Annotated in this window: 215 protein-coding genes, 1 tRNA gene, 1 other RNA gene and 10 pseudogenes (1 of these 227 cut by a window edge); 75 read left to right on the top strand and 152 right to left on the bottom strand. The window is 60.8% G+C overall.

The window, feature by feature from the left end; all coding sequences use genetic code 11:
• On the bottom strand, window positions 1-139 hold the 5' end (the start) of the coding sequence (locus C7453_RS04320; protein ID WP_114726312.1) for an iron-containing alcohol dehydrogenase. The gene continues 1,019 nt to the left of window position 1, outside the view; only the first 139 of its 1,158 coding nucleotides appear in the window; the start codon lies at window positions 137-139; its stop codon lies off the left edge, out of view.
• 230 nt (window positions 140-369) lie between these two features.
• Here C7453_RS04320 and C7453_RS04315 point away from each other — a divergent pair, with 230 nt between their 5' ends.
• Together C7453_RS04315 and C7453_RS04310 are read left to right on the top strand one after the other, a co-directional pair.
• The gene (locus C7453_RS04315; RefSeq protein WP_114726311.1) at window positions 370-1,269 is read left to right on the top strand and encodes a LysR family transcriptional regulator; all 900 of its coding nucleotides are present in this window, start codon (window positions 370-372) and stop codon (window positions 1,267-1,269) included.
• A gap of 101 nt (window positions 1,270-1,370) precedes the next feature.
• Complete coding sequence (locus C7453_RS04310; protein WP_114726310.1) at window positions 1,371-2,207, top strand: DODA-type extradiol aromatic ring-opening family dioxygenase; 837 nt, start codon at window positions 1,371-1,373, stop codon at window positions 2,205-2,207.
• Window positions 2,208-2,215: 8 nt separating this feature from the next.
• Here C7453_RS04310 and C7453_RS04305 read toward each other — a convergent pair whose 3' ends face one another.
• The 3 genes from C7453_RS04305 to C7453_RS04295 all read right to left on the bottom strand — a co-directional run bounded on the left by C7453_RS04305 (window position 2,216) and on the right by C7453_RS04295 (window position 5,952).
• Window positions 2,216-4,357 (bottom strand): TonB-dependent receptor, encoded by a 2,142-nt coding sequence (locus C7453_RS04305; protein WP_114726309.1) that lies wholly within the window; start codon window positions 4,355-4,357, stop codon window positions 2,216-2,218.
• Between the two features lie 301 nt (window positions 4,358-4,658).
• Window positions 4,659-5,108, bottom strand: coding sequence for a DUF2946 family protein (locus C7453_RS04300; RefSeq protein WP_245948776.1), 450 nt, complete (start codon window positions 5,106-5,108; stop codon window positions 4,659-4,661).
• A 136-nt stretch (window positions 5,109-5,244) separates the two neighbouring features.
• Complete coding sequence (locus C7453_RS04295; protein ID WP_114726307.1) at window positions 5,245-5,952, bottom strand: YfdX family protein; 708 nt, start codon at window positions 5,950-5,952, stop codon at window positions 5,245-5,247.
• A 221-nt stretch (window positions 5,953-6,173) separates the two neighbouring features.
• Between C7453_RS04295 and C7453_RS04290 the strand changes: the two genes are divergently transcribed.
• The 6 genes from C7453_RS04290 (at window position 6,174) to preA (ending at window position 14,155) form a co-directional block, all read left to right on the top strand.
• Window positions 6,174-6,668 (top strand): RNA polymerase sigma factor, encoded by a 495-nt coding sequence (locus C7453_RS04290; RefSeq protein ID WP_114726306.1) that lies wholly within the window; start codon window positions 6,174-6,176, stop codon window positions 6,666-6,668.
• Window positions 6,665-7,558 (top strand): FecR family protein, encoded by an 894-nt coding sequence (locus tag C7453_RS04285; RefSeq protein ID WP_170143121.1) that lies wholly within the window; start codon window positions 6,665-6,667, stop codon window positions 7,556-7,558. The genes C7453_RS04290 and C7453_RS04285 overlap by 4 nt, the downstream gene beginning before the upstream one ends.
• A gap of 91 nt (window positions 7,559-7,649) precedes the next feature.
• On the top strand, window positions 7,650-10,175 hold the full coding sequence (locus C7453_RS04280; RefSeq protein ID WP_245948775.1) for a TonB-dependent receptor domain-containing protein: 2,526 nt from the start codon (window positions 7,650-7,652) through the stop codon (window positions 10,173-10,175).
• Entirely contained in the window at window positions 10,172-11,449 is a 1,278-nt protein-coding gene (locus C7453_RS04275) for a histidine-type phosphatase (RefSeq protein WP_114726304.1), read from the top strand. The genes C7453_RS04280 and C7453_RS04275 overlap by 4 nt, the downstream gene beginning before the upstream one ends.
• 87 nt (window positions 11,450-11,536) lie before the next feature.
• Window positions 11,537-12,883, top strand: coding sequence for an NAD(P)-dependent oxidoreductase (locus C7453_RS04270; RefSeq protein ID WP_114726303.1), 1,347 nt, complete (start codon window positions 11,537-11,539; stop codon window positions 12,881-12,883).
• A 3-nt stretch (window positions 12,884-12,886) separates the two neighbouring features.
• Complete coding sequence (gene preA, locus C7453_RS04265) at window positions 12,887-14,155, top strand: NAD-dependent dihydropyrimidine dehydrogenase subunit PreA (protein ID WP_114726302.1); 1,269 nt, start codon at window positions 12,887-12,889, stop codon at window positions 14,153-14,155.
• A 99-nt stretch (window positions 14,156-14,254) separates the two neighbouring features.
• Here preA and ung read toward each other — a convergent pair whose 3' ends face one another.
• Both ung and C7453_RS04255 read right to left on the bottom strand, forming a co-directional pair.
• On the bottom strand, window positions 14,255-14,950 hold the full coding sequence (gene ung / locus C7453_RS04260; RefSeq protein ID WP_114726653.1) for a uracil-DNA glycosylase: 696 nt from the start codon (window positions 14,948-14,950) through the stop codon (window positions 14,255-14,257).
• Window positions 14,951-15,030: 80 nt separating this feature from the next.
• Window positions 15,031-15,738, bottom strand: a complete 708-nt coding sequence (locus tag C7453_RS04255) for a pirin family protein (RefSeq protein WP_114726301.1) — start codon at window positions 15,736-15,738, stop codon at window positions 15,031-15,033.
• A 197-nt stretch (window positions 15,739-15,935) separates the two neighbouring features.
• Here C7453_RS04255 and C7453_RS04250 point away from each other — a divergent pair, with 197 nt between their 5' ends.
• Window positions 15,936-16,865 carry a LysR family transcriptional regulator gene (locus C7453_RS04250; protein WP_114726300.1) on the top strand — a complete coding sequence of 310 codons (930 nt, stop codon included), beginning with the start codon at window positions 15,936-15,938 and terminating at the stop codon, window positions 16,863-16,865.
• 13 nt (window positions 16,866-16,878) lie between these two features.
• Here the strand turns inward: C7453_RS04250 and C7453_RS04245 are convergent, their stop codons facing one another.
• The 5 genes from C7453_RS04245 to C7453_RS04225 all read right to left on the bottom strand — a co-directional run bounded on the left by C7453_RS04245 (window position 16,879) and on the right by C7453_RS04225 (window position 25,587).
• Entirely contained in the window at window positions 16,879-19,182 is a 2,304-nt protein-coding gene (locus tag C7453_RS04245; protein WP_114726299.1) for a putative bifunctional diguanylate cyclase/phosphodiesterase, read from the bottom strand.
• Window positions 19,179-21,266 carry a putative bifunctional diguanylate cyclase/phosphodiesterase gene (locus tag C7453_RS04240; protein WP_114726298.1) on the bottom strand — a complete coding sequence of 696 codons (2,088 nt, stop codon included), beginning with the start codon at window positions 21,264-21,266 and terminating at the stop codon, window positions 19,179-19,181. The genes C7453_RS04245 and C7453_RS04240 overlap by 4 nt, the downstream gene beginning before the upstream one ends.
• Window positions 21,267-21,520: 254 nt before the next feature.
• Window positions 21,521-23,323: an FUSC family protein gene (locus tag C7453_RS04235; RefSeq protein WP_245948774.1), complete on the bottom strand. Its 1,803-nt coding sequence runs from the start codon at window positions 23,321-23,323 to the stop codon at window positions 21,521-21,523.
• Window positions 23,324-23,508: 185 nt separating this feature from the next.
• Window positions 23,509-24,453, bottom strand: a complete 945-nt coding sequence (locus C7453_RS04230) for a LysR family transcriptional regulator (protein WP_114726297.1) — start codon at window positions 24,451-24,453, stop codon at window positions 23,509-23,511.
• 75 nt (window positions 24,454-24,528) lie between these two features.
• Window positions 24,529-25,587 (bottom strand): aromatic ring-hydroxylating oxygenase subunit alpha, encoded by a 1,059-nt coding sequence (locus tag C7453_RS04225; RefSeq protein WP_114726296.1) that lies wholly within the window; start codon window positions 25,585-25,587, stop codon window positions 24,529-24,531.
• Between the two features lie 106 nt (window positions 25,588-25,693).
• Between C7453_RS04225 and C7453_RS04220 the strand changes: the two genes are divergently transcribed.
• The 3 genes from C7453_RS04220 to C7453_RS04210 all read left to right on the top strand — a co-directional run bounded on the left by C7453_RS04220 (window position 25,694) and on the right by C7453_RS04210 (window position 29,918).
• Window positions 25,694-26,614: a LysR family transcriptional regulator gene (locus C7453_RS04220; RefSeq protein ID WP_114726295.1), complete on the top strand. Its 921-nt coding sequence runs from the start codon at window positions 25,694-25,696 to the stop codon at window positions 26,612-26,614.
• 427 nt (window positions 26,615-27,041) lie between these two features.
• A complete protein-coding gene (locus C7453_RS04215; RefSeq protein WP_371858455.1) occupies window positions 27,042-28,478 on the top strand; it encodes a carbohydrate porin in 1,437 nt (478 codons plus the stop codon).
• Between the two features lie 147 nt (window positions 28,479-28,625).
• Window positions 28,626-29,918 carry an MFS transporter gene (locus C7453_RS04210; protein ID WP_371858452.1) on the top strand — a complete coding sequence of 431 codons (1,293 nt, stop codon included), beginning with the start codon at window positions 28,626-28,628 and terminating at the stop codon, window positions 29,916-29,918.
• A gap of 139 nt (window positions 29,919-30,057) precedes the next feature.
• On the opposite strand, the gene C7453_RS04205 is transcribed toward C7453_RS04210, so the two are convergent.
• From C7453_RS04205 to C7453_RS04180, 7 genes are all read right to left on the bottom strand, one after another.
• Window positions 30,058-30,498, bottom strand: a complete 441-nt coding sequence (locus tag C7453_RS04205; protein WP_141288668.1) for a GIY-YIG nuclease family protein — start codon at window positions 30,496-30,498, stop codon at window positions 30,058-30,060.
• Window positions 30,499-30,659: 161 nt separating this feature from the next.
• The gene (locus tag C7453_RS18650) at window positions 30,660-31,193 is read right to left on the bottom strand and encodes a P-loop NTPase family protein (RefSeq protein ID WP_141288666.1); all 534 of its coding nucleotides are present in this window, start codon (window positions 31,191-31,193) and stop codon (window positions 30,660-30,662) included.
• A gap of 147 nt (window positions 31,194-31,340) precedes the next feature.
• Entirely contained in the window at window positions 31,341-32,156 is an 816-nt protein-coding gene (locus C7453_RS04200) for a TIGR00282 family metallophosphoesterase (RefSeq protein WP_114726293.1), read from the bottom strand.
• Between the two features lie 163 nt (window positions 32,157-32,319).
• Window positions 32,320-32,916 (bottom strand): 5-formyltetrahydrofolate cyclo-ligase, encoded by a 597-nt coding sequence (locus tag C7453_RS04195; RefSeq protein ID WP_114726292.1) that lies wholly within the window; start codon window positions 32,914-32,916, stop codon window positions 32,320-32,322.
• Window positions 32,903-33,059, bottom strand: a non-coding RNA gene (gene ssrS, locus C7453_RS04190) — 6S RNA. Before ssrS ends, C7453_RS04195 begins: the two co-directional genes overlap by 14 nt.
• A gap of 9 nt (window positions 33,060-33,068) precedes the next feature.
• Window positions 33,069-33,410 carry a cell division protein ZapA gene (locus tag C7453_RS04185; protein ID WP_114726291.1) on the bottom strand — a complete coding sequence of 114 codons (342 nt, stop codon included), beginning with the start codon at window positions 33,408-33,410 and terminating at the stop codon, window positions 33,069-33,071.
• A 3-nt stretch (window positions 33,411-33,413) separates the two neighbouring features.
• Complete coding sequence (locus tag C7453_RS04180; protein WP_114726290.1) at window positions 33,414-33,653, bottom strand: hypothetical protein; 240 nt, start codon at window positions 33,651-33,653, stop codon at window positions 33,414-33,416.
• A gap of 150 nt (window positions 33,654-33,803) precedes the next feature.
• Here C7453_RS04180 and C7453_RS04175 point away from each other — a divergent pair, with 150 nt between their 5' ends.
• On the top strand, window positions 33,804-34,241 hold the full coding sequence (locus C7453_RS04175) for a hypothetical protein (protein ID WP_174787905.1): 438 nt from the start codon (window positions 33,804-33,806) through the stop codon (window positions 34,239-34,241).
• 44 nt (window positions 34,242-34,285) lie between these two features.
• Window positions 34,286-34,912, top strand: coding sequence for a thiamine phosphate synthase (thiE, locus tag C7453_RS04170; protein WP_114726289.1), 627 nt, complete (start codon window positions 34,286-34,288; stop codon window positions 34,910-34,912).
• A 35-nt stretch (window positions 34,913-34,947) separates the two neighbouring features.
• Here the strand turns inward: thiE and C7453_RS04165 are convergent, their stop codons facing one another.
• From C7453_RS04165 to epmA, 3 genes are all read right to left on the bottom strand, one after another.
• On the bottom strand, window positions 34,948-35,580 hold the full coding sequence (locus tag C7453_RS04165) for a fasciclin domain-containing protein (protein WP_245948770.1): 633 nt from the start codon (window positions 35,578-35,580) through the stop codon (window positions 34,948-34,950).
• A gap of 95 nt (window positions 35,581-35,675) precedes the next feature.
• The gene (locus C7453_RS04160) at window positions 35,676-36,116 is read right to left on the bottom strand and encodes a hypothetical protein (RefSeq protein WP_114726288.1); all 441 of its coding nucleotides are present in this window, start codon (window positions 36,114-36,116) and stop codon (window positions 35,676-35,678) included.
• Window positions 36,117-36,227: 111 nt separating this feature from the next.
• A complete protein-coding gene (gene epmA, locus C7453_RS04155; RefSeq protein WP_114726287.1) occupies window positions 36,228-37,274 on the bottom strand; it encodes an EF-P lysine aminoacylase EpmA in 1,047 nt (348 codons plus the stop codon).
• A 47-nt stretch (window positions 37,275-37,321) separates the two neighbouring features.
• Here epmA and C7453_RS04150 point away from each other — a divergent pair, with 47 nt between their 5' ends.
• The 7 genes from C7453_RS04150 (at window position 37,322) to C7453_RS04120 (ending at window position 44,273) form a co-directional block, all read left to right on the top strand.
• Complete coding sequence (locus tag C7453_RS04150; protein ID WP_114726286.1) at window positions 37,322-38,431, top strand: lysine-2,3-aminomutase-like protein; 1,110 nt, start codon at window positions 37,322-37,324, stop codon at window positions 38,429-38,431.
• 39 nt (window positions 38,432-38,470) lie between these two features.
• On the top strand, window positions 38,471-39,037 hold the full coding sequence (gene efp / locus C7453_RS04145; protein ID WP_114726285.1) for an elongation factor P: 567 nt from the start codon (window positions 38,471-38,473) through the stop codon (window positions 39,035-39,037).
• 130 nt (window positions 39,038-39,167) lie between these two features.
• Window positions 39,168-39,998 (top strand): inositol monophosphatase family protein, encoded by an 831-nt coding sequence (locus C7453_RS04140; protein WP_114726284.1) that lies wholly within the window; start codon window positions 39,168-39,170, stop codon window positions 39,996-39,998.
• Between the two features lie 92 nt (window positions 39,999-40,090).
• Complete coding sequence (locus C7453_RS04135) at window positions 40,091-40,897, top strand: OmpA family protein (RefSeq protein ID WP_170143120.1); 807 nt, start codon at window positions 40,091-40,093, stop codon at window positions 40,895-40,897.
• Entirely contained in the window at window positions 40,894-41,979 is a 1,086-nt protein-coding gene (locus tag C7453_RS04130; RefSeq protein WP_114726282.1) for a flagellar motor protein MotA, read from the top strand. Before C7453_RS04135 ends, C7453_RS04130 begins: the two co-directional genes overlap by 4 nt.
• A 27-nt stretch (window positions 41,980-42,006) precedes the next feature.
• Window positions 42,007-42,978, top strand: a complete 972-nt coding sequence (locus C7453_RS04125; RefSeq protein WP_114726281.1) for a peptidoglycan -binding protein — start codon at window positions 42,007-42,009, stop codon at window positions 42,976-42,978.
• A complete protein-coding gene (locus C7453_RS04120) occupies window positions 42,978-44,273 on the top strand; it encodes a lipopolysaccharide biosynthesis protein (protein WP_114726280.1) in 1,296 nt (431 codons plus the stop codon). Before C7453_RS04125 ends, C7453_RS04120 begins: the two co-directional genes overlap by 1 nt.
• A gap of 52 nt (window positions 44,274-44,325) precedes the next feature.
• Here C7453_RS04120 and C7453_RS04115 read toward each other — a convergent pair whose 3' ends face one another.
• Together C7453_RS04115 and C7453_RS04110 are read right to left on the bottom strand one after the other, a co-directional pair.
• A complete protein-coding gene (locus C7453_RS04115) occupies window positions 44,326-45,324 on the bottom strand; it encodes a radical SAM protein (protein WP_114726648.1) in 999 nt (332 codons plus the stop codon).
• 49 nt (window positions 45,325-45,373) lie between these two features.
• Complete coding sequence (locus tag C7453_RS04110; protein ID WP_114726279.1) at window positions 45,374-46,561, bottom strand: glycosyltransferase; 1,188 nt, start codon at window positions 46,559-46,561, stop codon at window positions 45,374-45,376.
• A 134-nt stretch (window positions 46,562-46,695) separates the two neighbouring features.
• Between C7453_RS04110 and C7453_RS04105 the strand changes: the two genes are divergently transcribed.
• On the top strand, window positions 46,696-47,676 hold the full coding sequence (locus C7453_RS04105; RefSeq protein WP_114726278.1) for a glycosyltransferase: 981 nt from the start codon (window positions 46,696-46,698) through the stop codon (window positions 47,674-47,676).
• A gap of 148 nt (window positions 47,677-47,824) precedes the next feature.
• Window positions 47,825-48,721, top strand: a complete 897-nt coding sequence (locus tag C7453_RS04100) for a fructose bisphosphate aldolase (RefSeq protein WP_114726277.1) — start codon at window positions 47,825-47,827, stop codon at window positions 48,719-48,721.
• Between the two features lie 172 nt (window positions 48,722-48,893).
• Here the strand turns inward: C7453_RS04100 and C7453_RS04095 are convergent, their stop codons facing one another.
• The 4 genes from C7453_RS04095 to C7453_RS04080 form a co-directional block, all read right to left on the bottom strand.
• Window positions 48,894-49,685, bottom strand: a complete 792-nt coding sequence (locus C7453_RS04095; protein ID WP_114726276.1) for a spermidine synthase — start codon at window positions 49,683-49,685, stop codon at window positions 48,894-48,896.
• Between the two features lies 1 nt (window position 49,686).
• Window positions 49,687-50,436 carry a YoaK family protein gene (locus C7453_RS04090; RefSeq protein ID WP_114726275.1) on the bottom strand — a complete coding sequence of 250 codons (750 nt, stop codon included), beginning with the start codon at window positions 50,434-50,436 and terminating at the stop codon, window positions 49,687-49,689.
• Between the two features lies 1 nt (window position 50,437).
• The gene (gene mntR, locus C7453_RS04085; RefSeq protein WP_114726274.1) at window positions 50,438-50,926 is read right to left on the bottom strand and encodes a manganese-binding transcriptional regulator MntR; all 489 of its coding nucleotides are present in this window, start codon (window positions 50,924-50,926) and stop codon (window positions 50,438-50,440) included.
• Window positions 50,927-51,031: 105 nt separating this feature from the next.
• On the bottom strand, window positions 51,032-52,444 hold the full coding sequence (locus C7453_RS04080) for a sensor histidine kinase (protein ID WP_114726273.1): 1,413 nt from the start codon (window positions 52,442-52,444) through the stop codon (window positions 51,032-51,034).
• Window positions 52,445-52,650: 206 nt separating this feature from the next.
• Between C7453_RS04080 and C7453_RS04075 the strand changes: the two genes are divergently transcribed.
• Window positions 52,651-53,766, top strand: a complete 1,116-nt coding sequence (locus C7453_RS04075; protein ID WP_114726647.1) for a THUMP domain-containing class I SAM-dependent RNA methyltransferase — start codon at window positions 52,651-52,653, stop codon at window positions 53,764-53,766.
• Between the two features lie 98 nt (window positions 53,767-53,864).
• Entirely contained in the window at window positions 53,865-54,743 is an 879-nt protein-coding gene (locus tag C7453_RS04070; RefSeq protein ID WP_114726272.1) for a LysR substrate-binding domain-containing protein, read from the top strand.
• Between the two features lie 65 nt (window positions 54,744-54,808).
• Here the strand turns inward: C7453_RS04070 and C7453_RS04065 are convergent, their stop codons facing one another.
• From C7453_RS04065 to C7453_RS04015, 10 genes are all read right to left on the bottom strand, one after another.
• A complete protein-coding gene (locus C7453_RS04065) occupies window positions 54,809-55,387 on the bottom strand; it encodes a DNA-3-methyladenine glycosylase I (protein WP_114726271.1) in 579 nt (192 codons plus the stop codon).
• Between the two features lie 65 nt (window positions 55,388-55,452).
• Entirely contained in the window at window positions 55,453-55,839 is a 387-nt protein-coding gene (locus C7453_RS04060) for an acyl-CoA thioesterase (protein WP_114726270.1), read from the bottom strand.
• 26 nt (window positions 55,840-55,865) lie between these two features.
• Entirely contained in the window at window positions 55,866-57,389 is a 1,524-nt protein-coding gene (locus C7453_RS04055) for a succinate CoA transferase (RefSeq protein ID WP_211311018.1), read from the bottom strand.
• A gap of 37 nt (window positions 57,390-57,426) precedes the next feature.
• Window positions 57,427-58,617 carry a thiolase family protein gene (locus C7453_RS04050; RefSeq protein ID WP_114726269.1) on the bottom strand — a complete coding sequence of 397 codons (1,191 nt, stop codon included), beginning with the start codon at window positions 58,615-58,617 and terminating at the stop codon, window positions 57,427-57,429.
• Window positions 58,618-58,650: 33 nt separating this feature from the next.
• Window positions 58,651-59,586 (bottom strand): electron transfer flavoprotein subunit alpha/FixB family protein, encoded by a 936-nt coding sequence (locus tag C7453_RS04045; protein WP_114726268.1) that lies wholly within the window; start codon window positions 59,584-59,586, stop codon window positions 58,651-58,653.
• A gap of 38 nt (window positions 59,587-59,624) precedes the next feature.
• Window positions 59,625-60,374 carry an electron transfer flavoprotein subunit beta/FixA family protein gene (locus C7453_RS04040; protein WP_114726267.1) on the bottom strand — a complete coding sequence of 250 codons (750 nt, stop codon included), beginning with the start codon at window positions 60,372-60,374 and terminating at the stop codon, window positions 59,625-59,627.
• 39 nt (window positions 60,375-60,413) lie between these two features.
• Window positions 60,414-62,183 carry an acyl-CoA dehydrogenase family protein gene (locus tag C7453_RS04035; protein ID WP_114726266.1) on the bottom strand — a complete coding sequence of 590 codons (1,770 nt, stop codon included), beginning with the start codon at window positions 62,181-62,183 and terminating at the stop codon, window positions 60,414-60,416.
• Between the two features lie 47 nt (window positions 62,184-62,230).
• Entirely contained in the window at window positions 62,231-64,498 is a 2,268-nt protein-coding gene (locus C7453_RS04030; RefSeq protein ID WP_114726265.1) for a 3-hydroxyacyl-CoA dehydrogenase/enoyl-CoA hydratase family protein, read from the bottom strand.
• A gap of 9 nt (window positions 64,499-64,507) precedes the next feature.
• Complete coding sequence (locus tag C7453_RS04025) at window positions 64,508-66,127, bottom strand: electron transfer flavoprotein-ubiquinone oxidoreductase (protein ID WP_114726264.1); 1,620 nt, start codon at window positions 66,125-66,127, stop codon at window positions 64,508-64,510.
• 652 nt (window positions 66,128-66,779) lie between these two features.
• Window positions 66,780-69,656 (bottom strand): TonB-dependent receptor, encoded by a 2,877-nt coding sequence (locus tag C7453_RS04015; protein ID WP_114726262.1) that lies wholly within the window; start codon window positions 69,654-69,656, stop codon window positions 66,780-66,782.
• A 282-nt stretch (window positions 69,657-69,938) separates the two neighbouring features.
• Here C7453_RS04015 and C7453_RS04010 point away from each other — a divergent pair, with 282 nt between their 5' ends.
• From C7453_RS04010 to C7453_RS03990, 5 genes and pseudogenes are all read left to right on the top strand, one after another.
• Window positions 69,939-70,577: an RNA polymerase sigma factor gene (locus tag C7453_RS04010; RefSeq protein ID WP_170143118.1), complete on the top strand. Its 639-nt coding sequence runs from the start codon at window positions 69,939-69,941 to the stop codon at window positions 70,575-70,577.
• Window positions 70,574-71,539, top strand: a complete 966-nt coding sequence (locus C7453_RS04005; protein WP_114726260.1) for a FecR family protein — start codon at window positions 70,574-70,576, stop codon at window positions 71,537-71,539. Before C7453_RS04010 ends, C7453_RS04005 begins: the two co-directional genes overlap by 4 nt.
• Before the next feature lie 83 nt (window positions 71,540-71,622).
• Window positions 71,623-72,124: pseudogene (locus C7453_RS19290) on the top strand (IS5 family transposase); the annotation flags it as partial.
• A gap of 218 nt (window positions 72,125-72,342) precedes the next feature.
• The gene (locus C7453_RS03995) at window positions 72,343-73,317 is read left to right on the top strand and encodes a sulfite exporter TauE/SafE family protein (RefSeq protein WP_114726258.1); all 975 of its coding nucleotides are present in this window, start codon (window positions 72,343-72,345) and stop codon (window positions 73,315-73,317) included.
• A gap of 132 nt (window positions 73,318-73,449) precedes the next feature.
• Complete coding sequence (locus tag C7453_RS03990) at window positions 73,450-74,217, top strand: hypothetical protein (protein WP_114726257.1); 768 nt, start codon at window positions 73,450-73,452, stop codon at window positions 74,215-74,217.
• A gap of 47 nt (window positions 74,218-74,264) precedes the next feature.
• On the opposite strand, the gene C7453_RS03985 is transcribed toward C7453_RS03990, so the two are convergent.
• A complete protein-coding gene (locus C7453_RS03985; protein ID WP_141288662.1) occupies window positions 74,265-74,729 on the bottom strand; it encodes a hypothetical protein in 465 nt (154 codons plus the stop codon).
• A gap of 352 nt (window positions 74,730-75,081) precedes the next feature.
• On the opposite strand from C7453_RS03985, the gene C7453_RS03980 reads away from it, so the two are divergent.
• Complete coding sequence (locus C7453_RS03980; RefSeq protein WP_114726255.1) at window positions 75,082-75,516, top strand: c-type cytochrome; 435 nt, start codon at window positions 75,082-75,084, stop codon at window positions 75,514-75,516.
• A 12-nt stretch (window positions 75,517-75,528) separates the two neighbouring features.
• Here C7453_RS03980 and C7453_RS03975 read toward each other — a convergent pair whose 3' ends face one another.
• The 14 genes from C7453_RS03975 to C7453_RS03910 all read right to left on the bottom strand — a co-directional run bounded on the left by C7453_RS03975 (window position 75,529) and on the right by C7453_RS03910 (window position 96,436).
• Window positions 75,529-76,065: a cytochrome b gene (locus tag C7453_RS03975; RefSeq protein WP_114726254.1), complete on the bottom strand. Its 537-nt coding sequence runs from the start codon at window positions 76,063-76,065 to the stop codon at window positions 75,529-75,531.
• Window positions 76,062-77,336 carry a cytochrome-c peroxidase gene (locus tag C7453_RS03970; RefSeq protein WP_114726253.1) on the bottom strand — a complete coding sequence of 425 codons (1,275 nt, stop codon included), beginning with the start codon at window positions 77,334-77,336 and terminating at the stop codon, window positions 76,062-76,064. Before C7453_RS03970 ends, C7453_RS03975 begins: the two co-directional genes overlap by 4 nt.
• Window positions 77,336-78,601 (bottom strand): alkaline phosphatase family protein, encoded by a 1,266-nt coding sequence (locus C7453_RS03965; RefSeq protein ID WP_170143117.1) that lies wholly within the window; start codon window positions 78,599-78,601, stop codon window positions 77,336-77,338. Before C7453_RS03965 ends, C7453_RS03970 begins: the two co-directional genes overlap by 1 nt.
• Window positions 78,602-78,737: 136 nt before the next feature.
• Window positions 78,738-81,482, bottom strand: a complete 2,745-nt coding sequence (locus C7453_RS03960) for a TonB-dependent receptor (RefSeq protein ID WP_170143116.1) — start codon at window positions 81,480-81,482, stop codon at window positions 78,738-78,740.
• A 133-nt stretch (window positions 81,483-81,615) separates the two neighbouring features.
• A complete protein-coding gene (locus tag C7453_RS03955; protein WP_114726250.1) occupies window positions 81,616-82,689 on the bottom strand; it encodes a YncE family protein in 1,074 nt (357 codons plus the stop codon).
• A 154-nt stretch (window positions 82,690-82,843) separates the two neighbouring features.
• Complete coding sequence (locus C7453_RS03950) at window positions 82,844-86,095, bottom strand: efflux RND transporter permease subunit (RefSeq protein ID WP_114726249.1); 3,252 nt, start codon at window positions 86,093-86,095, stop codon at window positions 82,844-82,846.
• A 149-nt stretch (window positions 86,096-86,244) separates the two neighbouring features.
• Window positions 86,245-87,615, bottom strand: coding sequence for a sensor histidine kinase (locus C7453_RS03945; RefSeq protein ID WP_114726248.1), 1,371 nt, complete (start codon window positions 87,613-87,615; stop codon window positions 86,245-86,247).
• On the bottom strand, window positions 87,612-88,340 hold the full coding sequence (locus C7453_RS03940; protein ID WP_114726247.1) for a response regulator transcription factor: 729 nt from the start codon (window positions 88,338-88,340) through the stop codon (window positions 87,612-87,614). The genes C7453_RS03945 and C7453_RS03940 overlap by 4 nt, the downstream gene beginning before the upstream one ends.
• A 178-nt stretch (window positions 88,341-88,518) precedes the next feature.
• Entirely contained in the window at window positions 88,519-90,843 is a 2,325-nt protein-coding gene (locus C7453_RS03935; RefSeq protein ID WP_170143115.1) for a TonB-dependent receptor, read from the bottom strand.
• 407 nt (window positions 90,844-91,250) lie between these two features.
• A complete protein-coding gene (locus C7453_RS03930) occupies window positions 91,251-92,045 on the bottom strand; it encodes an ABC transporter permease (RefSeq protein WP_114726245.1) in 795 nt (264 codons plus the stop codon).
• A complete protein-coding gene (locus tag C7453_RS03925) occupies window positions 92,042-92,701 on the bottom strand; it encodes an ABC transporter ATP-binding protein (protein WP_114726244.1) in 660 nt (219 codons plus the stop codon). Before C7453_RS03925 ends, C7453_RS03930 begins: the two co-directional genes overlap by 4 nt.
• 15 nt (window positions 92,702-92,716) lie before the next feature.
• Entirely contained in the window at window positions 92,717-93,763 is a 1,047-nt protein-coding gene (locus C7453_RS03920; RefSeq protein WP_114726243.1) for an ABC transporter ATP-binding protein, read from the bottom strand.
• Entirely contained in the window at window positions 93,756-95,441 is a 1,686-nt protein-coding gene (locus C7453_RS03915) for an ABC transporter permease (protein ID WP_114726242.1), read from the bottom strand. Before C7453_RS03915 ends, C7453_RS03920 begins: the two co-directional genes overlap by 8 nt.
• A complete protein-coding gene (locus tag C7453_RS03910) occupies window positions 95,438-96,436 on the bottom strand; it encodes an ABC transporter substrate-binding protein (RefSeq protein WP_114726241.1) in 999 nt (332 codons plus the stop codon). Before C7453_RS03910 ends, C7453_RS03915 begins: the two co-directional genes overlap by 4 nt.
• A gap of 136 nt (window positions 96,437-96,572) precedes the next feature.
• Here C7453_RS03910 and C7453_RS03905 point away from each other — a divergent pair, with 136 nt between their 5' ends.
• On the top strand, window positions 96,573-97,451 hold the full coding sequence (locus tag C7453_RS03905) for a MurR/RpiR family transcriptional regulator (RefSeq protein WP_255318151.1): 879 nt from the start codon (window positions 96,573-96,575) through the stop codon (window positions 97,449-97,451).
• Window positions 97,452-97,478: 27 nt separating this feature from the next.
• Here the strand turns inward: C7453_RS03905 and C7453_RS03900 are convergent.
• Both C7453_RS03900 and C7453_RS03895 read right to left on the bottom strand, forming a co-directional pair.
• A pseudogene (locus C7453_RS03900) lies at window positions 97,479-97,610 on the bottom strand (IS5/IS1182 family transposase); the annotation flags it as partial.
• A gap of 95 nt (window positions 97,611-97,705) precedes the next feature.
• A complete protein-coding gene (locus C7453_RS03895) occupies window positions 97,706-98,926 on the bottom strand; it encodes an FAD-dependent monooxygenase (RefSeq protein ID WP_141288656.1) in 1,221 nt (406 codons plus the stop codon).
• 168 nt (window positions 98,927-99,094) lie between these two features.
• Between C7453_RS03895 and C7453_RS03890 the strand changes: the two genes are divergently transcribed.
• Window positions 99,095-99,919: an AraC family transcriptional regulator gene (locus tag C7453_RS03890; protein ID WP_114726645.1), complete on the top strand. Its 825-nt coding sequence runs from the start codon at window positions 99,095-99,097 to the stop codon at window positions 99,917-99,919.
• Between the two features lie 152 nt (window positions 99,920-100,071).
• Here C7453_RS03890 and C7453_RS03885 read toward each other — a convergent pair whose 3' ends face one another.
• The gene (locus tag C7453_RS03885) at window positions 100,072-101,178 is read right to left on the bottom strand and encodes an FAD-dependent oxidoreductase (protein WP_245948768.1); all 1,107 of its coding nucleotides are present in this window, start codon (window positions 101,176-101,178) and stop codon (window positions 100,072-100,074) included.
• Between the two features lie 62 nt (window positions 101,179-101,240).
• Here C7453_RS03885 and C7453_RS03880 point away from each other — a divergent pair, with 62 nt between their 5' ends.
• Window positions 101,241-101,690: a MarR family winged helix-turn-helix transcriptional regulator gene (locus C7453_RS03880; RefSeq protein ID WP_114726237.1), complete on the top strand. Its 450-nt coding sequence runs from the start codon at window positions 101,241-101,243 to the stop codon at window positions 101,688-101,690.
• A 406-nt stretch (window positions 101,691-102,096) separates the two neighbouring features.
• Here the strand turns inward: C7453_RS03880 and C7453_RS03875 are convergent, their stop codons facing one another.
• A complete protein-coding gene (locus C7453_RS03875; protein ID WP_245948767.1) occupies window positions 102,097-102,909 on the bottom strand; it encodes an AraC family transcriptional regulator in 813 nt (270 codons plus the stop codon).
• 173 nt (window positions 102,910-103,082) lie between these two features.
• Between C7453_RS03875 and C7453_RS03870 the strand changes: the two genes are divergently transcribed.
• Window positions 103,083-103,910 carry an oxidoreductase gene (locus C7453_RS03870; RefSeq protein WP_114726235.1) on the top strand — a complete coding sequence of 276 codons (828 nt, stop codon included), beginning with the start codon at window positions 103,083-103,085 and terminating at the stop codon, window positions 103,908-103,910.
• Between the two features lie 83 nt (window positions 103,911-103,993).
• Here C7453_RS03870 and C7453_RS03865 read toward each other — a convergent pair whose 3' ends face one another.
• Window positions 103,994-105,172 (bottom strand): alpha/beta hydrolase family protein, encoded by a 1,179-nt coding sequence (locus C7453_RS03865; RefSeq protein ID WP_114726234.1) that lies wholly within the window; start codon window positions 105,170-105,172, stop codon window positions 103,994-103,996.
• A gap of 109 nt (window positions 105,173-105,281) precedes the next feature.
• Here C7453_RS03865 and C7453_RS03860 point away from each other — a divergent pair, with 109 nt between their 5' ends.
• The gene (locus C7453_RS03860) at window positions 105,282-105,803 is read left to right on the top strand and encodes a TetR/AcrR family transcriptional regulator (protein ID WP_211311016.1); all 522 of its coding nucleotides are present in this window, start codon (window positions 105,282-105,284) and stop codon (window positions 105,801-105,803) included.
• A gap of 339 nt (window positions 105,804-106,142) precedes the next feature.
• On the opposite strand, the gene C7453_RS03855 is transcribed toward C7453_RS03860, so the two are convergent.
• The 4 genes from C7453_RS03855 to C7453_RS03840 all read right to left on the bottom strand — a co-directional run bounded on the left by C7453_RS03855 (window position 106,143) and on the right by C7453_RS03840 (window position 108,788).
• Window positions 106,143-107,825: a recombinase family protein gene (locus C7453_RS03855; RefSeq protein WP_114726232.1), complete on the bottom strand. Its 1,683-nt coding sequence runs from the start codon at window positions 107,823-107,825 to the stop codon at window positions 106,143-106,145.
• Window positions 107,826-108,056 carry a hypothetical protein gene (locus tag C7453_RS03850; RefSeq protein ID WP_114726231.1) on the bottom strand — a complete coding sequence of 77 codons (231 nt, stop codon included), beginning with the start codon at window positions 108,054-108,056 and terminating at the stop codon, window positions 107,826-107,828.
• Window positions 108,057-108,177: 121 nt separating this feature from the next.
• On the bottom strand, window positions 108,178-108,597 hold the full coding sequence (locus C7453_RS03845; RefSeq protein WP_114726230.1) for a type II toxin-antitoxin system HicB family antitoxin: 420 nt from the start codon (window positions 108,595-108,597) through the stop codon (window positions 108,178-108,180).
• On the bottom strand, window positions 108,597-108,788 hold the full coding sequence (locus C7453_RS03840) for a type II toxin-antitoxin system HicA family toxin (RefSeq protein WP_114726229.1): 192 nt from the start codon (window positions 108,786-108,788) through the stop codon (window positions 108,597-108,599). The genes C7453_RS03845 and C7453_RS03840 overlap by 1 nt, the downstream gene beginning before the upstream one ends.
• Before the next feature lie 1,276 nt (window positions 108,789-110,064).
• On the opposite strand from C7453_RS03840, the gene C7453_RS19080 reads away from it, so the two are divergent.
• Window positions 110,065-110,412 (top strand): hypothetical protein, encoded by a 348-nt coding sequence (locus tag C7453_RS19080; RefSeq protein ID WP_170222005.1) that lies wholly within the window; start codon window positions 110,065-110,067, stop codon window positions 110,410-110,412.
• A gap of 185 nt (window positions 110,413-110,597) precedes the next feature.
• On the opposite strand, the gene C7453_RS03835 is transcribed toward C7453_RS19080, so the two are convergent.
• From C7453_RS03835 to C7453_RS18875, 7 genes and pseudogenes are all read right to left on the bottom strand, one after another.
• On the bottom strand, window positions 110,598-111,269 hold the full coding sequence (locus C7453_RS03835) for a DNA -binding domain-containing protein (RefSeq protein ID WP_371858454.1): 672 nt from the start codon (window positions 111,267-111,269) through the stop codon (window positions 110,598-110,600).
• Complete coding sequence (locus C7453_RS19775; protein ID WP_220791153.1) at window positions 111,166-111,378, bottom strand: transcriptional regulator domain-containing protein; 213 nt, start codon at window positions 111,376-111,378, stop codon at window positions 111,166-111,168. Before C7453_RS19775 ends, C7453_RS03835 begins: the two co-directional genes overlap by 104 nt.
• Before the next feature lie 309 nt (window positions 111,379-111,687).
• Complete coding sequence (locus C7453_RS03830; protein ID WP_245948765.1) at window positions 111,688-114,228, bottom strand: TonB-dependent siderophore receptor; 2,541 nt, start codon at window positions 114,226-114,228, stop codon at window positions 111,688-111,690.
• 114 nt (window positions 114,229-114,342) lie between these two features.
• Window positions 114,343-115,314, bottom strand: coding sequence for a FecR family protein (locus C7453_RS03825; protein ID WP_114726226.1), 972 nt, complete (start codon window positions 115,312-115,314; stop codon window positions 114,343-114,345).
• Between the two features lie 86 nt (window positions 115,315-115,400).
• Window positions 115,401-115,904, bottom strand: coding sequence for an RNA polymerase sigma factor (locus C7453_RS03820; protein WP_114726225.1), 504 nt, complete (start codon window positions 115,902-115,904; stop codon window positions 115,401-115,403).
• A gap of 474 nt (window positions 115,905-116,378) precedes the next feature.
• Window positions 116,379-116,624 (bottom strand): annotated as a pseudogene (locus C7453_RS03815) (transposase); the annotation flags it as partial.
• An 85-nt stretch (window positions 116,625-116,709) separates the two neighbouring features.
• The gene (locus C7453_RS18875; RefSeq protein WP_170143112.1) at window positions 116,710-116,871 is read right to left on the bottom strand and encodes a hypothetical protein; all 162 of its coding nucleotides are present in this window, start codon (window positions 116,869-116,871) and stop codon (window positions 116,710-116,712) included.
• Here C7453_RS18875 and C7453_RS18870 point away from each other — a divergent pair.
• Complete coding sequence (locus C7453_RS18870) at window positions 116,855-117,316, top strand: transposase (RefSeq protein WP_170143105.1); 462 nt, start codon at window positions 116,855-116,857, stop codon at window positions 117,314-117,316. The two genes, C7453_RS18875 and C7453_RS18870, sit on opposite strands and share 17 nt — an antisense overlap.
• A gap of 4 nt (window positions 117,317-117,320) precedes the next feature.
• Here C7453_RS18870 and C7453_RS03805 read toward each other — a convergent pair whose 3' ends face one another.
• Together C7453_RS03805 and C7453_RS03800 are read right to left on the bottom strand one after the other, a co-directional pair.
• Window positions 117,321-118,223: a DMT family transporter gene (locus tag C7453_RS03805; RefSeq protein WP_114726223.1), complete on the bottom strand. Its 903-nt coding sequence runs from the start codon at window positions 118,221-118,223 to the stop codon at window positions 117,321-117,323.
• Window positions 118,224-118,277: 54 nt separating this feature from the next.
• On the bottom strand, window positions 118,278-119,228 hold the full coding sequence (locus tag C7453_RS03800; protein WP_114726644.1) for a nitrilase-related carbon-nitrogen hydrolase: 951 nt from the start codon (window positions 119,226-119,228) through the stop codon (window positions 118,278-118,280).
• Window positions 119,229-119,559: 331 nt separating this feature from the next.
• Between C7453_RS03800 and C7453_RS03795 the strand changes: the two genes are divergently transcribed.
• The gene (locus C7453_RS03795; RefSeq protein WP_114726222.1) at window positions 119,560-120,333 is read left to right on the top strand and encodes an AraC family transcriptional regulator; all 774 of its coding nucleotides are present in this window, start codon (window positions 119,560-119,562) and stop codon (window positions 120,331-120,333) included.
• Between the two features lie 202 nt (window positions 120,334-120,535).
• A pseudogene (locus C7453_RS19285) lies at window positions 120,536-121,080 on the top strand (DDE-type integrase/transposase/recombinase); the annotation flags it as partial.
• Window positions 121,081-121,299: 219 nt separating this feature from the next.
• On the opposite strand, the pseudogene C7453_RS03785 reads toward C7453_RS19285, so the two are convergent.
• Window positions 121,300-121,782: pseudogene (locus tag C7453_RS03785) on the bottom strand (transposase); the annotation flags it as partial.
• A 66-nt stretch (window positions 121,783-121,848) separates the two neighbouring features.
• Between C7453_RS03785 and C7453_RS03780 the strand changes: the two are divergent.
• The 5 genes and pseudogenes from C7453_RS03780 to C7453_RS03760 form a co-directional block, all read left to right on the top strand.
• Window positions 121,849-122,106, top strand: a pseudogene (locus C7453_RS03780) (integrase core domain-containing protein); the annotation flags it as partial.
• 290 nt (window positions 122,107-122,396) lie between these two features.
• The gene (locus C7453_RS03775) at window positions 122,397-123,362 is read left to right on the top strand and encodes a DMT family transporter (protein ID WP_114726219.1); all 966 of its coding nucleotides are present in this window, start codon (window positions 122,397-122,399) and stop codon (window positions 123,360-123,362) included.
• An 856-nt stretch (window positions 123,363-124,218) separates the two neighbouring features.
• On the top strand, window positions 124,219-126,543 hold the full coding sequence (locus tag C7453_RS03770; protein ID WP_245948764.1) for a TonB-dependent receptor: 2,325 nt from the start codon (window positions 124,219-124,221) through the stop codon (window positions 126,541-126,543).
• Window positions 126,544-126,558: 15 nt separating this feature from the next.
• Window positions 126,559-126,897 carry an amidohydrolase family protein gene (locus C7453_RS03765; protein ID WP_114726218.1) on the top strand — a complete coding sequence of 113 codons (339 nt, stop codon included), beginning with the start codon at window positions 126,559-126,561 and terminating at the stop codon, window positions 126,895-126,897.
• Between the two features lie 21 nt (window positions 126,898-126,918).
• Window positions 126,919-127,835: pseudogene (locus tag C7453_RS03760) on the top strand (LysR family transcriptional regulator).
• A 2-nt stretch (window positions 127,836-127,837) separates the two neighbouring features.
• Here C7453_RS03760 and C7453_RS03755 read toward each other — a convergent pair.
• From C7453_RS03755 to C7453_RS03700, 12 genes and pseudogenes are all read right to left on the bottom strand, one after another.
• On the bottom strand, window positions 127,838-128,071 hold the full coding sequence (locus C7453_RS03755; protein ID WP_114726217.1) for a DUF2274 domain-containing protein: 234 nt from the start codon (window positions 128,069-128,071) through the stop codon (window positions 127,838-127,840).
• A complete protein-coding gene (locus C7453_RS03750; protein ID WP_371858490.1) occupies window positions 128,068-129,261 on the bottom strand; it encodes a TrbI/VirB10 family protein in 1,194 nt (397 codons plus the stop codon). The genes C7453_RS03755 and C7453_RS03750 overlap by 4 nt, the downstream gene beginning before the upstream one ends.
• Window positions 129,258-130,259 carry a P-type conjugative transfer protein TrbG gene (gene trbG, locus C7453_RS03745; RefSeq protein ID WP_114726216.1) on the bottom strand — a complete coding sequence of 334 codons (1,002 nt, stop codon included), beginning with the start codon at window positions 130,257-130,259 and terminating at the stop codon, window positions 129,258-129,260. The genes C7453_RS03750 and trbG (C7453_RS03745) overlap by 4 nt, the downstream gene beginning before the upstream one ends.
• On the bottom strand, window positions 130,256-130,939 hold the full coding sequence (trbF, locus tag C7453_RS03740) for a conjugal transfer protein TrbF (protein ID WP_114726215.1): 684 nt from the start codon (window positions 130,937-130,939) through the stop codon (window positions 130,256-130,258). The genes trbG (C7453_RS03745) and trbF (C7453_RS03740) overlap by 4 nt, the downstream gene beginning before the upstream one ends.
• A 5-nt stretch (window positions 130,940-130,944) precedes the next feature.
• Window positions 130,945-132,361: pseudogene (trbL, locus tag C7453_RS03735) on the bottom strand (P-type conjugative transfer protein TrbL).
• Between the two features lie 5 nt (window positions 132,362-132,366).
• Window positions 132,367-133,149, bottom strand: a complete 783-nt coding sequence (gene trbJ / locus C7453_RS03730; RefSeq protein WP_114726214.1) for a P-type conjugative transfer protein TrbJ — start codon at window positions 133,147-133,149, stop codon at window positions 132,367-132,369.
• Window positions 133,146-135,599 carry a conjugal transfer protein TrbE gene (trbE, locus tag C7453_RS03725; RefSeq protein WP_114726213.1) on the bottom strand — a complete coding sequence of 818 codons (2,454 nt, stop codon included), beginning with the start codon at window positions 135,597-135,599 and terminating at the stop codon, window positions 133,146-133,148. Before trbE (C7453_RS03725) ends, trbJ (C7453_RS03730) begins: the two co-directional genes overlap by 4 nt.
• Before the next feature lie 13 nt (window positions 135,600-135,612).
• Window positions 135,613-135,891, bottom strand: coding sequence for a VirB3 family type IV secretion system protein (locus tag C7453_RS03720; protein ID WP_114726212.1), 279 nt, complete (start codon window positions 135,889-135,891; stop codon window positions 135,613-135,615).
• The gene (locus C7453_RS03715; protein ID WP_174787978.1) at window positions 135,891-136,259 is read right to left on the bottom strand and encodes a TrbC/VirB2 family protein; all 369 of its coding nucleotides are present in this window, start codon (window positions 136,257-136,259) and stop codon (window positions 135,891-135,893) included. The genes C7453_RS03720 and C7453_RS03715 overlap by 1 nt, the downstream gene beginning before the upstream one ends.
• Window positions 136,256-137,260 carry a P-type conjugative transfer ATPase TrbB gene (trbB, locus tag C7453_RS03710; protein ID WP_114726211.1) on the bottom strand — a complete coding sequence of 335 codons (1,005 nt, stop codon included), beginning with the start codon at window positions 137,258-137,260 and terminating at the stop codon, window positions 136,256-136,258. Before trbB (C7453_RS03710) ends, C7453_RS03715 begins: the two co-directional genes overlap by 4 nt.
• A gap of 148 nt (window positions 137,261-137,408) precedes the next feature.
• Complete coding sequence (locus C7453_RS03705; protein WP_114726641.1) at window positions 137,409-137,840, bottom strand: ribbon-helix-helix protein, CopG family; 432 nt, start codon at window positions 137,838-137,840, stop codon at window positions 137,409-137,411.
• A gap of 7 nt (window positions 137,841-137,847) precedes the next feature.
• A complete protein-coding gene (locus C7453_RS03700; protein ID WP_114726210.1) occupies window positions 137,848-139,845 on the bottom strand; it encodes a conjugal transfer protein TraG in 1,998 nt (665 codons plus the stop codon).
• Window positions 139,846-140,018: 173 nt separating this feature from the next.
• Here C7453_RS03700 and C7453_RS03695 point away from each other — a divergent pair, with 173 nt between their 5' ends.
• The 3 genes from C7453_RS03695 (at window position 140,019) to C7453_RS18645 (ending at window position 142,043) form a co-directional block, all read left to right on the top strand.
• Window positions 140,019-140,288, top strand: a complete 270-nt coding sequence (locus C7453_RS03695; protein ID WP_029605669.1) for a type II toxin-antitoxin system CcdA family antitoxin — start codon at window positions 140,019-140,021, stop codon at window positions 140,286-140,288.
• 4 nt (window positions 140,289-140,292) lie between these two features.
• On the top strand, window positions 140,293-140,604 hold the full coding sequence (locus tag C7453_RS03690) for a CcdB family protein (protein WP_114726209.1): 312 nt from the start codon (window positions 140,293-140,295) through the stop codon (window positions 140,602-140,604).
• Window positions 140,605-140,765: 161 nt separating this feature from the next.
• On the top strand, window positions 140,766-142,043 hold the full coding sequence (locus tag C7453_RS18645; protein WP_141288941.1) for a HEPN/Toprim-associated domain-containing protein: 1,278 nt from the start codon (window positions 140,766-140,768) through the stop codon (window positions 142,041-142,043).
• Window positions 142,044-142,317: 274 nt separating this feature from the next.
• Here C7453_RS18645 and C7453_RS03685 read toward each other — a convergent pair whose 3' ends face one another.
• Window positions 142,318-143,031: a hypothetical protein gene (locus C7453_RS03685; RefSeq protein WP_114726208.1), complete on the bottom strand. Its 714-nt coding sequence runs from the start codon at window positions 143,029-143,031 to the stop codon at window positions 142,318-142,320.
• Between the two features lie 527 nt (window positions 143,032-143,558).
• Window positions 143,559-144,773 carry an HNH endonuclease gene (locus C7453_RS19075; RefSeq protein WP_211311015.1) on the bottom strand — a complete coding sequence of 405 codons (1,215 nt, stop codon included), beginning with the start codon at window positions 144,771-144,773 and terminating at the stop codon, window positions 143,559-143,561.
• A gap of 303 nt (window positions 144,774-145,076) precedes the next feature.
• On the opposite strand from C7453_RS19075, the gene C7453_RS03675 reads away from it, so the two are divergent.
• The 3 genes from C7453_RS03675 to C7453_RS03670 all read left to right on the top strand — a co-directional run bounded on the left by C7453_RS03675 (window position 145,077) and on the right by C7453_RS03670 (window position 147,359).
• Window positions 145,077-145,466, top strand: a complete 390-nt coding sequence (locus tag C7453_RS03675; protein ID WP_114726207.1) for a hypothetical protein — start codon at window positions 145,077-145,079, stop codon at window positions 145,464-145,466.
• Between the two features lie 347 nt (window positions 145,467-145,813).
• Window positions 145,814-146,089, top strand: coding sequence for a hypothetical protein (locus tag C7453_RS18640; RefSeq protein WP_182977138.1), 276 nt, complete (start codon window positions 145,814-145,816; stop codon window positions 146,087-146,089).
• A gap of 286 nt (window positions 146,090-146,375) precedes the next feature.
• Window positions 146,376-147,359, top strand: coding sequence for a toll/interleukin-1 receptor domain-containing protein (locus C7453_RS03670; protein ID WP_114726206.1), 984 nt, complete (start codon window positions 146,376-146,378; stop codon window positions 147,357-147,359).
• Window positions 147,360-147,633: 274 nt separating this feature from the next.
• On the opposite strand, the gene C7453_RS18635 is transcribed toward C7453_RS03670, so the two are convergent.
• The 11 genes from C7453_RS18635 to C7453_RS03625 all read right to left on the bottom strand — a co-directional run bounded on the left by C7453_RS18635 (window position 147,634) and on the right by C7453_RS03625 (window position 155,952).
• On the bottom strand, window positions 147,634-148,143 hold the full coding sequence (locus C7453_RS18635) for a hypothetical protein (RefSeq protein WP_141288937.1): 510 nt from the start codon (window positions 148,141-148,143) through the stop codon (window positions 147,634-147,636).
• 496 nt (window positions 148,144-148,639) lie between these two features.
• Window positions 148,640-149,419, bottom strand: a complete 780-nt coding sequence (locus C7453_RS18630; RefSeq protein ID WP_141288935.1) for a TRADD-N-associated membrane domain-containing protein — start codon at window positions 149,417-149,419, stop codon at window positions 148,640-148,642.
• A gap of 183 nt (window positions 149,420-149,602) precedes the next feature.
• Window positions 149,603-151,342 carry a relaxase/mobilization nuclease domain-containing protein gene (locus C7453_RS03665; protein ID WP_114726205.1) on the bottom strand — a complete coding sequence of 580 codons (1,740 nt, stop codon included), beginning with the start codon at window positions 151,340-151,342 and terminating at the stop codon, window positions 149,603-149,605.
• A 193-nt stretch (window positions 151,343-151,535) separates the two neighbouring features.
• The gene (locus C7453_RS03660; RefSeq protein WP_114726204.1) at window positions 151,536-152,207 is read right to left on the bottom strand and encodes a lytic transglycosylase domain-containing protein; all 672 of its coding nucleotides are present in this window, start codon (window positions 152,205-152,207) and stop codon (window positions 151,536-151,538) included.
• Window positions 152,204-152,545 (bottom strand): DUF736 domain-containing protein, encoded by a 342-nt coding sequence (locus C7453_RS03655; RefSeq protein WP_114726203.1) that lies wholly within the window; start codon window positions 152,543-152,545, stop codon window positions 152,204-152,206. Before C7453_RS03655 ends, C7453_RS03660 begins: the two co-directional genes overlap by 4 nt.
• Window positions 152,546-152,591: 46 nt before the next feature.
• Complete coding sequence (locus C7453_RS03650; protein WP_114726639.1) at window positions 152,592-153,221, bottom strand: S26 family signal peptidase; 630 nt, start codon at window positions 153,219-153,221, stop codon at window positions 152,592-152,594.
• Window positions 153,218-153,706 (bottom strand): DUF2840 domain-containing protein, encoded by a 489-nt coding sequence (locus tag C7453_RS03645; protein WP_114726202.1) that lies wholly within the window; start codon window positions 153,704-153,706, stop codon window positions 153,218-153,220. Before C7453_RS03645 ends, C7453_RS03650 begins: the two co-directional genes overlap by 4 nt.
• A complete protein-coding gene (locus C7453_RS03640) occupies window positions 153,703-154,776 on the bottom strand; it encodes a replication initiator protein A (protein WP_114726201.1) in 1,074 nt (357 codons plus the stop codon). The genes C7453_RS03645 and C7453_RS03640 overlap by 4 nt, the downstream gene beginning before the upstream one ends.
• Window positions 154,773-155,069, bottom strand: a complete 297-nt coding sequence (locus tag C7453_RS03635) for a helix-turn-helix transcriptional regulator (protein ID WP_012553482.1) — start codon at window positions 155,067-155,069, stop codon at window positions 154,773-154,775. Before C7453_RS03635 ends, C7453_RS03640 begins: the two co-directional genes overlap by 4 nt.
• Before the next feature lie 96 nt (window positions 155,070-155,165).
• Window positions 155,166-155,687, bottom strand: coding sequence for a DNA -binding domain-containing protein (locus C7453_RS03630; RefSeq protein ID WP_245948760.1), 522 nt, complete (start codon window positions 155,685-155,687; stop codon window positions 155,166-155,168).
• A gap of 58 nt (window positions 155,688-155,745) precedes the next feature.
• Window positions 155,746-155,952, bottom strand: coding sequence for a transcriptional regulator domain-containing protein (locus C7453_RS03625; RefSeq protein WP_114726199.1), 207 nt, complete (start codon window positions 155,950-155,952; stop codon window positions 155,746-155,748).
• Between the two features lie 271 nt (window positions 155,953-156,223).
• Here C7453_RS03625 and C7453_RS03620 point away from each other — a divergent pair, with 271 nt between their 5' ends.
• Complete coding sequence (locus C7453_RS03620) at window positions 156,224-156,472, top strand: helix-turn-helix domain-containing protein (RefSeq protein WP_114726198.1); 249 nt, start codon at window positions 156,224-156,226, stop codon at window positions 156,470-156,472.
• Window positions 156,473-156,539: 67 nt separating this feature from the next.
• Here C7453_RS03620 and C7453_RS03615 read toward each other — a convergent pair whose 3' ends face one another.
• From C7453_RS03615 to C7453_RS03580, 9 genes and pseudogenes are all read right to left on the bottom strand, one after another.
• Window positions 156,540-156,857, bottom strand: coding sequence for a DUF736 domain-containing protein (locus C7453_RS03615; RefSeq protein ID WP_025861645.1), 318 nt, complete (start codon window positions 156,855-156,857; stop codon window positions 156,540-156,542).
• A gap of 648 nt (window positions 156,858-157,505) precedes the next feature.
• Window positions 157,506-157,922 carry a hypothetical protein gene (locus tag C7453_RS03605; RefSeq protein WP_114726197.1) on the bottom strand — a complete coding sequence of 139 codons (417 nt, stop codon included), beginning with the start codon at window positions 157,920-157,922 and terminating at the stop codon, window positions 157,506-157,508.
• 362 nt (window positions 157,923-158,284) lie between these two features.
• Window positions 158,285-158,966, bottom strand: a pseudogene (locus C7453_RS19735) (DNA methyltransferase).
• A gap of 223 nt (window positions 158,967-159,189) precedes the next feature.
• A complete protein-coding gene (locus C7453_RS18625; protein WP_141288929.1) occupies window positions 159,190-159,744 on the bottom strand; it encodes a hypothetical protein in 555 nt (184 codons plus the stop codon).
• 22 nt (window positions 159,745-159,766) lie between these two features.
• A complete protein-coding gene (locus C7453_RS18620) occupies window positions 159,767-161,248 on the bottom strand; it encodes a hypothetical protein (RefSeq protein ID WP_141288928.1) in 1,482 nt (493 codons plus the stop codon).
• A 41-nt stretch (window positions 161,249-161,289) separates the two neighbouring features.
• Window positions 161,290-161,463: a hypothetical protein gene (locus C7453_RS19070; protein ID WP_170222030.1), complete on the bottom strand. Its 174-nt coding sequence runs from the start codon at window positions 161,461-161,463 to the stop codon at window positions 161,290-161,292.
• Window positions 161,464-161,530: 67 nt separating this feature from the next.
• On the bottom strand, window positions 161,531-162,424 hold the full coding sequence (locus C7453_RS03590; protein WP_114726195.1) for a 3'-5' exonuclease: 894 nt from the start codon (window positions 162,422-162,424) through the stop codon (window positions 161,531-161,533).
• A complete protein-coding gene (locus C7453_RS03585; protein ID WP_114726194.1) occupies window positions 162,411-164,459 on the bottom strand; it encodes an ATP-binding protein in 2,049 nt (682 codons plus the stop codon). Before C7453_RS03585 ends, C7453_RS03590 begins: the two co-directional genes overlap by 14 nt.
• On the bottom strand, window positions 164,456-165,718 hold the full coding sequence (locus tag C7453_RS03580) for an SIR2 family protein (protein WP_245948756.1): 1,263 nt from the start codon (window positions 165,716-165,718) through the stop codon (window positions 164,456-164,458). The genes C7453_RS03585 and C7453_RS03580 overlap by 4 nt, the downstream gene beginning before the upstream one ends.
• 389 nt (window positions 165,719-166,107) lie before the next feature.
• On the opposite strand from C7453_RS03580, the gene C7453_RS03575 reads away from it, so the two are divergent.
• The 4 genes from C7453_RS03575 (at window position 166,108) to C7453_RS03560 (ending at window position 169,006) form a co-directional block, all read left to right on the top strand.
• Window positions 166,108-166,296: a hypothetical protein gene (locus C7453_RS03575; RefSeq protein WP_114726192.1), complete on the top strand. Its 189-nt coding sequence runs from the start codon at window positions 166,108-166,110 to the stop codon at window positions 166,294-166,296.
• Between the two features lie 13 nt (window positions 166,297-166,309).
• Complete coding sequence (locus C7453_RS03570; protein WP_114726191.1) at window positions 166,310-168,016, top strand: recombinase family protein; 1,707 nt, start codon at window positions 166,310-166,312, stop codon at window positions 168,014-168,016.
• 109 nt (window positions 168,017-168,125) lie between these two features.
• Window positions 168,126-168,491, top strand: coding sequence for an antitoxin Xre/MbcA/ParS toxin-binding domain-containing protein (locus C7453_RS03565; RefSeq protein ID WP_114726190.1), 366 nt, complete (start codon window positions 168,126-168,128; stop codon window positions 168,489-168,491).
• A complete protein-coding gene (locus C7453_RS03560) occupies window positions 168,488-169,006 on the top strand; it encodes an RES family NAD+ phosphorylase (protein WP_114726189.1) in 519 nt (172 codons plus the stop codon). The genes C7453_RS03565 and C7453_RS03560 overlap by 4 nt, the downstream gene beginning before the upstream one ends.
• 147 nt (window positions 169,007-169,153) lie before the next feature.
• Here the strand turns inward: C7453_RS03560 and C7453_RS03555 are convergent, their stop codons facing one another.
• A complete protein-coding gene (locus C7453_RS03555) occupies window positions 169,154-170,599 on the bottom strand; it encodes a hypothetical protein (protein WP_114726188.1) in 1,446 nt (481 codons plus the stop codon).
• On the bottom strand, window positions 170,559-173,123 hold the full coding sequence (locus C7453_RS03550) for a hypothetical protein (protein ID WP_141288924.1): 2,565 nt from the start codon (window positions 173,121-173,123) through the stop codon (window positions 170,559-170,561). Before C7453_RS03550 ends, C7453_RS03555 begins: the two co-directional genes overlap by 41 nt.
• 481 nt (window positions 173,124-173,604) lie before the next feature.
• On the opposite strand from C7453_RS03550, the gene C7453_RS03545 reads away from it, so the two are divergent.
• A complete protein-coding gene (locus C7453_RS03545) occupies window positions 173,605-174,294 on the top strand; it encodes a type 1 glutamine amidotransferase domain-containing protein (RefSeq protein ID WP_114726186.1) in 690 nt (229 codons plus the stop codon).
• Here C7453_RS03545 and C7453_RS03540 read toward each other — a convergent pair.
• A complete protein-coding gene (locus C7453_RS03540; protein WP_114726185.1) occupies window positions 174,274-174,720 on the bottom strand; it encodes a MerR family transcriptional regulator in 447 nt (148 codons plus the stop codon). The two genes, C7453_RS03545 and C7453_RS03540, sit on opposite strands and share 21 nt — an antisense overlap.
• A gap of 91 nt (window positions 174,721-174,811) precedes the next feature.
• Between C7453_RS03540 and C7453_RS03535 the strand changes: the two genes are divergently transcribed.
• From C7453_RS03535 to C7453_RS03525, 3 genes are all read left to right on the top strand, one after another.
• Window positions 174,812-176,104, top strand: coding sequence for an NADH:flavin oxidoreductase/NADH oxidase family protein (locus C7453_RS03535; RefSeq protein WP_114726184.1), 1,293 nt, complete (start codon window positions 174,812-174,814; stop codon window positions 176,102-176,104).
• Window positions 176,101-177,015, top strand: a complete 915-nt coding sequence (locus C7453_RS03530) for an acetoacetate decarboxylase family protein (RefSeq protein ID WP_114726183.1) — start codon at window positions 176,101-176,103, stop codon at window positions 177,013-177,015. Before C7453_RS03535 ends, C7453_RS03530 begins: the two co-directional genes overlap by 4 nt.
• Before the next feature lie 73 nt (window positions 177,016-177,088).
• Entirely contained in the window at window positions 177,089-177,925 is an 837-nt protein-coding gene (locus tag C7453_RS03525; protein ID WP_114726182.1) for an alpha/beta fold hydrolase, read from the top strand.
• Between the two features lie 281 nt (window positions 177,926-178,206).
• Here the strand turns inward: C7453_RS03525 and C7453_RS03520 are convergent, their stop codons facing one another.
• A complete protein-coding gene (locus tag C7453_RS03520) occupies window positions 178,207-179,085 on the bottom strand; it encodes a LysR family transcriptional regulator (RefSeq protein WP_114726181.1) in 879 nt (292 codons plus the stop codon).
• A gap of 130 nt (window positions 179,086-179,215) precedes the next feature.
• Here C7453_RS03520 and C7453_RS03515 point away from each other — a divergent pair, with 130 nt between their 5' ends.
• A complete protein-coding gene (locus C7453_RS03515) occupies window positions 179,216-179,665 on the top strand; it encodes an SRPBCC domain-containing protein (RefSeq protein WP_170143111.1) in 450 nt (149 codons plus the stop codon).
• 112 nt (window positions 179,666-179,777) lie between these two features.
• Here C7453_RS03515 and C7453_RS03510 read toward each other — a convergent pair whose 3' ends face one another.
• A complete protein-coding gene (locus tag C7453_RS03510; protein ID WP_114726179.1) occupies window positions 179,778-180,203 on the bottom strand; it encodes a winged helix-turn-helix transcriptional regulator in 426 nt (141 codons plus the stop codon).
• A gap of 77 nt (window positions 180,204-180,280) precedes the next feature.
• Here C7453_RS03510 and C7453_RS03505 point away from each other — a divergent pair, with 77 nt between their 5' ends.
• The gene (locus tag C7453_RS03505) at window positions 180,281-181,150 is read left to right on the top strand and encodes an NAD(P)H-binding protein (RefSeq protein ID WP_114726178.1); all 870 of its coding nucleotides are present in this window, start codon (window positions 180,281-180,283) and stop codon (window positions 181,148-181,150) included.
• Window positions 181,151-181,360: 210 nt separating this feature from the next.
• Here C7453_RS03505 and C7453_RS03500 read toward each other — a convergent pair whose 3' ends face one another.
• Window positions 181,361-182,350 (bottom strand): GlxA family transcriptional regulator, encoded by a 990-nt coding sequence (locus C7453_RS03500; RefSeq protein ID WP_114726177.1) that lies wholly within the window; start codon window positions 182,348-182,350, stop codon window positions 181,361-181,363.
• Window positions 182,351-182,463: 113 nt separating this feature from the next.
• Here C7453_RS03500 and C7453_RS03495 point away from each other — a divergent pair, with 113 nt between their 5' ends.
• From C7453_RS03495 to C7453_RS03480, 5 genes are all read left to right on the top strand, one after another.
• On the top strand, window positions 182,464-183,261 hold the full coding sequence (locus C7453_RS03495; protein ID WP_114726176.1) for an SDR family NAD(P)-dependent oxidoreductase: 798 nt from the start codon (window positions 182,464-182,466) through the stop codon (window positions 183,259-183,261).
• Window positions 183,262-183,417: 156 nt separating this feature from the next.
• Window positions 183,418-184,281 carry an oxidoreductase gene (locus C7453_RS03490; protein ID WP_114726175.1) on the top strand — a complete coding sequence of 288 codons (864 nt, stop codon included), beginning with the start codon at window positions 183,418-183,420 and terminating at the stop codon, window positions 184,279-184,281.
• A 377-nt stretch (window positions 184,282-184,658) separates the two neighbouring features.
• Window positions 184,659-185,207 carry a hypothetical protein gene (locus C7453_RS18615; protein ID WP_141288922.1) on the top strand — a complete coding sequence of 183 codons (549 nt, stop codon included), beginning with the start codon at window positions 184,659-184,661 and terminating at the stop codon, window positions 185,205-185,207.
• 74 nt (window positions 185,208-185,281) lie between these two features.
• The gene (locus C7453_RS03485; RefSeq protein WP_114726174.1) at window positions 185,282-185,740 is read left to right on the top strand and encodes a tautomerase family protein; all 459 of its coding nucleotides are present in this window, start codon (window positions 185,282-185,284) and stop codon (window positions 185,738-185,740) included.
• A 117-nt stretch (window positions 185,741-185,857) separates the two neighbouring features.
• On the top strand, window positions 185,858-186,736 hold the full coding sequence (locus C7453_RS03480; protein ID WP_114726173.1) for a LysR family transcriptional regulator: 879 nt from the start codon (window positions 185,858-185,860) through the stop codon (window positions 186,734-186,736).
• Here C7453_RS03480 and C7453_RS03475 read toward each other — a convergent pair.
• Genes C7453_RS03475 through trbB (C7453_RS03425) form a run of 11 tightly spaced genes read right to left on the bottom strand, consistent with a single transcriptional unit; the run spans window position 186,687 to window position 196,064 of the window.
• The gene (locus tag C7453_RS03475; protein ID WP_114726172.1) at window positions 186,687-186,953 is read right to left on the bottom strand and encodes a DUF2274 domain-containing protein; all 267 of its coding nucleotides are present in this window, start codon (window positions 186,951-186,953) and stop codon (window positions 186,687-186,689) included. The genes C7453_RS03480 and C7453_RS03475 overlap by 50 nt on opposite strands.
• The gene (locus C7453_RS03470; protein ID WP_114726171.1) at window positions 186,950-188,110 is read right to left on the bottom strand and encodes a TrbI/VirB10 family protein; all 1,161 of its coding nucleotides are present in this window, start codon (window positions 188,108-188,110) and stop codon (window positions 186,950-186,952) included. Before C7453_RS03470 ends, C7453_RS03475 begins: the two co-directional genes overlap by 4 nt.
• Entirely contained in the window at window positions 188,107-189,093 is a 987-nt protein-coding gene (trbG, locus tag C7453_RS03465; RefSeq protein WP_114726170.1) for a P-type conjugative transfer protein TrbG, read from the bottom strand. Before trbG (C7453_RS03465) ends, C7453_RS03470 begins: the two co-directional genes overlap by 4 nt.
• A complete protein-coding gene (trbF, locus tag C7453_RS03460; RefSeq protein WP_114726169.1) occupies window positions 189,093-189,773 on the bottom strand; it encodes a conjugal transfer protein TrbF in 681 nt (226 codons plus the stop codon). Before trbF (C7453_RS03460) ends, trbG (C7453_RS03465) begins: the two co-directional genes overlap by 1 nt.
• Window positions 189,774-189,775: 2 nt before the next feature.
• Window positions 189,776-191,053: a P-type conjugative transfer protein TrbL gene (trbL, locus tag C7453_RS03455; protein WP_114726168.1), complete on the bottom strand. Its 1,278-nt coding sequence runs from the start codon at window positions 191,051-191,053 to the stop codon at window positions 189,776-189,778.
• A 4-nt stretch (window positions 191,054-191,057) separates the two neighbouring features.
• The gene (trbK-alt, locus tag C7453_RS03450) at window positions 191,058-191,330 is read right to left on the bottom strand and encodes a putative entry exclusion protein TrbK-alt (RefSeq protein WP_114726167.1); all 273 of its coding nucleotides are present in this window, start codon (window positions 191,328-191,330) and stop codon (window positions 191,058-191,060) included.
• Window positions 191,330-192,076: a P-type conjugative transfer protein TrbJ gene (gene trbJ / locus C7453_RS03445; protein ID WP_114726166.1), complete on the bottom strand. Its 747-nt coding sequence runs from the start codon at window positions 192,074-192,076 to the stop codon at window positions 191,330-191,332. Before trbJ (C7453_RS03445) ends, trbK-alt begins: the two co-directional genes overlap by 1 nt.
• Entirely contained in the window at window positions 192,073-194,499 is a 2,427-nt protein-coding gene (trbE, locus tag C7453_RS03440) for a conjugal transfer protein TrbE (protein ID WP_114726165.1), read from the bottom strand. Before trbE (C7453_RS03440) ends, trbJ (C7453_RS03445) begins: the two co-directional genes overlap by 4 nt.
• A gap of 7 nt (window positions 194,500-194,506) precedes the next feature.
• The gene (locus tag C7453_RS03435; RefSeq protein ID WP_114726164.1) at window positions 194,507-194,773 is read right to left on the bottom strand and encodes a VirB3 family type IV secretion system protein; all 267 of its coding nucleotides are present in this window, start codon (window positions 194,771-194,773) and stop codon (window positions 194,507-194,509) included.
• Entirely contained in the window at window positions 194,773-195,099 is a 327-nt protein-coding gene (locus C7453_RS03430) for a TrbC/VirB2 family protein (RefSeq protein WP_114726163.1), read from the bottom strand. Before C7453_RS03430 ends, C7453_RS03435 begins: the two co-directional genes overlap by 1 nt.
• Complete coding sequence (gene trbB, locus C7453_RS03425; protein WP_114726162.1) at window positions 195,096-196,064, bottom strand: P-type conjugative transfer ATPase TrbB; 969 nt, start codon at window positions 196,062-196,064, stop codon at window positions 195,096-195,098. The genes C7453_RS03430 and trbB (C7453_RS03425) overlap by 4 nt, the downstream gene beginning before the upstream one ends.
• A 215-nt stretch (window positions 196,065-196,279) precedes the next feature.
• Between trbB (C7453_RS03425) and C7453_RS03420 the strand changes: the two genes are divergently transcribed.
• Together C7453_RS03420 and C7453_RS03415 are read left to right on the top strand one after the other, a co-directional pair.
• A complete protein-coding gene (locus C7453_RS03420) occupies window positions 196,280-196,549 on the top strand; it encodes an HU family DNA-binding protein (RefSeq protein WP_114726161.1) in 270 nt (89 codons plus the stop codon).
• Window positions 196,550-196,586: 37 nt separating this feature from the next.
• Window positions 196,587-197,885, top strand: coding sequence for a TIR domain-containing protein (locus tag C7453_RS03415; RefSeq protein WP_170143110.1), 1,299 nt, complete (start codon window positions 196,587-196,589; stop codon window positions 197,883-197,885).
• Window positions 197,886-197,983: 98 nt separating this feature from the next.
• On the opposite strand, the gene C7453_RS03410 is transcribed toward C7453_RS03415, so the two are convergent.
• Both C7453_RS03410 and C7453_RS03405 read right to left on the bottom strand, forming a co-directional pair.
• Entirely contained in the window at window positions 197,984-198,388 is a 405-nt protein-coding gene (locus C7453_RS03410; RefSeq protein ID WP_174787977.1) for a CopG family transcriptional regulator, read from the bottom strand.
• A 5-nt stretch (window positions 198,389-198,393) separates the two neighbouring features.
• Window positions 198,394-200,376, bottom strand: coding sequence for a conjugal transfer protein TraG (locus C7453_RS03405; protein WP_114726158.1), 1,983 nt, complete (start codon window positions 200,374-200,376; stop codon window positions 198,394-198,396).
• Between the two features lie 272 nt (window positions 200,377-200,648).
• On the opposite strand from C7453_RS03405, the gene C7453_RS03400 reads away from it, so the two are divergent.
• Entirely contained in the window at window positions 200,649-201,767 is a 1,119-nt protein-coding gene (locus C7453_RS03400; protein WP_114726157.1) for a three-Cys-motif partner protein TcmP, read from the top strand.
• Between the two features lie 15 nt (window positions 201,768-201,782).
• Here C7453_RS03400 and tcmP read toward each other — a convergent pair whose 3' ends face one another.
• From tcmP to C7453_RS03340, 12 genes are all read right to left on the bottom strand, one after another.
• Window positions 201,783-202,658 carry a three-Cys-motif partner protein TcmP gene (gene tcmP, locus C7453_RS03395; protein WP_170143109.1) on the bottom strand — a complete coding sequence of 292 codons (876 nt, stop codon included), beginning with the start codon at window positions 202,656-202,658 and terminating at the stop codon, window positions 201,783-201,785.
• A 1-nt stretch (window position 202,659) separates the two neighbouring features.
• Entirely contained in the window at window positions 202,660-203,484 is an 825-nt protein-coding gene (locus tag C7453_RS03390; RefSeq protein WP_114726155.1) for a DUF5131 family protein, read from the bottom strand.
• Window positions 203,485-203,598: 114 nt separating this feature from the next.
• Entirely contained in the window at window positions 203,599-205,353 is a 1,755-nt protein-coding gene (locus C7453_RS03385; protein ID WP_114726154.1) for a relaxase/mobilization nuclease domain-containing protein, read from the bottom strand.
• A 249-nt stretch (window positions 205,354-205,602) separates the two neighbouring features.
• A complete protein-coding gene (locus C7453_RS03380) occupies window positions 205,603-206,301 on the bottom strand; it encodes a lytic transglycosylase domain-containing protein (RefSeq protein WP_114726153.1) in 699 nt (232 codons plus the stop codon).
• Window positions 206,288-206,626, bottom strand: coding sequence for a DUF736 domain-containing protein (locus C7453_RS03375; RefSeq protein ID WP_114726152.1), 339 nt, complete (start codon window positions 206,624-206,626; stop codon window positions 206,288-206,290). The genes C7453_RS03380 and C7453_RS03375 overlap by 14 nt, the downstream gene beginning before the upstream one ends.
• Before the next feature lie 7 nt (window positions 206,627-206,633).
• On the bottom strand, window positions 206,634-207,170 hold the full coding sequence (locus C7453_RS03370; protein WP_114726151.1) for a S26 family signal peptidase: 537 nt from the start codon (window positions 207,168-207,170) through the stop codon (window positions 206,634-206,636).
• Entirely contained in the window at window positions 207,167-207,631 is a 465-nt protein-coding gene (locus C7453_RS03365; protein ID WP_114726150.1) for a DUF2840 domain-containing protein, read from the bottom strand. Before C7453_RS03365 ends, C7453_RS03370 begins: the two co-directional genes overlap by 4 nt.
• Window positions 207,628-207,870: a ribbon-helix-helix protein gene (locus C7453_RS03360; RefSeq protein WP_114726149.1), complete on the bottom strand. Its 243-nt coding sequence runs from the start codon at window positions 207,868-207,870 to the stop codon at window positions 207,628-207,630. The genes C7453_RS03365 and C7453_RS03360 overlap by 4 nt, the downstream gene beginning before the upstream one ends.
• A complete protein-coding gene (locus C7453_RS03355) occupies window positions 207,867-208,061 on the bottom strand; it encodes a hypothetical protein (RefSeq protein WP_245948755.1) in 195 nt (64 codons plus the stop codon). Before C7453_RS03355 ends, C7453_RS03360 begins: the two co-directional genes overlap by 4 nt.
• A complete protein-coding gene (gene parA / locus C7453_RS03350) occupies window positions 208,058-208,696 on the bottom strand; it encodes a ParA family partition ATPase (RefSeq protein ID WP_114726148.1) in 639 nt (212 codons plus the stop codon). Before parA ends, C7453_RS03355 begins: the two co-directional genes overlap by 4 nt.
• Window positions 208,693-209,748 carry a replication initiator protein A gene (locus tag C7453_RS03345; RefSeq protein WP_114726147.1) on the bottom strand — a complete coding sequence of 352 codons (1,056 nt, stop codon included), beginning with the start codon at window positions 209,746-209,748 and terminating at the stop codon, window positions 208,693-208,695. The genes parA and C7453_RS03345 overlap by 4 nt, the downstream gene beginning before the upstream one ends.
• Window positions 209,748-210,041 carry a helix-turn-helix transcriptional regulator gene (locus tag C7453_RS03340; protein ID WP_114726146.1) on the bottom strand — a complete coding sequence of 98 codons (294 nt, stop codon included), beginning with the start codon at window positions 210,039-210,041 and terminating at the stop codon, window positions 209,748-209,750. The genes C7453_RS03345 and C7453_RS03340 overlap by 1 nt, the downstream gene beginning before the upstream one ends.
• 159 nt (window positions 210,042-210,200) lie before the next feature.
• Between C7453_RS03340 and C7453_RS03335 the strand changes: the two genes are divergently transcribed.
• The gene (locus tag C7453_RS03335) at window positions 210,201-211,337 is read left to right on the top strand and encodes an aldo/keto reductase (RefSeq protein WP_456303624.1); all 1,137 of its coding nucleotides are present in this window, start codon (window positions 210,201-210,203) and stop codon (window positions 211,335-211,337) included.
• 164 nt (window positions 211,338-211,501) lie between these two features.
• Here the strand turns inward: C7453_RS03335 and C7453_RS03330 are convergent, their stop codons facing one another.
• The 7 genes from C7453_RS03330 to C7453_RS03300 form a co-directional block, all read right to left on the bottom strand.
• A complete protein-coding gene (locus tag C7453_RS03330) occupies window positions 211,502-211,918 on the bottom strand; it encodes a DUF2285 domain-containing protein (protein ID WP_114726144.1) in 417 nt (138 codons plus the stop codon).
• 49 nt (window positions 211,919-211,967) lie between these two features.
• The gene (locus C7453_RS19270) at window positions 211,968-212,267 is read right to left on the bottom strand and encodes a transcriptional regulator domain-containing protein (protein ID WP_245948754.1); all 300 of its coding nucleotides are present in this window, start codon (window positions 212,265-212,267) and stop codon (window positions 211,968-211,970) included.
• 132 nt (window positions 212,268-212,399) lie between these two features.
• A complete protein-coding gene (locus C7453_RS03320) occupies window positions 212,400-212,678 on the bottom strand; it encodes a DNA -binding domain-containing protein (protein WP_114726143.1) in 279 nt (92 codons plus the stop codon).
• Window positions 212,679-212,689: 11 nt separating this feature from the next.
• The gene (locus C7453_RS03315) at window positions 212,690-212,974 is read right to left on the bottom strand and encodes a helix-turn-helix domain-containing protein (RefSeq protein ID WP_114726142.1); all 285 of its coding nucleotides are present in this window, start codon (window positions 212,972-212,974) and stop codon (window positions 212,690-212,692) included.
• A gap of 172 nt (window positions 212,975-213,146) precedes the next feature.
• Entirely contained in the window at window positions 213,147-213,302 is a 156-nt protein-coding gene (locus tag C7453_RS18860; RefSeq protein WP_170143108.1) for a hypothetical protein, read from the bottom strand.
• 337 nt (window positions 213,303-213,639) lie between these two features.
• Window positions 213,640-213,966, bottom strand: a complete 327-nt coding sequence (locus tag C7453_RS03310; protein WP_018308129.1) for a DUF736 domain-containing protein — start codon at window positions 213,964-213,966, stop codon at window positions 213,640-213,642.
• A gap of 592 nt (window positions 213,967-214,558) precedes the next feature.
• A complete protein-coding gene (locus tag C7453_RS03300) occupies window positions 214,559-214,999 on the bottom strand; it encodes a hypothetical protein (protein WP_114726140.1) in 441 nt (146 codons plus the stop codon).
• A gap of 164 nt (window positions 215,000-215,163) precedes the next feature.
• Between C7453_RS03300 and C7453_RS03295 the strand changes: the two genes are divergently transcribed.
• Window positions 215,164-215,373, top strand: a complete 210-nt coding sequence (locus C7453_RS03295) for a hypothetical protein (protein WP_114726139.1) — start codon at window positions 215,164-215,166, stop codon at window positions 215,371-215,373.
• A 9-nt stretch (window positions 215,374-215,382) separates the two neighbouring features.
• On the opposite strand, the gene C7453_RS03290 is transcribed toward C7453_RS03295, so the two are convergent.
• From C7453_RS03290 to C7453_RS03265, 6 genes are all read right to left on the bottom strand, one after another.
• Entirely contained in the window at window positions 215,383-216,312 is a 930-nt protein-coding gene (locus C7453_RS03290; protein WP_114726138.1) for a DUF2493 domain-containing protein, read from the bottom strand.
• Between the two features lie 322 nt (window positions 216,313-216,634).
• Complete coding sequence (locus C7453_RS03285) at window positions 216,635-217,681, bottom strand: DUF7146 domain-containing protein (protein WP_114726137.1); 1,047 nt, start codon at window positions 217,679-217,681, stop codon at window positions 216,635-216,637.
• The gene (locus C7453_RS03280) at window positions 217,668-218,108 is read right to left on the bottom strand and encodes a hypothetical protein (RefSeq protein WP_114726135.1); all 441 of its coding nucleotides are present in this window, start codon (window positions 218,106-218,108) and stop codon (window positions 217,668-217,670) included. Before C7453_RS03280 ends, C7453_RS03285 begins: the two co-directional genes overlap by 14 nt.
• A gap of 83 nt (window positions 218,109-218,191) precedes the next feature.
• Window positions 218,192-219,373, bottom strand: coding sequence for a DUF932 domain-containing protein (locus C7453_RS03275; RefSeq protein WP_114726133.1), 1,182 nt, complete (start codon window positions 219,371-219,373; stop codon window positions 218,192-218,194).
• Window positions 219,374-219,659: 286 nt separating this feature from the next.
• The gene (locus tag C7453_RS03270; RefSeq protein WP_170143107.1) at window positions 219,660-223,298 is read right to left on the bottom strand and encodes an AAA family ATPase; all 3,639 of its coding nucleotides are present in this window, start codon (window positions 223,296-223,298) and stop codon (window positions 219,660-219,662) included.
• A 482-nt stretch (window positions 223,299-223,780) separates the two neighbouring features.
• Window positions 223,781-225,157 carry a transposase gene (locus tag C7453_RS03265; protein ID WP_114726637.1) on the bottom strand — a complete coding sequence of 459 codons (1,377 nt, stop codon included), beginning with the start codon at window positions 225,155-225,157 and terminating at the stop codon, window positions 223,781-223,783.
• A gap of 481 nt (window positions 225,158-225,638) precedes the next feature.
• Here C7453_RS03265 and C7453_RS18610 point away from each other — a divergent pair, with 481 nt between their 5' ends.
• Window positions 225,639-226,640 (top strand): hypothetical protein, encoded by a 1,002-nt coding sequence (locus C7453_RS18610; protein WP_141288920.1) that lies wholly within the window; start codon window positions 225,639-225,641, stop codon window positions 226,638-226,640.
• Between the two features lie 91 nt (window positions 226,641-226,731).
• On the opposite strand, the gene C7453_RS03260 is transcribed toward C7453_RS18610, so the two are convergent.
• A protein-coding gene (locus tag C7453_RS03260; protein ID WP_114726128.1) for an IS3 family transposase occupies window positions 226,732-227,903 on the bottom strand; the annotation gives its coding sequence in 2 pieces (ribosomal slippage) (window positions 226,732-227,636 and window positions 227,636-227,903; 1,173 coding nt in all).
• 68 nt (window positions 227,904-227,971) lie between these two features.
• Window positions 227,972-228,376, bottom strand: a pseudogene (locus tag C7453_RS03255) (ParB/Srx family N-terminal domain-containing protein); the annotation flags it as partial.
• Window positions 228,377-228,768: 392 nt separating this feature from the next.
• Between C7453_RS03255 and C7453_RS03250 the strand changes: the two are divergent.
• Together C7453_RS03250 and C7453_RS03245 are read left to right on the top strand one after the other, a co-directional pair.
• A complete protein-coding gene (locus C7453_RS03250; protein ID WP_007400124.1) occupies window positions 228,769-228,963 on the top strand; it encodes a hypothetical protein in 195 nt (64 codons plus the stop codon).
• Window positions 228,964-228,976: 13 nt separating this feature from the next.
• Complete coding sequence (locus C7453_RS03245; protein ID WP_114726636.1) at window positions 228,977-230,635, top strand: recombinase family protein; 1,659 nt, start codon at window positions 228,977-228,979, stop codon at window positions 230,633-230,635.
• On the opposite strand, the gene C7453_RS03240 is transcribed toward C7453_RS03245, so the two are convergent.
• Window positions 230,592-230,668, bottom strand: a tRNA-Met gene (locus C7453_RS03240). The genes C7453_RS03245 and C7453_RS03240 overlap by 44 nt on opposite strands.
• Between the last annotated feature and the right edge of the window lie 18 nt (window positions 230,669-230,686).

Here is a 230,686-nt window from a genome sequence, read left to right as displayed (position 1 = left end):
CCAGCACACCGGAAGCGGCCATGAAACGGTCGGTAATGATAAAGGGCGCCCGAAGCCCGGCCTGACGCAACGCGGCCGGCAATTCATCGAGCGCCCCGCCACCCAGACGGACGAAGGGAGGCAGGGATAAGGCTGTCATGGGCAGAACTCCTGACCGGCCGGAGAGGCTTTTGAGGCTGCTCGGGCCATCCGACACGAGTTTTCAAGCAACCTCTTGTCCGCCCTGTCGGCGGTGCCTCTTCTTGTTGATGTTGCCTCTGGGCTAACGCGGAGACGCTCGCGCGAAAATTAGGCGTTTTCGCCCATGGCCTGTGCAAATCTGCACGGCAACAGGCGGCCCGATGTGCGGGATCATAGGGAGCAAGGCAGATGAAACGCGGGCTGGACTGGCGGGACCTGCAATATTTTCTGGCTGTCGCCCGCGGCGGATCGCTATCCGTGGCGGGTCGGCAGCTCGGCGTGGACCATGCCACGGTAGGCCGTCACATCCAGTCGCTGGAGCAGGCGATGGACGCCTCGCTGTTCGAGCGGCACCTGCGCGGCTACGCGATGACACGACAAGGTGAACGGCTGCTGGCGGCGGTCGAGGGCATGGACAAGGAAGCCGGCCGCATTACCGAAACCGGCGAAGGCGGCCTGTCCGGCACCATCCGCATCAGCGCGCTGGAGGGATTCGCCAATTTCTTCCTCGCGCCGCGCATCGGCCTGCTGCTGGCGAACAATCCCGGCCTGACGGTGGAGATGGAGACGATCCAGCAGATCGTCTCGCTCGCGCGCCGCCACGCCGATATCGCCATCACCCTCACCCCACCCAGCAGCAACCGCTTCGCGGGCGAGGAACTGGGCGAATACAGCCTGTTCATCTACGCCAGCCCCGACTATCTGGCCCGCCACGCCCCCATCCACACCCGCGAGGACCTCGCCGAGCACATGTTCGCCGGCTATGTCGACGAACTCCTCTTCACGCGCGAACTGGATTATCAGGGCGCCATGGGCATCCCCGCCCGGGCGGTACGGATCCAGAATTCCAGCATCCACGCACAGATGGAGGCCGCCTGTTCCGGCCTCTGCCTCGCCGTCCTCCCCGCCTTCGTCGCCGCCGCCCGCCCCCAACTGGTCCGCATCCTGCCCGAAACGATGACCCTGCGCCGCATCTACTGGCTGGTCACCCGCGCCGACGAACGCGGCACAAGGCGCATCCACCACCTCTGCACCCTGCTCCGTCGCGAAGTAGAGAAGGAAAGAGCACTGTTCCTGGGCGAGACGTAAAAAATTCATCCGCACAGGCGGGAAACCTGTCGCTCCGGGGTTTATCGCGCCACCCGAACTATGACAGAACGTGGCGGCCCCTCACCCATCAGGAGCACCCCATGGAATCGCAAACAACCGCCGCTCCGCAGTCCAGCGCCGCATCCGCGCGTCAGCCGGTCCTGTTCATGCCGCACGGTGGCGGTCCATGCTTCTTCATGGACTGGCCCGACACCTGGGACCACATGGCCGCCTATCTGCGCGGAATCGCCGCAACCCTCCCCCAACGCCCCGATGCCATTCTCGCCGTCTCGGGTCATTGGGAAACGGCCGTGCCGACGGTCACCTCCGCAACACATCCTCCGCTGATCTACGATTATTACGGTTTTCCGGCCCATACCTACCGGCTGCGCTATCCCGCTCCCGGATCGCCGGAACTGGCCGCCCGGGTCAGAACGCTCCTGGGCATAGCGGGAATCGAGAATGAAGAAGACCCGACACGCGGTTTCGACCACGGCGTGTTTGTCCCCTTCATGCTCGCTTTCGAGCACGCCGATATCCCGATCGTGGAATTATCCCTGCGCCGCGACATGAATGCCGAAGCCGAATTACAAACCGGTGCCGCGCTGCGCCCCCTGCGCGATCAGAACGTACTCATCGTCGCCACAGGCATGACCTACCACAATCTCGCACATTTCATGCAGCCCGATCCGAGGTCCGACACCGCCTCGAAGGCTTTCGACGACTGGCTGGCACAGACAGTGGAGGCGCCCCCGGCGCAGCGCGATGAAGCCCTGCGCCATTGGGACCAGGCACCCGGCGCCCTGCTATGCCACCCACGCCCCGAACATCTCCTCCCCCTGATGGTTGCAGCAGGCGCGGCAGGCCCGGACACTGGCCACCGCGATTACACCGACACCATCATGGGCAAAGCCCTGTCCGGCTTCCGCTTCGGCTGACCCAGCCCTCAGAATGTCGCTGTCAGGCTGAGATTATAGGATCGCCCCAACCCCGGCAGCGGCCCCAGCACCCCCGTCGCCTTGTAATCCCCCAGCGAAAGTCCCCCGAGCGGAAGGTAATATTTCTGATCCAGGACGTTATCGATGCTGGCATCAAGCGTCAGATTCCGCCACCGATAGCTGCCCCCCAACCCCAGCAGCGCATAACCCGGCGTGCGCGGCTCATGCCGCAGCCAGTCCACCGTGTCCTTGGCCTTGACCAGCGTAACCTCGACCCGTCCGGTCCAGTTCCCGTACGTCTCGTGCAATGCGATCGTGCCGTTGGTCGGCATCTGGTGATAAAGACCGGAATGCGTCACCAGATCCTCGCCCCGCACCCAATTGAGGTTGGCATGCACTTCGCCCGTGCCGAAGGCGTCGCTCCGCCACAGGCGCGCAAAGGCCGAACCGTTGATGCCGTAGCTCTGCGCATTGTGGTTGACGAACTGCAATTGCGACAGGCCGTTCGATAGCGCCCCGATCCGCATCACATTGATATAATTGTGGGTGTAGGTGTAGTACGGCTGGATTTTCACCAGCCATGCCTGGTCGCGCGGATCATGCCACGTCATCGTCATGCTGGCGGTGTTGGCGATTTCCGGCGTCAGGTTCAGGTTGCCGACATAACCGTTGCCGTCGCCGAACCAGCCGATCATGCTGCTCGCCATTGCTCCCCGGCCCCAGGCATAGCGCTCATAAAGATTGGGCGAGCGCGTCTTGCGCGCATACCCCCCTTCGATCATCAGGCTGTCGAGCGGGTGCCAGCGCACCAGCGCCGTAACATCGAAATTGGTATCGGTACGCCCGCGCGAAGAGGCATTGAACCGTTGCGCCGCCATGGCATCGGCCATGCTCATCATCCCGGTCCAGGAATAGGGTGAAACCGGCCCGGTATTCATCATCACCAGATCGCTGCGCATTCCCAGTTCGGTGGAAAGGCGCGGCAGCCATTGCGCCTTCCACTCGATATAATGGCCCAGCCGGTCGCGATGGCCGTCATTGACGTTGTGATAGGTATTCGGTCCCATCATCATGCTGCCGACAAGCGGCGGCCACCAATCGTTCAACCCGTTATGATCGAACGAACTGCCAAGGCCGAGTTCATGCTTCAGGCCGAGCGGGATCGTCGCCTTGATCGCATAGCCCGCCGTCCGTGCGTCGGTATTCATCGGCATGCCGGTCGAGGCAGTATGTCCCCCCTTGTCCGACATCATGTCCATCACATGATCGACCCGCTGCCAGAAGCCACGCGCCTCCAGCGTGCCCCAATCGAAATCGCCCTTGTATTTTCCATTCACGAAGGTCGACCGGTTATTGGTCATGTCCATATACTGGTTGGGAAAGCCTTCATAAGGAATGTCCTGCTGTCCCACCGTCAGGGCCAGCAGATGATTGTCCTTATGCACACCCAGCGTAACGGCATGGTTGAAGCTCAGGTAGCTGGTCGAACGTACACGCGGCCCGTCGCCACCGGCACGATAATCGCTGGCATGGCTGTAGGACCCGGTATAACGCAGGCTCAGCAGATCGTTCGCCACCGTCACCGATCCGGAGGCACCCGACCCGCCGCCATTGCTGCGATAATCCCCACGCATCCGGCCAGTCACGAGACTCTTCCCCGCCCTGGCGAATTGCGGGTCCCGCCGCTCGACGGAAACGGTACCCCCGGTACTGTCTCCGCCTTCACTGACGGACGTAATCCCCGCTGTCGCCACCGCCGACTCCACGCTGTCCGGGTCGATATAGGACATCGCCGGATTCATGTGGTTGGGACAGGCCGAAGCGATCCGCATGCCGTCCACGAAAGTCGCGACACGGTCGTCGGCCATGCCGTTCAGCACCGGCAGCGCCGAAACCCCACCTGCCGCGTAACTGCTGAACCCCAGGGCATGCGAAAGCAGGGCAGCCGTATCCGCACTATGCCCCGTCGGCCGGCGCACACCGTTGACGGTGATGAACTCCCCCGCCGTCGCAGACGGTCGGGAGTCGGACTGAGAAAGAGGCGCGGACATAGTCGTATCCGCCCAGGCCGGGGCGACGGCCAGCCCGCAGGCGACGGTCCAGCCGCACGCCACGGCACCGATCCAGGAAGACCGGAGATGATCTGTCATGACAGAAACCTGATCTGAGAGAAAGCAACGGCCGACAGGACATGCGCACCGGTTCCCGATCGCATGTCCGCAGGCGTCTGGCGGGAAGAAGCGTCAGGAACAGGCGCGCCGCAGCACGCCCTCCTGAAGAATCTTCCCAAAGCCTGACTGGATGTGCACTGACGCGCGAGATGGAGCCACAGGAGCCCCGCCCAGCGCGTGTTCTCGTACATCGAAGCGAAACGGCTCTACGAAGCCACGCGCCACGAAGCCCGGAACACGCGCGTGGGGTCACGACCAGCGCGCATATACAGTCAGATTCTCAGATTGTTCTCGGTGGTCCGATGGCCGGCGGCCGCAACAGGGCCCGGCGCACAGGCGGCGCGCGGGGCCGGGCCGGGCTGTAGCGCACCCGCGCCAGCCGATGCAGCACGAAGATCGCCGCCAGCACAACCGGCAGTACGACCAATGACAGATGCAACAGCGGGCAGAGCGGACAGGCATCATGATCCGGCACTTGGTCATGCGACCGATCGCTCGGACACGGCATGCCGGCCATCGCCATTCCGGGCATGTCGTCACAGACGGCAGACAGGGACGGCGCGGCCAGATGGATGCCCGCCAGACGTTCCAGCGTGGCACGCGGCATCTCGCCGGGCAGCGCATGCGCCTGAATGCCCAGCAGGCCGAGATAGCCGCACAGCACGAACAGGGCGACCATCCAGCGGCCAGGCCCCGACCGCTCTATCCTGCACGCGTCCTGCCCCTGCACGGCTCGGCCACCTCGTTCGCTACAAACCCGTCATCCATCCCCTAAACCCGCGGAGAGGGGCGAGGCAAGCAGCAGCAGGGATGTTCACAAAGAAAGGGCGGAAACGAACCCCGTCCGTCCCCGCCCCATCGCCCCGTTATTTCGTGGCCGGCGCAGCAGCAGCCGCCGGCGCGGAAGCCTTGCCCGAAGCCGACGGCAGCGTTTCAACGAAATCCTGCGAGACGAAGACGATCCCGTCCAGCGCCTGATTCAGCGCATCGGCCGCCTGCTTGGGCTGGCGTCCTTCGACGAACACGGTCGCCCGGTTCACCGCGCCTTCCATCTGGTCCAGCGGCGCCAGCGCGACGATGAAATCCACATCCTCGCCGACAACCTGCATCGTCTGGGCCGCCGCCTGGCTGTCGCCCGCCTTGAGCTGGGCATTGGCCGTTGCGACCGCCGCCTTCTTCTCGGGCGCCAGAATGTCGCTGGCCACGAATTCGCCGCCCACAGGCACCCAGTCGGTCGGTGTGGTCACCGGCTGATGCGTCGAAGACACAGGATGCTGCGGCGCGGGCTGCAGCGCACTCTCGGCTATATTGAAGCGCTTCTCTGCCTTGCGGGCGGCTTCCAGACGCTTCTGCGCATCATAAAGCGGCGGCACGGCCTGATCCACCTTGCCCTGCGCCACAAACTGCTGGGCGGTCAGGATGTCCGCCAGCGCACGCTCTCCATCGTCGGAAAGATGGTGCAAGGCGCGACCGGCTTTGAACTTTTCCCACGCCGCATGCAGCGACGCGGCATGCGACAGCGAGGGCACGGCACCAAGGGCTGCAACAACCGCCAACGAAGCCATAATCCGCATGTCAGACATCCTTTTTCTCATGAAACTGTGTTTTTAACATAATGTTGCTGCGGCCCTGAGAACAAGTCAGGGCAGGAATGCGCTCCGCGATCATGAAGTTTTTAAGAAGACCGATCCGTTACCTATCCCGCGCCGATGACAGGGCGAGACCACGCCTCTAGGGTCCGCCCCGATACCGGACAGGCCATCTACCGGCAGAATGGGGCGAGGGCGCGAGGGACATGACGGATTGGGCGATCCGGCAGACCGGGTGGGCATCTCTGCATGCCCGCATTCGCCGCCTGACCGGGCGGCACGATTCCGAGGACCTGCTTCAGACGGCCCTGCTCCACATCCTGGAACGCGGCCACACGGGCATCGCCAATACCGAGGCCTACGTGCTGCGCACGGCGCGCAACCTGGCCATCGACGAATATCGGCGCGAACAGCGCGACTGCCTGGTCAGCCTCCCTCCCGACCAGACAGAGGCCATCGCCTGCCCGATGCCCCTGCCCGACGCGGTCGTGCTGGGCCGGCAGCAACTGGCCCGGCTCTCGGCCGCCTTCGCCTCACTCGACACCCGCACCGCCCGCATCTTCCTGATGCACCGGCTGGACCACCTGCCCTACCGCACTATAGCCACCCAGCTGGGCGTCAGCGTCAGCACGGTCGAAAAACAGATCAGCAAGGCCCTATGCGTCCTGACGGCCGCCCTGCTGGACAGCGACCCGCCATGAGCGACAGCACCATCCAGACCGCCGCCCGCTGGTCCGCCCGCCTGCGCGCGGAAGACTGCACCGAAGACGAACAGCGCCGTTTCACCGCATGGCTGGACGAACACCCCCGCCACCGCGAAGTGTTCTCGCTGATGTCCGGCGTCTGGGCCTCCTCGGCCACATTGGGGTACAGCCGGTCACGACCGGCCTCGCGCCGTGCAATCCTGACCGTCGGGATCGGGCTGGCGGCCAGCCTGTTCGGCCTGCCCGGCACACCGGCGGAAGCGATGATCCTGCGCACCGCGACGGGCGAACGCAGACGCTGCACCCTCCAGGGCGGCGCCGACCTGCTGCTCGATACCCAGAGCATGCTCATTCTCCCCCCAGCAAACACGCACGGTCAAGCGCGCCTGTCCGCCGGGCGGATCGCCCTGTCGCTACCGAACGGCGCATTCCCCCTGCGCCTGGCCACGGCCACCGGCATGCTCGCATCGTCAGCGGGTCAGTTCGACATCGGCGTACTCGATGATGGACTGGCCGCCACGGTCCTCGCCGGCTCGCTGACGGCCTTCCCGGCATCCGGATCCTCCACCCCGATCACGATCGGCAGCGGCACACGTCTCACCCTGCGCACCGGCCACCCCCCCTGTATAGACCACCCCAGGCTCGACGAACTGATCGCATGGCGCACGGGCCGCGTCCTGTTCCGCGACACCCCGCTGGCTGAAGCGGTCATGGAAATGAACCGCTACAGCAAAATAAAAATGGAAATCATATCACCAAGCCTCGGCACTCTGCGCATCAGCGGGCTCTACCATACCGGCAACATGGCAGGCTTCGCCCGCGCCCTGGCGCATCTCCTCCCCGTGCGGGTCGAAGGCACCACCACCCTGCGCATTATGAAGCTTTGATGAAACACGCTCAAAGACATTGAGGACCTGTCGCGGGAGTTCGTCACGCCTGTAAGCCGGAGCAACCGGCGCCACAGACAGGATTCCCCCGATGTCACGCTCGCCGTCTCCGCACCTTTCGCCGCAAACTTTGGCCGCCCTCCTGGTCATGTCCACCGCCATCGCAGGCTTCCAGCCGGCACGGGCCGGCACCGGCACCCCCGCCCCCGCCCCCGTCACCGTGCACCTGCGCGCCCAACCTCTGGCGGAATCGCTGGAAGAACTGGCCCGTATCAGCGGGCGCGACATCCTTTTTGCCAGCAGCGATATCGGCAACCTCTCCGCCCCGGCCGTGGACGGCACGCTCAGCGTGGAAGATGCGGCATCCCGCCTGTTGCGCGGCAGCGGCCTGCATGCCGTGCCGCAGCATGACGGTGGCCTGCTGATCGAAGGTCCAGCAGGTGCGCCTCCCCACCCCGGCCACCCCACCCACGCCGACAGGAAGGAGGCGGAAGAAGTCACCGTCATCCGCCGCGCCGAACGCCTGGCCCCGTCAACCGTACCGCTGACGATCACCGAGCCCACATCGGTGATCCAGAAACGCTTCATCACCAACAACATCATCCCGCTGGCCAGCGTGGACGACATCATCAAGTTCCAGCCGAGCGTCTGGTCGCAGAATCCCAACGGCCCCGGCATGGGCAAGGCCGAGAAAATCAGCCTGCGCGGCTTTCAGGACGGCCAGTACAACATGACGTTCGACGGCATCCCGTTCGGCGATGCCACCGACCTGGGCCATACAACGTCTTCTCTCTTCATCTCGCATTTTCTCGAGCAGGTGCGGGTCGATCGCGGTCCCGGCACGGCATCGACCAGCGGCAACGCAACCTTCGGCGGCACGATGGGCTTCGAATCCCGCGAGCCGGCAAAGCATTTCGGCATCACCCCTTACGGCACCTACGGCAGTTTCAACACTCGTGCCGGAGGCATCGAGCTGGACAGCGGCAAGACCCGTTTCGGCTCCATGGTGCTGGACATGCAGCATGAGGAAACCGACGGCTACCTGACAGGATCGGCAGAACGGCGCAGCAACCTGCTGTTCAAGGACGTGATCGCACTGGGCGAACAGACCACCCTGACCCTGCTGACGACCTACGACAAGGAATGGCAATACACCACCCAAGGCGCCACACTGGCGGAATATGCGAAATACGGCCATGATTACGGGCTGTGTTTCGATCGCGCGCTGCAATGCTATTACGGCTACAACCCCAGCACCTACCAGTCCGATTTCAGCTACGTCAATCTCAAGACCCGCCTCACGCCGTGGCTGACATTCGAAAACAAGCTCTACACCAACGGCTTTGTGCATGATTACACCGAATCGACCGACGCCAGCCAGAATGACCCCTCCGCCAACGGCGTCACATTCTATTCCGCCACCGGCAAGAAACTGGCCACCTACAAGCACGACATTCCCGGAAAATACGCCCGCGCCGGCTTCCGCGATTATGGCGATACGATGCGCTTTCGTGCCGCCACACCGGTCGGCGACGTCCTGTTCGGCGTCTGGGCCGACGTGCAGGACGACCGGCGCTACAGCTACGCCATCGATCTCACCCAGGGCAGCATTCCGGTACCCGGCAAGACAGGCTCCGCATACAGCTACAATATTTCGGACCTGAACACGACGATCCAGCCCTATCTCGAATTCGACTGGCATCCCATGAAGGGCATGACGGTCAAGCCCGGCATCAAATATTCCTACTTCCACCGCGATTATGATGCCGCGATCAACAAATCCACCAAGGTGCCTCTGAACGACCGGCAGACCTTCACGTCATGGCAGCCCTCGATCGCGATCAACCAGATCATCCTGCCGGGCTGGAGCGCCTACGGCCAGATCGCACGCGGCTTCCTCGCCCCGCCGATGAGCGTGTTCCAGACACAGAATGTCGGTAACGTCAGCCCGGAAACCACGCTGAACTATCAGGTCGGCACCGTCCTCCAGAAGAAGCGCTGGACCCTCTCGGCCGACGCCTATTACATCGACTTCTCCAACTACATCGCCTCGGCCCAGATCAAGGTCCCCGGCATCGGCACCCAGAGCACCTCGGTCAACAGCGGCGGCGCCATCTACAAGGGTCTTGAGATCGAAGGCCAATACGCCCTGGGCGCCGGCTTCTCGCTCTACGGCAATTACAGCCTGAACGACGCCCAGTACAAGCACACCCACACGCGCATCGCGTCCACCCCGAACATACTGGCCTCCTTCGGCCTGCTGTACGACAACGGCAAGGGCCCGTATTTCTCGCTGATCGGCAAATTCGTCGGCAATCACTGGGGACTCGACAGCACCACCGACAGCGACGGCCACACCGCGTTCGCCAACCAGTATCGCGTCCACAGCATCACCACCGCCGACCTGGCACTTGGCTGGCATTTCCATCATCTGGCAGGCTTCATGAGCGACCTGACCCCCAGCCTGAAAATCGCCAACCTGTTCGACAGCCACGCGATCAGCGATTTCGCAGGCAACCAGTCGGCTGCCACCGCCGGCTATCCCGATGGCGCGCCACTGTACTGGCGCCTGTCGGGCCGCAGCATCTTCTTCAATCTCTCGGCGACCCTCCCATGAAGAGTACCTCCCTCGCCCGCGCCTTGGGCGCCACCCTGCTTCTGGCCGCAACGCTGGGCAGCAACGCCCAGGCAACCGAAACCTCCGCCACCCCGGACTCGGCCCTGGCCGGTGCAACGCTGGAGAAAATCGTGCTGGTCGCCCGCCACGGCGTCCGCAGCCCCACCAGGTCACCGGCGGAGCTGAAAGCCCAGACCGGTCGCGACTGGCCGGCCTGGCCGGTCCCGCCGGGGCAACTGACCGAGCATGGCCGTGCGGCGCTGGCAGCCATGACGGATGCACTGGGTCAACGATACCGCCTGCTCGGCCTCCTCCCCGCCACCGGCTGCCCCGCGCCCGGCATAGTCGCGATCTGGGCGGACGCCGCCGACGACCGCACGCGCCAGAGCGGCACGATCATGGCCGAACACCTTGCGCCCCGTTGCGGCCTTCAGTCCCATGCGCTACCGGCAGGCCATACCGATCCGTTCTTCAATGCCGTCGGCACGGGCGCCGCGAAACGGGACGAAGCACGCGCGACCAATGCCCTGGCGCAGGCCGTCGCCCGTGACCGCGACCACCGGCCGCAACCCGTCCAGGCCGCGCTGGCACGCCTTCAGGCGCTCGTCGCTCCCGACGGCTGCACAGGCGCGGCCGGCCCATGCCTGACCGAAGGGCTGACCCTGTCCACCTCCCATGGCACGCCACATCTCAAGGGTGGCCCTCTCCTGGCCTCCACCATCGCCGAGAACATGATGCTGGCCTACGTCCAGGGCATGCCACCGGAACAGGTGGCCTGGGGCACGCCGGATGCCGCCGCCCTGCTGGCCACAATCCTGCCCGCGCACGGATATGCGGCGGCACTCACCCGTCGCCAGCCTGCCTTCGCCTTCCCGCGCGGAGCGGTGCTGTCCCGCGCCATCATCGACCTGATGGCCGACCGCCCGGTCATCCTGCCCGATCACAGCGAAATCGGGCCGAACACCCGGCTGGTCCTGTTCGCCGGTCACGATACGACCCTGGACACGCTGGGGGCCATCTTCGGCCTGGACTGGGCCTTTGCCGACCAGCCCGATTTCACGGCACCGGATACGACCCTGGCCTTCGAACGCTGGCGGCTGAAGGATGGCAGCCGCGTCGTGCGCGCGGTCATCATGCATCAGGGGCTCGAACAGCTTCGAGCAGCCCGGCAACCGGACCTTACGGGCAATGGCGCAACCATCCTGCCCATCGGCACCTGCGCGGGCACGGCACTCTGTCCGGCCGCAGATCTGCACCCCACGAGAATTTTCTGACCGTTTGGTCAAATTTTTCATTGCGAAAGAAATACAAATTCTGCGATAGACTCATCAGGTCATGCGTCATGACGGAGGTCGTCTATCGTGGATCCGCGCCCGGACATTGCTGCCAACCGCCTGTCACCCCACTGTCTGGCCATAAATTTCGCCGACGCTCATCCGCCACTGACCGGCGGACAGGCGTCGATCGAGGCTGATCGCTGCTATTTCTGCTACGACGCACCATGCGTGGAAGCGTGCCCCACCGGCATCGATATCCCCGGCTTCATCCGGGGCATCGCCACCGGCAACCTGGCCGGCGCGGCGCACACCATCCTGGAGTCCAACATCCTCGGCGGCTCCTGCGCCCGCGTCTGCCCGACCGAAATCCTGTGCGAAGGCGCATGCGTGCGCACGGCGCAGGAGGAAAAGCCGGTCGTCATCGGCGCATTGCAGCGCCATGCCACCGACTGGCAGATGGATTCCGGCACCCAGCCCTTCTCCCGCGCCGCCGAAACCGGCCGGCACATCGCCATCGTCGGCGCCGGTCCGGCCGGACTTGCCTGTGCGCACCGCCTGGCCATGCACGGGCATGCGGTCACCATCCTCGATGCGCGTCCCAGAGCCGGCGGCCTGAACGAATACGGCATCGCCGCCTACAAGCTGCCGGACGATTTCGCTCAGCACGAGATCGATTTCATCGCCGCCATCGGCGGCATCACCATCCAGACCGACCGGATACTGGGTCGCGATGTCACGCTGGCCGATCTGGAGGCCGCCTATGATGCCGTCTTCCTCGCCATCGGCCAGGCCGGCGTGCGCATGTTGGGCATCGAGGGGGAAAATCTGGATGGCGTCATGAACGCCGTGGATTTCATCGCCGGCCTCCGCGCGTCGGCCACCGGGGCCGATGTCCCGATCGGGCGGCGCGTGGTCGTGATCGGCGGCGGCAACACCGCCATCGACGCCGCCGTGCAGGCCCGCCGCCTCGGCGCCGAGGAAGTGACGCTGGTCTACCGGCGCGGAGCCGAAACCATGTCGGCTACCGGGGTCGAGAAGGCGTGGGCACAGACCAACGGCGTCACCATCCGGACGTGGGCCGCCCCCCTGCGCCTCGACGGGGTCGACGGCACACTCCGTTCGGTCACCTTCACCCGCGGCCGGCTGCATGATGGCCGACCGGTCCACGACCAGGGAAATTTCACGCTGGAAGCAGACATGGTGCTGAAGGCCGTGGGCCAGCTTTTCCTGGCCGACCCGCTGGATCGCGGCACGATCGCCATCGAAAACGGCCGCATCGCGGTCGACGACCAGGGCCGCACCACGCGCAGCCTCGTCTATGCCGGCGGCGACTGCACGCCCGGCGCCGACCTGACGGTGGTGGCGGTACGCGACGGCCGCAACGCCGCCGAAGCCATTCATGCCGACCTTACAGCCGCAACCGGAGCCTGAGCCATGGCCGATCTGCGCAGCCTCTTCGCCGGCATCCGCTCGCCCAACCCGTTCTGGCTGGCCTCCGCCCCGCCAACCGACAAGGAATATAACGTCCGCCGCGCGCTGGAGGCCGGCTGGGGCGGCGTGGTGTGGAAAACGCTTGGCGAAGACCCGCCGGTGGTCAATGTCAGCAGCCGTTACGGCGCCTTCAACTACAACGGCAACCGGCTCGTCGGGCTCAATAATATCGAACTGATCACCGACCGCCCGCTGGCCGTCAACCTGGCCGAAATCAAGTCGGTCAAACGCGACCACCCCGACCGTGCCATCGTGGTCAGCCTGATGGTGCCCTGCGTCGAGGAAAGCTGGAAACGCATCCTGCCGCTGGTGGAAGAGACCGGTGCCGACGGCATCGAACTGAATTTCGGCTGCCCGCACGGCATGTCGGAACGCAACATGGGTTCGGCCGTCGGCCAGGTGCCCGAATATGTCGAGATGGTCACGCGCTGGGTGAAGCAGAACACCCGCATGCCGACCATCGTGAAACTGACGCCGAACATCACCGACATCATGCAGCCGGCCGGCGCAGCCCTGCGCGGCGGTGCCGATGCGGTCTCGCTGATCAACACCATCCAGTCGGTCGTCGCGGTCGATCTCGATGCCATGGCGCCGATGCCGGTAGTCGGCGGCCTGGGCACTCATGGCGGCTATTGCGGCCCGGCCGTCAAACCGATCGCACTGCGCATGGTGGGCGAGATCGCCCGCAACCCCGACACGCGCGGCCTGCCGATTTCCGGCATCGGCGGCATTTCGACATGGCGCGACGCCGCCGAATTCCTCGTCATGGGCGCCGGAACGCTGCAGGTCTGCACGGCGGCGATGCATTACGGTTTCCGCATCGTCGAAGACATGATCACCGGCCTGTCCAACTGGATGGACCAGAAAGGTTTCGCCGCCATAGACGACGTCACCGGCCGCGCGATTCCGAATTTCGTCAACTGGAACCAGCTCAACCTCAAATTCAAGACCCTCGCGAAAATCGACCAGGATGCCTGCATCAAATGCGGCCTGTGCCATATCGCCTGCGAGGACACATCCCACCAGGCCATCGCCAGACTGCGCCGCGACGGCACGCGGCGCTACGAGGTGATCGACGAGGAATGCGTGGGCTGCAATCTCTGCGCCCATGTCTGCCCGGTCGGTGACTGCATCACCATGGTACCGCAGCCGGTGGATGAGGTGCTGACCTGGCCTCATCATCCGAACAATCCCGCACAAGCGGCCAAGTAAAAAAGGACGTCAATCCGTTCAGGAACCTCGCACGCCCCAGCACAAAAATCCTGAAAAATAAATATTTTTTGGTTCTTTTTTCAAAGAAGAACGCCCTCTTCAAACATCCTTCGGCGGCTCCACCGGGAGCCGCCAATTGATCGGCGTCAACCCATGGCTGATCAGAAATTCATTGGCCTTGGAAAAATGACGGCAGCCGAAGAAACCATTATGCGCCGAGAGCGGTGACGGATGCGCCGCTTTCAGCACCAGATGCCGCGACTGGTCGACAAAGGCCGCCTTTCGCTGGGCATACGCCCCCCACAGCATGAACACAGCAGGCGTACGCTGTTCATTGACGCGGGCGATCACGGCGTCGGTAAACTGCTCCCACCCCCGCTTCTGGTGCGAGGCCGCATTGCCGCGTTCCACCGTCAGCACAGAGTTCAGCAGCAGCACGCCCTGCTTCGCCCAGGATTCCAGATAGCCATGATGGGCCGGCGGAATCCCCAGATCGCTCTGGAGTTCCTTGTAGATATTGACCAGCGACGGTGGAATGCGCACGCCGGGCCGCACGCTGAAGCACAACCCATGGGCCTGCCCATCACCATGATACGGGTCCTGGCCCAGAATCACGACCTTGACGTCGTTCAGCGGGGTCAGGTCCAACGCCCGGAAATATTCCGCCCCCTTGGGGAAGATCACCTTGCCCCGTGCCTTCTCGGCCTGAAGGAATTCCTTCAGCGCCTGCATGTAGGGTGCGTCGAATTCGGGGGCCAGAGCCGTCTTCCAGCTCTCATCCAGTCTGATCGTCATGACGGCATCAAGCGACGCCACGCCGCAAAAATCAAGCCGCACCGCCCGCCCCCGCCATTCAGGGCAGGGGCGGAACAGGCTCAGGCCGCAACATCCACCAGCACGATTTCGGCATCGTCGAGCGCGCGCACGACCAGCGTGTCGGTCTCCGAAATCGCTGCGCCGTCCCGTGTGCCCACCGTCTTTCCCTCGATCTCCACGCTGCCCTTGGCGGGGACGAGATAACCCATCCGTTCCACGCCCAGCCGGTATTTCGCGCTCTCCCCCTTCTTCAGGGTCGCGCCCAGAACCCGCGCATCGGCATGGATCGGCAGGGCATCGCCCCCCGCGTCGGCATCGTAACCCGAGGCCAGCGCCACGAACCCGCCGCCACGCTCGCCCCGGGGAAAGCTCCGCGTGCCCCACGATGGCGCATGCCCCGCACGATCGGGCATGATCCAGATCTGGAAGATGCGCGTCGTGCCGGGCTCGCGGTTATACTCGCTATGCATGATGCCGGTCCCGGCCGACATCACCTGCACGTCGCCCGCCTCGGTACGCCCCGAATTGCCCAGATTATCCCGATGCGTAATGGCTCCTTCGCGCACATAGGTGATGATTTCCATGTCGCGGTGCGGATGGGTGCCGAACCCGGTCCCCGGCGCGATGGCATCATCGTTCCATACGCGCAGCGCACCCCAGTGCATCCGGCGCGGATCGTAATAATCCGCGAAAGAAAAATGATGTTTCGCATCGAGCCAGCCATGATCGGCATGCCCCAATTCCGCGAACGGCCGAACGTCGATCATCGTGATCGCCTCCGATGTGTTGAATGTCTGGAGGGACCCTACGCCTCCGCCGATGACCGGCGATACGGCAGGAAGCGAAACCCTTCGTTTCCGCAATTTCCACGTCCCAGCACCACCGACACCCGCGTCTGGACGCTCCCTCTCAGAAAATATATGGAAAGAGATCTACCTGACCGTTTCAAAAGAGGCTGCTCCGCATGCGATTGCCCGATTTCGAAGCCTGGGCGATTTTCGCGAAAGTGGCCGAATGGGGCTCGTTCGCACGTGCGGCCGAGGATATCCAGCTCTCCAAACCAACGGTCTCGAAGGCCGTCTCCCGGCTGGAACAGGCACTGGGCGCCAGCCTCTTCAACCGCAATTCTCGGCAATTATCCCTCACCGAGATGGGCCGCCACGCCCTGGGCCATGCCAGCCGGATCATCGCCGAAGCCGAGGCCGCCGAGGCGGAAGCCAGGGACGGCACGCTGAAACCCTCAGGCCTGATCCGTATCGCGGCTCCCATGACGTTCGGCGTCAAGCATCTCTCACCGATCCTACCCGCCTTCCTGCATCGCTACCCCGATATCGACCTTACGCTCGATTTCAGCGATTCGATCGTCGATCTGGTGGCCGAGGGCTACGACATCGCGCTACGGATCTCCTCGCTGGCGGATTCATCGCTGCGGGCCCGCCGGCTCTGCGCGGTCAGGCTGCTGCTGGTCGCCACCCCCGCCTGGCTGGATGTAACGGGCCGCCCCACCCATCCGCGCGATCTGGAGGCGCACAAGAGCTTCGTCTACACCAACACTTCGGCACCGGGGACGATCCGACTGCACCATGCGCCTTCCGGCAAGGATTACGTGCTGTCCCAAGCCTCGCGCCTGCGCGCAAACAATGCGGAAGGGTTCCTGCCGGCGCTCGAGGCCGGGCTGGGATTCGGCCTGTTTCCCGAATTCATGATCTGGGACAGCCTCCAGGCCGGACGCCTGGAAATCATCCTGCCAGACTGGCAGGCCTCCCCGATCGCGCTCTATCTGGTCACGCCTCCCAGCCCGCTGCGCCCGGCGCGGGTCAACGCGTTGCTGGATTACTTCATCGAGGCCTTCGCCCTGCCACCCTGGGCCCGTCACGCCACTCCGCAGGAGTAGCGCGTCTCACCGTTCACCGCCGGCTGTCGAGCCCGGCGATCAACAACGCATCCGCCTCTCCCGGAGCCGGCCGTCCGTAAAGATAGCCCTGCACTTCCCGGCATCCTTCCGCACGCACCAGCTCAAGCTGGTCCTCGGTCTCGACCCCTTCGGCGACGATCCGCACCCCCAGGCGCTGGCCCAGATCGGCGATGGCCCGTACCACGGCGGCACATTCCGGGCGTTCCAGCGCATCCCGCACGAACGAGCCATCGATCTTGATCTTGTCGAACGCGAATGTCCGCAAATGGGCCAGCGACGAATAGCCGGTCCCGAAATCGTCCAGCGAAATCCGCACCCCCATCTCACGTAGCGACAGCAACTCCTGGATGCCGCGATGCTCGTCGCTCAACAGCGCCGTCTCGGTCACCTCGATCTCCAGCCGCTCCGCCGGCAGGCCCGAAGCGGAAAGAGTCGCCGAGACGAGATCGACCAGCGTTCCCTTGCCCAACTGCATGGCAGACACGTTGACGGCCACATGCGCCTCGTCCGCCCATTGCGCGGCACTCCGGCAGGCCCGGTCCAGGATGAACGCGCCCAGTTGGTCGATCAGACCGCACTGCTCGGCCACCGGCACGAACCGGCCGGGAGAAACCCAGCCCTGCTCAGGATGATGCCAGCGTGCCAGGGCCTCGCGCGACGTCACACGCCCGGACGGAATATCGACGATCGGTTGGTAGAACACGAACAACCCATCCCCGCTCGCCAGGGCCGATCGCAGTTCCTCCTCCAGGCGCACGCGCTCCTGCACCTGCTTCTCCAGATCGGGCGAAAACAGCCTGGCGGTCCCCCTCCCGGCTTCCTTGGCGGCATATAGCGCCATGTCGGCGCGCGACAGCAGGATATCGGGTTCCCCACCATGTTCCGGCGCCAACGCAACGCCGACCGAGGCCCCAATCCGGATCGTCCGATCGTAATCCAGATCGAAGGGCGCGCCGAGCGCCGTAACGATCAGGTCGGCCAGCAACAGCGCCTGCTGGCGGGAATCATGGGGCAGCAGCACGGCAAACTCGTCTCCCCCGAGACGGGTCAGCGTGACGGCAGGACCATTGCAGACCATTTTCAGCCTCGCCGCTACCTGCTGAAGCAGGGCATCGCCGATCTGGTGCCCGCGCGTGTCGTTAACCAGCTTGAAGCCGTCCAGATCGACATAGAGCAGCCCCACGCGATTGCCGGGCGTGGCCAGACGATCTTCGAGTTCCCTGCGGAACGTGATCCGATTGGGCAATTCGGTCAACGCATCGTAATGCGCCAGATACCGGATGCGATTTTCCGCCTCCACTTCCTTGGTCACCAGCGCCCAGGTCAGCATGGGCGCCATATAATGACCGTCCATGGCGGTGATGGCGGAAATCTTCAGGTCCAGAACCTCGTCGCCCAGGCGGATGCGCGCATTGTGCGGCAGGTTGTTCGGGTCGGCGAGGATTCCGCGCTGATGGGCCGGCGAGCGGTGGAACACGTCGATGGAGGTACCGATCAGGTCATCGGCGCGGATCGGCAACAGATGTTCGATGCTGCGGATCAGCGCCTTGGACATCTGGTTGGCATAGTTGATGATATAAGTCTGCGGCTCCACCGTCATCACCGCCACGGGCATGTTGTCGATCATCCGCAGTAGCAGTTCCTGTTCCTTCGCCCGCCGCTGCTCCTCCGCCCGCGCATTCACGGTTTTTGAAAAATCGCGATAAGTACTGGTCAGCACGCCAAGGCCACCGATCGAATCGACAAGCAGGCTCATGGCCGCCGCCAGATGAATCGATGTCCCGCTGACCAGGCAAAGAATAAACAGCGTCACGTTGGCGATGATCGCCAGCCGGATCGCCGCGACCCGCAAATGGGCAAGGCAGTATATGACGGCCAGCGTGGTGGTGGCGATAAAGAAGAAGAGAAAGGACCGTGTCGCCTCGTCACCGTAGAAATAAAGGGCAAACGCCCATCCCGCCTGGATGATGACCAACCCGATGGAAAGACGGCTGGTATTGGCCAGCGCCGCCAGAACCTGATCAAGCGTCGGATCCGCCTTTCGCGCCTGCAGCCACGCGCGCATCCTCACAACACAGAACAAGGTACCCAGCGCAGGGCACAAGAGCGAAAGCCAGCCGGGTGCCTGTCGGGCAAAAACGGCGCCGAGCAGCCACGCGTTGACCATCAGGATGACATACATCGTCGGCAGGGTCTGGGCGCAGCGGTGGTACCTGGCCACCGCCAGTTCAGAGCTTTCAACCTCGCCTGTGCCAAACCAGTCTTCACGGCCGAAAGGCCAGTTGAGACTCTTCATGCCGCGCTCTCTGCCTGCGTCGTATCCACTGCACCTGCTCCATCCGGGCCGCCATGCAGCCGCGCGATCTGCCCCTTGCGAACGATGTCATCCACCGTGACGGGATGTCCGAGGAGAAATCCCTGCGCTTCCTCGCAGCCTTCGGCATTCAGCATCGAAAGCTGGTCGTAGGTTTCGATTCCCTCCGCCATCACTGGAATGCCGAAGCTCTTCCCCAACGCCAGAACGGCCCGGATGATGGCTGTCGTCTGGGTCGTCGCCGCCGTGGCACTGAAGAAGGACCGGTCGATCTTGATCCGGTCGAAGGTGAACGATCGCAGGGTATCCAGCGACGAATAGCCGGTGCCGAAATCATCCAGGGCAATGCTCACCTTCAACGCCCGGATCTGGCGCAGCATCTCCAGCGAGCGTTCACGATCGGCGAAGATAGTTGATTCCGTCAGTTCCAGTTCCAGCCGTTCCGGGGCCAACCCCGTCTCGGCCAGAACTTTCCGGACCATCGCCGGCAGGTCGGCGTTGATGAACTGCACGGCCGAGAGATTGACGGCAATCGTATAAGGCGGGTCCCACGTCACCGCTTCGCGGCACGCCGTGCACAGCACCCATTCCCCGATCGGCAGGATCAGCCCGCTCTCCTCGGCCAGCGGAATAAACTCACTGGGGGGGATCTGGCCCAATTTCGGGTGTTTCCAGCGCAGCAGGGCCTCGAAGCCACGAATGCTGCCAGTCGATACGATGGTCTGGACCTGATAATGCAACATAAGCTGGTTCTGGCTGATCGCATCACGCAGATCCGCGGCCAGCGCACGACGTTCGCGGATCCGTTCATCCATGCCGGCTTCGTAGAAACAGACCCGCTGCAACGGATTCGATTTGGCGCGATACATCGCCAGATCCGCGCAATTGACCAGGTTTTCCCTGTCGACGGCATCATCGGGAAAGATCGCGACCCCCAGGCTGCCCCCGGACGTGATTTCAAGATTTTCAAACGCGATCGGATCCGAAAGGGCCTGCTCGATCCGGGAGACGAACCCGGTGACATCGCCGGAGACACCGATGCGGTACAATGCCGTGAACTCGTCTCCACCGGTACGGGCGATGAACCGGCCCTGCTCACCCTGCTGCATGGCCTTCATGCGCTGGCCAAGCACGCGCAGCACCTCATCGCCAGCCGAATGCCCCCGCAGATCGTTGATGTCCTTGAAACGATCCAGATCAATGCCGATCAGGGCCAGCCGCCCCCCACGCTGCGCCGCCAGCGCGATTTCGAAATCCAGCCGATCATTGAAATTCGCCCGGTTCGGCAGGCCGGTCAGCGCATCGTTCAACGCCATGCGCCGCAATCGTTCGACGGTCTCGGCCCGAGTGCTGTCGTCGATCAGGTAGCTGACCATCCCCATCACCAGGATGATCAGGCTCATGCCGATCACCGCCATGATCATGGTTTTCAGGGCTTCGGAATGGGAAGGCACCATGCCATCGCCACCCGAGACGACATGAAAGGCCGTCATGCCCAGAAAATGCACCGACAGAATGGCGGCGGCGAACAGGGCCGCCATGGCATTGGTGCTCTTTGCCGTGCCCTTCAGCGCCATGTTCAGGGCCGTCATGGCCAGAAGCGGACCGAGTATACCCGACCCGACCACATAGGTCAGATCCCAATGGACCTGCCCATGGACATGATAGGCCATCATGCCGACGTAATGCATGGCCGCAATCGAAAGCCCCAGCAGCCCGCCGCCCACCAAGGAAGGCCATCTGATGACCTTGCTGCCGGCGGCAACGAACCCAAGAACGCTCCCGACAATGCAGATGAACAGCGAGAGCAGGGTCAGGAACGGATCGAACGTAACAGTCGTCCCTGACCGGAACCCCATCATCGCGATGAAGTGCGTGCACCAGATGGCCACACCGGTCGCCAGGGCGGTCAGCACATACCACCCGATCCGCTGCGACCCGTTCGTCTGCATGGCCCTGCGGAACAGGCGCGCCGTCACCCACGCCCCCACGCCGCAGAGAAGCGCTGCGACCAGCACGATCCAAAGATCATGCTCACGAAGGATGCAGGCGAATACAGAACTCACCGAAACATGTCTTTCTTCAAATGAAAAAAAGCGCCATTTTTCCGTCTAATATCACTGAAGAAATATTCTTCAAGGCCTTATCCAGTTCCACTGATACTGAATTCGGACATATCCCGACCACCACCAGTCATGGCAGAGCGCATTTTCAATCAGAATCCGACTATCGGGCCACAGGCGCCCACTTCCGCGGCAGATGGCCGTTCAGGGCTCGGCCACGCATCCAGGCACGCCCGCAAGACGCCCAAACGGCACCCTCACCTGCCGCTGACGCGCCCGGTTTCGCTTCGGTCATGCAGCATGATGGCCCTGAGCGCGGTCGCCAGGTCTTCCCCGGCCGGAGCCTGCATGTCCGCCCGGCGCAGCAGCGCGGGCACAAGAGCTGCCGCCCGTGCCGGGTTGCGCGTCCATACGCGCAGAAACGCCGCCAGTCGCCGGGCAACAGGCATCGGAAGCGCGCCGCCCGCCATGGCCTCGCGAATCTCGATCACGCACAGGCCCTGCACCATGACGGCCATATGCGCCGCGAAATAGGCGAAAAGCCGCTCCTGGGGCACACCGCGCCCGGTACGGACGGCGCGAACCATGCTATCCGCGTTCGTCATCAGCCAGGCGCGCGCCGAAGGCACCCTCCGCCCCGTCGCCAGGCCCGGCAACCGCCGTTCCGCCCAGCCGATGGTGCGCCGCAGATGCTCGTCGGGCCGAAAGGGCAGCACGAGCCGGAACATCGCCCCGGCAAAAAACACCGCCGCCAGAAAAGCCATCGTCCCGTTCAGGAAGGCGCTTTCGTCATACCGGCCGGCATTGGACGGCCCGATCAGGACCGGCAGAAACATGTTGAAGGAAAAGGCGTGGTTCACCAGCCGCGGCGTCCGCGCGGCCAGCCCGCCGACCACCATCGGCACCAGCAGGCAGAAGGCCAGCATTTCCGGCGCCGTCACCATCGGCATGATCAGCAGCACATAGACAGCGGCGACGATCGCACACCACATCGCCCCTCGGCCAAAGGCCGCCGAAGCCAGTACCGGCACCTCCCGCGTCGCCAGCAGTCCATAGACCAGCACGACATATGCGATGAACCCGATCCCCGATGGCCACGCCGTCACATACCAGATGACCGACGCAGCCAGCACGCCCGCCGCCACCCGCGCGCCATTCCTCAGCCCCTGCGTCGCCTGCCGTACCGAACGGCTGCGAAACCGAAAGCGATCCCCGCGGCGCGGCGCGGCTATGGCCTCGATATGCTGTTCCCCGCCATCCAGCATCCGCAGCACGGAGGCCCAGGGCGCCCCCGCGCGGATTCGCGCCAAGCCCGCCAGCAGGTCGGCCACCGCCGCGCGGGCGTGGTCTGCGACGCGCCCGGCCGCCGGCCCCATCTCCAGCACATCGAATTCGATCCGCGCCGATGCCGCCATGATGTCCGCCAGCAGGGCGCTTTCGGTCGCCGGGCCGGGCTCGGCCGCATGCCAGTTCTCCAGCCTCTGCCGCGCCATGGCGGACACGCCGCGCAACCGCGCCAGCAATGCCCCCCGCGCCCGCTCGCGCATGCCGGGCGAAAACAGCATGGCCAGCACAGCCTCGCAGAGAATACCGAGCGCGATATACGTCCCCCGCGCCATCGCGATGAAGAACGCATCGTCAGGCGAGGCGATACCATCCGTGGCAACGATGGCGGCCGTAAAGCTGGCAACCAGAAAGCCGTAGCTCCGGTACCCGTCAAAAGCCGTGGCCAGCCCGCAGCACAACCCAGTCCACAGGGCGAGGCAGAGAAAGAACAGCCCCGTCTCCTGCGGAAAGGCGGCGATCAGCGCCACCCCCACGCCGCACCCCACGACCGTCCCGGCCAGACGCCACCGTGCCTTGGAAAACGACTCCCCGCGCGAGGCCGTCGCCACGGTCCAGACGGTCAGCGGCGCCCATTGCGGGCTGCCCAGTTCCATCCACATCGCAATCAGCAACGACAGGATGGCGGCGCACGCGGTCCGGACCGCGAACCCCAGATCGGCCCGCGCAGGCGCGAACAGCCAGTTCCACCGCTCCGCGCTCACAGCCGTCTTCACTCCCCCGCTTTCGGCGGCGGACAGTGAGCGTGGGCACACGCGGCGTCCAAGTGATTTTCATGATCAAATCATAAAGCACGCTTATGAAGCCAAGACTCTCTTCTTCTGTCTTCCAAAAAAGAAGCAAAAAAGCCTCTGTCCGTTCAGAACCCTCACGCGCCCCAGCAAAAAAACTCCCAAACGAATCAAAGTTTTTTGGTTCTTTTTTTCAAAAAAGAACGCCTTTCCTCCATCGTCAGCACATCCGTCAGCACAAGGCTGGACGCCACATGCCAGCACCGCGCCATCAGTGCGCTGGTCATCGGCTGCCGCACCCGCACCAGCCCGACCGCCGGCGTCAACGACGGATCGAGCCGCCGGATCTGAAGCGGGATGCCATCCGTGCGCGGCGGCAAAGCCGCCACCGGCAGGACCGAGGCCAGGCGCCCCGCCCGAAGTTCCGCATGCAGAAGGTCGAGCGCATTCGTCTCGAAGCGCACATCGGGCACAACCCCCGCCTCCGCGAAGCCGCGATCGACGATCTGCCGGCTACGCATCGAACGGTCCAGCAGGCATAGCGGCAACCCGGCCGCATCACCCCAAGCACAGCGCACGCGACCCGGCATCACAATACCTGGTCCGCCCACCAGCACATGCTGCTCCACATAAAGCGCATGGGCCTCGAACGTCCCCCCGGCCGGCAACCGGTCGAGATAGACGATCCCCAGGCCGAACCGCTGCTCGGATAGCCCACGCAGGATGTCGCCATGCGCGGCAACGGTCAGTTCCAGATGCAGCGCCGGTATCGCGGCCCGCAGGCTTTCCATCAGCAGCGGCGCCAGTTGCTGGGCCGGTGGCATGATGCCGATGGCCAGACTACCGCCGGCCTCCTCATGCGCAAACCCGGCTTCCTGCCGCAACCCGTCCAGCGCGGCGAGGCTCTGCCGCGCCCAGGCCAGCACCCGCTCGCCCTCCGGCGTCAGCCCCAGCACCCGCTGCCGACGGCGAACGATGGTCACACCCAGTTCATGCTCCAACTGCCGGATCGCCGCCGAAAGCGCGGGCTGCGACACGCCACAATGTTCCGCCGCGCGCGAAAAATGGCGAAACCGATCGAGCGCCACGAGATAGGTCAACTGCCGGAGGAACAAGACGCCCTTCCTTCACTTTGCGGAACGTCCTGTTCTCCTTGCCGAAGACGCCGGTGCCGACAAGCCCCACCACCCTCATGCCGTAAAGAAACTGCTGAACCCCCGCGCCCGCAACGCCCGCCGATAGGCGATGGAACTCCGATCGGCCATCACATGCGCTTCCAGCGTGGGGTCCAGCGGCAGGTTCTCCGGCTTCTGGGCCTCGACGATGGCACGATCCTCCTCAAAGACCCGGCGATTGAACGCATACACATCCTCGACCGGCAGATCCCGGTCGAAATTGCGGCAGATCGGCGCAAACATCCGGGTCTTCCGCGCCGAAACCGGCGAGGCCGCATTCATGATCACCAGCCGCCCCTCATCGGGGAAATGAATCTCCAGCGTGGCGGTAAAGGGCACATGCACGCGGAAATGACGCAGCCACTCAAACCCCGGCCGCCCCCGATCCGACACCCCGATCGGATAATTGCCGACGCTGCTCCGGTACTCGGCCTCAAAGCCGGTCGGCGTCGGGGTCGGCATATAAGGCGGCACGACCGCATTATTCGGATCGGCGAAGGTTTCGGTGTGGACGAAGGCGAAATGCGCCACATCGATGAACCCCTCCACTTGTCGGCCGGCAAACCCCGCGATGTCGATCCAGGGGCAGGTGATCCGCTGGAAAGCCGGCTCGTCCCAATGCGGCATCGGCGGAATGGCGGGTTCGCCTTCGGGGTCCAGACAGGTCCAGATCAGCCCATAGCGCTCGACCGCCGGATAGGTCCGCAGATGCAGCCGGGGCGGGATATTATTGTCCGGATTGGCGGGAACATGCCTGCACCGGCCCTCGGCACCGAAAACGAGCCCATGATAGGCGCAGGCGATGGTCTGGCCGTCGCCCTTGCCCATGCTCAGCGGCACCCCGCGATGCGGGCACAGATTATCCGCCACCACAATGGCCTCGCCCGCCCGATACAAAACCAGCGGCGTATCCAGCAGCGTCACCCCCAGCGGCGCACTCCCCAACTCCCGCCCCAGCGCCACCGGATACCAGTTGCGTGCCAGCAGCCGCCAATCCTCGGGCAGGAAGGTGCAGTCACGCGGCAACGCTCTCCCGGCCGGGGCCGGGGCAGGGCTCTGGGAAACGACGGACATGGGGCCTCCTGGCATACGGGTCGGTCCCCATGGTTTCATAGCTGGTTCATTCGCGTATATATCAGAATTTCATCTTTCCCGTTCGCAAAATAAGAGCACCCTCGTCATGCCGGCTTTCTCGCGGTTTCTGCTCTATTTTCTGGCGGTCGCCCGGCACGGCTCGATCCGCCGCGCGTCCGAGGAATTGCGCATCGCCGCCTCGGCGATCGACCGGCAACTCCTGCAAGGTGAGAAAGCACTCGGTGCCCCCCTGTTCGAACGCCTGCCCACCGGCATGCGCCTGACGGCCGCCGGCGAGATCCTGCACGCCCACGCCCGACGCTGGCACCGCGATTTCGCGGATGTCGCCCGGCAGATCGACGATCTCAAAGGCTTGCGTCGCGGTCAGGTCACCCTGGTGGCGCCGGAGGCGCTGACGCGCTCCTTCCTGACCAGCCTCATTGCCCGGCTGCGGCAGACCCATCCCGGCATCGTCCTGAATCTCCGCATTCACGACAATACCGAGATCGCGAGCCTGCTGGATGACGGCAGCGCCGACCTGGCCCTGATGCTCGATCCCACGGGTATCCGCAGCCTGCATGTCAGGAACACGGCCCAGTTTCCGCTGGGGTTCGTCTCACCGCCCGGACACGGGCTGTCGCAACTGGCCTCCGTACGCTTTTCCGCCTGCGCCGACGAACCGACGATCGTCCCGGCCGCTCCCCTCGCCATAGCGGCAATCTTCACCCGCCTCGAAACCGATTGCGCGGTCACCGCACGCATGGCGACGACCAGTAACAATGTCCAACTGATCAAATCGCTGGTCGCCGCCGGCACCGGCATCAGCCTGCTGAGCGCGCTGGATGTGATGGAGGAAGTCGCCCACGGCCTGCTGTGCTTCACGCCGCTGGCCCATGCGTCCGTTCACCCGCTGGCCCTGTCACTGGTCCATGATCGCGGCCGGCATCTGTCCGCCGCCGCCCTGCTGGTTGCCGACATTCTCGATCACGAACTAACCGATCTAGCGAACATGGAACATGCAAGATAAAGCCGTCAATTTTCGTTATAACACCAAAGACTGAAGTCACCTCTTGGTGAAGACACCCCGTCACGAACGGGTGAAACATGCTCGGCCCGATCTCGCAAACCAATGGTTCACCAAGTATTTTCTAAATTTCCAGAAATACATACAAATAAACTATAATATATATTCATAGAAGCATATATTGTTCTCTCCGCACGAGAATGCTGAGAATGACGCCAGAGGCGATGCTTCAACGCATCCCAGAAATAATAACAAAGAATCGGCTAACGATACCATGCTTCTCGCGATGGCTTTCTCGTGTCACATGCCCCTTCGCCCGGCAGAAAAACGGTGCATGGGACATCCAGTTTCCCACCCGTGCCGAAACAGGCCGTATGACAACACATGGGTCCTGATCGATGACTGGACGATCTTCGCCCTGGCGCTGTTCATGGCCATGGCCTGCATAACCGTGCACACCAGTCTCGCGGCCACCGGCAAGCCGGCAGCGACAACCGCACCGGTGAAACAGAAGCGCCCGCTCGCCGAGGACAAGCTTTCTCCTCTCTTCGACGGAGAAAGTCTCTCCGGCCTCCTGCCGCCGCATGACGATGCCCTGCGCGCCGGCGACCCAAGCGCCGATTATTTCGCAATCGACCGGTCATCGGGCAATCTGATTTCACAGGCCCGCCCCTGGCGCCAATGGCTGAGCCGGCGCGGCTTCACCTTCGACATGATCTACAAGGCCGAGGGCATGGCCAACATCGACGGCGGCCTGTCCCGAGGCATGGATTATGTCCACGACCTGCGCGTGACGATGCTGTTCGACCTGGGCCGGTTGCTGGGGCTGACCGGATGGTACGTCCACGGACTGATCATGAATCGCGAAGGCCGCCAGGTCGGCTGGGACCATGTAGGCGAGCGCAACGTACTGCTCACCGAACTCTGGAGCATCCACGGCCCCGCCGCCGCACGCCTCGCCGATCTATACGCCGAAAAATCGTTTCTTGGCGACCGGCTCAACATCAATATCGGCCGCATCGCGCTGACCCACACCTACGGCACCTCGGCGCTGCTGTGTACGTTCATGATGCAATGCTCCGCCCCGATGGCGATCCGCGAACCACCGGGCTGGAGCGTCTATCCCAAGACATCCTGGGGCAGCACGCTGCGTTTCCGCCCGCTACGCGACCTGACCTTGCGCACCGGCATCTACAAGATCGCGCCAAAGCCCCAGGACAACACCGGCTGGGCCTGGGCCAGCGAAACCACGACCGGCATCCAGACCCCGGTGGAACTGACCTGGGAGCCGTTCTTCGGTCCGCGTAAACTCGTCGGGCACTACAAATTCGGCTACGGGCACGATACCTCGCCCTATCCGGACATGATCGGCACGGTACCGGCAGCGTATCGGGACGCGATCCACCCGCACGCCGAAAAACCACGCGACACATTCTATATCGAAGCGGACCAGATGATCTACCGCACGCACGGCACGAGCCAGATGTCCGGCGGCTACCTGATGGCGGGCTACATCCACAACACGCCAAGCATCTCCACCTTCGCCGACGAATTCTATTTCGGCACCTCGCTTCTCGGGCTCCTGCCCGGCCGCCCCTTCGACCGGCTCGGCGTGATGTATTCCTATTACCAGATGAGCCCCCGCCTGGCGTACGGCCAGCGACTGCGGCAGGCGGCGGGCCTGCCGCTCGGGCCATACATCACGGGCCCGCAGACCCATTCGGCGGTGCTGGAGGCCTATTACAGCATGCCCGTGCTGCCGGGCCTGATCCTCTATCCCGAATTCGAATACATGATGCGTCCAGGAGAAACCTCGGTCATTCCCAACGCAACACTGGTCGGCATCAAGCTGATCGCCAACCTTTGACACCGCCACGCCGGGACAATCGCCAGAATATGATCGCTGGTCCCGGTAAAATTAAAATTAAGCGCATCTTGGTCCCACCGGTGCTCACTACGGACGGGCGGGCAAAACGATCCGGAACAGACAAGCGCGCAAGGGATGGAAACAGGCATGAATGACATGGCCGCCGCACCAGCGACACGGGCGACACCAGCGACGATAACGGAACAGTCCCGGACCTACGACGTGGCAACGGCCCGGCATGTCGTCCTGGCTTCGCTGCTAGCCTGGCTGCTGGATGCCTGCGATTTCTTCATCGTGCTGTTCACGCTCGACGATGTCGCCCGCAGTTTCCACGTCTCCCTGCAAAGCCTCCTGCTGGCGCCCACGCTCACGCTCCTCACGCGCCCGATCGGCGCCTTCCTGTGCGGCCACGCGGCGGATCGGTACGGGCGCAAGCCGGTCATGATCACCACCATCGTCGTTTATTCCGCGATCGAGATCTTGTCCGCCTTCGCCCCCAACCTCGCCGTCTTCCTGCTGCTGCGCACCCTTTTCGGCATTGCGCTGGGCGGAGAATGGGGCGTGGGCACATCGCTGATCATGGAGAGCATTCCCCCCTCATGGCGCGGCACCGCCTCGGGCCTCCTCCAGGCTGGCTACCCCGGCGGCTACCTGCTGGCGTCGCTGGTCTTCCTGCTGCTGCCCTTCATCGGCTGGCGCGGCCTGTTCATCCTCGGCGGCAGCGCCTTGCTGGCGGCGGTCTATATCTGGCTGCGCGTCCCCGAAAGCCCCGAATGGCTGAGCCACCAGCACGACCAGAGCACGGGCACCAGCGCCGGCACCACCAAAGCCCCAGGCCTATGGTTCATCATCCGCAACAATGCGGCCTTGTGCGTCTTCGCAATCACCCTGATGGCTGCCTTCAATTTCATGAGCCACGGTTCGCAGGATCTCTACCCCAAGGTTTTCCTCGGTCTGGAACGCCACCTGTCCCACCCGTCCATCACGCTGATCGTGGTGCTCTACAACATCGCCGCCATCGCTGGCGGCCTGTTCTTCGGCGTGCTGTCGCAGAAGATCAGCCGTCAATACAGCATCGCCCTGGCCGCCCTCCTCACCCTGCCCTGCCTGCCCTTGTGGGCCTTGTCCCACTCCCCCTTCTGGCTCGCCTTCGGGGCCGTCTGCGTCCAGTTCTGCATCCAGGGCGCCTGGGGCGTCGTCCCGGCCTATCTCAGCGAACTCTCCCCCGCCTCGGTTCGCGCCACCTTCCCCGGCCTTGCCTACCAGTGCGGCAACCTGATCGCCGCCAGCAACGCCCTCCTGCAAACCGGCCTCGCCTCCTGGTTCGGCACCGGCCTCGCCCCCGCCATGATACTGACGGTCGGCACCGCCACCCTCGTCGTCCTGACCCTGATCCTGCTCAACGCCCGTCTATACGGCCGCTACCACCCTATTCAATAAGGAGCGCCAATCGTTTGGAAAAAGATCGGCTTCCACCTCATTTGAGACGGCTGAGCGCAGCCTTATGCTTCCTCGAAGCGGACGTGACTCATGGCGTGCGAGGAAGAGTCTCCGTGAATCCCGGAGCGGTACACCAACGTTATCCGGCTCCGCTTCCACGAAGGTTCCACTTCGGCTTGAGTGCCCGGATCAGCCCTTCTTCTAAACCGGCGACAGGATCTACGGGCAATATGTCATTCAGCGTGAGGTGATCCTCAGGTACAATCACATAAACATCGACGACTGTGCCGTGCGAGAGTCTTTCCAGAAGCGCCTCGCGGATACGACTGGCTGTTCGCAGGTTTTTTGAATTTTCATAATGCCGAAACCGCCTGTGCAGACCACGCTGCGCCGAACCGACATAAAGAACTTCATGTCCGACAGCATACGCGTAAACGCCCGGCCTGCGTGGAACAGGCTTAATCCCCAGGAATGCTATCAACCCACTCTGACCGGCCTGCCACACTCCGATGTGCACAAAGCCGCCAGCGAGAAGCTGGTCGACACTTCCTGATAAGCAAGATGAAAAAGCTTTATTCATCGAGCGACCTTAAGGCCCTTTATACCCCTGATAAAGGACATTATCAGTGTTCGGTAGATCGTCCGCGCCACAAACTCTCAGGTTTTCTGTATCAACGACCCAAACATTGATTGACCGTTAAAAAAGGTAGAAAAACTGGAAATATTTCGCCTTCCAATCAGTCATTCCGAGCGCAATATTGCCTTTTCAAAAGACAATATGAGGTTCCCCATGTCCCCCCGACTCTGAATTAATTTCTTTTGACTACCGAATCCTTGATAAATGGCCTCATGGCCTAAATACGAATTCGCGTTTGTTCTCAGCCGATATTGCCTACACCAGTCGATTAAAGCAGTTCCGGAAGCATCATCCTCGCCGCTCTTAATTTTTCGATCTCTGAGATTGGCAACGCATTCATCCTCCGGGATTACGAGCCATAGGAGAAGTGTTGCCTCTGAAACTGCCTCTTTCGCTAACCAACCGAAAACGCCTTCTATAATCCAAGTGTCTTTTCTGGCAGCAATGCGAACTCCGCTTATCGCATCATCTCGGGCGCGACGTTTATTAAATCCACCCGGCTCCCAATGCAGTTCGTCGAGTTCAATATGATCTGCTGATGTGAGCACGGCAAGCTGTTTAGCAAGCCACGACTTACCAGAACCAGCGTTTCCGATGATCAGCGTGCGCCGGCTATCTGTAATAAAAGCTTTTCTCACAGTTGTCGCTCCGCTTTTTGAAGTCCGCCTTCTATCTCTTTTCTCCAAAAGCGGGCCGGGTAGAATTCAACCAAGCGGTCATGTAGTCCGACTTACCACACCACGGAAAATGGGCACCGATCATCCGTGCCCTTTTCCGCCTGCAATTCAGAAATCCGGCATCGTCGGCGCCAGCAACCCACCAATCCGCAACGGTGCCATCCGACGAGCCAACCCGGTAGCATCATCGGTTTCCACCATCATGCCCGCCACCGTCGCCACCCCTTCAGCCGGCTGCAACCGCTCGCCGGGCATCCGCCGCAGAAAGCGCGCGATCGCCGCATCCTTGCCCATGCCGATCACGCTGTCATAATCGCCGCACATGCCCGCATCGGTCTGATAGGCCGTGCCGGCAGGCAGAATGCGATGATCGGCCGTAGGCGTATGGGTATGCGTGCCCACCACCAGCGAAGCCCGGCCATCCAGCACATGCCCCATCGCCCATTTCTCGCTCGATGCCTCGGCGTGGATATCCACCACCACCGCATGCACCGTCACCCCTAGGCGGTGCCGCGCCATGATGTCGGTCACAGCACGGAACGGATCGTCCAGCGCCTCCATGAACTGACGCCCCATGACGTTGATCACCAACGCCTTGCGTCCATCCACCAGTTCCACCACCACGCTGCCCTGCCCCGGCGTACCGGGCGGATAATTGGCCGGGCGAATAATGCGCGGCTCCGCATCGATCTGGCCAACAAGGTCCTTGCGATCCCACGCATGGTTCCCCAGCGTCACGACATCGACGCCGGCCGCAAACAGATCGCGGGCAATGGCCAGTGAAAGACCGAACCCATGGCTGGCATTCTCACCGTTCACCACCACCAGATCCAGGCGCAGATCCCGCCGTAGATTGGGCACCACCTCTGTTACCGCTTCGCGCCCCGTGCGGCCGACAATATCGCCCAGAAACAAGATCCGCACCCGTCTTTCCTTCTTTCTCTTTGTGCCGTCTCTCCTTCTTTTTCTGAAGAAAACGAAGCAAAAAGACTTTTATCCGTTTTGGACAATCGCAAGTCGCACGCAAAAGGCTCCCGAACAGATCAAAAGTTTTTTGGTTCTTTTTCCAAAAAAGAACAGAAATCCCTCACACCCGAATCACGTCCCGTTCCGTCACGATCACCGGCAACGGAACATCATACGGCCCCACAGGCACCGCCGGCACTTCCTGCGCCGACAGGCCAAAGCCCACCGCCGGCACGCCAGGCAGTTCCGCCAGCGTGCGGTCGTAATACCCGCCCCCATATCCCAGCCGGAACCCCCGCCTGTCAAAACCCAGCAGCGGAACGAACACCAGATCCGGCCGCGCGACCTCACCATCAGGATGCACCGTACCAAAACGACCGGAGCACATCGTCGCCTCCGGGCTCCAGCGATGGAAGCTCAGGGGCTGTCCGCGCGGCGGCGTCCGGGGCAGCAGCACGCCGTAACCATCCCCATGCAGGCTGGCGCACAGGCCGCGCAGATCCACCTCGCCAGGCAACGGCCAGACGGCGGCGACACACCTCCCCGGCGTCAGCACGGCGCGGACATGCTCCCGCATCCGGCGGCACAACGCGGCACCGGCCTCCGGCGCCGCCATGCGAACACCACGCAAATGCCGGCGCAGCTCGGCTTTCGCCGCCACCAGCGCGGGCGGATCAGAGGGGGGAAGATCGGAAATAGGACTGTGCGGAGCCACCATGGCCGTTGGTCTTTCAGCCCTCCCGGACCTGCTCACGCAGGTGGGCGCCAGATAACATGACCAGGATCACGCCAGAGCCAGCTCCCTAAGGAAGTGCTTATCGGCCCAGGGGTTGAGTTGCCTGACGAACCCGGCAGCCCCGCTCGTCATATCTAGGGATGTTCGAGCGTCGCCGCAATGCTCTCGGCACGTTCGACCAGCAGGGCAAGCTGTTCGCGCCTGCGGTCGTTCTCCACCCGCGCCTGCCGGCCCTCGGCCAGTTGGCGCGCGGTATCCGCCGGCATCTTCTCGACCGACAGATCATGGATCTCGTCGGCCATCAGCAAGGCCGCGAGCGCCAGGATCCGGGCCTCGCCGCTCTGGCCGCCGATGGCGCGGATATGCTCGATCCGGCGCTCGACCTCCAGCGCCATGGCCTGAAGATGCCGCTCCTGACCGTCCTTGCAGCCGACGACATAGGCATAGCCGTTGATTCGGACCGTAACCTGCGCCATGGCTCAGCCCTCCCCCATCGCGTCGATATCCTCGTCCGGGCCCAGCACGTCGCGAACCCGCGCGATCAACGCATCGATATTGGCTGCCAGCGTCTGGAGATCAGGCGCCGCAGCCACCGCCTCGTGGCGACGATCCAGAGCAAAGGCGATACGGTTCAATGCCTGCTCCAGCCGGTCTGCGGGATCACTCGTTCCCCAGGCAGCCGGGCTGTCCGATCCTTCAACATGCCCCAAGGTCGTCATTCCCGTCACTCGACGTCTCAATCCCCGTCCAGATCTGCATATCGGCAGCGTTCCGCCATGCATAACCCGCATGGTCCGCATGCCAATCCACTTTTCCGGACAGACACTCACTCTTGAACTGATCGCCCGCACGCGGTTCAACGTCAAGCAATGATCCACCCCCCGCCCCCACCGCGCGTCTTCGTCGTCGCCTCGGCGGTGGAGATCCGCGCTGTTCTGGCCGTGCTGCGCACACACGAAACGCCCCACACACCGGGCTGCGTCCTTCTGTCGCCGGCCGATGCAGGCTGTTTCATGGGCCCCGCCTGGTGGCACGCGCTGCTGGCTGAAACCGGCTTCACTTTTCCCGCCTTCCTCGATTGCGGCACGGCTGCCGGCCGCGCCGCAGAAGCACTGGGGCTGGGCCTGCGCCATATCGTGCTGCACGGCACCGGGCGCCAGGCGGATACGATCAATCTGCTGGCCCGATCGCTGGATGCGACCTGCCTGCACCACCGGCCGCCCCATTGCGTGGTCGGGCCCGCCCCGTCACCCGAACGGTTGCGTGCCTGTCTTTTCGACACCGATCACCCGCCGATACGTCCCTGATCCCCCTGTCATCACGCCGCGCGGCACCGTATGATCGTGGGACGATGTATGATTGCCAGCTTTATCTCGTCACTCCCCCGGCCCTCGACCCGGTCGCGTTCGCGCCGGATCTGGCACGCGCCCTTGATGCCGGCCCGGTCGCCGCCGTGCAGTTGCGCCTGAAGGACGTACCCGACGATACGATCCTGCGCGCGATCGACATCCTGCGCCCGGTGGCACAGGAACGCGACGTCGCCTTCATCCTGAACGACCGACCCGACCTGGCCCGTCGCAGCGGCTGCGACGGCGCGCATGTCGGCGGCGAAGACATGGATGCCGCCGCCGCCCGCACCCTGCTGGGCGACCAATTGCAACTGGGCGTGTCCTGCTACGACAGCCGCGACCTGGCGATGCGCGCGGGCGAAGCCGGGGCGGATTACGTGGCGTTCGGCGCATTCTTCCCCTCGGTCTCCAAGGAAACCGACATCCGCGCTCCCGTGGAACTGCTGACATGGTGGAGCGCGATGATGGAACTGCCGGTCGTGGCCATCGGCGGCATCACGGCCGATAACTGCGCGCCCCTGGTACGGGCCGGTGCCGATTTCCTGGCGGTGATCAGCGCCGTCTGGTCGCATCCCGAAGGGCCCGCGGCCGGCGTGCGTGCCATGAACGCGGCGATAGATGCCGCCTGAAAGCCGGCAGAGGGCAGAACACGTGCCGATGGCGCTCAGGCAGGCGCCAGCAGCGAACTGGTCAGATACAGCACGCCATTGGATTGCGGCATGCCGTCAATCCAGATCGGCGCTACCTGCCCGGCCCCGTCCGACAACACCAGCCGGCCCGCCGCATCGCGCCCGACCAACACCGTCCCGCCGGCAAGCGTCGGCAGGCTGACCCGGTTGCCGGGCGCCATGGCGAGCAGTTGGCGCAGTCGCTCCGCCGGATACGCACCGCGCACGATGCTGTAGGCAAGCGCCTGCCGCAGCACCGCCGGGGCCGGTATCCCGCCCGAGGGCGCGGACGCATGCGCGAACTGCTCCATCGGCAGGTTGGGCACGGCAAACACGGTAAACGGCCCGGCCTCACGCAATGGCGCCATCATCCCGGTGAGATCCAGAGCCCGCGTGTAATCAGCCAGTTCGATACTGCCGCGCAGGCTCTCGTTCAGCGGCCGATCGCGATAGACCGGCGTGTCAGGCGCACCATAGGCCACCTGACTGTCTGGCCGCCCATGATCCAGCGCCGGCGTGTAGCTATGTTCGACCGAAAGAGTGGGAATGGCCGCCGCCCGGCTGTCGCCGCGCACCAGAAAGGCGTCCTGCCGCGAGGCAGGCGCACACGCCACGACCGAACACGCCATTAGGCAGGCCATCACACCGCGCGGCACACGCATTCCACCCCCTCGCGGGGCGAACCAGCGCCACCCCGTCGTCATGCCGCCTCAGCGGGCGGCGATCAGCATCCATCCCCGCGCATCGTCCAGCCCGATACGCGGCCGGCGATAATCTCGAACGTCGTCTGGCAGGTGCTGGTGTAGACGGTGCCGCCCATGCCACCCCAGCCGCCGCCCCAACCGGGGCCGCCCCAGCCACCACCCCAGCCGCCTCCCCAGCCACCGCCCCAACCACCCCAGCCGCCGCCCCAGCCGGGACCACCCCCCCAACCCCAGCCCCAGCCGCCGGCACCGGGCGAGTAGTTGGTCTCGCTGTCGATATAGGCCAGGAAATTATGACCCTGGGCCTCATACGAGCGCGTGGGCACGCCGAAGGTGCGGATCACGTCCACCTCACCCCGGCCAACCATCGAGTTGAGCAGCTTCCGCTGCTCGGGAGAGGGAACCTCACACGCCGTCAGGGCGAGCAGGGCAGCCAGCGGTAGGAGCGAGAGGTATTTCATGATCCGGGTTACCGATCTACAGGACAGAATTTATCAGGGCGTTAACGTAGCACCATGGCCATGACGTACGAATTGGGGACGAAATTACAAATATTTCAACCCATCCCGGCGTCAGGCCAGCCATAAAATGTCATTTATGCGGGCCGTCCCCGCCGCCAACATGACCAACCGATCAAATCCCAGTGCAATGCCCGCACAAGGCGGCAGATGCGCCAGCGCCGCCAGCAGCGCCTCGTCCATCGGCCAGTCCAGTTCGGGCACGGCGCCATACAGCGCCGCCCGTCGCGTCCGGTCGTCCACGAAGCGCCGGCGCTGCTCGACCGGGTCGGTCAGTTCCTCGAACGCATTCGCCAGTTCCATGCCGGCGGCATAAAGCTCGAAACGCAGCGCCGTGCGCGGATCATCCGGATCGCGGCGCGCCAGCGCCGCCTGACTGGCCGGCCAGTGCGTCAGAAATGTCGGGCGATCCCGGCCGATCGCCGGCTCCACCCGCTCCATCAGCAGGCGGAAGAACAGATCCTCCCACGTCTCGCCATCCCGTAGGGCACACCCTGCGGCCATGGCCAGCGCGCCGGCATCGCCCTCGGTCGGCAGCAGGTCCACCCCCGCATGCCGGGCAAAGGCCTCCTGCATCGTCAGGCGCTCGAACGGCCCATCGACCCGCAGCGGCACGGAGTCCGCCAACCCGCCGGGCGGCGCAAGCACCGGCGGCAGCACGGCGCGCATCAGCGCCTCTGTCTCGTCCATCAGCGCCGAGAGCGATGCACCGGGCCGATACCATTCCAGCATGGTGAATTCGGCAGCATGAAGATGGCTGCCCTCCTCGTTGCGCCAGACCCGCGCCATCTGAAACACCGGCAGCCCGGTCGCGGCGACGACCCGCTTCATGGCGAATTCGGGGCTGGTGTGCAGAAACAGCGCCTCGCGGGTGCCGTCATGATGCCGCCGTTCGGTGCGGAATACCTTCAGGTGCACTTCCTCGCCCGGCGTCGGCACCGCATAAGGCGTATCGACCTCCAGATAGCCCCGCGCATCGAAGAAGGCGCGAACCCCACGCGCCACCAGCGCCCGCCGCCGCAGCAGCGGCAGCCGCCCGGCAATGCGGTCGGGGTCGCAATCCGGCGCGGAAAAAGGGGCAGAACCGCCGCCGTCGGTCATGAAGGACTCCTGTTGCGGGACGAAGACCGGTCGAGTAGAGCCAGCCGATGACACGATCGGTCAACCATCCCCAGGACGATTTCACCCCGCCGACGGGCCGGACGCTGCGCGACATCCCCGCACTGGTCGCCGCCGGGCTGGTCCCTCCGGATGCGGCCCCGGCGCTGGAAGAGGTGTCCCGGCAATATGCCACCGCCATCCCCCCCGCCTTCGCCGCGCTGATCGAACGGCCGGACGACCCGATCGGCCTGCAGGTCATCCCCGATGCCGCCGAACTGGCCGTCGTCCCCCATGAACACGCGGACCCGATCGGCGACGACGCCCTGTCGCCGGTGCCCGGTATCGTCCACCGCTACGCCGACCGCGCGCTGCTCAAGCCCCTGCTGGTCTGCCCGCTCTATTGCCGCTTCTGCTTCCGGCGCGAACATGTCGGCCCCGATGGCGGCGTGCTGGACGATGCCGCCCTGGCCCGCGCGCTGGACTGGCTGCGCGACCACCCCGCCATCCGCGAGGTGATCCTCACCGGCGGCGACCCGCTGATGCTCTCCCCCCGTCGCCTGCGCCAGATCATCCAGGCGCTCGACGCCATGCCCCACGTCACGACGATCCGCATCCACAGCCGCGTACCCGTCGCCGACCCCGCCCGCATCACCGACGAACTGGCCGATGCGATGCAGACCGACCGCGCGATGTGGGTGGTCATGCACGCCAACCATGCCAGCGAATTCACCCCGGCCGCCCGCGCGGCCCTGCGCCGCATCCAGGCACGGGCGATCCCCATCCTGGGCCAGTCGGTCCTGCTGCGCGGCGTCAATGACAGCGTGGCGGCGCTGGAAGGACTGTTCCGCGCGATGGTCGAGGCCAGGGTAAAGCCCTATTATCTGCACCAGCTCGACCCCGCCCCCGGCACCGCGCGCTTCCATGTGCCGATCGCCGAGGGCCAGCGCCTGCTGGCGGGCCTGCGCGGCCGGGTGACCGGCCTCGCATGGCCCACCTACACGCTCGACATTCCGGGCGGCCACGGCAAGGTGCCGCTGGGGCCGGACTATCTGGAAGCCGGGGAAGACGGCCCCATGGTCCGCGATCCGGCAGGCGGCCGCCACAAACTCGCCGCTGAATCCGCGCCCAACCTTGCCCTCGGCGCCCGAGAGCGTTAGAAGCCCGCCTTCCATACCCATAGTCAGACAGGGCCCACCATGAAACAGCAGGCGAACCTGATCCGTGCCGGACAGGTCATCGAGCACGAAGGCCGTCGCTGGACCGTCCTGAAGCAGCAGATCATCACCCCCGGCAAGGGCGGCGCCTTCATCCAGGTGGAGATGCGCGACCTCAAGACGGGCAACAAGACCAACGAGCGCTGGCGCACCGCCGACACCGTCGAACGTCTGATGACCGAGGAAAAGGAATACACCTATTCCTACATGGACGGCGACAACGTCGTGCTGATGGACCCGGAGACGTTCGAGCAGACGCTGATCCCGCTGGACCTCCTGGGCGACCAGGCCCCGTTCCTGCAGGACAACATGACGCTGGTGATCAACCTGGTCGAAGGCGACCCGGTGGGCGTGCAGCTTCCCGCGCAGGTGACGCTGGAAATCGTCGAGGCCGACCCGGTCGTGAAGGGCCAGACCGCCAGCTCGTCCTACAAGCCGGCGAAGCTGTCGAACGGCGTCAAGACCATGGTGCCGCCGTTCATCGAAGCCGGCGAGCGTATCGTCGTCCGCACGGAAGACGCCAGCTACGTGGAACGCGCGAAGGGCTGAAGCCCCGCGCAGCCCCATGGCATGCCCATGGGGCCGCGTTTTTTTCGTTACACAGAACATCTTTGCGTGATGAGGTGGCGTCCACGTCATCCCGACCCGCTCCAGCCAGACAGGACCGATCGCCGTGGCCATGCGACTCTCTCCCCATATGACGGTGATGCAGAACGCGGCCCAGAAGGCCGCGCGGCGCCTGCTGCGTGACTTCAACGAGGTCGAGCAGCTTCAGGTCAGCATCAAGGGCCCCGGCGATTTCGTCTCGCAGGCCGACCTGCGCGCCGAAGCCGCGATCCGCGAGGAACTGGAGCGCGCCCGCCCCGGCTACGCCTTCCTGATGGAAGAAAGCGGCGCCTCAGGCAGCGACAACTGGACGTGGCGCTGGATCGTCGACCCGCTGGACGGCACCACCAACTTCCTGCACGGCATCCCGCACTGGGCGATCTCGATCGCCCTGCAACGCCGCCTGCCCGATGGCACGATCGAACTGGCGGCGGCACTGGTCTACAACCCCGCCGCCAACGAGATCTTCTGGGCCGAAAAAGGCGTGGGCGCATTCCTCAACGAGCGCCGCATCCGCGTGTCGGCCCGTCGTGACATGCACGAGGCCCTGTTCGCCACCGGCATTCCCTTCGCCAAGGTCCCGGCCCAGCGCCGCCTGCCCTTCGCCCGCACGCTGGGCGCGCTGATGCCGCAGGTGGCGGGCATCCGCCGCTTCGGCGCAGCGGCGCTCGATCTCGCCTGGGTAGCTGCCGGCCGGTACGAAGGCTTCTGGGAACTGGGCCTGAAACCGTGGGACTGCGCGGCCGGCCTGCTGCTGGTGCGCGAGGCCGGCGGCTACGCCACCGATCCCGACGGCGCCGACCTCAACGACATGGGCGATTCGGTCAATGTCGTGGCCGGCAACGCCCAACTGCATGGCAAACTGCGCGAACTGGTAGCCGAGAGCCTGACCGCACGGCCCTGAGCCCTGCGGCTTCCGCGATGAGGCGCTTTCAAAGCCCTCGTCGCACTCTGCCTCTTCGGCCCGCGTGCGATCTGGTCTAGGCTGCCCCGATCATGCCTGATATCCGCCTCGCACTCCCCTCGCGCTCCGGCCCGCACCGTCGGGTAGCCGCCCATGCCATGCTCGCGACACTCGCGGCTCTTGGCGGACTGGCCTTCACCTCAGCGCATGCGCAGGTCACGACCGACGACAGCGCGCTCTCCGCCCTGCCGGCTACCAAGGTATCCAAGCCCGCCCCGCACGCACCGGCCACCAGACCTGCTGCTCCGTCGGCTCCGTCCGCCACCGCCCCTGCACCGACCCGGCCCGCGCCAGCCCATGCCGGTCCGCCCCCGACCATTCCTGCCGCCCCGCCACCGCCACCGGTCATCCGCCCACCCGTAGTCGATGTCCCGCTCCATCCGCCCGCACTGCCGCCGGAAGTCCCCGCAAAGGCCGACGCCCAGGGCACCGTCACCGACCGGCCCGGCGGCCTGCGCCTCACCTTCGCGGCCGGCAGTACGGACATGAACGCGGCGATGATCGACGGGGTGAAAACTTTCGCCGCCACGCTGCTGCAGGCGCCCTACACGCGGGCCGAAATCGACGCCACAGCCTCCGGCGCCGCCGACGACGTTTCCACGCCCCGGCGACTGTCACTGGCACGCGGGCTGGCAATCCGCTCGATCCTGATCCATGCCGGGGTCGCCACGACGCGGATCTATGTCCGCGCGATCGGCGTACCCGCGCCCGCAACGGCAAAAGGATCAGACAACCCGAATGAAACGTCCCCGGATCATGTTGACGTGACCCGGTCGGATATGGTCGCCTCTGCGCCACCGCCTTCCCCCGCCCCTTCGGAGCAGCGTTCCGCACCGTGACCCAGCCGACAACCTATCTCCTGCGTATCGTCCTGTTCCTCACGGTCGTCGTGCTGGCAGCCGGCGCACTCGGGCGCATGCTGTACACCGCCTTCTTCAACAACCCGATCCTGGACGGGCTGATCCTGGGCATCCTCGCCCTGGGCATCGTCTGGAACATCCGCATGGTCCTGCGGCTGATCCCCGAGGTCCGTTGGGTGGAAACGCTGCGCCAGCCGCGTGACGGCCTGGCCCAGCCCACCCCGCCGACCCTGCTGGCGCCGATGGCGTCCATGCTGGCCACGCGCAATCGTTCCGACCGGCTGGTCCTGTCCACCCCCGCAATGCAGTCGATGCTCGACAGCCTCTCCTCGCGCCTCGACGAGGGGCGGGAACTGTCGCGCTACATGACCAACCTGCTGATCTTCCTGGGCCTGCTGGGTACGTTCTACGGCCTGCTACTGACGATCTGGTCGATCGCCGACGTCATCACCGGCCTTTCGGTCGGCTCGGGCGACCTGAACGCGATGTTCGACCAGTTGAAGACCGGGCTGGCCAAGCCGCTTCACGGCATGGGCACCGCCTTCTCTGGCTCGATGTTCGGCCTGGCCAGCGCCCTTGTGCTGGGCTTTCTGGACCTGACGGCGGGACAGGCGCAGAACCGCTTCTTCAACGAACTGGAAGAGTGGCTGGCCGGCCTGACCCGCATCGGCTCCGCCATCGGCACCGGCGACGGCGCCGATGCCGGCATTCCCGTCTACGTCCAGGCATTGCTGGAACAGACCGCCGAAAACCTGGAAAAGCTGCAAGCCCTGATTGCACGCGGCGAGGAAGGCCGGCACCAGCAGCAGGCCCTGCTGGTCAGCCTGAACGACCGGATCGGCGTCATGACCGAGACGATGCGCGCCAGCCATGTCCTGATGCAGCGCATGGCCGAGGATTCGAGCCAGCAGCAATTGCGCGGCATCGAAGCCCAGTTGACCCGCATCCTGTCGGACATGGAGCAGGGCCGCACCCAGATCGCCACCGAAATTCGCGGCGACCTGCGCCTGCTCACGCGCACCATCGCAGCATCCGCCCCCGCCGGCGCGCGCGCGCCCTGATCGCCCCCGGCTTCGCGAGGTAACAGCATGGCACGCCGCCGCCGCCAGACCCATTCCGGCCTGGACGCCTGGCCGGGATATGTGGACGCCCTGTCCACCCTGCTGATGGTCGTCATCTTCGTCCTGCTCGTCTTCGTGCTGGGGCAGGCGTTCCTGTCCGTGGTACTGGCCAAGCGCCAGCAGGCGATGGAACAGTTGACGCAGCAGGTCAGCAAGCTGAACGACATGCTGGCGCTCGAGCAGAACCGCAGCCACACGCTCCAGCTCTCGGTCGCCTCCCTGCGTTCCGCGCACGACAAGGACGTGGCGATGGCCTCGTCGCTCACCGCCCAGGTCTCTCAGCTGACCGCCGAGCGCGACACGCTTTCCCAGGCCAGCCAGCAGCAGGTCGCGGCCCTCAGCACGCAGCTCGAAGAACTCCGCCGGCAGCTCGGCGCGGCGATGATGGTGCTGGACATCTCCCAGCAGCAGATCCACGACCGCGACCACAAGATCGACGATCTGGGGCAGAAGCTGAACGTGGCCCTGGCCGACAAGGTCGAGCAGTTGCAGCGCTACCGGTCGGAATTCTTCGGCCGCCTGCGCGACATCCTGAAGAATCAGGACGGCGTGCAGATCGTGGGCGACCGCTTCGTGTTCCAGAGCGAGGTGCTGTTCCCCCCCGGCAGCGCCGACCTGTCGCCCAAGGGCGTGGCCGAGATCCGCACCCTCGCCCGTACCTTCCACCAGGTTTCCAGCCAGATCCCCACTTCGGTCCCCTGGATCATGCGGGTCGACGGCCACGCCGACCGCCAGCCGATCCACAGCGCCTTCGCCAGCAACTGGGAGCTGTCGACGGCGCGTGCGATCACCGTGGTCAAGCTCCTGATCGCGGAAGGCATCAGCCCCCAGCACCTGGCCGCGACCGGCTTCGCCGATTTCCAGCCGCTGGACAATCACGATACCCAGGCAGCCTATGCCCGCAACCGGCGTATCGAGTTCCGCCTGACCGACCGCTAGTGTCCGCCGCCGCACCGGGGCAGGTCGCCCGGATCTTCCGCAACACCGGCTACCTGCTGGGCGGCAAGGGGATGGCCGGCGTGCTCGGCTTCCTCACCACCGCGCTGGTCGTGCGCGCGCTGGGGCTGGAGCAATATGGCGCGCTGCTGCTGATCCATTCCTGCGCCTCGTCCTTCTCGGTCGCCACGCGCTTCCAGTCCTGGCAGCCGCTGCTGCATTTCGGCAATGCGCTGTTCGCCCGTGGCGAACAGACGCGCTTCCAGGTCCTGCTGCGCCACTGCATCATGCTGGACGCACTCGGCGCCGTGGCCGGCACCATCCTGGCCCTGATCGGGGTCGCCACCTTCGGCCATATCTTCGGCTGGTCGGCCGCCACCCAGGGGCCAGCGCTCATCTACATGACCTCGGTCCTGTTCATGAACACCTGCTGGGCACTGGGCGTATTGCGGTTGACCAACCGCTTCCGGCAATCCGCCCTGGCCGACCTGGCGCTCAACACGACCCGCCTGGTCGGCACGGTGCTGGGCCTGGGCCTGCACTGGCACCTGGGCGGCTTCATGGTCGTCTGGTACCTGGGCGTCGTCATGTCGTTTATGGCTAATTGCAGCACCGCCTGGGCGGCCGTCCGGCACACAGCCAGCCTGCGCGGCTTCCGGCTGTTCGGCACAGCCTGGCGGACGGATTTCCACGGCATCTGGCGCCTGACACTCTCCACCAGCGGCAATCAGGCCCTCTCAGCCCTCACCTCCCGCGTCACCGTGCTGATCGTGGGCGCGGCGACCAATCCCGCCGCCGCCGCCATCTACAGCGTCACCTGGCATGTCTGCGACGCCCTGGCCCAGCCGGCGCAATTGCTCACCCCCGCCCTCTATCCCGAACTGATCCGCCTGCGCGACCAGGGCGACCGCGCGGGCATGCGCCGCGTCATGTTCCGCATCTTCCAGGCGCTGGGCCTGTTTTCCATCCTGGCGTTGGTGGTGGCGGCGACGATCGGCCCGTGGATATTCCACACCCTGCTGGCCGTCAGGACGAACGACCTGGCACTGCTGATGGTCCTGACGACGGCCGCGATCCTCGATCTGTGGGATGTGCCGCTGGAACCGTTCCTGGTCTCGCTGGGCTATGCCCACCGCCTGTTCATCGGCCGCATCGCCGTCACCACGCTCTGCCTGCCGGTACTCTATGGCCTGGCGCGCCTATGGGGCGTGAACGGAGCGGGCATCGCGACCCTGCTGGCCGAGACCCTGATCCTGTCCACACGCGTCATCCCCTTCCTGCGCCTGCGCCACCCGTAAGTACCGAAGTGCAGGACACGCGAGCCGGATCGCCACCGGCCCGCATCGACGGTCAGGCTTCCGCGGGCAGAGGCATCGGGTCGGTCGGATGCTGGGCACCGCGATAGCGGTCGAACATGCTCATCTGATGCACACAGCTCAACGTGCAGGTCGGGCTGCACGATTTCTCGGTATGATATTCGCGCTTCAGGTCCTCGGGACCGTATTCCAGCAGCGGGATAGCCGGATAGCCGCGCTGCTGCGAACACCAATGCACCCGTCCATCCTCGGTCACATAGAGGTACCGGGCGCCGGCACGGCATTTCCAGTCGTTCGGCTTGCCGTGCATCAGGTTCTTCTGGAACAGCCGGTAATTCAGCGTATGGACCAGAGAGGGCGAAATCTCGGTCACCCGGCGATAGGCATTCATCTGCGCGTCGCTCAGCGCCTTCAGCCCACCCTGATGGTCGTGCAGCACCCCCACAGAGTGCTGCAATCCATAGCGCGCCGCCGTCTCGGCGATCGTCACCACGTCCTGCGTCCGCTCGCCGGTCACGCCCAGCACCGAATTCACATTGACCTTGAACTGCGCATGCTTCGACAGCAGCGCCAGCCGGCCTTCGACCGAAGACAGGCTTTTCATCGAAATGTCATCGGGGGTGATATTGTCGATGCTGACCTGCATCCCCTGAAGGCCCGCCGCATTCAGCCGGTCGATCCAGGCCCGCGAGAGGCGAAAGCCATTCGTGATGGTGGTCACGATCATGCCGTGATCGCGGGCCACGCGCACGATCCGGTCCAGGTCGGGATGCAGCAGCGGCTCACCGCCGGTAAAGGTGATCGAGGCGGTCCCCAGCTTCGCCAGATGATCGACTCGTGCCTTGAGGTCCGCGAACGGCACCGGAGCGGAGAAATCGTCATATTCGTTGCAATAGCCGCAGGCCAGGTTGCAACGCCGCGTCACCACCACCTGCGCCAGCAGCGGCGTATAGCGCGTGGCGATCGCCTTGGCCGCGAACCGCACGCCGGCACCCAGGTTGCTGAGGCGGCGGGCCAGGGGAATATCGTTCATCGTTACCCTATCGTCCAGAAAACCGGCGCGAACCGGAAAAGGGGCCGCATCATAGGAATGGCCCGGCCCGCGCGATAGTCCGGGCCGAAGAGGAATCCGCGCCACCATGGGCCTGGACCAGATCGTCATACCAGCATTCCAGCATTTCCGTCTGCCTCCGCAGGTCGAATCGCTCGGCGACAAAAGCCCGTCCAGCCCGCCCCATCGCCCCGCGCATCGCCGGATCGGCCGCCAGCGCGCCCATGGCGGCGGCCAGCGCCTCGGCATCGCGGGGCGGCACGATCACGCCGCTGCGCCCCTCGGCCACCCCCTCGGGAATCCCCCCCACCCGCGTGGCGACGACCGGCACGCCGCAGGCCGCCGCCTCCAGCATCACCATCCCCAGCCCCTCCACGCGCCCGCTGGCCGTCAGCACGCTGGGCAGCACTAGCATCATCGCCCGCCGCATCCATTCCATGACCACCGCATGCGGTTGCGCCCCCAGAAACAGCACCCGCTCCGCCACCCCCAGCGCACCGGCCAGCGCCTCCAGCCGCCCCCGCAACGGCCCATCCCCGATAATGGCCAGACGCAGGTCCCGATGCTCCGCCGCCAGCCGGGCAAAAGCCCGCAGCAGATATTCGGTGCCCTTCATTTCAACCAGCCGCGCGACGTGCAGAATCACGGGCGTCTCTTCCGACGGATCCCGCGGCTGGTAGGCCGCACAATCCACACCGATATAATGTACGTGCGTCCGCTCCGCCGGAAAACCGCGCGCCAGCGCCAGGTCTCGCAGAAAGCCGGAATTGCACAGGAACAGCTGCCCCTGCCGCGCCAGCGCGCGCCGATGCAGCGGATAATTCGCCCAGGCCGGCGAGCACAGGAAGCGCCGGTCGGACAGCGTCACGTCGAAACCATGGAAGGTCGTGACCAGCGGCACACCCAGCCGCTGCGCCAGTGGCAGGGCATAGACCCCGTCGACCCCGAAATGGGCATGGACCAGCGCGGGGCGCCGCCCTGACAACAGACGCAGATACGGCGCCGGATCGCGCGTCAGCATCTGCGCCAGCATGCGCGGCCATGCGCCGTGCCGCCAGAGGTCGCGCAACAGCAGCGCACGCGCCCCATCCGGTCCGGGCCCAAAGCGCATGCGTCCCACATAGAGCGGCACATGGCGACGCAGAGCCTGCGCCTGCTGGGCGATGAAAATCTCGGAAACCCGGAACTGGTTCTGGCGAAAGATGACAATTTCACGCAATAGGACGTTCTCTCGATCGCCGATGGTCTTCCAAGACGGGCGGCACTCTACAGTCGGACAGCGACAAAGCAAAAGAGCGCGCATTCCACGATGAAGCCGACAGTTCGAAACCGCGCGACGGAAAGCTGACTGCCATGACCATTCCCGCCCGCGTCCATTTCTGCTGGGTCGGCCCCCGCCTGCCCTGGGCCTATGTCTTCGCCATCCTCTCGGCCGCCGCGACGGGCGACATGGACATGGTCATCCTGCATCACACCGATGCGCTCGCGGACGGTCCGCAGAAGCGCACGCTGGAAAGCACCCCCGGCGTCATCCTCTCCCGAATCGACCCGCAGCACGACCTGGCGGCCGTAGAACAGGCCGCCGACCTGCCACCGGGCAGCCTCGTCGCGCTGTATGAAGGCGTCCGTACACCGGTCCAGCGCGCGGATATCCTGCGCACCGCAATCTTGTACCGCGACGGCGGCATCTATCTGGACATGGATACCCTCACCACAGCCTCGCTGCGCCCGCTTCTGGAATCCGGTCCGTTCGTCGGGGCCGAGCGCATCGTATGGCCGCCGCATGTCCGAAACACGCGGTCGCCCCTGCTGAAGGCACGGCATATCGGCCTGTCGCTGGTGCGCCGCGTGTTCCGCGCTCTGCCCGGCGGCTGGAAAGGGTTCCGCCGGGTCGAACATCTTTATCCGCTCGGGCTGAACAACGCGGTGCTGGGTTCTCCGCCCGGCGCGCCCTGGCTGCGCGCCTGCCTCCGTGCCATGCTGGCCCTGTCGCCGGAGGCACGGCTGCGGCCCTACGCGCTCGGTCCCCACCTGCTCCAGAGCGTCGTGGAGCAACGGGGCGCGAAGGATCTGACCATCCATGACCCGTCCGTGTTCTACCCGGTACCGCCCGAGATTTCGGAACATCTCTTCCGGACCAGCCGACAGGCTCGGGCGGAGGATATCCTGCTGTCCGGCACGCGCGTGGTGCACTGGTATGCGTCGGTCCGCACACGCTCGCGGGTAGGCCAGATCACGCCAGCCTATGTCAGGGCCCATCGCAACAGCGAATATTACAGTGCCCTGGTCTGCGCCACGGTCCCCGACCTGCCCGCCGACAGCGATCCGGACTGAGCGCCGCGCCCGACAGCCTCTTCACCATTGACGGCAAACCCGGCAATCTCCAGAAACGGGCAATCGCCCGGGGGGAGACGGTTTCACAACCGCCGATCCCGGAGCGAGGCCCAGATATGCATCTGCACCAAGCGGGGGAAACATAATCATGTCGTTCGAGAGCATGAAGTCACAACTCTCTGCCAAGCCTGGTTTCATCGCCGCCCTTGACCAGAGCGGGGGCTCCACGCCCGGCGCGCTGGGCCATTACGGCATTCCCGAAAGCGCCTATAACGGCGACGACGAGATGTTCCGCCTGATGCACGAGATGCGCGTGCGCATCATCACGGCACCGTCCTTCACCGGCGACAAGGTCATCGCCGCCATCCTGTTCGAGCGCACGATGGACGGGCTGGTCGGCGACAAGCAGGTCCCCGCCTATCTGTGGGAAGATCGCGGCGTCGTCCCGTTCCTGAAGGTCGACAAGGGGCTGGAAGAGGAAGTCGACGGCGTGCGGCTGATGAAGCCGATCCCCGGCCTGGACCCGCTGCTGGCCCGTGCCGTTAAGCTGGGCATCTACGGCACCAAGGAACGCTCGGTCATCAACCTGGCGAACCAGGAGGGCATTGCCGCCATCGTGACGCAGCAGTTCGATCTGGCCCGCCAGATCGCCGCTCACGGACTGGTGCCGATCCTGGAGCCGGAAGTCCTGATCAAGAGCCCGCAGAAAGCCGCCGCCGAAGCGATCCTGCGGGACGAACTGGCACGCGGCCTCGACGCGCTGCCCGGCGACTATCAGGTGATGCTGAAGCTGACGATCCCCGAGACCCCGGACCTGTATCTCGACCTCGTCCGTCATCCGCGCGTGCAGCGCGTCGTAGCGCTGTCCGGCGGCTACACGCTGGACGATGCCTGCACCCGCCTGGCAGCCAACCACGGCATGATCGCCAGCTTCTCCCGCGCTCTGGTCGGCGACCTGAAAGTGTCCATGACCGACGCCGAGTTCGACGCCACCCTGGCAAAGGCGATCGACAAGATCTACCAGGCCTCCACCACCAAATCCTGAAACCTGCCTGGAAATGCGCGCTGGTGGCGATCCGGCGCGCATTTCCGGCACTTCGCTGCTCACGGCCATCAAGGCCGCTCCGCTGCGATGCTCGAAAATACACGCCGGGCGCGGCCCAAGGGCCGCTCTCGCTCACCAGCCCACATTTCTGGCGTAACCGGATTCCGCCCGGTCACACCGTCACATCGACCGGCCGAAAGCGCATCCGCTCCAGCGATCGGCGCGTCTCGGCGATCATCGCGCGCGGCGGCAGCAACAGGCCGGGCTCACTCAGGCAGGCCACTGCACCCGCCAGCAGCAGGACATTCCCCTCCCGTCCCTCGGCCTCCTCGAACAGGCGCACATCGCCCCAAGGCGTCACCGCCCGTCCGGCGGTGACGGCGGCCCGACCGACCAGATCCGGCCGACCGGGCCCCTCAAACAGGTTCATCGCCAGAAATCCATCGTCCGCCAGACGGTAGGCCGCATCGGACAGGAAGCCCGCCCCCACCAGATGGCCGGGCACGACATCCCCCCGGAAGGCATCGACGATGATCGCGCCGAAGCGCCGGGTCGCGGGCAACCCGCGCAGACAGGCCGCCCCATCCGTCAGATGGCAGGGAATCCACGACGGCAGGCCGAAATGCTGCCGGGCGATGGCAAAGGCCAGCGGATTCACATCGACCAGTTCGACTGCCCGCTCCGCCCTGTCCAGCATGGTGGCCAGCGAGCCGCCACCACAGCCGATCACCAGAACCGGCTCATCCGGCCGGGTGCCCGCCGGGGTCTGCATCAGGAAACCGAACAGCGCATGGATATAGGGCGCGTAACTGATGCCGTCGGCGTCGCTCTCGCTCTGGCACCAGCCCTCCTGCCAGTAGATGCGGCTTTCAGTCCGAATATCTTCGCTGATCCAGATATCGCCCTGGTCGCTGCGATAATGAGCCAGCACTTCATGGTCGGGGGGGATAAAGGCTGCGGTCATGTCACGGCACCGGTCCCGGCGGAATCGGACCCGACAACCGATCCCGCAGATCGGCCATCGCCCCCGGCAACGCAAGCCAGACCAGGATCGGCGCCAGCCCGAGCAACGCACCCGCCCGCCACCAGCCATAGGCGAGCGCCCCACCCACCCCACCACAGGCGAAGGACAGGACAATCCCGCCATGAAGCGCCAGTCGCTCGCGGACCTGCACCATACGGCCCGGATCACCCGGCCGGCGCACGGCGTCCAGCCAATCCGCGAGTTCGATCCCGAAATCCGTCAACATGCCGGTCATATGCGTCGTGCGCACCCGTGCGCCGGAAATGCGCGTGACCGTGGCGTTCTGCAATCCCATCAGAAAACTGAGCCCATAAGCCAGAACCGGCTCGCGCGGCCCGACCCGCAATGCGATATCCAGCGCCCCCAGCAATGCCAGCAGCAACGCCTCCAGCAGGATACTGTAGGCATAGATGGCCGGGCGACCATGACGCCGACCGGCATTGACCAGAAAAGCAGACAGAACCGCCCCCGCCACGAAAGCGGCGATCAGCCCCAGGCAGGCCACTGCAGACGACAGATCGACCGCGCGCAGGTCCATGGACAGGCTGGAGAGGTTGCCCGTCATGTTGGCCGAATAATACCCGACCGCGAGAAAGCCCGCCGCATTGACCGCACCGGCGACCGCCGCCAGCGAACAGCCCAGCCGGCGGTCCATAACGAACGTTCTGGCTTCCCCCTCGCGCAGCAGCATCCTACCCGCCCTGTGTCACCCCATCCGCCATGAAGGATTGCAACCCGGCATCCAGCGCGCGCTCGAAGGCGGCAAGCGTCTCCTCGCTGGCATAATGCTCGATTCCCTCGGCATCGATACGAACATTCTCGGTGCTGATCCCCAGCGCGGCCAGAAAGGATTCGACGATCCGATGCCGTCGGCGCACATCCATCGCCAGCGACGCACCGGCCTCGGTCAGGAACACACCGCGATAGGGCTTCTGCGTCACGAGCCCCTCATTGGCCAGCCGGGCCAGCATCTTCGCCACCGTGGGCTGGGAAACGCCCAGCCGCGCGGCGATATCGACCTGTCGAGCCTCCATGCCCTCGGCGAGCAGATCAGCGATCAGTTCGACATAATCCTCGACCAGAACATTGCGCCGCGCCGCACGATTGGCCCGAAATCCCTCGGATTGCGCCTGCGCGTCCACGATACGCGGCGCTTTGGCGGCCCCCGCTTGTCTTTTCAATGCATCCCTCGCGGCCAGACAATATTCTCAGAAGCATAAAACATTCCTTCCCTTCAGTCCATCCAGGCGGAATGCGACGGCGACGACGGACCAGCCGAGGTCCTTCTACAGCAGAGAAGCCGCACCCGTTTCCACGGGCGCCGCCGGGGCGGCAGCGGCCGATGCCTTCTCATCCAGCACGCGGGATTTCGGGGCCTCGAACGCCCATGACACGCCCTCCGGTTCATAGCGATATGTTACCGCCGCCCCGATGACGGCCCGCGGATTCCGCTCGATCACGGCCGTACCGAACCCCTGGCGGACGGGCGCCTTCACTCTGGGGCCACCACTTTCCTGCCAGACCAGCCGAAAACGATCGCCATCGTTCCGCTCCAGCACCGCCCAGTCGATAGCCACCGTCCCGGTGTCGTTCGACAGCGCGCCGTATTTAATGGCGTTGGTCGTCAGTTCAAAGATCGCCAGCCCCAGCCGTTCCGCCGTCTCTGGCAGCAGGCGCAATCCACCCACACCATGCAGCAGCAGGCGTTTCTGGTTCACGTCGCCAATCACCGCCGTTTGCGAAGCCAGCAGCTTTTCGATCGTGATCCCCGACCATTGTCCATTGATCAGCAGATCCTGGTTCCGCGCGATCGCAGCAATGCGCTGGCCGAGAATCGCCACGAACGGCGCCTGCGGGTCCGGCACGGTCCGCCGGATCAGCGCCTGGACCACGGCGAGCATGTTCTTCGACCGGTGCGCCAGTTCATGCAACAGCAGCGCGATCCGGCGTTCGCTGGCACGCTGCACGGTCACATCACGCGAGACGCACAGAATGGCCTCGACATCCTCGTCGGCGTTTTTCAGCGGCGTCAGCATATTGTCCCAATGGCGCGGGTCCTGACCCGGCAACTGGCTGACCCCAAGGAAACGCGCATTCTCCCCCTGCTTCGCCTTCAACAGCGCCTGGCGCCCTGCCTGATGCGCTTCCCTGGGCAGCAGATGCAGCCAGTCCATGCCGAAACCTGAGTTTTCGCCCACATTCAGCGCCACGCAGCCGGCCCGGTTCATGCGCGCCAGCGTCCCATCCGGCCGGACGAGCTTGATGCAGTCAACGCTGACATCGAGCATTTCCTGCTGTACCCGGCTGTCGCGCAGAAGCGCCAGTTCACGGCGCTTTCGGGCATGGATATCCGTCAGGCTCAGGAGCCAGTGGCGCCCCCCATCCAGTCCCTCGGGCAACGGGCAAACCCTCAGCAGAAACCAGCGTGCCCCATCGACCGGATGCAGGATGCGCAGATCAGCCTCGAACATGCCGCCGGCCAGCATAGCCTCCCGCATCGCCGGGTCGAACTGGCGCTGATCGGCGGGAAGAACCCATTCCATCCATCGGGACGAAGCAAAATCCGCTGTCCCGTATTCCCGCCAGACCGTGTTGAAATATTCATGCCGACCGTCGTCTCCGCAGACGCAAACCATGTCCGGAACAAGGTCGAGAGAACTATATCGATCTTCAGAAAAGGCTTTTTTCTCTTGCGACATGCGTACTTCTGACTGTTTGGCCGGTGTCCGGGCCACCCGATATTACCCCAATAAATATAACAAATTATGGCAATATGCTCTCCTCGAAAGAAATTCATCCATCATATTGAATTATTTATAAATTCTCCCGCCACGACATGCCATGCGCCCCCATGCCGGAGGGCATGCCGGTTGCTGTGGCCGCGGCTTCCTGCCATGCAGGCCCGATGACGCAAGATCGGGATTTCGAGATCTTCCTCGCCACCGCACCCGGCCAGGAAGACGCGCTGTGTGGCGAAATACGCCTGAAGGGCTTCAGGCAGCCCCATGCCGTTCCCGGCGGCGTCGTCATCAGGGGAGGTTGGCCGGAAGTCTGGCGCGCCAATCTCTGGGTCCGGGGGGCCAATCGTATCCTGGCGCGCATCGACGCCTTCAAGGTCGTCCATCTCGCCCAACTCGACCACCGCGCGCGGCTGGTGCCGTGGGCCGGCCTCCTGCGTCCCGATATCCCTTTCCGGGTCGAAGCGTCCTGCACCGGGTCGCGCATCTACCACGCCGGCGCCGCCGCCGAACGGATCGAGAATGCGATCCGCAAGACGATCGGCGCCCCCTGCTCAACCGATGCCGAACTCACGATCCGGGTAAGGATCGACCACGATCTCTGCACGATCAGCATCGACAGTTCCGGGGATCTGCTGCACCGGCGCGGCCACAAGCAGGCCGTCAACCGCGCGCCCATGCGCGAAACCATGGCCTCGCTCTTCCTCCTGCAATGTGGCTATGACGGCAACGAGCCGGTATTCGACCCGATGTGCGGCTCGGGCACCTTCGTCATCGAAGCCGCCGAGATCGCGGCCCGCCTCAATCCCGGCCGCTCGCGCCATTTCGCGTTCGAACACCTCGCCAATTTCGACGAAGCCGCCTGGCAGAAAATGCGCGACGTCAGAAGCATGCGCGTGCCGGCATCCCGCTCCTACGGCAGCGACCGCGACGCCGGGGCCATCACCATGAGCCGCGCGAACGCCGAACGCGCGGGCGTCACCCCCTGGACGACGTTCCAGCAAACCCCGATCAGCGACGTCCGCCCCCCCTGCGACACGCCGGGACTGGTCATCGTCAATCCCCCCTACGGGACCCGCATCGGCGACCGGACGGCCCTGCTCCCCCTCTACCGCGCGTTCGGGCGCACGCTGGCAACCCATTTCAGCGGCTGGCGCGTCGGCCTCGTCACCACCGAATCCGGCCTGGCCCACGCCACCGGCCTGCCCTTCCTGCCCAACACCGCGCCAATACCGCATGGCGGCCTGCGCGTAACGCTGTTCCAGACCGCTCCCCTCGCCTGATACCCTGGCGGGCAGCGGCCATCCGGCCCGACCCACGAGGCTTCCGACGCAGCCTCCCAGCCTTTCGCGTGCGGATTCCCAGCCATGATATCCCTGCCATGATCGACATTCGACAGATGCGCTATTTCGTCGTGCTGGCCGAAACGCTGCATTTCGGGCGCGCGGCCGAGCGCCTGCATCTCAGCCAGCCGCCCCTCAGTCGCCAGATCGCCGCCCTGGAAAAGGAACTGGGCGTCCGCCTGCTCGAACGCAACTCGCGCCATGCGACCCTCACCCGTGCCGGCCAACGTTTCCGCGACGATTCCAAGGCGGTCCTGGCCGCGTTCGACCAGGCCTGCGCCAATGCCCAACTCGCGGAACGCGGCCAACTTGGCGAGCTTTCCATCGGCTTCATGATGTATGCCACCTACACGGTGATCCCCAGCCTCGTGCGCCGCTATGTGGCACATTATCCCATGGTCCATACCAGGCTGCGCGAGGTCATCCCGGGCTCGCTCGCCGCCGATATCCTGGCAGGCCGCTTCGACGCAGGAATCATGTTCGATCCCGGCTTCATTCGCGGCCTGCAGACAAGCGCGATCCTCAGCGAACCGCTCTGCCTGGCCGTGCCGGCAGACCACCCGCTCGCCCTCCGCCCGCTGATCGAAGCCAGGGACCTGGAAGACGAGCCCCTGCTCGCGGCACCGGTCGAGGTCTCCTCGATGCTGCGGGAGGCCATCATCCGATATTGTCGATCAGGCGGTTTCGAGCCGATCATCCGGCTGGAAACACAATATCAGCATACGATCGTCAATCTGGTCGCCGAAGGGCTGGGTGTCGCCCTGGTCCCCGACGGAATCCGGAAAGCCGGCGGCAGCGGCGTCGTTTTCTGCGATCTCGACAATGCACCGATCGTCAATCACGTCGTGGCATGGCGCCCCGGAAACCTGAACCCCGCGCTCACGCCGTTCCTCGCGGAATGCGAACGCAGATTATAAAAAGTCATGACGACAGGCACTACGCGCCAGGCGGTATGCACGGCCCCCTCTCTTCAGCGCGCCCCCTACCGACTATGGCGAAAGCACGCGGGATCATGGTCGTCGATCATGCCGACAGCCTGCATCCAGGCATAGACGATCACCGGCCCGACAAACCGGAATCCCCGCGCCTTGAGGGCTTTCGCCATCGCCTGCGACAAGGGCGACTGCGCCAATACCGCCCCGGTCATGTTGCGTACCGGCGCCTCCGGCACCATGCCCCAGGCGAAATCAGCGAAATCCTCGCCGCGTTCCATCATGGCCAGATAGGCCCGAGCATTGCCGATCGTCGCCTCGATCTTGGCACGCGCCCGGATAATCCCGGGGTCCGCCATCAGGCGCTCCACATCCGCCGCCCCGAAACGCGCGACCCGCTCGGGGTCGAACCCCACGAACGCACGCCGAAATCCCTCCCGCCGCCGCAGCACGATCAGCCAGGACAAGCCGGCCTGGAACCCTTCAAGACACAGCATTTCCCACAGCATCCGGCTGTCATGCACCGGCACGCCCCATTCCTGGTCGTGATAGGCCCGCAGCAACGGGTCCGTCTGCGCCCATCGGCAGCGGGTTACGGCAGGCGTTCCGGCAACAGCGTCATCATCCATTCCGGTCCTATAGCACAGCCCCCGCCCCCACGAACCCCGTCCGACGCCAAAGCCCCCGGCGTCGCCTACACGGCCACCTGGCGTGGCCGTCCCTCCGCATCCAGCGCGACGAACACGAAACAGCCCTGTGTCACCTTCTGGATTTCCGTCGTATGCCGAACCCGCCGCCAGGCCTGAACGTCGATCGTCATCGAAGTCCGCCCCACCTTCAGCAGGCGGGTATAAATACTGACCTCGTCCCCCACGGCGACGGGATGGTGAAACACCACGCCGTCGATCGCCACCGTGGCACACCGCCCCCGCGCGGTCAGCGCGGCGGTCGTGCTGGCGGCCAGATCCATCTGCGACATCAGCCAGCCACCGAAAATATCGCCCGCGGGATTGGTATCGCTTGGCATCGCCACAACCCGGATCGTCAGCTTCCCGTCATCAATCGTCAATTCATCAGTCATATCCACCTCTCTCGAAGCCCCGGCCGTCACGCGCGCATCGACCCGGTCTCGATAAAGCGCTGGTGCCAGCCCAGGGATTCCCGCAACAGATGCGGCGTCTCACCACCAAAGACCCCCTTCTCGGCACGGTCCAGATAATCCTTCAGCATCGGCCGGTATTCGGGATGGGCGCACCGGTCGATAATCAGCCGCGCCCGCTCGCGCGCCGACAGTCCCCGCAGGTCGGCCAGACCCTGTTCCGTCACCAGAACCTGCACGTCCTGATTGACGTGATCGACATGCGCCATCATCGGTACGATGGCGGATATGCTGCCGCCCTTCGCCGTCGACGGCGCCATGAAGATCGAGACATGGGCACTGCGCGCAAAATCCCCCGATCCCCCGATGCCGTTCTGCACCCGCGACCCCATCACGCGCGTGGAGTTCACATTGCCGTAGATATCAGCCTCGATCATCGTGTTCATGGCAATGCAGCCCAGCCGCCGGACGATCTCCGGGTTGTTGCTGACTTCCTGTTGCCGCAGCACGATCTTTTTCCGAAACGCCGCCATCTCGCGGTTGAGCAGAGCAGAAGCCCCGGCGCTGACCGAAAACGCCGTCCCCGAAGCCGCCCGCATCTTGCCCGAATGGAGCATAGCCAGCATGCCGTCCTGAATCACCTCGGTAAAGGCCACCAGATCGTCAAACGGTCCCTCGGCCAACCCCGCCATGACCGCATTGGCGACATTCCCGACCCCGGACTGAATCGGCGGCAGCAACGCGGGCAGGCGCCCGCGCGAAACCTCATGACGGAAGAATTCCATCAGATGGCCCGAAATCGCCCGCGCCGCACCATCCGTCTCGCGAAAGGAAGCGTTCAGATCAGGCTCGTTCGTCAGGACGATCGCGGCCACCTTGTCCGGATCAACATGCAGCACCGTCTCGCCGATCCGGTCCTCGGGGCGGCGCAGCGGTAGTTCGCGGCGATCGGCCGGCAGGGTATCCCCTGCCCAGATGTCGTGCAGTCCCTCGATGGCCGGATTATGCCATTCATTAACCTCGATGATGACCTTGTCGGCCATGTCGAGCCACGTCTTGTTATTGCCGATCGAGAGCGTCGGCACGACCGCGCCATCCTCCCGGATCGCCGCAGCCTCCACCACCGCCACGTCGATCTTGCCAAAGAAACCCGCCCGTACCCACGGTGCCAGCCGGCTCAGATGGGTATCGACATAGGCTGTCTCCCCGGCATTGATCCGCCCGCGCATGTCGGGGTCGCCATTATAGGGAATGCGGAAACTCACGCCGTGCGCCCGCGCCAGCCCGCCATCGAGCTCCGGACTGGTGGAGGCACCGGTAAACAGGCGCACGGTAAAGGGCATACCGGCCTGCCGCGCCTCTTCCATCTGCCGGGCCAGGGCCCTGGGGACTGCCTTCGGCGTGCCGGACGGCGTAAAGCCCCCCGTGGCCAACGTCATGCCATGCCGGATATGGCCTGCGGCGTCGTCGGCAGCGCAGATCCTGCGCCGCATGCCGGCATGTCGAACACGATCCTCGCCCATATCGGTCATTCTTTCCGTTCTTCTTGTTGCTTTTCCGGATGGCGGATCAGGCTGCGATCTCGATGGCGATCGCGGTGGCCTCCCCTCCCCCGATGCACAACGCCGCAACCCCGCGTCGCGCTCCACGCGCGCGCAAGGCATGGAGCAGGGTGACGATGATGCGCGCGCCCGTCGCACCGATCGGGTGCCCCAGCGCACAGGCCCCGCCATGCACGTTCAGCCGGTCCGCCGGAATGCCCAGATCCCGCTGCGCCGACATAGCCACTACGGCAAACGCCTCGTTGATCTCGAACAGATCGACATCGCCAACCGACCACCCGGCCCGATCCAGAACCTTGCGGATGGCCGGAATGGGCGCGGTAGTGAACCAGGCCGGCCCCTGCGAATGGCTCGCGCAGGCGCGGATTTCGGCCAGAACCGGCAGCCCCTCCCCAAGAGCGTACGACCGGCGCGCCAGCACCATCGCCGCCGCCCCATCGGCGATCGCCGACGAACTGGCGGCGGTGATCGTGCCATCCCGGCGAAAGGCGGCCTTGAGGGTGGGAATCTTCTCCGGCGAAATCTTCGGCGGATTCTCGTCAGCCGCAACGCGCACGTCCCCCTTGCGGGTCGCCAGCGTCACGGGCTCGATCTCCTGCGTAAACGCACCACCCGCAATCGCCGCCTGCGCGCGTGCCAGCGTCTGTCCGGCATAGAAATCCTGGTCCGCGCGGCTGAACCCGTAAGCCTCCGCCGTGGCCTCGCCGAAATCGCCCATCGACCGGCCGTCTTCATAGGCATCTTCCAGCCCGTCCCGCAGCATGTGGTCCACGACCGTCTCGTGTCCCATGCGGTAGCCCGTGCGTGCGCGTGGCAGCAGATAGGGCGCGTTCGACATGGATTCCATCCCGCCCGCCACCGCAATCGTCGTCGATCCCGCCAGCAGCGCATCCCGCGCCATGAACACCGCCATCATGCCCGAGCCACAGACCTTGTTGACCGTCGCAGCCGCCGTCCCCTGCGGCAGGCCCGCGCCCAACGCCGCCTGGCGGGCCGGATTCTGCCCGATCCCCGCTCCCAGAACGCAGCCCATGGTCACCATATCCACCCTGTCGGGCGCCAGTCCGGCCCGGCCCAGCGCACCGCGAATGGCGGTCGCCCCCAGCATCGGCGCCGTGGCGGCGGCCAGATCGCCCAGAAACCGCCCCAGCGGCGTCCGTGCGGCCGCAATAATGACGGCAGGATCTTCATGTATCATGATGTCTCTTCCTCGTCGCGCTGACCTGACCGGTCAGCCAAGCGCCTTTTCCAGTTCGGGAACGATCTCGAACAGATCGCCGACGATGCCGTAATCGGCCACCTGAAAGATCGGCGCATCCTCATCCTTGTTGATTGCCACGATCACTTTCGCGTCCTTCATGCCGGCCAGATGCTGGATCGCCCCGGAAATGCCCAGCGCGATATACAGGTCGGGCGCCACGACCTTGCCGGTCTGACCCACCTGCAGGTCATTGGCTGCGTATCCCGCATCGACCGCCGCGCGCGACGCGCCGATGGCGGCATGCAGCCGTTCCGCAAGCGGGCCGAGAACCTCCTGGAACTTCTCGGCCGATCCCAGCGCCCGCCCTCCGGAAACGACGATCCGGGCCGATGCCAGATCCGGCCGGTCGCTGCTGCTCAGCGTCTCGCCGTCGAAGCGCGCCTGCCAGACGCCATCAGGTACCCTCACCTCCTCGACCGGCACGGCAACGTCGCCCACCCCGGCGGCGGAAAAGGCGGATGTCCGGATCGTCAGAAGTTTCTTTTCATCCGTGCTCTGCACCACGGCGACCGCATTGCCGGCATAGACCGGCCGCTCGAACGTATCCGGCGAAACCACCCGCACCACGTCGGAAACCTGCATGACGTCGAGCAGCGCCGCGACACGCGGCAGCACATCCTTGCCGCCGGACGTCGCCGGCGCGGCGATCACCCGATACCCCCCGGCCAACGACAGAACGAGCACGGCCACCGGCTCGGCCAGCCCGTGCGCCAACGCCTCGTCGTCCGCCAGGAGCACCCGCCCCACGCCCCGGAGTTTCGCAGCCTGCCCGGCCACCGGCCCGGCCTGATGTCCCGCGACCAGAACATGCACCGCATCGTCGATCGCCCCCAGCGCACTCAGGGCGCGGGCCGTCGCGTCGGAGAGCATGCGGTTGTCGTGATCCGCGATAAGAAGTGTCGTCATACTGATCTCCGAAATCTCGCGGTTACAAAATAAACGTGTCAGACAATCCCCGCTGCGCGCAGGTCTCCGACCAGTTCGGACGCGGTCGCCACCCGGATGCCCGACTTGCGCCCGGCAGGCGGCCGCACCGCCAGAATCTTCAGCCGTCGGCCGATATCCACGCCGTAATCGGCAGGCGCGCCGATCTTCAGCGGCTTCTTGCGGGCCTTCATGATGTTGGGCAGCGCACAATGCCGGGGCTCGTTCAGGCGCAGATCCGTGGTCACCACCGCTGGCAGCGGCAGCGACAGCCTCTGCAATCCGGCATCGATTTCCCGCGTCACCAGCAGCCGCCCATCCTCGAACCGCACGGCAGAGGCGAACGTCGCCTGGGGCCAGCCCAGCAGCGCCGCCAGCATCTGGCCGGTCTGGTTGCAATCATCGTCGATCGCCTGCTTGCCCAGGAGGACGAGGTCTGGCTGCTCCTCCCCCACGACCGCACGCAGCAGCTTGGCCACCGCCAGCGGTTCGACCGTCTCGTCGATCTCGATCAGCGTGGCCCGGTCGGCCCCCATCGCCAAAGCCTGGCGCAACGTCTCCTGCGCCTTGGCCGGCCCGATGGAGACAACCACAACCTCCTCGGCCAGCCCCGCCTCCTTCAGGCGCAGCGCCTCCTCCACCGCGATCTCGCAGAACGGATTGATCGACATCCGCATGCCGGAGAGGTCGATACCGCTTTCATCCGTCCGGACGCGCGGCCGGGCGTTGGAATCGAGAACCATTTTGACTGGAACAAGGATCGTCTTCATGGATGATTTTCCTTCGTGGATCATATCCGGGGCCGCACGTCAGAAATCCCCGGCGTCCAGCCCCATGAGGGCCGCGCTCCCCGCTCCGATCTGCCGCGCCAGCGCCCCCGCCTGCGGCAGGACGCGGCCGGCAAAGAACCGGCCGACCGCGATCTTGCGCCGCGCATGCGCATCCGCGTTCTCCCCCATCGTCACCACGGTCAGGGTCATCCGCAGCCACAGCCAGCCGAAGGCCACCAGCGCGAACAGGCGCAGGTAATCGGTCGCCGCCGCATTCCGCTCGCCCGATCCGGCAAGATCGCCGTCGATCAGCCGCGCCGTCACCAGTTCCAGATGCGCCAGCGCCTCTCCCACGGCCACGCGGAGCGCGGCAGCCTCGGCAACGCCCTCCGCCTGCTCCACTGTCTCCCTGATCAGCCCAAGGAACATCCGGACAGGACGCCCCCCGTCCAGCGGCAGCTTCCGCACCACCAGATCCTGTGCCTGGATGCCGTTCGTCCCTTCGTAGATCATGGCGATCCGGGCATCGCGGACGAACTGCTCCTGCCCCCATTCCCGGATATAGCCATGTCCGCCCAGCACCTGCTGGCCCAGCACGGCGGCCTCGAACCCGAAATCGGTCAGCGCCGCCTTGATCACCGGCGTCAGCAGCGCCACCAGCCCACCGGACACGCGCCGGATTTCCGGATCGGGATGGAATTTCTCCTTGTCCATCTCCAGTGCCGTAAACAGGCTCAAGGCCCGCCCGGCCTCGATGAAGGACAGCATCGACAGCAGCATCCGCCGCACATCCGGGTGGGCAATGATCGGCGCGGTGCCGGCACCATCCGTCGCCCGCCCCTGCAACCGCTCGCGCGCATAGGTCGCGGCGGTCTGGTAGGAGGCATCGGCCACCCCCAGCCCCTGCACACCGACGAACAGCCGCTCGGCATTCATCATGGTAAACATCGCGGCGAGGCCACGATGTTCCTCTCCCACCAGCCAGCCCTGGCACCCGTCATAATTCATGACGCAGGTCGGCTGGGCGTGAATACCCATCTTGTGTTCCAGCGCCCCGACCGAGATGGCATTGCGCACACCCGGCGCCCCATCCCGATCGGGCAGAAATTTCGGGCAGAGAAACAGGCTGATGCCCCGCGTGCCCGCCGGCGCCCCCGGCAACCGCGCCAGCACGAGATGAATGACGTTCTCCGCCATGTCATGATCGCCGGACGAAATAAAAATCTTCGATCCGGTCACGGTGTACGAACCATCACCGCGCGGCGCCGCCGTCGCCTTCAGCAAGCCCAGGTCGGACCCGGCGCCCCCCTCGGTCAGCGCCATCGCACCGGTCCAGGTCCCGGCAATCATCTTCGGCAGATAAAGCGCTTTCAGCGTTTCGTCGCCATGCGCCTCGATCGCTTCATACGCCCCGCGCGTCAGGCCGGGAAACAGCCCGAACGACAGATTGGCGGCCGACAGCATCTCGTCCACGAGAATCTGCACCGTGCGCGGCAACCCCTGCCCGCCATGCTCGGGCGACGCAGACAGGCCACCCCATCCGGCATCGGAAAACGCTGCATAGGCCTCCGCGAAACCCTTGGGCGTCCGCACCACGCCGTCTTCCAGGCGACAGCCCTCGGCGTCGCCGCTCATGTTCAGTGGCTGGAGAATCTCGGCGCAGAAACGCCCGGCCTCTTCCAGCACGTTCCCGACCACATCGGTATCGATCTCCACATAAGCGGGGATTTCGGCAAAGACCTGTCCGGCGCCAAGGACATCCTTCAGCACGAACATCATATCCTCGACCGGAGCCTTGTAGGATGGCATGTCCTGATTCTTTCTTCTTGTGCGGTGTGTTTGCGGCGTGCCGCCCGTCAGTTCCGCAGAGGTTTTCCGGTAGCGATCATCTGGCGCATGCGCGCCCGGGTCGGTTCGGTAAAGGCGAGGTCCAGAAAGCATTCCGTCACACGCGCATTCAGGTCCGCGACACGGACAGGCCGCCCGTCACCAGACAGAATGTCGGCCAGCGCCCCCGCAATCACGCGGTCATGCGGCGCGAGAGAAGGCGCCAGATCCACCACCACGCCCTCCAGCACCGCACGCGGCGGCAGAGGCAGATCCGGCGCGACGGGCGGCCGGAAACCGGGCCGCAACGCCTGCGCGACGGTGCGGGCCTCGGCGATCAGCCTGTCGGCATTCATCACGATGCGATCATCCGGCCGCAGCAGGCGGGCCTCCCGCGCGCGAAAGGCGCCCGGCCACGTTACGCCCTGCACCACGGCCCGCAACGTCGCAGCGGCCGCCGCGCCCGCATCCAGCCCGGCGGCCTGATGCCGCGCCAGCCACGCCGGCACGCCACCCCAGCCCGGCACCAGCCCGACCTGCGCCTCGACCAGCCCGATCCGCGCCTCGGCATGGGCCACCACCCGATGGGCATGCAGCAGACATTCACATCCACCGCCGACCGCCAGCGCCCCAACTGCCCCGACAACCGGAAACGACGCACCAGCCAGCGCATCGAACGCCTGCTGCCCGGCGCACAGAAACGCTTCAAGCCCTGCCCGGTCATTGCCCTCCGACAGCGCCAGCATGGCTTTCAGGTCCGCGCCGGCACTGAAGACCGGCCCGTCATTCCCCACGACCAGCGCATCGAAATGATCCGGCACGACGGCCGCAACCCGTTGCACCGCCTCGATCAGCGGCGCGGCAAAGACGTTCAGCCGGGTCTGGAAGGCAAACAGCCCCACACCCTCGCCCAGATCCCACAGCGACGCGGCCTCGCTCGACCAGACCGGTTGCCGGGCCAGACGCAGCGCCGGCAGCGCGATGACGCCTTCGGCCGGCTCCAGAGGCGCATGCACCGCCCCCTGCGCCCGCGGCACCAGAACCTCGCGCGCGCCCTCCACAACACGATAGAACCCGCCGGCGGAGGCCGCCTGCAAAAGAGCGGGCACCGGCTGCCCATCCTCGGCCAGCCGGCCTGCCAGCCATTCCGCCCCGATCCGGTCGATCAGTTCGAACGGCCCAAAGGTCCAGCCATAGCCAAGCCGCATGGCCTCATCCACCTGGTCGGGCCGATCCGCGATCTCCGGCACCAGAGACGCCGCATAGGCCAGGGTGCGCGACATCACCGCCCAGGCATAGCGCCCTGCCGGATCGCCCCCCGCCATGAGCCGACGCGGCTCCCCCTCCAGCACCGGCGCCGCGCGCGGGTCGCGATACGCCCCGCCGGAAAGGTCCAGCACCTCCCGCGCCCCGCCGCCAGCGGCCGTCCGGTAGAAGCCGCCGCCACCCTTGCGCCCCGTCAGCCCCTGCTCCAGCATCGCGGCGACGCGCGCGGGCTCGGCGTCATAGGCCTGAATGGCGTCCCCAGCCGGCAGATTGGCCTGAAGCGAGCGAATCAGCCCCGGCATCAGGTCAATGCCGATCAGGTCGTACAACCCGAACACCCCCGTACGCGGCAGGCCGAACGGCTTGCCCATCACCGCGTCGGCGGTCTCCACGTCGATCCCCAGCCGCAAGGCTTCGCCCAACCCCGCCGCCAGCCAGAAACAGCCGATGCGATTGGCGATAAACCCCGGCGTGTCGTTGCAGGCCACAATGCTCTTGCCGAGGCCGACATCGATAAAGCGGCGCAACCGCGCCACGCTGTCAGGATCGGTCCGCGGCCCGGTCACCAGTTCCAGCAGGCGCATCTGGCGCGGCGGATTGAAGAAATGCGCAATCAGCACGTCACGGGCCAGCGCCGGGTCCATGCCCTCCACCAGATCGCGCAGCGGAATCGTCGATGTGTTGGACGACAGCACGCAACCAGGCTTCCTGACCCGCGCGATCTCCGCGAACAGGCCGCGCTTGATGTCCAGCCGCTCGGCCACCGCCTCCACGATCCAGTCCGCATCCGCCAGCAACGCCATGTCGCTGCGCGTGCTGCCGCTCCGCACCCGGTCCGCGAAACCGGGCAGCATGAAGCCCCCGGCCCTGACCTGCCGCTCCACCGCATGGGCGGCGACCTCGGCATCCAGGTCCAGCAGCACGACCTGCGCCCCGGCATTGGCCATATGCGCCGCGATCCCGGCTCCCATGGTCCCGGCGCCGATCACCGCGCAGGTCAGAAACGGACTTTCGTTTTCGATATCGTTCATGTCTTGGCCTCACATATTCGCGTAACTGGGGCCACCACCGCCCTCGGGCGGGGTCCAGGTAATGTTCTGAGCCGGGTCCTTGATGTCGCAGGTCTTGCAATGCACGCAGTTCTGCGCGTTGATCACGAAGGAGGCCGCTCCATCCGCCGCCACCGCAACCTCATAGACCCCCGCCGGACAATAGAGCCGCGCAGGCTCGCCAAACCGGGGCAGGTTCTCTCGGATCGGCAGCAGCGGATCGGCCAGCCGCAGATGGCAGGGCTGATTTTCCTCGTGATTCACACCCGACAGATACACCGAGGACAACCGGTCGAAGGTCAGCACCCCGTCCGGATTCGGATAGGCGATCGGCGTCACCTCGGCGCGCGGCCGCAGGCTGGCATGATCGGCCTTGCGATGCCGCAGCGTGCCCAGAACCGACCCCCCCCCCGCCAGCGCATGCGCCCACATATCCAGCCCGCCGAGCGCCAGCCCCGCCAGCCCGAAGCGCGACCACAGCGGCTTGACGTTGCGGACAGGATAAAGATCCCGCCCGATCGCGGACATCCGCCATCCCGCCTCATAAGATCGCGGTTCGGCCAGATCCGGCTCCGCGACAATCGCATCGGCCGCCTGCATGCCGGAGAGGATGGCGTTATGCGATCCCTTGATCCGCGCGACATTCATGAATCCGGCCGCACAGCCGATCAGCGCCCCGCCCGGAAAGGCCACACGCGGAACCGCCTGCCATCCGCCCTCGGTCAGGGCCCGCGCGCCATAGGCCACCCGGCGCCCGCCGGCCAGCAGATCGCGCATGGATGGATGCGTCTTGAAACGCTGAAACTCGTCGAACGGCGACAGGGTCGGGTTGGCATAGTCCAGATGAACGACAAACCCCACCGTCACCAGATGATCCGCACCGTGATAGACAAAGGACCCGCCCCCCGTATGCCGGTCCAGCGGCCATCCCACAGTGTGCCGGATCAGGCCGGGATGACACTTCCCCGGCGCGACCTCCCACACTTCCTTGATCCCGATGCCATATTTCTGGAATCCGGAATCACGGTCCAGTCCATTCCGCGCAATGACCTGCTTGCTCAGCGAGCCACGCGCCCCTTCCGCGAACAGGGTGTAGCGCGCGCGAAGTTCCATTCCTGGCGTAAAAGATGCCGTCGGCTGCCCATCCTTGCCGATCCCCATGTCGCCGGTCGCAATCCCCACGACCCGACCGGTCTCGTCATAAAGGATCTCGGTCGCCGCGAACCCGGTATAGATCTCGACCCCAAGCCCTTCCGCCCGGCCCGCCAGATACCGCGTCACCTCGCCCAGCGAGCCGACGAAACATCCCCTGTTGCCCAAGCGCGCAGGAAACAGCATTTCCGGCACGGAAAACGCCCGCTCCCGCGTCAGAAACGCAAATCGATCTTCCACCACCTCCTGGCGAAGCGGGCGATCCTCCTCATCTCGCCACCCCGGCAGCAACGCATCCAGACCCACCGGGTCCATGACCACTCCGGAGAGGACATGGGCACCGGTTTCCGCCCCCTTCTCGACCACGATGACCTGAAGTTCGGGTGCCCGCTGCCTGAGCCGGATCGCCGCCGCCAGACCCGCAGGTCCCGCCCCGACGATCACGACGTCACACGTCATCTCCTCTCGATCCTCTCGATGCCCAGGCACCTGCATCCCCCCTCGCGTCACCAAACATACCAAACACTTGTTTGGTGAAATCTACGGATCGGCTCAACGCCTTGTCGAGGCCCAAAATAGCCACGAGTGATCACAGATGTATGATGTCAATCGGCGTTGAATTCTGCCCCGTCTGGATACGGGTCCGGATTTCTCCCTGGCGCCGTAGACGCAAGCGAGAAACCGGGGCGGGATCGTTCGTTCCGATGGGGATCAGGAGCGCTTCCGGACGGACGCCGTTTCCAGCCGGGCCGTCGGCCGACCGGTGAAAATCCGCGCCTCTGCGGAGCGTGTCGATATCCGCCAGGACGGACAACTGGTCGCAAACCAGCGTGACGCAGCATCCATGACGCGAACGCCAGAGCATTTCCACCGAAAACCCATTCGGGGAAATGCTCCAGTTTATTGTTTTTACGATCATATTTACCTGTCAGAATGCACGCATCCAAACAGGATCTTCTCCAGTAACCGCTCGAGGCCAGCCTCCCCCGATAGGTCAGAGTCCCACGTCATGCCTGATTGGTCGACGCAACAGGTCGCTATCAAGGCAGATCACGCCCGAGGCGCTTTCCTCCCTCTTGGTAAACAGAGCATGAATGCCGCAGGCGGCCCTTCAGTCGACGACGACTTGAAAGTAGATGCTGCGACCGTAATAATCCTTCTCATTGATCCGTTGCAGGTTGGTGCCCTGCACATAGGTCCGATGAGCGCCGACCAGGTTATCCACCTCGTATTTCAGGCGAATATGATCGGTGATATCGTTCCACGCCGCCAGGTCCAGGCTCGTCAGTTCGCCATACCCTACATTCTCCCAGGGCTGGGACGCAGGGTCTGTCAGATATTTGGGCGTGTAGGACAGTGTCGCCCGAACCGCTCCCCGCATCTGCGGCACATGCCACGTCAAGGCCCCGTTGAAGATATAGTTCGGTTGATCAGGCAACTGGTTCAGCTTGTATGACCCGCTGGACGAAGCATAGATCATCGAGCCGTGCATCCAGGTTCCGTTGACCGAGATATCGAAACGCTGTCCAAACGGACCGCGCAGCCCCTCCTCGACCAGAGATCCCTCCACACCCATCAGCGACGAATTGGTCGCGTTCAGCGGCTGGGTCACCGATGTCGGCATGCCGTTGATCATCTCATGATCCAGCAGCGTGTAGATATCGTGCTTTATCATCTTGTCGAAATAGGCGACGCTGACGACACCATGATTGTGGTTGAAATATTTCTCGACCGATGCATCGAAATTCTGCGCCTGACGTGGCCGCAAGTTCGGATTGCCGCGTGAGAGCGTGCATTCGGTCCCGCCGCGCTGGTCGTCGCCGCAGGTCATCTTCTGCACCTGCGCGATCTGTGAGGGCATCGGCCGCCCGACGGTCTGGCTATAAGACGCCCTCAGCTTGACATCGTAAGGGAAGTCATGAACGAACGTCACCGACGGCAATGGGTGCAGGTATCCACCATGGTTGGTTCCCATCGCCCCCGTCGCCGTGCCGTTTTCGACCTGCGGCAGCAGGCTGTTGAAACTGACCGAGTCCGCCCGCACGCCGGCGATCAGCAGCGAGTCCCGCCATTTGTAGTGCAGTGACAGATACCCGTCGATCAACTGCTCCCGATAGCGATAGAACGATTCGAGCGTATCGTTCCGGCTGGTGGCCACGTCCAGCTTCTGCTTGGCCCAGGGGAATTTCCCCATATCGATCCAGGGCAGTGTATAATGCGATCCCGGCGGCATGAAATTCGGAAAATACATATAGTCGGAGGCATCACCGCCCGTGACGTAATCCTCGTAGTTCATCTGGTCAGTCACATTCAGCGTCCGCCACTCGAAACCCGTGGCCAGACCGAATCCATGCACGTTCGGTCCGATATTGCGCGTATAGTCCAGCCTGACGTTCGTCACGCCCTCCCGCGCCTTGTCGTGATAGCGCTGGATCTGACTCAGATTGTATTTCATCGCCCGCAGCTTGTCTGGGTCGCTGACGCTGGGCATCGACGCGAAATCGTCCTTGATCGTATAATCGGCATGAAGCGGGTAAAGCCCCTGCTTTTTCGGATAGGCATAGGCCGTCAGGCGCGGTTGGTAATTCTGGTAATCCTCCCAGGTATAACCGACCCTCAGCTTGAGGGCCGAGATATTGTCATGCCAGCCCACGTCGCCCAGCACGCCGCTGCTGTCGCTCTGCCAGCGGTCCCGCCGAACATAGCTTGACGAGCGATAGACCAGTTCCCGTCCGCTGGTCGGCGTCTGATCCCATATCTGCGGATTGTCCAACAGAAGATAGGTGTGGTTCATCGTGGAATGTTCCCACCGCTCATAGGTATATCCCATCAGCGACGTGCTCCACCCCGAATTGTTGGGTCGCCACTCCAACCGTCCAGACCCGCCCAGGTTCGTGATCGAATTCGAATAATTTCCGTATTCGATGTCCTGTGGTGCCTCCAAGCCGTTCCATCCCAGGGCGCGGCTGGGAATGTTGTTACTCTCCCCGCCGACCGGCAATCCCTTGTCGTTGTAGAAATAGCTGTCCGTCTGCCAGTTCTTGTAGGAATTGCGCACGCGGTTCTGGTAGCGCATGGAAACGATGATGCCGAACTCTTTGTCCTTGCCGAACCGATCGGACAGAACGCCCTTCGCACCTTGCGCCAGATGGCCCGCCTGCCCCGGCACACGGTTGGCGCCAGCAGCCCCCTTATAGGTGTTGTAGACACCATAGGCTGTGAAATATTTGTACAATCCCTTGTAGTCGAAGGCACTGCGCGGCGTCATGTCGATGACCGCCCCGATCGCCCCACCATCTTGTTCGGCGGTGAACGTCTTGTAGATATCGTCCTCGCCCGTCAATTCTCCCGGTATGTTCTGAAGATTGACGCGGCGTGTCCCACCGCCATTGTCCCCGATCGTGGCCAGCGTGATTCCGTTCAGCGTCGTCTGGTTCAGATCCGGCGAAATACCCCGCACACTCACGAAACGCGGCTCGTCGCCGTCCTGAATACCCGTCACACCGGGCAGCAGAACCAGCAGGTCAGCTACCGAGGACGCCCCTCCACCCAGGCTCGACGTATCGTTATAAGCGATGCTGTCGACAAGAACGTCCGAATTCCGCTTCCTGGTCACGACCGAACGGTGGCCGACCACGTCGAGCTGTTCTTCATCGCGCACATGAGACACCGCTTTCGGTGCCGCAGGCTTCCGGCGGATCACCGCATCACGACCGTTGAACTCGCCGACGACCAGCGCCGAACCCGCCAGCATGGCCGACAGCGCGGCCCTGTCATCCATGAGGCCCTTTACGGCATGCACTCTGATATTTTCCGCGTTTTGCCCGTTCGCAATCACGCCGATCCCGGTGGCCTTCTGATAGAGGGCGAGCGCGGCAGGCAGGCTCGTCGCCGGGATATCGAAAAGATGGGTCGCAGCCAGCACCGGATGTGACGATATCGTTGTACCAAGCAGAAGCCCCGAAACCAGGACACTCGAACGACGCATTGCGATGAAACCTCCGGCAAAAATGGGCGTGCATGCAGGAAGACGCGCACCGGCCTCACATCCCCTCCCCGTGGTTCCCCGCAAATTCGTTAAAGATTCGCGTCTTCAACATTTCATTTTTATTACAATCGTTACAAAATGAGCGGAAAAGTGCCGCTGACACACGTTTCTCTACGTCTGCCCCCTGCCATGCGGATCAAGAGCATCCCTGAACGCTCTTTACGGCATCGCATGATGCTGTCACGACACCGGGCGTCTTCATCAAGGGAAGTCGGAATCACCGTGCGCGCAGACAGCGGAGACCATGCCGGCGAAACGCGGCCCGATCTTCCCGACGACAGCCGGCTCTCCTGGGTCGTCGACGATGTCCTGCCGCACGAAGGTGCGGTCCGGCGATGGCTGCGGCGCTTCCCGCTGGTTGGTACAAGCGCCGAGGACATCATCCAGGAATGCTATGCCCGCCTCTGTGCTTCCAATCCGGGCGACATCCGCGACGGGCGTTCCCTCTTCTTCCACTGCGCCCGCAACCTGGTGATCGAATCGGCACGCAGGGCGAACATCCATTACCTGGACCGCGACCTGGACTGGGACACAGCCGATATCGCGGACGCCGCCCCCTCGCCGGAACGGATCGCCGCAGGCCGGCAGGAAATGGACCATCTTAAAGCGGCCATGCTCAAGCTACCGGCGCTCTGCCGCGATGTGTTCGTTCTAAAAAAAATATACGGCTTGACCTATACAGAGATTTCACAAAAGCTCCGCATTTCGGAACGGTCGGTAGAACGACAGATTGCCAACGGCCTGGCCCGCCTCGCGTCCCACGCTGGAAGCGATCGACGTACCGATAGGGTGCGCGAAGCGGTCAGGCGCAAGCCGATCTCCCTGCCCGACAGCAAACGCCAGGCAGGTGATCGCCAGTGACCGAAGACAACTGGCCGGCAGAATACCCCCGACCCGACGCACGGACCGAACAGGCGGGGCGCTGGGTAGCGGCCCAGGATCGCGGGCGCCTGTCGCCATCCGAACAGGCGCGCTTCGACAGGTGGCTGAAGCATGACAGCCGCAATGTCGGTGCCTATGTCCGCGCCCGGGCCATCTACCGCGCACTGAACTACACCACGGCCGAAGCCCCCCTCCTGCAGAAGGTCGCGCGGCCACGCGCCCCGTCGGTCGGCCGACGGCACATATTCGCCGGCGCCGCGGCTGCCTGTGCCGCCAGCCTCGTCGCCGGGGCCATCCCGCCCGACCGCGTCACGCTACTGCGCCGCGAGCAGGAAGCGCCGAGGCGCTACGCGTGGCAGGATGCCATCGTCACGCTAGATGCGCTCTCGGCCGCGTACGTACCCGCTTCCACGCATACCGGGCGGGGCATCCGCGTGCTGTCGGGGCGCATCGGGGTGCAGGCGGCGCGGGCAACGGCGCGCGTCTCCGTGGGGCGGTTCGTGTTCCAGGCGGCCGATGCCGATTTCGACCTGGCGCTCGATGCCGCGCGCCCCACCCTGGTCGCCTATAGGGGGGCCATCGGCGTTTCCGACGGCAGCCTGCACACGGTGCTGCACGGGCCGGCGATCTATCACCTGCCCGGAGACGACGCGCCCGATCAGACGACGTTCATCCCCCACCCGCTCTCCGCCACCGGGATTCTGAGCAGCCGCGCGTGGCGCGAGGCCCAGGCGGTTCTCAGCAACACGCCTGTCGCCGAGGCCGCCGCCCAGTTCAGCCGCTATTCCCGCACCAGGATCGAAATCACGAACGACCGCATTGCCCGCAACCGCGTGACAGGCAGCTTCGATCTGCTCCGCCCCGCCGACTTCGCCCGCTCCGTGCAAAGACTCCTCGGCTGCCACCTCTCGGAATCGAGCGGCCGCCTGATCCTGTCCTAGAACCGATCGACATTCAGGATTCCCTTTTTTTGGAATGAGTGATTCATAGAGCACCGTGTTGGAGCACGGAGCGTGGGATGGGGATCAAGCGTTACGAGTTGACCGAGGCGCAATGGCGGAGGATTGCGCCTTTGCTACCCGGCAAGGTCGGTGATGCGGGCCGCAGCGGGACGGATAACCGCATGTTCATGAACGGCTGTCTTTGGGTTCTACGCTCCGGCGCGCATTGGAAAGACCTGCCTGAGCGGTATGGCAAATGGAAGACGGTACATCGTCAGTTCAGCCGATGGTGCCATGCCGGGGTGTAGGAAAAAGTTTTCGAGACGCTGACGGCCGATCGAAACAATCAGTATCTGATGCTCGATTCAACCATCGTTCGCACCCATTAGCAGGCCGCGAGCGGAAAAGGGGGCCAAAGATCAGGCGCCGGGACGTTCTCGAGCTGCTCTGACGACCAAGATCCATATGCTGGCCGATGCGCTGGGCCGCCCGCTGCGCTTCGTTGTCACGGCTGGTCATTTGACGACGCTGCATCAGGATCTGCCGGCCGTCTGTTCGCCGCCGATCAGCCGGCAGGGATACGACTGGATAGTCCCGCTCCGAACGGAGCCGACACGGTTATCCGCCGCAACGGCCCCCAGGCCCTCGCCAATCATGTCAAATCCATAGCAGGGATTGGGACATTGTAAGCTGACAACACCCTCTTCTTTCCGCCACTTATTGCCCACCGCGCGCATTTTGCGACGTGATTTCCTGCTACGGCCCCATGCGTGAACGGGCCGCAATTGGGGCTTGCATAGGCAATGATGCTCTGGTTCCTCATCCTGCTCGCATCGGTCGCGGCGTTCGGCATCAGTGCCGTATCAGGCGGCGGCGCCGGGCTGATTCTGATCCCCCTGCTGGGGCTGATATTACCCGGCAGCCAAGTTCCCGCTGCCCTGTCGATTGGAACCGCCGCTAGTTCGGCGGCACGCATCCTGTCATTCCGAAAGGCGATCCGGTGGGACGTCGTTCGCCATTTCGCCCCGACGGCGCTGCCGTTCGCAGCACTCGGTGCGTGGGCCCTCAGCCGCATGAACCCGGTCTACCTCTCTCTGCTGCTGGGTCTGTTTCTGATCGGCAATCTGCCTCTGCTTTTCCGGCGCTCCCCCGTTCATGCCGATATCAGACCCATCCGTCCCATGAGCTTGCGCATATTGGGCGGCGCGGCCGGGTTCATTTCCGGCTTTACCGGCGCAGTCGGCCTGATTTTCAACGGATTCTATTATCGGCTGGGCCTGCGGAAAGAGGAAATCGTGGCCACCCGCGCCGCCAACGAAATCCTTCTTCATATATTCAAGATTATTCTCTACGCCGCGTTCGGCCTGCTGAATGCCAGGACGGTCACAGCAGGCGCGGCCGTCGCCACGGCCGCGATCCTGTCCTCGGTTCTGGTCCGCCATCTGCTACCCTACCTGCATGACCGTCTGTTCCGCCATGTCGGGCACGTCGCCATGGTTGCGGCCGGCGTGGTCATGATAATGGCGGCCGGTCGCCAGATCGCGCGGCAGGATAACGTCTCGATACAGTATCAGCATGTATCCGAAGATATCTCCGCCTCGTTATCCTGGCGCCGGCATGTCTTCGAGGTAGAATGGGAAGATGGCGACGAGCTGGAATTGAGCCACCGCTTGCGCGTTCCCTCGGCTACATCTCCCACTGTCACCCGTCCGCCCGGCTTCATCCTGCATCTGTCTCCGCGCACGGGATTGCAGACCGTCCGGATATTCGGCGCCTGATGCACAATCAATCGCAGCGATGATCGCCTTCGGCGCCATTCGCTTTCATGATGTGCCTGCGCATACGGCACGTCATCACTCCACAAAGGATTTTTCATGACTGATCGCCCATTCCCTGCCCGGACGGGACTCATGCAGTGTGGACGCACGGTGATGGCCGCGTTTCTGGCCATGCTCGCCACGGATCAGGTCGCCCATGCCGCGACCAGTACTCCCGCTACCCAATCCGTGATCGTGTCCTACCGCAGCACGCCCGCAGGGCGCCCCGCCCTGCTCCACACGCTGCGCGATCAGTTGGCGCCCCGTCTGCACGCATTGCAGGCGAAAGGGAGCCTCGCCCATTACCGCATCCTGTTCAGTCGCCTTGCCGATGCCAATACATGGGACGCCGTTCTGGTTCTGGATTTCCAGAATCAGGCGCAGGCCGCCGCATGGCGGGCTCTGGACGCCACGATGCCAGCCGGCCTGAATGTGGCGAACGAGACGGCGGTCACAAGCGTGGAAAGCACGCCGTCGGACTCGATCGGCAGCGGCGGTCCGGCCGACGGTGGCGCGGACCCTGTCTATATGGTGATCCCCTACGATTATTTCGTATCGACCACCGATTACACCAGCTACGTTCGTTCCTACGTCTTTCCCCAGACCGATGGATGGATTACGGCGGGGGCCCTGAACGCGTACCAGCTTTATGTCGCGCGCTACGCCGCCGGTCGCACCTGGATGTCGCTGCTGATCCTCGCCTATCATGGCGATGACGGCCTGGACCGCCGCAACGATGTCGTCGCGGCCACCCGCAAGGCCCTGGCCGCCAACCCCGACTGGGCAGCCCGGGCCGCAGGGAAAAGCCATATCCGCACCGAGAAGGCCGCAATGGTCGCAGACCTGATCGCCAAGGGCTGAATGACGGTTCGGGAGGCGACCGGAACCGGTCGCCTCCCGCCCGCGGCTTAGTCGAACAACGCGCTTTCGCTGGGAATGTTCTTTTCCAGGTCCGCGCGGACATCCAACGCCCGACGCAGCGCTTCGACCTCGTCCGGTACCGCGTCCAGGCGCATCTGGTCCACCATCATGCCGACGGTGCGTCCCTGCGCGTCGTTCAGCGTCATCGCCACTTCATAGACGTTCTTCTTCGGCAGGCGTGCGACCATGATCTTGGGTGTACCGATCAGCGCCATATCCCCCTTGCTGGAGGGCTTGCCGATCCGCGCCTGATCGTTACAGGCGATGATGACATTGTTCTTGGTATCCGGAATCGTCGCATGCACGCCCAGCAGGACCATGTCGCCATGCCGCGCGGCGATCTGCTGGACCAGGGTCTGCGCCGTCGGCGCATGAACCGGATCGTAATGCACGGGCGCCTTCGGCTCCGCCACCGCCGCACCGGCGGCAAGCAACACCGGAAGGAACGACATATATGCCTTCTTCATCACGAAAGACCTTTTCAACATCAGGATTCTGACCGACCGATGGTGCGGATCGACAGACCACATGCCGGATTCGGGCGGCGCCGCCTGAATTAGCATCGGCAGCACGGATCCTGATTAAATAAGCCTTATAGAAAACGACCTATACCAAATTGTAACCACGCAATCGCAATGGCGTCCGATGGTGGCGCTTCACATCGCAAAAGCGCGACAGAACGAACGCCACCGGCACGCCACCCCATGAAGTTTTATTGAATATTCTCATTGTTTCTATCCACCATACTCGCGATGGACGCGGCACCCTTTTACACTCGCCCGAAACTGTCAGAAGGAATGACGCATGATGCCCGGAAAGAAATTTCTTGTCCTTCTCTCGATTCTTGCCGTCCATGCCCCGATGATGGACAGGGCATGCGCGGGAGAGGCATCCTTCGCCGACATGGTCCGGCATGCCGACCGGTCGCGGGGGCACGACCTGGCGGACGGCATGTGTTCCGACTGCCATACGTTCGACCGCGGCGGCGGCGCGATGATCGGGCCCAACCTGTATGCCGTGCAGGGGCGACCTGTCGCTTCCGCCCCCGACTTCAATTTCTCTCCGGCATTGCGGGCACACAGGCCGCAGGTCTGGACAATCGACACGCTCTCGACCTGGCTGAAGAATCCGGCCGCCTTCGCGCCGGGCACCCGCATGGCGTTCGACGGGCTGACCAATGATCGCGATCGTGCCGATATCGTGGTCTATCTGGCCAGCCTCTCCGACGGAAAGGAATAAGCCGGCGTCACGCTATCGCGGGCGGACGCGCGGCAACATCCGCCCCAGCGTCCCGTCCCGCACCACCAGATGACGCCACAGCGCCGCCCCAGCATGGCCGCACGCCAGTATCACGATCAACCATGCCCCATAATGATGTAGCCAGCCCACCCTGTCGTGCCAGGGTCGGTCCAGTCGGCATGGGGTGCAACGGATATCGAAGCCGAAGACATAAAGCGGATGGCTGCCAGTCAGACGCCAGCCGACGCCGTCGGCCACTTCGGCGATCAGCAGGCCGTACAACAGAAGATGCACGCCCAGTGCCATCCGCCCCGATGAGGGCGGCATGCCGGACCGTCGCACCCAGCGCCAGTAGAGACGCGCCAGCAGAAGAAGCGCGAAGACCATCCCCACGCTGGTATGAATATTGCGGGCCACCGTCTTCCAGACGGGCCCGAACCAGCCCCAGCTTTCCCCCATCGCGAATTGCAGGAACACGATGGCGGCGGTCACCCAGTGGAACCGGCGCGTCACCGCATCGTAGACATGAGAGCGCACACCCGACATCATGATCCTCTCGGCGATTTCGACGGAATCCGGTATCCATCGGTCAGCGTTTTCAGGAAGGCCACCAGGTCATCGACCTCGCGCTCGGACAGAATCGGCTTGCCCCCGCGCTTCTGTGTCGCAAAAGGCATGTCTTCGCGGTCCACGTTCTGCCGCAGATCGGGTGGTAGTCCGTCATAGGGCAATGCCGCACGCTGCGGCCCATACCAACGATCGGGGTCGATATCGCGCGTCAGATAAAACGCCACGACATCACGCAGGCTCTTCAGCGATCCATTATGGAAAAAGACTTGCCGGCTGGCCACATTGCGCAGCGTCGGTGTCCTGAACAGCCCGCAATAGGCGCGGTTGGCCGGATCACGGGCCGGGGTCAGGTCCGTGCGCAGCGGGCCGCACAGCCCGAGATCATATCGCCCGACATCGGCTTTCCTGACAGCGGGATTATCCGGCACACCGATATCCTTGAAGAAGAAATCAGTAAACTGGCCGACCGACGTCGCGCCGTCACGCCCCGGCCCCTGCCCGGCCGTGTGGCACGATGCGCAATTGGCCCGGTCGGCATCGTTGAACAGCGCCATCCCGCGCTCTTCCTGAGCCGTCAGGCGCGCCAGTCCGCGCGTGTAATCATCATATTTGCTACTATAAGGATGAAAGGACACATCTTCATGCTGAAAGGCCGCTAGGGCCGCGCCCATGGCATGCACCAGACGATCGGGAGTGGCGAAGACTCCAGCCCCGAAAATCGCCTTAAACGTCCTTACATAATCGGATTTTTTTTCCACGCGGGCCCGAACGGCCGCCACATCCGGATTCGCCATTTCAAACGGTGTCGTGAGCGGACTGACCGACTGCGCGGCAACCGACCCCATGCGGCCGTCCCAGTCATAGCCGCCCCCGGGCCCGCTGGCCGATTCATCCGGATTATCCAACGACGGGGAGAAATCGGGGTTTTCATCGCCATAGGTCAGGGTCGGCACGGCACGCAGGCCCGGCCGATCCAGATCGGCGCCCCCCATCTGTACCGGCAGCGCGTTGGCAGATGCGTAGTGATTGGCCGGGTCATGACAACTGGCGCAGGATTGCCGGCCCGACGCCGACAATCCGGGGTCGAAGAACAACTGGCGGCCCAGCGTGGCTTCAGGCGACAGCCCGCCCGCCGCCAGCGCCCCGACCGCGGTCCACGACACCGCCAGCAGGGCCAACAGCCCACCCCACACGACCACCCATCCGGCGGGCCGGGGCGCCCCTGCCAGACGTCCCGGCCCGCCAGACATCAATGCGTCGCCAGGGCAAACATCTTCGCCATCGGGACGACGGGCGTCTGCACGAACGATCCGTCGGCCGGCTGAACCGCCGTGCCGTCATTGGCATGGCCGATATGCTCGGCAATGCCGAACGCATCTTCCATCGTCCGCAGCAACGCGTAGTGATTATAGGGCGTATCGTCCTGCACGCCGCGCACACCGTGATTGGTGATGACCAGTGTGGGAATGCGCCCGCCGCCCTGATTGACTACCCCCTTGTGCGGCTGGCCCGGTGCCACCGGATGATAGCCGCAACATCCCTGCACGCCGGCGCCGCCGCTGTCATCCTCGTCGAACGTCACCACGATGGCCACGTTCTTCTTCGATTTCCATTGCGGCGAGGCCTGGATATGCTCGACCAGAGTCTGAACGTAATTGTCGCCCGTCGTCAGCAGCGGCGACGGTCCATATCCATGGCCCTTGCATTCCGGATGCGCGTTCATGGGGCCGGACGGGCCATGATCGTCATGACACTGGTCCGGCACGAAATAGGCGAAGCGGGGCAGCGCTCCTTTTTTCAGATCGCTAAAGAAATCCTGCTCGTTGCGGTTGTGCGCATGGAAATCCGGCGCTTCGCGGATATCGTCGAAATTGACCGAAGGATTATGCTTCGATGCATACAGGCCCCGCACGTCGGCCGTGGTGTCGTCCGATGCCGGGTAGGTCGGCATTTCCGGCATGCTTTCGCCCGTTTGCGGGTTGGCGGGCATGCTCTGGTTATACATCGACCAGGAAATGCCGGCCTTGTTCAACTGCGCGTAGAAATTCGGCACCGTGAAATGATGCACGACATAGGTTTTATTCTTCTTGATGCCATTGCAGGGCCGGTTCATCGGGGCGCTGTCCGGCTTGCCGGCCACGATCGCCTTGTCGGGCGAAAGCTGGGTGCCGTCGGCCTGGCAGTACCAGCCGTCATCATCCAGCACGCCTTCCTGATCGCCGGCCATCATGGCGATATAGTTCGGCTCGCTGGGATGGGAGATCCCGTAATAGGACGTGGCGGAATTATAGGTTCGCGCCAGCGCCGTCATGTGGGGCGAACTGGCCGGCTCCGCGCCGATGATCTCGCCATACTGACGGTTTTCCATCTCGATGACGATGATGTTTTCGTAATGCGGAACATTTTCCAGACCGGCCGCCGCATGATGCGCGGCATGCGCCTGCTGGCTCGCGACCAGGGCCGAGGTGGCAAACAGCATGGCCCCCAGATGGCGGACAATCGATCGTTTCGTCATGATGATCTCACTTTCCTTCCCGGAACGCAGACGGGGCACATGGAATTGCGGCCCCGTCATACCGCTCCGGCGAAACCGCAAGAAGAACGAAAGGCGCCTTCCTGCATGAATTTTTCACGAAATGATTGGAACAAATTTACAAAGACACATCGACGCCGAACATGTAGGCCGACCCGAAATATTGCAGCTCGACCATCCTCCTGGCCGAAATGCCCTGTGTCGCGTTCTGCATCGTGTTCGTAAAGTTGCGGGCCTGGAAATTGACGCTGACGCGGCGATTGATCCGATATGTGGCACCGATATCGAAATTCAGAAACGGCTGCACATAGCTGTCCAGCGCCGGGTCTGACCCCAGGCCGGTCATGGTCAGCCCCTGGTAATTGCCGTTGAACTGCACGCTGACGGGCCCGTAATTATAGAAGGCCTCGAAATTCCAGATATGGCTGGTCGTATTGGGCAGCGTCTCCTGCGTGCCATTCCGCTGCTGCCCCTGCGAATTCACATAGGTCATGTTCCCGCCGACCCCGAAGCCCTTCAGGATGCCGGGCAGGAAGTCGAGTTGCTGCCGGTAGTTCAGCTCAAACCCCCGGGCATAGGCGCTGGAGATGTTGGCATAAGTGCTGACCGTCGCCTGGCCGGGCAGCCCATAACATCCCGTGCAGTAATTCGTGTAATTGACGATGTAATTCTTGAACAGCTTGTAGAACGCGCCACCGGATATGATTCCGCCATGCGGCAGGTAATATTCGACCGACAGGTCGAAATTATTGCCTGTCGTCGGCTTCAGGCCGGGATTGCCGAGGCTGACGGCGTTGGTGGATGTATTGATCGTCTGGCTGGCCGTCACCTGGTTGAACCCAGGCCTGCCCACGGCCGTGGACCAGTTTGCCCGCGCGATCAGATTATCGGTGAGATTGTAGCGCAGCTGCACGGTCGGAAAAAAATTGGCATATTCCTGCCCAACCGCACGCGGCGAGAGCGTCGTCACGCCGCCCTGGGTGATCGACTGCGTTCCGCGATAGACGCCGTCGGTCTTCTCGTAGCGGAAGCCGGCGAGAACCCCCAGCCGGCGCCAGGTCGCCTGGTATTGAAGGTAGGTATTATAAACATTCTCGTTATCGTTGATATATTGCTGCTGCGCGGTCTGGCCGGCGGAACCGGTCACGCCTGGATATACCGCACTGTTCGCCAACTGGCTGACCTGATTCGGGCCGGCTGGATAGCCGATATTGTACAACCCGTCGAAGAACGTCCATTGATCGCTGCCCGCCAGCTGCCCAGCGGTGACACCGGGCAGATGGGAATAGGTGTAGGTCGGGTCATAATGCTGGATGTGCGCCATACGCAGGCCGCCACCAAAACTGAGCGTGCCTTTCATCTCGCGGAACAGGTTGAGGTCCGTCGAGGCGCCGATATGCCCGGTCCACTCGTAGTCCTTGTCATGCTGGATCTGGTTGCTCAAGGATGACAGTTTGTACGCATTGTAGTTCAGCGGGTTGATCCCATTCAGCACGCTCACCGTCGGGCGCAGGGGATTGGTCACATTGTCATAGCTGACAGGCACATTCGCCGGCCCGGCGAAACTGGACACGTAGGACGATGTCTGGTCGACATTATTGGCGGCCCACGCACCGAAATAATCGAGTTTGAACCGGCCGACCCTGCTGTCACCACCGAATTTGTAAACCCGCTCCAGGTCCGTGGTCTTGGTGTTGGTCACGCCCTGCGACAGGCTCGCGGTTCCGTCCTGTCCCGGATCGCCCAGTCCGGTCTTGGGGCTGAACGCATAGATCAACTGGTTCCGCACCACCGGCGCATCGATCGCCGACTGGAACATTTTCAGATAGATCCTGTTGTCGTGGTCGATATCCCACCCCAGAGTACCACCGTAGGACGAACGGACCTTGTGTCCCGCATACATCACCTGCGAAGCCTGCGTGACCTTGTTCGCCTGACTGCCCACCGGGTCGCCCGACGCGAATTTCTGCTGCAGGTCGCCCATGTTCAGCCAGTCGGTCAGACCATTGACGAAAAACGACACGCTGAACGGCTTGTCGCCGGACGCATGCGGATCGAACGGGTCGCCATGCAGGCCGAAACGCATGCCGCCGGCCAGTGTGCCCTGCAGGACCGCCGTCCCGCTGGGGTCGCGAAACCCGCCCGCCATATGCATCTTCAGGAACGGGCTCTGGTTTTCGCCGATATCGCGCGACAGGATATTCATCTGGCCGCCCAGGGCGATGGCATCCTGCTCCGGCCGGTTCGTCTTGGTCAGTTCAAGGCCGCCGGCCAGCGACGCCGGCATGGCGTCCAGCGGCATCGCCCGCCCGGTGCTGCTCATCGAACCCGCGGGCAGGAGAACACCCTCGAACATCACGCCATTAAGACTGGAATCCAGCCCGCGGACCTGAAGCGCGCGTGACTCGCCACTCTTGAAGATGATCGACGCACCCGGCATCCGGCGCATCGCGTCACCCAGGACGAAATTCGGAATCTTCTCTATTTCGGACTGCGGCATCAGCAGGACGATGTTGGGCGCATTTTTCTGCACCAGGCGCGCCTCCTCGATGGTGCCCAGCGCATCAGCTTTGGCCGCACGTTTGAAGCCGACCACCTGAAGATGCTCGGGAGCGGTGGAATGCGCCGCTTCCGCGCGCCGCATCCGCCTGTCGGCACCGGCATCGCGGGCGACACCGGTCTCGGCGTGCCCTTTGCGTTTGCCATGATGCGCCTTGCCCTCCTTATGCTTCTTGTGCCCATCATGATGGGTCTTCACGGGATTCTGCACGTCCTGTGCATGCAGAAGCGGCGCGCCGATCGGCGCCAGTGCGGTTGCCAGGCACAAGAAGGTGCTGCGGCACAGCATCGGATGGATACGCATCGGAATGACGACTCCAGGCGGTGCGGGCGCGCAATGCGGCCTCGCAGTCTCGGTTTGTGATCGGGGGGGGATAAAGGCAGCGCAGGACAGGGCCGCCACCGCACGGTGCTCACACCGTGCGGTGGCGGGGCTATCAGGGCTTCTTCTTGGCGTCGGCCGCCGCCTTCGCGGCAGCCTGCGCCACCGGGTCGGGCGCGACGGTGTAGATATCCAGCGCCGCCGGTCCGGTCGCCGTCTTCGCATGGGCAATATAAAGCTGCTTCAGCTTGTCGACATAAACCGAGACCTTTCCGGTCCTGGTATCGATCCGCTGGATCTCCGTGAAATGATCGGCGTCGTCACGATGAAAGACGCTCAGCCCTTCGCTGCCGCTGACATACAGGCGGGCATTCTTGGCATCCCAGGTGATGCCATCGGCCGTATCGACGCTGGGCGCGGTCGAGAGCAGGGCGCCCGTGCCGGCGTCGATGACCGACAGCTTGCCGGGCTTGCGGCCGATGACGAACAGCCTCTGCGTCTTGGCGTCATACGCCATCGGGGTGATCAGATTCAGGCCCGGAACGGTCCAGATCGTCTTCAGCGCGCGAGCGTTCAGGTCGATCACGGCAATCTGGTTCTTGTCACGCAGATTGGCGAACAACAGGCCACGCGCGTGATCGATCGCCATCATCTCGATATTGGACGACGGAATCTCGATCCGTGCGACTTCCTTGTATGTCTTGACGTCGATGACGCTGATCGACGAATTGTCGGACTGGTCCTTCTTGCCGCCATTGCCGATATAGAACAGGCCCGACTTCTTGTCGAAGACGGCTTCATCCGCGCCCTGTCGCAGCGGGATGATCCTGGCGATCTTCAGCGACGGCACATCGACGACCACACAGCCCATCTTGTCGTCGGAAACGAACATCTGGTGCTGATCGGCGACATAGGCCGGCGTATGCGGCAGACCGAAACCACCGGCCGAAGCCAGGTGCGCGCCGTCACTCAGGCGGAACATTTCAACCGTCGCGTGTTTTTCGGCCATGATCAGAAGACGATCGTCTTTCTTGTCCACGGCGAAATGATCGAATCCACCATCGGTAATCTCCGGCAGCGGCGTGCTGCGCAGAAACTGCACCGGACCGCTGTCGGCATTCAGCGGGGCCGCCATCGCGGAACCGCACCCGATCAGGACGGTCCCCATCAGCAGGAAAATCTTCTTCATTTCTATAAACACCTTTTCTGTTCAGCAGTTATTGTTCGCCGAACAAACGGCCTTCGCGACGACGGCGAATGAACTGCGAAATGAACGAGTGCGTTATAGACGGCCCTTCAGCGGAGTTTCATGAAGCTTATGAAGAATCATTACGGCTGAATTTTTAAAACATTGGCGATTGTTTAGGTCGCAGGCGAACGAGATCCCGCGCGAACAGGCGCATCTGTTCCATGCACAGATAGACGACAGGTGTCGTGAACAGGGTCAGTGCCTGGCTGACGATCAGACCGCCGATAATGGTCACGCCCAACGGGTAGCGCACCTCCGCGCCATATCCATGACCGACGACCAGCGGCAGCGCCCCCATCGCGGCGGCGAAACTGGTCATCATGATCGGGCGAAAGCGCATCAGGCAGGCTGCGCGGATCGCCTGAAGCGGCGTGCATCCTTCCGATCGTTCGGCGGCGATCGCGAAATCGACCAGCATGATGGCGTTCTTCTTGACGATGCCGATCAGCAGGATCACGCCGATCATCCCCATCAGCGAAAAACTCTCGCCACATGCCCACAAGGCCAGCAGAGCTCCCACTCCCGCCGAGGGCAGGGTGGACAGGATGGTCAGGGGATGCAGGAAACTTTCATACAGAATGCCCAGAATCATGTAGACGACGATGACGGATGCCAGAATGAGGATGGTGGCATTGTCCGAATCCTTCTGTAGCTGGGCGGCATTGCCGGCGAAGGTTCCATGAATCGACCCCGGCATACCTGCCTTGGCCACTTCGTCCTGCACGGCTGCCATGGCTTCGCCCAGCGATACGCCGCCGGGCAGGTTGAACGAGATCGTGGTGGCGACCCCCTGTCCCGCATGATTGATGGCCAGGGCGGTCCGACCGTCGGACGGCGTACCCGCCACCACCAGCGGGATCATGGTTTCCGCCTGCGTGGAAACGGCGGACCCCGACGACGCGCCATGCCCCCCGACCAGGCTGTTTGCAATCTGGTTGCGAAAGGACAGCGCACTCTGCGACGATGCCGCCCCGGCCGTCCCGGACATGCGGGCCCGGATCGTATTGGCCTGGATGCCCCCCTGCGCCGTACCGCCGGCAACACTGACCCAGACCTGCCGCAGCGATTGCGTGTCATGCCAGAAGCGCGGCGCGGCTTCCATGACCACCCGATACTGGTTCATCTCGTTATAGATGACGGACGCCGCCCTTTGCCCGTAGGCGTCATAGAGCGTATTGGCGATCAGTTGCGGCGTGATCTTCAGCCGCGCCCCGGTGTCCCGGTCCAGCCGGACATTCAGCGCCGCCCCGCCCAGTTGCACGTCCGACGACACATCCGCCAGTTCCCGCCTGGCGGACAACGCACGCACCAGCCGCTGCGTCCAGGCATATAGCGCCGCCGTATCGTCGCCCTGGAGACTGTAGAGATAGGCGGCATTGGCCGGCCGGGCCCCGACCCGGATCGCGCCCGGCTGCATGGCAAAGAACCGCGCGCCGGTCAGCCCCCGCGTGCGCCGATCAAGATTGGCGATGGTGGTCGACACCGGGTGATGCCGCGATGCCTTGTCGGTCAGCGCGATGAACAGGTTGCCCTGGTTTGCCGACCCGCGCATGCCGATGAATCCGGCAACCTCTGCCACATCCGGGTCTTCCCGCAACCGGTCCAGGGCCTGCTGCATGGTCCTGTCCAGGGCCTGGAAGGAAATCGCCTGCTCCCCCAATAGGCGCCCCAGCAGAGCCCCGCCATCCTCGTCGGGAAAGAGGCTGCGGGGATTGTGGATATAGATCAGGATCGTCAGGCCCAGCGTTACCGGCAGGCTGGCCAGCATCACCGCCCGGTGCTTCAGCGCCCAGTCTAGCCCCCGCGCATAGCCACGCAGCATCGAGCGATGCACCCCCTCGATCCGCGCGGCCAGCCTCCCGCCACCAGCCGCATGATGCAGCCGCAACCGCGCGCACAATGTCGGTGTCAGGCTTAGCGACAGCAGCATCGACAGCAGCAGTGCGACCGATACGGTCACGGCGAATTCATGGAACAGCCGCCCCGGCACGCCCCCCATCAGCAGAATCGGCAGAAAGACCGCAATCAGCGACAGCGTCATGGACAGGACGGTAAACGCCACCTCGCCCGCCCCCCGCACGGCGGCACGCCCTGGCGTCAGCCCCTCCGCGACATGGCGGGCGATGTTTTCGACCACGACAATGGCATCGTCGACGATAAAGCCTGTCGCGATCGTCAGCGCCGTCAGCGACATCGTGTCCAGCGTATATCCCAGCAGCCTGACGACGCCCAGCGCACCGACCATGGCCACGGGGATGACGATGGCCGGAATCAGCGTCGCCTGCCATGTCCCCAGAAACAGCCAGACCGTCAGCACCACCAGCATGACCGACAGCAGCAGGGTCATCCGCGTATCGTCAAGCGACGCCCGTATCACCCGCGAACGGTCCATGAAGGTGTGAATCTGCACCCCGCCGGGCATGATCGCGCGCAGATACGGCATCTGGGCATGCAACTGGTCCAGAACCTGGATGATATTGCCGCCCGCCTGCATGAAGACCATCAGGACGATCGCCGGCCGATCGCCGAAATAGCCGGCGTTGCGCACATCCTCCACCCCGTCGACAACCTGCGCGACGTCATCCAGACGCACCGGCCGCGCATTGCGGTAGGCGATGACCAGTGCCCGATAGGCCGCGGCACTCCGTGCCTGGTCGTTCGTCGCCAACGCAAAACGCAGGCTGCCCAGTTCGATGTTTCCCTTGGGGGTATGGGCATTGGCCGATGCCAGGGCCGCCCGCACATCCTCCAGCCCGATGCCGAATTTGTACAGCGCCTGCGGGTCGATCTCGACACGCACCGCCGGCAGTGCGCTGCCGGCGATTTCGACCTCTCCCACGCCCGCAATCCGCGCGATCCGCGGCAGAATCTGATTCGTCGCCTGGTCGTACACCTGCGACAGCGGGCGGTTATCGGACGTCAGAGCCAGCATGATGGCCGGCGGATCATTGGGATTCGCCTTGTGATATTGCGGATTCTGCCGAAGCGTCGGCGGCAGGTCGGCCCGCGCGGCCTGAATCGCGGCTTCGACATCGCGTGCGGCGCCGTTGATGTCGCGCGACAGGGCAAACTGCAACGACAGCCGCACCACCCCCTGCGTGGATTGCGACGTCATTTCCTCCAATCCCGCAATCGTGCCCAGACGCCGCTCCAGCGGCTCGGCGATCGCGCTGGCAATCTGCTCCGGCGATCCGCCGGGTTGCTGCGCGATGACCTGAATGACAGGGAAATCGATATTCGGCAGGTCGGCGACCGGCAGGCCGAGATAGCCGATCATTCCCGCCAGCACGCACGCCAGCGCCAGCAGAATGGTCCCGACCGGACGGGAGACGAACAGTCGGATCATGGCTGGTCCGGACAGCCTGGTTCGACGGAACGTCCGCGACGGGGCGACCGCGCCGGGTGCGTCAGGATCACATGCATGGCGGCACTCTCGATGACCGGCCGCCGGCCGTCCAGAAAAACGGCGCTAAATAATTGTCAAACTTTTCCCGTTCAGGAATTAACAGGAATTGTAATTGTACAGCGCAGACCAGGATCGTTGTCGGACAGCGCGACACTGCCCCCATGCAGCCGCGCGATCGCCTGGACCAGGCTCAACCCCAGACCGCTGCCGGGTACCGACCGGCTGGCATCCAGTCTGACGAACCGGTCGAAGACTTTCCCACGGCTCTCGGCAGGGATTCCCGGCCCGTTATCGGCAACAACCAGAATCGCATTGCCGCCATGTGCCCGACCCGTCACCGCGATCGTACTACCTGGCGGCGTGTGGTTGATCGCATTTTCCACCAGATTGGACAGCATCTGCGCCAACAAGACAGCATCCCCCCGAACCATCAGCGGCATGGAACTGCCGACGACCAGCGACTGCCCCTTGTCCTCCGCCAGAGGCCGATACAATTGCCCGACCTGACCCAGCAGCACATCCAGCGAAACGGGAGACAGGACATCGGTGGCAATCCGGGCCTCGATCTGAGAAATTCTCAGAAGAGAGGAAAAAATCTCCAACGCGCTGTCCAGATCCTCCAGCGACGTCTCGATCATCTCCCGTCCCTCGGCAGGCATGCCCTTGCATACCGTCACACGCTCCAGCCTCTGGCGCAGGCGGGACAGAGGGCGGCGCATGTCGTGCGCAATATCGTTCGAAACCTGGCGCAGGCTGGCAATCAGTTGCTCGTTCGTCTCCAGCATCGCATTCAGGCTGTGCGACAGATGATCGAACTCGTCGTCACCTCCCTGATAGGGAATGCGCTGCGACATATCACCATTCATGATCCGGCGTGCCGTCACGCTGATCTTCTCGATTCGACCGAGAATGATCGCGCTGAGAAGCATTCCACCGCCTACCCCCAGCACCGAAAAGCCGACGATCCCCAGGCCGACCAGCATCCACATGTCGCGCCGCAGTTCGATCAACGAGCGCGCACTGAGCCCGATGAACAGATAACCGTCATCCAGTTGCACGCCCTCGCCCGAGATCAGGCTTTTCTGCTCGCCCGACAATTGCCGGTGTTCATGCGACAGCCAGCGCTGGCCGGCCCAGGGGTGCAGATGCAGCATGTTGCCGGCGACGACCCGCTGCGCATTATCCTGCAGAAGATAGAAAAATTCCGGCTCGTGTTGCACCAGTCCCTGAATGATGGGTTGCATATGCGCCAGATCATGCGTGCCCGCGGATGACAGGACTTCCGTCGTCTCGGCCACGACCACACGGTGTATCTGCCGCTCCAGAGAACGCTGGCTATGCAGCCCGCCCAGCAGCAGCACGCACACGCCGGACACGATCAGGCACCCGGCAAACAGCAGCACGATGCGAAAGGACAGGCTGGACGCGATCCGGCACAGCCTGCCCGACCCGTAAGTCATGGCACCGCGTCGGACTGGTCGGACGACGGGCCGTCATGCGGCAACATGATATAGCCGGCGCCGCGAACGGTGCGGATCAATCGCCGCCCGTCATATCCCAGCTTGTCGCGCAGGCGGCTGATATGGGTCTCGACCAGATTGGTATGCACGGGGAAATCGGCATTCCAGGCGTAAAGCAGCAGCATCTTCCGCGACAGCACGATGCCGGGGTTGCGCATGAAATATTCCAGAACCTTGACTTCCTGCGGTTGCAGCAGCAGCTTCTCGCCAAAGCGCGTCACGTCGCGGGTCAGCAGGTCCAGCGTGATCCCGACAACACGCAGGGCCGTCGCCTGATGCGCCGGGCCGGCCCGCCGCACCAGCACGGCGACCCGTGCCGCCAGTTCCCGCACGGCGAATGGCTTGACCAGATAATCGTCCGCCCCACCGCGCAGCCCCTCCACCCGACTGGACACGCCATCCAGCGTCGTCAGCAGCAGAACCGGCGTGCGGATTTCCCGCTCGCGCAGCCGCGCCAGCACCTGCATGCCGTCCATACCGGGCAGCATCCGGTCCAGCACGATGACGTCCCAGGCCTCGCGCAGGATATGAATCAACCCATCCAATCCGTCCGAAGCGCATGTCACGACAATGCCGTGATGCGCCAGACCATCGCGGACATAGGCCGCAGTATCGGCATCGTCCTCGATCAGCAGCAATCGTATGGGAGAACCGTCTTTGTTCATGCAGGCCCGACAGTAGCGCGTGCGGAGCCACCCGTAATCGGATTAAGCGTGATATTGGGCTTTTTTTAAATTCGTTCGCCCGACGGCACCGGAATGCCCCCGTGCCCCCGCGTAGGTAGAACAGCCAGCCGTGCAGGACGGCTGGCCATCATGACCGGACGACGATCATGCCCGCCGATCAGAACCCGATAGGCACCGAGATGGAGCCGAAAAAGCCCCGCCCCGGCTGGGTATTCCACATCGACTCCCCCTCCGCCGTCGTGCCGGCATAGGAAAAGACCTTCTTGCTGTCAGCCAGGTTCGTTACATGCAACTGCAGCTTGATCGGCGGCCCCCGACGCACATTGTCATGGTTGAACGTATAGCCGATGGATACGTCGAGTTGGTTGAACGGATCCAGACCGTCCTGCGCCTGCCCCGTCGAACTGATCTTGCCGGCCCGCGCACCGATCCACTTGTCGATCACCGAGGCATAGAGCCCGCCATGTTCATAGATCATCCCGCCCGACGCCGTGGCATCCGGCGCGTTGGCGATCGGCGCCCCCGTCCCCTGGGTCTTGGACTGGTTGAGGCTGCCGTTGGCGAACAGCGTGAAGCCCGCACCCAGATGATAGGAGGCCTCGCCCTCGATCCCGTAATAATTGACGCCACCCTGATTGTAATAAACCGTCATCGGTCCATATCCAGGGATATTTTCATTCGCGCTGGTAACGAAATTGCTGAAATTGATATAATATATGTCACCAGACAGAGTAAACTGGCGGCTCTGCCAGGCGGTCCCGATCTGATAATTCATCGTGTTTTCAGGGCTGACCTTGTTGGCCGACGGATTGGGCGTGTAGAAATAGGCAGAATCCGGCGCCAGGAAGCCACGCGCTATCTGCAGATAGGCCGACCAGTTCCTGTTGACCATATAATGCACGTTCAGCGACGGCATCGGCGCGCCATAGGTCTGGTTATAATAGAGCGGCGTACCGGTCTTCTGGTTGACCGGAGCATTGATCTGCCGAACCATGAGCGCGTATTTGAAGCCCGGCGAAATCTCCAGGTTCGGGAGGGGCCGGAACGTCAGTTGCACATAAGGCTGCGCACTCAGGTTCTCCAGCGTCATCAGACGATTCAGCGGCTGTTTCTGATTCGTGAACTGCCCGGTCGCCCAGTTGATGTTGCCCTGCTGGCGGGTATCGGTCTGATGTTCCAGCCAGAACCCGAGCTTCAGTTTCGCCAGACCGAAATCGCGATTGACGCTGAACGTATCGCCCCAGGCACGATAATCCTGCCGCATCGCCTGGCCATATTCGCAGCCTGGCCCGGAATTATAGGTCATCTTGCTGGCGCCGTACGTCCCGCCACACGCGACGACATTGCCCTTCGAGACCGGCGCGGAATCAAGATACCGCGCCTGGGTGGTTCCGTTCACGTCGTTCTCGTTATGGCCGTGATGGTAATAGGCGTACGTATAAATCTTGTTATCGATGGTCCATCCGCCACCGATATCCGAATTCAGGCCGATATAGGACATATCCGTCTGGATGGTATCGACATTGTATTTATAATAATTCTGTGAGTTTTTGTTGTCTGACAGGCCGTAATTGGGCCCGAACTCGGCAATCTCACCCAGCGTCGCGCCAGGGGGCACGTATTGCGTGAGATTGTTATATAGCCCCATGAAGGTCAACGTCGTGTGATCGTTGATCGGCTGGATCCATTTTCCGTAGAAATTATAGCGTTGCTGACCGGACCAGGTCTGGTAGCCGTCGCTCTGCACGCCCCCCGCATCGAACACGAAGGAGGCGTTGTTCAGCTTTTTCATCCGGCCGCTATTGAATTCGCCGCCATAGGTATAGGTGTTCCAGGCTCCCATGCTGCCATAGGCTTCAACCCCGCGGCGTTCGGTCGGCGTCTTGCCATCGACCGAGATCGTCCCGCCGAATGTCGCATAACCCATGGTACTCGCATCGCCCGGGCCACGATCGACGCTGATGCCCCCCAGATCGTGCGCGGTATAATAGGCCGTGGTGTGATGCGTGAAATTGTTGCCGTCAGCAAACGGGATTCCATCGAACAGGACGTTGTACTGCCCATCCGAGAAGCCGCGCACCGAAACCTTGTTTTCCGCCAGGCCCGGTCCGTTCGATCCGATGGTCATGACGCTGGGCGCCAGTGCCACCATGGTGTCGTAGTTACCCGAAGGCGGAATGTTGTTTTCGATAAAATGCTGACTGATGACCGATGTAGGCTGAAAGGCTTCCAGCGGCGCCTTGGTCGGTGCCTGATACGCTGCGGAATCGACTTTCGTGCGCCCGATCGTCTCGATCTGTTCGGCCACAACCGGCGCCTGGGTATCAGCACGCCGAGGCTTCGTCTTCGTCACGGGTGCGGTCGCAGGGCCGCCATCGCTCGACATCTCCGTGACCGGCGCGGCATGCGCCGCAGACAGGCCGTAGAACACCCCTGCACACACCAACCCCGTCGATGCCAGGCTACGCGCCTTGCGTCCCATCGGGCGACGAAGAGATCGCTGACGAAAAAGAATGGGATGAAGCATTTGATCCTCGGAATAGCCGCCGCCCCGCCTCGGACTTTCCGTAGCGATCACGACAATGGCTCCTTCTATCACGGGGTCGGAATCAATTTCCGTGAAGTTGATGTTCTATTTTTGTTAAATAAATGTGTCTAAATACGTAAATAATGATAATTATTACCATAATTATCCAAAGATTGGGGATTTTTTAGAGTTTGCGAAAAATAGAGATCTGTAGTTTATACTACAAACATCCCTCCTGATGTCCCGACCGTGCGCACAGGCGCGCCCGCCACCGCCGTCGAGCGTTAGGCATTTTCCGGAAAGAAGCACGCCAGTACCCGCGCCTTCACCCACGCGCCATGCCACCCGACGATGCGTTCCGCTCAGGTCGACAGATGATCCAGGCGCAGCCGTCCGCGTGCGTCACTCAACCGGGTCGCCGTCAGCACGGCGGACAGCGTCGCACCGATCATGTTGCCGCTGACGATCAGGCTCATCAGCACGATCTGGTATTTCGATGCTTCGAGCGGATTCATGCCGGCCAGGATCTGGCCTGTCATGATCCCCGGTAACGTAATGACCCCCGCCGCCGCCATCTGGTTCAGGGTCGGAATCAGGGCGGTGCGGATAGACTGGCGGATCAGGCTGTTCATCGCCTCGGCGCGCGTCGCCCCCAGGATCAGCCGCGCCTCGATCGCGGCCCGCTCCCGCGAGATCATGGACAGCAGCGTGTTCATCGACAGACTGGTTGCATTCATCACATTGCCCAGCAGCAGGCCCGTCATCGGAATGGCCGTGCGTGCCTGATACCAGGGATGCGGCTGCAAGGCCGTCAGCAGGCCGACCAGCACGACGATGATCGTACCCGCCGCCGTGCTGAAGCCACCGATCCCGAAATGCCACGCCGGCGTCAACCGCGCGACCTGGCGCGACCCGACCTCGAACGTCGCTGCCGAAAACATGAAGGCCAGGACAAGCAGAGTCAGCCAGATCGACGACCGGCCGAAGACGAACAGCAGCACACTTCCGGTCAGCATCAGTTGCACCGCCATGCGCACGGCGGCGACGATCAGCGTCCGATGAATGCCCAGTGACAGTACCAGCGACAGCACCACACAGCCGACGATCAACCCGCCCGCCAGAACCAGGTCGCCCGTATTCAGCAGGATCGGCGTCATGACGCTGCTCCGACAAAATGCCCATGCACCAGTTCACGGCGCAGATCGGCCATGCGCATGGCCTGCGTCGGATCATGCGACACAAGGACGATCGCAGTTCCTCCGGCCATGGCCGCGCGCATCATCGCTTCCACCATCAATGTCGTCCCTTCATCCAGGGCGGAACATGGTTCGTCCATCAGCAGCACGCGCGGCGCCAGACGCAGCGCGCGGATCAGGGCCAGGCGCTGCCGCTCGCCGGTGGACAGCCGATGCACCGGGTCATTCAGCACCCCGGCGCGCAGGCCCGCCTGCGCCATCAGGTCGCGGGTCAGCGCATCGTCGGGCATGTGATCCAGCACCGAATCCGACCACCATCCCGGCTCGGCGGGCAGATACACGACCTGCCGCCGCCAGCGATGGGCCGGCATGGCGGAACAGAAACACCCGTCCAGCGCCACATCGCCCTGATGGGGGTCCAGGTCGGCCACCATCCGCAACAGGACGGATTTTCCGGCACCCGACGTTCCCGTAATGACCAGGCAGGTCCCCGGCGGCACATCGAAGGCGAAAGGCCCGGCATGGGCGTTGCGCAGGGCCCGCACGGACAATCCCCGCGACAGGACATCGCCGGATGACGAAACGGAACGACCTTCGATCACGCTGACAGGATCCATGCGATTCTGCACGTTTCAGGAGGCCGGATAGGCAAAAAGATGCCGGTCGTCGAAATTCAGAAAGGTCTGCTCGGGCGGATGATCAGCCTCCAGACTATGCACCGACCAGTCGAGGGAAGGCAGATGCCACAGCGTACGCCAGCGCCCGGCCTCGAACGTCATGTCCCTGCGGATCGCGGCATGACCGCGCGCACTCTGCCGCACGCCTTCCGGGCGCAGATAGGCGCAGGCCGGCCCCTCCTCCCGCACGCCGATCGGCGTCACGTCCTGAAAGCCGAAGCCGCCATCGAACCCCCATTGCGCGTCCCGACGGCGCAGCACCACCGGCAACGCCCCCTCCGCTCCGGTCATGCGCGCGATGCGCGGCGACAGCGGGCGGCCATACAGCGCGTCCGGCGTGGCATCCTGCATGATTTTCCCGCCCTCCAGCATCAGCACACGGTCGGCCAGACGCCAGACATCGACCGGGTCATGCGTCACGAACAGCGCGGAGCACCCCGTCTCGCGCACCAGCCGGCGGATCTGGTCGCGCATGCGCCCGCGCACCTCCACATCCAGTCCCGACAGCGGCTCGTCCAGCAGCAGCAGGTCCGGCCGCGCGGCAAGGGCGCGGGCCAGCCCGACCCGCTGCTGCTGGCCACCCGACAACTGCGCGGGATAGCGCCCTTCCAGCCCCGCCATGGACACATCGCGCAGCAATGCACGCGCCCGCTCCCCCCGGTCGCGTCCGTGGCCGGGCATGGCCGTCACGATATTCTCCAGGCAGGTCAGGTGCGGCCACAACGCATAATCCTGAAAGACCATGCCCAAGCCACGCCGTTCCGGCGGCACGAAAATACCGTCGGATCGGCTGTCGACCCGCCTGCCACGCAATGTCACGCATCCCGCGTCAGGCCGTTCCAGCCCCGCAACCAGGCGGATCATGGTCGTCTTGCCGGACCCCGATCCCCCCATCAGCAGCACGAACTGTCCACGGGGAATATCGAGGGTGACGCCATGCAGAACCCTGGTCCGGCCATGCGATTTCACGACGTTATCCAGCGACAGGATAGTCTCAGACATTCTCTTGCTCCACGGCCCCGGCGTTCCCGAGCCTTCCGCGCCTTTGCGTCCGCTCCATCTCGGACCCAGCCACCACACGAGGCACCAGTGCGATGGCGGCCGCCGTCACGGCAAGGCATATCCCCATCCCCACCAGGGCCAGCCGGGCCTCGGCACCGTAATGCAGCGTATCGTCCAGAGACAGCAGCCTGACACCCAGCGGCGCGCTGCCCGCCGGATACAGGATTTCCGATAACGGCAGTTCGAAGAACAGTGTTACGAACACCATGCCCCACGCCCAGGTCAGCCGGCGGAGCAGCAGCGGCACATAGATCCGTTCCACCCGCCGTGTCAGCGACACACCATGCACCCGTGCCGCTTCCCCCAGCCCCCGATGCAGATGCGCGAACGGCGCATCGAGAAACCGTATGGCGATCGGAAGATGGCTGGCTGTATAGGCAAGGATCAGCAATGCCGGCGTACCGTACAGGGAGAGAACGCGGCCATTGAACGCAATCACATAGGCGGCACCGAGCATGACGCCCGGAACGGCCATGTTGGCCGATGTCAGCCACAGCAACATGCGCGCCACCACCCGACCGGAACCACCGGCGCGCATGCGCCCACCCAGGATAAGCGCAGCAAGCACAACCGAGAAGACCGCCGAGACGAAGGCATAGCGCAGCGACAGGCCGATCCCGCGCCATCCGTCCCCGTCGATCAGCAGGTCGTCGCCAGCGCCGGTATCACCCGCGGCCTTTACCGCCAGGGCCAGAAGCGGCACGGCCACCCCCGCCAGCATGACACCCACCGTCAGGGCCCACGCCAGCACGGCCGTGCCACGGCCGCAGGGCACCATGCCGGGGCAATGCCGCAGCCTGTCTGCGGCCATCGCGTCACGCCGCCCCAGCCTCGCCTGCACCGCAAGAGCCGCCAGGGCCAGCAGCACCAACACCCAGCTCAACCGGGCAGCCTGGGTGAAATCCAGCGGAACGGTCGAGAGGTTCTGGTAGATAGCATAGATGACCAACGGCATGTGCGCCTGCGCCCCGAGCGTAGCGGCAATGCCGAAATCCTGCGATGCCGCGACCATCTGCACCATGAACATGCTGCCGGCCACCGGCAGGAGCAGCCGCAGCGTCAGCCAGGCCCGCCGCCACGCCGCCGGCACATGTACCCGCGACGCCGCATCCATGTCCGCGCCCACCGCATGCCATCCCGCCCGCGCCGTCACCGACGAAAATGCCAGCCCCTTGACCGTCAGCAACGCAACGATCCCTGCCTCGCCATAGAACAGGCGGCCAGCGGCCCCATCCGCCAGGAACGGCGCCGCAACCACGATCTGCCAGCCCATGGTCAGCAGATAACTCGGCATTAGGAACACACCCCACAGCGCCGCCGACAGCAGCCCCGCCCCGCGCCACCGCCGACGTTCCAGCAGGAAGCCGGCCAGAAGCCCCGGCGGAATGACCAGCAGCCCAGCCTCGACACTCAGCCGCAAAGTGTTCCACAACGCCCCCGACGACAGGCCTGGGCGCGATGCGCCGCCCAAGCCCGATAGCGGTGCCCAGTCCGGCATCAGCGGCAGCACCAGGAAGCGTGTCAGCGGGTAGAGGAAACTGATCGCGATGACGGTGCCGAACAGTACCGACGGTCCGCAGCTTCCTACCGCCCCGACCAAACGTCGCGTGCCGCTCATCGCATGATCTCCTGCTGAAACCATCCAGTCACCTCGGCCTGAAGCGGCCCCCAGACCTCCGGGTCCGGATGCGACAGCACGAGTCCGCCCGCATCCGGCAGGTCCGGCTGGGTCGGCCTGGCCGTCACGGGCCAAAACAGACGTTCGGCACCGGGCAGGCGCATACGCCAGGACTGGATATCGGGCCGCATGAGGAAGCGCAGGAACGCCTCAGCTTCCTGCCGGCGGGCGGACGGCCGGTCCGCCGCCACCGCCGCGACGGCGGGCAGGATGAAGGCCGGAGCGGGAATATCGACGACATAGTCGGAGTTGGCACGCGCCAGGGCCATCGCCGCAGTGCTCTGCACGATCGCAGTCCCGATCCGCCCCGCCCGCAGCGCCACCAGGACAGACGGGTTGGAGGGGCCGACCAGCAATCCGCCCGCCACCATCCGCCGCAACGCCGTCTGCCCCGCCGGCCAACCGCCATTCAACGCCATCATTCCGGCCAGCAGCGGATAGGCCGGCCCGGAGAGTGCCGGATTGGCCATCCCCACGCGCGCCGCCGCCATCACGTCGTCCCAGCTTCGCGGCATACGCGCCCGGTCCCGGCGCGACAGGAAAACACCGGCGAGCGTAAAGCCGGTCACCTCATAGGAGCCGTCGACCGGCAGCAGCGCCCGCCCGGTCGGCGTCCAGTCCAGATCCGCCACCACGCCGTGCGCCAGCAGGGCTGCCCTGTCCAGAGCCACCGCGCCGTCATCGCCCTCGAACCACACCACGTCCCAGCGCGGGTGATGCGCCTCGGCCGACACGCGCGCCAGCAGCATTCCTCCCGGCATCGCCAGCACGGTCGCGGGCCGGCCGGTCTCGCGCACATAGGCGGCGACAACGGCAGGGGCCACGCCGACCGAACTGTAGATGACCAGCCCAGGCTCCCGCCCACCGGTCAGGCTGGCCAGGCACGATACAACCAACAGCAGCAGCACGGCGGCAGCCACACGCACGCCCGTCATGTCCTTTCCGCCATTCTGGTCCGGGCCTCCGTAGTCGATGCGACAGAGTCCCTATAAGATTGTCGCAAACACTACAGGGTGAAGGTTTGATGAACTTGACGCCCCGCCCCTGCCCACCTGCTATGTCGATTGATTCGTGACGAAGCCGGAGGCCCGAAGCATCTTGAAACCCGACCCGATCGCCGAGAGCCTGCGTCCTGATTCAGGACTGACCCCGATGGCGCGACGGGTCGCGCAATTCATTCACGCCAACCGTCCATTAGCCCTGGCCAGTTCCGCGGCGGAACTGGCCGAACGGATCGGCACCTCCGACGCGACGGTCATCCGCTCGGTGCAGGCCATCGGTTTCGACAGCCTCGCCGCCTTGCGTGCCGCCCTGGTCGCCAGCCTGACCCACGCGCGCGATCCGGCCTCGGCCCTCTCCCGGACGATCGAGGATATCGGCTCGGACCTCGACGACGCTATCGGAAGCATTCTACAGACCCATGCGGACATGGCCGCCGCGCTGCAACATCCGGCCACCCGGCAGCGCATCGCCGAGGGCGTGCGGGCGCTGCACCCCTGCCCGCGCATCGTCGTCTTCGGCATCGGCCCATCCTACGGGCTGGCCGACTATATCTGCCGGGTTCTCAACCGCAACGGTCTTGCCAGCCTGCCGATCGGCACCACCGGCCGCGCCTTCGCCGACGACCTGGTCGTGTTGCGTCCGGACGACGGCATCATCATCATGGCCTACGACAGTTTATATCGCGAAATCGCGCTCCTGTTTCGCGAAACCCGACGACTGGGCCTGCCGACCGTGCTGGTCACCGACCGGATCGCGGCGGCCGATGTGCCGCCCGGCACTGTCATCGTGTCGGCAATGCGCGGCAAGGAGGAACATATCGCCCTACATGCGGCGACAGTCGCCATCCTGGAAGCCATCGCCTTCGGCCTGTCGGTCGCCCGTCGCGACCATACGATGGCAACACTGGACCGCCTGAACGATTTCCGGAGCCAGATCGAACGTTACTGAAGCCGTGCCACACGGTTCGGACAGCAGGTCCCGCCCCTCCTGCCCCCGCGACAGGATCACAAGACTATGGTTCATGGCTTCCCATCGTCCCTCGCCGATCCAACGGTAGAAATAACCCTGTACGGTCGTAAAGGCGGGAAAGTAACACGACGATTGCCGCTTCGGTCAGATACTCCGGCCTGGATGTCGCTTATTGTCGTGTCTGAGAAATGGAGACCATCTCTCATGCCCCTTTCTGACGCGAGGGGCATTCTTTACCTGTAATCTGGAAATATGAAGTCTTCTCCGATTTTCCTCTCGCGCTTCACCGCTCCCAGTCGAAAGCGTCTCTGGACGCAATCGCTTGCAAGAATTTTCTGGACCATGTGTGTCAATGCAATCGCCGTCCGGCTCCGGGGATGAAGAAGACGAATAAGAAGAGGATTCATGCGGTTTTGCGATGATTGCACATATGGCCGAACGAGGCACTCATAGGCCTTGAAAGCCTCCGCATAATGTGTGCTCCGTTTGATTTCACCAGCAAGCACATACGCGCCGACCAAAGCCAAAGCCGTTCCCTCCCCCGTGAAGGCGGTTGGACAGTAGGCGGCATCGCCTAACAGCACAAAGCGCCCACTCGACCAGCGGGACACTCTGACCTGACTCATCGGCCCGAAATAGAAATCACGAACCGTCTCCAGTTCCGCGCTGATACGGTCTGCGACTGTTCCCCTCCCCTTCAGGGCATCATGCAGCATGCCCTTTGCCTCTCCCTGATTTTCCCATGTGATATCGTGTTTCTTTCGGATAAATGTCACAAGGACAGTCGTCTCTGTTTCGTTTCCGGGCCGCAGCGTGATGAATGTTCCATCGACACCGTTAACCGTATACGCCCAACCATCATCTCCTGGACGTCTGCTGATTTTAAAAAAAGACATATAAGCCGCAAGATAGCGAAAGCTGGTTTCGCTCGGCAGGATCATGTCTCTGGTCGCTGAACCGATCCCCTCTGCACAGATGACAAACTCAAAATCCTCGACACTGCCATCATTGAACGTTACCGACATGCTGTCGTTTTTCTCTTCAAGGCTTGTGACGAATGTTCCAAAACGATAGTCACATATTTCAACAGTCGCCTCGAATAGAATCTGCGCGAAGTCGCCGCGCAGAATTTCGAAATCGTTTGTTAAGGTCGCAAATGCACCTTTAGGGAAAACAGCAACCAGCTTTCCTGTAGCATCAACGTATTTCTGTCCCTGTTCCAAGGTGTTCCTGGCTTCGATACGCTCGACAAGCCCCATCATCCTGATGACCTGTTGCCCAGCGCCCTTGATATCCACGTTCTGGCCGCCATCACGCAGGGTGCGCGCCCTCTCGGCAATAACGACCTCGTAGCCATATTGGTGCAACCAGTAAGCACATACGGGGCCAGCGATGCCGGCACCACTTATAAGGATTGTCTTTCGAGCTTTCACGGAGTCTTTTTCCATCATCATGCTGCAATGGGGCACAGGAACCGTATGGAAGGCCCGCGCCTTCTTCCTGATGACGGTCTGTGATCGCTCTATAAAATTAGCAGTCTGTCGCGCCTGGCGTCATTACGAACTCCAGCCAGATTGTTATTCAATCTTGCCATACAGGTGTTCCACAGCGACAATAGCGTCATGCCGATCTTAACCGACCGATCAAAAATGGAAGACTGGATCGAACCGGACGAGGTTCCGCGCCGTATCGTGGCTTACGGATATGCTTTCGAGCATCTGGACAAGATCGATCTGGAATTTCACAGCCACGTTAAAAGCCAGATCATAATGGTTCAAAGCGGCGCACTGAGCTGCGAAATGGAGGGGGGTCTTTGGATCGTCCCACCGCATAGTGCTATCTGGATCCCAGGCGGCGCGCGCCACACCATTTACGCAAGCGGAGCGCTCAAAGGATATAGCGCCTTCATTGATCCGGACGCCGGACCAGCGTCTCTGCACGCATGCAGGGCTATCGCCATAACGCCGCTGCTGCGCGAACTCCTCAAACGGGCTGCGGCTCTTCCGCTCTTTTACGAAACGACCGACACGATTATCCGCATGCAGGACGTGCTTCTTGACGAGCTCGCCGCAGCGACAGTCGAGAACCTCCACCTTCCCATGCCTCGTGATAGGCGATTGCGGAAAATTGCTGATCGCATGATCGAAGTGCCCGCTGAGCAGCTCACCATGAATGTCTGGGCCAGTCAGGTCGAGTTGAGCACTCGAACCCTCTCCCGCCTGATCCTCAAAGAAACCGGCATGAGTTTCAACCGCTGGCGTCAGCAACTCTGCGTCATGCTCGCGGTGAAATGGCTGGCGGCTGGCACGACAACTCAACAGGTCGCTGGTGATCTGGGCTACGAAAGCGTCCCGAGTTTCGTGACCATGTTTCGCAATGTTCTCGGGGCTCCGCCTGGGCGATATATGGCCGAAAGATATTCCAGAACTGGCTTGGTAGAAAAATAGATACGGTCAATCGGTCGTGTGATACTGTCCTCCCCAAGTATCGCATGGGGCTCTGCGGCGATCTACCGGATTGACCAAGACTGTATTGACGAACATGTATCGTGATATGCCGGACTGCCTGATGGAACGACGTATCAACAGCCAATACTCTTTCACCCATGCATGCGAGCACGATAATGCTCGAGCACATGCTCTACTCCTGTAGAGGAAAAAACACTTTTCAAGCCCTGCGCAGCACCTTCAGCAGCTATAGCAGCACGTGCGCACATGGCGCGTTCATACCGGTTGACCAGTGACCAGTCATTGGTCGAAATAAGGGCATCCGCCAGGTCAACGGCATCGGCGAGCGCAAGATTGACCCCTTCGCCCGAGAACGGAGACATAAGGTGCGCTGCATCACCGAGAAGGGTCAGGCCAATCTGACTTTTCCAGGAATGCCCCAACGGCAACGCGTAAAGCGGCCTTACACCAATACATTCTCCCGTTTCAATGACATCCAGCAAGGTCGGTGCCCATCCGGCAAACGTGTCTCGCAATGTTTGCCGCAGGTTTTCACAGGACCGGGCTCCCCACTCTCTGGCCAGATTTTCAGCCAACTTGACGCCAGCATACCCACGAATATGGCCATAACCGTTTCTTTGCGTAATCAATGCGCGGTTATCGCCTATAGCAAGCATCTTGCCGTCACCGGTCAGTTTACTGATCCGAGGATGACGCTTCACCTCAAACCCCAACTCAACCAGGGTAACACCCTCATAAAATGGCACGGCATCGCTCAGCAAGGGCCGCACACAGGACCATGCACCATCCGCACCGATGACAACATCAAACTGTTCGGCCCACCCGTCGCCATACACCATGAAACCGTTCTTTTCTGGCGCAATTCGGGTCGTTCGGCGCCCCCAGCGAACAGTCCCTGGAGTGAGAGAATTCAACAGGATCTGGCGCAGCACGGAACGATCGATTTCAGGCCGGTCGTCCATAGGATCATTGCGATCAAACAGGAGCACGCCCTCGGCATTATACAGGCGATCTCCCTGATCTTCTGGTCGGGCTGCCGCAAGAAATGCCTCCCGCAGACCGGCCCGCTCCATCGCGTACTGACCGGTCTCACCATGCATGTCGAGAGAGCCTCCCTGAGGCCGCTCCTCTGCATGCCGATCTCGCTCCAACACCACAGCGCATTTTCCCTGACGTTGCAGCAGGCGGGCAAGCATCAGACCGCCCGGGCCACCACCGACAATCGCGATCCGCTCCATTGCCATATCACTACGCTCCATCTATATAGGAACCTATATAAATAAATATAGGAGCCTATGCAATGGGCAATTCTGACGATTGGGATCCTCTCCGTCATCCTGGCCACTATTTCAGCCGGATTGCCCGCGGGCTGACCCGCGTAGGCGACGGAAGATTGCGGCATCTGGGATTTGCGACAGCACACCTTCCGGTTCTGACTGCTCTCAAAGACGGAGCCGAGTTATCACAGAAGGAATTGGCAAAATGGGCCAAGGTGGAGCAACCTACCATGGCGCAGATGCTATCCCGCATGGAGCGGGACGGACTGGTGCAACGCATGCCAGATCCCGAGGACAAACGCTCAAGTCTCATCTCATTGACAGAAGCGACACTGGAGAAACTTCCAGCAGGACGCACAATCCTCCGCCAGGGTAATTCTGAAATGACGAAGGGTCTGACCGAAGATGAAATAGAGACACTCGTTTCCCTCCTCAGACGTGTGCTTGAAAACGTCGATTCTATGGAACCGTAAGAAACATCTCACTCCAGAAGCCGTTTTCTATGTGTTTTCTACGCGAGATTTTTGGCAAAAAAAAATCCACTCTTCCGAATAAAATTTCTCATTTTTCGGAATTCTATTCCATATCTTCGAGAAAAGGAACGTAATATACTTTCGATTGTTCGAACGATCTATTATCGGCCTGGTAGCTTAGATCGACCGTTACCCTTCCAAGGGAGCGGCCGCACGTTCAAATCGTTTCGGCCAGAGGCCGACCCTCACGCGAAAGAGCGTAAGAACGACACTGTTCGGCGGCGCAAAAATTCCTATCGCTTACGGTTGCGTGATTGCCCCGAAAATGCGTAGCGGTAGGGGGTGACGAGAACGCGCATTCGATTGAATCAGGTATGAAACGGCCGGGATAAATCTGCGCTCGCCATCAGGTCGACTCTCCCAGATGCTCCCGCATCCACCGAGCCTCCTCGGTAGCACTGCGGCCAAAATGCTTCCGAAAATCACGGCTGAACTGGGCGGCACTCGCATAGCCGACTTTCGCTGCAACAGTGGCGATGGAACCATGGTTGGATGCAATCATAAGGCGCGCTTCGTGCAGTCGCATCGCCCTGACGTAACGAACTGGAGATGTACCAGTTAGAGTCTTGAAATGGGCATGATAGGTAGGAACACTCATACAGGCGTCTGCCGCCAGGTCCGGGACGGAAATGCCTGCGGTGAACGATGCGCGAATGCGGGCGAGGCTCTCCACGATCCGGCCGGCAGGCCCCCGATGATGCAGGGCTGCCCGGAGCGCGCCCCCTTGAGGCCCGACGAGGACCAGGTAATGCAGCTCCCGCATAATGCCAGATCCAAGGATCGCGCATTCCTGCGGGTCCGCAAGCGTGCTCATCGTCCTGCTCAAGAGTTCTCGCAACTTCGCAGACAAGGGGCTTGAGACGAGGCTCCGCGCCTGCTCTTGCACACTCTTTCCTCCGTCCTCAAGCATCACAGCGATCTCGGCAGCGAGATGCAGGTCGAAGTCCACGTAGAGTGCCAGCAGGGGCATTTCGGGAGAGGCTTGCGACGCCATGCGGAATGGCACTGGAACCGATACGCCGAGGTAGTGATCGGCATCGTAGCGATAGATTTGTCCATCCAGGAAGCCCTGCTTCGAACCTTGCAGCACAAAGACAGCCCCTGGCCGATAGAGGACCGGCACATCTTCCAGAACGGTTTCAGACCGCAGGATGCGCATGCCACCCAAACCGGTAGGGTTATACCCGGGCCGCGGTGCAAGCTGGGCTGCCCTCCTGGCAAGATCGTCATGTTTCATAGAAATGCTCAATTATATCAGAGAATCCACACTACTTGGCAGGTCCTTCTCAGACTATTTAGCAATCCATCGAACCGCACAAGCGAGGCTCAATCATGACAGCCAAAACCTTCTTCATTACTGGTGCCAATTCGGGCTTCGGGTTTGCCATCGCCGAGGCAGCGCTGCGGGCAGGACACAATGTAATCGGCACTATTCGTTCCGAAGGAGCACGCAGTTTCCTGAGCGAACGGCTTCCAAGATTACATGCAATATTTTGCGACGTCACCGATTTCGACCGCATCGAGGGGATCGTTCAACAGGCCGAGGCCGATTTCGGGCCAGTCGACGTGCTGATCAACAATGCCGGCTACGGGCACGAGGGGGTGCTGGAGGAATCTCCTTTGCCCGAAATGCAGCGCCAGTTCGACGTAAATGTGTTCGGGGCGGTCGCTGTGGCCAAGGCATTCCTGCCGCGCTTCCGTCAGAGGCGTTCGGGATTTGTCGTCAACGTCACCTCGATGGGTGGCCTGATCACGATGCCGGGGATCGCCTACTACTGCGGCAGCAAGTTTGCGCTGCAGGGGATATCCGAAGTCATGCGTGCCGAGATGGCACCTTTTGGGGTGCATGTGACCGCTCTTTGCCCAGGCTCTTTCCGCACCAACTGGGCGGGCCGATCCATGGTTCGCACAGAGCGCTCAATCGACGAGTACGACAGTCTCTTTGACCCGATTCGAGCGGCACGACAAAAAAAGCACGGCCTGCAGCTCGGTGATCCTGAAAAACTTGCTGAAGCTGTCCTGATACTCGTGATGTCCGAAAACCCTCCGCCGCAATTGCTTTTGGGCAGCGACGCGCTTGGGCTGGTTCGTCATCGGCTTCAGGCCATGCTCCATGAGATCAACGACTGGGAGAAACTCACCTGTTTCACGGATGGCTGACAATCCATCAGGTATGCGGAATGGATCTCGTCAAGGCTGCACTCCTGCACATCGCCTTTGAGCGTGCCGCGAAACGCGCTGGCTTACGGCGTCGAAAAGACGGTATTCAACCAGGCGTGGACTTCCTGCACCAGACGCAGCGGATTGTTTCCCTGGCAATGCGCATCGGCTCCGGTTTCCGGTCCGAGGACCAATAATTGACTGCCGAACGACGACACCCCTTCGCTCCACCTCCGGGTCTGCTTCTGCCAGACCCCGCCTTCCTGCGTGCCCAACACTGAAAGAAACGGCATCTGCACCTTGGCAGGATCGGCACATTTGCCTTCCCACTTGCGTGCCAGTGATGGAAGGTCGTTCGTCCCGCCCTTCCACATCAGTACCTCCATATTCCTTCGAGCCGCCTGAGACGGGTTGGAATAAGAGCTAGCGGCCGCCGTAAAAAGCTCGGAAGGATTGGCAAGAACAGGGGTAGCGATGACTGCGGCCAAGCGCGGCTCCTCAGCGGCGGAGCGGGCAGCGAAATAGCCGCCTAGACTCATGCCGAGCAAGGCTAGTCGTGAGATATCGACGCGGTAACTTGCAATGAGAAAATCGAGCACGGCACCTGTGGCTTTTTCGGTTTCCGGCTCCCAGAAAAGTCCGTCGGCCGGCGTGGCGCCCTGTCCCGGCAGATCTGCCAGAGCCACATTGTAGCCCCTCTCGATGTAATAGCGACCTTGCGAGAGGAAGCGATCCTCATGGCAGGTGTCCGCACCGCCGATCACCAGGATCGTGGGTGCCGAGGGATCGCTGGCGCGGAAGAAATGTCCCGGGAGAGTTGAGCCGCCATAAGGGACGGCAAAACGCTCTGACGGCAGGCCCAGTTCTTCCATCGCCACATCAAAAAAGTACTGACTGCGGTGGAACAAGGCCAGGAACCGCTCACCCGGAGCGACGAACTGCCAGGCAAGACGGAAGCATGTGAAGGCGCGAAGACGGGTTTCGCCGGCGGCACGAGTCTCGCCGCGCGCAACCCATTGGTCGGCTTGCACGATAAGGGTTTCACCCTGGGCCTCGAACGCGCTGGCCCAGGAATCAGCATCGCCATCCTCGATCATCGTGGAAACCTGAAAGGCTTCTCCGGCCGAAATACCTCCCGCTGGCGCCCAGCCCAGAGCGCCAAGGAAGAAGAGGTCCATATTCGGGTCGGAAAAGCGATAGCGCTGGGTAAGCCGTTGCGTAGAATAGTCTTCACCGGCAGCGGCGATCGCTTGCTTTGACATTGTGGCGCCTTAGTGTGCAGGAAAAGAGCGCCGAATGCGGCGTTAAAGAAAATATATTCACTTTAAGGTCGACATGTCAACGAGACGTCCCGGTGGTCGAACCGCCATCGTGAAAGCAAAGGCCTTCGAGGCGGCACGAGCGCTTGCCGTGGAGCGTAGCCTCCACAACGTCACCATGCCGGAGATTGCGAAGCGGGCGGGCATCGCGCCGACCAGCCTTTATCGCCGATGGGGCGATGTCGGTTCACTCCTGATGGAAATGGCCGTGGAACGGCTTAACGAGACGTTTCCGCTTCCCGACGAGGGGACACTCGTAGCGGACCTGACCCTATGGGCGCGGCGCATTACCGCCGGACTGAACGCCGACATCGAGGTCAACTTCTTCCGTGTGCTTCTGGCCACCACTGCCATGTCGTCGGAAACCCGCCATCAAGTGCTCGCGCCCCGTCTGGAACAGCTTAACGCGATGCTTGCCCGCGCCAAAATGCGCGGCGAAGCCGCACCGGAGGCTGACGGTGTCATCGACCACCTGATCGCACCGCTTTACATGCGCTCGGTCTTGGGAATGCCGCTCGATGAACAGTATGCAGATAAACTCGTCAGGACGTTGTTGAAGACGATGACCGCTTGAGATGCTCTGATTGGCCTGCTGCCGGTTTCATGGACATAAGGAGCCGGTTACAACGCTGTCATTGACCCTGCCCCCGACGAGCCCTCACTAGCGCCGCAGGCAGATAGCACAACAACTCGTGTACCTAGGCCCCCATCTAATGGGGCAACATACGGACGACTTTCCGATCCCATTGCCGCAGCGCGCGCGTCGAAACAAGCTATCCAATCATACGGCCCCCTTTAATCATTTAGACGTGATTTGATTCCGATTGTTTCCTATGTGTTTCCTGCGGTGCATTTCAGGCAACAAAAAACCCGCCGGTGAGGGCGGGTTTATCGTGTCCTATCAAGGACTTATTCAATGGTTGCGGGGGCTGGCAACGGCCTTTGTCATAAAGGCGGAATATTCCGCCTTTGCGCCGTTCCCGCCTCGGGTACTCTGGGCCGCGCCCCCTTTCGCCAGATCAAGGATCGCCACCAGTTCGCCGCGTAGGCTGGCATGAACCTCGCCCCGGTTCGGGCCGGGCGTCAGCACAACGCCCCCGATCAGGGCGCGAATGGCCTGCGCCACCTCCCGGCCCCCTTCCGGGTCGTTCACAGTCTCGACCAGTCGCGCGGCCTTCGCTCGGTAGAGTTCCGACACATTGGGGTTCACATCGGGCAGGTCCGCCGGAACCTCGGCCATGCGCCCCATGATGTCGGCCTTCTGGCGTTCAAGCTCCTGCATCCGCGCTTTCATCGCGGGCTGATACATCCCGTCCTCAATGGCGGTGATAATCCCCCGTATCGCGCGGTCAATCCTGTCCAGCGCCTTGCGGTCCGCCTGCACCTGCGCCCGGCGGGCATGGTTCAGCCGGTTGTTTTCCTCGTGGTAGGCTTTGACGGCCTTGGCCACCGCATCGGGCGAGGCCATACGTTGGGTCAGGCCCGACAACACGCGGGCTTCGATCACGTCCCGTCTGATCGTGCGATTATTGGCGCAGAGCATCCCGCGATGATGGTTCAGGCAGCCGAACCGGCTGTTGACGATGATCCCCACCTTGCCGCCACAGACCCCGCAGGTCATCAGCCCGGATAACAGCGAGGCAGGCCGCCTCCCGGCATGGATGCGCCGCGCATGCGCCTTGCCATCATCATTGGCGGCCTCACGCGCCGCCATCGTCCGGGCAATCTTCTCCTGCTGGATTTTTACCCCCTGCCACAGATCATCGGGAACAATGCGCAGGTGCCGGACTTCGGTCCTGATCCACTGACCCTCGGGATTGACGCGCGACACCCGCTTGCCCGTGTTGGGGTCTTTGATGTAGCGCAGCCGGTTCCAGACCAGCACACCCGCGTATAGCTCGTTATTGATGATCCCGGTTCCACGTGAGACATGGCCCCGAATGGTCGTCCCGCCCCATGACCGGCCCAGCGGTCCCACAATGCCGTCCGCATTCAGGTCGCGGGCAATGCTCTTCGGTCCCTTGCCCGAGGCGAACTCCCGGAAGATGCGTCGGACGATGTCGGCCTCGGGTTCATTGATGGAGCGTTCCCCGGTCACAGGGTCGCCATTGGCGTCCAGCCGCTTCACCACGTCATAGCCGTAGCAGAGGCCACCACCAAACCGCCCCTTCTCGACACGACCGCGCAGACCGCGATGGGTCTTCATGGCGAGGTCTTTGAGGAACAGGGCGTTCATCGTGCCCTTGAGGCCGACATGCAGTTCGGAGATTTCGCCCTCGGCCAGGGTAACGATCTTCACGCCCGCAAAGCGCAGATGCTTGAACAGCGTTGCCACGTCCGCCTGATCGCGCGAGATACGGTCCAGTGCCTCGGCCATCAGCACGTTGAACACTCCCGTGCGGGCATCTTCCAGCACCGCCTGAATACCAGGCCGCAGGATCATGCTGGCCCCGGAGATCGCCGCATCCCGATAGGTCTGCACGACGGGCCAGCCGTCGCGCTGGGCCATTTCATCGCACAGGCGCAACTGATCCTCGATGGAGGCCGCACTCTGGTGGTCGGACGAATAGCGGGCATAAAGAGCTACGCGGGTCATTCACTCTTCCCTTTCCGGCCTGTCCTTCCCGCCCGGACCAAGGCCGGGAAGAGGAAGGTTGTCGTTGGCGGCCCGTCCGTGTTCCCGGCGGGCAAACTCTTCGCGGGCGATCTGGCGGCCCAGCGCGCTCGCCAGGGCAAACACCAGCGCGTCAGCCCGTGCCTTAGCGTCAGGATCGACCGGCCCGTTATCGTTGGCCGGGACAATGCCGCCGGGTTCCGTCTGCGTCATGGTTGCGCCCTTTCCTCGCTGGAAAGAACAAACCTCAATGACACAGCCAGCTTAGCGCAAGAACTTCCGCAATAGACAGAAAAACTGTGCGGCTAGAGAGAAGAAAAACGTAACTTCCTTCTCAACTCTTGCGACTTTCACGCGCCGCCGGACTCGCCTGCAAGGTCAGGGCGGCGATCATGCCCGACCGGGTTTCATGCGCGGCCTTCGCCAGCGCATCCAGACGTTCCAGCACACGACGCGGCAGGGAGATGTTGGCCCGCTCCACCCGGTCATCCAGTACAGCCGGATCAATGGTCACGAACCCCACCGCCCAACCGGCATATTCGGGCAGTTTGCGCACCGCATCCAGCGTGCTCGGGGACGGGACCGACCCGCCCGCGTCCAGAGTGGCGTCGATCCAGCCTGCCGCCGCGTCAGCAGCGTTCGCCAGAGCTTCATCCAGCGTATCCCCTGCCGAGAAGCAGCCAGGCAGATCGGGAAACACGACACCGAACGCCGTGGCCTCATCTCCCTCTTCGATCATCACCGGGTAACGCATCATCGTTTCTCCTGTAGGCCCGCCTGCTTGCGGATCGCGGCCACAAGGCCGCCGCCCAGGTCTTTCTTGGGGTGCGGCACGACCACGATACCCGGACGGTCAGGATGGCGGAACACATGGTGCGAACCCCGCACGCGGTCCAGAGCCCAGCCTGCTTTTTCCAGTTCCCGAATGAGGTCGCCGCTCTTCATTTACACACCATACACACGAAAGCCTCTGAGCACAAGAAATTCGGTATCTGTCGGAGCAGATTATCGAACAGTGCCAGCGAAAGGCACGCTTTTCTGCCATTCCTGAAAGATCATGGCTCAGGAGCCTGTTTTTTGGAGTGCCGGTCAGAAATCCCCCAACCCCATGTGCAGACAGAATAAAATCCGGGACGCTGCGCCAGTAGTGCCGGATGCTTTTATCTTGCCCTCTTCATTCCTCCCCTTCCCGGCCTCTATTTTCCGGTTTCCATCTCGCTACACGTCGTTCAATCTGCCTTCCAACCCAACCGCTTTTTGCCGGGACAACGCGCCGCTCCGCGACGCGAATGGAAGTATATTACTTTTCCATATCGTCGTTTAGTATTTTTTCGGCCTCAGATACCACTTGATCGTTGATTTTTTTAAATATTTTCACTCCGCCATCCACTATTGGAGTTTTGGGTAATTTCTGATCATCAAGAATAATATTCCCCGTATATTTTTTATTTTATTTACTACACCATCTATACCTCTCAATCTCCAATACATGGATACAAACATTGGAAGCATTGTATAAAGTTTATAAGGAGAAATAAAAACAAATAATATGAAAAAACCCACATAAATTATAGCTATCATTCCCATCGCTATGAACGTGGTTATTTCTGCAAAACTCTGAAAATTTTCACTTATTTTAGGAGCGTTCTCCAACCCCCACCACAACATACCTTCAACAAAAAAAACATAAAACAAGAATAACCGTTGCATGGAATAAAATACATAATCTCTTCAACCGAGTCATTTCAGATAACGTAAGTGACATTTGAACTCTCCGTGCCTCAAGATAATCTGAATTTATTCATATCAGATCTTTTGAACAGTTTAATAATTATCAGATCGAAGACTTTTCGGTTCCGCTCCTTAAGGAAGCAATCTCTCACCGCCAGTTAGCGAAAAGGACCTGATACTTACGACTCAAACCCACATACACAGCCTGCCGAGAACGAAAGACCTCGATTGTGCCTTCGCGTCTCTTTCGCTGTTCTTTCTAGTGACCTCTTCCGCTTCTGGTCCGGCGCCCAATGGACGGCCTGCAACGCTCCCGCACTGTGCTCGGCCCGAGCTAGAAACAGCAGTGGACACGGGCCTGTCCGCATGGCTCAAGGCACAGGAAGTGCAACGTAAAGCCGTCCTTCCCGCGTGCCCGGCTTCACACATCGGAAACAGTCTGACCGCTCGGTCATCGTCATGCGTGGGACATTCCATGACATAAATTTTCATGCACGCGGAAAGCAAAACCCGTGCGGATCGGCGGGCCAATCGGATGCATGATGACCGCACATTCAGGAATAAGAAACCGACCAGTTTTCGACGCGAATTTTGCCCGTCAATTGTCATAGGAAACGCTGTTCGGGGGTCACTTTTCCCGCATCCGGCGATGCACAAAAACAGCGCCAAAATTCTATCAGTTTTCACACCCGGAATGCAGCCGACGCCCTCGTTTCTGGTTCACAATCCCCCTCATTCTGGTCTTATGCGCAATGCAGCGCAGTTCATTGGTCGCCAGCGTCGTTTTGTGCTGTCATGGCGCAGTATTTTCGGTATTGTTTTTACGCTTCATCAGTAGTTCCAGAGAAGAGAAAGAAGAAGGCAAGATAAAACGGCCTGCCACGTCGGACGACAAAGCGCTGTCGCGCCTTGTCTTCTGGTGTGCAGGGTGGGTCGGTCGTGTGCAGGGTTTCCCATTTTGGGGCGGTTTTCTGCCGTTCCGCCTGCACAGAAGGGGTTTTCAGCACAAAAGCCTCTCCCTGGTCAGCCTTCCGTACGCAGCGACACATAACCTCCTTCAACCAGACGCCGCCCTTCGGCCGTCCAGGACCTGGCGGAGCGTCGCCAGCTATGATCGATCCATTCGCGATTGGAGAGAGTGAGCGCCCGTGGGTCGATCAAACGGGCAGCGATCCGGCGCACACCAAAGCCTGCCCGGTCCATATCGACGGCATGCAGACAGCGGATCAGCAACTGCGACCGTACGGGAGTAATGACCGGTGGGATACAGTACGGAATGCTGAACCCGAGATAGCGGAACATAAAGCGTCCCGCTTCATAATAACGGCTTCGGAAAAGGGGATCGAGCGGGATGACCAGTCCAGGCCGTTTCATGGCCTCGGGGCTATCCATCAGGAAGGAGAACGTCCCGAAGGGGCCGACCACCGTAACACCACGGCCTTCCTCGTCCTCACGGTCCAGCAGCACCCGGCCCAGAGCTTCGAAATTCAGTGACAGGAAGTCGGAAAAGCCGTGCGGAGCCTCTCTCAGGCTGATGATCCGGGTCGTGTCTTCCCTGCGCCAGATGACAGGTTTGCGGGTAATGGGAATATCAGGATCGTGGACAAAAACGTAACCCCCAGCGGTTACGGAAAGCCGCCCACAGGAGCGAAGGATTGTCGCTTGCTCCTGCCCGCAGGCTGGTCTCCCGGTAATCGTCGCCATAGCGGGACCAGCGCCGCATGAAGGCCCCGGCAAGGGCAGAGGCTGACAGGGTTTTGAGGATGGCCAGATCGGCCTCGGAATGCCAGATGTCGGATGGCATGGGGACAATCCTCTCGGCTGGGGAGCCACCGACCGGGTACGGCAAAACATGCCGCACCTGTCAGTCTGCCCCGCTTTTCTGGTTACATTGAGTTCTCACGCCTTGCGGCATGACCTTATGGATTGCAGGGACACCCCACGCCTGTTGCGCAGTATCACCCACCGAGTTTGACATGGGCCGCCCCTCGCATCTTGCCGGGGGCAGCCCACGCTTCTTGCCGCACGGTTGCCCCTCGACTTTGATATGAAGACTAGGGGCAAAATGCTGAATTTAACGGGAGAAGTTACTGTATTTCGGGGACGGGAAATTTTACCAATTATATGTCAAATTGCCATACACACGACGTCCTTGCCCCAAATAGCAGACAGAATTGGAACACTGAGTTTCGTAATACGTATTGGCCAAATTGGACATTGCTAGTTGCGCGTTTAATCCCTTTAAAACAGAAAACGCCTGCCCAAAATCATAGTGCGCTCCGGCATCAAATAGAACATATGGTCGGGTTTTGAAAGATTCAACGCTATCTGCGTACGTAAATCCAGTGTACCTGGTGCCAAAATTAATACCAAATCCTTTTAATTTTCCAAAATGTATCGTGTAATCTACAAAGAATGAGAACATATTTCTTGGAACATACGGGACAGACATTCCTTCCTGAGAAACCGCCGTCCCATAGGAAGAGGACGTGTTAAGATCATATCTCTTAGCCGTTTTGTTCGTTTTGGCGTAACGTATATCAGTATAGCTATATGATGCGATTAATCGCAAATCTTTAGTAATGTTTGCATTTGCAGATAATTCAAATCCCTGAGATCTAACTCGTCCAGCATTTGTACTATAGCCGGTATGCGCAAGATCGCTAATAAGATAGTTATCTTCTTCGATATGGAAAGCCGCTGCTGTAAGGAGAATATCCTTATTCGGTACTTTATACTTCAACCCGGCTTCCATCTGTTTACCTGTTAACGGTGCAAATGGGTGCCCCTGATAATCGGTCTGACCAATCTGAGGGATGAAAGAAGTCGCGTAACTGAAGTATGGAGCAAGACCGAAATCAAAATTATATATAATTCCCGCCCGCCACGTAAATGCTGATTGAGGCTGAGGCTTATCAGTACTTAAGTAGTCCTGTGTTGTTTTGACGTTGTTTACATTCTGGTTTGAAGAGGTAGAATCACCTGTGTATTTCATGTTAACCCAATCCTGCCTTCCTCCCACAAGAATAGAAAGCCTTTTCCACTTTATCTGATCTTGAAAATATACTCCCTCTTGAAAATATTGAGTATTATATAAAGATCCCATTATCTGACAACCAGCATGAGCCCATGAGTAACAGGGTGTATAACTGTAGGAAGGATTATCTACGTTTACCGAAGGTGTGGTGGTATAATCATAGAGATAATGGGAATTATAATTATACTTCCTAAAATCCGACCCAATTACCCAAGTATTATTGACAGACTCAATGTTGAATTTTCCAAAAAACCTAGCATCCATTCCTATGGTTCTTGTGTTAGTGTAATAATCCATAGGCTGTAAAGGAACGATTGTTGGTTTCACAGCTCCAGTCTTTACGTAAGTCGTCTCCTGATGTCTATCACTATTTTCCCACCTGAAGTTTTGGCTAAAATTTATATATTTATTAAAACTATGCTTGAATTGATATTCAAACATAGCATCTTTGTCACCCATCTTGTTCCAGTTTGGCTCTCCAAAGAACGTGCTACGGGAGATTTGACCATAAGGGCCGGGAGATAAAGTTCCAATACGAGGATATTGGCTCGCAACACCTTCGCCCGGTGTATACATGTACATACCTAGAAGAGTTAAGGATGTATTCTTATCAATATCCCAGGTTATTGAAGGCATCACTCCCACACGGTGGTAATCGACATAATTTGTCTGAGTGCCTTGCGTGACTCCTATTGCGGCAATTCTATAGCGAACATTGCCTGATTTCGTTATTTTGTCACTAATATCGAAAGTTGCTTGATAGCGGCCGCAATTTCCAAACCCGATAGACACTTGCCTTAGAGGAGTATCTGTCGGCTTTTTGAGGCTCATTGCAAGCATGCCTCCTGGTGTAGTCTGACCATACATGACCGAAGCCGGCCCATTCACGACTTCAATGCGCTCCAGAAAAGCTGTCTCTCCCGCACTGACAGAATTTGTCATCAAACCATCGACAAATTGCGATGTACTGAAGCCCCGCTGTATAATACCCGTATCAGCACCATGTGCAGACCCGTTTCCATATGTTCCTTCACTCTCAGCCATTATTCCTGGAGAATAGCGGAGTGCCTGAGCTACATTTTGCGGCTGCTGATCTTGCATAAGCTGCTTCGTAACAACATAAATAGAGTTTGGTATTTCCATAATTGGCGTGTCGGTCTTAGTGCCCGCCATCGTGCTTGTGGCAACATACCCAACGCCAGGACCGGTCGGGTTTTCGTGAGCAACAGTTCCACCTACACGCACAGGACCGAGAGTGATGTTGGCTGAGGCTTTCGCAAGGACGACAGCACCCTTCCCTGATTGACGAAACGTCACCCCCGTCCCTGACAGAAGCCTTGACAGAGCAGTCATCGCATCGAAATCGCCAGAAATGCCGGGGGATATGATCCCCGCATCAATCGAGGCCGTATAAACCACCTGTATCCCGGTTCGGCGCGAAAATGCCTGCAATGCAGCGGAGAGTGGCTGGCGCGGAATATCGAGATGGATCGAAGGAATGGCGGCTTGTCCTTGCTGAGCAAAAGCGGGTGAGCCGCCCAGTGCGGAAAGCGACGTTCCCAGCGCCAGCATCATCGAGATGCCAAGGCGACGCCCAGTCGGAAGAACATGCGACAACGAAAAACCCTCCAAGAATGCGGCTCTCAAAACTGCAATTGCGAGGCGTTCTTACCTCTTGCACTCCTAAGACGCTTCTCGTGGGCCGCTTCCAAACCCCTACGGTACGTTTTTTTAGTTTTTTCTGCGCACGATGACGATGCCGCCCGGCAAACGATAGATACCTATGGACGTTCCAGACGCCAAAGCAGCCAGCGCATCGTCAGGCCTGCGTGCGTCCACCAGAGCCGTAACGGGAGGAAGGTCGTCGATATTGCCGATAATGAACGTTCTGCCGTCACGATATCTGGCAATCGTCTGGACTGCCGCTCGAACAGATACGGAAGTCAGCATAAGCTGACCATCCCGCCATGAGGCTACAGAATCAGGTGCAATGTCAGCCCCCCGTGAAACATGATCGCCACGCCACACGGCGCGCTGCCCAGCAGTCAGAATAACGGAAGAGCCGTTATCCCGAGAGGAAACGCGTACTGAACCGCTTTGCACGGAAGTTTCGACGCTTTCATCCGTCAAGCGCCGATCGATTTCGAATGCCGTTCCGATATCTTCGGCTACACTCCCCGCCGCCTCTACCCGGAACGGACGCTCTGCGTCATGCCTGACGTCGAACCAGGCACGCCCACGCAATAATGCGACAGTACGCGCCCCATGCTCATAATGCACGGCAATGGCTGAATCCGCATCAAGGACAACATGTGAACCATCAGACAAAACCACCTCCTCAATATGGTTCGTCGTCCAGTCGTCGGCGCGCAGACGCATGGTGATGTCGGGCACAACCAGCAGAAACGCAACACAGGCAGCAATGGCAGACACAGAAGCGACAACGACCCTGCGTCGCCGCTGTTTCATGCGCGCCACCTGAATGGAAATAGCAGTACTTGGAGCCAGATTATCCGCAATCAGGTTCAGGCTGCGCCATAGTTTTAGTTCATGTTGAAAAACTTCATGGTGCTTTTTATCCGTCACCCATTGCTTGTAGGCAGCCATCTCCTGTTCGGAAATATCGCCCGAAGCGAGACGCGCAATCCAATGGCGGGCCGCCTCTGTCGTCTCACGGTCATAGGATGCGTTGAAATCGGTCATGCCTGCTTTCGAAGCCGTTGATTATCTGCCCGGCAAGAAAGAGACGTTTCTCGAACCCGTATCCCTCACCCCTCTTGCAGAAAATATCAGCCGTCCCGCGCATCGCCAAGCTGAGCTATAGCGCGCTTCAGATGCTTATCGGCCGTCGTACGTGAAACGCCCATCGTTCTGGCGACGTCGCCCATCGACATCCCTTTGATACGATTAAGCCAGAAGATGGTACGAGTCGGTTCAGTCAGATTTTTGGCGGCGGCAATGACGCGCTCAAGCTCCTCTCGCGCAAGAAATGCTTTTTCGGCGTCCAGCGTATTGGTTTTGTCCCCATAGAGAATTGACCGTACTTCATCCTGCAAACGCTGGACGCGTGCATCGACACGGCCCTGATCAATTGCGAGATTAGAAGCGAGGCGAAACAGATACGCTTTGCCGTTATGGATCGGAGGATTTTCTGCGACTCTCTGAATACGAATCCAGAGGGTCTGGAGTAAATCGTCAGGCGCGACGTTGGTGCCCATCTTCTGAAAGAGACGTCCCAGAGCGTTACGCTCCGACACGAAAGCCTTGTTCAGTATGGATACGTTGTTCGACATCCCAGGTGTAGTTCCCCTGACTGGTCAGTCAGCCCCGATCGTTGATACATCAGGCGTTAATTGCGACCAATTATCATTTTCGTAGCGAACAACGTCAATCCAGACAAGGGGAACAGAAGCAGACCATGGAGCAGTTCAGCAGCAACGATCGCCCATCTGCCAAAAGCAGACGAGTGAACAGTCACACGTCGATGATGAGTGAATTATGATGGAAGTGGTTGCGGGGGCAGGATTGGCTCTCAAATTGCAGCACCGGCAAGTTGAGAATAAAGCGGGATTAATAGGCTGTTTTGATGCCCTTTTTTCTGCCTGCGCTTAACCCTCTCACTGAAATCAATAAGCCCCCTACCCTCGCCAAACGGATCGTTTAATTATTCAGAGCCATGTCCGCTTACGCCTGATTGTGTTGAAAAAGACGAGGCGGGAGGCGGGTAGGACGGCGCGATGAATGCCGCCTGATGCGCCCCTTCTCGATCAGGTTGGGAGAGCCGCTGATCTGAATGGGATCAGCTTTGCCAGCTTGCGGAGGTTCTGGGCTGTGGCGGCGAGGAGAAACTCGTCTTTGGCGCCGTTCGGTCCGCGCAATCGTAATCGATCGAGTTTCAGGATGCGTTTGAGATGCGCGAACAGCATCTCAATCTTCTTTCGCTGCCTGCATGACGTGAAATAGGCATCCGTCAATGCGAGGTCGCGTGCCATGTCGCGGGCGCCTTCATGGATGACCGCTATTGCAGTCTCAAGGTCAAGCGTACCTATCGTTTTAACGTGATCTTCGGTCGTCATGGACACCGATGAATTCGATCCGCTAGCGCGCGAGATCGCATGCCTTGGCCACCATCCGTTCCATCTTGTCCTTGTCAGCACCCTGGTAGCGCAGGGTGGTAAGACCAGCGAGATCGGAGGCAAGCTTCACCTTCGAGTCGGCTTCGACGAGGAGAAACGAACGTTCCTTGTCGATCCGTCCCACGGATATGCCATACTCGAAATGCACATTCGGTGGCCTGTCCCACCGCCAAGCCGCCGAACGGTTTGGTGTCAGTCCAGCCAGTGCGATCCGTTGGTGCACCCTGGCCCGAGAGACCGGCAGTGCCACACCGAAGCCGCGTGGCGGTGATCGCCTCTCAGGCCGGATCGAGGCACAGGCCGCGCGTATTCGCGCCCTGATCGACGAGAAGGATGACCTGACGCTGGTCAAAATTCGGGCGCAACTGGCTGAAGAAGGGCATCATTTCAGCGTTGGCACGCTATGGCGTTTCTTTGCCCGGCACTGGATCACATGGAAAAAAACCGCCCACGCAGCGGAGCAAGACCGACCGGACGTCCTGAATCCGGTGCGCAAGCATGCCAAGAACGAGATGTTGTCTCCCGTTGAGTTCGAGCAGCAGCAGATTTTGAATGCTCAAGGCGTCTAGAAATCTAGGGGCTACTCACTCGGTCGAAGAAGGGCTCGCGAGGCGAACGCATCGTGATCGAAACACCCGCCAGGATCAGAACGCCACCGACAAGATCGACCGAGGTGACAATGCCCCCCGAGAGCAGGGTCATGGCTGCGATGAACGGAACGGCGAGGTTCAACGCTTGGCCTGCGATGCCCGGCTCGACGATCTTCGTGCCGTAATTCCAGAACCAGAAGGCGACAGCGGACGGGAAAATGGCGATGTAGGCAAGAGACCAGCGGGCTGCGGCGGTCGTCGGCAGCGTGAGGCCGTTGAGGATAGTTAAAGGCACCATCGCAATGGTAAAGAATGTCATCTGAAGGGCGCAACTCGTTAAGGCCGGAAGCTCCACGCTTTTCTTGGCGGTGATAGTGTAAGCCGTCCAGCAGGAAATGGCCGCCAGCATCCACACATCGCCGATCGCGAATCCCTGGTTGAGAAGTATGCCGAGATTGCCTCCTGTCAGAACCCAGAGGACGCCGGCGAAAGCAACAATGATGCCACCGATCTTCATCGCCGTTAGCTTCTCCCCGAGGAAGATCATTGCAGCCACGACGATCAGGGCTGGGTTGAAGGCGTTGATCAAAGAAGCGTTCACCGCCGTCGTCGTGGAAAGCGCGCGGTAGAACATAAAGCTGTAGCCGGCGATTCCGAGCGCCGCAAGCACAGCGATCATCTTCCAGTGCTTCAGGACCCGCATCCAGTCAGGCTGCTCGACGAAGTGAGCAAGCAGGAGCATCGGCAGCACGGCCGTGCCCCACTTGATAAACATCAAGCTCATCAGCGGCATCGACGATGCTGCGAAGCCACCCAGCATGAAATTTCCGCTCCAGCAGAATTGTGCGCCGATCAGTGCGGCATATGCCAACCATTTCTTCTGCATATTCCACCTTTTTTCCGGTCGCGCGGATGCATCGGACTATACGAATCGTTTCTTTTACTTGAGGAGGTCGATGAAGAGTTCGGGGCGATTGTAGTGGCCCGCGAAATCGGCCACCATCTTCGGCACGATGACATCGCCGAGATCAATGTCGGCATAAAGGATCTGCTCTTCTGAGCCGGAACCATCGGCAATCTTGCGGCCGAGCGGGTCGAAGATAAGCGCACCCATCTTCTTCGCTCTCTCGTGCATTAGGTAGGTGCGGTCCTCGTCGCGAATCGCCGGAGACAACGTGTCGATATACTCCTGTGAGATGCGCGACACCGAACTCAATACGAAGCACTTCAGCGAATAGGCGAGGCCGGCGGACGCCGTGTGAATGACATGATGCATGGGTAAGAACGGACCAAAATAGAAGGGCCAAGAAGCCACATGGACAACAGGATAGCTCTTCGCCGCCGCGTACTGACCCAGCGGGTTGGAGTTCTCGCCGCAGATCAGCCCCGACACGACGCCAAAGTCGGTCTTGAAGGCATTGTAATACCCAGTCCTGCCAGGGCAATGCACCTGCCGCTCGCCAGTCGTCGGCACGTACTTCTGGTGTTTCCCCGCGATTCTACCGTCGCGGGTTATGTGGACGTGGGTGTTAAACATCGTGCCGGTCGATCCGTTGAGACGTTCGTTGATTCCGACGACCGCATTGATGTTCGCCCTGCCGCAGGCGTCCGCGATTGCTTCTATATGGCTTCCGGAAACCTCGACTGAGTTCAGAAACAGGCGTTTGTCGAGTTCACGAGCTAACTTCCCCTCGGGAAGATGCTCGTACCAGTTCACAAAAGTCGGGATAAACGCCTCGGGGAAGGCGATAAGATCGGCGTCGTTTCTGCCCGCTTCAGCGACTAGGTCGCACGAAAGCCGTGTTGTGGCGTCGAGATCGAGAAAGGCAGGTTCAGCCTGAACTACCGCTACCTTGATCTTCTTGAATTCCTGCCGTTCTGGTGAAGTCATCTTTTGTTCCATCCACACATGTAAATGATGCCGGGCGAACGACATTCGCCGACGCACGCCTTCTCGTTTCACCCGGAGCCAGTATTGGGCTTTCCGCTAACCCGACGGGTCAGCGTTCATTAACACTTATGGTAACCTTGCCACCAAAATGCAGCGCAATTATTCTATAACGGATTATTTTTTATAATAAATAAGACTTTTATGGAAAAAATTGAGCCATTTCGATTGTACACCTTGTTCATATCCATGCATACCATGTTGAAGTTTTTATAGAGTATATCGAAAAATCACGGTATAGTGAAATTCTGACAAACCAACCCGGATATCCGACATGAAAGCCCGCAGCGACGGCATACCCGACTTCGAGGAACTTCCAGGGAACATTTACTTCCGCCATCAGAACCTTGAGCCAGCCCTATGGGTGACCCACTCGCACCCGTGGGGACAGCTCAATTTTGTATCAAGGGGCACTCTCAACCTCGAAATCGACGGCCAGAAATTTTTATCACCCCCTCAATATGCCGTGTGGATACCTCCGTTTCGGGTGCATGCATCATGGAACTCCATGGCCGCGACCTATCGCACAGTCTACCTGTCGCAGGAATGTTCACGCGCAATGCCGGACCGGCCGAGAGCGCTCGCTATCGGCCCACTACTGAAGGCGATCCTCGACGAGTTCGCCCGGATCGACGTCAGATTACCCACGACGCCGCAGGAGGAGCGGATGGCGGCGGTGGCAATCGACCAGATCCAGTCTGCTTCAACGATGGACGTCTATCTTCCGTTCGCGTCGACGCCCTTCCTCCAGAACATCTTGGATGATACCAAGGCGAAGCTGCACAAGCAGAGGACGACTGAACAAGTCGCGCAGGAGTTCAACCTCACTACCCGGACGCTGGAGCGCCGCTGCAAGGCCGAACTCGGCGTCAGCTTCGGGGAATGGCGACAGCGTCTGAGATTCGCAATGGCACTCGATGCACTCGGAGAAGGCAGAACCGTCCAGCAGATATCCTATGACCTTGGCTATAGCTCTTCATCAGCGTTCATCAGCATGTTCCGCCGCCTTAGTGGGCAGACGCCGGAACAGTACCGGAAGACTCTCTGACGCCATCTTATACCAAAGGACGTAGCTACTGGCTCGTGTGTGAAGTGACGAATGGCTCGGGCACTGATTCTCTTGACGGGGGAAATCTGGCTGATAACGAGGGCGGTGAAGCTACGGAATGACTATTCGGCCTCTGACCTGAGGCGATTTGCAGCACGTAGTCGGCAGGCGAACGCTGCGCGCTGACTTTGGCCCTGGTGGCGATCTCGCACTGGACAAGGCGATCCTGCAGGAAGCGTCGCAACTGACTTTTTGAGCCCCTCCCGTCGCCGTTAGGCGATCGCACAGGTCCGTCGTACATTGGCGGCATCGGAGACGGCAGACCTGTCGGGTGCTCGGCCGGCACCGTTCGACACAGCGTCATCTGCCGAAGACGGCTATCGCCTCATCCATGCTCTTCTGGGGCGTGCTGGCTGGCAGGTCAGCCTGTCGGTGGTCGAGCGGATCTGGCGACGAAAGAGTCTCGAAGTTCCGAAGAGGCAACCGAAACGGCGTCGGCTATGGCTGGGCGATGGATCGTGCATCCGGCTGCGCCCACAGCATCGTGGGCACGTGTGGTCCTATGACTTCGTCGAAGATCGGACGCACAACGGCCGCAGATATCGGATGCTCAACATCATCGACGAGTTCAGCCGGGAATGTCTGGCAATGGTGCCGCTGCGGCGGTTCCGATCGAACGAAGTAATCGACGTGCTGGCCGATCTGTTCATCGAGCATGGGCCGCCTGGGCATATCCGATCGGATAACGTCCTATATCGGGAAGCATCCGGTCGATTTGGCAACACTTCTCCATCGGCAGTTTGCACTGTCGTTGAAAAATACTGCAAGCAAAAACCAGGTGGTCTCCACCGCAAAATAAGGGCGCTCCCGGCCATAGCAAACACAGGGTCCAGTGCGGCATGTTGGTGCCGTGGCCCTAACCGTCCTGAAGATAGGATGCGAAAACCCAGGTGGAAGACCCTAACATTATCTACAGGGTCGCAGATGCGCCCTCACGGCACCAATAGAGAGGGTTCCTCCACCTGGCACCGGCCCTTCGACGAAAGGCCGGTAATCGTCACCGCGTTTGATGATCGCGTGCACAACGCGCCCCATCTTTGCGGTGATGGCTGTGAACGCCTTGCGGCACAGGTCCGGATCATGCCGGTCCCTGGCAACATAGCGGTCGAACTTGTCACGGAAGCTGTTCTCACGCTGGCGAATGGCGACCTGTGCCGCCATCCACAGTGTCCGTCGCAGACGCGCGTTGCCGCGTTTGGACAGCTTGGTTTTGCCGCGGTATTGGCCTGACTGATAGGTTGACAGGTCAAGACCACAGAATTTCAGAAATTGCCGGTGATGACGAAATCGCCGGAGGTCCCCTGCCTCGGCAAGAATCGTCAGGGCATGGATTGGCCCGATCCCCGGCACCTGCTGCAAGCGTTGAAAGTCGCTGTGATCGCCGAGTAGGTCATGCACCCCAACAGAGACGATTCCGCCGCCTGCGAACAGGTGGTTCTCACCGGACAGATACGGGAAAACGGCTACATCGAGAGCCTCAATGCTCGTCTGCGAGACGAGTTCCTCGGTGGCGAGATCTTCTACAGCCTTGAGGAGGTAAGGATCATCACCGGCTGGTGGCGCGACCATTACAACCGGAGGCGCCCACACAGTAGCCCGCAATACCGCCCGCCAGCGCCAGAAACAATCACAATACCAGCCTCGCCGTTCGGTTCCGCTACGCTTCACCTCCCGGCCAGCCTGGCATCAAAAGCGCATATCAACTCACTTTGAAACCGGACTAGTCATCACAGGCAGCCCACCCTAAAGGCTGGCATTTTCGGGGAATGCTCGTTCCGCTCGAGAATGCTCCTGTTCGGAAGAGCACCAGCACGGGTTTGTCACCCTCAATGTGCCCTTATTCGGCCATGACCGAAACTCGCGATAAAAAGTCCAAATCTCACTATATACCGCGTACCAAAAATAAGCGAAAGCTGCTGTCCGTGGCCATGCAGAAGCTTTGTTTCTTTCATTTTGAGAACATTACGTATGGCATCGAAGCTAAAAACGGATTGTAATGAACAATGGCCGGCATTGATGCGAATCTATCCCCGCATGATCCCTTCCAACGCTATGCAATTTTCGCTCCACTTACGACCGTCCTGATCTGGTCGGGAAATGCCGTGGTCACGAAGATGGCGGCAGACGTCATTGCTCCGAGTTCCATCGCATTTTATCGTTGGCTTCTAGCATTATTGGTGATGACTCCGTTCGTCGGACCGACCGCTTGGGCGAACCGAAATGCGATGAAGCCACTCTGGAAGAAGATGACCTTACTAGGCTTCCTCGGCATGGTGGTCTACCAGTGCCTAGCTTATGTCGCAGCGGAAACCACGACAGCGATCAACATGGGCGTAATCCTTGCATTGATGCCATTATTTTCAACCTTGTTGGCAAGCGTGCTCGCCTCCGAAAAGTTGACGGTTGCGCGCATCATGGGCGGACTAATCTCGATTGCCGGTCTTCTCTACCTGACCTCGCGCGGCCACCTTAGTAATCTGGTAACCGGCGGCCTTCACATCGGCGACGCGATCATGCTGATTGCCGTCATAGCGAATGCACTTTATGGTGTTCTTGTCAAGCGCTGGGCGATCCCGCTTCCGATATGGCAATCGCTATTTTGGCAGATCCTAGCAGCCACGATCATCCTAATTCCGCTGTGGCTAATGGGGCCGGTTTCACCAATCACAGCCTCCAACCTACCATTGATCCTATTCGCCGCCATTCCGGCGTCGCTACTAGCCCCGCTCTTTTGGGTGATTGGTATTACCCGCCTTGGCGCAGCTCGCACGGCACTAACGATCAACGTGCTTCCGGTCGTAGTGGCGCTGCTGGCGTGGATGTTCCTGCAAGAGCGACTTCAAGGTTACCACTATATAGGCGGCGGCATTGCTCTTCTGGGCGTAATTGTAGGCTTGCGTGAGTGGAAAATTGGGCCCCCACGCAAAAGCGAGCCGGGGCCAGTCGCTTGGCCAGGTGAGGAGATCTGAATTGCCGTTGCGCGATCCACTGTGAGTGAACGTCGGAACGGACTCTCTCATCTAACAATAGAAAATGCGAAATTGACTGACTTAATTCGTGCAAAACTCAGTCAGATCCTACGAAATAGCATTCTTTACTTCTTTCACGATGCATATTCGCGAACGATAGGATCACAACGCATGGAAGGCATACCAAATTCTTCATCAATGCAAACATGGGAAAGATCAGAGAACTCGTTAACATGACACTTTGTGCGATCCATTCAAACAAGATTCTGTGCAATAAAAAGTGGACTATACCATACCGTATCCGTCATTATTCCTTTTTCTATATTGTTCCGCCTTCATAATATTACGTCAATGCAATATTGGCAGCATGCACTCGATTATTTTGTTTCCGTGTCTTTTTAATTTCGAGCTATAAACATTTCAAAGGACGCAAACAGATTATTTTTATTGACGAGTTTTGTAGATCCACATCAAGCGCGAAAGTTATCTTTTTGTGGCACTCCAGGAGGGAGCCGTCTAGTCGGGCAGTTTCCTCCGGGGTGTCGGTTCCGAACCATAAAACTACCCACGGGGGCACTCGATGTTATGCAACGGCCCATCAATCGTAGCGGCTTTTTTTTGCGCCTCTATCCCACAGAATGCGCCAACTTCTTCACCGCCGCTGGATATGAACCAGATTGAGAAGAAAACGCTCTAATCCACCAACTTGGGAACATCGCCTGCAAGCAAGCAGCCTCAACTCTGCGCAATTTTATTTTGTAGCTAATTGATGTGCTGACTGTATGCCGGTGAGCTGACCCTCTCTTGCCAATATATCCGTGCCAGAATTGCAACGGACACTGAAAATGGGTGAAATATGATGCATAGAAAGTTACTTGTTAGCCTTCTCGTCAGCACGGCATGTAACGGGACCTTCCACGCTCTTGCAGCTGAAGAAAAAACAACGCGCGACACAGTTGCTGGCCAACAGCATATGAAGATACCGAGACAGGTAACGTCGGCGCAGTCAGAAGCAATTAGCGTGATTGGAGCAGGGTCAACCAGACAGTTACAAAGAGTTTCTGAGAAGCAGTTTCAGATGTCGGTTCCTGGAACCAATCCGCTTAAAGTTCTAGGCCAGTTACCCGGAGTTGCATACAATTCGTCTGACCCACTTGGCACAGACCCGTGGTCTCAAAGCTTTTACATGCGTGGCTTCTCGCAAGACCAGCTTGGTTTCACTCTCGATGGGATATCACTCGGTAGTCAATCATATTATAGTTATAATGGCCTAAGTATCAACGAAGCGATATCGCCGGAAAATATTCAAGGGGCAAGTGTTTCGCAAGGAGCCGGTGGCTTGGACGTGGCCACGAGTTCCAATTTAGGGGGCACCGTCCAGTTCAGTTCACGCGATCCATCCGATAAAATGGGGGGAAAGATTGCTCAAACGTTCGGAAGCTACGATGCTTTTCGTACTTTCGTCCGGCTCGACAGCGGGGTACTCAACAAAAGCGGTACTAAATTTTATGTGTCATATGGACGTACATCTGAGGACAAGTGGAAGGGGGCCGGATCAAGCTTTATGCAGCAGGTAAACGCGAAACTTGTTCAACCATTCGGAAATTCGACGACGCTTACCGCATTCTTTGATTGGGACCAAAACCAGTCGGCGACTTACGCTGACATGTCATTGGAGATGATACATAAACTGGGGACGGGTGTAGATTATTATTATCCAAATTACGGTGCGGCTTACGATGCTGCACGTGGAAAATATCCCCCTGGGTTTTCCGGCTTGAGCGATCCCAAAGATGCGGCATATTATGATGGGCCTTCAATGTCCGAGAATTTTTTAGGTGGCTTGCATCTTGAGAGTAGGCTGTCAGAAAAATTGAAAATGACTACGAACTTCTACGCCCATGACAAAACATTCCTTGCGTGGTGGACTAATCCGTACGAGTCATCGCCTAGTGGTGCTCCGTTGGCGGAGCAGGTCGGTCGTAATTTTGTCCGACGATATGGGTTTACTGAGGATCTCACTTATCATCTTGCCCACCACCTGATTAATGCTGGTGTCTGGTATGAGAACAATTCGTACCAAACAGATCGTCTTTTTTACAATGAGCCTATTCTTGGCGAAGGGCAGCCTTTTAATCCCTATAATTATTCTGCGAATGCATTCGCGCGCCCATGGGGCCTCGCCTACAACACTAATACGTTTCAATTCCATCTCCAGGACACATACCGAGTATTGCCCAATCTATCTTTGCACGCCGGTTTTAAATCAATGATAATCGGAGCGAGGAGTCACGTGACTGCTAACGATATCGCGTATACTGGTGTCGACGATAGCCAGCGACCAAGTGGTAGTATGACCGCCTCTGACGCGTTTCTCCCGCAGTTCAGTGCAAACTGGAGATTTTTCCCTCATAACGAACTGTTTTTTGATATATCCAAGAATTTGCAGGCATTTCCTGAAGCTGGATATAACCAGTTTAGTCCGTGGGGGGTTGCTACGAAGTCCGAGTTCAAGCAAATCCAAAAAAACTTGAAGCCTGAAAAAGACTGGGTCTATGAGGTGGGATATCGATATAGCTCAACGCCTCTTACCGCTCTGTTAAGTCTTTATCGGACCGATTTTTCGAACAGGCTTCAGTCGGTCACAACGGGAAGCTTAGTCAACGTACAATCCACGTTACAGAACGTTGGTAGTGTTCAGTTGAACGGGGTGGACGCAACGCTGATACTGCGCCCCATAAAGGGGCTCTCCTTAACTAATAATATTAGCTACAACCACTCAGAGTTTGAGAACAATATAGTATCGGGAGGCACGACCTACCATCTAAAAGGGAAACTTGTACCGAACTTTCCTGAGCTGATGTACAAAGGGGCATTGGCATATGAGTGGCGCGGAATTAATGCACATATAGATACAATTTACATGGGAAACAGATATCTGAGCTACGTAAATGATACCGCAGTCGGTCATTATTGGCTCGAAAATTTTGGAGTTTCTTATACATTCTCGAAATTACACTTTGCAAAAGCGCTCAATGTCGCATTCAATATCTACAATCTTACCAATATCAAATACGTATCGACCATGGGGGAGTCAGGAAATCCGCTTAGTGGCGACTACCAGTCCCTGCAAATAGGAGCTCCGAGAACTTTTTATGGAACGGTGAGTGCAGATTTCTAACGGGGCCTGGGCACGATGATGATGGCTCTCGACGCAGTACAAATCAAAAGCAAGGAAGGACACACAATGGCAAGCAAGATGCGGCAAATAGCACTCGATGAGCATTGGCTCAGGGTTTTGAGGACTATGCAAAGGTTTTTACCAAAAATGTCACTTGTGGCACAGCGAGTGAGATTTTATCCCGCGCTTGAAGAGCTTGGCGAGGATGCCGTGATGTTCTCGGTAGATTATCCGTGCGAATCTGCGAATATAGCGCCTGAATTTATTGAGACAGCAAACATTCCTGAAGAGGTTCGTGCAAAGGTCTGCTTCTCGAACGCCTCAAAATTATTGAGGCTTGAAAAAATGCTTTGATTGCATATTCTGTTACAGGCCATGCGGCGCCCGCCATTCGATCTGTGGCAACTGCTGTGCGTGCGCGCAATCGCCGAGCACGGCAGTATCCACGGCGCGGCGCGTTTTCTGAACACCCGACAATCCGCCGTCAGCCGGTCCCTGCACAACCTGGAGGAGCGGCTAAATGTCAGGCTGTTCACCCGCTCTCCGGCCGGTGCTGCACCAACTGCGTTCGGCCGGGAATTCATCCGCTGGACCCAGACGATCCTGGACAACGTGGCCGCCATAAACACTCGCGCACAGCGAACGGGCAAAGGCGAGAACGGCCAGATCTTGATCGGCATCCAGACCTGCGTCCTGCCTGGACGACTCTCGGCCTTCACGGCGGAGTTCCGCGCCACACATCCCGATATCGTCTTCCGCTATTCCGAAGGCACTGGCAAAAGACTGCTACGGCGCCTCCAGCGCGGGCAAATCGATTTCGCCGTGGTCACTCGACGCAACTTGGCGCCCGCTTTGCGCGTCACGCCTCTGTGGAGCGACCGCATCGTAGCCGCACTCCCCCCACCGGTCATCCTCTCGCATCACAACCGGAAGTGTCTTGGGCGGACCTGCGTCATGAAATATTCCTGATCGGACGCGACAACGCGGGTCAGGACTTCGAGGCACTCATCCAGCGCAAGCTCGGGGAAACCGGCACCCGCCCAAAGATCCAGCGTCATGATATCGGCAGCAACAGAATCATCGCACTCGTCCAGAACCACGAAGGCGTTGCACTGCTGCCCGCCTCGTGGCTGCCACTGATCCGCGACCAGCATGGGCATGACGTTGCGATCTCGGAAATCCGGGATGCGGGAGGTTCCTCGCACCTGGAATTCGGGATCGTCTGGCGACCCGACAATGAAAATCCGTGTTCCGGGAGCTTCGCCCGATACATCGAAACCCGCAGACCATAAAATTACTTTCCCGATGACACTCCTTTTTCTTTTCTCCGTGCCCTGGCGAACGCCTTGTCCGACATCATGAACTGCCGGAGCATGGGCGCGACCAGCCGGGCTGGATCTACCGCCCCATCGCTACCGGAAAGAAGTGCTGCATAAGCGAGCAGATCACTATGAAGATCGGCTGGTAAGGCCACAGTCATTTTCACCGGTTTCTCGTCAGGGATTTCCCTGATCTTCAGCTCTGTCATCGAGGATTTCCTCCGTTCTGATAGGATTTGAGCAACAGGTCGCGGCCGAGAATGACGGTGAAAGGCAACCCCGGCCGGTCGGTGAGAGTCGGCTGGACGTTCAGACTGCGGTCGATCAGCCGGTTGCCGACCATGGAAAACCCGTTGCTGGCCCCGCTGCGGATGGCCTGCATCAGATTGTTCTCGTTCCATGACGTGCCCGCTTCCGAACCGACGCTGAGCAGAGTCGTCACCAGGGCGGCTTTGAACAATTGCCCCCAGTGGTTGTTCACCTCGTCGGACAGCCCGGACTGGCCGATGGCATCGCCACCGGGAAGCTTCTCCAGCACCAGACTCTCGCCATCGGGGAAGATCAGCCGCGTCCAGATGATCTGGGTACGCTGCTGTCCGAAGGAAATCCCGCTGTTATAGGCCCCGAACAGGGTACTACCCTGCGGGATCAGAAGATAGCGCCCGGTCGGGCTGTCATAGACGTTCTGGGTGACATGGCCCACGATCTGGCCGGGCAGGTCGGAGCTGATTTTCGTATTCAGCGCGCCAGCGATCACCGTGCCCGCCTGGAGGACGTAGGGCGAGGCAGGCGGCGCGATGCGGTCCGGACTGGTCGTCGCGCGATCGGGCTGCCCTTCCAGAAAGGCGAGGTTTCCAGCCTGTGGTCCGGTCGTAGTGGACGCCCGCCCCTGAGAGGCAGGAGCGCCCGGTGCGGGCAGCGTCGCCTGTTTGCCGGCGCGGTCACGTTCCCCCGTCTGCACGAACAGCCGGCTGGCAACCGCCGCTTCGACCTCCTGCGCGGCACGGCGGTCCTCCCCGCCTGATGCGACTTTCCCCTGCCCCTGCGCCTTCAGAATGGTGTGTCCCAGATCGCCGGGCAGAGCAGGACCGAGCTTCGGCACACCGTTGCCGACATAATCGGACGGCAGCCCCGCCAGCCCATCAGCCGACGGGCGCACATCCGTGTCCTGGGTGGCAGCCGGTGGCGCTTTGTGGCTGCTGTTCTCCAGCGCGTAGCCAAGTGCGAGACCAATGGCGAGCATCCCTGCCCCACCGAGCGCCCAGACAACGGTGCGGTTAAGACGCACGACGCGCGGCCGTTCCGCCCGCAAGCGCAGATCGGGCAGTGGCGACACGGAGTTTCCCCCGGTGGCCGGAGCCGCTGGATTTTCGCCCATTGTGGGCGCCTGCCCGGTCATGTCCGCCTCCCGTCGGTGCGGACGATGCGCACCCGCTGCTCGCTGTGTTTATCCCCGAGCCGCAGTTCGGCGGCGGCAAATAGGCGATCCACGATCATCCAGTTCTGCCGGACCCGGTAATTGACCAGTTCCGGCCCACCATCCGCCCCCAGCACAAAAAGCGGGGGCAGTTCGCCCTGCCCGACCCCGCCCGGAAACGCGATATAGACCTTGTGGCCATCGTCAAACGCCCGCAGCGGCAGCCAGGGCGGTGTCCCGCCTTTCACCGGCTGGATGACATAGCGGAAATTCAGCGTGTCGAGATTCAACCCCGCATCCACTGGCGCTGCCTCATCGGCCGCGCTGTCCTGCCGATGCAGGGCGATCAGATCATCCTCGGGATAATCCCAGGACACGGACGCCATGTATGTGGCCGAGGTGGAGCGCAGTTCGGCGAGATAGGTCCGCCGGTCCGTATTGACGATCAGATTGGTGGTGAGATCGGGTCGGGTCGGCTTGACCAGGATATGGATGCGTTTTGTCGCCCCTGCCCCGCTTTCGGTATCACCGATGATCCAGCGCACCGTGTCACCTGCCGCCACAGGCCCCGTGCCGACCAGCTTTTCACCCTTCTGGAGCATAATGTCGGTGATCTCGCCTGGCGAGGTATAGACCTGATAGAGAGCGCCGGGGCTGTAGGGATAGACCTGCACCGCGTTGATGAACCCGGCTCGCGTCGGCTGGATGCGCGCCGCCAGATTGGCCTGCGTCACACGCGCGGTCGGGTCGGCAACTTCGGGGACCGTATGGACCGCGCGTCGTGAGGGCAGCGGCTTGAGTTGCCCCGGCAGGGGAAGTAGTCTGGGGACTTCCACCACCCGCACCGGTTTCGGTGGGTCCGGCAGGCGCGTGGCCTGAACAGCGTCATCGTAGTGGATGACAGGCAGATGGTAATGCTGCGCGCAACCGGCCAGGGGCAGGATCAGCAGCGGCAGGACACGAAGAGCACGACGGATCATTGGCCCAGCTCCTTCGACCAGTTGATGGCGGAAACGTAGATGCCGAGGGGATTTTTCCTCAGATGATCGGCGTCGCGGGGCGGGCGCAGAACAACCGACACGATGGCAGTCCAGCGTTCGGTGCCGGTAAACGCCCCGTCGCGGTAATGCCGCTCGGTCCAGGCGACGCGAAAGCTGCCGGGCGAAGCCCGGATCACCGAGGCGATGTCCACCTCGACCTGCTCATGCCCGATCCGCGAAAAGGGATCGTTCAGCCGCGCGTAATCGTTCAGGGCCTGCGCGCCTGACGTGGTGGTGAAATCATAGGCGCGGAGCCAGTTCTGCCGGACCACCACGGGGTCCGACGACAGGGCGCGCACGTCGTGGACGAACTGCGCCAGATACCAGGCGATCTGCGGATCGGCAGGCATATAGCCCGCTGTCGCGGGGGCCACGACCTGCGCCTGCCCCAGATGATCCACCTGCACCACCCACGGCGTGATGGTGCCGCGCGCGGATTGCCAGACCAGCCCTACGCCAAGGCCTGCGGACAGAAACAGGGAGCCGAACGCCATGAACCGCCAGTTACGGGCCTGGATGCGGGCAGAGCCGATCCGTTCATCCCACGCCTGCGCTGCCTTTTGATACGGTGTCACGGGTTCGGGCGTGGTCCCGTAGCGTGTGGTCGAGCGACGGAACATCGTCCTCATTCCTTTTCCGACAGATCGATGGAGGAAGATCCGCCCCCGCCATCGGCGGAGCGGATGACGTGCGCGGCCTCGGCCGCATGGGCGGCGGCATTGCGGCGCTTCATCTTCTGAGCCCAGCGGGGCGGTTCGCCGGAACCGCCACCATCTCCGCCAGACGGACCCTCACCGGTAGGGCCGCCCCCCCCCTTCTCCAGCAGGACCACCGCCACCAGAAGGTGCCGGTCCGCTATCTCCGCCTTCGTCGCCCTCTCCATCGCCCATCCCGCGTGCCGCCCAGCGGCCACCAGCGGCGTAACTTTCCTTAAGGGATGAACCGGCACGCGAGGCCGCCCCTTTGACGGCATTCGCGACATTCCCGCCGACGGCCCGGCCCATGGCGCCGATCCCGGCGGCCATGCTGCCCGCGCCGCCAGACGCGCCTGCGGCTCCGGCCGAATAGGCGGACGTGGCGGCCCCGGCGATCGCGGCCCCTCCCCGCGCGGCAGCCGCCGTGGCACCGAGGGCTGCGGCACCACCGGAAGCAACAGCCCCGACACCGACCGCAGCAGCAGCACCCATGGCACCAACCGCCATGCCGGTCCCGACAGCCGCGCCAGCCCCAAGCTGGGGCGCACCGGAGATCAGGCCATTGGCGATACTGCCGCCATAGATGGACAGACCGACGATCGCGAGCGACGCCAGCACAACCGAGACAGCCTGGCCAATGGTCGGCACATCGCTGCCATAGGACGTCGTGAACTGGGCGAACAGAACCGACGCGATGGCGGAAATGGCCGCCAGCACCATGATCTTCACACCTGACGAGACGACATTACCCAGCACCTTCTCGGCGAGGAAGGCAGTGCGGTTGAACAGGGCAAACGGGATCAGCACGAACCCTGCCAGCGTGGTCAGCTTAAATTCGATCAGAGCGACAAAGAGCTGGACGGCCAGAATGAAGAACGCCGCCAGCACGATCAGCCAGGACAGGCACAGCACGAAGATCTGGATAAAGTTCGTAAAGAAGGCGACAGGTCCGAGGAGATTGTGAACAGAGTCCAAAAGCGGCTGCGCCGCCGTAAACCCCGTGGACGCCAGACGGCCGGGCCGCAGGAAGTCTCCAAGCGCCAGACTGCCACCGCCGACCTTCAGACCGAGGGCCGCGAAACTGTCAAAGACGATCTTCGAGAGCGCATCGAAATCGTTGATGACCCAGGCGAAGAAGCCGATATAGAGGGTCTTCTTCACCAGACGCTGGATGATGTCCTCATCCGCCGCCCACGCCCAGAACAGGCCGGCAAGAGCAATGTCCAGCACCGACAGAGTGCCTGCCAGCGAGATCACATTCCCCTTCACCAGACCAAACCCGGTATCAATGGTGGTGGTGAAGGTGTTCAGAAAGGTATCGATAACGCCCACGTCGTTAGTGGCCATGACCGTCAGTTCCCGCTGCTGCCAAACATGGAAACCGAAGTCGGGCTATAGGCATCATATTGGGAAAAATGCTCGTATTGCGCCGCACTTTCCGCCTCGGTGGCCGCCTGCCGCGCCCGCTCCAGATCGGTGGCCCGGCCATTAGCGGACAGAACCGCGACCACGTCCGAAAGCTGGCGGGATTGCAGGGCGAGAAGCTGGTTTCCCGCCTGTGCGGCCTGCAAGGCCCCGGCCGAACTCTGGCTCGCCGAGACCAGTTGCGTCATGGCCGAGCTGTCGCTCGGGATATTTCCCACCACACGCGCCTGAAGTTTCAGGGCATCCTCAAACCCACCGACGGAATTCTGCCAGCGTGTCTGTGCCTGGCTGAACAGGGCACTGTCGGACATCCGCGACGAAATCGACGTATACGCCTGCTGGTATTGCTGCTCGACCGAGGTCACCGAATAAGCGATGTTCTGTGCCTGCGCGAGCAAGGCTGTCGTCTGGGAAATCGTCGATTGCAGCGTCGACAATGTCGACAGGGGCAACAGGGCGAGGTCCTTCGCCTGATTGACCAGCATCTGCGCCTGATTGGCGAGAGACGTGATCTGGTTGTCGATCTGCTGCAATTCCCGCGCCGCGATCAGCACGGTCTGGACATGCGCGGCCCCATCATAAACCGCCCATTGCGCGTGGGCGGGTTGCACCGAACTGACGCCGGCACCAACAGCCAGGGCCATGACGGATGCCAACAGCCCCATAGGACGGAAAAGTTTTGCCCGGATGCGGAAAAATTTTTCCGTCATGGCACGCCCTCCGATCGGCGATCGTCACGCAGAAGGTCGGCCGCCCACGCAACCCCGCGTGCTTCGAACCAAGCCGGGAGAAAGCCGTCTGGCCCGTGTTCCGCCAGCACACTGTCGATCAGCCGGTGATCGTCCTTGCCGGAGGCCGCGCACAGCGCCAGGGCAACAGGACCGAGCCCAAGTTCAAACAGCCGGTTGCCGCGCTGGGTCTGGCAGTAATACTCCCGCTTCGAGGCCGAGCGGGCGATGATGGCAATCTGCCGGTCGTTCAGGCCGAAGTCCCGATAAAGCGCCATGATCTGCGGCTCGATCGCCCGCTCATTGGGCAGGAAGATGCGCGTGGGGCAGCTTTCCACCACCGCCGGGGCGATCGGCGAATTGGCAATATCCGACAGGGACTGCGTGGCGAAGATGACGCTGGCGTTCTTCTTGCGCAGCGTTTTCAGCCATTCCCGGAGCTGGCCGGCAAAATCGCCGTCATCCAGCACCAGCCAACCCTCATCGATCACCAGCAGGGTCGGACGGCCATCCAGACGGCCTTCGATGCGGTGGAACAGGTAGGACAGCACGGAAGAAGCTGCGCCAGAACCGATCAGCCCCTCCGTCTCGAACACCACCACATCGGCATCTCCCAGCCGCTCGGCATCGGCATCAAGCAGGCGGCCATAAGGACCGCCGAGGCAGTATGGCGCCATTGCCTGCTTCAGGACGTTGGACTGGAGGAGCGCGACCAGACCTGAGATCGTGCGTTCATGGCTGGGCGACGATGCAAGGGAATTCAAGGCCGACCAGAGGTGAGACTTCACCTCCGGGGTGAGCGTTACGCTCTCACGGACAAAGATCTGCCCCAGCCATTCACTGGCCCATTTGCGTTCGTCGGGGTCATCAATCCACGCCAGAGGCTGGAGCGAGACACTACCACCCTGTTCTCCCGACAGATCGGCGTCTGTCAGCCCACCGCCGAGATCATGCCAGTCACCGCCCATCGCCAGCGTCGCGGCCCGCATCGAACCGCCAAAATCGAAGGCGAAAATCTGCGATCCCGCATAGCGGCGGAACTGCAACGCCATTAGCGCCAGCAGGACAGATTTGCCGGCTCCAGTCGGCCCCGCGATCAACGTGTGGCCGACATCGCCGACATGCAGGGAAAACCGGAATGGCGTGGCTCCGGCGGTCCTGCCATAGAACAGTGGCGCTGCCCTGAAATGCCCGTCCTGCTCCGGCCCGGCCCAGACGGCGGAAAGCGGGATCATGTGCGCCAGATTCAGGGTCGAGACCGGGGGCTGACGCACATTGGCGTAGACATGCCCCGGCAGAGATCCCAGCCACGCCTCCACCGCGTTCAGGCTTTCCGCCATGCAGGTGAAGTCCCGCCCCTGAATGATCTTTTCCACGAGACGGAGCTTTTCGGCCGCGATGCTAGCGCTACCATCCCAGACCGTAACGGTCGCGGTGATATAGGCCTGCCCGACATCGTCGGCACCCAGCGACTGGAGCGCCAGGTCAGCATCGACCGCCTTGTTGGCGGCGTCGTTGTCCACCAGAACAGACGCCTCGTTGGTCATCACCTCCCGGACAATGGCCGCGATGCTCTTGCGCTTTGCGAACCACTGGCGACGGATTTTCGTCAGAACCTTCGTCGCGTCCGTCTTGTCGAGCAGGATCGCACGGGTGGACCAGCGATAGGGCATCGCCAGCCGGTTCAGGTCATCCAGAATTCCAGGGAAGGTCCGCGACGGGAAGCCAGTGATCGTCAGGGTTTTCAGATACGCATCGCCGAGTTTTGGTTCCAGACCGCCCGAAAGCGGTTGATCCACCAGCAGGGCATCCAGATGCATGGGAATTTCCGGCACCCGGACACGCTGGTTCCGCGTCGAAATGGTGCTGTGCAGGTAGGTCAGAATCTCACCGTCATCGAGCCAGACGGCCTCGGGCATGAAACCATCCAGCAGGGCCAGGAGCCTGTCGCTGCGGTCCACGAACGCATGGAGCATACCGTGCGGATCGGGACCGTCCCGTTCCCTGCCTTCATAGAGAAAACGTTCGGCGCGACCTGATGATTCCGCCGGTGGCAGCCAGACCAGGGTGAGAAAATACCGGCTTTCGAAATGCGCGCCTTCATCCTCGAACTGCTCACGACGTTCCAGGTCGACCATCTGACTGGCAGCATCGGGAAAATCGCTCTCGGGATAGAGCGTGGCCGGGACGCGCTGCGCTTCCACGAACACCGCCCAGCCAGAGCCCAGACGGCGGAGCGCATTGTTCAACCGCCCCGTCACACCCACCAGTTCGGCCGGTGTGGCGCTGTCCAGATCAGGGCCACGAATTTTTGCCGTGCGCTGGAATGAACCGTCCTTGTTCAGAACAACGCCTTTTTCGACCAGCGCGGCCCAGGGGAGGAAATCAGATAGGAGCGCGGCACGATTGCGATATTCGCCAAGGGACATCATGGCCCTGCCCTCCCTATACCCGCAGCCAGGCGGGATAGCGGAGGTGCCGCCGCCCCACCTCAATGAAGAAAGGGTCGCGCTTCGCCCCCCCCCAGACCGCGAGCCCATGGCCGACGATCCAGAAGGCAGCCCCGATCAGCCACAGCCGCAGACCGAGGGCAATCGCTGCCGCCAGCGTGCCATTGGCGATGGCGACGGCACGGGGTGCCCCACCCAGCAGGATGGGATCGGTCAGCGAGCGATGCACCGGGACATGAAAGCCCGCCACCGCGTCATCGTCATATCCCGCCATCAGATCAGTGCTCCGCCCGAGAAGCTGAAGAACGAGAGGAAGAAGCTGGACGCTGCAAAAGCGATGCTGAGTCCGAAGACGATCTGGATCAGGCGACGGAACCCGCCCGATGTTTCGCCGAAGGCCAGGGTCAGGCCGGTCACGGTGATGATGATGACCGAGATGATCTTCGCCACCGGCCCCTGCACGGATTCCAGGATCTCGTTCAGGGGCGTTTCCCACGGCATGCTGGATCCTGACGCCCATGCCGATGACGCGAAAACAAGCGACAGCAGCATGGACGTTCCGAACACACGCAGATCCGGCACATGCCGGTCGGGACGTGCGACAGCGCACACCACGGCGCGCAGACGTGAAGGCGGAATCATGATGACTCTCCATTGGCAGAGCTGTATGTTTCGGGAGAAGAGAGGTTGACCGGACGGATGCGATAGGCGCCCGTCACGGGATCGAGGCCATCCACGGTGGCGAGTTCGGACAGGCGGCGTGCCGTGCCACGTCCGGACAGGACCGCGATGGCGTCGATGGTTTCGGCGATCATGGCGCGTGGCACCGTGACCACCGCCTCCTGGATCAACTGTTCCAGACGATACAGGGCCGCCAGTACCGATCCGGCGTGCAGCGTGCCAATGCCACCCGGATGGCCGGTGCCCCATGCCTTGACCAGATCGAGTGCTTCGACCCCACGCACCTCACCGATCGGAATACGGTCGGGACGCAGACGCAGGGCAGAGCGCACCAGTTCGGACAGGGTCACGACACCATCCTTTGTTCGCATTGCGATAAGATTGGATGCCGTGCATTGCAGTTCGCGCGTGTCCTCAATCAGCACGACACGGTCATCGGTTTTCGCAACCTCGGCCAGAAGGGCGTTGACCAGCGTCGTCTTGCCGGTCGATGTCCCGCCGGCGACCAGGATGTTTTTCCGCTCCGCAACAGCGCGGCGCAGAAACACCGCCTGCCCCTCCGTCATGATTCCGGCAGCGACATAGTCATCGAGGGTGAACACCGCGACCGCAGGCTTGCGGATGGCGAAGCTCGGGGCCGTCACCACAGGCGGCAATAGTCCCTCGAAGCGTTCTCCGGTCGGCAGTTCCGCCGAGACGCGCGGTGCCGCTTCATGCACCTCCGCCCCGACATGGTGGGCCACCAGACGCACGATGCGTTCGGCATCGGCGGGCGTGATGGTTTCGCCAGTGTTGGCCATGCCCTCTGACAGCCGATCGATCCACAGCCGCCCATCAGGATTGAGCATCACTTCGACGATCGCGGGATCAGCGAGATGCCGGGCAATCGCCGGTCCCATCGCCGTGCGCAGCATGGACATGCCACGCTGTCGGGCACCACTTTCAATCGATGTAACCGCCATGGGAATCCCCGTTTTTACGGATCATCCGGCCTCTCCGGACGACAACGGGGATCATTAGAGAGTGCTGTTTTCTCCCGTTTTCAACAGCATTTTCCTGCGATCGTACAGGATCGTAACGGATGCGGTTTTTACTTGCTGGCTGCGGACATCATGATTCCGATGTGGGAGTTACATCCTCCGGGATCTCCTGCCGGAAAAATGGCCCCCGACTGAGTCGTCGGCCAAGGGCAGCCACGAACGCCTCATACCGTTCCGCCCCCTGTGCCCGCGCTGCGGCTGCGGCCGGTTCCGGCAAGGGCGGGCTGACCGTCATCCAGTAGCGGATGAACAGAGCCAGCGTCTCAAGGCAGATCCCGAGATCCCGCTCCATGCGGGCAACCTGCCGGTCAAGGCGGTCCAGCCTGCGACTCATTGCCGCTTCCCGCCGCTCATCGGCATCGGGCGAGAGGAAGGATGCGATGGCGGCTTCCGCCACGAGAGACAGGGACAGATCGCGCCGCGCGGCGTGCGCGGTCAGGGCATCCAGCAGTTTCGGTTCCAGATACACCGACAGCCGCGCCTTCTTCGGGGATGTTCTCATCATGCCCTCACAACCCCAGATCGTTGCCGCGATCGAGTCCCGCCCGCCGGGCGATCCGCGTCAGGTCGGCGCGGTCCCGCGCTTCTGGATCCTGTGGCGGTTCCTCACCAAACAGGTCAGGTGCGGTGCGCGCCCTGCGCTGGCCAGCATCCGCCGAATCATGCTCGCGCGACCATTTCCGCCCCGTGCCGAGCGATTCATCGCTGTCGGCATCGTCGGGCTTGTCGGGTGCTGCCGGCGACATTTTCTCCGGCGGCGGGGTGGCAGGAAGCGCGCGGCCACTCCAGTCATCAGGCCGGACCGGCCGTGACAGTTGCGCCGGATCGGGTGGCGGCAGGATGCGCTCGACAAAGCGGCGGTCCCGGAAATACCGCGCCTTCCGCGCGCGGATCGGCGGACAGCCCGCCACCATAACAACCTCATCCCGCGCCGGAAGCTGCATGACTTCGCCCACCGTCATCAGGGGGCGCGCGCTCTCCTGGCGCGAGACCATGAGATGCCCGAGCCAGGGCGACAGCCGGTGTCCGGCATAGTTCTTCTGCGACCGTATCTCGGTAGCCACCCCCAGCCCGTCTGACACGCGCTTCGCGGTGCGTTCATCGTTCGTGGCGAAGGATACTCGGACATGGCAGTTGTCGAGAATGCTGTTGTTCTGACCGTACGCCTTGTCGATCTGGTTGAGGCTTTGGGCGATCAGGAACGCCTTAATCCCGTAGCCGGCCATGAAGGCCAGCGCGCTCTCGAAGAAGTCCAGTCGACCGAGGGCGGGAAACTCGTCGAGCATCAGCAGCAGGCGACGCCGCCCCGCGCGGCCTGACAAATCCTCTGTCAGGCGACGCCCGATCTGGTTGAGGATCAGGCGGATCAGCGGCTTGGTACGGCTGATGTCCGAGGGCGGGATAACGAAATACAGGGAGACAGGCTGTTCACCCTCCAGCAGATCACTGATCCGCCATTCGCAGCGGCTGGTCACGGTGGCCACCACCGGATCGCGATAGAGGCCGAGAAACGACATGGCGGTGGACAGCACACCCGAACGCTCGTTGTCGGACTTGTTCAGCAGTTCCCGCGCCGCCGACGCTACGACAGGGTGTGGCCCCGCTTTCCCGAGATGCGGTGTCCGCATCATGGCGGACAGGGTCGCCTCGATCGACCGCTTCGGGTCGGAGAGGAATTTCGCTACGCCGGCGAGGGTCTTATCATCCTCGGCGTAGAGCACATGCAGGATCGCGCCGACCAGCAGGGCATGGGAGGTTTTCTCCCAATGGTTGCGCCGCTCCAGCGATCCCTCGGGATCGACCAGGATGTCGGCGATGTTCTGCACGTCACGAACCTCTGACGCCCCGCGCCGAACCTCCAGCAGCGGGTTATAAGCCGAGGACGCCAGATTGGTGGGATCAAACAGCAGCACCCGCCCGAAAGTTGCGCGGAAACCTGCGGTGATCTGCCAGTTCTCGCCCTTGATGTCATGGATAATGGCCGAGCCTGGCCAGGTCAGGAGCGTGGGAATGACCATACCCACCCCCTTGCCGGTGCGTGTCGGCGCGAAGATCAGAGCATGCTCGGGGCCGTCATGCCGGAGATAGCTGCGGCGGTATTGGCCCAGCACGACGCCGTCCTCGCCCAGCAGCCCCGCCGCGCGGATTTCCGCGACCTCGGCCCAGCGGGCAGACCCATAGGTCGCGGCGCGCTTCGCCTCACGGGCGCGATGGACGGACAGCGCCACGGCGGCTGCGAAGGCCAGCACCCCACCGGAACCCGCGATCCAGGCGCCGCGCGCGAAGACCGCAGGTGCGTAGGCATCGAACTCATACCACCACCAGAAAAACAGCGGCGGAGCGTAGACCGGCCAGCGGTGCAGGACCATAAACCACGGTCGGCCGAGTTCCGGCTGGAACGCCAGTTCCCAGGCCGTCCATTGTGTCGCCGTCCACCACGACAGCACGATCATGGACAGGACCACGAGCGCCTGCCCCCACTGGATACGTGTTCCCGGCTGGTCCATCGATGCCTCCACTTGTCATGGGAGACAGCGAAGAACCGGGATTTTCCCGCGTGCAAGCATGATCCGGTACCCATCGTACCGGAGGGGGCAGGAGCGAAAAAATACTTGCGCGTTGCGGTCTGGCGTCGGCATCCTCATATCGTGCGCACGATATGCGCATAAGGAGTCGGATCATGCCCAGCCGCACCAGCCTCGGCGTTTCCTATGACCGGAGCGCGCCCCGCCGCCCGGTCAATCTGTCGCTCAACACCGATCTGCTGGCGCAGGTCCGGGAAGTGACGCCCAATCTTTCGGCGACGGTCGAGACCCTACTGGGCGACTACCTGCAATCCGCACGCCAGCAACGCGAGGACGAACAGCGCAAGCTCGACGGCGTGATCGACGCGGTGAACGATCTGCACGCGCGGCACGGCTTCCTGAGCGACGAATTCTCGACGCTCTGATCCGATGCCGCAATTCACGATCTACCGAAACCCTGGCCGGAACCGGGATATCCCGTTCGTGGTCCAGATCCAGAGCAATCGTCTGGACCGCAGCCTGGGCCGCGTCGTCATGCCGCTCGTCAAACGGTCCGGCAGCGCGCCGCCGGACCATTCACTGACGCCGCATCTCCATGTTGAGGGAGAGGAGGTCTTCGCCAACCCGTTCGACCTGGCGACTATCCCCGCCGCGCGGCTTGGAGCCGCCGTCGGCGTCCTGCCCGAACGCGATCAGGACATGATCACCAGGGCGCTGGATGAACTGGTCAGCAGAGCGTGAGGGGCGCGGAACTTCCGCTTACGCCCTTCATGGTGGACGAAACGCACTCATGCGTTCGGTCTTTAGAGCAGACATCGACGAACAAATCGCCCTGCGTGGCGCTCGACAAGTCATTATGTTCGCGCAAAACTGTGGACGGATGAAGAACGAGTAGGGCTAGCATGGGCACGGAAATCAATCTGATGGTTGGCGGGATCTCGCTGTCCTACGCCAAAAACCACATGGGCATTGATTTCGGGCATTTGTTTCAGGAAGGAGATCAAACTCAACGTAGAATTGAGGAGATAGATAACGACAACAATTCTGAGAATCCTGAAAAGGAGGAAGATCGGGAAATTTCAGGGATGGTATTCGTACGGACATTGCGTCGGATAGTTCCACGCCTAGAATTGTTGAACCATTCGTTGGATACTGCGCGAATGGAGTACGAGGCTGTTATTGCCGGTTCTGCGGTACCTCCGCGGGATAATGAGAGTTCTTTCCTAACTTTCGAAGATTTCTGCTTGCTTGCCTGTCGCTATCCGATCAGTTCAATGAGCGACGAGTATATCGAAGACGAAACACAAGATTGGGAGAGAGCTGCACAGGGTCGCTTCGCCGTATATGCTGACGATTTTTCACGACTGCCTGGCGATCAATTGGATAATCTATACTACTCAGAAGGAAGCTATTTTTCATCATATATTTGCATCTTAAGTGCCGAATCGATGCTACAAGTCTTCGCTCTTAATCCCGAGAATTTGGATATTGAAGTATCCTGGGAATTTGGCCCTCTTGTTAGTAACGGCTGGGCTAGCATTCACGATTTTCAGCCGAACGCACGACGACCCCAGAAAGTGTTGATAGCGACAGAGGGTTCATCGGATACGACAATTATCAAAAGATCGCTCACAATCTTTCATCCGGATATTGCCGATTTCTTTAATTTTGTTGATGTGAGGAACACACATCATTTTTGGAGTGTGAGTAGCCTCGTAAAATTCGCCGAAGGGCTCATGCGTATCGATATCCAAAACAAAATTCTCTTTATTTTCGACAATGACGTAGAAGGAAGGCAGGGTTTCCAACGTCTCCAATGTCTATGCCTACCAAACAACATGCGCTCGATGCGATTGCCGGATTTAGATGAATTTAGCACCTTCCCCGTCTGCGGTCCCGATGGGGAGAGTTCAGCAGACATCAATGGACGCGCCGCGGCGATCGAATGCTATCTTGACCTCAACCTTCCAAATTACGGACCTCCAAAAATTAAATGGAACAAGAGGGGAGAGAATGTCGATGGCTGGCATGGAGTTTTAGAGTTCAAAGACTCGTATTCACGTCATTTCAATAAACAGACCGATGAAGTATTCCGCGATGGAACTTACAATTCTGCAAAGCTACAGATTTTACTCGACACGCTAATCAAGGAAGCCGCGAAAATCTCTTTCCCCGTCTGATCTAATAAGATCGTGGATATTTCGGTTTGATTTGGACCGCAGGAAACATACAAATTAACCGCTCAATATGCATAAAAATGCCTCTCCCTTTTTTCATTCCCGTGCCGGGACCAGACTCTCTGCTATCGCCCTCGCTCCAGCCGTTCGATGCGGCCCTTCTAAATCCTGGAAGCGGTCATTCGTTCACGCTGCGACTGAACTTCGGCTGTCGTGCAGAGAGCGTTTTGAGGCGTTTGCTCACACGATCCTTTTCGATGCGGCGTTCACATCGAAGTCACAGCACTGCCTGAATGCCCGGCCAGATAAGTCGCACAGGCTCTGGCAGGGGGGATGGATCGGTCAGCTCCTTCTTGAAACGCCCGATACTGGCCCAGTTGCTATTTACACCGATGTGAAGACGCAATGCCGCGAGTGACTCCACGCTTGGTAATCGCGCAAAATCGCCAAATTTCAGCTTAATCTTGTCGTTGGTTTCAGCGTCGCGAATCTGCCTGAGAAGAGCCAAGGCGCGGCTTCTGCTTCGGGCAGACCTCATCGTCGCGCCGATCGCAACAGCAATGAGCCAGAACACATCAAGATAGCGATATTCGATCCGTAGATCTTTCAAGTTCGAAGCCTCTTGGTCCACAACATGCAAGAGAACACCGCCATCTCCGCCGATTCCCATTCCCCAAGCAGTGTATCCGTCGAGCGCGGGTATCAGGTCGCGGTTGTAGAATGATGGCTTGAGCAACGCTGCTCGTACATCCCAGGACCGAGCGCCACCTTTCTTCAGCGTCGCCTTGCTCTGGACGTAAACTGATTCAAATTCGCTCGACATCGCGAAGTCGTAGCCATCTAGATCGAGCTCCGGATCGGTGATCAGGAGCCGCGCGCCGTGACTCGCAGCGTAGAGCTTGAGATCCCTAGCCGCAGTCAGATGTAGGATCCGCTCGCGCTCTGTTGCGCGTGTCTTATCGGTCATGAACTTGGCGACATCGCTCGGCAATTACTGGCTCCTAGTTATCCGCCGGATCAGAGTGATGAATGACCGGTATTGAGTGAACTTGCCGATCGCTAAGTCGCGAGGGAACGGCAGAAATGTCCGAAAGCCGACCATATTTCCAGCGTCGACCTGCATTCTGGCAAATTGTTGTTGAGCTGTAAAGGAAGCGTCTCCTGGCCTTTCGTTCGAAGTATCGTATAAATCATGATATTGTCGTTTTTTTACTTTATAATAGATTGGTGAATATGAAATTTATATATCTATAAACAATCGAGTGGGAATTGTAGTTATAATTATTTCGCGGTCTTGAATGTCCGATTTTTCAAGTTTCCATCCGAAACCGGACCTTCTGCTCCCCCCTATGATCTCTGCCTGTCTGCTCAGTGATACAGAAGCAGACAGGCGGCAGTCGCCCTCATGGCAGGCACATGTGCCTGTGAGTAGCTTTCCGCATAGCGGACATGAGTATCACGACCTCGCGCGGCAGAGTTCGGTCGTAAGCCGCTCGATTGCTACGTAGCAGAAAATGATTAAAGCTGCCGTTTCAGGCGCATAGCCTGCACGAGGTTTTGCAGTTCTGCAACTGTTAGCCAAGGCCGTTTTGCGTGCACCATCCTGTGGCAGTTGGCACAAAGGAGTGCGAGATCCTCCAGCTTGGTTCTATCGCCCTCGACCATAGTATGGACCGGCCGCGTGTGATGACATTCTAAGAAGCCTTGGCCTCTGTCCCCGTAGTGTGCTGAGAAGTCGAACTCACACCCCTCACATACTAGCCTGCCGTAGCGCCTAAGCGCCCAAGCCTTCTTGCTCTCGACTAGAGCACGCGAACGCTCGCGCGTTAAATGCAGAACAGTCAAAACCCTTCCTTCAGGGGCATCCTCACCCTCGTTTAGTAGGACGTCGACCAGTTTGTCCGGTCCCTGACCCACGCTGTCTGCGATTGCGGCTCGAATTGCGTTTGCGACTGCCTTCAATTTGTCGGGATCAGCCTCATACGTCTGCCAGATCTCTTCTTCCAGCCGGTTGCCGCCCTTGAGGCCTTTGGGGCCACTTCCATCGCTACTCGGTTCAAAACGGCGGAAGTTTTGTAGTTTCATCGCTACCCCGTTCGAATTCCGGAGTGTGGCGTTTCTAGTTGTCCCTACAGCGGCATGGAACCCATTCAACAACTTACTGAGGTCCATGACAAACACAGAGCGAGGCCCTGGGAGAGACTTTCTCATAGCCACATACAACTCAAAGGCAAGGATGAGTTCGTCACGCGACCAGGGCGGGTTCCGCCCTGCCGTCGCGGCAACCGCCTCAGGAGCAGCGTCGGTGTCGATGATGGGCCGTGCAATCTCAATGAGGCGCGCAAGGGTGTCCGATGTCTGTTCAACTAGTCCTGGCAAAGAAAAATCACCAGAGCTGGCGATCGGAAGCACCAGTCCTACGCCGCCATTCCTACGCCTTCTCCGAACACCCTGACCAGTGAACGCATCTTGCATTGCACCCTTAAGAGAATCCAAGGTCATTTCGGGAACGCTGCCAGGAAAGAAAAAGATCGAGACGTCTATGTCGCCTTTGGTCCCTATATCTACGCTTGGGTGAACATGGGCTTTCTCAAAAAATGACGATTGGTTGGCAAAGCGCCCACGCGGATTGAGCTGACCGCCAAGCGCGACGTGCCTGGCATTGAAGTCGTTCGACACGGCGCGGATGAAGCTCGCCTGATCTGCGCGGCGATAGTCTGACGTCTTACCCATGTGATAGGTCTCCCTTCAAATGCACTCGACATACCGTTCTTCCTTTGGCTCGCCACTGTATTCCTCGGACTTTTCTTCCTTCGGCACAACCGAGGGGCAAGGCCTAGCCGCTCAAGGAATATGAAGCGGACAGGCGGCAGACGCCCTCGAGGCAGACATAGAAGTGGTGATGGTGGTTGCCCGAAAGCCGACATTGTTAGGCGAACGGCGATGGATCGCGCTTGGGACAGAACAGCCGCTCCCAAGCCGCCTTGCCTAGAGGCGGGGGCTGCCAAAATGCGGACGTCAGTTCATGGACTCCGGATGAGCGAATTGCTTGCATACGGAATTGCTAGTATCACAGCAAAAGGCTTTGCGTATGAGAATTGGAGCTTTGCTGTGACAGCGCCGACTGCTCTCGAACTTTATCATCGCTTTGTCGCCATCATCGATCGAGCCTGGACCGAAAAGAACATCTACGCCGTGCCCGAGGCTGCAGCCAAGGCTGGCATGGAAGGTAAGGAAAAGCCGAGGGGCATGAGCCAAAGCTGGGACTACAGCTATCGCGATCCGAATGGTTTCGAGTTGCTGGTCCACGCTCGTTGGTGGGATCAGTCCCAAGCCTTCTCGATCCGTCCAGACATGCACGTCATGACGGCTGAGTTGAAAGGCGAGACTCGTCTCATGTATCACGAACAGCGGTACGAAGAGTAAACTTGTGATGAGAGAGGCGTGGGCGCAACGTCGTATCCGGTGATTGGATATTGCTACTGTTTGTTTTGCCGTAAGCCTTTGGATGTAACACAATCGCATCTAAATTTGAGCGAAAGCGGCCCACGGGATGATTTGTTCTTTTGGCATCTCGCTTGACTGAGTTCGACAGCGAGGTCGTACTGGAGAGTCTAGGGAGAGTGGTTGGGCCGCTTACGCCTGCATATAGGACATTGGCAGATATTGCGAGTGAGCCGATTAGCTGACATCTGATGTCATAGATATGACTGAAAATTTGGCTGCACTCTATGATCTAGAACCTGAATAGATCGTGATTAGAAGATAAAGGTGTGATTATGCAGAAGTGGGGAAAACAAAAGCGAGATTATGCAAATATTTTAGCTGTGTGGCCGGTTTATGAACCGGCTTCAGGGAAGTGGTATCTGCACGAATTTTATGAAGACAATGATCTTCCAACAAAATGGCGTCCCCGACAAATTGCAGGACTTGCAGGTAATCCCCGTGCAGATGTCTATCCTACTCGTGAGGAAGCATTTTTAGCGAGAGATAATCTAAATGAGCAGTATCATCGAACTCTTGCCCTCAGAAACGTGCCAGAAGCCTAGAAACGCTCTCTCCAATGGAAGACCGAGAAAGCTCTCATCGTTAAAATGAGACTGATGAACGAAGAACAGTTGATGTTTGTAGCTGCCAAAAGCAGAAACGCGGACTTGAAAGTCGATACTGAATTTCTGTCCGCTTTCATCTCAGGCAGTGTAATCCACTTCAATCAATGCATTCCGATCCATAGCCATCAAGGTCTTCCCAGAAAAAATCGTTTTCATACTTTATACCTGATTGTCTGAGCACTATGTATTGAGCTGGGGATTTGATATAATTGGAGGTCAAAGGATGGCGAGCCTGTTTTTTTCGTATTGTCATGCAGACGAAGCATTGCGCGATCAATTGGAAAAGCATCTGGCCGTCCTGAAGCACCAAGGTATTATCAACGCTTGGCATGACCGGCGCATTGGAGCCGGACAGGAAATCGACCATCAAATCGACTGGCACATTGAAACTGACGATATCATCCTGCTTCTCGTCAGTGCAGACTTTCTAGCGTCGAACTATTGCTACAACATCGAGATGAAGCGTGCCATGCAGCGGCATGAGGCAGGCGAAGCAATCGTCATCCCCGTCATCCTTCGACCCTGCGACTGGCATGAGGCCCCGTTCGGCAAACTATTGGGCGTCCCGACCGACGGCAAACCCATAATGACGTGGCCCAACATCGATTCCGCCTTTCTCGAAGTAGCAAAGGCAGTCCGTGAAGCTACGAAGCGATTGCCACAATCTAGAGATAAGGCCGGGGTCAAATCGCCAATGCTTATGGCGACCGTATGGCCTTCAGCTCAGACGGCCGCGTCCTCGTTACCTCGATCCAGCAACCTGCGCGTGACCAAGAGATTCACGGACCAAGACAAGGACAGCTTTCTTCATGATGGCTTTGATTTTGTTGCCAAATTCTTTGAAGGCTCCTTAGAGGAACTGCAGAAGCGTAATCCCGGCATTACTGGTACTTTTCGTAGGATTGACGCGAACCAATTCACCGCAGTCGCATATCGGGATGGCAAGATTGTCTGCCAATGCAAGATTACTCTCGGTGCGTATTTGGGTAACGGCATCGCTTATTCCTGTTCCACAGAGAGCTATAACAATTCATTCAATGAAAACATGACGGTAGAAGCCGACGAACAGTCATTATATCTGAAATGTCTCGGTATGAGTTCCCGCGACCAGAATGGCAATGGCAATGGCAAACTGTCGTTCGAAGGCGGTGCTGAGAGATATTGGGCTATGTTCATCGAGCCGTTACAGCGTCCAGCAAGATATTGATCTACTTGCTGAGAACTGAGCCTCATTTCCTTCACCGGTTTCTCTAATGGCCGGTCGACTTCAGAAATCAAGCAGACACAGGCAGTAATCGCCTACATCCCGGACGTACAATCTCCCAGAGCCATGCCCCATGTCGGTCATGATAATTTCCCGAAAGGCGATACTCGCCAGCCTCCTGTCAAAAGACCGAGTTTAGGACATCCCATGACCAATCCCGTAAAATGGTGGGGGAAGATCAGTCACGGGATAGAAATGCGGAGTAGAAAAGTCAATATTATCTGTGAATTTCGACTTCAGTTACAGATATTGTTTTGAAATTATCATTTCTTATTATTATTGAAAAATTTTCTCTATGGGAATAATACAATTGTGATTTTGCTTTAATTGTGATTTTTTCTGTTTTATCTGGAAGACAGAACAGTGTATTATACCATGGACTGTAAGGTAGTTCAAAATCTATAGAAATATTTTTTCCATTCACATTCCCTCTTGTTTCTTTATTTTTATTTTCCTTGTCACCTGAGCAGATTAATCTAATCGTTAGGATGCAATCGGAAGACAGAGATGAGCCATCTAATACGAAAACCTTGCTAGTGAAAATCGAATTTCCGGTAATTTCTATTACCTCGACTTGACCTTCTGATAGCCTGTGAATAGTTTTGAAGTCGGTAATTTCCAAAGAGATATAATGCTCGTCTCTATGAAAATCTTCCTGGACTTCATTTCCTCTAAGTTTGCTTAGACCATATTCGCTGTGTTGATAAGTAAAATCCGGCTTAGTCATATATTTAATCTCTCTGTTATTTTAGAGCTATTAAAATATCATCCACGGGATTTTTTTTAAACAAAAATAAATAAAAAAACCTATATTTTTTATAGGTTTTTTTATTCTATTGCGAAACTTAATCGCCTGTCCAGTATAAAGCAACCAGATATGTTGATTATACGCTCCTCATGAGCACGGTTCTTACCGCGCACTCAATTGATATCGTAGAGTTGAGCAGCATCTTTAAGCATGCACATAGTACGTCAAAAGAATATTTTACGCAAAGGCAATGTCAGCTTCCTATTATTGCGATATCCAAGCAGAGCTTCCGTCCCCCGAAAAAACCAAATGCCTGCCCAATGGAAGAAAAATATACAAGAGACATTCTTGTCTTAAACTAGATAATAAAATAAATTACCTATTATGAGAAGAAGTATTTGTTATTTTCAATACAACCAAATAATGCGGTTATCTACCATTTGTATTTATTGTGTATATAAATTGTGTTTTATTATTAATTATTTCTACCACTAGAGCGATCATGACACAATATTCGATCAGGCAGAGATTCTATTACTGATTTCGCATCTAGTCCTGAATAATGAAGAACAAGAATTGTTTTTAGATGATCTTTGGATCTATTGTCTGATATTTCATTGCAAATCGCCCTGGCTTCAACAAATTGTCTATCATTACGTAGTTTTTCAAAAAAAGTTGACATAGCTTCTTGAGAACGCCGAGATTGTACAAAAAATAGGGCAGAGACACCGTCAATTACGATCCCACTGCTTATTTTAATTGCTGATGCGGTTAATCCACCGTCTGTATAGAGTGCTGCTCCACCAACGATGATCATGAACCCGATTGCCGCGAAAATGAGGCTAAACCAAAAACTAATTCTGGATTGACTAAGCGTCTGGGAATAGTAACCAGCTAGTTGTTGAACTTCGAACGGTGTGGGTGAAGTTCCATCAATAAGAGGGGAGCTGGTTCCTGCTTCGACTTCTCTGTTTGGCGTAGAAGAAACATTATTACTACTCTGCGTTTTTTCTTGCCGAGTCAGCATTGGAATAGCAGTAATCATAACAACCGCAGTTGCCATTAATGCGGCTACCACAGGAATTAATTCAGCAAGATTATGGGGATTGTCAACTGATCTCACACGGGAAAATGTCTCTCGTGTGAAAAAAGAGCTCAATGCAACAACACCCGCAAGAGTTCCCGCCATTGTCAGTGTAAGTGTCAGAAGTAGAAGCTTTCGTTCTCGTTCCCTCTTTTTATCTGCTTGCTTCAATCTCGCCGCTCCATCGTTGTCAGTATGATTGACTGCTCTTTAACAGGTTATCTCCTATTCATTGCCATCTTGCAAACGAGCTTTATGGATGTTGAAGCACGCTCACGAAGGCTGTAGGGAGAAAGCATACGAGGACCTTACTTGCGTTCCAGAAGCAGACTTTCCGCTCTCCCCCCTTCCCGGTCATAGACCCAAACCCCGTTTCCGCGCGAACGACCAGTCAATCCCCCCGTCGCCGCGCATGATTCCCGACACCTCCCGCCCGCGCTGTTTTTCCAGCGACGGCGACCACGGCACCAGTTCGAAGCCCTGCCCGTCGTCGATCATGGCGAACCGGCCCGACGCCAGGTTGAAACGCTGACGATAAGTGCCGGCAACGGGATCGCCCTCGTCACTCCGCCGGAAGGGGCTTCCCGACTTCCCGGCGAGGTTCCGGCCCAGCGCGTCCAATTCCCGCTGACGCAGGGTGCCGATCAGGTTCCGCACATAACGGATGCTCCCGCCGTCGCGGCTGGCCAGCCCCTGCTCCACCAGATGATCCGTGCGTTTTTCCATCGCCTCTTTGACATCGGCACCGAACCCTGTGGACGAGAGAGCAAGAGGCTCCCGCGCGATGGCCTGCCGGTCGAGCCAGGTTGAGCCCTCCGCCATCACCTGCCGCTCCAGCGTGACGTCCGAGCGCACGGCCAGCGCGACACGGTCACGTCCCTGCTTGTCGCTGAAACGCCGCAGTTCGACGATCGAACCGACCGGCCCATCGCCAGCGGCCTCGAGGTTCGGCAGGCGGACATGGTGCGTGCGTCCGTCAATCCCGTCGATCACCGCATAGGCCGTGCCACGCAGCTCATCGTCGAGACCACGATCGACCAGCCGGCCGATGACGGGATCGGTGGTATCCTCGGCGGCCATTACCCAGGAGGACGCGGCACGATCGATCTTCTGTTCCGCAAGGCCCCGGTGGATCCGTTTGATGATATCGTTGCGCTCGCTGATCTCCCGTAGGGTTGCCTCCGCACTCTCGTCCATGCGCCAGCGATCCGGCCCGACCTGATGCGCCAGCCCCATAGTCTCCAGACGGCGCAACCGGCCCAGCTTCACGGTGGCGAAGGCGTCCGGCGTTTCGCCCGGTGTGCGTTCGAGAGCGATGACGCCATCCTGCCCCGCGTCCCTCCGAAGCTGGCGGTCCAATTGAGTCCAGCGGTCGGCGTGCACCTGCCGCTCGACCGCCTGGTGGATGTCGTGATCCGTGCGTGGTCCGAGTTCCAGCGTCACCAGATCCTGTGCACGGGCGCGCATGCCCTCGCGGATGTAATCGCGTGCGATCACCAGATCGGACCCATCCTCCGCCACGCCCCGGACGATGACATGCAGATGGGGATGCGCTGTATTCCAGTGATCGACAGCAACCCAGTCGAGTTTCGTGCCGAGATCAGATTCCATCTGCCCCATCAGATCTCGCGCAAAGGCCCGCAGGTCCGACATCTCCGGCGCATCCTCCGGTGAGACGATGAAGCGGAAATGGTGGCGGTCGCCATCGCATCGTTCCGCGAAGTCCGAGGCGCGAATGTCGTCACTGTCTTTCCCAAACAGACGGGCATCGTTACCATCCCGCGTTACCCCCTCGCGACGGAGATAGCGAAGGTGCGCCGCAAGCGGTGTCGCACGAGCCGCGTGCCGCACGACACGGGCCTTGATGACGACGCCCCGTGAACGGCTGGTCAGCAGGCGATTGGCCGCATGGGCGGCGGCCCTGCCCCGCCCGAAGGTGGAGCGACGCCCGGCACTAATTTTCCCGGCGCGAGACACTCTGCCACCGGCCCGCTGCACCGACGCCAGCACCTGCGTCACGAAGGGTCGCGCCTGCCGGGCACGGGTGGGGCGAATACGCCCTGGCTGGACCCGGAATTCTTCATCTCTGTTCATGAAAAAAGCCCTGCACTGCGCGAAAGCTCCCGCCGGATCAAAGAGATGACACCTTGCCGCGAGGTGCGGAAAATCGATGCACCTCGCGACAAGACTTCAAAACCCCCGGAAAACAGCCACCCCGACCGAGCCGCGATGTGCGGCCTTTTATCCAGCCCTCCCTTTTCTGTTGGCTTTCCGGGGTTTTCACGCCTTACCGGATCTGATCCGATCCCCTCAACGGGATCATGTCGGACCTACCCCCGGCATGCCCTGCGAAAAGGCTCTCGGGAGCAAAAACATGACGTAACGTGGTGCCCCGAAACGCATCGGGCTGGCCTGAAACGAAGAGCGCGGCCGTCACCCAGGAGCGAGTTGGAAAGGACAAAAAGGAAACGGGCAGATGAATGTCAGACGATCGGTTTTTCATTAGCCGTGTGACGAATTCCACGTAGGAAATCGTCTCGGCAGGCAATGGCCGACCAGTCGCCAGATGATCGTCATAGCGACTAGGTCCGGTATTGTAGGCGGCAAGAAACCCCGCATCGCCATAGCGGTCGTGCAGCCATCGCAGATAGGCTGCACCAGCCGCGATATTGTCGTGCGGATCGAAAGGATCGGCCCCCAGATTGAGCGTTCGCCGGACATCCTTCCATGTGTCCGGCATGAGTTGCATCAGCCCCATTGCACCGGCGGCGGAAACCGCATGTGGATCACCGGCACTTTCGGCATGGAGGACGGCCCGCACCCACGTCGCCGGGATCGCGTTCCGTTCCGCCGCCTGTCGCACCAGATCGTCGAAATCCTGGGCATGAACAGGGACGGGCGAGAGCGGCAGCGCGAGCACGGCCAACACGCCGGCGGACATGAAAAACCGGGTGTTCATTCCCGACCTCCCGGACGTTTTGCAGGCCGGTTCCAGACCAGTTGCCACTCACGCCCGCCGCGCCCGGCCTGGAACAGCGTGGCGCGGATCGGTTGCATGAAAGAGGGATCGTCCAGGACAACGGAAACATACTCGCCAGCACGTTCCCCGGTGCGTTTCCACCCGGCACCGATCTCCAATGCTGAATCGCCTTCACCGAGATGGATGCGATAATCGGGTGCATGTTCCGCACCATTGTTTTCCGCCGGCATGAAGGTCAGTTCAGCGTCCAGCGACAGGGTGCGCACCCGTCCGACGAAACCATCCGACGTCCGGGTGAAAAAACCGATCTGGCTCATGAGAGAAGTCCTTTCGGGTGTATGAAAATTCAATGGCTGGCGACCATCATTGGATGGGTGGTTCACCGGATTTCATGGGCATCATGGGCGGCGCCAGAAGCGGTCGCTCCCGCATCGGCTCGGGCGGTTCCGGAAGGGGAGCGAAATGCGGCGGTGGTGGCTCGGCTTCACCGGTCCGGACATGAACCGGCACCGCACGGCCAATGACGATATCCATCGGCAGGACACCGAAATACCGCCCATCCAGACTGGTTGGCACAGCGGCGTTCATGACGAAAACCTGCCCCAGCCCGAGATGCTGACAGCCCTGCCAGACGGGCAGCTTGCGGCCCCGATGATCGACGGGTTTCGCGTCGCCGACCGCCTTACCGTCGATGGTGACGTGGACGCCGATGCGACAGACACTCTGCCCCGCCAGTGCTGCCACAGGCTTGAGCAGCGGCACGCCGAACGGCAGGTAGCCGCGTGACGCCAGCAGCGTCGCTTCGCGCTCGGGCAGGCGGAGCGCGACGATGTCGCCGACACGGACTGGGGTGGTGGGCTGGATGCGATAAAGCCCGACCGGAACGCTCGCCGTCTCGTTCCAGACCCAGCGCGGTGTGGGATGAAACGCCAGCGAGGCGCCCACGCCGAGCACGGCGAAATACGTGGCGAAGAACCAGGCGCGCCGGGTCATGACGCGGCCCTCCGGCGTAACCATCCTTCATGCCGTTCGCGCGTGTAGGGACGCGGCTCCTGCGCTGCCGTGAGTCGGTGATGCAGATGCCGCCAGTGATCGGGACAGGCAGCCGCAGGATCAATTCCCAGCGCCTCCACGCCGTCGATCGCCTCCAGCACGCGACGCACCTTTGGCCAGCCGCTCTGGCGCAGCAGGCTCTCGCCACCGGGACGTACAAAGGGCACGGTCTGGCAGGCTTCCCGAGCGTCCACGGCCCGCACGATGTCGATGCAGGACACCACGGTGCCGAAATCGTTGGCAGCCCAGCGGATGAAGGCGAACACGCTCTCCGGCGTGAAGCTCATCAGCCTGCGCCGACGGTCGAGAATGCGATCCTCGACAGGGTGCCCAAACCGGATCCAGTGCTCGATACGCTTCTCGATCCACGTCAGTTCAACTGTGGTGAGGACAGCGTCGTCCGGCCGGAAAGAACGCGCGATCACGGAACACCGACCAGGCGATCCGCGACCGCTTCCCGAGTCTTTTTTCCATACCCCGACCGAGCTATCGGGAAGGTGTCCGAAAGACTGAAATCCCCTACATAATAAGTTATTATATTAGTTATATAAGTTACGGGGCTGATTCCGCTTTTGAAAACAATGCATTGCGCCGATTTTCGCCAATGATCCCACGATAAATCCGCCACCGTTCCCACGATATGATGCGCCGTTGATCCAACGACATGTTTCACATCGTTATCCACACCCTCGGTGAATTGACTCGTTGGAACAGCGCATAAAATCCCCAGTTTTCCGCCAGAAATGATGCGAAACGCATAACCGGGGATGATCTGGCTGACGACAATGGCGCGGATTTTCGCGATGAAATCGCGACGCCGGGTCAGGCTGCCTGAGCGTGCGTGCAGTTCCGCCAGATCGAAGCGCCATCCCTCCTTTTGTCGCCCGGTATGGCGGCGCGCCAGGCGGTAAAGCCATCGCTCCAGACCGCCACGAAGACAGAAATAGGCGGGATCAACACTCAACACGCGCGAGCGATCGCAGGCGGCTTCCATCAGCCAGTCCGGCAGCGTCAGGGCCACGCCATCGTCACGGGATATCCGGACGTCACTGATCCACGTGAACGGCCTCTCCCGCCAGTCAGCGCCCTGGCGGATGTTCGTCATGACTGTTGTCGTGGACAGCCGTTCCAATGCACCGCGAAGGCGATGATATTCATGTAGTCCGGAAGCCCAGCCCAGGTCCTGAAACAGACGCCAGGGCGTGAAACGCACATGGCGTGACACCCACAATCCATGGTTCAACGCATCGACAATCTGCCCGGTCAGCCAGATCAGAACATCGACGTCCCAGACGGTCGCCATACCGCCGGCATTTTCAGCCCGCACCATGATCGCGATATGTCGCGCCTGATAATCGATTGGGGTAAGACGCGGCGTTTTTCCCAATGCGAAAAACGGACGCCCCATGAGATCACGAATGTCACGGGGCCGTGCCGACCCCGTGACCACAAAGCGCCGGTCGGGCTGACGCCAGCTGTCAGCGGCCGGCATCATCGTCCGGCACTCCGCTGTGCCTTGCGGGCCTTTGCCTGCAAGCGGATGATGTAGGCGCGGGGATCGGACGGCATCGGGATGCCGCCACCGTCACCCGTGGACAGCCTGACGTTCAGATCGGCCCAGGCGCAGAGGTCTTCCACGGCATAGACGATCCGGCCGCCAAGCTGGCGGTAGAGTGGACCGGTACCGCAACTCCGGTGTTTTTCGAGGGTACGGATCGACAGGCCAACGAAATTGGCCGCGTCCGGGGTGCGCAGATAGCGCGGTGGCAGTGTCGGCTGGACACGCATGAGGTCTTCCTCCCGGTGGATTGGGCCGCGTGCGGAATATCGCGGCTCATGGGAGGACGCTGCCGGAGAATCTGGCTTGGGGAGGGATGACAAAGTTCAGGCCGCCAGACTGTCACCCCCCTGCTTCAGCCCCTGAAGGAGAGCGATGTGACCGCCGTTCTGGTAGAACGCGGCACCGTCGAGATCGCGGTAGAAGGCGCGGTGCCATGAACTGGCGCGCCATTCATTGCGGGACAGATGCAGGATGCGCTCGCTGTAGATGCCCGCCGCGATCCGTCGGACCGCCACGCCCATGCGCCGGCCTTCCGCGATGCAGAGCATGCGGATCTGCCGGAGTTTCTGCTGCGGACTCAAGCGCAAGATGGAGGGAAGAGGACCGGGCATCTGGCCGGCAAGCAGGCAGCCGAAGCGCGCGACGCAGGCCAGACGGGTCGCGAGATGGCTGTCATCGATGACGAACCAGGTTCCTGGCGCACCGGGCTGCCGATCGACGATAATGACGATGCGCAGCGGACCCGCCGCACTGTCCAGCACGAGATGGACGCCATCGGAACCGTCGTATCGTGCCAGCGCATATGGCGCGAGGCGGGACAGGATGTCACCCCCATCGCCACGCACGGCGACCTCCGGCGCAACATCAGGATCCCAGAAAGCAGGGGCAAGCCAGGCGGGGAGATCAGGATCGACAGGGAAAACGCACCCCCCAGCGACGGGCGAAGGCGCGCCATACCTCGGCGTCAACCTTGCCCATCGTCATGGTTGCTGCATGATCGCGCCGGTAGGCCGGATTATGTCGCAGCCATTCCTGGGCGAAACCGGCAGGGTCGAGCCCGGCGAAGGCGCGACGAAGGGGTGCTGCATCCCACGGCCGGATTGTCGGCACGCCCCCCTCCCCCGATATGTCATGGATTCGACCCAGTATCCGGTGCTGAACCGGAACGGGTAGTCCCGAAGACTCAGGAAGGTGATCCCGAAAATCTCCGGCCTGAACGGGATCATTTAGAGGGAGATGGAGGATTCAGGCCGCGTGGGCGTGAAAGGCCGGTTTTTCCGGCATCACGTGATACCTGCGGCGCATCGCTCCGGTGGGAGAGAAACCATCCGTGTATTATAATACGTAGCGCGATAATACACAAATCGTTCCTATCCTGCGGATGGACATCCGAGGACTTTTCGGCGCGAACGTGAGGCGCCTGCGACGCGCCGCCGGTCTCAGCCAGGAGGCCCTGGCGGAACGGATGGGCGTGGACCGCGCCTATATCAGCTGGATCGAGACCGGGCGCCAGAACGCGACACTGCTTTCACTGTGGCATGCGTCACAGGCGCTGGACGTGCGGCCGGCCGCGCTTCTGGACGAAACTCATGTCGCCGCGACCGTGGCGTCAGGCAGTGAGGAGCGATAGGCCGCAGGCCGCCTGGCGATGGGGAAAGCCCTTCCCGGCTGAGCCAGGAAGGGCCAGTGTGGGGTGGTCAGTCCCCGTTACGCGGACGCTGGCGGCTCCAGACCAGGTTGTAGGCGCCACCTTCCTCTTCGAAGAGGCTGGCGAAGATCGGACCGGGAAGGGTCGGATCGTCCAGCTTCACGCTGAGATATTCGCGCCAGTCCGTGGTGTGCTTGATCCAGGCGGCTCCGGCTTCAAGTTTGCCGATCTGGACCCGGAAGTTGGGAACATTGTCGCTGGCCCGGTTGGCTTCGGGCACGAAGCGGATCCCCCGGATTTTCTGTGTCAGGGTGACGATTTCGCCTTCGTAACCCTCGCCGACCTTTTTGAATGAACCGATGATCATTGTCCTGTCTCCTCGCTTGTATCGGGCCGCGACCACCGTGGCCTCGATGGCCATCGTCAGCCCGGAGACGACCGGCGGCGCACCTGCTTGCAGGCCGGAGCAACGCGGAGGACGGCGGCACGGAACTTTCTTGTTCCGCGCGGAATGGGCGAAGCCCAGGGGAAGAAAGTTGCGGGCCGCCGTTGCGCCAGAGCCGGGCGAGGCAAAGCCGGTCTTCGGGCAGATCGGCCATATCGAGAGGCCATGGTGTGCGGCGACGTCAGCCCTGTGGAGAGACAGGTCAGTCCGTCGTGTTCCGTAACAGGGGCGCAGGGCGTCAGGGACATATCCGTTTCCAGACAGCATACAGGTAGAACCGTATCCGTCGCCGGGATAACCTCCTGGCCGGTACCATGTTCCCTGCCCTTCCAAATCAGTAGACGAAAGTTGACGCCGGGCCGCCGGTCACGCCGACAGAACGACATGCGGTATCCGTAATGAAGCTGATCGCCTCTTCATACCGGTCGGGTCTCTGGCGGGCATCTCTCGCAGAAGGAAAGGCGCTGCTTTATCCTATGCCCTGGTCAGCCAGCAGCCGCCCAACGGGGACTAAACGCCCCACGCTGACCTTTTGGACCTGGCTGGATCAGCTATTCTGACACCGTGGACTTACGCGGGCTGGATGCCGCAAAGCCGTGCCCATGCCGCTCCGCCCACGCACAGCGCCCCGAACGTCGCGAAAAGGTAGGTCGGGATGGCACTCATCTCGCCCATGCCGCACAAGCCCAGCGCCGTGCCAAACCCCGCCAGCGCGGCCGGCAGGGCGAGCAGCGTGGACACCGTAACCCGCAGGGCGGGATCGCGCGAGGAGGCGAGGATCGCCTGACCGGACACCAGCACCATGATCCCGGCAGCGATGCCCGCAAGGATGGCGTGAGTGCCAGACATCATGGCATGGTAATAGAGCATGGTGCAGACCATCGCCGCCACGAAAAGCGGCGCGGCATAGAGCGCACACAGAAACAGCAGCCAGCACAGGAAACCGATACTGGCGAAGCCAAGGACAATACTGAGACCGAGCAGCATGGATCGTGTCCTTTCCATGAGAAGGAACACCACACACATGCCGAAACGATTCAGGAATATCCAGGAAATAGCATCGGCCTTTCCTGATCTGTTTTCACGATCAGGAAAGCGCGCGGAGCGCGCCGGACTGTGACCGGGACGCCCCTTGTTCGCGCCTTCCGCTCGCGCCGTGGACACGGCGCGTTGTGCTGGCAGCATTGTGGCCCCGGTACCAGAAACGCCCTCTTTCCGGCCACACTATCCGCGAGCCGGCTCCGCCGGCGAGCGCCGCACGCGCCGGGCATCGGCGCGCGCCTGTCGCCGGTCCATCGGGACCGGCGCGATTTTCCGGCCGTGTCCGGTAATGGGAAGAAGGGGGCGGCTTATGCCGCCGCCCTCCCCGTCCCGTGCCAGGCCAGCCGGCGGGTCGCCGTGGCTGCGTGGTCCGGGTCCAGTTCCATCCCCAGCCAGTCGCGCCCCACATGCTGCGCCGCCACCAGGGACGAACCGGAGCCCGCAAACGGGTCCATGACCAGACCACCTACCGGGCAGAAGGCTTCCACCAGGGGCAAAAGTGCTGCCACCGGCTTCTGGGTCGGATGCAGCTTGTTGCCACTGTAAGGCATGTCGATCACGTCCGGGATCGGGTTCGCGGGCGGCTGCGCATTGCCTTTGAGAAGCAGGTAGGCATTTTCATGCCCATACCGAAGAAAACGGGAAGATGATGAATAGGATTTGCGAAAGACGATATGCCCGACCATGCGGAACCCCCCCCGCCTTCCAGGCGTCGGCGAACAGGTCGATACGGTTGAACCCATAGAACGACACAGCGAACCCGCCCCATTTCAGGACACGGTGCATCTGGTTGAAGGCCGGCCGGAGCCAGCGCGCATTGTCGTCGTTGCGAACCTTCCGCCCGTCCCTGCCCTGATAGTTCACCAGGTAAGGCGGGTCTGTCAGGATGAAATCCACCGAATTACGAGGCAGTGAGCGCATAAGCTGCACGCTGTCGCCGTTGAGGATGGTATTGCGGAAATCGGTCGCCGTGGTGATGTTGCCGGTCATGGTCTTTGCCCTTTGTTCCGCGAGGGAACAGCCCCCGCTGTTCCTCTGCCTCGCGGCGAGCAGCGGGGGTGCAAACGGAGTGACGGCTTCGCGGGGAACCGGCTGCACGGAGCGCAGCGAAGGAAGCTGGGCGGAAGACGTTACGAAGTGCGCCGGGGGCAGCGCCCTAAGCCCAACCGCTTCCTCAACACCACAATAACAGAGTTAATATTTGTAAAAATAGTTATCCTATCTGAATTTTAGGGAGAGTTGGATCGTTTAGATCAGAGCGATGCCAATAAACTTTACTTGTTTTTATACCTAATTCTGTGACGGAGAAAATCTCCGCATTCTCTGCTGAGGGTGCCAATAGTCCCATTCGAATAAGAGGTGCGACGCTACCATTTGCGATATGGCGTTGCTCACGAACATCTTCACAATGAATTATATTCCAAACACAACCTTTTTCAGAAATAACTCTCTCAATATGAGAGGGTTTTTCTCGGCACCTGCCGTAAATACGGCTAAAGCACGTCGTGAGATCAGCAAGAGTTCTTCTTGATCGCGGCGGAATTTCTATCCAGTCGATGATATCATTTACGACAGGAGAGCTATGCGAATCATCGAATGATATATACTCCTGCCCCAAGCGAAATGCTTTCACAAGAGCTCGCTCTATATCATTTATAGTGTTATTTGAATGCCCACTTTTTCTTGCATTACGATCTTTCGATACAATATTCCTAGCCACCTCCTTAAACTCTGCCTTCAAATTATCTGTTATATTAGATTTACTCACACCACACCTCGACTCAGAGTTTCTACTTCACGAAATCAATGTCATTTAGACAATCGGATATAAAATCATCAACATCGACTTCATTTATTTTATTTTTTTCTATGTAATATTGACGTACCGCACCCAACACAATATCATTTTCATTATTATATATTTTTGAAAAATGCCCATATATAAAAGAAAATACTGATAATCTATTCCGTTTTTCATTGTAAAAATCAACTGCAGGGGTGCGTTGTAAAGAATTATAAGCACGTAATACCGCCTGCTCCCAATTTACCTCGTGACCCTGATGCGGCGAGGCTTTAACAAGCTCTCGAATATCTTCAATTTGAAAAAAAACCTCATCGCGAGATAGTTCAGGCTTCATTTGCTTTATTTTTGGAATGACACTAGCACAATCCATACAAATAATTTCTTCATTCTGACCCGTTATCTCCCACGACAACGGGTCATCCCAATTTTCTGGACTCATCAAAACATACTGGGTGTGTTTAAGAATTCGCCCAGACCATTTTTTCTTTTTCGATTTATTTGATCGTCTGAGTATTTGAAATTTTACCCTCGAACAGCATGGACATGACCAGCTTTCTGGCGTCTCCTGCCAAATTTTCAATCCTCCACTTCCATCATGATTCAAATAATCCTCTTGAGTAGGAATATCAATAGTAACTTTTTTACTTGGAGAATTTGAAGATACACCATCTCTCGACAAAGACCGTCGCAAAAAACCGTTAATGTCATTTGATATATTCTTATAATCAGCGTAAAAACTTTTTATTAATTTATTGTTTATATAATTATAAGGATTTATGTCTTTGTTGCTCCGTACATTACCTTCCTCTTGAAATAAATCTCCACATAAAATCATATTGAAAAGCTGATCTAAAAACAAAACTCTTTTCTGAAAATCTTTCTCGACATCAATAAAAATACCCATTGCAATATTGAGACTGACTTTGTGTTCAGAATTTGGAGACACTTGAATAAACTTACAGATTTCACTAACGCGAAAGCTGAAAAATCTCGGCAATGTTGGAAGTCCTGCTTTTGCTGCTCCATCCGCAGCATTGCAATCTGCACAAACCAAACAGGGCGCGAAACGCCCAATCAGTTTCGAGCCAACATCTTCAAGATAAATGCCGCTACGCGAAACACAGTGTGCCCATTTAGAACCAAATTTTTGGTGTAATTTTTCTTTCAAAAAATCGGCTAAATGATCGTGATGGACGTGGAGGTTGGCAAGCAAAATCTGATTAACCGAGAGACGGAATAAATCGTACTTAGACCGTTCGCAACAGGGACATGTCCAATCTGGACCTACGGATGCCCAGTTTTCGTTGAGATCAAGCTTCTCCGTCTGGAACCTACGTAGTGCTCGCTTTGTTTGTATACTCCACCGGCCATCGCGATCTGGGAATTCTTCTTGGATTTCTTCATCAGTCAGAGATTCCAATTTTTTTATATGAAAATTAACAATTATTTCTTTACTGTTATCCTTCATTTTACCCTCCCTTCCACACGCTTTATATTCATAATAAAATTCTACATTAATATAATCCGCCCAACCAATATGACGGTATCGATCCTGTCCATAACACTTAGATCACCGTTGAAAACATCCTGATCATAGTCGCCGGCAATTTGCGTCGCCTTGTCTCCGAGGCCATCGGTCCAGTCGAACCGCTCGACCTTCACCTCGCCCAGCAGATTTAACACTCTTTGCAATTCACATCGCATCGACACAAGCAAGATCGGTCTACATCAGAGTATTGGACGACAGTGCTCAGCTTCGGTCTGAAAACCGATCATACGCATCGATCCGCCGGATCAGAGGGTCAAATTCATTCCGATAGATTTCCGTTCTCAAAAAGCGCAGCTCAGCTTCGCGTCGCGCCTCGGGAACGTCGATATACCAAGCACGCGGCTGCGGGCCGGGATCGCCGTTCCAACGGTATCCCCGTGCTTTGAGGACATCCTTGAGGTCGAACGGCGAGTTCTCCGCCCAGATGCGCCAAGAAACGGCACGAGCGCCGTCCAGGAGGCGGCTGAGACTTGTAACGCCAGATCGAGGCAGCCGCATTGCCAACAACTCGACTGTAGCAAGACAGTCATGCATCGCGCGATGACGGTCGTAGAAGAAGCCGGCGGCTTGAGCGAGATAGGCGAGTTTCGTGCCCTCGAACCCCTCTGCTGTCCAATCGATCTGGCTGCACGAGCACGCCCACGGCTTCGTAGAGAACACGTCGCTGAATCGTTCAAGGAAGCGGCGATCGAACGCGGCGTTGTGCGCGATGACGAGCGAAGCCGGCGCCGCGAGTGTGGCCACCACGGCGGGTTCGATAATCTGTCCGGCCACCATCTCGTTGGTGATGCCCGTGATCGCAGTGATTTCTGGGGCGATAGGCTCGCTCGGCTGACGCAGCCCCTGGAAGCTATCGCCCACGCTGAAAATGGTACCATCCAAGCCGTAATTGAATGGCGTCATAGCGAGTTCGATAATCTCGTCGCGCTGAGGGTCGAGCCCTGTGGTCTCCACATCGACCACCAAGCCAAGACGCATCGGGGCACCGGGAGGCGGAACGGTGCGAGGGCGCGGTTTGAGACGCCGGATCACCCGGTAGTCCCCCGTGGCTTCCAGTGTCTGCGCCAAGGTCTCCAGATGGTCAGAAGATGTCATCGTCCGGCCCTTCGTTTACCACCATCGGCTCCTCTCCAGCCGCTGCTGCAGCAGCGTCGCTCGGACAGAGCGCGAGGCGAATGTCAGCGGCGCGCCCTTCTTCGTGGAACCACAGATCGACGACGGCGGTATCGTCGCTCCTCGGTCGCGGGGATGCCTCCCTGACCTTGAAGGTCGTCGGCAGATTGACCGACGTCCCAAACACCAGCGCGTGCTGCCGAGGCAATGACGGCAACCGCTTCAAGACCGACTCTGAGATGAAGGGCGTCATCTGGCGAATCTGGGAGAGATCGTCGGGATTCTGTATGCGGTGAACCAGGAAGTTGGAGCACTGGCTGAGAACTGTCTTGGACAGCTCGCTCGGGCGCTGAGACGCCAGTAGCACAAACATGCCGTATTTGCGTCCTTCCTTGGCGATGCGCTCAAAAATCTTGGTGGCGTCGATAGAAAAGCGGGACGGCGTAGAGGCAACATATCTATGAGCCTCTTCGAGCAGTAGGTGTATCGGGAAGTGGTTTCTCGGTTCCGCATGGCGAAGAAACCGAAAAAGCATGCGTGCGATTACCGCACTGACCAGCTCAACGATTTCATCTTCGACGGAATTGAGATCAATAATAATGACCTGATTGCGTTTGGTGAACGATTCTCCCGCCGCCCTTTGCAAGCCGACGATGTTGGTCAAAAATTCCAGATCGCTGACAGCAGCGTGGACGTCAGCTCCTTCATGACGCAGAAAGGCATATTCTGTTCTCTCCTGAAGGGACCTGAGCCGCGTGACCATGGACGAGCAGTAGTCTCGGATTTGGCGATTGCCGTGAGCCTCTTCGTAGAGAATCGCGAAGTCTAGACATTCGTGCAGTTCATCAAAAGAGAATGGCGTCCGATTATAGGCTGGTAAAGGCGCGTCTTCCCGGAGCTTTTTTCTTACTTCGTCCAGAAACGCCGACTGGTTGTTTCCTGAAAAATTTCCATACTGAAAATTAGGATTAAAGCGGTTCAGAAGCGCCATATTCAGGTCGTTTGTCGGATACTTCTGGAGAAGAGAGACGACGCGCTGAAATTTCGATACGGGCGAGTCGCCATCTGCCCCTCGAAAGCACTCAATGATGCAGGTGGCGACAAAGTGCTCGCGCAGCGCCAGAGCTTCTGGCGTATTGGCATGAAAGAGACTTGTCAGACCTAACGCCGTCCGCAGGACAGGCAGTTGTGTTCGCTCGCTGGCCTGCAAGAGCAGTTCCCATTCTGCCATCTCCAGGAACCAATGCGGCATACGGAAGCCTGCCGCCGTGCCGTCGAGGACGACGCGCTCGACCCCGATGGCTCCCTCTTTCGCGGAAGCGGCGAGAGCGGCGTGATACTCGCCATTGACGTCAAAGACGACGAAGGTGGCGCCCCGAGCATAATGCTCCTTCGGCTTGCTGAAAAGGGACTGCAAGACCGATGCGACCGTGCAGGATTTGCCGCTGCCGGTGTTGCCTAGGACGGCGACATGGCCGCCGAAAAATTCATTCAACCGGACCTTGATGTCGTAGTCCTCGAACACCACCGATTTGCCGATCGGCAGCACCCGGTAGCGCGTGGCCCCTTCGGGTTCGCAGGCACCGCCGTTCAGGCCGACTGAAGGTTCGACGGCGGCCTCTGTCTCGAAGATGCGGTCGAGTTCGCCATCCAGCGCATAGAGCGCGTCCGCATATAGGGACGGGAAAACCGACACGCCGAAGCGGAATGCCCCGCCACGCATCGGCAACATGCCGACAGGCACCACATCAAGATATTTGGAAGAGCCGGCCCGGTCGAAGTCGCCCCGCTCAGATGGCGTGCTCGCATCGCGTTCACGCAGGCCAACAACCTCGACCACGACATATTCCGACTGCGACGGGATCATCAAAAATGACCCTAGCCGCGCCACATAATGCACGTCGTCGAAGCCGACGACCGTAAAATTGTCGGTGCCGGCGTGCATCTCAACTACAAAGCGATCGGCCGCGACCGAGATCACCTTGCCGATTGCGCGCTTGCGATCGTCGTGGCTCATGCCCCGACATCCTTCTTGTCGTCATCCATTTTCGGCGCCAGATCGGATAACACCTTGCGAACGGCATCATCGATCCTGTCGCTGGGGCGCTGCGGCATGAAATGCTCGACGATCATGTCGAAGTAGTGCGCCCTCGTCCCTTCGGCTGGGCCGTCGCCTCCAATGATCCAAATACGCGGGTCACGCAGTGCCCGCAGCTTGGCGATCTCGCCGCCCGTATCCGGCGCCGCGAAGATCACTAGACGGAACGTCGGGATCGTCAGCGCCTGGTAGATGATGTTGTTCAGGTGCTCATCGCCGAAGGCGTAGCCGGCCGTGATGAGAACACTCTGCTCGCGCACGATCCGGGACTGAAATTCCCGGAACAGGTCCGCGTAGGGCGAGCCGAGCGAAGAGTTCTGCTTCGCCGGTGTCGGATAGATCAGCATCTGGCTCGTGGATTCCGGCGGCCAGACCTCCTTGATCGGGAACAGGCCATGATCGTCCTCGGTCCAGGTGACCGAACCATGCAATTTGCAGAGATAGACGAACGCATCGACGGCGGTCCACTTGCGGCTGGCAACGTCGAGCTGCTCGGCCAGGGCATAGCGGAAGATCGCCGGGTTGAAGCGACGTTCCACGACGCCGGAAAAGCCGTTGGCATAGGGAATACCCAGCCGATCCATCGCCAATTCGCTGAAATGATCGTAGTTGGTCGTGAACACCCACGGCCGGGGCAAGGACCGATCACGTAGGACCAGCTTCTTGTAGAACCGTTCGTAGAGATCGCGCACAGTGGTGTCGCCTTCCGTGGCGAAGGCCCCTTGGGTGACACGGGTCCATAGGAAGTCCTGGACCTTCTTTATGATGCCGTCGAGAACAGCGCGGTAGGGGTGAAGATCGGGATTCTCGCTCTGGCGCAGCACGAACCGCTGTGCGAACAGCACCTCCATCAAGCGTTCCAGGTTCCGGCTGTAGTCCTTCGCCAAGTCGATCCCGAGCGCATCGAGATAGTCGAGTTCGCTCTTGGTCAGCCGCCACGGTGCCGGGGCAGCGCCTACGACAGGCGGATCACGGTAGAATCCCGCTGCCCGCGCATCGAGGGTTTCCACGCAGAACTCCCAGGCCAAGGGCGCCATGGTCGCAATGCCTAGCTCCTTTTCCTCCCTCATCAGGGAGGAACATCCAGCGCCAAGCAAAAACGCGATATTCTTGGCGTTCATGGCCTCGGAAATCGCCTGACGGGCGCTCTCGATCCCCTTGTTCCAGTCGAGTTTCAATGGATCGGCATCGCCGTTCCGCAGAAACTGGAATTTTCGTTCGTTTCCGACTTCGCTCATATGCCCGCGATTCCCTCCAGTTTCTTATTTGGCCGCGCTGTTCGCCCACTCGATCAGTCCCGCCGCCGCTTCCATGGGCGAAGAGTCAATGGCGCGCCGGAAGAACGGCATTCCCGCATCGTTCATGACTCGCCCTCCCCTCTCGTGCCCCCGTTATACGCTAGTATTTGTACGACGCGCGTCTATCCGGGACCACCCATAACTACGATTCCGCACTCTGGAGCACTCGCGGGCACGCCTTCTCGTATTACCGTTTTCCATTGAAATAACAGTCATCTGCCCGGATCGTATGTCTGTTTTCCTTGCCTTACGGTCGGAAGAGAGCAACGATGACGGACAGAGCCAGCCAGTCCATTGCCCCATCGTATCGGCCGCCCGAGCCCGAATTACGGCTCGTCCTGCGCCCCAACACTCCCGACCCGCGTCTGGTGGCGCTGGTCCGCCTCATGGCACGCCGCGCGGCACGGGACTGGTTCCGGTCACAGCAACAGGAGCACCGCCGCCGCTCCGGACCGTAAGGGATACCTCGTCATGAAGGTCGCGCTCTACGCCCGCTATTCCTCCGACAACCAGCGCGACGCCTCGATCGCCGACCAGCTTCGGGTGTGCCGCACCCACGCGGAGAAACAGGGCTGGACCATCGTCGAAGAGTATACCGACCACGCCATTTCGGGCGCATCCCTGATGCGGTCTGGCATCCAGGCGCTGATCGCGGATGCGCAGCGCGGACGGTTCCAGATCGTGCTGGCCGAGGCGATGGACCGTCTGTCCCGCGACCAGGAGGACATCGCCGGCGTCTTCAAGCGCATGAACTATGCTGGCGTGCGGATCGTCACCCTCTCCGAGGGCGAGGTTTCCCACCTCCATGTCGGCCTCAAGGGCACAATGAACGCCCTCTTCCTGAAAGACCTGGCCGAGAAGACCCATCGCGGCCTGCGGGGGCGCGTGGAACTGGGCAAGTCCGGCGGCGGCAACGCCTACGGGTATGACGTGGTGCGCAGGCTCGACGCCAGTGGGGAGCCGATCCGGGGCGACCGGACCATCAATCCAGCGGAAGCCGAAGTGGTCCGTCGCATCTTCCGCGACTTCGCGGCCGGACTGGGACCGCGCGCCATCGCCTTCCGTCTCAACGACGAAGGGATCTCCGCGCCGGGCAGCGGGGCCTGGGGGTTCTCGACCATCAACGGGAACCGGCTACGCGGCACCGGGATCCTCAACAACGAGATGTATGTGGGTAAGCTGGTCTGGAACCGCCAACGCTTCATCAAGGATCCCGATACCGGCAAGCGCCAGGCCCGCCCCAATCCGGAATCCGAATGGGTGATTCAGGAGGTGCCGGACCTGCGGATCGTCGATCAGGACCTGTGGGACGCGGTCAAGGCGCGGCAAGCCAGCGTCAGCGCCAGCCGGGACACACGCGATACATCATCGCCCGACCATTTCCGCGAGAAACGCCGCCCCCGCTACCTGTTCTCCGGCCTGAGCAAATGCGGCTGCTGCGGTGGCGGCTATTCGATGATCTCCGGCACACTGTTGGGCTGCTCGACAGCCCGCAACAAGGGTACCTGCGACAACCGGACCAATATGCGGCGCGAAGAACTGGAGCGGCGCGTGCTCGACGCCCTGCGTCACCATCTCATGGATCCTGACCTGTTCGCCGAGTTCTGCACGGCGTTCACCACCGAAATAAACCGGCTGCGCATGGAGGCGTCGGCCGACATCGGCGCAGCGGAATCAGAACTGAAGCGGGTCGAGCGCGACATCCAGCGCCTGATGGATCTCTATCTTTCCGAAGCGATCTCGATCGAGACGGTCAAGGAACGTGGATCGAAGCTCGAAGCCCGGAAGAGTGAACTCAAGGACTTCCTCGCGACCGCCGAGGCGCCCCCGCCCCTGCTCCATCCGCAGATGGCGGAGTTCTATCACCGGCAGCTCGCGCGCCTGCACGACATGCTGCATTCGGAGCTGGACGAGAAACGCCAGGAGGCAGCCGAGGTGATCCGCTCGCTGATCGAGGCGATCATCCTCACCCCGTCCGACAAGGGGCTCCTGATCGACGTCCGGGGCGATCTGGCCGGTATCCTGACGGTGGCGTCGGGTGGACAAACGAAAACCCCAGCCCGTTTCCGGACTGGGGTTCGTGATGCGTTCGCATCGCAAGTTCAGATGGTTGCGGGGGAAGACAACCAACGATACTTGCGATTGGTGGACCGCGAGATACCCCGTCTCGCCGCATGACAGAGTCACCATGCCAAAGCGCATGGGCATATCCAACTGGAATCCTTGTCATAGGCAATCCGCCTCATATATGATCCCATATCATGGTCAATGTATGAGGCACGCCGTCATGTCCGAGACCACATTCCTCTCCGACGCCTTCGATCCATCAGGGCTGATCGCGGCGGAACGGCTGAGCAATATGCTGCACATCACAAGGGGTGAACTGGCCGTAACACTGGGGCTGTCGCGCGATGCCGTCTCCAAAAGCGCACGTCTCGGTCGCCCCGCCACACAGGCGAGGCTGCGCGACATGGTCGAGATCCTCAATCGCGTCCGACAATGGGCCGGTTCAGCCCAGCAGGCTTTTGCCTGGTACCGATCACAACCTTTGCCCTCCTTCGGTGATCAGACTGCCGAGGCGCTCGTCCGGGAGGGACGCGCCGATGCTGTCCGGCGCTACCTCGACCGGATTGCGATCGGCGGTTACGCGTGAGGTTTACCGGCCGGGTATTCCGGGCTCATAATCCCCGCTGGTCTTTCACCTCCTTGTCAGGCGATGGTGCGGCACGTCACGGAGGACGGTTCAATCAGGTTGGCACGGCTGCCCTCTATACTTCACTGCGCATGGAGACCGCCTGGCTCGAAGCCCAGCAGGGTTTTCCATTCAAGCCGCAGCCTCTCACGATCTGTGCCTATGACGTCGATAGCGAACCCGTCGTCGATCTGACCGACCCGTCCAATCTTGATAATCTCGGTTTCTCCTCCTTCGCCCTCGCCTGTCCCTGGGAAGACCTTGCCGACCAAGGCAAGACGCCGCCGTCATGGGAACTGGCAAAGACGCTCATAACCGGCGGAATGGCTGGCATTATCGTCCCAAGCTTTGCCCCGGGAGCGACGGAAAATGACAGAAATCTCGTCTTCTGGAATTGGTCAGGCAATCCTCCCTCCCGCGTGACTGTCATTGACGACGAGAGGCGCTTGCCAGCAACCGCAGCATCATGGCCATAAACGAATGGGAAAGTGGAATTGCCGAATGCTAGTGGTCCAACGCCCCGGCTTGGTGCCCGCTATGGGGGGCAAGCAGAATGTCTGTTTAGAAGCTCAAATACTGATATTTGCCATCAAAAAACTTCTCTGTCTTTTAGGCCTGCGGGCTCATCGCGACAGATCGCTTGGACGGGCAAGCCCCCCCTGAAACAAGCAACTCACGACATATACGGGGCTAGTTCCGGATTCGATAGTAATGATTGTCAGTCCATCCGCTACCGGAAAGGGGGGAGTCGTCTTTGGGCTGCAGTCCAACACACACAGAAGCGCTATCCGATGGCCTGCTCCAACTGCGTAACTTGCTGCCTGCTCTGCGAACTTCTTGCAATCGTCAGGGAGAAGTCTCTTTGAGCGCTCTGATTTGAGCTCGATCTTAATCCCTCGAAAGCTGAGGTCAACTTTGCCGCCCGCAATCTCACCTTGAACCTCAAGCTCACTGCCAATGACGGTATTGGAGCGCAGAAAGGACTGAAAATCAGCTTGGAACATGGCCTCGTCGATCGGCTTTGGATAGCGCTTGTCCTGCACCGACTGGCCCATGAGGTTCGCCACCGGGGTAAGCAAAGTCAGCAGGTCGCGAACATGGGCTTCCGAAATTAGTGGCTCAAGCCGCAGCTTCTCACGCAACTGGATGATTTTCATATCCAACTCGCTATAACCGGTCAGCGGGTGTCGCGATGTGTCAGTGCCATCGAGACGGAGCGTTCGCTGGCCAGCGAGCACGATCGCTTCGTCGTACTTCGGTTGCGGCTGAAACTCAGCTGAATAACGGAATTCAAGTGGCCTCGCATTAAACCCCTGCGAGGCGTGCAAAGCCATCCGGCCCTGACGTTGAAACACGTAGGGCGGTGGACCATGAGGCTTCAAGAACTCAAAAGGGGGAAAATCCCAAGTGCTGGGAGGCTCGATTGACATGGGTTCTATCACGAGCCGTTCGGCGTATTCGGGCCACCTCGACACCCGAATGGTCAGATCTAGATCATGAACCTGTCCCGTGCTCAGATTATGCACTGTATCTGCGGGCTTTCCGTCGATCATGAACTCTAGAAAAGCAACGGCGATCTCTTCAGACTTGGCAGACACCCCGTCGGCCGTGAGCGGTTCGAAATTGCGCTTCTTGATGCCGAAGATGGCGACGGGCATTTCCCGTTGTGCAACCGCGCCACGTAGCGCCGGCACCGAAGAGACGTCGAGATCGTCATTGATCGGGGCAAGCGCAGCGACGAGCGCCAATCCATAGGCCGAGTGATTGGCATCGGCGGCGAAGGTGCGATATTGAAGCCGACCCGCACGAAGGAACCGATCAGCATCAACCGCTGCGTTATGCACCGCCTCACTCCAGTCAGCGAGAAGACCCAAGATTTTGAGTGAGAACGCGAACGCTCGCCAGTCCTGCGCTGCGGTTGCTGATCCGAAAAGCTGCACAGCAGACAACACGTCTTCGGCCCTAGCGCGCAATTCATCGCCGCCTGCAGTGTCCGGATAAACGGCGATCGCTTCGATCGCGGCGATCCTAGAAGGGTAGGCCTGAGCGAGCACGACGTTCACGCTCATCCTCCCGATCCTGTGTGTCGACTGCAGCGGCCTCGCTCCAGGCGCGACCTGTTTCCCCAATCGCGTCCATATCCCGAGCAGAAACAGCACGCTCGAAACGCAGGGCGAGCTGCGGCCAGCGCAGCAACGTCCTACGACGTCGCATTCTTATCGTGTCACCATTATTTTCCAGAAGCGCGGTCACGAGAGCATCAGCCTCGTCGAGCATATCCGTTCGGAGAAACGCGTCTACAATGCCAAGTGATGTCTTAAGGTCGTCATTCAGCACTGTAATCGCTGCATCATGAAAGGCCTGAGCGCTGGTCCTGAAACCATCAGGACTCACTTGACCCAGGAGGTTCATAGCCGCATCGGACTGATTGTGCCGATCGACAAGATGCGGGACCATACGCGCGGCGAGCTTGGCAAACTCAGGCTCGGAACCAAGGCTATAGGACAACGACTGTATATCGGAGCGCAGAAATAGCGGCTCGATGCCCATTGCGACTTCGATCAGATAGCGCCTAACTTTTGCGTTTCCTTCGCCAAAGAGATCAACCATACCGGACAGAATGCGAACGCATTTTGCGAGGAACTGGTCCTCGTTCGACTGGACTCGATAATAATGAATCAGGTTCAGGATCGCTAGGGCTGCGTTAGGCCGAAACTGCTCGGGCAGGGTTGCGCGCTGGAAGGCATTCACCGCTGCCTTATGGACGGCGACATATTGATCCCACAACAAGGCGCCAAACGCTTCGAACAGGAGATCAGGAATATTCGCCCTGCTCCGATATGGGAGTTCGCCGACGGCGGTTGCCGCATAAGAACGGCCCAGCACTGATGATCCGACGAGAGCAGTATAAAGGTGTGGCAACACCAGCTTCAATCCGGCAAGATCGCCGGAAAGCGCCTTCGTCGCGCCTAGCAGCGCGCCACGAAGATTGTCGCGCCCATCCGGAATGGTGTCGAACATGCCAACGACCTTGGCCACCGATGCATTGTCACCCGCCGCCGCCTTACTTGCCCATTCGACAAATTCATCTATCAGTCCGCGCATCATAGAACGCCTATTCCTGCGCTCCATGGTAGCCAGAAAATCATCTCCGGGCTGCCCTTTCTCGGCGTCCACTTCCGCCAGTCGGTCATCCAGCAGAAAGAGTGCGCCGACGAACGCATCGAGCTGCTCTCGAACCACAAGCTCCAACCCCCTCGAACCTGCGCGAAACGCCGATGTCACTTCTTCGAGAACCTTATCGTCACGCTCGACTGTGGTCGCCCAGATAAGACGAGGGAGTGCGAGGGAATGGCGCGGCGATGTGGCGGGGACTGGCGGCTCATTGTATCCGACACGGACGGCGAGCGCGTATGCCATCATGACCCGTGCGCGGTGGGAGGGTGGCGCTCCCTCGTAAAGCGATTGGAGCAGTCTATCGACCTCTTGTGGCAAGGCGTCGAACGCATCATTCATGGCTTCGGCCAGATCGGGAAGCCGGTCGTCATTGTCTTTCAGGTCGCTCACCAGCGATGGGGCGCGGACATAGACTGACATCAAGGTTCGCAAAATGGGCGCCGCAACCTTCGCGTTTGAGCCCCTCAACGCGTGCAAACCGCGGCCGGCACGCTCGACCAATGCCCGCTTGCCACTCAAAAGCATGCACTCAATCGCTGCGATCACTTCACTGGGAAACTGTTGATACAATGCCACGAGAAACGCGGAATCGCGTGACATACGCTGCTCACTACCGCCATGGAAAAATTCACGGTCGTCGGGATCGGCAAGGTTAATGGCGGAGTCGACAATGTCAGGGATGACGCCGGCAGAAACCACATGAATGCGTGGCAGGAGCTTCTCCACTGCGGAGCGAACCGTATGTCCCCGATGAAGCATCGTAGTTGCCAGGGTGACTATCTCGGCGTCATCGGCACCGACGGCATCAAGGATGATAAGTGCCGCCTCGGCGAACCAGGGTTGGTCCTTCGCCAACCCGGAAACATATACCACCAGTTCGGGAGTGAAATGCTCGGGTGCGAGCCGCGCGCTCTGGGTTACACGTTCGAAGTTTTCCGCAGTGCGATGGGCGTCGAACAGGCCGATATCGTCAAGCAAAGTACGGGCGATCGCACCAAGGTTTGGGGCAAGGAGCGCGCGGACCGCGTTCCTTGCCTCAAGTGCTTTTGCCGCCAGCTCGGCGTCCAATGCGTCGCGTGCCTCTCGGGCGGCGCGTGCACGGTCGCGCTCAGCAATGATCTCAAGCAGGTTCGGCAGCCGCAGGGGCTGACGGTGCTGGCAACTGATGCAATTCCTATCGTAGAAATCGATGACAGCGTCGCGAAGATCCCAGCATGCCATGCCGCCTTCAGGTGCGAAATCGCAGCGCATGCCGTGAAGTCCTATCGGCAGGCCCGTAGCCTGTTCGATCATCCCTGTTCCGCCGAACTTCTCGACACGTGCACTCGCGCAGTAATTACTTACGAGCACCATCGTGTCGCGATTACGCTCACCAGCCTTGATGGTATCCTCAATGTCGCGCATCTGCCCCGGCACAGTTGTTCCATACAATATCGACACAGAGATAATCCATTGCAAGGATTGTGAATGCGCAATTTCTTGTCGTTCATTCCAAGCCGTTGATCGATGAATTTAGGGTAAATTTTTAATGCGGCAGCTTGATTCTTGAAGGACAGCTATGTTGACATGCTCGCCCCTCCATAATCGAAGCTATCGCGCTCAGAGACCGACCGAGCACAATGCCCCAAAATTGGTCTATTACCCTTCTCTTAGCAAGGTCGGCTTTTGGACGCCCCTCACAACAGCTGTGGATGTCTGCCTTGAGGGCGACTGCCGCCGGTCTGCTTTGTTGCCACTGAACGGACAGGCGGTTTTGGCCGGGAGGACGGAATGTCGGCTCTCGGTTCAAAGCGACACCGCTCCTGCCATCCCGCGTGTGAATTTATGATCGCTTGACCATGAACCTAGGTTAAAGGTTACAGACTATCTACCCATTCATCTTGGGGACGTTCCGGTCATGAGCAAGCGCATCCTTCACGTCATCACCAACGTCGCTCATTATGCCGACCCGTCACACCCGACGGGCTTGTGGCTGTCGGAACTGAGTCATGCCTGGGATGTCTTCGCGGCTCAGGGCTACGAACAGCGCCTTATGAGCCCCGCAGGGGGACCGTCACCGCTGGAACCCCGTGCGCTGAAATGGCCCCTGCTCGATGCCTCCGCAAAGGCATGGCTGAACGACCCGACACGGATGGCATTGCTTTCATCCACCGCGCGACCCGACGAGATCGATGCAGCCAGCTATGAGGCCATCTATTTTACCGGAGGTCACGGCGTGATGTGGGACTTTCCCGACAGTGCGGGTTTGCAGGCCATCACCCGTGCCATCTGGGAAGGGGGCGGTATCGTCTCCGCCGTTTGCCATGGCTATTGCGGTTTGCTGAATACCCGGTTGTCGGATGGCACGCTACTAGTATCCGGCCGACGCATCACGGGTTTCTCCTGGACCGAGGAAGTTCTCGCCGGCGTGGCGAAGGAGATGCCCTACAACGCGGAAGCGGAGATGAAGGCACGCGGGGCTCTCTACGACAAGGCATTTCTGCCGTTCGTGCCCCATGTGGTCACCGATGGCCGGCTGGTCACCGGGCAGAACCCGGCTTCCGCCAAAGCGACCGCGCGCCGGGTTTCAGAATTGCTTCGCGCGTAAGGAAGCGACCGGCATTTCAGCGTCTTCGCCCAGCAGCCGGGTCAGTACCCGGCGGGCGTTGGTGGCGCAGTCGATATCGTCCGGACGGGCTTCGATCTCGTCGATGACGTGCAGCAGATGCGCCTTGCTCCGCGCGAGCCGGGCTTGCAGCGTCTCGATATCCGCGACCTTGCGGGTCAGCGCGCCGGCCAATGCGTCGTGCTCCCAATGTTCCAGATCGGCGGGCAGCAGCGCACGAATTTCGTCAAGACTGAAGCCCGCGCCCTGAGCGAGGGCGATCAGGCCCAGGATTGTAACAGCCTCCGCCGGATAGGACCGATAGCCGTTCGCCTTGCGATCCACGGCCTTCAGCAAACCGATCCTCTCGTAGAAGCGGATACGCGAGGGCGTCAAACCACTCCGATTTGCCAGTTCCCCGATCTTCACGACGCTTCCCCCTCCGTGAAATCATCTCTTGACCTTAAAGTTAACTTGAATGTCAGGCTCTGCCCAGAACGTTTCTCGTGGAGTCCGGTCCATGTCTCTGTTTTCGCCCCTGACGTTGCCCAATGGCGCCGTCATTCCCAACCGTCTCGCCAAGGCGGCAATGGAAGAGAATATGGCCGATGCCGATCATGCACCGTCCGACGAACTGATTCGCTTGTATCGTGCCTGGGGACAGGGGGGAGCAGGTCTGGTCATCACCGGCAATGTGATGATCGACGCCAGAGCCATGACCGGGCCCGCAGGCGTGGTGCTGGAGAATGACAGGCATCTTGACCGCTTCCGTACCTGGGCGGACACCGCGCGGGCCAGTGGCAGCCAGATCTGGATGCAGATCAACCACCCCGGTCGGCAGATGCCCGCGAGCCTCGGGCGGGAAACCCTCGCGCCTTCCGCCATCCCCCTTGATCTCGGCCGGCAGTCGAAGATGTTTCCGGTGCCGCGCGCCATGACGGCGGCCGATATCGCCGACGTACAGCAGCGTTTCGTCAATACCGCGCGGCTGGCCGAACTGGCCGGTTTCACCGGCGTCGAGATCCACGCCGCCCATGGCTATCTGCTCAGCCAGTTTCTCTCCCCGCTCGCCAACCACCGGACCGACCAGTGGGGCGGCAGCCTCGAAAACCGGGCACGCCTGCTGCTCGACATCGTGCGTGACGCGCGCGCGGCGGTACGGCCGGCGTTTTCGGTCGCGGTCAAACTCAACTCCGCCGATTTCCAGCACGGAGGCTTTTCGCCGGAGGATGCCCGCTCCGTCGTGCGCATGCTGGATGGCCTCGACGTCGATCTCGTTGAACTGTCGGGCGGCAGCTACGAGGCACCTGCGATGATGGGCACCGCGCGCGACGAGCGCACGCTGGCGCGCGAGGCCTATTTCCTCGATTTCGCCCGCGAGATCATAACCGTCGCCACCATGCCGCTGATGGTGACGGGGGGCATCCGGCGGCGCGCGGTCGCCGAAAAGGTGATCGACAGCGGCATCGCCATGGCGGGCATGGCCACCGCTCTGGCGATCGAACCCGACCTGCCGAAACGATGGAAGCAGGGGCATGACGACGCGCCCGCACTGAAGCCGATCGGCTGGAAGAACAAGGCCCTCGCATCGGCGGCGCACATGGCGGCCGTGCGGTACCAGATGGTCCGACTTGCCTCCGGCCGACCGACAAGACCGCTTGTCTCGCCTCTCATGGCCTTCATCCGGGCGCAACTGACAGGCCGCAGACAGGCGCGGGCCTACCGCGCATGGATGGTGAACGGCGCTCCGCTCCGGAAGGCTGGAGACACGGCAGCCGGTATGACCATGCGCGTCCTTGGCGGCAAGGCATGACCAACATGGACGGATGCACCATCGATGTGGAGTTCGGCGGCCACAAGGTACCGGTCCTGGCCGGAGGCTATTACGACCGTTTCCGCTCCAACCCGGATCTCGACGCCATCGCGCGCGATCCGGCGGCGGGAAACATCGACTTCTTCCGCCGTATCCCGAAGCAGAAAATAGAGTCCCGGATCGGGCCCGTATGGGCGCCGAATTTCTATTATCGTAGCAGCAGCGTGCAACTCCTCATGTCGGCGCCAGTTTCCCGCCTGAAGGCGATTTTGCCGGAGCCGCTCGAGCCGCTGCGCGCCTGCCCCGGATACGGCCTGGTGGCGCTGACGTTCTTTTCCTACGCCGTCTGCGACAACGATCCGTACGACGAAGCCTCCATCGCCATCGTCATCCGCAGACCCGGCGCATGTGGTCCGCACGCGCTGGAACTGGCAGCAGCGATACGGCGCCGTAGTTTCCACGCCCATGTGCTCGCCCTTCCCGTCACGACCGAGATTGCCCGCGTGCGGGGCGTGGAATGCTACCAGCTTCCCAAATGGCTGGCCGGTATCAGCGTGACGATTGGAGCCGAAGTGCGGGCAGCCACACAGGCACCCGATGGGACCCCGGACCTGACCCTGCGGGCACCGGCACCGGATTTCGTCGATGTACCGTCACAATCGCATATGGGTGCCAACACGATGATCCATCAGATCGACGGGCGCTGGCACAGGACGACTGTCCGTTCGAACACGCTGTCCTTCGCGCAGAGAATGCTGCCGCGCGATGTCACCCTGTCGCGCCATGGCGGCCCGATGAGCGATCTTCTGGGCGGCCTGGGCGTTGCAAGACCATTGCGGCTCGATGTCGTTCGGGATGCGCAGCTGGTGCTGAACATGCCCGAGCCGTTCACCATGCCCGGATCCGGATGAAAAGGATCAGCGCCTGCCTTCATCACGCTGATCCTGACGTAACCCTTTCATCAACCAGACGGAGGAACAGTCCATGTCATTCGTAACGACACAGGATGGTGTACAGATTTTTTACAAGGACTGGGGACCGAAGGACGCCCAGCCGATCGCCTTCCATCATGGCTGGCCGCTCAGCGCGGACGATTGGGACGCGCAGATGCTGTTTTTCCTGTCGAAGGACTTTCGGGTCATCGCTCATGACCGGCGTGGGCACGGACGCTCGTCGCAGGTGAGCGAGGGCCATGACATGGACCACTACGCCGCCGATGCATCGGCGGTGATGGAGATGCTTGACCTGAAAAATGCCGTCCATGTCGGTCACTCGACCGGTGGCGGCCAGGTCGCGCGCTATGTCGCGCAGTTCGGCCAGCCCCAGGGCCGCGTCGCGAAGGCGGTTCTGATCAGTGCCGTGCCGCCGCTGATGGTCAAGACGGATCGCAGCCCCGAGGGCGCGCCGATCGCGGTGCTGGACGGGTTGCGCGCCGCTCTGGCCGCCAATCGCGCGCAATTCTTCCTCGACGTGCCGACCGGCCCGTTCTACGGCTTCAACCGTTCTGGCGCGGAGATTTCCGATGGCACGATCCGCAACTGGTGGCGCCAGGGCATGATGGGCAGCGCCAAGGCCCATTACGAAGGTATCAAGGCGTTCTCCGAAACCGACCAGACCGAGGATCTGAAGGCGATCACGGTACCCACCCTCGTGATGCAGGGCGATGACGATCAGATCGTGCCCTACAAGAACGCGGCGCTCCTGCAGCATCAGCTGATCAAGGGCAGCACGCTGAAGATCTATCCGGGTTTTCCGCATGGCATGCACACGACCCATGCCGATACGATCAATGCCGATATCCTGGCCTTTATCAAAGACTGAGCGGCCGTTCATCCGCGGGGTGGCGCACGGTGCCCCCCGCATTTTGGAGTGAGTAAACGCTCATAATGCCGGAAGACGCCGGGTCCACCCGATATCACGCTCTCCATGATGCCGAGAAGAAGATGATGAAGATCAGATAATTCTGACAGTCCGCTTTACGTTGCACACCTCGAGACGCTGTATGCCGTATTTGAGGGCGGAAGCGGTTTTCCATCTCGTTTGCAGCCGTGGTGCTGTCAAATCGGCGGTAGGACGCAGGAGCGAGATGAGCCGATTGGACCTCATAGCGAGCGACGGCAATACGCGCTCAAGCCTTCTCCCACATGCCGCATCACGTCACGCACATTGAGAACGTTGCGGAGGTCGCGATGGGTAACAATCCAGAAGGGCAGACTGGCGGGTATATAGTCTGGCAAGACCGGCACGAGATCCGGGTTGTCCTGCGCAATGGGCGTTTGGCAATAGCCGATACCGACGCCCGCACGCAGGGCTGCCAGCAATCCGACATCGTCGCTGCAATCGAGGGCCGGGCGTTGGCCAAGGGCCGTCAGTTCGGGCAGACGACGTAAATGGGCGGACGACGCGATCAGACGATGCCGGGAAAGCTCGGTGAGGTCGTGCGGGATGCCGTGGCGTTGCACGTAGTCTCGATGGGCATACAGCTTGATCGGCACGGTCCCGATCTTGCGGCCCCATAATTCCTGCTGTGTCGGCTCGGTGTGACGCACGGCCACATCGGCTTTGCGTTCAAGTATGTTCTCGACGGCGTCGGTCAGGGACAAAGCAATGCGCGTCGTCGGATGATCGTCGAGAAAAGCCGCCAGGATCGAAGGCAGGACCATCGTGCCGGTGATCTGGCTGGCAGTGATGGTCAGCGTCGTCGTCTCTGCAGCACTTGCCGATTTCGCCAGCCGCTCGAGGGTATTCACCTGATCGATCATGGATGCCGCGATCGGCATCAGGGCGGTTGCATGGGCGGTCGGCACAAGCCCCGACTTTGATCGCGTAAAGAGCGTCTGGCCGATCATTGCTTCCAACTGGGCGATCTGACGGCTGACTGTTGGTTGTGTCGTCCCCAGAGCGCGTGCTGCTCCCGACAGGGAGCCCGCGCGGCACGCTGCCGCAAAGCTTCGCCAGAGATGCCAGTCGATCTGATCCATACGAAATTGTAGAGTTGATCTGTCATAACCGGCAATATCCTGCCTGCCAGGCGCGGCATTACCCTGCGGGCATGAAGAACACGATAAAATGTTTTTTTCAGTTATTCCAATGTCTTTGGGAGACGGATCCTTGCCGAACTTTCCTGATCCACGACGTCATATTGACACGCAAATCGAGATCGCGACTTCCCCCGAACGTGTATGGTCGGTGTTGACAGATACGGAAGCTTATCCGTCCTGGAATCCCTTCATTCGCAAACTGACCGGGCGCCTGGAGCCTCGTCAGCGACTGACCGTCCGTCTCGGTGGGGGCAAGACGGATGGTGGGATGGTGTTTCATCCCGAGGTCGTCACCGTCATGCCGGGCCGGAGGTTGCAGTGGATCGGCCGCCTCTGGGGGGTGCCCGGATTGTTGACCGGGACCCATGATTTCGAGATCACGCAAACCGGCCATGGAACATTGTTCCGCCAGAGCGAAGCGTTCGCCGGGGTTCTGCTCTGGTTCTATGACGTTGAGACGGTTCGGGCCGAGTTCATCAAAATGAACCGGGCCCTGAAATCCCGTGCCGAAGCGGCTTGAAATCGACCAGAGTCTCCCGACAGTATGACGGAGCTGGAAATCAACGGTTCAGATCGATGCGGCACCGCAGGAAACCAGATGATGATGACACGGCGCCGTTTCGCCGGTGGCTTCAAAGAGCCTGATCGAACGCCAGACGAGCCTCCCGGATCGCGGCATGGCTCTGATTGGCCCATCGGACAAGGGACGTCAGCGGATCGAGGATCGTAACACCAAGAGGCGTGAGCCGGTACTCGACGCTGGGCGGCTTGGTCGGAAACACCTTGCGCGCGATCAGGCCGTCACGCTCCAGATCGCGGAGGGTCTGCGTCAGCATCCGCTTGGAAATGTCCGGGATCGCGCGTTGCACGGCGCTGAACCGGTGCGGACCCCCGGCGAGGGTGCCCAGTATCAGCGTTGACCACTTGTCCCCGATGCGATCGAGCACGTCCCGCACCGGGCATTGTGGATCGACCGGCTGGCCGGGCTGCCGGTCGGCGAACAATTGGACGGTGGCATCGAATGCCGGGGCGGTTACTTTTGCCTCACCCTGTCCCAAAATCCTGCCTCCTTCACGCCGCCTGTGGTCTCACTTAATTACCTTGTGTCGATTGCAAACCACAAGGAAGACCGGCAATGCCCACCGCACCCACGCTCTTCGTCAGCGCTGCCACCGGCCATCTCGGCGGCCTGGTCATCGATGCACTGCTTGAGACACTGCCCGCCAGCGCCATCGTGGCGGGCGTACGCGATCCCGCCAAGGAGGCGGCGGTCGCGATCCGCAACAAGGGCGTGGAGGTCCGCGTGGCCGACTATGCCCGGCCGGAGACACTGGCCAGTGCGCTCGCGGGAGTCGACCGGCTGCTCCTGATTTCCGGCAGCGAAATCGGCCAGCGCACGGCACAGCACCGCAATGTCATCGCCTCGGCGAAGGACGCGGGTGTTGGCCAAATCGCCTATACCAGCATCCTTCATGCGGACACCTCGCCGCTATTCCTCGCGGAAGAGCATCGCGACACGGAAAGCGCGTTGAAAGCGTCCGGCATACCGTTCGTGCTGCTGCGGAATGGCTGGTACACCGAGGTCTATACGTGGCGGATCGCACCCGCCTTGCGGCACGGCGTGTTCCTTGGCGCCTCCGGGGCGGGGCGGATCTCCTCCGCTGCCCGCGCCGACTATGCCAGGGCCGCAGCGGTCGTATTGGCCAGCGGCGACCATACCGGCCGTACTTACGAGTTGGCCGGTGACGCATCCTACACGTTGGCTGAGTTCGTTGCCGCCGTGGCCGAGGCATCGGGCAAGCCTCTTCCCTATCGGAACATGGACCCGGACGCGTACCGAACGGCGCTGCTCGGGGTCGGCGTGCCGGAGCTGTTTGCCACGATCCTGTCAGATACCGACGCGGGCGTGGCGAAGGGAGCGTTGTTCGACGACGGCGGCGACCTTGCCCGGCTGATCGGGCAACCTACGACGCCCTTCCGCGCGACCTTGGCAGAGTTCTTTTAGGTCACTCCTTGGCGGGCCAGCCTTTGAACCGCGTGGAGATCGGCCCGTCGCACTGGCTACAGGCAGCTTCCCAGGCCCATTCACTCGCAATGGACTGTCCTGCAGCGCGAAACGGAAATTCCTGGATTGCCGGAAACCGTCTATAGCTACTTAGCCATCCACGAGACGATTAGGCGGCTGAAACCAAACGTAAAAATGGAACAAGTTCGATTACTGTAGCGTGGAGGTGAACTCCTCGTCGTCCAGCAGTTCATCATAATCCGCCGGCTGCTGCCGCGCCTGGCGCCGCAACACCTGTGGCGGCTGCCCAAAAGCTCTTAGAAAGGCGCGGCGCATGTGGTCCCGGTCGCTAAAGCCGGTATGGCGTGCAACCAAGTCAATGGGGTGACGGCTCTGTTCCATCAGGTTGCGAGCGGCCTCGACCCGCAGGTTTTCAATCGCCTTTGCGGGTGACTGACCCGTTTCAGCGTGGAACGCCCGGCTAAATTGCCGGGGACTCAGATGCGCCACTTCCGCAAGGTCCGGTACGCTTAATGGCTTATGTAAATTCTCTCTGGCATAGGAAAGCGCCGCCTGAATACGGTCCGATTTGGGCGTCAACTCGAGAAGAGCAGAGAACTGCGACTGGCCTCCTCCTCGGCGATGATAGATGACGAGTTTCCGTGCAACTGCTTTCGCGATTTCCTGGCCAAGGTCATTCTCGATCAGGGCCAGACATAGATCTAGACCGGCTGTCATGCCGGCAGACGTCCAGATCGGGCCGTCGTTGATGAAAATTCGATCTTCTTCCACTATGATCTTTTGAAACTTCTTTTGCATGTCTCGCGCGTAAAGCCAGTGTGTTGTTGCATGTCGACCGTCTAGGAGACCCGCTTCAGCAAGCACGAACGCTCCAGTGCAGACCGCGGCAATCCGTCTGGATCGTGTTACTGCATTCCGCACAAACGTAACCAGTCCCGCCGTAGAAGGGACAGGTATTGTCGCTCCACCGACGATCAACGTGTCATAAGTCCTGTCGCTGAATATTTCTGTATCCAGCACCATGCCGGCAGATGTCCGGACCCTTCCGCCTGTTTCGGAAATAAAGCTCAACTCATAACGCGGCTCTTCTGACACCATATTGGCAACTTCGAACGCCGTCATGGCAGCAAGCGCCATGACGGAGTAACCCGGATATACAACAAATGCGATATCGCGCATGGTGCCTGCCTTTATGTCTCTATTTGTCGTTTATATGACATTTGCGCCACTTACGTGCAACGGTATCTTTCGTCCAGCGCCCAATTCCGGGCCGACTCAAAAGGACGATTTTTATGACGACTTCATCTCCGAGGGGTTCGGCGGTTGTCACTGGTGCATCGTCAGGCATCGGTGCTGTTTATGCAGACCGCCTCGCAAAGCGCGGCTACGACCTCATTTTGGTGGCCCGCAACGAAGAGCGTCTGAAGACGGTCGCCCAGCGTATCCGCGGCGAAAGCAATGTCGACGTCACCATCCTGCCGGCCGATCTCAACGATTCCGGCAATCGCGCCAAGGTGGAAACGCTGCTGCGTGATGATCCGAAGATCTCCGTTCTGGTGAACAATGCAGGCGTAGGTTCGGTGGCATCAATCCTCGAAGCCGATGTCGAGAAGATGGAGGCGATGATCGACCTGAACATCACCGCCCTCACCCGTCTTGCCTATGCGGCAGCTCCCGGCTTCGCTTCTCGCCGCAGTGGCACAATCATCAACATCGCGTCGGTCGTTGGGATTGCCGTTGAGATGCTGAACGGTGTTTATAGTGCCTCAAAATCCTACGTTCTGAGTTTCGGCCATTCCTTGCAGAAAGATCTGGCGGATAAGGGCGTGCGTATCCAGACCGTCCTGCCAGGTGCGACAGCAACAGAGTTCTGGGATATCGCAGGCTACTCCGCGCAAAAGACTGCTACGATCACGATGTCCAGCGAAGACTGCGTCGACGCGGCACTTGCCGGCCTGGATGCTGGCGAGCTGGTCACGATCCCCGGCCTTTACGACGTCGAACTGTGGAACAAGTGGGAGGTCGACCGCCGCGTCCTCTCGCAGAACTTTGGAAATGCTAAACCGGCTCCCCGTTACAAGATCTCCTGACCTTTCCGAATGGCCTGGCAGACGTTCCACCGGATACGGAATAACCGACAAACGCCAAGTTTTCGAGGGCCTGGAATGGGCCAGTTCGGACGAGACTTTTACTCATAAGCCATAGGAGGTCTCCACGATGGCAGGAATCTCCTCAGGGAGGCGGATATGAACGCAGCCAAAAGGCAGGTCGCGCTCGTGACAGGCGCATCGTCTGGAATGGGTAAAGACTTCGCGCTGCGGCTGATCGCCGAGGGATATATGGTCTATGGCGCCGCGCGCCGGATCGGCCGTATGGCCGAAATCCAGTCGGCGGGCGGCAAAGTGATCCCCCTTGACGTCACAGACGACGCATCCATCGTCAATTGCGTCGAGCAGATCATTCGGGAGCAAGGACAAATCGACGTCCTGATCAACAACGCCGGCTATGGACAATTCGGAGCGCTGGAAGATGTACCATTGGCGGAAGGCCGTCGGCAAATTGAAACCAATTTGATCGGCCCTGCGCGTCTCACACAACTTTGCATACCCCATATGCGGGCGCGAAAGTTCGGCAAGATCTTCAATATAAGCTCGATCGGCGGCAAACTCGCGACGCCCTTGGGCGGCTGGTATCATGCATCCAAGTACGCGCTCGAAGGCTATTCGGATTCTCTGCGCAACGAGGTCCGACGCTTCGGCATCGATGTGGTGGTGATCGAGCCAGGTGGGATCCAGACCGAGTGGGCTGGGATTGCCTCTGACGAAGCCGAGAGGTACTCGAGCCACGGCGCTTACGCCGATTATGTGGCCAAGTTCCGGAGAGAACAGAAGCGGCTTGGCAAGAATCCGCCCCCGAAAGTAATCAGCGATTTGATCGTCAAGGCGCTGAGGGCAAAGCGACCAGCCGCCAGATACCACGGCGGTAGGCTCTCGGGTCCACTCCTCATCCTGCGAAGCATCCTTTCGGATCGCATGCTCGATAAGGTGATCATGTCAGCTTCCGCTGACATGATTACCTTGATGAGTGGCTGGGCTTCATTGCTCCGCTGACGCCGTCAACGCTTGGGTTTATGGCGGACTCTATTGGCTTCTATTATATTTCCGCCATATCAGGCAGCGCCTATCGTGATCATGGATCGACGGCTCGGGCAAGGCTGCAGTCCGACAAAACCTCCTCCCGCAGTCCGCCAACAGTCGCGGCGCGATCTCTCTGTATTGTGGCTGAAAACGCCGGATATTCGTCCTATGAGACATGAAACGCATACGTTAGGCTATCACTGCGAAAATAACCGAGCTTATCATATCTTTTTAACAGAATTGTTCTCTAGTTCTCTGTTGCAATGCTATCCATGACGGAAGACAGATCATGTAATTCGCGGACTTTGGATTCTTCTACAATACTATTATTGAATAAATGGCAGGACAACATGAAGCGGAATCTTGTCGTATCCTTGGCTATTATTTCGGCACCGCTATTTCACGCTATTGCGGCCGACCGTAAAGTATCCCAAGAACCTGTCGAAGTGAAAATAGCCAGAGCACTATCTGCTGGCCCTCCACAGGTCACGGCCGACGCAACAGTGGCCGAACCCGCCGAGAAGGGCGAACTGCATATTTTACGTCAGGGTCGCAACGGCTGGACCTGCTTGCCAGGCAGCAATTCGATCATTGGGGATCCACCAATGTGTGAAGACGCCGTTGCCCTTCAGTGGAATCAGGACCGCGAAGAGGGCAAACCACATCCGACGACGTCAGTTCCCGGTATCGAATATATGCTTGGGGGTGCGACACAGCGCAGCGACACTGATCCACACGACATGTCGTCACCAGCCATCAAAATAGGTCCTCATTGGATGATATTGTGGCCGTTCGACCCCAAGACCTCGGGCCTGCCGACTGTTCACAAGGATTCCGGTGCCTACATCATGTACGCTGGCACACCATGGGCCCATATCCACGTCATGGGTGCTCCTTAATAGAAGGAGATTATTTCCCCTCCGCTATCAATAGGATATTGTGTAATTACAAATAATAATGAGGGAATATTCCTATGCCTACCTACGTATGCTCCTTTCCTGCCGCCAGTCTGTCAGACGATCAACAGAAAAGGATCGCCGAAGCAATTTCTTTACGTCATCATGAGGCAACCGGCGCTCCCACATTTTTCGTCCAGGTAGTCATCGACCAAAACCCGACTAAGAAGCGTTTCATTGGTGGCCAGCCAAAAGATACCCATGCGTGGATACGCGCTGATATCCGGTCCGGTCGTGCTCCGGAAATTCGCCAGAGGCTGATGCTAAACATCCTAGCAGATGTCGCCGAAATTTCCGGCATCGACGCACAAAATATATGGATTTATCTCAACAATATCGAGGCGACAGACATGGTTGAGTTTGGTCATGTGTTACCAAATCCCGGCGATGAGGATGTCTGGTTGCAGCATCTTCCAATCGAATTGAAAGTATATTTGAAAAAATTAATCGGAGAAAGTAAATCGTTTGAATTATAATTTATACATTTGCGATTGAAGCATGAAATCATAACCGGGTTGTGATGCCTGCTTGTATAAACAGGGGGCCGTACCCGGTTAAACCGACAAAAATCGCAACCTTGCCCTGATCACGTCATGCGCAGCGTAAATCTTGAGTATTTCAAACTCGCCGTCGAATCGGGAAGCCTGACTAGGGCAGCCAAAGCTCGTGGCGTGAAAGTGTCGACACTCTCCCGTGCTATTGACAAGCTTGAAGACGAACTGGGCCTCACTCTTCTGGAACGAAATCATGGCGGCGTTCGCCTGACGGCCGCCGGTGATTTTCTATTCCATAGAATCACGAATATTCTTAATGAATTTGATAAAATAAAGTCTTTTGCGCAAGTGTATGGCACAGGACATCACGGGGTCATTCAAATCGGCACGCTACTGCCTCCGATCAGCACTCGATTTAAACTTACACTATCCATCTGGAAAAAAATAAATCCAGATGTTAGGATAATTTTTCATGAGATGGGCACTAGAGACTTGCGATCGGCATTATCTCTCCGCTCTGTAGACGTGATTTTCTTTACGCCATACATTGACTCCGACGCCGTAGCGTCTCTGCCATTTTTTAGCGAAGATTTGATTTTGGCACTCTCAAGTGATCATCCATTGCATCAATGCAAAAGCCTGAGTCGAGAAGAAATACGAAATGAGACGTTCCTAATTCAGGACTGGGGAGACGATTATAGCGTGCGGGATCGCTATCTCGAAATTTTAGGGAAGAACATCACCCTCGAGAGTCATCCAGCAGGAAAGCAATCCGTATTCGCGCTTGTCGGAGCTGGATATGGCATGACTCTCGCCGTTCAGAGTCAGGCGGAACAGGGTTTTCCCGGCGTCATCTTCCGACCACTTCGCGGGAGTAAAGCGCAACTGCAAATTCATCTTGGTTGGGATGCCAATCGCCAGGACCCGGTTACGGGTCGATTCGTGGCTTTTGTCCGGGATTTTGTTCGGCAGCGTTGATTCGAAGACGTCTGGCCCTGGAGAAGGCCCTGTCCCCTTCCATGAAGCGTGAAAGCATCGGAGGGATCAGCTTTGCTGGCGTGATCTCGGCCTGACCGCTGTCACGCGCCAGCAGCCACCCGTATTCGACCAGATCGCGATGCACGGCGGCGGGAAGTTCCACGGTGAGCCGCACCGGCTTGTCATCCGAGATCGGCCCGAGCCTAAGCTTCGTCATCGGGAAACCTCCTGTCCGTAGGGGGTAAGAACCAGGTCACGATGCACCATGACCCGCACCGGAAAGCCTGGCCGGATGATATTCGCGGGCTGGATATTCAGTGAGCGTCCAACGATCTGCTCGCCGATCTGATTGAGGCCCTGCGAGCCACCGGTGCGCAGGGCCTGAGCAATGCCATTACCGCCGCTGATATCCGCTTCGGAACCCACACTGAGGATGGTCGAAACCAGAGCGGCCTTGAACACTTCACCCCAATGATTATCGGTCTGATCCTGCAACCCCGCAAAGCCTGCGACATCGGCGGCCGGCTCGTTCTCCAGCACGATCGAGTCCCCGACCCCGCGCATCAGCCGAGTCCAGACCAGCAGCACCCGCGTCTGGCCATAGGCGATCTGGGAATCATAGCGGCCGATCAGCTTCGCCCCCTGCGGGATCAGCAAGATATGCCCGGTCGGGCTGTCATAGACGTTCTCTGTCACCTGCGCTGTAACCTCGCCCGGCAGATCAGAGCGAATGCCGGTAATCAGCGCACCGGGTATGATCGAGCCCGCCTGGAGCACGTAAGGGCTGGGCGCAGGCACCAGACGCTCGGCGCTGACGGTGCGCTGGTCAACCGGACCATCGAGAAATGCCTGCTTGCGATCGACGGGAATGCCGGTGGACTGGGCTGCGGTCGTACCGGGTGTCGCGGGCGTGGCGATATCCCGCCCCATCTGCGTCTGGGTGAACAGATGGCTGACCCGCGCCGCTTCCTGCTCCTGCACGATGCGCTGCTTCTCCGGATCGGCCGGCGCCGCCGGTGTCGCCATGCCGGGCGCGCCCACGCCCGCCTTGAGCAGCGGCCCACCAAGATCGCCCGGCAGCGGCGGTCCGAGGCGCGGCGGATGGCTATAGTCTCCCGGCAGATTGGCCAACCCGTCCGGCGTGGTGCGATTGCCGGTATTGTAGAGTTCGGCATTGCTCTTCGGTGGCATCGGCTTCAGCGCCAGATAGAGCGCGCCGCCGATGCCGGCTACGGCGATGACCGACAGGCCGAGGATCACCTTACGCGACAGCCGCGTGACCGGCGGCCGCGTTGCCCGCAGCCGCATCTCGCCCGGTAGTCTGACAGAAGGCGCTGGTGTCTCGGCACCGCCGCTCCCGGCGCTTTCGCTCATGACCGCCGCGTCCCGTCGGTGCGGACGATGCGCACCACCTGCTGATGCTTCGCCCCCAGCCGCAGTTCGGCGGCGGCGAACAGGCGATCGACGATCATCCGATTGCCGCGTACCCGATAGTTCACGAGCTGGCCGTCCCCCTGCGGGCCGACCACCCACAATGGCGGCATCTCCCCCTGGGCGATGCCGGTCGGGAATTCGATAAAGACCTGCCGCCCGTCATCGAAGGCCCGCAACGGCCGCCACGGTGCCTCGTCGCCCTCGATCCGGTAGCGGAAATTCAGCGCGTCAAGATCGACGCCGGTGGCGACTGGCGTCGTGAGGTCCGCGTCGCGATCCTGGCCGCGCAGGGCAACGATCTGGTCCTGCGGATAGTCCCAGGACACCGAGGCCATATAGGTCCGCTCATCGGAGCGCAGTTCCAGATGATAGGTGCGCCGGTCGGTATTGATGACCAGGTTGGTGGTCAGGTCCGGACGGGTCGGCTTGAGCAGGATATGAATCCGTTTCGACACCCCTGCCCCGCTCTCGGTGTCGCCGATAATCCAGCGCACGGTATCGCCGGCGGCGACCGGACCGGAACCGACCAGCTTCTCGCCCGGCTGCAGCGCAATATCGGTGATCTCCCCCGGCGCCGCGTAGAGCTGATAGAGCGCACCCTCGGAGAAGGGATAGACCTGGATCGCATTGAGATAGCCGGCCCGCGTCGGCTGGATCCGCGCCGCACTGTTGGCGCGCTCGACCCGCTGATGCGGATCCGTCGGTTCCGGCACGGCATGCTGGTAGGGGATCGGCTTGAGCTGCCCCGGTAGCGGCAAGGGCTCTGGCAGCGCCACCACCTGCACCGGCTTGGGAGGCTCCGGCGTCAGGACCACCTGCCGGGGCGTATCGTCGTACCGAATGGCAGGCGGCTTCCATGAAGAGCAGGCCGCGAGCGGCGCCAGCACGATCATGAGCGGCGCGATGGTGTTGAGGGTGCGCATCAGCCGAGTTCCCTGGACCAGTTAAGGGCGTGGATGTAAATGCCGAGCGGGTTCTTCCGCAGCCGTTCGGCATCGGTCGGGGTAGTGACGACGATGGTGAGGATCGCGCTCCAGCGTTCGGTGGCGGCCAGCGCGCCGTCGACATAGCGACGCTCGATCCATTCCACCCGGAAACTGTCGTCGGAGGCACGGATGACGCTGGCGATCTCGACCGCCACCTGCATCTTGCCGATCCGGCTGAAGGGATCGCTGGTGCGGGCATAATCGTTCAGCGCCAGCGCGCCGCGATCGGTGACGTAATTATAGGCGTCGAGCCAGTTCTGCCGCAGCACCACCGGATCGGCCGGGATGCCGCGCACCTCGGAGATGAAGCGCGCCAGATACCAGGCGATCTGCGGATCGGTCGGCCGATAGGCGGCGGTCGCCGGACCGACGGCCTGTGCCTGGCCGAGATGGTCGATCTGCACCACCCAGGGGGTGATGGTCCCGCGCACCGACTGCCAGACCAGCCCGGCGGCGAGGGCGCCGCTCAAAGCGAGGCAGCCGAAGAAGGCCAGCCGCCAGTTCCGGGCCTGGACGCGGGCCGAGCCGATGCGGTCGTCCCAGATCTGACCGGCCTTGTGATAGGGCGTCTCGGGTTCCGGCGTCCGGCCGAAACGCACGGTAGGGCGGCGGAACATGGCTATTCTCCTTCCGAGAGATCGACGTCGTGGCCGCCGCTGGGCCGGTCGCCGCCCTTGATCGCCTGCGCGGCGGCATCAGCGCCGCCCTTGATGCGGTTGTTGCGTTGCATCCGGCTGGCCCAGGCTGGTGGCTTGCCGGCCGCACCCGCTCCACCGCCAGCGCCCGAAGCCGTGGTGCCGCCTGCCCCGCCGGTCGTGGCCGCGCCGCCGGTCGCGGCGGCCCCGCCGGCCTGATAGCTGGTGCGGACACTGGCCATAGCCCGGCGCAGCGGGCTGGCGGCAGCGGAGAGTCCGGTTTTGGCCACGCCTGCCGCGCCGCCCGCCCGATAGGCGGCGGTGGCACCTCCGGCGACAAAGGCGCCACCACGCACAGCGGCCGCCGCAGCACCCGCAGCGAGCCCAACCCCTGACGCGGCAGCCACGCCGGCACCGACGACCCCGGCCGCCGTGGCGACGGCGGATCCCGCCCCCAGTTGCGGACCACCGGCAATCAGCCCATTGGCCAGAGCCGGGCCGAACACGGTCAGACCGAGCAGCGTCAGCGACGCGAGGATCAGGGTCAGCGCGTCATTGATGGTGGGCGGATTATTGAAGCCGCTGGTGAACTGGCCGAACACCGTCGAACCGATGCCGACGATGACGGCCAGCATCAGCACCTTGATTCCGGACGACACGACATTGCCCAGCACCTTCTCGGCGAGGAAGGCGGTGCGGCCGAATAGTCCGAAGGGCACCAGCACGAACCCGGCGAGCGTGGTCAGCTTGAACTCGATCAGCGCCACGAAGAGTTGGATCGCCATCACGAAGAAGCTGATGACCACGATCAGCCAGGCAATCAGCAATACCGCGATCTGGATCGCGTTGTTGAAGATGGCGACGAAACCGACCAGCGAGGAGATCGAGGTCAGGATCGGCTTGCCAGCGTCGATGCCGACCTGGGCCAGCCGCCCCGGCTGGAGCAGTTGTGCCTGGGTGAGATGCCCGCCGCCGGCCTCGATGCCGAGACCTGCGAAGGACTCATAGATGATCCGTGCCAGCCCGTTGAAGTCGCCGATGATGAAGGCGAACAGGCCGATAAACAGGGTCTTGCGGATCAGCCGCGCCAGCACGTCCTCATCCGGCGCCAGCGCCCAGAACAGTCCGGCCAGGGTGATGTCGATGGTGATCAGCACACCGGCGAGCCAGTGGACGTCGCCCTGCACCAGACCGAAGCCGGAATCGATATACCGGGTGAAGATGGCAAGGAAATTGTCGATGACGCCGGCGCCCTGTTGCATGGCGTCACCGTGCCGCGTCGGGCGCGAAGAAGCGCTTGCGGTTCTCGGCCCAGATCGCCGCGCAGGCTGGATCACCGTCAGCCTTCATGCCGAGGGCTTGGCAGCGCACCAGACCGGTGGCCAACCGGTCATGAGAGCCCGGCGTCCCGAGATCCTGCACACCGACGTCACGGGGGACGTTCCGGAGATGGAGGCTCGCGGCGACCAGGATCAGAACGACCAGCCCGACGGCAACGAGCCGGAAGACGATCGGCGGGGAGAGACGTAACCCGCGCATCAATGGAACATCTGCGCGGTGCCAGGCGTGTAACCGGCCCCGTAATTCAGGAAATTCGCCAGTTGTGCCCTGCCCTGCTCCTCGCTCTCGACCTGACGCGCGCCCTCCAGCGCCTGGGCGCGACCCATCGCCGTGACGACCGCGGTAAGGTCGGCAAGCTGGCGCGTCTGTAGCGCGGTAAGCTGGTTGCCCGATTGCACGGCCTGCAGGGTGCCGGTCGCAGACTGGCTCGAGGTGACCAGACTGTCGATCTGGCTGCGCGTGGCATCGAGATTCTGCACCGCCCCGGTCTGCACGCGCAGCCCGTCCTGATAGGCGCCCCGCGCGTTCTGCCATCGCGTCTGCGCATCGGCCGTCATCTGCGCCGCCGAACTCGGGCTGCCCAGTGCCTGCGGATAGGTCTGGCTGAAGGCCTGATCGATGCTGGTCAGGTTATAGGAGAGCCCCTGCGCCTGGCCGACGATCTGCTGGGTCGCTTCAATCGACTGCTCCAGCGGTGCCAGCACCGAGAGCGGCAGAGTGGCGAGGTTGCGGGCCTGGTTCTCCAGCATGGTCGCCTCGTTGAGCAGGCTCTGCGCCTGCTGGTTGACCTGCTGCAATTCCCGCGCCGCGATCAGCACTGTCTGGACATGGGCGGCACCGTCATAGACGGCCCATTGCGCATGGGCCGGGACGCTCACGGCGATGGATGACAGGGCGCCGAACCCAGTTACCAACGCTGCTTTGCAGATCAAAGAACTTCTCATGACGGTTCTCCCGGCCTGAGCATTTCGATCGCCCACTCGACGCCCCTGTGCGTCAGCCAGGCGGCCGCAAACCCGTCGCGGCCATGCCGGGCAAAGATCCGCTCGACGGCGGTCTGGTCGTCGGGCGACGACGCGGCGGTGAAGGCCAGCGCCACCTCGGACAGGCCGAGATCGAACAGGCGGTTGCCGCGCCGGGACTGGCAGTAATAGTCGCGCTTGGGCGTCGCCCGGCTGAGGATCTCGATCTGGCGGTCGTTCAAACCGAACCGGCGATAGATCACGGTGATCTGCGGCTCCAGCGCCCGGTCATTGGGAAGGAACACCCGCGTCGGGCAGCTCTCGATCAGCGCGGGGGCGATCGGGCTGGCATCGATATCGGCCAGCGACTGGGTGGCGAAGATGACGGAGGCGTTCTTCTTGCGCAGCGTCTTCAGCCATTCCCGGAGCTGTCCGGCGAAGGCGCGATCATCCAGCGCCAGCCAACCCTCGTCGATGATCAGCAGGGTCGGGCTGCCGTCAAAGCGGTCCTCGATGCGGTGGAACAGATAGGACAGCACGGCGGACGCCGCACCCGAGCCGATCAGACCCTCGATCTCGAAGGCCTGGATATCGGCAACACCGAGACGCTCGTGCTCGGCGTCGAGCAATTGTCCCCATGGGCCGCCGACACAATAGGGCTGGAGGGCCTGCTTCAGCGCCAGCGACTGGAGCAACGCCGACAGGCCGGTGATGGTGCGCTCCGCCACCGGGGCCGAGGCCAGCGAGGTCAGCGCCGACCACAGATGCTCCTTGAGGTCGGGCGCAACGGTGACGCCCTCGCGTTCCAGCAGGGTCGCGACCCATTCTGCCGCCCAGGCCCGTTCGCCCGGCTCGTCGATCCGCGCCAGAGGCTGCAACGCGACGAGGTCGTTCCCGTCCTGCGCCAGCGCGCCGCCGAGGTCGTGCCAGTCGCCCCCCATCGCAAGCGTTGCCGCACGGATCGAGCCACCGAAATCGAAGGCAAAGATCTGCGCCCCGGCATAGCGACGAAACTGCATCGCCATGAAGGCCAGCAGCACCGACTTGCCGGCGCCGGTCGGCCCGGCGATCAGCGTGTGGCCGACATCACCGACATGCAGTGCGAAGCGGAACGGGGTCGAGCCCTCGGTGCGGGCATAGAATAGCGGCGGGGCGGCGAAATGCCCGTCTCGCTCCGGCCCCGCCCAAACCGCGGAGAGCGGGATCATGTGCGCGAGGTTCAAGGTCGAGACGCAGGGCTGGCGGACATTGGCGTAGACATGGCCCGGCAGGCTGCCGAACCAGGCTTCGATGGCATTCACCGTCTCGCGCATGCAGGTGAAGTCGCGGCCCTGGATGGTCTTCTCCACCAGACGCAGCCGGTCGGCGGCGACGGTCGAATCCTCGTCCCATACCGTAACGGTGGCGGTGACATAGGCCTGACCGACCTGGTCGGTGCCGAGTTCCTGCAACGCCGCATCGGCGTCGGCGGCCTTGTTGGCGGCGTCGGAATCCAGCAGCACCGACGCCTCGTTGGTCATGACCTCCTTGAGGATCGCCATGATCGATTTGCGCTTGGCGAACCATTGCCGCCGGATCCGGCCCAGCACCCTGGTCGCATCGGTGCGGTCGAGGCAGATCGCCCGCGTCGACCAGCGATAGGGAAAGGCCAGCCGGTTCAGCTCGTCCAGCAGCCCCGGCCAGGTCTGGGTGGGGAAGCCGGTGACGGTGAGCGTGCGCAGATGGGCGTCGCCCAATCGGGGCTCCAGGCCACCGGTCAGTTCCTCATCGATCAGGATGGCATCGAGGTGCATCGGGATCTCGGGCACCCGAACCCGCTGCATCCGCGTCGAGACGCAGGAATGAAGATAGGTCAGGGTTTCGGCGTCATCGAGCCAGTCTGCCTCGGGCATGAAGCCGTCGAGCAGCGCCAGCACCCGATCGGTCTGGTCGATGAAACCTGCGACCACCGCCCGCCAGTCGGAGCCGCCACGGGCGCGGTTCTCGTAGAGCCAGGCTTCGGCGCGGGCGGCATCGTCGGCCGGCGGCAGCCAGACCAGGGTCAGGAAATACCGGCTCTCGTAATGCGCGCCCTCCTCCTCGAACTGCGCCCGGCGTTCGGCATCGACCAGTTCGGAGGCGGGATCGGGAAACAGGTTTGCGGGATAGCCCCGCGCTTGCCGGCGCTGTGCCTCGACAAAAAGTGCCCAGCCGGAGCCAAGCCGGCGAAGGGCATTATTCAGCCGGGACGTGATCGCGACCAGTTCCGAGGCGGTCGAGGAATCCAAGTCCGGGCCACGAAAGCGCGCGGTGCGCTGGAAGGCGCCATCCTTGTTCAGCACCACACCCCTGGCGACCAGCGCCGCCCAGGGCAGGAAATCGGCGAGCCGATCGCGGCGATGGCGGTATTCGGCGAGGTTCAGCATGGCGCCCTCACCCGACCAGATGGGTGGGATAGCGCAGGTGCCGGCGCACCACGTCGACGAAGGCGGGATCGCGCTTGGCTGCCCAGACGGCGGCAAGATGGCCGACCAGCCAGAAGATCCCGCCCGCGATCCACAGCCGCAGGCCGAGGCCGATTGCCGCCGACAGCGTGCCGTTGACGATGGCCACCGTGCGCGGCGCCCCGCCGAGCAGGATCGGCTCGATCAGGGCGCGATGCACCGGGGCGGTGAAGCCGGGAATGGCGTCGGGCTCCATCAGATCAACGCCCCGCCCGAGAAGGAGAAGAAGGACAGGAAGAAGCTGGACGCCGCAAAAGCGATCGACAGGCCAAAGACGATCTGGATCAGGCGACGAAAGCCGCCCGAGGTTTCGCCGAAGGCCAGGGTCAGGCCGGTCACGGTGATGATGATCACCGAGATGATCTTGGCCACCGGCCCCTGGACCGAGTCCAGGATCTGGGTCAGCGGCTGCTCCCACGGCATGCTCGAGCCGGCTGCGTAGGCCGGGGCCGACAGCAGAGCGAGAACAAGGGGCGCGCTCACCACGGCGAGGCGGCGGCGCAGGGCGATCATGCTTGTCATGACGGGTCTCCGGCGGGGGTGAGGATGTAGTCCCCGTCCAGGGTCAGGCCCCGGACAGTGGCGAGTTCGGCCAGCCGGCGCGCGTTTCCGCGCCCGGACAAGATAGCGATCACGTCGATGGTCTCGGCGATCAGGGTGCGCGGCACGGTGACGACGGCTTCCTGGATCAGCTGCTCCAGCCGGCGCAGGGCACCGATCGCCGACCCGGCATGCAGGGTGCCGACACCGCCGGGGTGACCGGTGCCCCAGGCCTTGAGCAGGTCGAGCGCTTCGGCGCCGCGCACCTCGCCGATCGGTATCCGGTCGGGACGCAGGCGCAGCGAGGAGCGCACTAGGTCGGAGAGTGAGGCCGCGCCGTCTTTGGTGCGCAGGGCGACCAGATTAGGGGTCGCGCATTGCAATTCGCGCGTGTCTTCGATCAGCACCACCCGGTCGCCGGTCTGCGCGATCTCGGCCAGCAGCGCGTTGACCAGGGTGGTCTTGCCGGTGGAGGTGCCGCCGGCAACTAGGATGTTCTTCCGCTCGGCGATGGCGCGGCGCAGAAACGTGGCCTGTACCGCGGTCATGATCCCGCCAGCCACATAATCATCGAGCGAGAACACCGCGATGGCCGGGCGCCGGATGGCGAAGCAGGGTGCCACCACCACCGGAGGCACCAGTCCTTCGAACCGTTCCCCGCTTCCCGGCAGTTCGGCGGAGACGCGCGGACTGCCGGGATGGACCTCGGCCCCGACATGGTGGGCAACCAAGCGGACGATCCGCTCGGCGTCGGCTGGCGCGATCCTGGTGCCGGTGTCCTCCATCCCGCCGGCCAGCCGGTCGATCCACAGCCGGCCATCGGGATTGAGCATCACTTCGACGATTGATGGATCATCGAGATAGCCAGCAATCGCGGGGCCGAGGGCGGTGCGCAGCATGCGCGTGCCTCGGGCGACGACTTCGGAGCGGAAAGACGCAACGGTCATCGGAAACCCGCAATTGGCCCCCGGAGGGAGGCGGTGGATCAGCGGGGTTGATTAGAAAGAGGCATGGTCACGCCAGCGCAACAAGTCTCTGATGGCTGTAGGGCGCTGGGATAGAAGAACTTGCATAGGGGTATGTTGCCGTTTGGCCGGTGACGGGGCGAATGGGCGCTGCTACCGTTTTTCCAGAATCGACCACCACACGGACCCGCGCCCGCATGAGCAAAGCCTTCATTGCCGCTGTTCTTCAGGATTCCCTTGCATGCACCGGCGTTGCCGCCGCCAAGGCCGCCGATGATCTGGTTGGTGCCATTGTCGCCGAACTGGAGCAGGAGGGTGGCTTCACGCTGCCGTCCTTCGGGACCTTCACGGTCCACAAGACCAAGGCCCGTAAGGCGCTCAATCCTCGCACCGGCGAGCCGGTGAAGGTCAAGGCCGGCAAGACCGTCCGTTTCAAGGCCAGTCCCGCGCTAAAAAAAGAAATGTAAGAACATATAGATAAATCAATAAAATGGAGCGGGTATATTGGGGATAAATGTATTTTTTTCTTGGCAGTCGGATATTCCCATCCAATACGGCAAGTCATTTATTGAGGAAGCATTAAAGAAAGCCGCCGAGGAAATTTCCCAAGATTTGCTTGTAGAAAAAGCTGTTCGATCGGATGTTGTTATTGACAGCGACACTAAATTCCGCGGCGGAACCATACCTATAGTCCAAACAATATTAGAAAAAATTTCGGAATCAGACATTTTTGTAGCTGACATGACTTTTGTGGGAGAGTCGTGTTCACAAGACGAGAGCGGAGACCCTAGAAAGACACCCAATCCTAATGTTCTCATTGAGTATGGGTATGCTCTGGCCAAACTTTCCGACAAACGCATCATTTGTGTTATGAATGGAAATTACGGCAAACCTACCGAATATGACCTTCCCTTCGATCTAAGGCATTTGCGGCATCCTATCGAATTCATCATTGGGGAGGATAACTGCGGGAAAGCGGTGGAGAATAGAAAAAATAAGAGATCTCAAGAAAAGATAGACTTGATAAAAGCTCTCAAAGACGCGCTATCGACTATAATATCCGAACAAAATTTATATATACCCTACAATACTCAGCGTGACGAGTTCGTTGAAAAATGGCTTATTGAGCGCCCGAGTGGGCTTTTGCTTGGGCCATTCAATACTATAGCAGAGATGAAGCCTATGGCAGGTGCACCAGGCACTTTCCTGCCCGCACGCTGGTCCAATGGACTTTGCGCATGGACGTTTTTACGGCCGGTTTATTCCCAAACGAAATGTGACGTGGAAAGATTTGACCAAGCTTTTAATCTCGAAAGACCGCTCCCGATATTCGGACAAACAAATTTAAGTTATTGCGAAACGCACTATGGGAAAGGGCTCACCATCCGGGCTGGCGATTACGCAGACCATGTGGAAATCACTTCTATTGTTCTATGCGGTCGAGAAGGCGAAATATGGTCTCGAGACACTGCAACAGTCGACTTATTGCGCAGACAATCGTCGCTTCTTTATCTCAATGTGGAGGGGTTGCGAGACGGACTTGCGTCTCAGCTTGTTTTTTTAAAATCACTCGGGATTATTTTTCCACTTAAATGGGAAATCTCCATCGACGGTACTAAAGGGTGGATCCTGCCCGATTACAGATCCTCATCCTCACCTCAAAATAAAACATGCGCTTACGTCCGCCTAGAATATGTTACAGAAATTACAGAATTGGATAATGCAGAAACCGTAATTTCTCGTTTTATGAATGAGATTTACGATCGTCATAATATGACCCAACGCGCAAATTGGTTTTCATGAGAACGGTTGTTTATATAAGGTCTCTACTTCCAATACAAAATGTGGAGAAAAACAGCTTTGGAAGAACGGAGGTTATCCTACTATTCCGCATCTAATGTTTACGATTCCAAATCCGCCCTTACCTCGTCATCCAGTGTCTTTCCTCGCGCCAGCCTACGTCCGACCGCTTCGATGAACCCGTCATAGCGCTCCCGTCCTTTGCTCTGCGCCGCAGCCAAAGCTGCGTCGGGCAACGGGGGCGTGCTAGTCAGCCAGAACCGCACGAACACGGCCAGTGACTCATTTGAGATCGTGACCCGCCGCTCCATACGTTCCAACTGGCGGGTCATCCGGTCCAGCCGCCGGGCTAACGCCGCTTCCAGCCTTTCAGGTCCGTCCGGTGACAAGAACGATGCAAGTGCCGTCTCGACGATCAGCGCTTGCGGCACCTTCTTCCGGGCAGCGTAATCGGCTAATTTTGCGCTGAGATCAGGCGGCAGCCGAATCGTGTGCTTGATCCGCATGGCAGTCATAGCCCCATCCGATCGCCAGGATCGAGCGAAACCTGACGCGCGAGACCCTGCTCACCGCGTCGCAGGGTCTGTGCCCGTGTGGCATCGTCCTCGGGCTCATCCTCCGGCGGGTCGAATTCATGGACCGGCTTCCTCGGCGCCCGGACTACCTCCTCCTGTTCGGGCAATTCCGGCTCACGGCGGATGCCGGCATTGGCGGGATCGTCATCCGCTTTGCTGGCAGGAGGCGGTTGGACGACATCAGCCCAGTCCTCCGGCGGCTGCGGTCCGACGGGTGGCGTTCCCTCCGGAGACGGTGGCGACCCGAACCGGGGCGGCGGGAGGATGCGCGCGGCCAGTTCGACATCCTCAAAATACCGCGCCTTGCTCGCCCGGATCGGCGGGCAACCAGACACCAGCACGAGTTCCTCGTCAGGGGGAAGCTGCATGATCTCCCCCGGCGTCAGCAACGGCCGCGCGGTTTCATGGCGCGTCACCATCAGATGCCCGAGCCACGGTGACAGACGATGCCCGGCATAGTTCTTGGCGTCACGGATCTCGGTCGCGGTGCCGAGCGCATCGGACACCCGTTTGGCGGTCCGTTCATCATTGGTCGCGAAACTGACCCGGACATGGCAATTATCGAGGATCGAATTGTTCTGGCCGTAGGCCTTCTCGATCTGGTTCAGGCTCTGCCCGATCAGGAAGCTCTTGATGCCGTAGCCCGCCATAAAAGCCAGTGCGCTTTCGAAGAAATCCAGCCGCCCCAACGCCGGAAATTCATCGAGCATCAACAGTAGCCTGTGGCGCCGCTTCGCCTCCAGTTCTTCGGTCAGCCGGCGGCCGATCTGGTTGAGCACCAGGCGAACCAGCGGCTTGGTGCGGCTGATGTCTGAGGGCGGCACTACCAGATACAGCGTCGCCGGATGGCTGTCGGCGACAAGATCACGGATCCGCCAGTCGCAGCGCCGCGTGACATGCGCCACGACCGGGTCGCGATAGAGGCCGAGGAACGACATCGCGGTGGAGAGCACGCCCGAGCGTTCATTGTCGCTCTTGTTGAGCAATTCCCGCGCTGAACTGGCCACCACCGGATGCACACCCTTCGTCCCGAGATGCGGCGTGGTCATCATCGCGCGCAGGGTGGTTTCGATCGCGCGCTTGGGATCGGAGAGGAAATTGGCTACTCCAGCCAGGGTCTTGTCCTCCTCGGCGTAGAGGACATGGAGAATGGTACCGACCAGCAGGGCGTGGCTGGTCTTTTCCCAGTGGTTCCGCTTCTCCAGGGCGCCTTCGGGATCAACCAGCACATCGGCGATGTTCTGCACATCGCGAACTTCGCGCTCGCCGCGCCGGACCTCCAGCAGCGGATTATAGGCGGCACTGGCGAGATTGGTCGGGTCGAACAGCAGCACGCGCCCGAAGCGGGAACGCCAGCCGGCGGTCAGAGTCCAGTTCTCGCCTTTGATGTCATGGACGATGGCCGAGCCCGGCCAGGTCAGCAGCGTCGGCACTACCAGACCCACGCCCTTGCCCGATCGGGTGGGGGCAAAGCACAACACATGCTCTGGCCCGTCATGACGGAGATAGGCATCGGCGGAACGACCGAGCACCACGCCATCGGGGACGAGGAGCCCGGCACGGCGGATCTCGCGCGGGTCGGCCCAATGCGCCGAACCATAGGTGGTGGCGCGTTTCTTCTCGCGGGCACGCCAGACGGACAAGGTGATCGCGACGATGACGGCGGCGATCCCGCCGGAGCCCGCGATGTAACCGCCGGTGGTGAAGATGTCCGGAGCATAAGCGTCGTAGGCGAACCACCACCAGAAAAACTCGGGCGGGTAATAGACCGGCCAGCCGAGCAGCATGAACCACGGGGCACCGAGCTGCGGCTGGAAGCCGAGCCGCCACGCTGTCCACTGAGTGGCAGTCCAGGTGAAGGCGAGGATCACGGTGCTGGCGGCAAACACCGATCCCCAGAGGATCTTGGTCTGGTTCATGACGAACACAGATCAAGACGCGTGAGTGGAGTAGCTACAATAGGGAACTTGCCTACATCAGGTGCCCGGCTAAAACCGGATAAACAACGGACGTACGCGCAATGTTGTAACGCTCGTCCTCATTACCCCTGAAAGCGGTGATCTTCATAATTTGATTTCGGATGAATTATTGAGGTCCGCATCGTACACGCATCTGCCATCGCTTCCGCCGCCTCTTTGTAATCAATCTATTTCGCGATAACGTATCGTTTCCTTTCGTTGAGGACTTTTCAGTGTCACATGGTTTCTTTGAAGAGCAACGCGAACAATCCGCAGTCAAAGCAGAAATAGTCGCAAAATATTTTAATGCCTGGGCTGACGTCATGATCGTAAACGCACAGAAGTATGGGCTTCAGAAGATTGCCTATATTGATCTATTTGCCGGTCCTGGGCGATACAAGGACGGTACAAAGTCGACCCCGCTATTGGTTCTAGAACGCGCAATCCAGAAACCCGCACTTGCCCGGCTGCTCGTGACCATGTTCAACGACTCCGATCCCGACAACGTGTACTCACTTCGCCATGCAATCAATGATTTACCTGACCACGGCTTACTCACGCATGCACCGCAGGCATTCTGCTCCGAGGTTGGACATGACGCACAAAAAATGTTCGAGTCATCCCGGATATGCCCCACTTTCTCTTTTATAGATCCGTTCGGATATAAAGGACTTTCCCGTGGAATAATTCAGTCTGTTGTAAAAGATTGGGGATGCGACTGCGTTTTCTTTTTTAATTACTCAAGAATAAACGCAGGAATCAGTAATGATACCGTACGATCTCATATGAATGCTCTTTTTGGCGAACAGAGGATCGACAAGATGAGAACGATTCTGACCGGGATGACGCCCAGCGACCGAGAGTCGTTCATATTAGAAGAGCTATCGCAGGCGCTGAAGGAACTTGGCGCTCAATACATCCTCCCGTTTCGCTTCCGGCGCGCGGACGGTAGCCGAACATCACATGCCCTTATTTTCGTAACGAAGAACGTCTTGGGCTATGAGATCATGAAGGACATAATGGCGCGGGCGAGTTCGACTGAAGATCAAGGTGTGCCTTCCTTCGAATATTCACCAGCAGACGAACGCTGCCCGTTGCTTTTCTCACTGGCTCGCCCATTAGAAATGTTGGCCGACGATCTATCCAAACGGTTTCAGGGCCGCAGACTACGTATGATTGACATCTATCGCGAACACCACATTGGTACACGTTATATTAAGCGGAATTACAAAAATATATTAAATGATATGGAAGCAAGCGGTCAGATCTCGGCCGATCCACCGGCTGCCAAGCGACGAATGGTCAAAGGCGAACGATCCTGCGGCGACAACGTACAGATATCTTTTCCATAATGCCAATCGTTATTATTACTTGAATTCGCCCCAATGTGCGTCGAAGTCGAGTTGTACATGAGTCTCTTGGTCACTCCGTCCTGAAACTTTGCGATATGCCCGCATCATGAGAGGCGATGCTTCGGGGTGATCGGTCGCGTGGATCATGTGATACATGGTACGCCCTCCTAAACGGGAATCGTGAATCGCGTAGGGATACGCGAATGTATAGCCGAGCTCGTCCTTGAATCGCTTGACTAACAAATTTGCGCGTTCGATGCCCTGCATCCCTCTTAACGTGCGCCAATCAGGTCTACCCCACCAACGTTCCACGCGAGCAGCCGTGATTTCCCGCTTTACTGCAGCAATCGAACGATCGATCCACCCCGTAGCCAAAAAATAAAACACCTCAATTTTCATGCCCTTCTTATGTCGCGCGATCGCTTCCACCGTAGACCACGCACATTCAAAGGTGCGTTGATCGAGCAACGCGAAAGTAGCAGTTCGATCAGTTATCCGGCCTGATGCCAATATTGTTTCATATGTGTTGTTAAAATCACCTTCAACAACATGGATTCTGCGCCCCTTACTTTCATATGCCTCTTGAAGCTCACGTAATAATGCAACTCCTTTCGGATCAATGTCACATAACCACAGGTCTCGAACACGCTGTGGTTCAGCTTCCAAGACCAGCTTGGCCGAACAAAGGTCAAGGCGCTCCCGTCTCTGGGGTGCCGCGAAGCCGTCGATATAGGCTCCATGTTTAGTCACGTATGTGAAGAGCTTGATGTATTCTTGGATTAGTCGAGCCTTATTCTCGGTCCAAAGCGGATGTCGGAGTGATTGAAAATTTTTCTCCGGCACGACTTCGATAGTCGGAAGCTCCGCCTCGTCGAAAAGCAAGGCAGGCAAATTAGGATGACCTCGCCGTCGGCAAGCCATCCCATTCCGCACCATCAAGAATGCGACCAGCGGCCTTCTTACCGACACGAAGCATGACAGTACCATCATCTGCACGACTGGCTCTCGCCTTAGCGAGATTCAACCCTTGCCCCGGTGCCCAATCACCCCACTGCTTGAAATGGAATGCCACCTCTGAAGCCATGCATTGATTGAGTAATTCTAAGAACCAACTTGGACTGGACGGGCGTGCCTTTGGACCACTCTCTCCACCCGTAATGACCCAATCGATATGTTCGCTGAGCCAGTGGGATATGTTTAGTGGACCAAGAAGCGGTTCTGCGGAAATAAATCTAACCGCGGCGGGAATTTCAGCAAGATGTGGCAATCGTTCTTCAGCCCATTTTTGGTCCTCAACGGTTGTACCCAGCCAAATATTTGGCGGCCAATCGTTAGTCCAAGGTACCATCTTACTGACGAACTCGGGTCGCTTTGTCAGCAAAAGCCAATCCAAGTTGGGTGTCGCCACGATCAACTCCCAAAGGCGCGCACGAGCATCATCCAGATCCCGCCGGTCCTCGAAAACATCCGCCATTGAGGCACAAAACACGCGTGGACGCTCTCCAAGCTCAGCAGCGGCCAAATTCCATTTGATGGGCTCAGCCCAGTGCTTGTCCCCAAAAAAACGACGTTCGGCCTTCACTCCCCAGACACGGCTACCGACACGCTTGGCCCATGCCTCGGCGTAACAGTGCTTACAAGCAGGCGACACCTTTACACACCCCCACCATGGGTTGAAGGTATGAGTAGTCCACTCAATCCGGGAATTCTTGGCCAAATCAGTTACTCCTTATGTTAACATATAATGGAATGAAGCCGCAGCCAAGAGTTCTCTTTTTGTTCCCACCCTTACTATAGAGCAAGCGGGAATCGATACCGCGATAGAAAACGGCTAAATTCCTATTCCCCGTTTCCGTCCAAAATTCCAGTCCACCGATCCACCCGGCGACATGGTGCCGGAAACCTGCCGTCCGAGCTTCTGTTCCAGGGCCGGACGCCACGGCACGAGTTGGAAGCCCAGCCCGTCATCGACCATGGCGAACCGCCCCGAAGACAGGGCTACCCTCTGGCGATAGACCCCCGAGACGATCTCGCCTTCCTTCGCGGGCCGGTGCTCCAGCCCGGTCTGCACCGCAAACCGGGCCGCCGCCTGATCGAGATCGCGCTGGCGCAGGGTACCGATCAAGTCGGGTGCGAACACCACCCGTTCGCCCTGCCGCCGGGCCAACCCCTCGGACGCCAGATGATCGATCCGCTGCGCCATCGCCTCGTGGACCTCTCCGCCGAAGCCCGCATTGGCCAGCGCCGGATCCTTGGCGAGCAACTGGCGATCAAGCCAGGTCGCACCCGGAGCCATCACCTGCTCAGCCAGCGTGAAGTCCGAGCGCGTCGCCAGCGACAGGCGCTGCGTGCCTTTGGCATCCTCCCAGGTCCGGGTCTCGACGATCGCACCGATTTTGGCATCACCGGTCAGCTCCAGATCCGCGAACTGGACGTGATGCGTCCGCCCGTCGGTACCGGCGATGACCACATAGCCCGAGCCCTTCAACTCGTCGTCCAACCCACGCTCGACCAGCCGACCAATGACGGGATCGGCCAGTTTCTCACCATGGATCGCGAAACCCGCGACATCGGGTTCTGCCCCGCCGCCAGACATGGCGCGGTGCATGGTCTTGATGATGTCGCCCCGGATGGAAAGATCGCGCAGGGTCGCCTCCAGCCCCGGCTTGAGGGTCCAGCGTGCCACCCCGACCCGCTCGGCCAGGCCGAGCCCTTCCAGCTTGGTCGCCCTTCCGACCAGCAGGCGCCGCAGTTGCGGGTCTTCGGCACCTGCGCCCGGCCGCAGATCGACGATGCCGCCGCCCTCGTCGCTGATGTCCTGCAACGCGCGATCGAGGCTGGTCCAGCGGTCGGCGCCGATCTCGGTCTCCAGGGCGGTGCGGAGTTCCTGTTCGCTGCGCGGGCCCAGCTCCAGCGTCACCCGTTCGGCGGCGCGGTCGCGCAGGCCCTGGCTGATATAGGCGCGACTGATCACCAGATCCTTGCCGTCATCAGCGACCCCGCGCACCAGGATGTGGACGTGCGGATTGTCGGTGTTCCAGTGATCCACCCCAACCCAGTCCAGCTTGGTGCCTAGGTCGCGCTCCATGTCCTGCATCAGTTCGCGCGCAAAGCCCCGCAGATCCTCCATCCGCGCCGCATCCTCGGGGGAGACGATGAAGCGGAAATGGTGCCGGTCGTCGGCACAGCGTTCCGCGAAGGCCTTGCTGTCCGCTTCGTCGGAGCCGGCATCGAACAGATGGGCCCTGGCGCCGTCGCGGGTCACGCCCTCGCGCCTGAGGTAGGCGATATGCCGGGCGAGCGGCGCGGACCGGAAGCGCGTGCCTTGCTGGCGCACGACACGCGCCTTGACCACGACCCGACGGGCATTGCTGCGCAGCCGCATGGACAGGGCCGCGCTCCGGCCGCGCCCGAAACGGGAACCACCGCCGCCACCCCTCCCCTTCGCTCCAAAACGCGTGCCGGTATGACCGGCCCTCTTCGCGGCACGCATGACCTCACCAACGAAGGATTTCGGTCGTGCGCCCTGATTGCCATGCTGGATGCGTCCAGGCCGGACAGTCAGGCCGTCATCGCGCGTCGCCATGGCCCGCTCTCCGCTTGGATGTGCGCCTGACGGCGCCCGGATCGTTGAAAACATTATGAAAATGGCACGGACAGCCGCAGGCGGTGCGGGGTGAGAAGACAAATTCCCCAATCAAACCAACCACATGCCCCCCCGAAGGAGCGGTGCTTTTACCTTGCCGTCCTTCCCTCCGTTGCCTGTCTTCCCCCAGCACCCCATCCCCAAGGCACCCATCGCCCGCCAGCGCCCGATGGACCGGAACGGGGATCATCAGCGTGCTTCCCCATGCCCTGACGCGAGGAACAGACCGGCCGATTGCGGGGCGAGCGCCGTCCAGTCGGTTGGGCGAGCACCATTGGCCTGCCCCCGATTATGCGGACTCTCGACATGCCGGGACGCATCGCCCGTGCGCAGGAATGACGCCGGAAAGAGGGAAGACTCCTGCCAGGATCGTGCCAACGGAGCGCCGGTCGTGATGTCATCGGCAAGCGGAAGAGCGAGCCGGGCGCTGACCGATGCAACGTAGTTCCGCGTCTCGGCAGGCAGCGGTCGGCCGGTTGCCAGATGCTCGTCATAGCGCGCAGGACCGGCATTATAGGCGGCAAGAAACCCGGCCTCGCCATAGCGGTTCCGCATCCAGCGCAGATAGGTCGCACCCGCCAGGATGTTGTCGTGCGGGTCGAACGGATCGTCGCCGAGGCCGAGCGACGTGCGCAGGCTGGACCATGTGCCGGGCATCACCTGCATGAGCCCCATCCCACCCGCCGACGACACCGCATGTGCATCGCCTCTGCTCTCCGCGTGCAGGACGGCGGCAATCCATGAGGCCGGAATCTGCGCGCGCTCGGCTGCTTCCGCGATCATGTCGGCGTATGGATCGGCGATCGCGACATGCCCCGGTATCGTCATGGACACGACGACCGGAAGCACGACACCGAGCAGCCGGAGTGCCGCCTTACCGCCGATCATCGCGCTTCACCGGACGGTTCCAGACCAGATGGAAGGCACGCCCCTGACGGTCGGACTGGAACAGGTTGGCGCGGATCGGCTGCGCCAGCATGGGGTCATCGAGAACGAGCGAGAGGTAGGTGCCCGCCTTCTCGCCGGTGCGCTTCCAGCCAGCGCCGATCTCCGGTCCCGCGTCGGCCTCGCCGAGATGAACACGATAGTCGGGCGCATGCTCGACGTCCGACGATTGCGCCGGCACGATCGTCAGTTCGACGTCGAGGGCGAGCGTGCGCAGGCGACCGGCGAAGCCGTCAGCCGTGCGCGTGAAAGTTCCGATCTGGGCCATGTCAGCCTCATTTCTGCTTGGGGGAGGAAGAAATCGGTGACGGCACGAGCCACAGCGGCTGCGCGCGGCCGAGCACCGCAGCGACCGACAGGACGCCAAAATAGCGGCCATCAAGACTGGTCGGGATGGCCGGGTTCATGACGAAGATCTGGCCGGGCAGGACGTGCCGGCAGCCCTGCCACACCGGCAGCGAACGGCCGCGATGATCGTGAGCCAGCGCCGCGCCGAGCGCCTTGCCATCGACCGTGATGGCAGCACCAATGCGACAGACCCGTTGTCCCGGCAGTGCCGCGACCGGCTTGAGCAGCGGCACGCCGAGCGGCAGATAGCCGCCGCGCGCCAGCATCCCGGCGATGTCGGCCGGAGGCCGGATCGCCACCAGGTCGCCGACATGCAGGATCCGCACCGATTGCAGGCGATACAGCCCGACCGGTGTGCTGGCGGTGGCGTTCCAGATCAGCCGGGGTGCCGGACGGAAGAACGCACCCAGCATGATCGCCATCACCGCGACATAGGTGGTGAAGAACCAGCCGAAGCGCGTCATGACACCGCCCTCCGGCGCAACCAGGCGTGGTGGCGATCACGTGTGTAAGGGCGTGCCGCCTGCCCGGCGAGCATCCGATTGTGCAGATGCCGCCAATGCTCGGGCGCGACATCGACGGGGTCGATGCCGATAGCTTCGACGCGATCGATCGCTTCCAGCACCAGCCGGACCTTCGGCCAGCCGCTCTGGCGCAGCAGGCTCTCACCACCGGGCCGCACGAACGGCACCGTCTGATAGGGCTCGTCGGGACGGATGACGCGCACGATGTCGATGCAGGACACCACCGTGCCGTAATCGTTCGCCGCCCAGCGCAGGAACGCGAACACGCTGTCCGGCGGAAAGCTCAGTATCCGCCGCCGACGATCGAGAATCAGCTCTTGGGCGATAGAGCCGAAGCGGATCCAGTGCTCAATGCGCTTCTCGATCCAGGTCAGTTCGACGTGGGCAAACGTGTCGTTCATGGCGTGTCTCCGGGCGTATCGGGAAACTCGCGGGCCAGTAGCGCGCGCAGCATGTCGGCAACCGTCATGCCCCGCTGGAACGCCGCGACCTTGAGCCGGGCGCGGAAGGCCGGTGTGACGTCGATGGTCAGCCGGGCGGTAAAGCGGTTGGCAGCCGCAGGCTTGTCCGGCGCCCTGACCCAGCGTTCCGGGTCGGCGGGACGCGACGCGAAGCCGGGCCGCATGCGACGCTCCGTCATGGCGAAATTCCTTCGCCGATCAGGAACTGGCCACGCAGTCTCAGAGCGGCGTGAGCCTTGCCGGGCCAATCCGCCACGCGCCGGTCCCAGGCGAGCGATGTATCGCCATAGGGCGGCGGGTCGACCAGGATCATGTCGTAGGGGCCGTGCCAGGGCATCAGGAGCGCGCTGTCGCCAGTCAGCAGGGTCATGACACCAGCCCCCCGATCTCGGCCGTCAGGGCGGCGATTTCGCGGACGGCAATCCCATGCGGACGCAGGTCACAGACCAGACGGCCGGTGCGCGCAGCGTCGGCGAAGGCGACCCGCTGGCCGATCCGCGCCGCGAGTGCCGCCGGGTCATGCCCCACCAGCGCCAGCCGGGTTTCGCGGGCGATGACCGTGCGCGCAGCGCAGCGGTTGAGCACGAAACGGGCCAGCAGGCCGGGACGGAAAAGGCGTGCTTCCGCCAGCAGCCGCAGCATTTCGGCCGAGGCCCAGCCGTCGAACGGCGAGGGCTGCGCGGGGATCAGCACCAAGTCGGCAGCCAGCAGGGCGGAGCGCAGCAGCGCCGCCACACGCGGCGGACCGTCGATGACGACGTGATCCACCCCCTGAGCCAGTGCCGGCGCCTCGTGGTGCAGCGTGTCGCGCGCCAGCCCGATCACGCCGAACAGCCGGGGCAGTCCCTCCCGCGCCCGCTGCTCCGACCAGTCCAGCGCCGAGCCCTGCGGGTCGGCGTCGATGACCGTCACGCGCCGGCCTTCCCGAGCCCATTGACCCGCGAGATGCAGCGCCAGCGTTGTCTTGCCGACGCCGCCCTTCTGGTTGAGGAAGGCCACGATCAAGACCCCTCTCCGGGGGTTTTCCACGGATCGGAAGGGGTGCCAACATCCTTAAAGTTAGACTCTTTTAAGTTAGATTCTAAGTTAAGGGTACCATAACCGTTTGATTCAACGTCATGATTTGGCGTTTTCCGCAAACGATAGCACGGATGCCGTGGCAGTGATGGCACGGATAAATCCACAACTGATAGCACGGATGAATTCACAGCTTGTCCACAGGCGCCTGTGGATAGTTTGGCAGGCGCGAAGGCCAGCGTGTCATTGCCGCTGCGGTCGGGGCGCACCGACAGCCGATAACCCGGAAAGGGCTGCCGCTTCGCCATGTCGCGTAGCTCGAAGGCAAAGCGGCGATAGGGGGAAAGACTGGCGGATTTTTCGTAGAGATGGCGCAGGCCGAAGGCCCAGCCCGCACGCTGGCGACCGCCATGCTTGCGCACAATGCGATAGAGCCAGCGCTCCAGACCGCCTGTGAGGCCAAAATAGGCTGGGTCGATGGTCAGCACGAGCGCGTCATCGAGAACCGCCTGGTAGAACCAGTCGGGCAGGATCAGTTCGATCACGCGGGTGCGCCCTTCCCGCGCGGTGTGCCGCTTCCATTCGTTGATCCAGGAGAAGCGGTGCAGTTGCCCCGTCCCGGTCTGCCGGAGCGAGGTCTTGATCGTAGTAGATTGCAGCCGGTCGAACGCCGCTTCCAGCCGCTCATAGTCCCGCGCGCTGTCTCCCCGACCGATGAAGGTCAGGATCTCGCGCAGGCTGGCCACCATCAGCCGCGACGTGCGCCGACCGGCGTCACGCGCGGCAACGAGATGGCTGGCGGCCCAGATCAGCACGTCAGCATCCCAGATCGTGGCCATGCCATGTTCGGCTGACGCCTCCACCCGGATGGTGACATCCGGGGTCCGGTAATCGATCGGGACCATGCGAGGGGATTTGGCGAGGCTGAAGAATGGAAACGCCATCAGATCCTGCGCATCGCGAGGGGCAAAATCTCCCGCGATGGCATGGAACAATTCCAATTGCCCACGTTCGGAATGTTTCCTGCCAGACGACGACATCAGCGTCGGCTCCCGCGTGAGGTCGCCGGTGTCGGCGGGATCAGCGGGCTTTGCCGCGCCGCCGCCGATACGGTGCCGGCGGTCGTGTCGGAGGTGTGGGCGCGTGCCCCGCTCTCTACCCAGACCTGCAACTCATCGACCCGATAGACCACGCGGCCGCCGAGCTTAGAATAACGCGGGCCGGTGCCGTAGATCCGGTGTTTTTCCAGTGTGCGAATGGAAAGCCCGACGAAACGCGAGGCGTCGGGCGTGCGCAGATAGCGCGGCGGCAGATCGCTGTAATTGGCGGACATGAGGTGGCTCCGTGATCGCTGTCTGGGGCCGCGGGACAAATGCGGCCAACAGGGATCAGCGTGGCGGAGCAGGCATGTTCGGAACTAGGACCGATCTCGCACAGGCATGAGATCGGTCCTTGACAGACGAGAGGTCGCGGCATGCCCCCGCAAACAGACATGCGTTTCTGGACTTTGGTGAGGCCGACCTTGGCCGGGAGAGAGGATAGTCTTCCAATTAAGAGGGATTATCGAAAGGTAACCGATGTGGTAAAATCCTTGCTCAAACGAGAGGGATTTTTCTCAAATATGAAATTGCGGCAACTGGGTCAGAGCGGCCCTCGGGTGTCCAAGATCGGTCTTGGGTGCATGAGCATGTCCGGCATGTATGGTCCGACTGACAGGCAAGAGAGCATCGCTACCATCCATGCTGCGCTGGACGCCGGGATCACGCTTTTCGACACTGGCGATTTCTATGGCATGGGCCATAACGAGATGCTGATCGGTGAGGCGCTCAAGGGCGTCTCGCGCGACCAGTTCCTCGTCAGCGTCAAGTTCGGCGCGATGCGGGATCCAGGCGGCAACTGGGGGGCGTATGACGCTCGGCCTGCCGCTCTCAAGAACTTTCTGGCCTATAGCCTGCAACGGCTCGGGCTTGATCATATCGATATCTACCGGCCCGCGCGGCTCGATCCGGCGGTCCCGATCGAGGAGACGATCGGTGCCATCGGCGAGATGGTTCAGGCCGGTTATGTCCGGCATATCGGGCTTTCGGAAGTTGGCCCGGACACCATCCGGCGTGCGGCGTCCGTCCATCCGATCAGCGACCTTCAGATCGAGTATTCGCTGATCTCGCGTGGCATTGAGGACAAAATTCTTCCTGTCTGCCGCGAACTTGGTATCGGCATCACCGCCTATGGCGTCCTCGCGCGCGGTCTGATCAGTGGGCACTGGCAAGGGGCGAAGGGGCCGGGGGATTTTCGAGTCCGTAGCCCCCGCTTTCAGGAAGGGAATGTCGAGCGGAATTTGGCCCTTGTGGAGACATTACGCGACATTGCAGCCACCAGGGGCGCGAGTGTTGCGCAGTTGGCCATTGCCTGGGTGGCCGCACGGGGGGACGACATCGTGCCGCTGGTCGGAGCCCGCAGGCGCGATCGGCTCTCCGAAGCGCTGGGGGCACCTGATCTTGTGCTGACGCCTGACGATCTGGCGGCTATCGAGCGGGCTGTTCCCAAGGGGGCGGCAGCCGGGGAGCGCTACGATCCGAAGCAGATGGCGGTGCTCGACAGCGAGAAATCCGGGTTCGACGAAAGGTAGGAGCAAGAACGGCCGGCGCAGGTATTTGGCCTGTCCGGCTTTCATTTTTACTACCCAACCTGGCGATACTCTTCAGACACTTCCAGATTGACATATAGATACTTACGCCCGTTTTTCAGAACGAATCATAGAGCGGCTTTAGTCTTGAATGAGGCGGAAGTAGACTACGCCCCCCGAAATGGATGCCGCAAAAGGCGACGGTATCCCCCATCGGTCAGCGCACGCGCGAAACGCACCAGCCGCTTCATGCGGAAATGCAGATCATGGGAGAGCCAATCCCGCGTGGAGACCTTCTGGCCGAACAGAGCACCGGCGACCTCACGTTGAGAAACGCCGCTATCCAGACCGTCGAGCGTACGGAGCGCCAGGATCAGCCTGCTGATGCGATCGGATGACAGACAGGCCGGATCGCGACCAGGTGGGCGTCCGTTGAGGACGCGCCAGAGCCGCACGGCGGCCTGGACACGCACCTCGAATAGCGCGTCGAGCGGCAGAAACACGCCGACCTGCGCGCCGGCAGGCGGCAGGACGTACAGCCGCAGGATCGTCTCCCCCTGCTCGATCAATACTTCTCCAGCCATGTCGGGCGGCAGTCCTGTCCGAGCGAGGGAGAGCGGACGAGACGCCGCGTCAGCCAGTGCTGTCGGCAGGGGGACAACCGCAATCACGGCCGGCGATACCACAACAGTCCAGAGGGCGGTACGCGGATCGAGGGCCGTGCGGACACTCTCGAAATCGCAACCCCCAGCGCCGGGCGAAGGCTTCGGCGTCTGACGTGGACAGCGCAGCCCGACGCGCAGCGCGCTGAAGGGCGGCCCGGTCGCGGATAAAGTCCCGATTGCGACTGACAAACTGCAAGGCAAAGGCAGGGGCGTCGAGCGACCGCAGGCCCTCGTACGCGCCCGCCGACCGCCAGTTGGCGCGGCTCATGGCGTCGTCTCCGATGCGTAACGGGTGGTAACAGGGCAAGCACTTGCTCGCGAGAGTATGCCAGACCGTCCCGCTGCCCGCTACGCCCCGGCCATGCAACAGGTCTTGCAGATCACGCAACGATTGAGGGTGTCAGTGAGGCGCGCCGCCCCGCAGGAGATGCTGGTAGCCATGCTCGGTCATCCAGTGCGCCCGCACCAGATGGCTGTGCCAGCAACGGTGGACGCCCTCGGGATCGGCCGCCGGGTCGCGGTGCAGCACGATCCGGGCGACCTCGCGCCAGTCGGCGCCATCAGCCTCGGCGTCCAGCAGGCGGAGATAGGTGATCAGATGCTGTTCGTCGTAGCCGGTGAGACAGGACACTTCCGGAGCGCTGTCGGCGACGGGCGGGTCGAGCGGGGGCTTCTGCATGGGGGAGCCGATCAGGTCGGAGAGCGAACGCGACGCACCCTACCCTGCCGCGTTTCAGTGCCGGAAGTCTCGTGAAGAAACATGACGCCGTGCCCTTGTCCGGACTCGATGAACAGGATGCCCGCCGCCTCCAGTGCGCGGCGGACCTGGTCGATCGTGCCCTCATGGACACCGAGACCACGCTCGGATTCAAGACGCTTCAGCGCGGTCAATGCTACAAGGGCTTTTTCGGCGAGCCGTTCCTGCGTCCAGTTCAGGAGTGCCCGCGCTGCCCGTACCTGTCGGCCAGTGATCATCCACGATCACATCCGACAAGAGACAGGCACACACCAGAAATACGACTATATTAGTCGCTTAAAGGCAGTTCAAGCCAATTCTTTCAGAAGGAACCCGCGATCGATTCGGCGTCGTGATTTTCTGTAGGCGACCGACAGCAAGCGCGGTGGAGGATGCAAAAAAGCCCCCGCCTTACCCGGGAGCCTCCCTGTCCATGGCACCCTTGCGGTCCTGTGCCGCGATCGCCCGCTTCAGTTCGCGCTCGATCTGTGCCCGCTCGCGGCGGCTGATGGCGTAGCTGGTGAGTTCGGCGCGCAGCTGCTGAATGGTGTCGTGCAAATTGGTCATCGTCCTGCTCCTTCTGTTTGTCGAAGACAGGACCTGGCGTCATGCCCGGACGGGTCGGGTCATGGATCGCCCTGCGGGCGACCGGCTTGCCGGCGCGCGGGGGAGCCGATTTTGTTCGGGACGGCCGTCAGGCCGGCATGGACAAAATTGGGGGGACCGCCGTCCGTGACGCGGCCTGGCCGGGCATGGTACGATGGGAAGGCTGAGGGAAGCCCTGTTTTCTGCCCGCCCCGGAGACACGATGATCGGGCCGGGGCGGTCGATGAACCCTGCCTCTTTCGCGGCCTGCACCGCGAAGGCCCCGCCCGGACCGGCCGGGCGGGGGATCGCTGGCGCCTCAGTCGCCGTTACGGCGACCGTTGGGGCGGGACCAGATCAGGCTGTAACCCTCGCCGTCCTCGTCGTCGAAGAGATTGGCGAAGATCGGAGCGTTGAAGCTCGGATCGTCGAGCTTGAGGCTCAGATAGTCGCGCCCCTCGTTGGAGCGCCGGGACCAGGCCGCCCCGATCTCGACCCGGCCGACGAAGACGCGGTGGCTGGGGGCGTTCTCGTTCAGGCGCGTGGTCTCGGGGGCGATGCGGACGTTGGGGGTCTGGAGCGAGAGGGTGACGATCTCGCCGTTGTACCCGTTGCCGACTTTCTTGAAGGTGCCGATGGTGGCCATGATACTGCTCCGTGATCTCTGTTATCGAGCCCGCACCATTGCGGCCTCGATGGCGATCGGACAGACGGAGGCGAGCGGCGGCGCATCCCGCAGGGACCGAAGCGCAGCGGAGGATGGCGGGACGGAATTTTCTTGGTGCGCGAGGAATGACGGCGCAGCCGTCAGGGGAAGAAAATTATGGCCCGCTGTTGCGCCATAGCCGATCGAGGCGTAGCCGGCCTCCGGCTAGATCAGCCATCTTGAGAGGCGGCATGCGTGCGCGGCCCGACAGAGCACACATCACGGAGACCATGGCGACCGGCACAGCACACGAGATCCGGCGGCAACCAGAATAGCGGCGTCATCCTCCTTCCATACCAGCCACCGAACCGGCCCGTTCCGGGACAGCCCCTCGCTGAATATGCCCGGCTTTCCCTGTTGCAATCGGCCTGCGGGCAATCAAAGCGCCAGTCCGGTTGCTTCAACAGGCGGGCCGTATCCGGGTCAGCGCGTCACATCCGCGCTCGCTGCCCATCGCTGCCCGCCTCTCGATGACGCGGAAAGACAGGCAGGTGCCTGATCCATGCCTGCCCTCTGGTTGCCGTGCAGACCGTCAGACCCGCGCGATGCTCCCGCCAGCCGGTTCGGGCGGGGCCATGCCGGTAAAGCGGACGAACGCGGTGATGCCGACCGCGATGGCGCCGATCACCGAAAAGAAGAGCTGCCAAACTGCGGACGGCATCATCATCTGGGCGAGGCCGTGTGTGGCGCTATAACCGGCAATGATGGCGGGCACCGTATAGAGCAGGACGATCAGTCCTCGCAGCCAGATCCACGGCGCACAGGCAAGTGCAATCTGACCGACCGTGAAAGTCGCAATGCCCGCCATGACGCCCACGATCAGGGCACCGATCACTCCGGCGCCGGTATGGAACGCCCAGAGCCCGGCATACAGACCGCCGGCAAACGGCAAGGCGAAGACCGCGAGCGTGAACATGAGCCAGCAGAAAAATCCGATGCCGGCGACGATGAGGAACGGTGCGAAGATCACCATGGTGGCGGCTCCCGTAGAGATGACATGATCTGACGGTCGCACCTGCCACCACCACCACGGCGCAACCCGCATCATAGCGAAAACGATGTGTCGACGGAACGAGAATCATACTGGCGTCCGGCACGCGGACGTGCATCGTTATCGTCTCTCAGGGAGAAGACGTCATGGCGGAAATCACGGGGCGCGAACTGCATCTGGTCAAAAAGGCGCTCGCTATTGCGGTGCTGGCGATCGAGCGGCAACCAGGGCCGTTTCAGTCCTATTCGGACATGCAGGACATGAAGGGCCTACTCGATCTTCTGGTGCCTGGCGATACCGAACTGGCCTTTTATGCCCGTTCCGCGCGGATCGCGGTCACGGGCGATACGGACTGAAAACGGCGCTTACGCGCCGCCGCCGAACCGCAGGACCGGGATACCGAGGCGCTTCGCCTTGTCGGCCAGATTCTCCTGGATGCCTGTGCCGGGAAAGACGATGACGCCGATTGGCATGGTGTCGAGCAGCGCATCGTTGCGGCGGAAGGGGGCTGCCTTGGCATGCTTCGTCCAGTCCGGCTTGAAGGCGATCTGCGCGATCTCGCGGTGATCCGCCCAGCGTGAGGCAATGAACTCAGCACCTTTGGGCGAGCCGCCATGGAGCAGCACCATGTCGGGATGCTTTGCCCGCACCCTGTCGAGACGGTCCCAGATCAGGATATGGTCGTCGAAATCCAGGCCGCCGGTCACGACCACCTTGGGGCCTGGCGGGACCAGCAACTCGCCCTCGGCGCGGCGGCGGGCATTGAGGAAGTCGCGGCTGTCGATCATGGAGGCCGTCATGGTGCGGCGTGACACCAGCGAGCCGGTCTTCGGCCGCCACGCGCTCAGGGTCAGGCGCTCGAACTGCTCCTGCGCCTCGTCGCGGAAGATCTCGTAGGCGTTGCGACGCTCTATCAGGGTCAGCCCTTCGGCGACCAGCCGCTCCAGTTCCACCGAACGGATCTCGCTGCCATCCTGTTCCTGCTGACTGCGTTTCTGCGCCTGCTCGTTGCGGTCAAGCTCACGCTCGACCTGGCCGACCATGCGATGGAAGATGTTGACCGTGGACCAGAGCAGGGTTTCGAGGTCGGGTTCCAGCCGCGTGTCGGTCAAGGTCGCGGCGATGGCGTCGAAGATGTCGGCGACCGCGCCACCGATGCGCGGAGCTTCGGGCAGCGGTCTGGGATCGGGCTCGTCCTCGAAGGGACGGTAGCCATACATCTGGAGTTCGGCCAGCACGTGGGCGGTGGATGAAGCGGCGTGCGGCAGTTCGAAATCGTCGGTCGTGCGGTCCATGATGCGGTCCTCCCAGGTCTCCGGCCGCGCCCTTCGCGGCCTTTCCGGGGGCGAATAGCGGCAGACCAGGGACGGGCCGGAACCGCGCGCTCGCGCGCGGCCGCAGCATAGCGAAGGATGGCAGGGGGCCGGCTATTTTGCCTCGCGATGTAAAGCGCCCCCACAGGGCGCGACGGAAAATAGCCGGTCCCGCCATTGAAGGCACGGCCCGGCTGACGCCCGCTCCCCTCCAGAAAGGCCAGGGGCGCGGACCTGCCGGACGGGAGGCAGAACAAGGCCGCCAGACGAAAGCGGAAACCGCCCGCCCCTCTTTCCGGCCCGCTCAGGTGCCGGCGGTCTCCAGAAAGCGTGCCACGTCCGCTGGCGCGAGTTGCGGATGCAGGATCGCCCGCAGCGCACTGCGCCCAAAGGCACGGAGATCATCGTTGAAATCGCCAAGCCGCGGCGACAGACCGATCAGCTCGACCCCGGCGTCATCCGCGCGGGCGTGCAGCGTCGCCAGCGCCTGATCCCCGGCCGGATCGTCGTCGCGCAGGACGTAGAGACGGCGCAGCAGCGGGGGAAAGATCAGGGAAGCGAGATGCGCGGAGGACAGGCAGGCGGCCAATGGCAGATCGGGCAGAACCTGCCGCAGCGACAGGACCGTCTCGAGGCCTTCCCCGGCGGCGAGCACATCGGACGCCACCCCGAAGCGCACGGCATGGCCAAGCAGCCCGCCCAGGGCACGGCGCGGATGATCGACCGGCGCCTTGCCAAGGCCGTCCGCCGCCAGCCAGGTGCGATGCACGCCGGTCAGAGTGCCGTCGAGGTCGGTGACGGCGGCGATCATCGCGGGCCAGGTCTCGGTCGGACTGTCCTCGTCCGGGCGGTAAAAGCAGCGCGGATGGAAGCGCAGGGCGCCGGCTCCGTGCAAAAGCGTAATGTCGCGTCTACGGAGATACGCTTCTACGGACGTGCCCGCGATCGGCCCGGACATGGCCCATAGTCGTCGAGCCGCTTCGGAAGAACTGACGGAGCCACGCTCACGGGCCGGACGATCCTGTGACGATGGTATCGGATCAGGACGCGGCAGGCTGAGGAAGGCATGCGCCTCATCCGCCACATCGCGGAAATCCACCCGGCCGAGGCTCTCGCGGATCACGTCGAGCAGATCGCCATGCTCGCCGGACTGTGCGTCGGTCCATTTTCCCGCCCTGCCGTTGGCGGTGTCGTGCAGCCGGACGAACAGCGACCGGCCGGGCGCATTCCGCACGTCACCGACCAGCCAGTAATTGCCGTGGCGGCGACCAGCGGACAGATACCGTCGGCACACCGCCTCTGCATTCTCCGCCAGACGACGCGCGAGATCGCCTGCATCATGCGAGGTCATCGCCCTGCCCTCCTGTGTCGGGATCGCCTCCGTCGAGGGCGATCGCCAGCCAGCGATCGGTGGTCATCCATGAAATCGTCTTGCGCCGGCCAAGGTCAAGCAGATGCGCACCGCCACTGAACGCGCCTATCCGGGGACGTGAACAGCTATTGGCCCACTGGAACCCCCATCGGCCCCGCAAGCGGAATGTTCGTGCGCAGCGTAGCACGAATTCCACCACCTGCTGCGGATCTCCGGTTGTCTCGTCGTGCATCCAGAGTTTCGTGCCGCCATATTCGGGCACGATCGACAGAATGAATCCGTCAGACGGTGGATCTTCCGCCGCCAGTTCGTCCATGAACGCGTTGTAGAGGTCGAGCGCCTTGGCAGCGTTTTCCACCGTGCCCACATCGAGCACGCAGGAAAAATGCGTGAAGAAATCAGCCATCGGAAGACCTCCCGAAACGAAAAAGCCCGGCGCAGGGGCCGGGCTCGTAAAAACGTCTTTACGGAAAAACGGAAAAGCGGCTTTCAGGACGCACGCGCCATCAGCCTGCGGGCCTTCTCCTCCAGATCCAGCCGCGTGTCCTGATTGGCCTTCGTCCGCGCCAGTGCGGTAATGCCCTGCACGAAATCGAACACGCTCTCCGGCTTGCGCCCTTCCTCGTGCAGCACAGTTTCGATGATTTTGGTGGTTTCCGGTTTCGAGAACCCACGACGACGCAGGAAACTTTCTCGATCTTCATCGGTTCTGGCCACCAGTGCGCCGCGTGACGCCTGAATGCCGGAAACGAACGAGGCCGGGCTGGCGGTGGCGAAATTCCGCAGCGCGGGCGTGGCCTGATGCACGAAACGCGAGGCAGCAAACTTGCTGTGCCGGATCGTGATCTGTTCGAAATTCTCCACGCCCCACAACATGCGATTCTGGCATACTCCGCGCAGGTAAAAGGAGGCGATGCCGAGGCTCTTGCTACCGACCTCGCTGTTCCAGGCATAGAAACCCCGGAAATAGAGATCGGGTTCGCCGTTGGGCAGACGCCCGGCTTCGATCGGGTGCGTGTCGTCGACGAGGAACAGGAACACGTCGCGGTCCGACGCATACAGCGTCGTCGTTTCCTTCGTGATGTCGACAAAAGGATTATGGGTCATGGTGGCCCAGTCGATCACACCAGGTACCTTCCAGTTGGTATCGCCGGTGCCGTCACCCGCGATCTTGCGCACCGCCCCGACCAATTCGTGATCCCAGATGCGGCCATAATCCGGACCGGTCACGGCGCGCAGTTCCACCCGCCCGTCATCGGTCTCCAGTGTTTTGACCAGTTCGGCCCGATGCGACAGCAGCCCGTGCTGGAGATTGATCGCCGCCAGCGGAGCCGGCAGATCGCGCAGATAGGAAGACGGTGCGCCGACCAGGCTGCACATCTGGCCAAAGGACCAGTGCGTGGGTGCGATCGGGTCATTCTGGCCCGGCACAGCCAGCGTCAGACGCTCGGCGTTATCGCGGCTCGCCTCGACCCGGATCGAGCGGCTTTCCACCGTGCGGGCCGTGGCCCGATCCGCCCGCGCCAGGGTCGCGGCATGCAGATCGGACAGGGACAGGTAACGCTCGTCATCAGGACGCGAGAACCATTGGGACGATACGCGGCCGCTGCGGCCGCCACGGGACGGATCGATCCGGAAGCCGCCGCAACCGGAAGCAAGAACCTCACTCATGGAAACTCTCCTCTGAATGCCGGATATTCGGCATCAGAGGCGAAGCCTCCCTCTCACTCCTTTCCGGTCGAGCCAGCATGGAAAATCACGCCTGACCAATCTCCAAGGGGGCGGCCCGCTCAGCCGCCCGGAACGACAGCTATGCGGGGCAAACGGCCTGTCGGGTTCTGATCCTGAGGCAAATATATGTCATCTGGAGTGAACGAAGCATAAATCTATACATATCGCTGCGTAAATTGGGGGCCGCGACCAAACACCCTTCCCGGTGCTGTCCATTCCTCGAAAGTCACAAATCGAAAACGTCGCGTATCTGCTGTCTAATCTTCGCAGAGTCGATCGCGCCGTCCTGGCGGTTCTCTGAAGTGACAAGGCGTTCACCTCGCTTGTTCTCAGGACCGTCCGGCTCAAGACACATCACATTTTTGTACCACTCGAGTTTCTTCTCCCATCTATTTTTATACGTCGGATCGGAAAGCATCCCCAGATGCTCCCAATATACCGTTACACCGGTTGCAGAGTTCTCCGCTGTAAAATCAGGATAACGCTCGACCCCGTCGTCACCGCGAAGCGCCTTTTCGTAGTGATAATCGATATCCTCAGCATTGAGCGCATCAGCCACTACAACTTCCGAGATCGAGCGGACGAGTTCTCCTCTCGCGGTACGATGAATCAGGCGACGTTCAAGGAATGTCCCGCTTGGATCGGCGAGCATATCCGGGTCTGCGAAGAGATTGGTGTAGCGTCGTGCAACCTCAGAATACTTCGATGACGTGTAAGCTCTCAGATCCGATGCTTGTCCCTGCACGAACAATACAACCCTCTCGACCTGACGCGTTAAAGCCGTGTACAGTAACTCTCTGCTTAGAATGAAACACGGTTGCGGGATAACGACGAACACTTGGTCAAACTGGCTCCCTTGGCTCTTATGCACTGTAAGCGTATAGGCGAGCTCCAGCGTGATCGTGCCATCGTCACCAAAGTCACCCGGCCAATAAACGAACGTATTTCCCGGCTGGGTACGGAATTCAACGTCAAGACGTTCCGGTGTTTTGCCATCCCATTTCTTGCCGAACTTCGACTGCCCAACGACGATCCCGATCTCTCCGTTTGAAACCAGCTTTTTCCCCCGGCCGAGAACGTGACGCGTCTTGTTGGCAGTGGAAATGATCTTGTCGCCGTATATGATGCGTTCCGCACCATTCGGACGTGGCGTGCGGGGCCAAGGGCCTTCCGCCCACTTCAGCGCTTGCTTCCGGAAACGTTCGTGCAGAAAGCGATTCAGTTCTTCAACACCGTGCCCTTTTCCACGAACAGGCGTCAGAATCTGCCAGTTTTCGCATCGTGCTGCGGAGCCGATCCTGCTCTGTTCAGCCCACGTCGCGTTAAAAAAGACACCCTTGTCGGTTCCCTCACCTCCCAATGAGATGCCAAATCCACGCTCATCATCCTGATGTTCGATCTCGGGAACATGCCGAACGAGCGCTTCCAATAGCTGGTCCTTAAGTTCTTCATCCGTCTGCCAGCGGCGAACTTCTACATGTCCATCAGTCTCACCGAGCGCCAAGCGCGCCCAGATCTCGTCCGCTCCTGCATCTGGCGGTTCATCAGTGAACCAAGATGCCAGAAGAAGATCGTCGCGCCCTTCTTTGCCTTGGCCGGTTTGGCGGCGATGAACCGTCAGTTCTGTGTAGCCTGCCCCAACACGTGGAAAGGGCGGCTCTCGACCATCCTCCCATGGCCTGAGCGCCCTGGCTAGATCCACGAGAGGACGGCCAGCCCCGATCGGCGGGAGTTGTCGGTGGTCTCCCACAAGGACGATCCGCTTCGGTCCTTTGAGCGCATTGAAGACTGCAGCAAGCATGTCCTCTGTCACCATTGAGGCTTCGTCGATGATCACGGTTCCCGCGCCCTCAACCTTCGGAGAGTTTGAGAGATGATATTGCTGCGTTTCGGGGTCAAAGCGATCCGGCAGAAGGAACTGTGCGATTGTCAGAGCTTTCAGCCCCTCGATGTTCCTTTGCATCTGCACTCGTGCCTTGCCTGTCGGCGCCAGGAGAAGAATTCCGTCACCACTTACTTCAGGCAGGTCACAAAGCATCTGGAGCAACCGGGTTTTTCCCGTCCCGGCCGGCCCAAGGAGAAGTGAAAAACGTGCCGAAAAGAGCTCTTTGAGCGCGTCTGCTTTTTCCGTTCGGGCCAGTTCCTCGACTACGGCCTCATCGTGGTCCTTGGGCATGTCGCCAAGCGATTGATTGACCAGTTCTCGCCACGCACGATCCGTCTCGTGTCGCCGGCCTTTCCTGCGCTGGCTCACTTCCCGGCGCAGCAGATCGTCGATCTTGCGTCTCTCTCCGAACTGCCAGCCACGCGCTCCATCTGACAGCGACGCGTCGACGATTTCTGGAGTCATGACTGGATCCAGCAGCGGCAACAAGTCCTGAGTCGGATGACAAGGCGGGTCAAGTTCGAGTTCCCGGATTCCCTGCAGAACCTGATTAACAGGTAGCAGAGTATGGCCCTTAGCCTCTGCGTCTGCGAGCACATGAACCGCAAGACCCCGGACTCTCCTTGGGTCCTGATCGCCTTCGAGGCGGCTGATTTCCGGCAAGGGGAACGCCTCGCGCACCGACTGGTCGGGAAACATGCCGCGATCAATGGTCCCGACTGTTACCGCCTCAAGTCTGTGCCTGTCGATCTCGAAAAGCCGGTACGGATTGCAGAGAATTTCCTGATCGGTGATATCTTCTCGACTATCAGTGTTGAAAAAGCGAGACGCTTGGCCGATTGTCAGGCTGAACCGGGACAGAAGCTTCAAGAGATCCATCCGTTCGCTCTGCAGAACAGCAAGCCGTTTCCCGTCGAGCGCTTGTACTTGTGAAGCAGCCTGAGGGGACAAAACCGCTCTTGGATTCTCGAATGCGCGTGAAACGAGCGCCCACGGGTCGTCTGTCCATCGACCACTAATGCAATATCGCTGCGCGAGGTCCATGGCTAGCAGCGTACCGTAACGGATTTCGAACGCATGTAGCGCACTGCTGAGCCCGGGAAACGCTCCACGCAGATGCCATAATTCTGAAAGACGTTCGGAGATCCACTCTAGATGGCGATCCCATGCACCCGGAATGTGCTTCGCGATGAAGCGCACCTTATCTGCTAAAGAAAGAAGGCTTGCAATGGCAAGGTCGTGATCGACGTGCTCGGAAACATTGCTGAAAGACTCAAAGCCTTCTTCAGGCACGAAAGCGACGAATTCGGATGGATCGATGGTCCCGTCACGCTCTGCCAAAGCTAGGAGTTCCTGGTAGGGAAGCACGAAGCCGTCAAAGCCGTCAGGACGGATCGAATGAGAAACTGATCGTTCCCAGATAAGACCGCGCAGCTTCCCAACTGCATCGCCACCGTAAGCACTCTCTTGGGCGGACCCGACGGAGGTGATGCGTCCGACACCCACCAGCACGCGGCGCGGATCATCGGTCAATGGGGTGCGTTTGGCGTAGAGAAAAACGAGCGACTTCTCGGGCACTAGTGCACTGAAAAACGTGTCCAGCATGATCTGCTGATTGACGAAGTCATTGACCCAGACAGTGGCGAACGCCAGTTGCGGCTCGCGTGCAAGATCAAAGGGGAGTGCTAGCTCATTAGCGATAGCTTGTGCGTCGTCCTTGCGGGTCCAGCGAAAGGGGATAGTCTGCACGCTGTACGGAAGCAACCGGAACTCGTTCTCCGCGAAGTGGCCGTGCGTCTCGGGCGAAGAGGCGGCGAACGGATGATGGCTGCGCAGGGAATAGGCATTGACGTTCAGAGCTGCTCCACGCTCTGTCAGGCAGGCCGGAAGTTGCGTTTCCTTCACATCAGACCAGGCACGGCCGGCAACGGCTTCCTCGGCTGCATCTTGCCTTTCCTCACGAATCCGTTTGAGGACCATGCACCAACTGTTCTTCGAGGGCGCCTTGCACACCGTCCCAGTCCAGCCACTGTCGTGCCAAGGGAGTCGAACTGAAAGGTGTCGAACCGGTAGCTGTCTCGCGCCGTGATGCATCATAAACTTCCTTAGGTTTAACTTCTGCCCACCGCGCTGGTTGCCGGTGATATCCCTATTGATTCCGAAGCCTTCAATACGAAAGATAGACGTTAAAAATATAACAGCACTGACGGGGCCAAACTACCCGGCGCCCATGCATACACGACCCGCCAAGCTAGCTGAGCAATGCGAGGCCGCTGAAAATCAAGACGCCTCGACACCTCGATAGGACGCGTCGTCGCTATTGCCGTCGAATTCGATCACCTTCTTGAAGTCTGCTGTGGGGTTGACGTTAATGACCAACTTGAAGGCGATTGTGTTGAAAAACCCTCGCCGAAGTTTGCGGTGAGGATGACCCTGAAGCCAGCTTGACGAGGTCCTTCATCTCATCCGGCGGCCATCGCCACCCGAGATGGGACGAGCTTGGCCATCTTGCGGAGGTTCTGGGCGGTGGCGGCGAGGAGGAACTCGTCATGAGCGCCGTTTGGACCACGTAATCGCAGGCGACCCAGTTTCAGGATCCGTTTGAGGTGGGCGAACAGCATCTCGACCTTCTTTCGCTGTCGCCGTGCTGTGGCATAGGTATCGGTCAACGCGAGGTCGCGCGCCAGGTCCCGTGCGCCTTCATGGACCGAGCGCATGATCTTGCGGGCCGGTGTATTCGGCGTGCAGCGCTGTCGGAAGTCGCAGACGTCACAATCGTGCTTGCTGGCGCGGTAGCGGATGAACCCGTCCTGATCGACCTGTCCACGCGGCGCCGCGGAATGACGCTGCGACGGCCGCAGTTCCTTGCCGGCCGGGCAGATGTAAAGGTCGTGCGCGTGGTCGAACCTGAAATCCGATCGGGCGAACGTTCCGTCGCTGCGGGCTGATTTATCGAACACCGGGATATGTGGCTCAATGCCGCACTCATCGACCAGCCAGGCCAGATTCGGGGCGTCGTCATAGGCAGTGTCGGCTGCCAGACGTGCTGGCCAAAGGTCGAACCGGTCCTGCACCCGCTCGATCATGCGGCGTTGCGCCGTGATCTCGGCCTGCCGCACCGCGGTCGTTGCCTCAACGTCCATGATGACCGCATGATCCAGGTCGATCAGGTAATTCGTGCTGTAAGCGAAGAAGGCACGCTCCGGCGTGGCGGCCGTGAAGCGTGCGGCCGGGTCGGTCGGTGCCAGCTTTTTCGGCACGACGGGCGTCGAGGCACCGAACGCGGCATCGTCCAGCGTTTCCAGGTATTCCCGTACCGCACGGCCAGCAGCATCAGGCGGCAGGCCCTCCTCACCGGGCACAGCCCGCTGACGGTCGACATCAGCGCGGATCAGGCTGGCGTCGACACCGAAACTCTCGCCGCCTACCAGTTTCTCGGCGATGCAGCGCCGAACGGTGGTTTCAAAGACCTGCCGCAGCAAATCACTCTCGCGGAAGCGGCCGTGCCTGTTCTTGGAAAACGTCGAGTGATCCGGCACGGCGCCGTCCAACCCGAGGCGGCAGAACCAGCGATAGGCGAGGTTCAGGTGAACCTCCTCGCACAAGCGGCGTTCGGAGCGGATGCCCATGCAATAGCCAACGATCAGCATCCGGATCAGAAGTTCCGGGTCAATCGAAGGCCGCCCAGTGTCGCTGTAGAATGGCTGCAGGTGTTTGCGAACTGCCGCCAGATCCACAAAGCGGTCAATCAGCCGGAGCATGTGGCGCTCGGGAACATGCTGCTCGAGACTGAACTCGTAAAACAGCGCCTCCTGCATCCCCGTCCGCTCGCCCATCATCCGCATCGCCCTTCAACCTGTTGCGATACTGAATCAGCAGGCAACAATTACCGCAAGACGGTGTTTTTCAACACAATCAAGGCGTAAGCCGACATAATTTTGGATCACAAACTCTACCTTTTACGAGGGCAGGAGGTATTTATTTCAGTAAGAGGTCATGCATGGGCAGAAAAAAGCATCAAAACAGCCTGGTAATCCGACTTTGTTCTCAACTTGCGACTGCCGCAAGCTCTCAGAACCAATCCTGTCCCGTAAACACTTATAGGTTCCGGAATTCCGTCAAATCACTGATGTAGCGGGGTTTTGCTATGCGCAAATTGAGACCGTCTTCTGGGGAACTTTTTAATTCCAGAGGTTTAGCGAAAGTAGGTTCAAATCAGGATTATCATACCTCACAGCCACTTGCGGTTATCCGCATTGACGTGAGAGGCTGTTACAATCAGTGTCAATCGCATAACAAAGCTTCTAAAGGATGTTATTTATGAATACAGAGAAAAAAATTAGCAAGCTAGAGGAGTATCATCAAAGTGCTAGACCATTTATGCCTAATGATGATCATGATGAGACTATAGCTCCATATGATCAATGGACTGCGTTCAAGAAGTGGTATCAGGCAAGCGGAAAGGAATGTTTTAAATTAGCATTTAAAGAAGCGAGCAAAAAATCCATTCCGGAAAACAAAAGCAATGAATGGCTTATCACGACAGGACTTCCAATAAGTAACGATGACTACGAAAAAAAGTCAAACGATGTTAATTTTTTTCGTGTAAACGCATTTTGGTTTTTAGCGGAAGTTGATGACATTATTAAGAAATATTCTCTTCCGTCTGAATATAACACCTTGGGAATGGCCTACGCGCAAATAATGAATTTCATTAGCCAGTTAATACTGTATAGTGATTATATGTTAAATATCTGTGCACGAAAATTTTCTGAATCTCCAGAATACAGCATAGATATTAATCCTGAAGCTCATGTGCATGATCTTTACTCAACGGCTAGATTTATTATTTATGGAAGCTTTGCACATAATAACAATCCAGACGCGTCCATATCAATAATTCGTCAAGCGTTAGAAATTAGAATTCGCAGGGCCTTTGGAATAAATTATAAAATTGATCAAAGCAGAAATAAAATTCCCATATCGCTGAGTGAAATAATTGCGGCCATGGAACCATACAAAGATGACATCGAGATGAAAATAGATTTTTTATCATTGAAAAAGATAAACTCGTGGGCAAATGCATACCTTCATTCAGGTGTAAAAAGATTTATTTGGATTCCCGCGAGAATGCTGGACCATATTTCTGGCTTTATATTAGGTGGAGATCAAGCTACTGGTTTTCATATAACAATGAATAGCGGTATAGAGATGAGAAGGGATACGTTTGTATCCATTAAAGAGAAATTAAAGGAAAATATTGGTGATAAATATCAATTAGAAGATGAAGATATGAATAAATGCGATATCGTCCTAAAATAAAAACAAAGGTATTGTAAATTAATGCGTAGATTTTCGCTGTGAAATTAGTGGTGGCCTTGGACTGCCTGCGATGATTGGTCCGATTTTATAGTTAGCTGATATGCGCTTCTGATGCCCGCCTGGCCGGGAGGTGAAGCGCAGCGGAACCGAGCGGCCAGGCTGGCACTTTGATTGTTTCCGGCGCTGGCGGGCGGTATTGCAGGCTGCTGTGTGGGCGCATCCGATTGTAATGCTCACGCCACCAGCCGGTGACGATTCTTACCTCCTCAAGGCTGTAGAAGATCTCGCCATTGAGCAGCTCGTCCCGCAGACGGGCATTGAAGCTCTCGATGTAGCCGTTTTCCCAAGGGCTGCCGGGTTCGATGTAGAGGGTGACGACACCCAGCCGGCCCAACCATTCGCGCACCGCGTTGGCGACGAATTCGGGGCCGTTATCAGATCGGATATGCCCAGGCGGCCCATGCTCGATGAACAGATCGGCCAGCACGTCGATCACGTCGTGCGATCGGAACCGCCGCAGCGGCACCATTGCCCGACATTCCCGGCTGAACTCGTCGATGATGTTGAGCATCCGATATCTGCGGCCGTTGTGCGTCCGATCTTCGACGAAGTCATAGGACCACACGTGCCCACGATGCTGTGGGCGCAGCCGGATGCACGATCCATCGCCCAGCCATAGCCGACGCCGTTTCGGTTGCCTCTTCGGAACTTTGAGACCCTCCCGCCGCCAGATCCGCTCGACCACCGACAGGCTGACCTGCCAGCCAGCACGCCCCAGAAGAGCATGGATGCGGCGATAGCCATAGCGGCCGTAATCCTTGGCCAGCGCGATGATATCGGCCGTCAGTCGATGCTCGTCGGTATCATCCTTTGGCAGATGACGCTGCGTCGAGCGGTGCTGGCCAAGCACCCGGCAGGTCCGCCGTTCCGATACCGCCAATGCACGACGGACCTGTGCGATCGCCTCACGGCGACGGGAGGGGCTCAAAAAGTCAGTTTCGACGCCTCTTGCAGGATCGCCTTGTCCAGTGCGAGATCCGCCACCAGCTTCTTCAATCGAGCATTTTCCCGCTCCAGATCCTTCATGCGACGCGCCTGATCCACCTTCAGGCCGCCATATTCCTTGCGCCACCGATACAGCGTTTGTTCAGCGATGCCGGTCTGTCGACACGCTTCCACCGCCGTCGCACCTCGGCCAACGAGCACATCTACCTCACGCAGCTTCGCGATGATCTGCTCAGGCGTAAAACGTTGACGTCCCATGTAATCCTCCAATCCTTATGCCCCATAGGGCTCTCCTCAGAATTGGACCAGTTTTCTCAAGGCAGACCAATGTCGCGAAAAGCACGAAACTGGTCCAGCGGATGCAGAGCCACGCGCTGGACGTTTTCGGCCAGGGAATCATCCTCGGCGAGAATAGCCGATCCGGCCTCCCGCACGACACAGGGCACCGGGGCCGTCTTCACCAGTTTCTTCTGCTTCACCAGCAGTTCGAGCGCGCGGAAGCGGCGGCCACCGGCAGGCACCTCATAGGTGCCGGTTTCTGCCCCCTCCCCGTTCAGGACGGGGCGGACGTTCAGGCTCTGGAGCAGGCCACGACGTTCGATATCGCGGGCCAGTTCCTCGATCGACAGGCCGGCCTTCACGCGCCGCACGTTGGACTGCGACAGCACCAGCCTGTTGAAGGGAATATCACGGGACGCATTGAGGGCGATTTTCTGGATGGCGCTCGCCATGGCTGGACACTCCGTCACGGACGGGCGGAAGCCTCTCTCCCACCCCTGAATCCGTCACGAAAACCCCGCTTCCCTCTTCCTCTCTCCCAGCCCCACCAGACGCCAAATCGCATCCACGGAACCGCGTAGAGACGGCCTTACGGAACGCAGGTCCGCGCCAACTAACCCGCGAGTCGATACGCACCACGATAAATTGCGACTATTATAGTCGCGCAATCACCATTTTGTGATAACGCCGACCACGATAGCCGTGAATATTCGCGACTATCCCAAAGCCCGCTTCGTACGATCCATCTCCCTGTTTCCGCGTATTTTTCTGTTCACGCACATCCCGTCTGACATCCACAGTGCCGTAAGAACTAACCAGAGGTCCATGCAGAAAGGACGGGAAGATGGCACGCCAACGCGATACGATAGCTGGCAAGCTGCGGCTCGTTCTCGACGCCCCGGACGCCAACGTGACCCCATTGCGCAGTGGAGCCGATCCGCGGCTGGTCAGTCTGGTCCGGCTTCTGGCCCGCCAGGCCGCACGGGATTTCGTCAACGCTGAAGTGGAGGCCGCAAGGCGACGCGATCTCCAGGATTAGGGAGATGGGGATTGTGAAAGTCGCGCTCTACGCCCGCTATTCGTCCGAAAACCAGCGTGATGCCTCGATTGAGGATCAGTTACGCCTCTGCCGACTTCATGCAGAGAAGCAGGGCTGGACGATCGTCGACAGCTACACGGACCGGGCGATCTCCGGTGCCTCCCTGCTCCGCCCCGGCATTCAGGAACTGATCCAGGACGCCACGCGCGGCCGCTTCACGATCGTACTGGCCGAAGCCATGGACCGACTGTCGCGCGACCAGGAAGATATCGCGGGCCTGTTCAAGCGGATGACCTTCTCCGGCGTGCGGATCATCACCCTTTCCGAGGGAGACGTCACACACCTGCATATCGGCCTCAAGGGCACCATGAACGCCCTGTTCCTCAAGGATCTGGCCGAGAAGGTCCGGCGAGGGCTGCGCGGACGCGTCGAGGACGGCAAGTCCGGCGGTGGTAATTCCTATGGCTATGACGTGGTGCGCCAGTTCGATGCGAAAGGCGAGCGCATCCGGGGCGACCGGACCATCAATGAGGAGGAGGCCCGCACAGTCAGGCGGATCTTCACCGATTACACGCGGGGCAAGTCGTCGCGCACGATCGCCATGAAACTGAACCGTGACGGCGTTCCGGGGCCACAGGGCCGTGAGTGGGGGCCGTCCACCATTCACGGCAATCGGGAACGCGGCACCGGTATCCTCAACAACGAGATGTATGTCGGGCGTCTGGTCTGGAACCGCCTGCGCTACCTCAAAGACCCCGATAGCGGCAAGCGCGTCTCGCGCCTCAATCCTGAATCCGAATGGGTGATCCAGGACGTGCCGGAGTTGCGGATCGTCGAGCAGGATCTGTGGGACGCTGTAAAGGCACGCCAGGCCGAAACAACCTTCAGCCAGCCGGAACGGGGAAACGAGGCCCTCAGTGAGCGGCGGCGTCCCCGCCATCTCTTTGCCGGACTCATCCGTTGCGGCTGTTGTGGCGGTGGTTACAGCATGATCTCGAAGGATCTGCTGGGCTGCTCGACGGCGCGTAACAAGGGCACCTGCGACAACCGCCTCAACATCCGTCGCGACGCGCTGGAAGCCTCGGTCCTGAGCGGGCTGCGTACGCATCTGATGGAACCGGAACTGTTCAAGGAATTCTGCAACGAGTTCACCCGTGAGGTGAACCGACTGCGCATGGAGCATGGTGCCGATCTGGTTGCCATGCGAGAAGAATTACCGCGCATTGATCGGGAACTGACAAAACTTCTAACGGCGCTCAAGGCTGGTGGACCAATCCAGGCAATCGTCGACGACATGAAGCGGTTGGAAGCACGCAAGGCCGAAGTGACAGAGCGTCTGGCCAACACGGAGGAGCCGCCTCCCCTCCTGCATCCTAATATGGCGGAGATATACCAGCAGCGGATTGCGTCCCTCTATGAAAGTCTTCAGGCCGAGGACACGAAGACCGAGGCGGCCGAGCGCCTGCGCACACTCGTCTCGCAGATCACTCTCCAGCCAGCCGACGGCGAACTGGCGATCATCCTGCGCGGCGACCTGGCGGCGATCCTGCAGTTCGCGGCGCACAAGAAAAACGCCACGGTCCATCCGGACAGTGGCGTTCTCGATGCGTTCGTATCGCAAGTATCGTTGGTTGCGGGGGCAGGATTTGAACCTGCGGCCTTCAGGTTATGAGCCTGACGAGCTACCGGGCTGCTCCACCCCGCGGTGGTGTAGGTAGACTGG

This window comes from Gluconacetobacter liquefaciens (genome assembly GCF_003350405.1).
GTDB classification, from domain to species: domain Bacteria; phylum Pseudomonadota; class Alphaproteobacteria; order Acetobacterales; family Acetobacteraceae; genus Gluconacetobacter; species Gluconacetobacter liquefaciens.
Note: the sequence above shows the minus strand (reverse complement) of the source record. Positions and strands in the feature narration are given on the sequence as shown.

What these genes read in the sequence shown, in the direction of transcription:
- C7453_RS03265 (WP_114726637.1), bottom strand. Translation starts at nt 225,157, where the DNA reads ATGATGGGCGAGCGGACGGGGATGCAGGAGGCGCTGTTTTACGAGTTC.
- C7453_RS04060 (WP_114726270.1), bottom strand. Translation starts at nt 55,839, where the DNA reads ATGACTGATGAATTGACGATTGATGACGGGAAGCTGACGATCCGGGTT.
- C7453_RS18615 (WP_141288922.1), top strand. Translation starts at nt 184,659, where the DNA reads ATGAAGCGGAATCTTGTCGTATCCTTGGCTATTATTTCGGCACCGCTA.
- C7453_RS03470 (WP_114726171.1), bottom strand. Translation starts at nt 188,110, where the DNA reads ATGAGCGAAAGCGCCGGGAGCGGCGGTGCCGAGACACCAGCGCCTTCT.
- C7453_RS03960 (WP_170143116.1), bottom strand. Translation starts at nt 81,482, where the DNA reads ATGCGTATCCATCCGATGCTGTGCCGCAGCACCTTCTTGTGCCTGGCA.
- C7453_RS04140 (WP_114726284.1), top strand. Translation starts at nt 39,168, where the DNA reads ATGCGACTCTCTCCCCATATGACGGTGATGCAGAACGCGGCCCAGAAG.
- C7453_RS03565 (WP_114726190.1), top strand. Translation starts at nt 168,126, where the DNA reads ATGTCCGAGACCACATTCCTCTCCGACGCCTTCGATCCATCAGGGCTG.
- trbG (WP_114726216.1), bottom strand. Translation starts at nt 130,259, where the DNA reads ATGATCCGTCGTGCTCTTCGTGTCCTGCCGCTGCTGATCCTGCCCCTG.
- C7453_RS03375 (WP_114726152.1), bottom strand. Translation starts at nt 206,626, where the DNA reads ATGGCCCAGATCGGAACTTTCACGCGCACGGCTGACGGCTTCGCCGGT.
- epmA (WP_114726287.1), bottom strand. Translation starts at nt 37,274, where the DNA reads ATGACCGACGGCGGCGGTTCTGCCCCTTTTTCCGCGCCGGATTGCGAC.
- C7453_RS03705 (WP_114726641.1), bottom strand. Translation starts at nt 137,840, where the DNA reads ATGAGAACATCCCCGAAGAAGGCGCGGCTGTCGGTGTATCTGGAACCG.
- C7453_RS03360 (WP_114726149.1), bottom strand. Translation starts at nt 207,870, where the DNA reads ATGACGGAGCGTCGCATGCGGCCCGGCTTCGCGTCGCGTCCCGCCGAC.
- trbK-alt (WP_114726167.1), bottom strand. Translation starts at nt 191,330, where the DNA reads ATGCGCGGGTTACGTCTCTCCCCGCCGATCGTCTTCCGGCTCGTTGCC.
- C7453_RS03570 (WP_114726191.1), top strand. Translation starts at nt 166,310, where the DNA reads ATGAAGGTCGCGCTCTACGCCCGCTATTCCTCCGACAACCAGCGCGAC.
- C7453_RS04015 (WP_114726262.1), bottom strand. Translation starts at nt 69,656, where the DNA reads ATGCGTCGTTCGAGTGTCCTGGTTTCGGGGCTTCTGCTTGGTACAACG.
- C7453_RS03530 (WP_114726183.1), top strand. Translation starts at nt 176,101, where the DNA reads ATGACCAACATGGACGGATGCACCATCGATGTGGAGTTCGGCGGCCAC.
- C7453_RS04045 (WP_114726268.1), bottom strand. Translation starts at nt 59,586, where the DNA reads ATGACGACACTTCTTATCGCGGATCACGACAACCGCATGCTCTCCGAC.
- C7453_RS03775 (WP_114726219.1), top strand. Translation starts at nt 122,397, where the DNA reads ATGGCCGGCATTGATGCGAATCTATCCCCGCATGATCCCTTCCAACGC.
- thiE (WP_114726289.1), top strand. Translation starts at nt 34,286, where the DNA reads ATGTATGATTGCCAGCTTTATCTCGTCACTCCCCCGGCCCTCGACCCG.
- C7453_RS03575 (WP_114726192.1), top strand. Translation starts at nt 166,108, where the DNA reads ATGACGGACAGAGCCAGCCAGTCCATTGCCCCATCGTATCGGCCGCCC.
- C7453_RS03650 (WP_114726639.1), bottom strand. Translation starts at nt 153,221, where the DNA reads ATGACCCGGCGCGCCTGGTTCTTCGCCACGTATTTCGCCGTGCTCGGC.
- C7453_RS03920 (WP_114726243.1), bottom strand. Translation starts at nt 93,763, where the DNA reads ATGTCTGAGACTATCCTGTCGCTGGATAACGTCGTGAAATCGCATGGC.
- C7453_RS03635 (WP_012553482.1), bottom strand. Translation starts at nt 155,069, where the DNA reads ATGCGTGTCCAGCCGACACTGCCACCGCGCTATCTGCGCACCCCGGAC.
- C7453_RS03915 (WP_114726242.1), bottom strand. Translation starts at nt 95,441, where the DNA reads ATGAGCGGCACGCGACGTTTGGTCGGGGCGGTAGGAAGCTGCGGACCG.
- C7453_RS03320 (WP_114726143.1), bottom strand. Translation starts at nt 212,678, where the DNA reads ATGCAGAAGCCCCCGCTCGACCCGCCCGTCGCCGACAGCGCTCCGGAA.
- C7453_RS03485 (WP_114726174.1), top strand. Translation starts at nt 185,282, where the DNA reads ATGCCTACCTACGTATGCTCCTTTCCTGCCGCCAGTCTGTCAGACGAT.
- C7453_RS04280 (WP_245948775.1), top strand. Translation starts at nt 7,650, where the DNA reads ATGTCACGCTCGCCGTCTCCGCACCTTTCGCCGCAAACTTTGGCCGCC.
- trbB (WP_114726162.1), bottom strand. Translation starts at nt 196,064, where the DNA reads ATGACCGTTGCGTCTTTCCGCTCCGAAGTCGTCGCCCGAGGCACGCGC.
- C7453_RS03930 (WP_114726245.1), bottom strand. Translation starts at nt 92,045, where the DNA reads ATGACGCCGATCCTGCTGAATACGGGCGACCTGGTTCTGGCGGGCGGG.
- C7453_RS03695 (WP_029605669.1), top strand. Translation starts at nt 140,019, where the DNA reads ATGCCCAGCCGCACCAGCCTCGGCGTTTCCTATGACCGGAGCGCGCCC.
- C7453_RS03500 (WP_114726177.1), bottom strand. Translation starts at nt 182,350, where the DNA reads ATGCGCGATATCGCATTTGTTGTATATCCGGGTTACTCCGTCATGGCG.
- C7453_RS03435 (WP_114726164.1), bottom strand. Translation starts at nt 194,773, where the DNA reads ATGGAGCCCGACGCCATTCCCGGCTTCACCGCCCCGGTGCATCGCGCC.
- C7453_RS03700 (WP_114726210.1), bottom strand. Translation starts at nt 139,845, where the DNA reads ATGGACCAGCCGGGAACACGTATCCAGTGGGGGCAGGCGCTCGTGGTC.
- C7453_RS03340 (WP_114726146.1), bottom strand. Translation starts at nt 210,041, where the DNA reads ATGTCCGCCAATTACAGCGATCTGCCGCCGCGCTATCTGCGCACGCCC.
- C7453_RS04105 (WP_114726278.1), top strand. Translation starts at nt 46,696, where the DNA reads ATGACCATTCCCGCCCGCGTCCATTTCTGCTGGGTCGGCCCCCGCCTG.
- C7453_RS03850 (WP_114726231.1), bottom strand. Translation starts at nt 108,056, where the DNA reads ATGACGCAGACGGAACCCGGCGGCATTGTCCCGGCCAACGATAACGGG.
- C7453_RS03655 (WP_114726203.1), bottom strand. Translation starts at nt 152,545, where the DNA reads ATGAGCCAGATCGGTTTTTTCACCCGGACGTCGGATGGTTTCGTCGGA.
- C7453_RS03995 (WP_114726258.1), top strand. Translation starts at nt 72,343, where the DNA reads ATGATGCTCTGGTTCCTCATCCTGCTCGCATCGGTCGCGGCGTTCGGC.
- C7453_RS04165 (WP_245948770.1), bottom strand. Translation starts at nt 35,580, where the DNA reads ATGGCGTGTTCGGTCGTGGCGTGTGCGCCTGCCTCGCGGCAGGACGCC.
- trbE (WP_114726213.1), bottom strand. Translation starts at nt 135,599, where the DNA reads ATGATGTCCCTTGGCGAATATCGCAATCGTGCCGCGCTCCTATCTGAT.
- C7453_RS03980 (WP_114726255.1), top strand. Translation starts at nt 75,082, where the DNA reads ATGATGCCCGGAAAGAAATTTCTTGTCCTTCTCTCGATTCTTGCCGTC.
- C7453_RS03665 (WP_114726205.1), bottom strand. Translation starts at nt 151,342, where the DNA reads ATGAACAGAGATGAAGAATTCCGGGTCCAGCCAGGGCGTATTCGCCCC.
- C7453_RS04050 (WP_114726269.1), bottom strand. Translation starts at nt 58,617, where the DNA reads ATGATACATGAAGATCCTGCCGTCATTATTGCGGCCGCACGGACGCCG.
- C7453_RS03620 (WP_114726198.1), top strand. Translation starts at nt 156,224, where the DNA reads ATGGACATCCGAGGACTTTTCGGCGCGAACGTGAGGCGCCTGCGACGC.
- C7453_RS04025 (WP_114726264.1), bottom strand. Translation starts at nt 66,127, where the DNA reads ATGACGTGTGACGTCGTGATCGTCGGGGCGGGACCTGCGGGTCTGGCG.
- C7453_RS03250 (WP_007400124.1), top strand. Translation starts at nt 228,769, where the DNA reads ATGGCACGCCAACGCGATACGATAGCTGGCAAGCTGCGGCTCGTTCTC.
- C7453_RS19080 (WP_170222005.1), top strand. Translation starts at nt 110,065, where the DNA reads ATGCACGCGGAAAGCAAAACCCGTGCGGATCGGCGGGCCAATCGGATG.
- C7453_RS03490 (WP_114726175.1), top strand. Translation starts at nt 183,418, where the DNA reads ATGAACGCAGCCAAAAGGCAGGTCGCGCTCGTGACAGGCGCATCGTCT.
- C7453_RS18610 (WP_141288920.1), top strand. Translation starts at nt 225,639, where the DNA reads ATGAATACAGAGAAAAAAATTAGCAAGCTAGAGGAGTATCATCAAAGT.
- trbE (WP_114726165.1), bottom strand. Translation starts at nt 194,499, where the DNA reads ATGCTGAACCTCGCCGAATACCGCCATCGCCGCGATCGGCTCGCCGAT.
- C7453_RS04305 (WP_114726309.1), bottom strand. Translation starts at nt 4,357, where the DNA reads ATGACAGATCATCTCCGGTCTTCCTGGATCGGTGCCGTGGCGTGCGGC.
- C7453_RS03755 (WP_114726217.1), bottom strand. Translation starts at nt 128,071, where the DNA reads ATGACAGAGCTGAAGATCAGGGAAATCCCTGACGAGAAACCGGTGAAA.
- trbJ (WP_114726166.1), bottom strand. Translation starts at nt 192,076, where the DNA reads ATGAGAAGTTCTTTGATCTGCAAAGCAGCGTTGGTAACTGGGTTCGGC.
- C7453_RS19270 (WP_245948754.1), bottom strand. Translation starts at nt 212,267, where the DNA reads ATGAGCCGCGCCAACTGGCGGTCGGCGGGCGCGTACGAGGGCCTGCGG.
- efp (WP_114726285.1), top strand. Translation starts at nt 38,471, where the DNA reads ATGAAACAGCAGGCGAACCTGATCCGTGCCGGACAGGTCATCGAGCAC.
- C7453_RS19775 (WP_220791153.1), bottom strand. Translation starts at nt 111,378, where the DNA reads ATGCCATCCGACATCTGGCATTCCGAGGCCGATCTGGCCATCCTCAAA.
- C7453_RS03770 (WP_245948764.1), top strand. Translation starts at nt 124,219, where the DNA reads ATGATGCATAGAAAGTTACTTGTTAGCCTTCTCGTCAGCACGGCATGT.
- C7453_RS03935 (WP_170143115.1), bottom strand. Translation starts at nt 90,843, where the DNA reads ATGGGACGCAAGGCGCGTAGCCTGGCATCGACGGGGTTGGTGTGTGCA.
- C7453_RS04285 (WP_170143121.1), top strand. Translation starts at nt 6,665, where the DNA reads ATGAGCGACAGCACCATCCAGACCGCCGCCCGCTGGTCCGCCCGCCTG.
- C7453_RS03355 (WP_245948755.1), bottom strand. Translation starts at nt 208,061, where the DNA reads ATGACCCTGCTGACTGGCGACAGCGCGCTCCTGATGCCCTGGCACGGC.
- C7453_RS04115 (WP_114726648.1), bottom strand. Translation starts at nt 45,324, where the DNA reads ATGAACGATATTCCCCTGGCCCGCCGCCTCAGCAACCTGGGTGCCGGC.
- C7453_RS04150 (WP_114726286.1), top strand. Translation starts at nt 37,322, where the DNA reads ATGACACGATCGGTCAACCATCCCCAGGACGATTTCACCCCGCCGACG.
- C7453_RS03750 (WP_371858490.1), bottom strand. Translation starts at nt 129,261, where the DNA reads ATGACCGGGCAGGCGCCCACAATGGGCGAAAATCCAGCGGCTCCGGCC.
- C7453_RS18620 (WP_141288928.1), bottom strand. Translation starts at nt 161,248, where the DNA reads ATGAAGGATAACAGTAAAGAAATAATTGTTAATTTTCATATAAAAAAA.
- C7453_RS03940 (WP_114726247.1), bottom strand. Translation starts at nt 88,340, where the DNA reads ATGAACAAAGACGGTTCTCCCATACGATTGCTGCTGATCGAGGACGAT.
- C7453_RS04135 (WP_170143120.1), top strand. Translation starts at nt 40,091, where the DNA reads ATGCCTGATATCCGCCTCGCACTCCCCTCGCGCTCCGGCCCGCACCGT.
- C7453_RS03690 (WP_114726209.1), top strand. Translation starts at nt 140,293, where the DNA reads ATGCCGCAATTCACGATCTACCGAAACCCTGGCCGGAACCGGGATATC.
- C7453_RS03970 (WP_114726253.1), bottom strand. Translation starts at nt 77,336, where the DNA reads ATGTCTGGCGGGCCGGGACGTCTGGCAGGGGCGCCCCGGCCCGCCGGA.
- C7453_RS04205 (WP_141288668.1), bottom strand. Translation starts at nt 30,498, where the DNA reads ATGAATAAAGCTTTTTCATCTTGCTTATCAGGAAGTGTCGACCAGCTT.
- C7453_RS03945 (WP_114726248.1), bottom strand. Translation starts at nt 87,615, where the DNA reads ATGACTTACGGGTCGGGCAGGCTGTGCCGGATCGCGTCCAGCCTGTCC.
- C7453_RS03365 (WP_114726150.1), bottom strand. Translation starts at nt 207,631, where the DNA reads ATGAACGACACGTTTGCCCACGTCGAACTGACCTGGATCGAGAAGCGC.
- ung (WP_114726653.1), bottom strand. Translation starts at nt 14,950, where the DNA reads ATGACGATCAGACTGGATGAGAGCTGGAAGACGGCTCTGGCCCCCGAA.
- C7453_RS03955 (WP_114726250.1), bottom strand. Translation starts at nt 82,689, where the DNA reads ATGAAGAAGATTTTCCTGCTGATGGGGACCGTCCTGATCGGGTGCGGT.
- C7453_RS03480 (WP_114726173.1), top strand. Translation starts at nt 185,858, where the DNA reads ATGCGCAGCGTAAATCTTGAGTATTTCAAACTCGCCGTCGAATCGGGA.
- C7453_RS03895 (WP_141288656.1), bottom strand. Translation starts at nt 98,926, where the DNA reads ATGATGATGGAAAAAGACTCCGTGAAAGCTCGAAAGACAATCCTTATA.
- C7453_RS03975 (WP_114726254.1), bottom strand. Translation starts at nt 76,065, where the DNA reads ATGATGTCGGGTGTGCGCTCTCATGTCTACGATGCGGTGACGCGCCGG.
- C7453_RS04290 (WP_114726306.1), top strand. Translation starts at nt 6,174, where the DNA reads ATGACGGATTGGGCGATCCGGCAGACCGGGTGGGCATCTCTGCATGCC.
- C7453_RS03280 (WP_114726135.1), bottom strand. Translation starts at nt 218,108, where the DNA reads ATGGCTGATTTCTTCACGCATTTTTCCTGCGTGCTCGATGTGGGCACG.
- C7453_RS03925 (WP_114726244.1), bottom strand. Translation starts at nt 92,701, where the DNA reads ATGGATCCTGTCAGCGTGATCGAAGGTCGTTCCGTTTCGTCATCCGGC.
- C7453_RS03345 (WP_114726147.1), bottom strand. Translation starts at nt 209,748, where the DNA reads ATGTCGTCGTCTGGCAGGAAACATTCCGAACGTGGGCAATTGGAATTG.
- C7453_RS04180 (WP_114726290.1), bottom strand. Translation starts at nt 33,653, where the DNA reads ATGACGACCTTGGGGCATGTTGAAGGATCGGACAGCCCGGCTGCCTGG.
- trbB (WP_114726211.1), bottom strand. Translation starts at nt 137,260, where the DNA reads ATGGCGGTTACATCGATTGAAAGTGGTGCCCGACAGCGTGGCATGTCC.
- C7453_RS04310 (WP_114726310.1), top strand. Translation starts at nt 1,371, where the DNA reads ATGGAATCGCAAACAACCGCCGCTCCGCAGTCCAGCGCCGCATCCGCG.
- C7453_RS04055 (WP_211311018.1), bottom strand. Translation starts at nt 57,389, where the DNA reads ATGACCGATATGGGCGAGGATCGTGTTCGACATGCCGGCATGCGGCGC.
- C7453_RS04210 (WP_371858452.1), top strand. Translation starts at nt 28,626, where the DNA reads ATGAATGACATGGCCGCCGCACCAGCGACACGGGCGACACCAGCGACG.
- C7453_RS03475 (WP_114726172.1), bottom strand. Translation starts at nt 186,953, where the DNA reads ATGACGAAGCTTAGGCTCGGGCCGATCTCGGATGACAAGCCGGTGCGG.
- C7453_RS03525 (WP_114726182.1), top strand. Translation starts at nt 177,089, where the DNA reads ATGTCATTCGTAACGACACAGGATGGTGTACAGATTTTTTACAAGGAC.
- C7453_RS03640 (WP_114726201.1), bottom strand. Translation starts at nt 154,776, where the DNA reads ATGATGCCGGCCGCTGACAGCTGGCGTCAGCCCGACCGGCGCTTTGTG.
- C7453_RS03880 (WP_114726237.1), top strand. Translation starts at nt 101,241, where the DNA reads ATGGGCAATTCTGACGATTGGGATCCTCTCCGTCATCCTGGCCACTAT.
- C7453_RS03520 (WP_114726181.1), bottom strand. Translation starts at nt 179,085, where the DNA reads ATGGATCAGATCGACTGGCATCTCTGGCGAAGCTTTGCGGCAGCGTGC.
- C7453_RS04080 (WP_114726273.1), bottom strand. Translation starts at nt 52,444, where the DNA reads ATGTCGCAAGAGAAAAAAGCCTTTTCTGAAGATCGATATAGTTCTCTC.
- C7453_RS03310 (WP_018308129.1), bottom strand. Translation starts at nt 213,966, where the DNA reads ATGGCCACCATCGGCACCTTCAAGAAAGTCGGCAACGGGTACAACGGC.
- C7453_RS03290 (WP_114726138.1), bottom strand. Translation starts at nt 216,312, where the DNA reads ATGGACCGCACGACCGACGATTTCGAACTGCCGCACGCCGCTTCATCC.
- C7453_RS03315 (WP_114726142.1), bottom strand. Translation starts at nt 212,974, where the DNA reads ATGATCACTGGCCGACAGGTACGGGCAGCGCGGGCACTCCTGAACTGG.
- preA (WP_114726302.1), top strand. Translation starts at nt 12,887, where the DNA reads ATGGCCGATCTGCGCAGCCTCTTCGCCGGCATCCGCTCGCCCAACCCG.
- C7453_RS03380 (WP_114726153.1), bottom strand. Translation starts at nt 206,301, where the DNA reads ATGATCGGCGGTAAGGCGGCACTCCGGCTGCTCGGTGTCGTGCTTCCG.
- C7453_RS04090 (WP_114726275.1), bottom strand. Translation starts at nt 50,436, where the DNA reads ATGCTGCTGCGCGAGGGGGAAGCCAGAACGTTCGTTATGGACCGCCGG.
- C7453_RS03825 (WP_114726226.1), bottom strand. Translation starts at nt 115,314, where the DNA reads ATGACCGATTTCAACGCATCCTATGACCGTGAGACGACAGAGGCGGCC.
- C7453_RS03990 (WP_114726257.1), top strand. Translation starts at nt 73,450, where the DNA reads ATGCAGTGTGGACGCACGGTGATGGCCGCGTTTCTGGCCATGCTCGCC.
- C7453_RS18635 (WP_141288937.1), bottom strand. Translation starts at nt 148,143, where the DNA reads ATGACTAAGCCGGATTTTACTTATCAACACAGCGAATATGGTCTAAGC.
- C7453_RS03795 (WP_114726222.1), top strand. Translation starts at nt 119,560, where the DNA reads ATGAAAGCCCGCAGCGACGGCATACCCGACTTCGAGGAACTTCCAGGG.
- C7453_RS18860 (WP_170143108.1), bottom strand. Translation starts at nt 213,302, where the DNA reads ATGACCAATTTGCACGACACCATTCAGCAGCTGCGCGCCGAACTCACC.
- C7453_RS03300 (WP_114726140.1), bottom strand. Translation starts at nt 214,999, where the DNA reads ATGGTGATCTTCGCACCGTTCCTCATCGTCGCCGGCATCGGATTTTTC.
- C7453_RS03675 (WP_114726207.1), top strand. Translation starts at nt 145,077, where the DNA reads ATGAGCGAATTGCTTGCATACGGAATTGCTAGTATCACAGCAAAAGGC.
- C7453_RS04095 (WP_114726276.1), bottom strand. Translation starts at nt 49,685, where the DNA reads ATGACCGCAGCCTTTATCCCCCCCGACCATGAAGTGCTGGCTCATTAT.
- C7453_RS04125 (WP_114726281.1), top strand. Translation starts at nt 42,007, where the DNA reads ATGGCACGCCGCCGCCGCCAGACCCATTCCGGCCTGGACGCCTGGCCG.
- C7453_RS03505 (WP_114726178.1), top strand. Translation starts at nt 180,281, where the DNA reads ATGCCCACCGCACCCACGCTCTTCGTCAGCGCTGCCACCGGCCATCTC.
- C7453_RS03950 (WP_114726249.1), bottom strand. Translation starts at nt 86,095, where the DNA reads ATGATCCGACTGTTCGTCTCCCGTCCGGTCGGGACCATTCTGCTGGCG.
- C7453_RS03855 (WP_114726232.1), bottom strand. Translation starts at nt 107,825, where the DNA reads ATGACCCGCGTAGCTCTTTATGCCCGCTATTCGTCCGACCACCAGAGT.
- C7453_RS03870 (WP_114726235.1), top strand. Translation starts at nt 103,083, where the DNA reads ATGACAGCCAAAACCTTCTTCATTACTGGTGCCAATTCGGGCTTCGGG.
- C7453_RS03805 (WP_114726223.1), bottom strand. Translation starts at nt 118,223, where the DNA reads ATGCAGAAGAAATGGTTGGCATATGCCGCACTGATCGGCGCACAATTC.
- C7453_RS03585 (WP_114726194.1), bottom strand. Translation starts at nt 164,459, where the DNA reads ATGAGCCACGACGATCGCAAGCGCGCAATCGGCAAGGTGATCTCGGTC.
- C7453_RS03840 (WP_114726229.1), bottom strand. Translation starts at nt 108,788, where the DNA reads ATGAAGAGCGGCGACCTCATTCGGGAACTGGAAAAAGCAGGCTGGGCT.
- C7453_RS04220 (WP_114726295.1), top strand. Translation starts at nt 25,694, where the DNA reads ATGCCGGCTTTCTCGCGGTTTCTGCTCTATTTTCTGGCGGTCGCCCGG.
- C7453_RS03985 (WP_141288662.1), bottom strand. Translation starts at nt 74,729, where the DNA reads ATGTCGTTCCTTCCGGTGTTGCTTGCCGCCGGTGCGGCGGTGGCGGAG.
- C7453_RS03285 (WP_114726137.1), bottom strand. Translation starts at nt 217,681, where the DNA reads ATGACCTCGCATGATGCAGGCGATCTCGCGCGTCGTCTGGCGGAGAAT.
- C7453_RS03715 (WP_174787978.1), bottom strand. Translation starts at nt 136,259, where the DNA reads ATGATTCCGCCTTCACGTCTGCGCGCCGTGGTGTGCGCTGTCGCACGT.
- C7453_RS03720 (WP_114726212.1), bottom strand. Translation starts at nt 135,891, where the DNA reads ATGGCGGGATATGACGATGACGCGGTGGCGGGCTTTCATGTCCCGGTG.
- C7453_RS04315 (WP_114726311.1), top strand. Translation starts at nt 370, where the DNA reads ATGAAACGCGGGCTGGACTGGCGGGACCTGCAATATTTTCTGGCTGTC.
- trbG (WP_114726170.1), bottom strand. Translation starts at nt 189,093, where the DNA reads ATGCGCACCCTCAACACCATCGCGCCGCTCATGATCGTGCTGGCGCCG.
- C7453_RS03275 (WP_114726133.1), bottom strand. Translation starts at nt 219,373, where the DNA reads ATGAGTGAGGTTCTTGCTTCCGGTTGCGGCGGCTTCCGGATCGATCCG.
- C7453_RS04255 (WP_114726301.1), bottom strand. Translation starts at nt 15,738, where the DNA reads ATGATCGACGTTCGGCCGTTCGCGGAATTGGGGCATGCCGATCATGGC.
- C7453_RS03845 (WP_114726230.1), bottom strand. Translation starts at nt 108,597, where the DNA reads ATGCGTTACCCGGTGATGATCGAAGAGGGAGATGAGGCCACGGCGTTC.
- C7453_RS03865 (WP_114726234.1), bottom strand. Translation starts at nt 105,172, where the DNA reads ATGTCAAAGCAAGCGATCGCCGCTGCCGGTGAAGACTATTCTACGCAA.
- C7453_RS03910 (WP_114726241.1), bottom strand. Translation starts at nt 96,436, where the DNA reads ATGACGGGCGTGCGTGTGGCTGCCGCCGTGCTGCTGCTGTTGGTTGTA.
- C7453_RS03330 (WP_114726144.1), bottom strand. Translation starts at nt 211,918, where the DNA reads ATGGCTGGAGAAGTATTGATCGAGCAGGGGGAGACGATCCTGCGGCTG.
- C7453_RS03555 (WP_114726188.1), bottom strand. Translation starts at nt 170,599, where the DNA reads ATGAGCGTGAACGTCGTGCTCGCTCAGGCCTACCCTTCTAGGATCGCC.
- C7453_RS19075 (WP_211311015.1), bottom strand. Translation starts at nt 144,773, where the DNA reads ATGGGTAAGACGTCAGACTATCGCCGCGCAGATCAGGCGAGCTTCATC.
- C7453_RS03410 (WP_174787977.1), bottom strand. Translation starts at nt 198,388, where the DNA reads ATGCGGATCAAGCACACGATTCGGCTGCCGCCTGATCTCAGCGCAAAA.
- C7453_RS03660 (WP_114726204.1), bottom strand. Translation starts at nt 152,207, where the DNA reads ATGAACACCCGGTTTTTCATGTCCGCCGGCGTGTTGGCCGTGCTCGCG.
- C7453_RS03590 (WP_114726195.1), bottom strand. Translation starts at nt 162,424, where the DNA reads ATGACATCTTCTGACCATCTGGAGACCTTGGCGCAGACACTGGAAGCC.
- C7453_RS04065 (WP_114726271.1), bottom strand. Translation starts at nt 55,387, where the DNA reads ATGGATGATGACGCTGTTGCCGGAACGCCTGCCGTAACCCGCTGCCGA.
- C7453_RS03965 (WP_170143117.1), bottom strand. Translation starts at nt 78,601, where the DNA reads ATGACGAAACGATCGATTGTCCGCCATCTGGGGGCCATGCTGTTTGCC.
- trbJ (WP_114726214.1), bottom strand. Translation starts at nt 133,149, where the DNA reads ATGACGGAAAAATTTTTCCGCATCCGGGCAAAACTTTTCCGTCCTATG.
- C7453_RS03800 (WP_114726644.1), bottom strand. Translation starts at nt 119,228, where the DNA reads ATGACTTCACCAGAACGGCAGGAATTCAAGAAGATCAAGGTAGCGGTA.
- C7453_RS04040 (WP_114726267.1), bottom strand. Translation starts at nt 60,374, where the DNA reads ATGAAGACGATCCTTGTTCCAGTCAAAATGGTTCTCGATTCCAACGCC.
- C7453_RS03545 (WP_114726186.1), top strand. Translation starts at nt 173,605, where the DNA reads ATGAGCAAGCGCATCCTTCACGTCATCACCAACGTCGCTCATTATGCC.
- C7453_RS04075 (WP_114726647.1), top strand. Translation starts at nt 52,651, where the DNA reads ATGACGCAAGATCGGGATTTCGAGATCTTCCTCGCCACCGCACCCGGC.
- C7453_RS04245 (WP_114726299.1), bottom strand. Translation starts at nt 19,182, where the DNA reads ATGAAGAGTCTCAACTGGCCTTTCGGCCGTGAAGACTGGTTTGGCACA.
- C7453_RS04275 (WP_114726304.1), top strand. Translation starts at nt 10,172, where the DNA reads ATGAAGAGTACCTCCCTCGCCCGCGCCTTGGGCGCCACCCTGCTTCTG.
- C7453_RS03890 (WP_114726645.1), top strand. Translation starts at nt 99,095, where the DNA reads ATGCCGATCTTAACCGACCGATCAAAAATGGAAGACTGGATCGAACCG.
- C7453_RS03495 (WP_114726176.1), top strand. Translation starts at nt 182,464, where the DNA reads ATGACGACTTCATCTCCGAGGGGTTCGGCGGTTGTCACTGGTGCATCG.
- C7453_RS04160 (WP_114726288.1), bottom strand. Translation starts at nt 36,116, where the DNA reads ATGAAATACCTCTCGCTCCTACCGCTGGCTGCCCTGCTCGCCCTGACG.
- trbF (WP_114726215.1), bottom strand. Translation starts at nt 130,939, where the DNA reads ATGTTCCGTCGCTCGACCACACGCTACGGGACCACGCCCGAACCCGTG.
- C7453_RS04215 (WP_371858455.1), top strand. Translation starts at nt 27,042, where the DNA reads ATGGCCATGGCCTGCATAACCGTGCACACCAGTCTCGCGGCCACCGGC.
- trbL (WP_114726168.1), bottom strand. Translation starts at nt 191,053, where the DNA reads ATGCAACAGGGCGCCGGCGTCATCGACAATTTCCTTGCCATCTTCACC.
- C7453_RS03295 (WP_114726139.1), top strand. Translation starts at nt 215,164, where the DNA reads ATGGCGGAAATCACGGGGCGCGAACTGCATCTGGTCAAAAAGGCGCTC.
- C7453_RS03615 (WP_025861645.1), bottom strand. Translation starts at nt 156,857, where the DNA reads ATGATCATCGGTTCATTCAAAAAGGTCGGCGAGGGTTACGAAGGCGAA.
- C7453_RS03875 (WP_245948767.1), bottom strand. Translation starts at nt 102,909, where the DNA reads ATGCGCATCCTGCGGTCTGAAACCGTTCTGGAAGATGTGCCGGTCCTC.
- trbF (WP_114726169.1), bottom strand. Translation starts at nt 189,773, where the DNA reads ATGTTCCGCCGCCCTACCGTGCGTTTCGGCCGGACGCCGGAACCCGAG.
- C7453_RS03335 (WP_456303624.1), top strand. Translation starts at nt 210,201, where the DNA reads ATGCGTTTCTGGACTTTGGTGAGGCCGACCTTGGCCGGGAGAGAGGAT.
- C7453_RS03270 (WP_170143107.1), bottom strand. Translation starts at nt 223,298, where the DNA reads ATGGTCCTCAAACGGATTCGTGAGGAAAGGCAAGATGCAGCCGAGGAA.
- C7453_RS03405 (WP_114726158.1), bottom strand. Translation starts at nt 200,376, where the DNA reads ATGAACCAGACCAAGATCCTCTGGGGATCGGTGTTTGCCGCCAGCACC.
- C7453_RS04295 (WP_114726307.1), bottom strand. Translation starts at nt 5,952, where the DNA reads ATGCGGATTATGGCTTCGTTGGCGGTTGTTGCAGCCCTTGGTGCCGTG.
- C7453_RS04175 (WP_174787905.1), top strand. Translation starts at nt 33,804, where the DNA reads ATGATCCACCCCCCGCCCCCACCGCGCGTCTTCGTCGTCGCCTCGGCG.
- C7453_RS04185 (WP_114726291.1), bottom strand. Translation starts at nt 33,410, where the DNA reads ATGGCGCAGGTTACGGTCCGAATCAACGGCTATGCCTATGTCGTCGGC.
- C7453_RS03605 (WP_114726197.1), bottom strand. Translation starts at nt 157,922, where the DNA reads ATGCTGCTCGGTCTCAGTATTGTCCTTGGCTTCGCCAGTATCGGTTTC.
- C7453_RS03420 (WP_114726161.1), top strand. Translation starts at nt 196,280, where the DNA reads ATGAGCAAAGCCTTCATTGCCGCTGTTCTTCAGGATTCCCTTGCATGC.
- C7453_RS03370 (WP_114726151.1), bottom strand. Translation starts at nt 207,170, where the DNA reads ATGACGCGCTTCGGCTGGTTCTTCACCACCTATGTCGCGGTGATGGCG.
- C7453_RS04195 (WP_114726292.1), bottom strand. Translation starts at nt 32,916, where the DNA reads ATGGTGGCTCCGCACAGTCCTATTTCCGATCTTCCCCCCTCTGATCCG.
- C7453_RS03885 (WP_245948768.1), bottom strand. Translation starts at nt 101,178, where the DNA reads ATGGAGCGGATCGCGATTGTCGGTGGTGGCCCGGGCGGTCTGATGCTT.
- C7453_RS03535 (WP_114726184.1), top strand. Translation starts at nt 174,812, where the DNA reads ATGTCTCTGTTTTCGCCCCTGACGTTGCCCAATGGCGCCGTCATTCCC.
- C7453_RS03765 (WP_114726218.1), top strand. Translation starts at nt 126,559, where the DNA reads ATGATGATGGCTCTCGACGCAGTACAAATCAAAAGCAAGGAAGGACAC.
- C7453_RS04250 (WP_114726300.1), top strand. Translation starts at nt 15,936, where the DNA reads ATGCGATTGCCCGATTTCGAAGCCTGGGCGATTTTCGCGAAAGTGGCC.
- C7453_RS04035 (WP_114726266.1), bottom strand. Translation starts at nt 62,183, where the DNA reads ATGCCATCCTACAAGGCTCCGGTCGAGGATATGATGTTCGTGCTGAAG.
- C7453_RS04100 (WP_114726277.1), top strand. Translation starts at nt 47,825, where the DNA reads ATGTCGTTCGAGAGCATGAAGTCACAACTCTCTGCCAAGCCTGGTTTC.
- C7453_RS03670 (WP_114726206.1), top strand. Translation starts at nt 146,376, where the DNA reads ATGGCGAGCCTGTTTTTTTCGTATTGTCATGCAGACGAAGCATTGCGC.
- C7453_RS03430 (WP_114726163.1), bottom strand. Translation starts at nt 195,099, where the DNA reads ATGACAAGCATGATCGCCCTGCGCCGCCGCCTCGCCGTGGTGAGCGCG.
- C7453_RS18645 (WP_141288941.1), top strand. Translation starts at nt 140,766, where the DNA reads ATGGGCACGGAAATCAATCTGATGGTTGGCGGGATCTCGCTGTCCTAC.
- C7453_RS04225 (WP_114726296.1), bottom strand. Translation starts at nt 25,587, where the DNA reads ATGTCCGTCGTTTCCCAGAGCCCTGCCCCGGCCCCGGCCGGGAGAGCG.
- C7453_RS03820 (WP_114726225.1), bottom strand. Translation starts at nt 115,904, where the DNA reads ATGTCGAACAACGTATCCATACTGAACAAGGCTTTCGTGTCGGAGCGT.
- C7453_RS04070 (WP_114726272.1), top strand. Translation starts at nt 53,865, where the DNA reads ATGATCGACATTCGACAGATGCGCTATTTCGTCGTGCTGGCCGAAACG.
- C7453_RS03385 (WP_114726154.1), bottom strand. Translation starts at nt 205,353, where the DNA reads ATGGCGACGCGCGATGACGGCCTGACTGTCCGGCCTGGACGCATCCAG.
- C7453_RS04030 (WP_114726265.1), bottom strand. Translation starts at nt 64,498, where the DNA reads ATGAACGATATCGAAAACGAAAGTCCGTTTCTGACCTGCGCGGTGATC.